The organism is Micrococcus sp. TCR-5 (genome assembly GCF_052220525.1).
Classification (GTDB): Bacteria; Actinomycetota; Actinomycetes; order Actinomycetales; family Micrococcaceae; genus Micrococcus; species Micrococcus luteus.
The window spans coordinates 1-165,481 of record NZ_JBQPDO010000003.1 but is presented as its reverse complement, the minus strand read 5'-3'; the positions used below and the strand labels follow the sequence as shown (position 1 = coordinate 165,481).

Here is a 165,481-nt window from a genome sequence, read left to right as displayed (position 1 = left end):
GCGCGCGCGGCCGAGACCAGCGGCCCGACCGCGTGCCACGCCTCGGGCACGGCCTTGTCGAGGAAGAACGCGAGGGGGTTCTGGCGGGGTTCGGGGGTGTCAGCGGCGGTCATGGTCCTTCAATGTCTCGCAGAACGGAACGGTGGGCCAGGGACCGGGTGCCCGGCCCGGACGAGCTTCCGGCTCAGATCCGGCCCCGATCGGCTCAGAATCGGCCGGACGAGCCCGCCCCGGAGAACGAGCCGCCCGAGGATCCGTAGCCGGTCCCGGAGGAGCTGGACTGCGCCTGGCGATGGTCCTGGACGGACCGCTCGCCGGCCTGGTGGCCCGTGGTGAAGGCCACCACCGTCCAGTAGGCATCCGCCGGCAGTGCGGAGTCCAGGATCGAGCCGCGCGCGGACCGGGCCGGGCCACGGTGCGAGCGCAGCTCGTCGCGCAGCAGCTCACGCTCGGCCTCGTCCTTGCCGAACGCCGCCACCTCGGCGTCGGCGAGGGCGGAGACGAGCCCGGTCAGGCGACGCCGCAGCGCGTCCAGCTCGTCCAACGCCGCGGCCGGGGTCAGGCGGTCGTCCTGCAGGTCCGCACCCAGCGCCTCGAGCCGGTCCTGGGCCTCGGCGCGGAAGGACTCCAGCGCCGCGACGGCGGACCGGACGGCTCCGGCGGAGCCGACGGAGGAGGCCAGCGTGCCGACGGCGTCCAGGTCGGCCCGCAGCGGGGCGGTCTGCTGGTCCCACGCCGACGGCCACCCCGCGTGGCGGTTGAGGAAGGTGTTCGCCGCGGCCACGGCGTCGTCGAGGCGGTCGAGCTCACGGGCGCGGTCCCGGACGTCCTCCGCGGCCCGGGCGTGCTCTGTGCGATGCAGGCTGCGCTCCGGCAGGGCCTCGAGGCGGTCCAGTTCCGCCGACGCATCGAGCGCCTGGCGCCGGAAGTTGCGGAAGCGCTCCATCAGCGCGGCCGCGTGGGGCGAGTCCTCGGGCACCGTGGACGCGTTCACCTCGGTGGTGTCCATCTCCAGGGTGACGGGGGTCAGGTGGGTGCGGGCCTCGGCCAGCAGGTCGGCCGTCCGGCGGCGGCGACGCCGTCGGCTCGCGAGTGCCGCGGCCGCGGCGCCACCGCCCGCCACACCGACGATCCCCGCGCCGAACCACAGCTCGGGAGCCTGCCACCAGGGGCGCCCGATCAGCTCTGCGGCGGCGTCCGTCACCTCCACGACCGTGTCCGTCCACCGGGCCGCACGGGCCGCCTCGTGTCCGGCCTCGCGCACCTCCCGCAGCCGGTCCGTGCTGAGCATCCGGTCCTCGCCCACGTACACCCCGATCAACCGGTTGTCCGGGTCGAGCGCCACGATCACGAGGCCGTCGGCCCATTTCTGGCCGTCCGCGCTGAGCCAGTCCGGGTGCTCCGCGCGAGCCCGCTCGAGCACCCGCCCGTTGAACGCCTGAGACGCGCGGTCGTCGTCCAGTGCGGACAGGTCCGGGCCGCGCTCGGTGACCACGGCGACGCGGGTCGGCTCCCGGAACTCGATCCCCGCCAGGTCACGGCGCAGCTGGGCGAGGTCGATCACGCCCGCGTCATCCACGAGCTCCACCTGGTCCCAGGCCACGGCGTGGGCCTGCGGCGCGGCGGCGCCCGTGACCCCCGCCGTGACCGGCAGGGCGACGACGGTGGCGGACGCCGCCGGTCCGGTGAGGGCGGCGGCGGACAGGGCGACCGCGGTGAGCGTGCGGCGGGCGGTGCGGTGCGTCGGACGGGTCACGGGGGCCTCCTGGGAGGGTCGGCGGTCCCGCCCAGCGTAGGCACCGCGGCCGGTGGCGCGCCTCAGCCGGTGGGCGCGTCGGCGAGCAGCGCGGCGAGCCGGCCGGCGTCGTGCGCGGTGCCGAATCCCGCCGCCCCCGGCTCGAGGACCCCGGCCCGGTCGAGGCCCGTGTAGGGGACCGCGTCGAAGCCCATCGCGGTGACGAGGGCGACCACCGTGTCGCGCGCGGCGGCGACCGCGGCCGGCTCGGGCGCCGCGTCAGTCCGCTCGGTGCCCACCGCGAGGGCGCGACGCGGGGCCGTGGCGCGCCCGGCGTCCTCCAGGTCGTGGTGCGAGATCTCCGAGAACGCGCGCACGATGGGCACGCGCAGCCCCGCGGCGGCCCAGCGCGCGGCGATCCGGGCTGTGCCCGGCGACCCGTCGTCGTCGAGCCACGCCGGGACCGGCTCGTCCCCCCACGTGTTCGTCAGGTCCACCACGGCGCGCGTGGCCGGCCCGGCGAGGGCGAGCGGGTCGACGTCGTCGAGCGCCTCGCGCGGCACGGCCACGACGACGAGCTCCGCCTCCGCCGCCAGGTCCTCGGCCGACACGGCGACGGCCTCGGGCGCGTAGATCGTCAGGTGGCGCTGGACCGCCGCGGGGCGCCGCGTGCCCGCGACCATCACCCGCGGGGCGGCCGTGCCCGGGGAGAGGCGGGGGATGCGCGCGATCGCCCGTGCCAGCGCGGTGCCCGCCCGCCCCGCACCGAGGATGCCGACGACGCGGGGCAGGGCGTCCGCCGGCGCCGCCTCAGACGAGTTCATTGCGCTGGCGTCCCAGCCCGGTGATCTCCACCTCGACGACGTCGTCCGGACGCAGCCACGGGCGGCGGCCCTCGGCGTCACGGCGGGCCAGGGCGACCCCCGCGGGCGTGCCGGTCAGGATCAGGTCGCCCGGGTTCAGGGTGATCAGCTGCGAGGCGTAGGAGACCAGCTCGGCGGGGGAGAAGACGACGTCGGCGACCCGGTCCTCCTGACGCAGCTCGCCGTTGACGTGCGTGAGGACGCGCGCGTCCGCCGGGAACTCGTCCGGGGTGACCAGCCACGGACCCACGGGCGTCGAGGCCTCCCACACCTTGCCCTGCAGCCACTCGGAGGTGCGGCCCTGGAAGCCGCGCATGGAGATGTCGTTGGCCACCGCGTAGCCCGCGATGTGCTCCGGGGCGTCCTCGACGGCGATGCGTCGGCCCGGCTCCCCGACCACGATGCACAGCTCGCCCTCGTAGTCGACCCGGTGGTCCTCCTCGGGGACCTCGATCGGGTCCAGTGCACCCGTGAGGGACTGCGGGAACTTCCCGAACAGCGTCGGATGCTCAGGGCGCTCCAGGCCCGTCTCGTCGATGTGGTTCGTGTAGTTCAGGCCCACGCAGAACACCTTGGTGGGGAAGGGCACGAGCGTGTCGTAGACGAGGCCGGAGGTGTCCAGCAGGAGGGACCGGTCGGCCTGCGCCGCGCGGAGGGCGCCCTCCACCATCTCCCGCTGCTCCTCCGGCGTGGCGGTGAGGTACTCGCCCACGTCGCGACAGTCCGGCAGGGCGACGGCGCGCACGGCGACCTCGGGGTCCTCGGGGTGCACGGAGGTGATGACCGCGGCGAACGTGGCGCCGGGGTAGGCGGCGTCGGAGTCGGGCTGGCGGAACGTGGCGAGCTTCATGGACCCATCCCATCACAGGGCGGCGGGTCCGGACCCGGGGCGGGCGGACGTGAGACGGTGAGGCCATGAGCACAGCCCCCACGCATCCGCCGCTCGACCCCGACCCGACCCCGGCCACCCCGATCGTCCTCGGGACCATGGCCTGGGGGTCCGTTCCCCCGCCGCCCCCGGGCGCCGATCCGGGGGCGGGGCCGGAGGGGCCCGCGGGCGAAGCGCAGGCCGAGGCGGCCGTGGAGCGTGCCCGCCGCGCCCTGCGCGCCGGGATCGAGGCCGGCGTCGATCTGCTGGACACCGCGGACATCTACGGGGCCGGCCGCTCCGAGGAGACCGTCGGCCGGCTGCTGCACGAGCTGCCCTATGAGGAGCGCTCCGCCCTGAAGGTGCAGACCAAGTGCGGGATCGTCCTGCACGAGACGGACCCGGCCGGGCGGCGCCTGACCCGCTACGACTCCTCGCCCGAGCACGTGCGCGCCTCGCTGGAGGGCTCGCTGGCCCGCCTCGGCGAGCAGCGCGTAGACACCCTGATCATCCACCGGCCCGACGTCCTCACGCCCGTGGCCGACACCGTGCGCGCCTTCCTCGACGCGCGAGAGGCGGGCCTGGTCGGCAAGCTGGGCGTCTCCAACCTCGGCGTGGGCCGCGTCCTCGAGTTCCAGCGCGAGCTCGAGAGCCAGGCGGCGGACGGGACCGGGCTGGCGTGCGTCCAGGTCGAGCTCGGCCTGCACCACCGCACCCTCGTGGAGGCGGTCGTGCTCGCCAACCACCCGGACGCCCCCGCGGACGCCGACGCCGGGCGCCTCGGCCCGGTGTGCGCCGCCGAGGGGATCGAGCTGCAGGCCTGGGGTCCGCTGGGCCAGGGCCGGTTCAGCTCCGGCGACGACGGCGCGGCCGGCGTCGTCGGCGAGGTCGCAGCGGAGCTGGGCGTCAGTCGGGAGGCCGTGGTGCTCGCGTGGCTGCTGCGCCTGCCGTGGGGCGTGCGGCCCGTGATCGGCACCCAGGACCCGGAGCGCGTCGCCGCGTGCGCCGAGGCGGCCGCCGCGGCCGAGGCGATGGACTCCGCGCAGTGGCACCGCCTGTGGACCGCGGTGCGCGGTGCCGGCCTGCCCTGAGCGGCCCGCGGACGTGAGGGATGTCACACTGGGGGCATGACCTTCGCGCCCGTCAACCTCTTCACCCCCTGGCTCGCCTACTGGGCGGCCGCCCTCGCGCTCGTCGTCGGCGGCATCCTGCTGGCCGCCGGGATCTGGCGCGAGCGCCGGCACCGGCGGCACGCTGACGAGCACGGACGCAACACCGAGGTGGACGTCCTGGACAACACCCGGCTGCAGCGCCGGGTGGGGGCCGTGATGCTGGCGGTCGCGGCCGTGCTGGCCAGCGTGGGTGTGGGGACGCACCTGGCGGGGCTGGACACGCTGCGTCAGAACCTGACGGCCAAGTACGGCTACACCTCGATCGAGCGCATCCGCCAGTCCGGCACGGGGTTCATCATCGACCTCACCCAGCCGGACGGGACCGTCCTGCGGGACGAGATGGTCCTGGTCGACCCCTCGGGCGAGCCCTTCGTCGGCGAGGACATCTTCCACAACCCGCCGGAGAAGTACGAGGACCTGCCGCTGCGTCCGGCCCCGTGACCGCGTCCGCCGCCGTCCGTCGGGCCTGATGCCGCGTCGGGGGCCTCTGTTAGCGTCGCCGCGTGAGCACCTCGACCGTCCGTTCCGCCCCCGCGTCCACCTACCGGCTCCAGGTCAGCCCGGATCTGCCGCTGGAGTCCGTGGCCGGGCTCGTGCCCTATCTGCGGCGCCTGGGCGTGGACTGGCTCTACCTCTCGCCGCTGCTCGAGGCCGAGCCCGGCTCCGACCACGGATACGACGTCGTGGACCCCACGCGGCTGGACGCCGCCCGCGGCGGGGCCGAGGGGCTGGACGCGGTCGCGCACGCCGCGCACGAGGCGGGCGTGGGCGTGCTCGTCGACATCGTGCCGAACCACGTGGGCGTGGCCACGCCCCGGGCCAATCCGGCGTGGTGGGACGTGCTCACCCACGGTCCCGAGGCGGCGCATGCGGCGTGGTTCGACGTGGACTGGGCGGCCGGCGGCGGGTCCCTGCTCATCCCCGTCCTGGGGGACGGCACTGACGGGGACGCGGACGCGGAGCTGGACCGTCTCGTCGTCGACACCGAGGGCGGCCGTCTGCGCTACTGGGACAACGTCTACCCCCTCGCCCCCGGATCGCTCGAGGCGGCCGAGGCGGAGACCGGGCTGCGCGCCGCGGAGGTCTTCGCGGAGGCGGACCCGGCGAAGGAGCCGACCCCGGAGCGGTCCCGCCTGGCCCGCGCCGTGCACGACCGTCAGCACTACCGGCTGGTCGGCTGGCGCCGCGGCGACGCCGAGCTGAACTACCGCCGCTTCTTCACCGTCACCACGCTCGCGGGCGTCCGGGTGGACGAGCCCGAGGTCTTCGACGCCGTCCATGCCGAACCCGCCCGCTGGGTCCGCGAAGGGCTCGTGGACGGGCTGCGCGTGGACCACCCGGACGGCCTGGCGGACCCGGCCGGCTACGCGCGGCGCCTGCGCTCCCACGTCCTGCCGGAGGGCTACCTCGTGGTGGAGAAGATCCTCGAGCCCGGTGAGGCGCTGCCCGCGGACTGGCCCGTGGACGGGACCACCGGCTACGACGCGCTCGGCGAGGTCGAACGCGTCTTCATGCACCCCGAGGCCGCCGGCGATGCGGCCGAGGACGCGCGCCGTCGTCGGGAGTGGGACGAGGCCGTGGTGCGGGCCAAGCACGACGTGGCCACCGGCCCCCTCGCGGCCGAGACCGCTCGGCTGGTCCGGGAGGTCCGCGCCGTGCACGCCCTCGGTGCCCACCCGGACGAGGACGTGGCCGCCGCGTTCGCCGCTGTGCTGGCCCGGCTGCCCGTGTACCGCACCTACCTGCCCGTGGGCCTGGCCGTGCTCGAGGGCGCGCTGGCGGACGCGGCCGAGGCGGAGCCGGCCCTCGCCGCCGTGCTCGGCGACCTGCGGCCCGAGCTGACCGACCCGGACTCGCCCGTGGCCCGCCGGTTCCAGCAGACCTCCGGCATGGTGATGGCCAAGGGCGTCGAGGACCGGTCCTTCTACCGTTACACCCGGTGGGCCAACCTGAACGAGGTCGGCGGAGACCCCTCCCACGTCGCCCTGTCCCTGGCCGACTTCCACGCCGCCCAGCAGGCGCGCCAGGCCGCCTGGCCGACGGCCATGACCACCCTGAGCACCCACGACACCAAGCGCGGCGAGGACGTGCGCGCCCGCATCGCCGTGCTCGCCGAGGAGCCCGACCGCTGGGCCGCCGAGCTCGCGGAGCTGAGGCGCCTCCACCCGCTCGGCCACCCCGACGCGGAGCGGCTGCTCTGGGAGTCCATCGTGGGCGTCTGGCCCACGGACGGCACCGCGCCGGAGGAGGAACGGATCCTCGGCTTCCTGCAGAAGGCCTCCCGCGAGGCGGCCCTGGCCACCACCTGGACGGACCAGGACCCCGAGTTCGAGGCCCGGCTCGCCGCGCTCGCCGCCGCCGTGACCTCCCCCGAGGGGCCAGCGCGGGGCGTGCTGCAGGCCGTCGCGGACCGCATCGCTGAGCCCGGCCTCGTGGTCCAGCTCGGCCACAAACTCGTCCAGCTCGCCGCCCCCGGCGTCCCCGACGTCTACCAGGGCACGGAGGTGCCCTTCCCCACCCTCGTGGACCCGGACAACCGCCGCCCCGTGGACTTCGCGGCCCGGGCCGACCTGCTGGACCGCCTCGACGCCGGCCACACGCCCGGCCTCGACGACCCCGCCGCCGCCAAGCTGGCCGTCGTGGCCGGCGTGCTGCGCGCCCGCCGCGACCGGCCCGAGCTGTTCACCGGCCACCGCCCGCTCGACGTCTCCGGCCCCGCCGCCGAACACGCGATCGCGTTCGACCGGGGCGGGGCGCTCGCCGTGGCCACCCGCTGGCCCGTCCGCCTGGCGGCCGCGGGCGGCTGGGGCGAGACCGTCGTGACCGTGCCGGCGGGGCGGTGGGAGGACGCCGTCACCGGCCACCCCGTCCACCCCGACGCGCGCGGCGCCGTGTGCCTCGACGAACTGCTCAGCACCCTGCCCGTCGCGCTGCTCGTCCCGGCGCGCGACCCGTCCGACCGCCGAGAGAGGACCGCCCCGTGACCGAGCCCCGTCCGGCCGACGCCCCCGCCCCGGGTCTGCACCCGATCGGCTCCGACCCCCTGGACCCCGCCGCGGCCGAGCGGGCCGCCGTCGACGCCGCGCGCGTCGTCCCCTACGCAGTGTGGGCGCCGCACGCAGAGAGCGTCGACCTCGTCCTCGTCGACACCGAGCCCGGCGCCCTGCACGACGCCGAGGACCGCTGGCCCGTCGCCGCCGTCGTGGCCATGGACCCCGCCGCCGGAGGCTGGTGGACGCCCACGGAGGACCCGCTGGCCACCCTCGGCCTCGACGCCGCCCAGCCGCCGGCCGACCCCGGCTACGGCTACCGCGTGGACGGGGCGGACCCCGTGCCGGACCCCCGCTCCCGCCGCCAGCCCGACACGGTCCACGGGCCCTCCCGCCGCGACGTCGCCGGCCGCGCCTTCGCGTGGCCGGACGAGGGCTGGACCGGGCCGCCCGGGGTGGAGTCCGATCCGGCCGCACCCCAGGGCGGGGGCCTGCGCGGCGCCGTCCTCTACGAGCTGCACGTGGGGACCTTCACGGCCGAGGGGACCCTCGACGCCGCCATCGCCCGCCTGCCGCACCTGACGGACCTCGGGGTCACCCACGTCGAGCTGCTGCCGGTGAACTCCTTCCCCGGGCCGCGGAACTGGGGCTACGACGGGGTGGCGTGGTTCGCCGTCGACGAGTCCTACGGCGGCCCCGCCGCCTACCGCCGCTTCGTGGCCGCCGCCCACGCCGCCGGCCTCGGCGTGGTCCAGGACGTCGTGCACAACCACCTGGGCCCCTCCGGCAACTACCTGCAGGTGTTCGGGCCGTATCTGGGTCAGGGCGGCACCGGCTGGGGCGACGGCCTGAACCTGGACGGCGCCGACTCGGACGAGGTGCGCCGGCTCGTCCTGGACAACGTCCGCTTCTGGCTCGAGGAGATGCGCGTGGACGGGCTGCGCCTGGACGCGGTGCACGCCCTGCGGGACGCCCGCGCCGTGCACCTGCTCGAGGAGATGGCCGCGCTCGCGGACGGGATCGCGGCCCGTGCCGGCCGACCCGTGCCCCTCCTGGCCGAGTCCGACCTCAACGACCCGCGTCTGGTGCTGCCCCGCCACGCCGGCGGGCTCGGCCTCGCCGCGGCCTGGAACGACGACGTCCACCACGCCCTGCACGTGGCCGCGACGGGGGAGACCCACGGCTACTACGCGGACTTCGCCCCGCTGGAGGCGGTGGCCAAGGTCATGGAGCGCACCTACTTCCACGACGGCACCCGCTCCACCTTCCGCGGCCGTGACCACGGGCGCCCCGTGCCGGAGGCTGTCCCCAACCACGCGTGGGTGGCCAGCATCCAGAACCACGACCAGGTGGGCAACCGTGCCGGCGGCGACCGCACCGCTGCCGCCCTGTCCGAGGGTGCGCTCGCGGCCGAGGCCGCCCTGCTGCTGACCGGCCCGCACGTGCCGATGCTCTTCATGGGGGAGGAGTTCGCGGCCTCGACGCCGTGGCCGTTCTTCACCTCGTTCCGCGAGCCCGAGCTCGGGGACGCCGTCCGGCAGGGACGACGCCGCGAGTTCGCCGCCCACGGCTGGGACCCGGCCGACGTCCCCGACCCGCAGGACCCCGCGACGCGGGACGCGGCGGTGCTGGACTGGGCGGAGGCCGCGGGCGGCACGGACGGCCAGGGCCGCGGGGTGCGCGTGCTCGCCGCCTACCGCACCCTGATCGGCCTGCGCCGCACGCTGCCCCAGCTCACCGACCCTCGCCGCGACCGCGTCCGGGCCGAGGTGGACGCGGCCCGGCGCCACGTGCGCCTCACCCGCGCCGGCGAGGACGCCGACGTCGTCCTGCTCGTCGCCCTCGGCGCGGAGCCGCTTCCCGTGCCCGCGGACCTGACGCGGGCGGAGCTGCTCGCCGGCCACGGCGACCACGGCCCGCTCGGCCCCGGCACGGTGCCGGCGGCGGTCCCGGCCCCCGGCTTCCTGCTCCTGCGCCGCTGAGCCGTGTCCGGCGTCAGTCCGCGTCCGCAGGCGGGACGGCGCGCAGCATGGTGGTCGTGGGGTGCAGTGCCACCGCGTCCTCGTCGCGGCGGGCCCGCAGCACCGTGTCCACGTAGGAGTCCACCGCCTCCTGCAGGGGCACGGCCCGGCCGCGGGCCTCGGAGAGGTACCAGCGGTGCTCGAGGAGCTGGTGCATCACCTCGGCGGGCTCGAGCTTGGCTCGCAGCTCAAGGGGCACCGAGCGGACCACGGGGTCGAACACCTCCACCACCCAGCGGTGCGCCGCAGCCTCGATGTCCATGTACGGGTCCCACTCCCGGCGGGCGGCCTCGATGTCCACGAGCAGCCGGCGGGCCTGGTTCTCCTGGACCTCGAGTCCCGTGAGGCGGGTCAGCCGACGGCGGTGGTAGCCCGCGTGGATCTCGACGGGCCGGGCGATCATCATCCCGGGGGCGTCGGCGGCGCGCAGTGAGTACTCGGCCAGCTCGAACCCGAGCTCCTGCAGGCGGCGGACGCGGCGGTCCAGGCGCCACGGCTCGGCGCGGGGGAACAGCAGAGGCTCGGTCAGCTCGTCCCACAGCCGGCGGTAGGAGGCCACGAGCAGGTCCGGCGTGGTGACGGGGTCCACCTCCGGGTCCAGCAGCCCGCTGGCCTGCAGGTCCAGCAGCTCGCCGCCCACGTTCACGGCGGCCACGTCCAGGTCGTGCTCGCGCTGGCCGTTGGACAGCCGCTCCCGCAGCTCGCCGGTCTCGGCGTCCACCAGGTGAGCGGCGAACCCGCCCGCGTCCCGCCGGAACAGGACGTTGGACAGGGAGACGTCACCCCAGATGAACCCCTCGAGGTGCAGTTCCACGAGCAGCGTCGCCAGCGCGTCCATGAGCCGCACGAGGGTGCGGCGCTCGAGGCGCTCCGAGAACACGGCGCGGTACGGCAGGGAGAAGCGCAGGTGCCGGGTCACGAGGGCGGCGGGCAGGGGCGTGCCGTCGTCCTCCGTGCGTCCGGTGACCACGGCCACCGGCACCACCGACGGCGCCGGGCTCCGCTCGAGCCGGCGCAGCAGCCGGTACTCGCGGAACGCGAGTTCTTCGGTGGTCTCCTTCACCGCCACGATGCCCCCGCCCATCCGGGCGAAGCGCACCACGTGACGGGAGATGCCCCGCGGCAGGGCCGCCAGCACCTCACGCGGCCACATGTCGAGGGGGAGCACCCAGGGCAGGGCGAGCAGAGACGTCGCCGGGTCCTCGGTCGCGTCCCCCGACGGGGCGCCCGTGATGGTCAGTCGATCGACGGGGGAGGGGGTCTCGGCGGTGTCCATGGTCACGATCCTTCCAGACAGGGCCGCTATGCTCGCCTGGCGCGGCGCGCCCGCTGCCCGCCGGCTCCGGTGCTCGACCCGGACCGACTGCCCCACGAGGAGGACCCTTGGCCCGGAACATGTCAGGCTCGCACACCTCGGCGACGGACGCTCGTGCGCGTGCCCGCCAGATCCAGGAGGAGCAGCGCAGGAAGGACAGTCGCCGCCGCACCGGCGTCATCTGGGGCTCGGTCCTCGCGGTGGTGCTCGTGATCGGCCTCGTCGTCGCGTTCGTGCTCAACCGCAACGGCGACGACGCCGCCACCGCCGGCCCCATCCCCGCCGTGGCGAACGAGCAGGGCGGCATCGAGTTGGCCTCGGCCACGGCCCTGGCGGAGGGCGCGGGAGAACGCGAGGTCGACCCCTCGAAGATCGAGGTGCCGAAGCAGTCCGCGAGCTCCCAGCCCGAGACCCTGCCGAACACCGAGGCCCGGGCGGACGGCGAGCCGACGCGGATCGTGCTCTACGCGGACTTCAACTGCGTGCACTGCGCGGACTTCGAGTCCACCAACGCGGACCAGATCGAGCAGTGGCTCGAGCAGGGTGAGGCCACGGTCGAGTACCGGATGGTGGACTACCTGAGCGCCCCGAATAACCAGAACTACTCGGCCCGCGCCGCCAACGCCGCGTACTGCGTGGCGGACCAGAAGCCCGAGGCCTACAACGGCTTCGTGGCCGCCCTGTTCGCCGCCTACGACGAGCACCAGGGCAAGGGCCTGGACAACGCGGCGATCACGCAGCTCGCGCAGGAGCACGGCGCGGACATCGCCTCCTGCGTCGAGGACGGCACGTTCCGCTCCGCGGTCGAGCACACCACCCGCCAGGCGCGCGTCGCCGGCGTGGCCGGCACCCCCACCGTGTTCGTGGACGGGAAGAACTGGGCCCTCGACGGCGAGGACAAGACCTTCGCCGACTGGGCGGGCGCCAAGATCGCCGGCTGACCCGGCTGACCCGTCGCCGAGGTCCGCGGGGCGTCCCCACGCAGGGGGCGCCCCGTGCCGTCCGCCCGGGCCTTGTACGCTGGGAGGGTCGGCCGCGGCGCCCCCGGGCGCCGGCCGCCGGCCTCCTTAGCTCAGCTGGCCAGAGCAGCTGCCTTGTAAACAGCAGGTCGCCGGTTCGAATCCGGCAGGGGGCTCCACCCCACCGCGGGCCCGACGGCGCCGCGCACCTCCGCCGGGAGGGCGCGGCGCCGTCGTCGTGTCCGGCGCGGGCCGACGCTGGGGTGCCGCTGTGCGCGCCCCGACCATCCGCCCGGCCCGGCTGGCGGAACCGCGAGAGATGCCTCGACCATCCGCCAGACTTCGGCCCGCGGCCTCGCCGTGACGGAATCGTGACCCTACCGTGAGCTCAGTCACCCTGGCCCGAGCCCCTCGGGCGCCCGCATCCGGTGACCCAGAACTCCGAGGAGATCCCGTGCAGTCCTCCACACCCCGCAGCACCCGCCGCCGCATCGGCGCCCTCGTGGCCGGCGCCGTCCTCGCCGGCGGGACCCTGACCTCGTCCCCCGCGCTCGCGGCCCCCTCCGGCGGCGCCCCCGCCGCACCGGCAGCGAGCCCGACCGCCGCCTCACCCCTGGCGGCGGCGCAGGTCGAGGACCCGAGCGCCGACGGCTACGACTCCTTCATCGTCACCTACAAGGAGACCGCCGCCAACGCCCACGCGAAGGGCCGCGCCAACGCCTGGGGCAAGGCCGCGAAGGAGGCCGGCGTCTCCGTGAAGGAGCTGCGTGAGACCGCGCTCGGCTCCCGCGTGGTCAAGGCGGACCGCAAGCTGGATCAGGCCGAGTCCGCGAAGTTCATGGCCGACCTGAAGGCCTCCGGGGCGGTCGAGGCCGTGGAGCCGGACGCGCTCCTCACCGCCACCGGCCTGAGTCCCGTGGACGCCCTCTACTCGCAGCAGTGGGGCTTCACCGGCAGCCACGGCATGCGGGTCCCCGGGGCGTGGGATCGCACGACGGGCTCCGGTGCGACCGTGGCCGTCATCGACACCGGCATCACCTCCCACCCGGACCTCGACCGCAACGTCGTGCCCGGCTACGACTTCATCTCCGACGGCAGGGCGGCGCGCGACGGCGGTGGCCGCGACTCCAATCCGCGTGACGAGGGCGACTGGTACGCCGCCGGCGAGTGCGGCACCGCCGGTGCCTCCGACTCCTCGTGGCACGGCTCCCACGTGGCGGGCACCGTCGCGGCCGTGGCCGACTCCCAGGGCGTCGTCGGTGTGGCGCCGAACGCGAAGATCCAGCCGATCCGCGTGCTCGGCAGGTGCGGCGGCTCGCTGTCCGACATCGCCGACGCGGTCGTGTGGGCTGCCGGCGGCACGGTGGCGGGCGTGCCGGCCAACCCGAACCCGGCGGACGTCATCAACATGTCCCTCGGTGGCTCCGGCATGTGCGGCACCACCTACCAGAACGCGATCAACGCGGCCGTCTCCCGCGGCGTGCCCGTCGTCGTGGCCGCGGGCAACGAGAACCAGCCCGCCGCCAATGTGCGCCCGGCCAACTGCCAGAACACCGTCGTGGTGGCCGCCTCCACCTCGCAGGGCGCCCGCGCCTCGTTCTCGAACTACGGCTCCGCCGTGGACGTGACCGCTCCGGGGGCGAACATCATCTCGACCGTGAACAACGGCGCCACCACCCCGACGACGGCCGGCCACGCCGCCTACAACGGCACCTCGATGGCCACCCCGCACGTCGCGGGCCTGGCCGCCCTGCTGCTGGCCGCGCAGCCGAGCCTCACCCCGGCCCAGGTCGAGTCCACCCTCACGTCCACGGCCCGGTCCATGCCGGTGACCTGCTACGCAGGCTGCGGCGCCGGTCTGGCGGACGCCACCAGGGCGGTCTCCTCCCTCGGCGGCAGCTCCTGACCGGGGCCCGCCCCGGGCGCCGGGGCCTCGTTGGTCGCCCAGGGCGGTTTCGAGCCCGGCGCCACGCTGACCGACGCCTGACGTGCTCGTCGGCTCTCGACGGCCGCTCCGCCGTGCGCGGGGCGGCCGTCGCCCGGGTGGACAGGCGACGCCGCCTGAGGTATCGTTCTTCGAGTTGTCACCCCCATGGGGCGACGCCCGGATCTTTAGCTCAGTTGGTTAGAGCGTTCGCTTCACACGCGAGAGGTCGCTGGTTCGAGTCCAGTAAGATCCACCGCAGCAGGGCCCTCCTCCGGGAGGGCCCTTTCGCATCCCCGGGCCGCGGTGCCGAAGGCCCCGGCGGGGGAGGTGTCGGCGTGGTTGGATGGACGCGTCGGCGGGGCTCGGCCCACCGCCGTCTCGCGTCCAGCGCCCGCATACGGAAGGAGAGGGTGAGCCGCATGGAGCAGGAGGGCACCCAGGAGCCGGCGCGGTTCGACCCCCGCATCGCGGAGCCCCCGGCCGTCCCCACGCTCATCCCCGTGCTGCGCCCGGCCGGCGCCGAGGACGCCGCCGCTGTCGGCGACCTCACGCTCGACCCGGAGGACCCCGGCCTGCTCGACCTCGACCCGGCGGAGTCGGCCCACCCGGCCGCGGTCGCCGTCGAGCCGACGGAGCCGCTGCCGCCCGTGGTCCGCCCCGCCGCCGCCGATCCGGTCTCGGCGCCGGAGCCGGAGCCGGAGGAATCGGCCGAGCCGGAGGCGGAGACGCTGCCGGAGCCGGCCGCGGACGCGCCCCTGACCGAGCCGCCGCTGTCTGAGCAGGTGCCCACCTCCGTCCTGGCGCCCGCGGAGGCCGACGGCGCCCTGCCCGCCCCGGAGGTGATCCCCGCGCCGGACGTCACCGTCCCGGACCCGGTGGTCCCCGCGGGTCCGCCCGAGAAGCGCGGGCGTCGGCGCGGCCGGCGCTCCCGCGAGGTCTTCGTCGAGAACCTGCCGACGCAGGCGCTCGTGCTGGCCGACCGCCTGCACTCCTCGCCGTACGGGCGCCGCATGCGCTCCACGCTGCAGCAGCGCCGCGCGGAGGCGCAGGCCCTTGAGGCCCGCACGACCCTGGACTTCGCGCTCAAGCTGGGCGAGACGATGTTCAGCTTCGGCGCGGCCTCGCTGGACGTGGAGACCTCGATCATCGTGGCCACGCAGGCCTACGGGATCCTCGAGACCGAGGTGGACCTGACCAACCAGTCCATCTCCCTGAACTACGCGCCCGACTCCTCACGCGGCGAGGCCCCGTTCACCCTCCAGCGGGTGGTCCGCTCGTCCTCGGTGAACTTCGAGGGGCTCGTGGCCGTCCACCGGCTCGTCGAGGAGATCGCCGCGGGCGAGGTGGACCGGGCCGAGGCCCAGCGCCGGCTCGTGGAGATCCGGCATCAGCCCAAGCCGTTCCCCGCCGTCTTCGAGGTCCTCTTCTCCGGCGTGTTCGTGGCCTGCTTCGTGCCGTTCATCGGCGGGACCTGGACGGGCGCGGCCCTGGGCATGGTCTCCACCTGGCTGGTCTTCTGGCTCAAGGTCCAGGCGGACAAGGCGCGCTTCCCGGAGATCTTCTCCACGATGTTCGGGGCGATCACGGCCACGGTGATCGCGCTGATGGCCCACGCCCTCGACCTGCCGGTCAACCCGGCGCTGGTGATCGCCGGCGGCATCATGATGCTCCTGCCCACGGCGAGGTTCGTCACCGCGGTGCAGGACGCCATCCACGGCTTCCCGGTGACCGCCGCGGGCCGCTTCCTCTCCGCGCTGCTCGTGTTCGCCGGCGTGATGGCCGGGATCATGATCGCCGTGGGCATCGGGGATCTCGTGGGATTCGAACAGCTGGACCTGGCCGAGGCGGGGACGCTGAGCTATCCGCCGCTGCTGCTGCTGGGCCTCGTGATGGCCGCGGGCATGGCGGACGCGGTGGTGGAGCAGTCGCGGTGGCCCCAGATCCTGGCCTGCGGTCTCGTGTCCGGGGCCGGCTTCGGCGCGTACCTGGCAGCGCAGCAGATCGGGGTCAGCGACCGGCTGGTGCCCGCGGTCGCCGCGGCGGCGGTCGGGTTCCTCGGCCGCCTGGTGGCCCAGCGGCTCGCGGCCCCGGCGCTCGTGATCGTCCTGCCGTCCATGCTGTTCCTGCTTCCCGGACTCACCATGTTCCGGTCCGTCTACGGGTTCACCGTGGAGACCGGGGCCACGCTGCTGGGCGTCGAGGGACTCTTCAACGCCGCGGTCATCGTCGTGGCAATCGCGGCCGGCGTCGCCTTCGGCAACACCCTGGCCAAGCCGATCACCGACCGGATGGGCACGCTGCTGCCCACCGAACTCGTGATGCACCAGCGCGGCTGACCGGCGGCCCGGCTCAGTCGGGCAGGCGCCAGTCCACCGGGGCCGCGCCGGCCGCCTCGAGGAGCCGGTTCACCCGGCTGAACGGCCGGGAGCCGAAGAACCCGCGGTGGGCGCTCAGGGGCGAGGGATGCGGGGACTCCACGACGCCGGCCCCCGCCGCCGTCAGCAGCGGCGCCATGCGCCGCGCGTCGGCTCCCCACAGCAGCCCCACGAGCGGGGTGCCGCGCGCGCAGAGGGCCCGCACCGCGGCCTCCGTGATCTGCTCCCAGCCGAGGCCGCGGTGGCTGCCGGGTGCGCCGGCCCGCACGCTGAGGGCGCGGTTCAGCAGCAGCACGCCCTGGTCCGTCCACGCGGAGAGGTCCCCGTGGGCGGGCGGGGTGATGCCGAGGTCGTCGTGCAGCTCCCGGTGGATGTTGGCCAGGGAGCGGGGCAGCGGCCGCACGTGGCGGTCCACCGCGAAGCTCAGGCCGATCGGATGGCCCGGCGTCGGGTAGGGGTCCTGGCCCAGCACGAGGACGCGGACGTCCGCGAACGGCTGACGGAACGCCCGCAGGATGTGCTCCGGCGCCGGCAGCACCTGCTCTCCGGCCGCCCGGCGGGCCCGCAGCCGCTCGCCGACCTGCTCGAACGCGGCGGCCTGCGGGGCGAGGGCCGCCTCCCAGCCCGGATCCAGGGGCGCGATGAACTCCATGCCCCGAGGGTAGACCGGGTGGGTACAGTGGCCGCCATGTCCCACCCCACGCCCGTCTCGCCCGATCCGGCCCCGGACGAGGGTGCCCGCGCGCGTGCGCGACGGGACGAGCTGACGGACCTGGAGCGTGCGGTCCTGGACCTGGAGGCCGCCACCTGGCGGTACGGCGGGGCCAAGGACCACGCCGTCCGAGAGCGTCTGGGGCTGTCTCCGACCGCCTATTATCAGGTGTTGAACGGACTGCTGGACCGTGAGGCCGCCCTGGCCTACCGACCCCTGCTGGTCACGCGGCTGCTGCGCAAGCGCGGCACCCGCAGCCGGGCCCGGAGGGGACCCGCGGATCCGGCGCCGTCCACGCCCGCTTCCCGCCAGGAGAACTGACCCATGGCCTACCAGCCCGACCGCTTCGACGAGGTCCCCGAGTACACGGACCAGCGCGGCGCGCACCGCGAGTCCTTCGCCGCTGCCGGCGCAACCGCCGCGGGCGGGGGTCGCCGCCTGAGCCCGCTGCTCTGGGTGGCCGGCCTCGTCCTGCTCGCCGGCCTGTTCGTGGGCGTCGTCCTGCCGTGGCTCACCGGCGACCGCTCCGAGCCCGTCGCCGCCGAGAGCTCGACGACGGCCCCGGCTGCCGCGCCGTCGACGTCGGCGTCGTCCGTGTCCTCCTCGGCGTCCTCCGCGTCGGCGTCGACTGCGTCCGCGACCGAGTCCGCCACCCCGTCCGAGGACGCGGCGGAGGCGTCCCGTTCCGCGGCCGCGGCCGAGTCCTCGCGGGCGGCGCAGGAGGCGGCTGCCGCCGAGGCCGCCGAGTCGTCCCAGGCTGCCGCGTCGTCCCGGGCCGCCGCGGAGGCACAGGCGGCGGAGGCCTCGCGTTCCGAGGCCGCCGCGCAGTCCGCCGAGTCGTCCCGTGCCGCCGCCGAGGCACAGGCGGCGGAGGCCTCGCGTTCCGAGGCCGCCGCGCAGTCCGCAGAGGCGTCCCGGTCGGCGGCGGCCGTCCAGGCGGCGGAGTCCTCGCGCGCCGCCGCGTCCCGTTCGGCCGCCGCGGCGGAGGCCTCGCGCTCGCAGTCCGCGGCCGCGTCGAGCTCTCGTGCGGCCGCGCAGTCTGCGGCCGCGTCGAGCTCTCGTGCAGCCGCGCAGTCCGCGGCCGTGCGCGGCACCCACGTCACCGTGTACAACGCGACCCGCACCCAGGGCCTCGCCGCCTCCTACGCGCAGCGGCTCACGGGCGCCGGCTACACCTCGGTGGACGCGAAGAACTGGAGCGGCTACGGCATCCAGTCCTCCACCGTCCTGTACAACGGCTCGGCCAACAAGGCCGCCGCCGAGGCGGTCGGCAAGGAGCTCGGCTTCCCGGTCATGCAGACCCCGAACCTGCAGGTGAACGGTATCGCGGTGGTCGTCACCAGCTGATCCGCCCGTCGTGCGGCCGTGCCGGCCGCGCACCCTTTCCGGCCCCCGGCGGGGCGCCTTCCGAGGCGTTCTGCCGGGGGCCGTCCGCCGTCCGCGGAAGGGCGGGCCCCGCACTGCGGACCCTTTGCACTCTCCCGGTGCGAGTGCTCATAATGGGGTTAGCACTCCGAAGGCGCGACTGCCAGCCGTACCCCGGTCGGCCCGGCGCCGTGGAGGAGGACCTGTCCACCGGTGAGGCCCCCAGGGGCCGTCCGTCGCGGGCACCGGCGCGGGTCAGCCACCAGCAGTAGGAAGCCGACGTCCAGAAAGGACCTGCACATGGCCAAGACCATCGCATTCGACGAAGAGGCCCGCCGCGGCCTGGAGAAGGGCCTGAACACCCTGGCCGACGCCGTGAAGGTGACCCTCGGCCCCCGCGGCCGCAACGTGGTGCTGGAGAAGAAGTGGGGCGCCCCCACCATCACCAACGACGGCGTCTCCATCGCCAAGGAGATCGAGCTCGAGGACCCGTACGAGAAGATCGGCGCGGAGCTCGTCAAGGAGGTCGCCAAGAAGACCGACGACGTCGCCGGCGACGGCACCACCACCGCCACCGTGCTGGCCCAGGCGCTGGTCCGCGAGGGCCTGCGCAACGTGGCCGCGGGCGCCGACCCGCTGTCCCTGAAGCGCGGCATCGAGAAGGCCGTGGAGGCCGTCACCTCCGAGCTGCTCTCCGCCTCCCGCGAGATCGAGACCAAGGACCAGATCGCGGCCACCGCCTCGATCTCCGCCGCGGACAAGCAGATCGGCTCCCTCATCGCCGAGGCCCTGGACAAGGTCGGCAAGGAGGGCGTCATCACCGTCGAGGAGTCCAACACCTTCGGCCTCGAGCTCGAGCTCACCGAGGGCATGCGCTTCGACAAGGGCTACATCTCCGGTTACTTCGTGACCGACGCGGACCGCCAGGAGGCCGTCCTCGAGGATCCCTACATCCTCATCGTCAACTCGAAGATCTCCTCCGTGAAGGACATGGTGGCGATCCTCGAGAAGGTCATGCAGTCGGGCAAGCCGCTGCTGATCATCGCCGAAGACGTCGAGGGCGAGGCCCTGGCCACCCTCGTGGTCAACAAGATCCGCGGCACCTTCAAGTCCGTGGCCGTGAAGGCCCCGGGCTTCGGTGACCGCCGCAAGGCCATGCTCGCCGACATCGCCATCCTCACCGGCGGCCAGGTCATCTCCTCCGAGGTGGGCCTGTCCCTGGAGAACGCGACCCTCGACCTGCTGGGCACCGCCCGCAAGGTGGTCGTCACCAAGGACGAGACCACCATCGTGGAGGGTGGCGGCGACGCCGAGCAGATCGCCGGCCGCGTGGCCCAGATCCGCTCCGAGATCGAGAACACCGACTCGGACTACGATCGCGAGAAGCTGCAGGAGCGCCTCGCCAAGCTGGCCGGCGGCGTGGCCGTCATCAAGGCCGGCGCGGCCACCGAGGTGGAGCTCAAGGAGCGTAAGCACCGCATCGAGGACGCCGTGCGCAACGCCAAGGCCGCCGTGGAGGAGGGCATCGTCGCCGGCGGCGGCGTGGCCCTGATCCAGGCCGGCGCCAAGGCGTTCGGCGGCCTGCAGCTCGAGGGCGACGAGGCCACCGGCGCGAACATCGTGAAGGTCGCCATCGAGGCCCCGCTGAAGCAGATCGCCTTCAACGCCGGCCTGGAGCCCGGCGTCGTGGCGGACAAGGTCAAGACCCTCGACGACGGTCACGGCCTGAACGCCGCCACCGGCGAGTACGAGGACCTGCTGGCCGCCGGCATCAACGACCCGGTGAAGGTGACCCGCTCGGCCCTGCAGAACGCCGCGTCCATCGCGGGCCTGTTCCTGACCACCGAGGCCGTCGTCGCGGACAAGCCCGAGAAGGCCGCCGCCGGCGCCGAGGGCATGGACCCGATGGGCGGCATGGGCGGCATGATGTGATCAGCCGCTGAGCCGGCCCGGCCCGTTCGGGCGCCCAGCCAGCGAGGCCCGTCTCCCCGTCCGGGGAGGCGGGCCTCGCCGCGTCCGGGGCCGGCACCGGGGCGCCCCGCTCAGGCCGACAGCGCGGCTCGTTCCGCCGCCAGGTTGCGGCGGGCGGCGGCCTCCCAGCGCGTTCGGCCGGGCGCGGTCCGATACAGCCGCTCGGCGTCCAGCAGGGCGTCCAGCACCGCGCCGCGACCGCGGGCCCAGTCCGCGTCGGACACGTGCGCGTAGTCCTGCCGGACCGCGGCCACGTAGCGGGCGTAGGCCTCGGGGGAGCGGCCGAGGACCTCGAGGTCCGCGTCCGAGAGCACCGCCCCGGCCGCGTCGTGCGGGGCGGGGTCGTGGGCGGCGGTGAGCAACACGAGGCGCGCCACCTCGTCGACGACGTCGGCCGGCACCGCCAGCCGCGGGTCGGTGAGCACGTCCCGGGCCAGGGCGGCCGAGTCCGCCTCGTCCTGGCCGGCGGGCGCGGCGGGGTCCCCGACGTAGACGGCGTCGTGGAACCACGCGGCCAGGCGGACCGCACGCGGATCCGGCCCGGCCTTCGCCCCCGCCCGCTCGAGCAGGTCCACGGACTCGAGCACCGCGAGCAGGTGGGCCGGGTCGTGGTAGTGCCGATGCGGCTCCGCCCAGCGGGCCAGCAGGTCGCGTCCCGCCGTCGTCACCGCGTCCGGGCTCGCCGCCGTGCCCTCGAACAGCCGCGCCCAGCGCCGGGCGAGGACGACGTCGCGCTTCTCGGCGCGGCTCCGGGCGGGCACGCGCAGCCCCGAGGCGGCGAGGCGGCGCACCAGCTCCCGTCCGGTGACGGGCACCGCCCCGCGGGCCACGAGCTCGGCGCGTCGGTGCGCGGGCACGTCGTAGTGGTCCCGGTCGAAGGCCCGCTCCGAGAGCCCCGCCGCCCGCGCGAACGCGTGGAGCTCCTCGAGGGAGGCGTCGGAGACGAGGTGGGAGAACACGGTGCCGTGGGCGGGCCACGCGGGCGGGTCGATCAGGACGGTCATGCCCCCACTCTAGGAAGCACGGACCGGGGCGCGGCCGGCCGGCCGCACCCCGGACCGTTCCGGGCGCTCAGAACCGGAACATCGCGGCGTTGGCGGTCTCCGCGTCCTGGTACTGGGTGGCGGCGGCGTCCATCGCGCGGCGGATGCCCGCCAGGGACTCCTCCACGCGCTGCTGGGTGGCGCGCCACTCGGTGAGCACACCCTGGAAGTTCGCGGCCGCCTGGCCGCGCCAGGTGTCCTGCAGCTGGCGCAGGTTGGCCTCCATGGTGCTCACCTCCGCCTGGAGGCGGCCGATGGAGCCCTCCACCGCCCCGCTCTTGGCCCGCAGGTCCTCGACGTCGATCTGCACGATGCTCATGTGACTGTCCCCTCTGATGAGTGCTGATGGGCGGCGGGTGCCGCCGGGCACCACGCTAGGGACGCGCGTCGCGCCCGGCCGCCGGGTCGTCCCCGCCTGGGGACGGGACGCTGGCCTCGGGCGCCTGTGCAGGAGCAGAAGCCCGACGGCGGCGCTCGGCCGAGGCACGACGGAACCGCTCCGCCGCCCGCAGCAGGCGGCTGCTCCGGGCGGCGTCCGCGGCGCTGGCGCCGGCTCCTGACGGCGCGGTCAGGGCGAGGGGGCCGCTGGGCGGACCGGCCGCGTCGTCGTCGGTGTCCTGCGCGGACGGGCGCTCGTCCTCGACGTCCTCGTCCGCCTCGTCCTCGAACGGCGCCCACGGCAGGTGGACGGAGAAGGTGGCGCCGCCGCCCTCGGTCTCCAGCAGCCGGACGGAGCCGCCGTGCTGGGCCACGATCGCCGCGACGATGGCCAGGCCGAGCCCCGTGCCGCCCGTCTCGCGGTGCCGGGAGGTGTCCGCGCGGTAGAACCGCTCGAAGATGCGGGCGCGGTCCTCCTCGGACACGCCCGGCCCGTGGTCACGGATCTCGATCACGGAGCTGCGGCCCGCGCCGTCCGCCCCGGCCCGGCCGCCGAGGTGGTCGACCGTGCCGACCGCGATCTCGATGGGGGTGCCGGCGGGGGTGTAGCGCAGGGCGTTGGCCATGAGGTTCACCACCACCTGGCGCATCCGGTTCTCGTCGCCGAGGATGGGCGCCGGAGCCGCCCGGTCGTCGTCGGGGCCCACGAGGGTGACCTTGCGGTCCGGGGCGTTCACGGACGCGTCCATCATGGAGTCCATCGCGAGGATGAGCAGGTCCACCGGGGCGTGCTCGAGGGGGCGCTGCTCGTCGAGGCGGGCCAGGGTGAGCAGGTCCTCCACGAGGCGGGTCATGCGGGTGGCCTCGGACTCGATGCGCTGCATGGCGGCGGCGACGTCCTCCTCCTCGCGCAGCCCGCCGTGCCGGTACAGCTCGGAGAACCCGCGGATGGTGACCAGGGGGGTGCGCAGCTCGTGGGAGGCGTCCTGCACGAAGCGGCGCATCTTGTCCTCGGAGATCTCCTTGTCCCGGAACGCGGACTCGATGTGCGCGAGCATGGCATTGAGGGAGCGGGAGAGCCGGCCCACCTCGGTGTCGGGCGCCGCGCTCTCCACGCGTTGGCTCAGGTCGCCGGCGGCGATCTTGGCGGCGGTGCGCTCCACGCGGTTCAGGGTGCGGAACGCGCGCTGGACCGCCAGGTTGGCCACGATCACGGTGCCCGCCGTCGCGAGCAGGCCGATGGTCACGACGATCGAGGTGACGCGCTCGACGGAGGAGGTCACGCTCTGCAGGGGAAGGGCCACGGCCATGGTGCCGTCGCCGCTGCTGAGCCCGTACAGCTGCACGCGCCAGCCGCTCGAGTCCGGCTGTGTGCCGGGCACCTCGAAGGAGGCGGAGCCGCGCTCCAGGGCCTCGGCCGGGGTGATGTCCGGCAGGGCCGGCTCGTCCGCACCCGGCATCACCGGGGTCTGGACGACCCGCGCGCCCTCGTTGTCCCACACGACGCCGTAGAAGCGCAGGATGGGCAGCTGCGGCATGTAGTACTCGCCGGTCTGGGCGACGTTGGCCAGGTACATCGAGACGGTGTCCCGGTTGGCGGCCATGTCCTCGTCCAGCTGGCGCACCGCCTCCTGGCGGAACAGCACCGCGGTCGCCACGGCGGTCACGGCGACCAGGGCCAGCATGAGCGCCGCGATCATCACGACCAGCTTGGTGCGCAGGGACTGCCCCTGCCACGCGCCCCTCAGCCAGGCGCGCGGATGGCGGACGCGGGCCGCCGCGGCGTCGAGCCGCGCACGCACGTCAGCGCTTGTCCGCGGTGCGGAGCATGTAGCCGACGCCGCGCTTGGTGTGGATCATCTTCTCGCGGCCGCCGACGTCGATCTTGCGGCGCAGGTAGGAGATGTAGGACTCGACGATCGAGGCGTCCCCGTTGAAGTCGTACTCCCACACGTGGTCCAGGATCTGGGCCTTCGAGAGCACCCGGTTCGGGTTCATCATGAGGTAGCGCAGCAGCTTGAACTCGGTGGGGGAGAGCTCCACGACCTCGCCGCCGCGGCGGACCTCGTGCGCGTCGTCGTCGAGCTCGAGATCGTCCACGCGCAGCACCGCCGCGTCGTCGTCGTCGAGGGAGGCAGTGCGGCGCAGCACGGCGCGGATGCGGGCGACCACCTCGTCGAGGGAGAACGGCTTGGTCACGTAGTCGTCACCGCCGACCGTCAGGCCGGTGATCTTGTCCTCGGTGCCGTCCCGCGCGGTGAGGAACACGACGGGGAAGTGACGGCCGGCGGAGCGCAGGCGGCGGGTCACGGTGAAGCCGTCCATGTCCGGGAGCATCACGTCCAGCACGGCCAGGTCCGGCTGGAACTCCTCGGCGGCGTCCAGGGCCTCCCGGCCGTTGGCCGCGGCCGTGACCTCGAAGCCGGCGTAGCGCAGGGACGTGGAGAGCAGCTCGCGGATGTTGGGCTCGTCGTCCACCACCAGGAGGCGTGCTTCGGGGTTCTGAGGCTGCATGGAGCCCAGTCAACCGCCCCGACCTGGGAACACCCTGAAAGGGTGCTGGATGTCACGGGGCGTCGTTGGCCCGACGGCTCAGGGGCGCGAGCGCCGGACGGCGCCCAGCACCACGTGCAGCAGCATCAGGCCGAAGCCGACGGGCAGGCCGAACAGCGCGAGCGCGAACAGCGCCGGGGACGCCGGCCACGCCAGGAAGTACGCGACCAGCAGGGCCACCAGGGCCAGAGCGGACACCGCCGTCACGGCCACGCCCAGCACCAGGACGACGCCACGACCGCCCCGGTGATCGGCGGGGTCGGCGGCGGGCGCGGAGGCGGGGAGGGTGGAGGTCCGAGGCATGCCCGCCACTCTAGTCGGGCTATCCTGGGAGGTCATTGACGACCACGTCCTCCGCCGTCCCCTCCGGGCGCACGGCCAGGCTGGTCCCACCGATGCCGCGGCGCACCGCCACGCCGGTGCCGGACCCCGCCGACCCGAGACGAGAGCACGGCCGCCCCTGCGGCGCCGGCCCGACGCGGTGGACCCACATGACGAGGAGCAGGTGACGCACATGCCCACCGGGCGCATCAAGTTCTACGACTCGACCAAGGGCTTCGGGTTCGCCCAGACGGACGAGGGCGAGGAGGTCCACGTGCCCGCCTCGGCCCTGCCGGCCGGGGTGACCGAGCTGCGCGGAGGCACCCGCGTGGAGTTCGGCGTGGCCGAGGGCCGCCGCGGCAAGCAGGCGCTCTCGCTGCGCGTGCTCGACGCCGCACCCTCGGTGGTCCGCAACCACCGACCCGGCGCCACCGAGATGGCCGTCCTCATGGAGGACCTCATCACGTGGCTGGACCAGACCTCCAACGGCCTGCGCCGCGGCCGCTACCCCCAGCGCGCCCAGGCGCAGAAGATGGCGCAGGTGCTGCGCCGTGTCGCCGACGATCTGGAGGCCTGAGCCATGACCACCCACGACGACGCCCCGCGCGTCGACCACCGGAGCCCCGACGCCGAGCCCGCGCCCGCGGAGGAGAGGGCGGCCGTGCCGCCCGCGCGTCGCCGGGCCCCGCGCCGCGACGAGCTGCTCGCCGCCGCCGTGGACGCCGCCCGCGCGGGGCTGGCCGGGCTGGCCGCCCCGGACGAGGTGGGGGAGCACGTGGACGTGCTCGTGGACGACGACCGGCTCCTGACGCACCGCTTCGCGTGCCGCATGCCCGGCTACGCGGGCTGGCTCTGGTACGTGACGATCGCCCGGGCCCCACGCGCCAAGCAGGTCACCGTGTGCGAGACCGGCCTCATGGCGGGGGAGGGTGCGCTCGTGGCGCCCCCGTGGGTGCCGTACGCCGAGCGCGTGAACGAGGAGGAGCGCGAGCGGCTCAAGGCCGTGGCCGAGGGCCGTGTGCCCGGCGCCCCGGCGCCTGAGACCGCGCCGGACGACCGCGGCTGAGACGGCGCGCCCCGGCTGACCCGCCGGGGCGGACACGCAACGGGCCCGCGGTGGAGTCCCCCGCGGGCCCGTGTCCCCGTCCGGGGACGGCTCAGGCCAGGCGCTCGACCACGTGGTCGATGCAGCGCAGCAGTGCCGCGACGTCCTCGGGCTCGATCGCGGCGAAGGTCGCGATCCGCAGCTGGTTCCGGCCGAGCTTGCGATAGGGCTCCACGTCCACCACGCCGTTCGCGCGCAGGGCCTGGGCGACCGCCGCCGCGTCGACGTCGTCGGAGAAGTCGACGGTGCAGACCACGGCGGAGCGGTCCTCGGACCGGGCCACAAAGGGCGTGGCGAAGGACGACGCCTCGGCCCACGCGTACACGCGCGAGGAGGAGTCGGCGGTGCGGGCGGTCATCGCGTCCAGCCCGCCCTGACCGTTCATCCAGCGCAGCTGCGCGTCCAGCATGACGAGCGTGGCCAGCGCGGGCGTGTTGTAGGTCTGGTCCTTGAGGGAGTTCTCCACGGCCGTGGCCAGGTCCAGGAACGCCGGGATCCAGCGGCCGGACTCCTTGATCTCCGCGACCCGCGCCAGGGCCCGCGGGGAGAACAGCGCGAGCCACAGACCGCCGTCGGACGCGAAGTTCTTCTGCGGCGCGAAGTAGTACACGTCCGCCTCGGACACGTCCACCGGCAGGCCGCCCGCGGCCGAGGTGGCGTCGACGACGACCAGCGCGTCCTCGTCGATGCCCGCGGGGCGGACGACGGGCGCCATCACGCCGGTGGAGGTCTCGTTGTGCGGCCACGCGTACACGTCGACCCCGGCCACGGCCTCCGGCTCGGGGCGGGTGCCCGGCTCGGAGGTGCGGATGTCCGACGGCGCCAGGAACGGCGCCTGGTCGGTGGCCTTGGCGAACTTCGAGCCGAACTCGCCGAAGCTCAGATGCTGGGCGCGCTCGCGGACCAGGCTGAAGGCGGCCGCGTCCCAGAACGCGGTGGAGCCGCCGACGCCGAGGATCACCTCGTAGCCCTCCGGCGCCGAGAACAGCTCGGCGACGCCTGACCGGACGCTCGCCACCAGGTCCTTGACCGGCTTCTGACGGTGCGACGTGCCGAGCAGCCCGGCTGCGTCCTGGAGCGCGCTCAGCTGCTCGGGGCGGACCTTGGAGGGGCCGGCGCCGAAGCGGCCGTCGGCCGGCAGCAGGTCCTGGGGGATGGTGATCTCGGCGGGGGAGGTCATGCGTGCTCCTGACGCTTCGGGGTCGCGGGTCGCGCCCATTCTCCCGCGCCCGGGACCACCGGCCGTCCACGTGACTCACGCCTCGCTAGGATGTCCGGGACGAAGAGCCCGAGGGAAGAGGACGTGCCATGACGGATCTGATCGACACCACCGAGATGTACCTGCGCACGATCCTCGAGCTCGAGGAGGAGGGCATCCCCCCGCTGCGCGCCCGCATCGTCGAGCGTCTGGAGCACTCCGGCCCCACCGTCTCCCAGACCGTGGCCCGCATGGAGCGGGACGGGCTGGTGCACGTGGGCGCGGACCGTCGGCTGGAGCTGACCGTGGCGGGCCGCGAGCGGGCCGTGTCCGTGCTGCGCAAGCACCGCCTGGCCGAGCGCCTGCTCGCGGACGTGATCGGCCTCGAGTGGGAGCTCGTCCACGAGGAGGCCTGCCGCTGGGAGCACGTGATGAGCGACCAGGTGGAGCGCCGCCTGCTCACGCTCCTGGAGAACCCCACCGAGACCCCCTACGGCACCCCGATCCCGCCCCGGCCCGAGCAGGCCTCCGCCGAGGACTGGAGCCGCGACATGGGCCTGGCGGGCGCCCGGCTCTCCGAGGAGGCCGCCACCGCCGGCCGGTTCCGCGTCCGCGGGCTGGCCGAGGGCGTGCAGACCGACCCCGAGCTGCTGGCCCAGCTGGCCGGCGCCGGCGTGACCCCCGGCCGTGTGGTGCGTGCCGAGGCCGCCCGCGACGCCGGGTACATCCGGGTCGAGGGCGAGGCGGAGGACGGCGCGGCCGCGGACGGCGGGGCCCTCGAGCTGGCCGAGGCCACGGCCGCGCACGTGTGGGTCGAGCGTCTCGACGGCTGAGGCGCGGCGCGCCGTCGTCGTGCGTGACGGGGGCGTGATGGCCCGGTGACGGGCCGGTGAACCTCTTCCGCCGCCGCAGGCGACACGCGGCGCGCCGATGCACCCGCGTCTAGCGTGGGGACACGACGCCCCTGTGTCCCCACGCTTCCGAGGCCCCCGATGCGCACACTCGTCCTCAACGCCGGCTACGAACCCCTCTCGGTCGTCTCCGACCGCCGGGCGCTGCTGCTCGTGGCCACCGGCAAGGCGAGCGTGCTCGAGGACGCCGGTGACCCGATGCGCAGCCCCACCCGCGCGTGGGGCCGGCCCCTCGTGATCCTGCTGCACCAGTACATCCGGGTGCCCCACACGGACGCGGCCCCGGTCTCCCGCAAGGGCGTGCTGCGCCGGGACGGACACCGCTGCGCCTACTGCGGCGCCCACGCCACCACCGTGGACCACGTGCGGCCGCGCTCGCGGGGCGGCGAGAACTCGTGGGAGAACCTCGTGGCCTGCTGCCTGCGCTGCAACGGGGCGAAGGCGGACCGCTCGCTCGAGGCCCTGGGCTGGCGGCTGCGGGTGGAGCCGGTGCGCCCGCGCGGGGCCCAGTGGCGGATCCGCGAGCTGGAGCGGCCCGCCGAAGCGTGGCGGGACTACCTGCGCCTGGCGGCCTGACGCCGGAAGCGGAATCGCGCCCGCCCGTGCCCGGCGGTTCCTAGACTCTCCAACGGTCGAGAGAGCGGAGGGGCCCATGAGCATGGAGTCGGCGGCACGGATGTCCATGATGCGGATGACCCGCGGGCAGTCCGACGCCCAGCAGAGCCTCGCCCGCGGCACGGTGCGCCGGACCATCGCGTTCGCGGGCCGGTACCGCACCCGCCTGATCGTGTTCGTCGCGGCGTCCATCGTGGGCGCGGTGCTCGGCGTGGCCTCGCCCGTGCTGGCCGGCGACGTCGTCAACGCGATCACCGGCGGCGCGGACCGCGGGCTCGTGGTGCGGCTGGCCCTGCTGATCGCCCTCGTGGCCGTGCTCGACGCGGCGCTGTCCGTGTTCACCAAATGGCTCTCCGCCGGGCTGGGGGAACGCGTCATCTACGACCTGCGCACCGCCGTGTTCGACCACGTGCAGCGCATGCCGGTGGCGTTCTTCCAGCGCACCCGCACCGGCGCGCTCGTCTCACGCCTGAACAACGACGTGATCGGGGCGCAGTCGGCGATCTCGCGGACCCTCTCCGGCGTCGTCGCGAACGTGGTGTCCGTGGCGCTGACCCTGGGCGTCATGGTGGCCACCAGCTGGCAGGTCACCGTCCTGTCCCTCGTGATGCTGCCGCTGTTCCTGGTGCCGGCCCGGGCGGTCGGCTCGAAGCTGGCGGACCTGTCCCGCGAACGGGCCGGGCACAACGCGGCCATGGGCGACCAGATGACCGAGCGGTTCTCCGCTCCCGGCGCCACACTCATCAAGCTCTTCGGCCGCCCCGCCGCCGAGTCCGCCGAGTTCGCCCGCCGCGCGGACCGCGTGCGCGCCACCGGCGTGGACATCTCCGTGCGCCAGGCCGTCTTCACCACGCTGCTCACCCTGGTCTCCGCGCTCGCGCTCGCGGCCGTGTACGGCGTGGGCGGGCTCCAGGCGATCGCGGGCACCCTCGACGCCGGCGACGTCGTCACCCTCGCCCTGCTGCTGACCCGCCTGTACGCCCCCCTGACCGCGCTGGCGAACGCCCGCGTGGAGATCATGAGCGCGCTCGTGAGCTTCGAGCGCGTGTTCGAGGTCCTGGACCTGGAGCCGCTCATCACGGAGCCCGCGCGGCCCGCGGCCCTGCCGGAGGGGCCCCTGTCCGTGCGGCTGCGGGACGTGCGCTTCGCCTACCCCACCGCGGAGCAGGTGTCCCTGGCCTCCCTCGAGGAGGTCGCCGTGCTGGACACGCGCGGCGGCGAGGAGGTGCTGCACGGGATCGACGTGGCCGTGCCCGCCGGGGCCACCGTGGCCCTCGTGGGCTCTTCGGGTGCGGGCAAGTCCACCATAGCCTCGCTCGTCACGCGCCTGCACGACGTCACCTCCGGCGCCGTCGAGATCGGCGGCGTGGACGTGCGGGACCTCGCGTTCGCGGACCTGCAGCGGGCCGTGGGCATGGTGACCCAGGACGGCCACCTCTTCCACGAGACCGTGCGCGCCAACCTGACGCTGGCCCGCCCCGACGCGACGGACGAGCAGCTGTGGGACGCCGTCGAGCGGGCCCGCCTGCGCCCCGTGGTCGAGGCGCTGCCGGACGGGCTGGACACCGTGGTCGGCGAGCGCGGCTACCGCCTCTCCGGCGGCGAGCGGCAGCGCATGACGATCGCGCGGCTGCTGCTGGCGGCTCCGCGCGTCGTGGTGCTGGACGAGGCGACGGCGGCGCTGGACTCCACCAACGAACGCGCCATCCAGGAGGCGCTGGGGGAGGCGCTGGCCGGGCGGACCGCGATCGTGATCGCGCACCGGCTCTCCACCGTGCGCAGCGCGGACGAGATCCTCGTGGTCGAGGCCGGGCGGATCGTGGAGCGCGGCACGCACGCCGCGCTGCTCGCGGCGGGCGGGCGGTATGCGGAGCTCTACACCACGCAGTTCGCCGACGCGGAATGAGGCGGCGACCGGACCGGCCGCCCAGGTGCCCCAGGCCGGAATCGAACCGACGGCCTACCCTTTAGGAGAGGGTCGCTCTATCCAACTGAGCTACTGGGGCGCGGACCGTGCGTCGGTCCGGTGAGCGAGTCTAGCCGAGCCCTTCAGGCCGCCCGCGTGGCGCGACCACGACGGCGCCGCCCGGCCCACAGCATCACGGCCACCGCCAGCGCGAGCAGCGCCAGCAGGACCCAGCGGGTCAGCGTCAGGGCGGCGGCCAGGCCGGTGCCCGGGCCGCCGGCGGCGATCGCCTGCTCGATCGCGATGTTCTCGCAGATGTCCACGACCGCGAACAGCACGCCCAGCCCGAAGACGGCCCACTTGGCGCCGACGGGACGCAGGCGCCATGCGCCGACCGCGGTGACCGTCAGTGCCACGGCGATCGGGAAGATCACGCCGGCCGTCTTGTGCACCCAGTTCAGCTGGCCGCGGGCGTCCTCGTCCATGACCGCGGAGAGCGCGCGGATGTGGTCCTGCCCGTAGAACAGCAGGGAGTCCGGCATCGCCAGGCCGCCGCTGAGCTGGGTCATCTGCTGCAGCACCAGCAGATGGAGGTACGCGCCCACGAGCAGGGTGGTCACGATCAGCGCGCTCACCGGGATCGCCGGGCTGCCCTCGCGCTCAGCGGCCGCGGCGAGGTCCTCACGGACGTTGACGTCCCGCAGCGTGGGACGGGAGCGCGGGGACTCGGCGACCGGGCGCGCGGCGGGCCGCGACGGGCGCGGACGGGACTTGCGAGACTTCTGGGACACGGGGCACCTCCGCGGTCCATCCTCCCAGACCGGCCGAGCCGGTCCGGTCCCGCCCAGCCCCGCCCAGCCCAGCTCACTTTCGAACGTGAAATCGGGGTCATGGGAACTTTCGAACGCGAGATAGGCCCCACATCACGTTCGAAAGTGCGGGTGGGGGCGAGTCCGGGGCGGCTCAGTCCGCGTGGCGAGGCCGCGGGCGGGGGACCTGGGCGGGTGCGTCGGACGCCGGCTCGGTGGCCGGGGCCGGCCCCGCGGTGGACTGCGGCTCGGACGCCGGCTCGACGACCGGCAGGGGCGCCGTCGTCGGGGCGGGCTCGGCGGTCTGCGCCGGCACGGCGTCGGCCGCCTCCGGGACCGCTGCCCGGGTGCGTGGCCGCTCCCGGCCGCGTCCCGCCGTCGGGAACTCGAAGAGCCAGCGCACCCGTCGGTAGCCGAGCGCGAGGGCGAGCGGGACGAGGAACGTGAACGACGCGATGGCCACGTAGAAGTCGACCGGGCGGACCGCGGCGAGGTCGCGGAAGGCCGCCACCGCCAGGATCAGCACCGGCATGTGGGCGACGTAGAGGACCATCGAGCGGCGGCCGCAGAACTCGAGGAACGGCAGACGGGGCAGGCGCGGGCCGAGCCACAGCACCACGAGGATCCCCGGCAGAGCAGCGAACACGGACCAGGGCTGGCGCTCCGCCACCACGAGCGCGCCGGTGCGCGTGGCCGTCACGGTGAGCACCATCAGGATCACCGCGATCACACCCAGGGCGGCCGGCGCCGTGCGGATCCGGGGGAGCAGTCGCGCGGACGCGGCACCGAGGAAGAAGTACACACCCCAGTACAGGGGACGCACCCAGTCGCGGGGGCCGCTGACGAACTCCAGGAGCAGCACGAAGAGGACGGCCGCGACCACCAGCGCCGGGACACGGCGGATCACCGGGCCGATGAGATAGCAGAGCATGAGCACCCACAGGAACCACAGGTGCCACGCGCCACCGCGCCAGAACTCGCCGGACAGCAGGGACCCGGGCCTGCCCGTGGCCAGCGCCAGCACGACCATCCAGACGAGGAACGGCCACAGGATCCGCTCCGCCTTGCCGCGGTAGTACGTGCCCAGCGGCTTGGACACGGAGCGGGGCAGCAGGACGCCGGACAGGAACACGAGCATCGGCATCCGCCACGACTGGAACACCTGCACCACGTTCGCGAACGCCACGGAGCTGAAGGTCGCGTCGAGGCCCTGCGGCATCGTGTAGGTGTGGGTGAACATCACCAGCAGCACGGCGAATCCGCGCATCGCGTCCATCCAGGTCATCCGGCTGGGGGTGGACCCGTGGGACATGGGCGGGGTCGGCGTGGTGGACATGGCGGCTCCGGGGTGACGTGGCGGGGCAGGGGAAGGAGGCTCCGCCGCCACATCGCGCGGAACGCCCAGAAGACCATAGCGGGCCGTTCGATTCCCGCCGGTTTTCGAACGTGGAATCGGGGTCTTGGGGACTTTCGAACGCGAGATAGGCCCCACATCACGTTCGAAAGTGCGGGTGGGGTGGGGCGGGGCGGCGCGGTGGGGGATGGCGACGACGGCGCCCCCTGTCGCGTCCGGGGCCGCGCCTAGACTGGGTCCGCCATGGCTGACCTCTTCTCCGCGCTCGGACGCACGCCCCTGAACCTCGACCGGACCCGCCGCCCCGCGGACCCGGAGACCGCCCTGCCCGGGCTCGTGCCCCCGGCCGTCACGCGCGCGGCCGCGGACCCCGAGGCCTGGGGCGAGGACGCCCGCCCGGCCGCTCCGGCGCACACTCCCGAGTCGCTCGTGGCGGGGCTCAACCCGCAGCAGGCCGCCGCGGTGACCCACACGGGGGCGCCGCTGCTGATCGTGGCGGGCGCCGGCTCGGGCAAGACCCGGGTGCTGACCCACCGCATCGCGTGGCTGCTCGCCACCGGCCGGGCGCGGCCGCACGAGATCCTCGCCATCACCTTCACGAACAAGGCCGCCGCGGAGATGCGCGAGCGCGTGGCCGGGCTGATCGGTCCCACCGCCCAGCGGATGTGGATCTCCACGTTCCATTCCTCCGCCGTGCGGCTGCTGCGCAACGAGGCCGCCAACATCGGGCTGAAGTCCACGTTCACCATCTACGACTCGGCGGACAGCCTGCGCCTGGTCACCACCGTCGCCAAGCAGCACGAGCTGGACCCGAAGCGCTTCGCGCCCAAGGCCCTGCTGAACCGCATCAGCTCCCTGAAGAACGAGCTCGTGGAGGCGGACGACTACGCCGCCACCGTGGCCGAGGGGGACCCGTGGGGCCGCGCCGTCGCCGCCGTCTACCGGGACTACACGGCCCGCCTGCGCCAGGCCAACGCCCTGGACTTCGACGACCTGATCGGCATGACGGTCCACATGTTCGAGGCGTTCCCGCGCGTGCTGGACAACTACCGCCGCCGGTTCCGCCACGTCCTCGTGGACGAGTACCAGGACACCAACCACGCACAGTACCGCCTGATCCGGCTCCTCGCCGGCCCGGCGGGCGACCCCGAGGGCGTGGAGACCCCCGGCGGCGAGCTGACCGTCGTCGGCGACTCGGACCAGTCCATCTACGCGTTCCGCGGCGCGGACATCCGCAACATCGTCGAGTTCGAGCAGGACTTCACGGACGCCGTCACCATCAAGCTCGAGCAGAACTACCGCTCCACGCAGACCATCCTGGACGCCGCCAACGCGGTGATCGAGCGCAACCCGGACCGCCGCCCCAAGCGCCTGTGGACGGCCGAGGGGGAGGGCCCGGCGATCGTCGGCTACGCCGCGGAGAACGAGTCCGCCGAAGCGGAGTGGATCGCCACCACCATCGACCGGCTGCAGGACGAGGACGGGATCCGCCCGGCCGACGTCGCCGTGTTCTACCGGACCAACGCGCAGTCCCGCGCGCTCGAGGAGCGGCTGGTGACGCGCGGCATCCCGTACCGGGTCATCGGCGGCACGCGCTTCTACGACCGCAAGGAGATCAAGGACGCGCTCGCCTACCTGCGGGTGATCGTCAACCCCGACGACGACGTCAACGTGCGCCGCATCCTCAACGAGCCCAAACGGGGCATCGGGGACCGGGCCGAGGGCGCCATCGCCGCGTGGGCCGAGCGCAACCGCTCCACGTTCTCCGCGGCCCTGCGCGACGCCGAGAACGCCCCCGGCATGGCCGCCCGCTCGCTCAAGGCCGTCCGCGGCTTCGTGCAGATGATGGACGACCTCGGCCAGGTCGCCGAGTCCGCCGGCCCGGCCACCGTCCTGGAGGCCGTCCTCGAGCAGTCCGGGATGCTGGCCGCCCTCCGCGAGTCCGAGGACCTGCAGGACGAGTCCCGCGCGGACAACCTCGGCGAGCTCGTCGCCGTCGTCCGCTCCTTCGAGACGACGCACCCGGACGGCACCCTGTCCGACTTCCTCGAGCAGGTGGCGCTCGTGGCGGACGCAGACCAGCTGCCCACGGCCCCGGACGTGGAGGGCGAGGCGCTCGCCGAGCAGCAGGGCCAGGTCACGCTCATGACGCTGCACACCGCCAAGGGCCTCGAGTTCCCCGTGGTGTTCCTGACGGGCATGGAGCACGGGGTGTTCCCGCACGCCCGCTCGATGACGGACGAGAAGGAGCTCGCGGAGGAGCGCCGTCTGGCCTACGTGGGCCTGACGCGCGCCCGCCGTCGCCTGTTCCTGACGCGCGCCGAGGCACGCTCGCTGTGGGGCCAGCACCAGTTCAACCCGCCCAGCCAGTTCCTCGGGGAGATCCCGGAGACGCTCATCGACTGGGAGCGGGAGGGCACCACCCGCTCGGCCGGCTCGTTGAGCCTGACCGGCGCCGGCACCTCGCGCTACGCGGGGCGGTTCGGGGGCGGCCGGCCGGCCTGGCGGTCCCGGGACGACGACGGCGCGCGACCCCAGCGCCTCACCCGCGGGGACGAGCCGGCGGACCTCACGGTGCCCTCCGGCGTGGTGCGCGGGAAGGCGCCGAGCCGGGTGCAGCCGCAGAAGGAGATCGTGGCGCTCAGCCCGGGCGACCGCGTCTCCCACGCCACGTTCGGCGAGGGGCGCGTGGACGCCGTCGCGGGCGCGGGGGACAAGACCGTCGCGACCGTCACCTTCGACGCCACCGGGGCGCAGAAGCGGCTGCTGCTGCGCTACGCCCCGCTGACGAAGGTCGAGGGCTGACGGGACCGGCCCGCCGACCCCCCGGTCGCCCCGGGGCGTGGACTACAGTGAGCCGTGGAACGCCGCCGTCCGCCGCCCCGCCGTGCCCCCGCGCCCGGCCCGGCCACGGAGGGGGCGTCGACGTCGGCCGCGCCCGCGGGCGAGGCCGGCAGACCCTGTCTTCGACCAAGAAGGACACACCACCGTGGACCTGTATGAGTACCAGGCGCGCGATCTGTTCGAGGCGCACGGCGTCCCCGTGCTGGCCGGCATCGTTGCGCAGACCCCGGACGAGGCCAAGGCGGCCGCGGAGAAGATCGGCGGCGTCACCGTCGTCAAGGCGCAGGTGAAGGTCGGCGGCCGCGGCAAGGCCGGCGGCGTGAAGGTCGCCAAGACGGCCGACGAGGCCTACGAGCACGCCAAGGCCATCCTGGGGATGGACATCAAGGGCCACACCGTGCACCAGGTCATGATCGCCCAGGGCGCCGACATCGCCGAGGAGTACTACTTCTCCGTGCTGCTGGACCGCGCCAACCGCACCTACCTGGCCATGTGCTCGGTCGAGGGCGGCATGGAGATCGAGCAGCTCGCCGAGGAGCGCCCCGAGGCCCTCGCCAAGGTGCCCGTCTCCCCGCTGACCGGCATCGACGCCGAGACCGCCCAGAAGATCGTCACCGAGGCGGGCTTCCCCGAGGAGCTGCGCGCCGACGTCGCCGAGGTCATCCAGAAGCTCTGGGAGGTCTTCGAGAAGGAGGACGCCACCCTCGTCGAGGTGAACCCGCTGGTGAAGACCGGCGACGGCACGATCCTCGCCCTGGACGGCAAGGTCTCCCTCGACGACAACGCGGCGTTCCGCCACGAGGACCACGCCGCCCTCGTCGACGAGCGCACCGAGGACCCGCTGGAGGCCAAGGCCAAGGCCAACGGCCTCAACTACGTGAAACTGGACGGCCAGGTCGGCGTGATCGGCAACGGCGCCGGCCTCGTGATGTCCACCCTCGACGTCGTCGCGTACGCCGGCGAGCAGCACGGCGGCGTGAAGCCGGCCAACTTCCTGGACATCGGCGGCGGCGCCAACGCCGAGGTCATGGCCAACGGCCTCGACGTCATCCTGGGCGACGAGCAGGTCAAGTCCGTGTTCGTGAACGTCTTCGGCGGCATCACCGCGTGCGACCAGGTCGCGAACGGCATCGTCAAGGCCCTCGAGATCCTGGGTGACACCGCCACCAAGCCGCTGGTCGTGCGCCTGGACGGCAACGCCGTGGAGGAGGGCCGCCGCATCCTGCAGGAGGCGAACCACCCGCTCGTCACCCTGGCCGCCACCATGGACGAGGGCGCCGACAAGGCCGCCGAGCTCGCCCACTCCGCGAACTGACCGTTCGGAAAGACTGAGGAAACAGCTATGTCGATCTACCTGAACAAGGACTCCAAGGTCATCGTCCAGGGCATCACCGGCGGTGAGGGCACCAAGCACACCCGCCTCATGCTCAAGGCCGGCACGAACATCGTGGGCGGCGTGAACGCCCGCAAGGCCGGCACCACCGTGTCCCACGAGGACAAGGACGGCAACGCCGTCGAGCTGCCCGTCTTCGGCACCGTCAAGGAGGCCATGGAGAAGACCGGTGCGGACGTGTCCGTGGCCTTCGTGCCGCCGGCCTTCGCCAAGGACGCCGCCATCGAGGCCATCGAGGCCGAGATCCCGCTGCTCGTGGTCATCACCGAGGGCATCCCGGTGCAGGACACCGCCGAGTTCTTCGCCCTGTCCCAGTCCAAGACCGGCGAGGACGGCAAGCCGAAGACCCGCATCATCGGCCCGAACTGCCCCGGCGTCATCACCCCGGGCGAGGCCCTGGCGGGCATCACCCCGGCCACCATCACCGGCTCCGGCCCCATCGGCCTCGTGTCCAAGTCCGGCACGCTGACCTACCAGATGATGTACGAGCTGCGTGACTTCGGCTTCTCCACCGCCATCGGCATCGGCGGCGACCCGATCATCGGCACCACCCACATCGACGCCCTCGAGGCGTTCGAGGCCGACCCGGACACCCAGGCCATCGTGATGATCGGCGAGATCGGCGGCGACGCCGAGGAGCGTGCGGCCGAGTTCATCAAGGCCAACGTCACCAAGCCGGTCGTCGGCTACGTGGCCGGCTTCACCGCCCCGGAGGGCAAGACCATGGGCCACGCCGGCGCCATCGTCTCCGGCTCCGCCGGCACCGCGCAGGCCAAGAAGGAGGCCCTCGAGGCCGCGGGCGTGAAGGTCGGCAAGACCCCGTCCGAGACCGCCCAGCTCATGCGGGAGATCCTGCAGGCCCAGGCCTGATCCCGCGGTGGGGGGCGCCGATGCCGGCGCTCCGCACCGGCAGGCGGATGCACCACGGCCCCTGTCCCTCGTCCTGAGGGGCAGGGGCCGTGTGCTGTGCGGGGCGGAGCAGGCGGTGGGCGCCCGTCAGCCCACGTTCGCGCCGAAGAGCAGGCCGAGCACGTACGTCACGGCAGCGGCGCCGAAGCCGATCGCGAGCTGGCGCAGGCCCCGAGCCAGCGGTGAGGAGCCGGACAGCAGCCCGACCACACCGCCGGTGAAGAGCAGGGCCACGCCCACCATCGCCGCCGCCAGGCCCAGGGCCCACAGCCCGGACATGCCGAAGATGTACGGCAGGATCGGGATGAGTGCGCCGGAGGCGAAGAACGCGAAGCTGGACAGGGAGGCGCTCCACGCCGAGCCGATCTCCGCGAAGGAGTCCGAGTGGTCCACCGGCCCCTGGGAGCCGTCGGGACGGGCGGAGAACTGCGGGTTGCAGTCGCACGTGAGATAGCCGAGGCGCTCGAGCGCGCGGTGCTCGGCGTCCTCGGGCGTCATGCCGCGGGCCAGGTAGACGAGCGTGAGCTCGTTGTGGTCCAGGTCCAGGTGCTGGGCCGCCTCGAGGGTGATCTGGGTGGGGGAGGAGGCCTCGAGCAGCTCCCGCTGGGACCGCACCGAGACGTACTCGCCGGCCGCCATGGACAGCGCGCCCGCCAGCAGGCCGGCCACGCCGGTGAACAGCACGACGGACGGCGCCACGCCCGTCGCGCCGATGCCCATCACGAGCGCCAGGTTGGAGACCAGCCCGTCGTTCATGCCGAAGACGGCGGCGCGGAAGTTGCCGGCCAGCTGCTCGCGACCCCGGGCGGCGAGGCCGCGCACGACCTCCTCGTGGATGGCCTCGTCCGCCACCATGCCCTCGGGGGCGTCCTGGTCCTCCGCGTAGGGAGTGTCCGACTCGGCGCGCTGGGCCAGGGCCAGCACGAACACGGAGCCGAAGATCCGCGCGAGCCAGCGCAGCAGGATGCGGTGCAGGGAGGGGCGCGGCGGGTTCTCGGCGTGCTCGCCCAGGAGGGCCCGCCAGTGCTGTTCGTGGCGGCGCTCGGCCTCGGCGAGGCCGAGCAGGATGTCGCGCTCCACGCCGTCCTTGCGAGCGGCGATGTCGCGGTAGATCTGGCCCTCGGCGATCTCGTCGGCGAGGTAGCGGCGCCAGCGTCGGACCTGTTCGCGGGTCGGCTCGGGACGTGCCGCGGGCGTGGCGGTGTGGGCGGGGCTCATGGGGCTCCATCGGATGGGCGGGCGGGGACGGGCGGCGCCGTCGCGGCCGGGCGCGCCCGACCGGCCAGTCTACGCCGTCGCTACCATGGCCGCATGGACGCAGCAGAGACCCCCGACGGCCCCGAGACCGCCGCCCACGACGGCGGCCGGCCGGCCTGGCAGCACCGCCTCCTGGCGGGCGGGGAGGAGCCGGACCCCCGGTTCACGCTCGCCAACGAGCGCACGTTCCTGGCCTGGGTCCGGACGGCGCTGGCGCTGCTGGCCGGCGGGGTCGCGGTGGAGGCGTTCACCGGCGCCCTCTTCGCGCCGCCGGTCCGGGTGGTGCTGAGCACGGTGCTGCTCGTCCTGGCGGCGCTGCTCGCCCTGGGCGCGGGCGCGCGCTGGCTCCGGGTGGAGCGGGCGATGCGCCGCGGCCGTCCGCTGCCGCTGCCGCTGATCGTCCCGGTCCTCGCGGGGGGCGTCGTGCTGGCCGTCGTGGTGCTGCTGGCCGCCGTCGTCCTTCCGCGGGGCTGAGACGATGCGCCTGCATCACGACCCGGGGCTGCAGCCCGAGCGCACCGTGATGAGCTGGGGCCGCACGGTCCTGGCGCTGGGCGTCCTCAGCCTCACGTTCCTGAGGTGGTGGCCGACCGTCGGCGCGTGGGCGTTCGGGCCTGCGGTGGTGGCGGCCGTCGGCGGGGCGGCGGTGCTGGCCACGCAGCGCCGGCGCTACGTGGCGCACGCGGACGGAATCGCGCGGGAGCAGGCCCGGCCGGCCCTGGCGTCGGTGGCCTGCATGGTCGCGCTGGTGGTGGGCTTGGCGGCCCTCGGGATCACCGCCACGCTGCTGCACGCGGCATGATCCGCGGACGACGACGGCGCCCCTCACCTGCGCGGGGCGGGTGAGGGGCGCCGTCGTGCATCCGGAGGCGGACCGCTCAGCGGGCGATCATGCCGTGGGGGTCGATGACGAACTTCTCCAGGGAGCCCTGGTCGAACTCCGCATAGGCCTGCGGTGCCTCGTCCAGGCTGATCACGCGCGGGTTGACCATCTCCGTCAGGTACGGCATCCGATCCCACAGGATCGACATCATCAGCTGGCGGTTGTAGCGCATGACGGGCGCCTGGCCGCCGATGATGTGGGGCGACTTGATCCAGGCCTTGCCGAAGTCCACCGGGAAGGTGCCCTCCTGCTCGGCCTTCGTCTCCGCGATCGGGTCCGGCCCGTAGATGCCGATGATGCCCGTGGCGCCGCCCGGACGGGTGATGTCCAGGACCTGGTTCACGGCGGCGATCGGCTGCATCTCATCGGACGCGGAGCCCAGGCCGTGGGCCTCGGAGCCGACGCAGTCCACCGCGCAGTCCACCATCGGCTCGCCGAGGATGTCGCTCACGGCGTCCTGCAGGTTCTCCGTGGTGGAGAGGTCGATGGTCTCGCAGCCGTGCTTGCGCACCAGCTCCAGTCGCGAGGCGTCCTGGTCGCCCACGATGATGCACGAGGCGCCCAGCAGCCGAGCGGCGGCCGCGGCGCACCGGCCCACGGGGCCGGCACCGGCGATGTAGACGGTGGAGCCGGGCTTGGCGCCGGCCTCCACGAGGCCGTGGAACGCCGTCGGGAGGATGTCCGAGAGCACGGTCAGATCCAGGATCTTCTCCATCGCCTGCTCCTGGTCCGGGAAGCGCAGCAGCTGGAAGTCGGCGTACGGCACGAACAGGTACTCGGCCTGCCCGCCCTGGAAGCCGCCCAGATTGAAGCCGTAGGCGGCGCAGGCCTGGTCCGGGTTGGCGGTCTCGCAGATCTCGGTCCGGCCGGCGCGGCAGTTGCGGCAACGGCCGCAGGCCACGTTGAACGGCACGGAGACGAGGTCGCCCTCCTGCAGGAACTGGACGTCGCTGCCGACCTCCAGCACCTGGCCGGTCATCTCGTGACCCAGCACCATGCCCTCGGGGGCGGGGAAGGACCCGCGGTAGATGTGCAGGTCGCTGCCGCAGATGTTGGTCGCGACGATCTTGAGGATGACACCGTGCGGCGCGGCGGAGCCGTCGGGCATCTCCAGCTTGGGGAAGTCCAGCTCGTCGACGCGCACGTCCTTGATGCCGTGGAATGCCACGGCGCGGTTCTTGGTGGTCATGAGAACTGTTGCCTTTCTGTCTCCAGCGAGGCCCCAGGTGGGGCGAGAGACGGGGCGAACCCGAGGGGGAGTCCCGGTCTCAGGCTGTACGGAGACACTAGGGGCCGGGGGGAGCCCGCGGGAAGGGTCGCCCGCCGCCGCCCGCCGCACCACGTGGCCTCGGCCATCGTGCGGGCGTCGGAGGATCACAGGCCCCGGGAGCGTGGGTCAGACCTGCGCTCGGACCGCGGGGTCGACGCCGTGGCGGGAGCGCACCCGCCAGGCCTCGAGGACCGCGGGGTCGGTGGGCCGGGTCATCAGGCTGAGGAGGACGTACACGACGGCGGAGGCGGCCAGGCCGACGTAGATCGGCTCGTTCGCGAAGACGCCCTCGAAGGGCTCGGCCGCGTTCAGCTCGAGCCAGCCCATGGTGCCGAGGGTGCCCACCGTCCCGACCACCATGGACCACAGGGCCGCCGTGCCGGTGCCGCGCTTCCACACGAGGCCGCCGACGATCGCGACGAACAGGCCGCCCACGAGGATGTCGTACGCGATGGTCAGGGCCGCCACCACGTCCGGGACGACGATCGCCAGCCCCAGCACGACGGCGCCGAGCAGCAGCACCCAGCCGCGGTTCGAGGCGAGCTCCGCCGCGGTCTCCGTGGCCGCGTCCTCGGCGACGGCGCCGTCCTCGGCGGCGGTGGCCTCGCCGCGGAGGATCGGGAGGATGTCGGTGCGCATCACGGTCGAGGCCGCGATGATCGCGCCCGAGGCGGTGGACATCATGGCCGCGACGGCGGCCGCCAGGGCCACGCCGCCCACGCCCACGGGCAGCAGGTTCTGGGCGACCCACGCGAACACGTCGTCCGTGGCGGCGATGTCCGCGGTCACCGTGCGCGCCGCCATGCCGATCACGGCGCCGGCGACGCCGTACACGATGCAGTACAGCCCCGCGGTGGCGCCGCCGATCTGGGCCACGCGCGGGGAGCGGGCCGTGAACACGCGCTGCCAGACGTCCTGGCCGATCAGCAGGCCGAGGGTGTAGATCACGAAGTAGGTGACGATCGACTGCACGCCGATCCCGTCCCAGCTGAAGAACTCGGCGCCCAGGCGCTCCTGCATGGCGCTCCAGCCGCCGGCGTTGGCCAGGGAGAGGGGGAGCATGAGGGCGAACAGGCCGATGGTCATGATGAGGAACTGGGCCATGTCGGCCAGGGTGATGGACCACATGCCGCCGAGCACGGAGTAGGCCAGCACGATGCCGCCGCCCACCAGGACGGACAGCCAGCGGTCCCAGCCGAAGAGCACCACGAAGAGCGACGCGTAGGCGCCCGTGGAGGTGGCGGCGAGCATGAGCGTGTAGGCGAGCATCACGAAGGAGGAGGCGTGGGAGGCCCCGCCACGGCCGTACCGCAGGCGGAGCATCTGCGAGACGGTGTAGATCTTCAGGCGGGCCAGGATCGGGGCGAACGCCACCGACAGGATGAGGACGCCGACGCCGATGGCGGCCACGAGCCACGCGCCGGAGAGCCCGAACTCGTACCCCAGGCCGACGCCGCCCACGGTGGCGGCGCCGCCGAGCACGACGGCGGCCATGGTGCCGGTGAACAGCACCGGCCCGAGGCGGCGGCCCGCCACGAGGTAGTCCTCCGAGCTGGCGGCGCGGGTCTTGCCCCACCAGCCGAAGGCGAGCATGCCGACCAGGTAGACGGCGACGATGGTCAGGTTGAGGGTCACGGGCGGTCTTTGGAGCGAAGGGATCCGAGGCGCCGGGATGCGGTGCGCCGCGGCGGGACACAAGAGATCGTCGTGTTGCCGATCACACGATCCGGGCCTACGGTAAACACATGTTGCTTATCAGACAACATGTCGTCCAGGGTGACATCGGCGATGTCGCCTGGCCGACGTCGGGAGGAGCGCGATGAAGGCCCTCCCGCTCGAGACCGCGCCGGGCCAGGCGCTGATCGGCCGTCGGCTGCGTGCGCTGCGCGAGGCGCGGCGGCTCACCGTGGCCCAGCTGGCCGAGGCGGCCGGCGTCAGCAAGGGCTTCCTCTCCCGCCTCGAGCGGGACCTGACGAGCCCGTCCGTGAGCACGCTCGTGACCCTGTGCCAGGTGCTCGGCGCGAGCCCGGGCGACGTCCTGGACGCGCCCGAGGTGACGGTCGTGCGCCTCGCCGACGCCCCCGCGGTCAACCTCGGCGGCGAGGGCATCCGCGAGCGCCTGATCACCCCGCGCGGCAGTCGTGACCTGCAGATCCTGCGCGCTGACATCGCGCCGCGCGGCCGCGGGGAGGCGGAGCTGTACACCGTGGACTGCCGCGTGGAGGCGGTGCACGTGGTCACCGGCCGCCTCGAGCTGCGGACCACCGAGGCCGTGCACCTGTTGGAGGAGGGGGACACCGTCACCTTCCCCGGCCGCGAGCCCCACTCGTGGGCCAATCCGGACGACCGCCCCGCCGTCGTGCTGTGGACCCTCGTGGGCCACGCGTGACCCCGTCCGGCGCGCCCACACCGGACAGACCAGACCGACCAGACCGAACCGAACCGCCCAGAGAGGACATCCAGATGCTCGAGATCCCCCGCGTCGAGGACAACGGCCGCCTCGGCCCCGTGAACTCCGCCCTCGTGCCCCGCTACGGCGGCACCCCCACCTACGCGCTGCTGCCGCGCCTGGACGAGGCGGCCGCGGCCGGCGTCGCCCCGGAGATCAAGGTGGTCGGCGTACCGTTCGACGCCGGCGTCTCCTACCGCCCCGGTGCACGCTTCGGGTCCGGCCACGTGCGGCAGTCCTCGCGGCTGCTGCGCCCGTACAACCCCGCCACGGACACCTCGCCCTTCGCGCAGGCCCAGGTGGTGGACGCCGGGGACATGGCGGTGAACCCGTTCGACATCGGCGAGGCCATCGAGGCGATCCAGCAGGACGCGATGGACCTCACCGAGGACGGCTCCTCGCTCATGACCATCGGCGGCGACCACACCATCGCGCTGCCGCTGCTGCGCGCCGCCTCCGCCCGGGCGGGCGAGCCCGTTGCCCTGCTGCACTTCGACGCCCACCTGGACACGTGGGACACCTACTTCGGGGCCGAGTACACCCACGGCACGCCGTTCCGCCGCGCCGTGGAGGAGGGGATCCTGGACACCGAGGCCATCTCGCATGTGGGCACGCGCGGTCCGCTCTACGGCAAGAAGGACCTCGACGACGACCACCGCATGGGCTTCGGCATCGTCACCTCCTCGGACGTGTTCCGTCAGGGCGTGGACGAGATCGTGGACCAGCTGCGCCAGCGCATCGGGGGTCGGCCGCTCTACATCTCGGTGGACATCGACGTCCTCGACCCCGCGCACGCGCCGGGCACCGGCACCCCCGAGGCCGGCGGCATCACGAGCCGCGAGCTGCTCGAGATCCTGCGTGGGCTGCGCGGGCTCGACATCGTGGGCGCAGACCTGGTGGAGGTGGCCCCGGCCTACGACCACGCCGAGCTGACCGGCGTCGCCGCCTCCCATGTGGCCTACGACCTCATCTCCCTGATGGCCGACCGCCGCGCCACCCGCGCGGCCGCCGGTGAGGAGTCGGCCCGATGAGCGACGAGCAGACGACGACGGCGGCCCCGCGGCGCAACGGCGGCGACCTCGCCGTCGAGACGCTCCACGCCCTGGGCGCACGGACGGTCTTCGGCATCCCGGGCCAACACGCCCTCGGCCTCTTCGACGCCCTGTCCCGCTCCCCGCTGGAGTTCGTCTCGAACCGCGTGGAGAACAACGCCGCCTTCGCCGCGGACGGATACGCCCGGGCCACCGGCGAGGTCGGCGTCCTGTTCCTCTCCACCGGCCCGGGCGCCCTCACCTCACTGGCCGGCCTGCAGGAGGCGTACGCCACGGGCGTGCCGATGCTCGTGGTCGCCTCGCAGATCCCGCTGTCCGGGCTCGGCGCCCGGCGCAAGGGCATGCTGCACCAGCTGGACGACCAGAAGGCCTCGGCCCGCAACGTCACCAAGGCCCAGTTCACGGTCCACCACGCCTCGGGCATCCCGTCCGCCATCCAGGACGCGTGGGCCGAGGCCATCACCGTGCCGCAGGGGCCGGTGTGGGTCGAGATCCCGCAGGACGTGCTGCTCGGCGAGGTCATGGTGCCCCCGGTCGAGGACGCCCTGGCCGTGCCCTACGACCACCCGCCGCGCGCCGAGCTCGTGGCCGAGTCCGCACGCTGGCTGCGCGGGGCCGGGCGGGTGGCGATCGTGGCCGGCGGCGGTGTGCGCCGCTCCGGCCGGGCCGCGATGGAGAGCCTGCGGGAGGTCGCGGAGCTGCTCCAGGCACCCGTGGTCTGCTCGCCGGGCGGCAACACCGCCTTCCCGTGGGAGCACCCGCTCAGCCTCGGCGGCTGGGTGGAGGACCGCCTCGTCACAGACCTGCTCGAGGACGCGGAGGTGCTGCTCGTGGTCGGCTCCTCGCTCGGCGAGGTCACCTCGAACTACTTCACGCTCGAGCCGCGCGGCCGCCTCATCCAGGTGGACGCGGAGCCGCGCGTGCTGGAGACCAACCACCCCACGCTGGGTGTGCGCGCCGACGCCGGCCAGGCGCTCGAGGCGCTCGCCGCGGCGCTGCGCGAGTCGGGCTCGGTGGCGCAGGACGCCGCCGTCTGGCACGGCCGCACCCCGGCCGAGGTGGTCGCCGACGTCAACGCGCGCATCACCGCCCGCCTCGATGCCCAGGACCTCGGCGTGGAGCGCCGGCTCCTGGCGGACATCCGCGCCGCCGTTCCGTCGACCATGCAGACGTACTGGGACATGACCATCGCCGCCTACTGGGCGTGGAACTGCTGGGACGCGCAGGACGGCGAGTTCCACTCGGCGCAGGGTGCCGGAGGGCTCGGCTACGGGTTCCCGGCCGCGTTCGGCGGCGCGGTGGGCCTGGCCCACCAGGGACGCACCGGGATCGACGGGCGCGTGCTCGCCGTCGCCGGCGACGGCTCGGCGATGTACTCCCTCGCCGAGCTCGCGGCCGCCAGACAGCACGGCGCGGCGGTGACGTGGCTGATCATCGACGACGGCGGATACGGCATCCTGCGCGAGTACATGGAGGGCGCGTTCGGCAAGGCCACGGCCACCGAGCTCGACAGGCCGGACTTCCAGGCCCTCGCCGCCTCCTTCGGCGTGCCCGCCGAGACGGTGGGAGTGGAGGACGTGCGCGGCGCGCTCGAGCGCGCGTTCCAGGCGGACGGGCCGAACGTCGTGGTGGTGCAGACCCGCCTGGCGATGTGGGCGCCGAGCCACCTGGGGGAGGCCCCGGAGGTCTGAGACGGCCCGGCGCCGGAATCGCTGACTCGACCCTGAGAGTGTGCGCCACCTTTCCAGGTGCATGTTTCAGCAACGGAGCTGGACCGGCAGGTAGTTGAGGCGTCGACCGAGGCGCCGGCGGTCCCGCCCGTGTCGGAAACCGCCCAGGAGATGTCCTGGAACCATCCCGCCGATCTCACGAAAACGTCCGGCATCCGTTGCCATGCTGGCATCTCGACGCGACCCGCCACCTGGCGGGCGCCCCACGAGAGGAGCTCCATGGCCCCCTGGCTCCCGACCCGCTCCCGTCGTCCCTTCCCCCAGGTCACCGAGGCAGGCGAGGTCCCCGCCGTCACGCCCACCTTCGAGGGCCGGGCCTCCCACCCCCCGGCCGAGGACGTCGAGGACCAGGGCGCCGCCTTCGACGTCGGCACGCTCGTCTCCCGCCGCAACGCGCTGGGCATCTTCGGCGCGGGGGCGGGGGCCCTCGTCCTCGCCGCGTGCGGAGTCCAGGAGGGCGCCTCGTCCTCCTCCAGCTCGACGTCGGCGAGCGCCGGCTCCTCGTCACCCGCGGCCTCCTCCTCGTCGGCGGCGAGCGCCTCGCCGTCCGCCACCCTGACCGAGATGGTCACCGAGACCGCAGGCCCGTACCCGGGCGACGGCTCCAACGGCCCGGACGTGCTCGACGCGTCCGGCATCGAACGCTCCGACCTGACCACGAGCATCGACACGGGCACCGTCGCCGAGGGCGTCCCGCTGACGGTGACGATGAACGTGATCGACATGGCCAACGGCGACGCCGCGATGACCGGCGCCGCCGTGTACCTCTGGCACGCCGACGCGCAGGGCCGCTACTCGATGTACTCGGACGGCATCACGGAGGAGACCTACCTGCGCGGCGTCCAGGTGGTGGGCGACGACGGCACGGTCACCTTCACCACGGTGTGGCCCGGCTGCTACGACGGCCGGTGGCCCCATCTGCACTTCGAGGTGTTCCCCGACAAGGCGTCCATCACGGACGCGACGAACAACGTCCTCACCTCCCAGATCGCCATGCCCGAGGAGCAGTCCTCGCAGGTCTATGCCACCTCAGCCTACGACGGGTCGACGGCGAACTTCGCCAAGGTCAGCCTCGAGACGGACAACGTCTTCTCGGACGGCTACGAGACGCAGCTGCCGCAGATCACGGGCTCCGTGGAAAAGGGCTTCGCCATCACCATCGACGTCCCGATCGACACCACCACTGAGCAGGAGCAGGGCGGGATGGGCGGGCCCGGCGGTGGCCAGCCCCCGGCGGGCGGCGAGGGCGGCCAGCCCCCGGCGCAGCCCTGAGCCCGGCGGACGTGGGCTGAGCCGTCCGGCTCAGCCCACGCGTCCTGCCGGCGGCTCAGTCGGTCTGGGACTCGTTGCGCTCGGGGTGCGGGCCGAACACGAAGTGGCGGCCGGACACGCGCTGGACGTCCACGCGGACGTAGAAGTCCTTCAGCGTCGGCACCCACGGTTCGATGCCGAGGGACTCGGCCTCCGCGATCTCCGCCTCCGTGTCCAGGCGGCGCGCGGTGCCGTGCACGAGCACGGACCAGGCCTGGTCGGCCAGGATCCCGTCGGCCTGCACCACGACGCGCGGGTTCACCGTGAGCTCGGCGAGCTTCGAGCCGGGCGCGGTGCGGAAGTAGATGGCGCCGTCGTGGGCCCGCACGTTCACCGGCACGATGTCCGGCCGCCCGTCCACGGCCAGCCCGAGGCGCGCGTGGCCCACGCGGCCCAGCAGTCGCCAGACCTGGTCCTCGTCCAGCACCAGGACGGCCTCGCCGTCCGGGTGCTCGAACATCAGGTGGTCCCCGGGCTCCGCGACCGGATCGGGGCGCTGCATCGACGGGGCGTCGTCGGTGTCGTGGTGCTGCTGGGTCATCGGGGCCTCCTGGCATGCCGGGACGGGCGCCGTCGGGCGCGGCGCTGAGATCGGGCTCACATCCACTCTATACATGGTCGGTCGCCCGCGAGGCGACGATGTCACCCAGCACCGCCGCCGTCGTCGGCGCCTCGCGGCCCGGGGCGACGGCGAGCGCGAACGGGCACGTGTGGGCGCGCGGGCCGTCGTCGACGAGCCGGCCCGACGACGGCGCGGCCGGGTCCGGCGTGAGCCACCTGCCCCCGGCGCGGCGCAGGATCAGCTGCCCCGCCGCGACGTCCCAGGGCTTGGTGTCCACGTACAGCGCGGCGTCGGCCCAGCCCGCCGCCGTGTGGGCGAGCTCGAGGGCGCCGGAGACGGTGCGGCGCACGGTCGCGTGGGCGGTCACGAGCCGCCCGAAGCGGCGCAGCGCGTCCTCGCCCTCGCGCGCGAGCGCCTCGCCCGCCGGATAGGAGGTCACGAGGTTCTGGGCGCGCTCGCCGCCGGCCGGCGCCGGCCGGCCGACCTCGGCCAGCGGGCGCTCCGGCCCGTCGCCGCGGGTGAGGTAGGCGCCGTCCGCGTCGGCGGAGAACGCCAGCCGGCCCACGGGGTCCAGCACGACGCCGGCCACCACCTCGCCGTCGACCTCGGCGGCCAGGGACACCGAGAACATCGCGAAGCCGTGTGTGAAGTTGGAGGTGCCGTCGATGGGGTCGACGATCCAGGTCAGCCGGGCGGCCTCACCGGTGCCGGCCTGCGCCCCGAGCTCCTCGCCGAGCACGCCGGAGCCGGGGACCGCCGTCGTGAGCGCGGCGACGAGCCGGGCCTCGGTGTGTCGGTCGTGCACGGTGACGAGGTCGTGGTGCGTGGTCTTGGCCTCGGGCCCGATGGCGGTGGGGGAGCGGAAGGCGGCGGCGAGGTCGCCGACGACCGCGCGGGCGGCGTCGAGGGCGATCGCGCGCAGCTCGGCGGGGCAGGGCAGGGCGGGGCTCATGCCCCGAGCCTAGGCGGGGGCCCGGACACGTCGGACCGCACGCGAGACAATGGGGCCGACCCCCCCGAGCAGAGGAGCCGCCATGACCGAGCACCCCCTCCCGACCCCCGACGACGACGCCACCCTCACCGGCCCGCAGACCCCCACGCCCCAGCGCGTGGCCGCCGTGCGTGCGCTGCGCGAGCTGCTCGCCGCCGGCTACGGCACCGAGGCCCGGCCGATCGCCTCCTACGGCGCCCCCGCGCCCGGCACCCTCGGCGGCGTCTACCCGGACTACGACGACCGCGTGTTCCCCGGCCTCGTGGCCGCGCAGGAGCTGGCGGGCATCGACGTCGACTACCTGCGGAACGTGGACCGGGTGAGCGAGGCCGGCATCGCCGAGGCGTCCCTGGCCGACCTCGGCACGCTGTTCACCTACCTGGTGCGCGGCGAGCGGTTCGCGGACGGGCACGTGGCCGCCGCGATCGAGAACGGCAAGGTCGGCCGCATGCTGGACCGCCTGACCGCGCTGGTCCCCGAGATCCGCTGAGAGCGCACGGTGCGGAATACTGGGCGCATGCCCGCAGCCTCCGACGCCCCCACGCCCGCGCCCCGGCGCGGCCGCCTGGCCCCTTCCGGTGACCCCACTCCCGTGGAGAACGTCGCCACGCACCTGCAGGAGGGGTGGAACCGTTGGCACCGCGCCCGCGCGCTGCGTGCCGGCAACGTGCCGACGGTCATGGCGTTCACGGGCTACGGCAGCACCAGCTGGGTGCGGATCCTCTCCCGTGTGGTGATCGCCTCCGACGAGGAGTTCATGAACGGCCGTCGGCTGTCGAAGGTGGTGGCGGACGGCGTGCGCGGCTGGCGCAACTTCGTGGCCCCGCCCATGGCCTACGCCGAGGTGGAGGTGCAGGTGGGGGACCTGCGCACCACGGTGCGCACGGACCGGATGGGCGTCGTCGACGTCGTGCTGGACGTCGAGCTGGAGCCCGGCTGGCAGACCGCCACCCTCCACGTCGGCGGCCAAGAGGAGCACGCCGTCATGGACCTGTACATCTGCGAGCCGGGCGCGCGGATCGGCCTGGTCTCGGACATCGACGACACCGTGGTGGTCACCTCGCTGCCCCGCCCCCTGCTGGCGGCCTGGAACTCGTTCGTGATCGACGAGCACGCCCGCACGCCCACTCCGGGGATCGCCGTGCTGCTGCGCCGGATCGCCGAGCTCGAGCCGAAGGCCCCCGTGCTGTACCTGTCCACGGGCGCGTGGAACGTGGCGCAGACCCTCACCCGCTTCCTGGGCCGCAACCTCTACCCGCTCGGCGCTCTGCTGCTGACCAGCTGGGGGCCCACGAGGGACCGCTGGTTCCGCTCCGGTCAGGAGCACAAGAGGGTCCAGCTCGAGCGCCTCGCCGAGCAGTTCCCGGACATCCAGTGGATCCTGGTGGGCGACGACGGCCAGCACGACCCCGAGATCTACGCCGAGTTCGCGCAGCGCCACCCCGACCGGGTCAAGGCGATCGTCATCCGGCAGCTGACCCCCTCGCAGGCGCTGCTCGCGGGCGGCCGGGCGGAGGACACCCGCCATTCCACCCCGGGCATCCCGTGGTGCTACGGCCCGGACGGGGCCACGCTGTCCAATCAGCTCGAGGACCTGGGCATCCTGCCCGTCGAGTTCGTGGACGTGCAGCCCGAGGCCTGGCGCGAGGACATCCTCGGTGACGACGAGGCGCCGGCGACCCTCGACGCCCCGGGGCAGCGCGACGGCCGGCCCGCGGACGAGGAGGCCGCCCGATGACCGCCTCGCGCTCCGTCGAGGTCCGCATCCCGCTGCGCTGGGCGGACATGGACGCCTACGGCCACGTGAACAACATCGCCGTGGTGCAGCTGCTGGAGGAGGCCCGCGTGGCGGCCTTCGGCGTGCCCGCGAACACCGGCGCCGGTGGCGGGCAGGCCCCGCCGATCGACCTCCTCGAGGGGGTGGCCCCCGGTGTGCGGACGTTCATCTCCGAGCACACTGTGAAGTACCGGGCCCAGATGCCCTACCGCCCCGTGCCGCTGCGCGTGGTGGTGAGCGTGGACGCCGTGAAGGCCGCCTCGGTGCACGTGGGCTACGCCCTGCACGACGGCGTCGACGACACCCTCTGCGCCACCGCGACGTCCGTCATGGTGTTCGTCGACGGGCAGACGGGCCGCCCCGTGCGCATCAGCCCCGAGCAGCGGGCGGCGCTGGCCGGCTGAGGTGGGCTGATGTGGGCTGCTGACCGCCCGGCAGCCGCCCAGCGACATCACCGCCGTGCAGCACGGCTGTGATGTCGCAGAGCGGAGGTCGAACGCTCGGGCTCGCGGAGGTCGGGACCGGGCCCGTGGGACGGCCGTGGATCAGACCGAGCGGGGGACGCCCGCGGCGGTGAGGATCCGCGCCAGCCGGTCCGGCCGCAGGAGGTCTCCCCACGTCCAATGCGCGCCCGCCCGGGTGACCAGCTGCAGGGCCACCTCCCGTTCCTTCTCCCGGCGGATGCTGGCGCGGCGGGCCGTGTCGTCACCGTCGAAGAACGACAGGTCGTACTTGCCCAGCCCGTCGAACTCCCCGTACACCCGCACCTGCTCCCACCAGAAGTCCGTGCGGGCCACCTCGCGTCCGTTCGCATCCCGGTGGCGATGCTGCAGCGCCGTGGGCGGGACGAAGCCGAGCTCGTGGATGCTGGCCCGGCTGTAGGACTCGCCGGCGGATTCCGCCCGCGCGTCCGCGAAGTGCCAGGCCCGCTCGAATCGGCGGAGGGCGGCCGCGGATTTGAGTCGGCTCTCCGCCTGCCTCGCCCAGCGTGCGGCCTCCTCGGGCCGGGCTCGGACGAGCGCGTCCAGCGGGGCCACGGCGTCGCGGAACGGGGTGGCCGCCCCCAGCACCAGCAGCACCGTGGGCAGCGGATCCGCCAGGACGGTTCCCAGGCTCTGCCCGTCCGACAGGACGGCCTCGACCGGCTGAGGCGCGGCGGGGGCCGCCTCCGGCAGCCCCCACCGGGGTCGGCGGCGCGGCGGGACGGGAAGCCGGCGATCGTGGGCCACCACGGAGGGGGCGAAGGGACGGCGGGTCAGCGGACCGGCGCCGTGATGCCCGGGCGAGGGGGCGCGCAGCTCGAGCACGGGCGGCTCGACGGCCGGCCCCAGACCGTGCAACCGGGCCGCGGTCAGGCCCGTGAACACCGTCGCGGGGCGGGCGATCGAGAGGGCGACGGCGGACACGACCGCCCTGTCCCACGGACGCAGCGCGGCCCAGTCGCTGACGCTGATGTAGACGCGCGGGCAGAGCCGCACGAGGACCCCGCGGGTCCAGGCGCGTTCGAGACGGCGCCGCGCCGCCCCGTCGTGAGGGTCCGCCGCGCTGAGCAGGGGCCCGCGTCCCGGGAGCAGCGCACGCGAGTGGTCGGAGAGCAGGGTCATGCGGCCCAGTCTCGTGGGCCCGTCGGGGGCGCGACGGGTCGGCCGCGCCGGCGGTGGAGGGCACCCGACGTCGGGGGGCCTGTGCAGGAGCCGGGCGCCCTTGAGCGACCGCCGCCCTGCGACATCACCGCGCGTCAGAACGGCGGTGATGTCGCAGGGCGGCGGAGGATCACGGAAGGGACAGGGCCGGGCCTCAGACCACGCCCTGGGCGATCATCGCGTCGGCGACCTTGATGAACCCGGCGATGTTCGCCCCCGCCACGTAGTTGCCGGGCGTGCCGTACTCCTCGGCGGTCTCCACGCAGCGGTCGTGGATGTCGCGCATGATCTGCTCGAGCCGGTCGTGGGTGTAGTCGAAGCTCCACGAGTCCCGCGAGGCGTTCTGCTGCATCTCCAGCGCCGACGTCGCCACGCCGCCCGCGTTGGCGGCCTTGCCCGGGCCGAACAGCGTCCCGGAGTCGACGAACAGGTGGGCGGCCGCCTCGGTGCAGGGCATGTTCGCGCCCTCGGCCACGGCCTTCACCCCGTTCTTCAGCAGGGTCCGCGCGGCGGACTCGTCGAGCTCGTTCTGGGTGGCACACGGCAGGGCCACGGTGCCCTCGACGTCCCAGACGCTGCCGCCGGTCACGTAGCGGGACCGCCCGCCGCGGCGCTCGGCGTACTCGGAGATGCGGGCACGCTCGACCTCCTTGATCTGCTTGAGCAGGTCCAGGTCGAGGCCGTCCGGGTCCACGATGTAGCCCGAGGAGTCGGACGCGGTGAGCACGGTGGCCCCGAGCGCGGCGGCCTTCTCCGCGGCGTAGATGGCCACGTTGCCGGAGCCGGAGATCAGCACCTGCTGACCGTCCATGGATTCGCCGCGCGTGCGCAGCATGGAGTCGACGAACATCACGGCGCCGTAGCCGGTGGCCTCAGTGCGGACCAGCGAGCCGCCCCACGTCAGGCCCTTGCCGGTGAGGGCGCCGGCCTCGAAGCGGTTGGTCAGTCGCTTGTACTGGCCGAACATGTAGCCGATCTCGCGGGCGCCCACGCCGATGTCACCGGCCGGCACGTCCGTGTGCTCACCGATGTGGCGATGCAGCTCCGTCATGAAGGACTGGCAGAACCGCATGATCTCGCGGTCGGACTTGCCGGCGGGGTCGAAGTCCGAGCCGCCCTTGCCGCCGCCGATCGGCATGCCGGTGAGCGAGTTCTTGAAGATCTGCTCGAAGCCCAGGAACTTGACGATCCCGAGGTACACGGAGGGGTGGAAGCGCAGCCCGCCCTTGTACGGGCCGAGCGCCGAGTTGAACTCCACGCGGAACCCGCGGTTGACCTGCACGACGCCGGCGTCGTCGATCCACGGGACGCGGAAGATGATCTGGCGCTCCGGCTCGCAGAGGCGGTGCATGACCCCGGCCTCGACGTACTGGGGGTGGCGCTGCATCACCGGTCCCAGCGCCTCGAACACCTCGGACACCGCCTGGTGGAACTCGGCCTCGCCGGGGTTGCGCGCGAACACTTCGTCGCGCAGGGTCTCCAGAGACTCATTCATGGTGTCCTCCTCGGACGTCGGGGTAGAGACGCCCCGCGGTGCCCCCCGTGGCGCGCCGCGGTCGGAGGAGGCCGCGGTGCCTGACGCCCATCCTGACAGGGAGCGCGCTCTGTTACCGAAATGAGACGCGGGCCACCCCGGGCCCCACGTTCGGCTCAGCGCGGCGGCGCCGCCTCGGTGTCGATGCTGGCCTGCTGGCTCTCGCTGTAGCGCGGCCCCGCCACGGTCGCGTCGTTGACGAGGTCGTCCAGCCGGGCGACGTCGGCCGGGGTCAGCCGCACCTCGTGCGCGTCCCGGTCCTCGAGCCAGTGCTCCCACGAGGTGGTGCCCGGGATCGCCAGGACGTCCTCGCCCTGGGCCAGGACCCAGGCGACGGCGAGCCCCGCCGTGCTCGTCCCGAGCCGGACGGCCTCGGCCGAGAGCGCCTCGCGCAGCGTCAGGTTGGCCTCGTAGTGGCCCTCGGCGAAGCGGGGCAGCCGGTGCCGCAGATCTCCCGCGTCCAGCCGGTCCAGCCGCGGCGGCGCGTCCGTGAGCAGGCCGCGGCTGACGGGGGAGAAGGCCACGAAGGCGGTCCCGTGGCGGCGGCACGCCTCGAGCACGCCCCCTTCGGGGTTGCGGGTGGCGAGGGAGTACTCGGACTGCACGGCCGCGATCGGGTGGACGGCCACGGCCCGGGTCAGGGTGACGGCCGAGACCTCGGACAGGCCGATCGCCCCGATCTTGCCGTCCGTGACGGCCTCCGCGAGCGCTCCCACGGACTCCTCGACGGGGACCTCCGGGTCCAGCCGGTGCAGGTAGTACAGGTCGATCCGGTCCTGGCCGAGCCGGCGCAGTGAGGCGTCCACGTGCGCGCGCAGTGTCTCCGGGCGGCCGTCGATCCGTCGCTGCCCGTCCCGCACGAGCCCGCCCTTGGAGGCGAGCAGCACGCGCTCGCGGACGCCCGACCCCGCCCGGGCGAGCGCGCGCCCCACGAGCTCCTCACTGCGGCCGCCGCCGTAGAGGGTGGCGGTGTCCAGGTGGTCGGTGCCGTCGTCCAGCACGCGGGTGAGCAGGTCGACGGCGGCGTCGTCGTCGAGGAATCCGGAGTAGCCGTGCACGATGTTCATGCATCCGAGGCCGACGGGGTGCACGTCCTTGCCGGCGAGGCGGCGGGGCTCGGCGGGATCGGGCAGGGGGCCAGGCTCGGCGGGGCGGGCATGCGGGGTGGCGTCCATGCCCGCCACCCTAGCCACGACTCCGGACACGACACCCGGGCGCCCGTCCGGCGTCCGGCCCGTCGTCCGTCCCGGGGTTCAGCCGAACACGCGCGCGGCCAGCAGCGACGGCGCCGTCAGCAGCCGGCGGGCCAGCTCCACGCGGCGGCGCTCCTGCACCGCGATCGCCTTCTCGTAGTAGCCCACGAGCTGCTCGCACAGCACCGGCCAGGTCCGGCCCTGCACCGACGCCCACGCCGCGTCGGCGAACGCGGCCCGCTTGACGTCGTCGTACACGAGGTCCGCGACGTGGCGGCGCAGCTCGTCCAGCTCGCCGGGCGGGTAGAGCCAGCCGGTGCGGGAGGCGTCCACGATGTCGAGGGGGCCGCCGCGGCCGACGGCGACGACGGGCACGCCCGAGGCCATCGCCTCCTGCAGCGTCTGGCCGAAGGTGTCGGACTCGCCGGGGTGCACGAACAGGTCCAGGCTGGCCACGTGGCGCGCGAGGTCCTCGCCCCCCTGGAAGCCGGCGAAGTGCGCGCCGGGCAGCTCCCGCTCGAGCTGTTCGCGCAGCGGCCCGGAGCCGATGACCACGAGGCGGGTGCCCGGCAGGTCCGAGAGCACCCGCAGGTCCCCGACCTGCTTCTCGTGCGCCAGCCGCCCCACGAAGCCCACGAGCTTCTCGCCGTTCGGGGCGAGCTCGGCGCGCAGCGCCTCGTCCCGCTTGGCGGGATGGAATCGGCGGGAGTCGACGCCGCGGCCCCACAGGTGCACGCGTCGCACCCCCTGGCGGTGCAGCTGCCGGACGGTGAACGACGACGGCGCGAGCGTCAGCGTGGCCATGTTGTGCAGGCGCGCCACGTGGCTCCACAGGACGTCCTCCAGCCACGGGGCGCCGTACCGGGCCGCGTAGCCGGGGACCTCGGTCTGGTAGACGGCCACGGAGGGGATGCCGAGCTCCTCGGCCGCCTGCACCGCGCGCCAGCCCAGCACGAAGGGGGAGGCGATGTGCACCACGTCCGGGGCGAAGTCGGCGAGCATGCCGCGCAGCCGGCCCACCGTGCCGGCGGCCACCCGCACGGAGGCGTACCCGCTCAGGGGCACGGAGGGCAGGGTGCGCACGGGGAAGCCCTCGACCTCGCGGGGGGCCTCACCGGCGCCCGCGCGTTGGGTCCACCCGGCGGACCACGAGGCAGCCGGGGCGACCACCATCGCCTCGTCGCCCCGCTCCCGCAGGTGGCGCAGCACCTGGAGGATGGAGTGGGTGACCCCGTTCATATGGGGCAGGAACGATTCGGCGACCACGACGACACGCACGTGGCCGACGCTAAGGACCCCGGACCACGGCCGGGACACCCGCCGACGACGGCCCGGTGACCCCGCGGTGAACTCTCGGGGCGCGTGACGGTCGTCGCACCGGCCCGCGCGGCCCGCCCCCGTCCAGGCGCCGCCCGGAGTCGGGTGGCACCATGGACGGGTGAGTTCCCGCCCCGCTGCGCCCCGTCTGCTGCGCCCCGTCCCCCTGCCGCTGTGGCTGCAGGGGGTGGTCGAGGCGCTCGTCACGGCGATGATCAGCCTGCTGGCGGTCATGGTCCCCACCCTCGCGGTGTGGGCCACGGGCGGGTTCGAGCGGCCGACCATCGAGGGCGCCGTCCAGGTGGGCGGCGTCCTGTGGCTGGCCCTGCACGCGGTGCCCGTCACCGTGGCCACGGCCATGCCCACCGCGCCGGATCACCTCATCACCGGCACGGCGTGGCTCGTGCCGTGGGGCCTGACCCTGGTCCCGCTCGCGCTGTCCTGGCGGGCCGGCCGGCGCCTGGCCCGCGCGTCCTACCGGGACCAGGCGTGGCAGGCCTTCGTGGGCGCGGTGGGGGCCTACGCCCTGGTGGGGCTGGCCGTGGCGTTCCTGCCCGGCACGGACGAGCTGACGGCCCACCCCGCCCCGGCGGCGCTGCTGCCCGCCCTGCTCTTCGGCGTCGCCGCCCTCGCGGGGGCGCGGCGCGAGGCCGGCACCTGGGCGCACCTGATCGGCCTGGACCTCACGGAGCGGATCTCGCGGCGCTCGCAGTACGAACGCTGGGCCGGCTCGTACGCGTGGTCCGTGGTGCGCGCCGCGGCCGTCGCCGTGCTCGCCCTGACGGGCCTGAACGCGCTGCTCGTGGCGGGGCGGCTGGCCGTCGAGTGGGCCGCCGTCGTCACCGTGGCCCAGGCGATCGGGGGCGGCCCGCTGGGCGGCCTGCTGCTGGCGCTGCTGCAGATCGGCTGGCTGCCCACGTTCACCGCGTGGTCGATCGCGTGGACGGCGGGCCCGGGGTTCTCCGTGGGTGCGGACAGCCTCTACTCCGTGTTCGGCGCGACGCCGGCCACCGCGCCCGCCCTCCCGGCGCTGGGTGCGCTGCCCGGGACGTGGTCGCCGTGGCAGCTGCTCCTGCTGGCCGTGCCGATCGGCGCCGGCGTCGTGGCCGGCGTGTGGCTGCTGCGGGAGGGGGAGAACCACCTCGACGACTGGCTGCACACCCGCCACGGCAGCCGCGCGGTGTCCCTGACGCTGTCCACGCTGGCCCTAGCCGTGCTCACCGGACTGCTCACGGGGCTGCTGCTGCTCGTGCCGCTGGCCCTCACCTCCGGGACGCTCGGGCTCGGCACGCTGACGGACATCGGCTCCCACGTCTGGGCGGTGTGCGCCGCCGTCGCCGGATGGGTCGCGCTGGGCTGCGCGGCCGGCTACCTCACGGCCCTGGCCGTGGCCGGGCACCGGGACGGGACGACGACGGCGCCGCGGTCCGGCGACCGTGCCTCGGGCCCGCGCGACCGGCCGTCCCCGCGCCGGGCGCGGGACTGACGCCCGCGGCTCAGGGCCGCAGCTGGGGCACCCCCGTGCGCTCCTCCACCTGACGGGTGAACTCGTCCGCGCACGCCTGCTGTGCCCGCACGGTGAGCGCGGAGGCGCCGCACTGCTCGAGCTGGACCGTCGCGTCCCACGCGAGCAGCGGCAGCGCCGCCGTCGTCATGCCCACCAGCGCCATCGCCATGCCGGCGGACGCCACCGCGCGGGGCAGTCCCGAGCGGTCGGCGCCGCGGCTCGTGACCCACACGCGCACGCCGAGCACGAGGGCGACCAGCCCCAGCGCGAGGGCGATCAGCTTCCACGGCAGCACGAGGGAGAAGGAGAGCACCATCCCCAGCAGCGCCACGGACTGCCACAGCAGGGCACGGCCGGTGCGGACGCGGCCGGGGTCCGGGGCGCCCTGCGGCGGGCGGGGCGGGGAGGAGGGAACGGGGGCGGACACCCCCTCACCCTACGATGGGCGCATGCGCATCGTTGCCCTCGTCTCCGGTTCCGGCACCAACCTGCAGGCCGTCCTCGACGCCGTCGCCTCCGGCGCCCTGGACGTGGAGATCGCCGCGGTGGGCGCCGACGTCGCCGACGCCGGCGGCCTGGAGCGCGCCCGCGCCCACGGGATCGAGACGTTCGTGGTGTCACCGAAGGACCACGCGGACCGGCGCGCGTGGGACGAGGCGCTCGCGGACGCCGTCGCCGCCTACGCGCCGGACTGGGTGGTGTGCTCCGGGTTCATGCGGATCCTGGGCGCCCCGCTGCTCGAGCGGTTCGACGGCCGCATCCTCAACACCCACCCGGCCCTGCTGCCCTCCTTCCCGGGGGCCCACGGCGTCCGGGACGCGCTGGCGCACGGGGTGAAGGTCACCGGCTGCACCGTGCACGTGGTGGACGCGGGCGTGGACACCGGCCCGATCCTCGCCCAGGCCGCGGTGCCCGTGCTGGACACGGACACCGAGGCCGAGCTGCACGAGCGCATCAAGGTCCAAGAGCGGGCCCTGCTGCTGCGCGTGCTCGGCGAGCTCAGTCGGCGCTGACCTCGAGGGCGCGGCCGCGGGTCTCCGGGGCCAGCGCCAGCATCGCCGCGCAGGCCAGGACCACGAGCCCGCCGGTGACGGCGAACGCCCCCGGCAGCCCGAGGGCGGGGACCAGCGTGCCCACGAAGAGCAGCGGGCCCAGGCCCGCGCCCACCCGCGAGGCCGCCGACGCCCAGCCGAAGCCGGAGGCGCGCAGCGTCGTCGGGTACAGCTCGGAGACGTACGTGTAGAGCACCGGGATCGCGACCTGCACCACGAAGCCGAACGCCAGCACGAGCGGCAGCACCGCGGCGGGCACGTCCAGCACGCTCGCCAGCCAGACGGTCAGGGCGCTCGCGACGACGGCGCTGACGGCCAGCAGCCAGCGGCGGCCGGTGACCTCGATCAGCACGGTGGCCACGACCACGCCGAGCAGGCCGGCCGCGGCCATGCCGGAGGTCATGATGAAGGCGCGGCCCTCCGCGTAGCCGGCGTCGATGAGGAACGTCGGCAGCCACTGCAGCGCGATGTAGTAGACGAGCATGATGGCCACGAACAGGGCCCAGGCGACCGCGGTGATGCGCGGGGAGAACCGCCAGACCGCGGCGAGCTGCGCGCCGACGCCGCCGGAGCGGGCCGGCTCGGCCGGGGGCATCGTGTAGGGCCGGCGAGGCGCGCCGGTGGCCGCCACCATGCGGTCGATGACGGCGCGGGCCTGTGCCTCGCGGCCCCGGCTCATCAGGAACAGCGGGGACTCGGGGATGCCCAGGCGCACGACGAACACGAGCAGGGCCGGCAGGACCATGGCCAGCAGGGGCAGGCGCCAGTCACCCCACGTGCCCACGAGCCAGGCGGAGACGAGGCCGCACAGCGCGGCGCCGACGGGCCACCAGCCGTCCATCGCGGCCAGGACGCGGCCGCGCAGCCGGCGCGGGGTGAACTCGCCCACGAGTGCGTAGTCCACGGGGATCGTGCCGCCCAGGCCCACACCGGCCACGAAGCGGAACAGCGCGAACCACAGCAGGGAGTCCGTCAGCGCGCCCGCGATCGTGAACACGGAGAAGATCGCGAGCGTCCACGCGAACGCCGCCTTGCGGCCGATGCGGTCCGCGATGGTGCCCCACAGGAACGCGCCCACGGCCATGCCGATGAGGTTGGCGGTGCCGATCCACGCGGCGTCGGCCTTGTCCAGGGCCCACTCCTCGCGCAGCAGCGGGATCATCACGCCGTTGAGCGTGACGTCCCACGCGTCGAACATGAAGCCCAGGCCGCCGATCAGGAAGATGCGGCCCTGGACGGACCAGCGCCACGGCAGCTCCTGGACGACCGCCTCACCGGTGGGCAGGGTGGCGTCGGGGGAGACGACGTCGGGCGTGGGCCCGGGGTGCGCGCCGTCGGCGCTGGGGCGGGGTGGGGTGGCGGAGGACATGGTCGGCTCCCGTTCGTCGGGTGGAGTGGGGCGGTCCGTCACGTGGACGCCTGGGCCATTATGCGGCCCGGCCTATGCTGGGGATGCACCCGGACCCCCTCGAAGGAGCGCCCCCTCGTGACCTCTGCCCAGCCCATCCCCACCGTCCTGGACACGGTGCCCCTGAAGCGGGCCCTGATCTCCGTGTACGACAAGACCGGCCTCGAGGAGCTCGCCACCGGGCTCCACGCCGCGGGCGTGCAGATCGTCTCGACCGGCTCCACCGCCCAGCGCATCGCCGCCGCCGGTGTGCCCGTCACCGAGGTCGCCGAGGTCACCGGGTTCCAGGAGTGCCTGGACGGCCGCGTGAAGACGCTGCACCCGCGCGTGCACGCGGGCATTCTGGCCGACCGTCGTCGTGAGGACCACGTGACCCAGCTGCGCGAGCTCGAGGTGGAGCCGTTCGACCTCGTCGTCGTGAACCTCTACCCGTTCGTGGACACCGTGAACTCGGGCGCCGCGGAGGACGCCGTCGTCGAGCAGATCGACATCGGCGGGCCGTCCATGGTGCGCGCGGCGGCGAAGAACCACGCGTCCGTGGCGATCGTCGTGGACCCGGCCCGCTACGGCGAGGTCGTCCAGGCTGCCCAGTCCGGCGGCTTCGACCTGCGTGCCCGCCGGCGCCTGGCCGCCCTGGCCTTCGCCCACACCGCGGCGTACGACAACGCCGTGGCCGCCTGGACCGCCGCCCACTTCGGCGAGGACACGCACGCCGACGAGATCCCCGTGTTCCCGCCCTACGCCGGCTTCTCCCTCGAGCGCGCGCAGATCCTGCGCTACGGCGAGAACCCGCACCAGCCCGCGGCGCTGTACCTGGACTCCTCGGCGGCCCCCGGCATCGCGCAGGCCGAGCTGCTGCACGGCAAGCCGATGAGCTACAACAACTACGTGGACGCCGACGCCGCGGTGCGCGCCGCCTTCGACCACCCGGTCCCGGCCGTGGCGATCGTCAAGCACGCCAACCCGTGCGGCGTGGCCGTCACGGACGAGGGCACGGACATCGCGCAGGCGCACGCCAAGGCCCACGCGTGCGATCCGGTCTCCGCGTTCGGCGGCGTGATCGCGGCCAACCGCCCCGTCACCGCCGCCATGGCCGCCCAGGTGAAGGACGTGTTCACGGAGGTCGTCGTGGCCCCGGCGTTCGAGCCTGAGGCCCTGGAGATCCTCTCCGCCAAGAAGAACCTGCGCCTGCTGAGCCTGCCCGAGGGCTTCCTGCGGGACGCCGTGGAGGCCAAGCAGGTCTCCGGCGGCATGCTGCTGCAGATCGCGGACGCGGTGGACGCGGACGGCGACGACCCGGCCACCTGGACCCTCGCCGCCGGCCCGGCCGCCGACGAGGCCGTCCTGGCCGACCTGGCCTTCGCGTGGCGCGCCGTGCGCGCGGCCAAGTCCAACGCCGTGCTGCTGGCCCACGACGGCGCCACGGTCGGCGTGGGCATGGGCCAGGTCAACCGCCTCGACTCCTGCCGCCTGGCCGTCGAGCGCGCCAACACCCTGGGCGCCGCGCAGACCGGCGGGCAGGACGTGAGCAGCGCCGGCGGCGCCGAGAACGTCTCCGGGGAGGGGGCCCCCGAGCGGGCCCGCGGGTCCGTGGCCGCCTCGGACGCGTTCTTCCCGTTCGCGGACGGGCTGCAGATCCTCATCGACGCCGGCGTGAAGGCCGTCGTCCAGCCGGGCGGCTCCGTCCGGGACGAGGAGGTCGTGGCCGCGGCCGAGGCCGCCGGCGTGACCCTGTACCTGACCGGGGCGCGCCACTTCTTCCACGGCTGAGCGCGGCGGGCCGATGGTGTGGAGCCCCTCGGCCTGGTCGTCTCCTTCTTCATCGCCCAGGCCGTGCGGGGCACCTGAGCCGGCCACGATCCACGCCGCCGTCGTCGGAGGGCGCCCCCTCCGACCCGACGCCCCCCTGGTACCCGAGCGACCCCTCCCGGCCCGGCGAGGGCACCGGCGACGGCCGGGGCGCTGACGCCGAGCCACACACGGTGTGGCGCGTCCGAGACGCCGGGTAGATTGGCGGCGAGTCACCCGTTCCCTGCCGACGAGGGCCGCGTCTCGAGTGCGGCCAGAAGGAGAGATCATCCGCATGTCGAAGATCATCTACACGCTCACGGACGAGGCGCCCATGCTGGCCACCGCGTCGCTGCTGCCGATCGTGCGCGCCTACGCGGGCACCGCCGGCGTGGAGCTGGAGACCCGTGACATCTCGCTGGCCGGCCGCATCCTCGCCGCGTTCAAGGACGTCCTGCCCGAGGAGCAGCGCACCGCGGACGCCCTCGCCGAGCTCGGCGAGCTCGTGAAGACCCCCGAGGCCAACGTCATCAAGCTGCCGAACATCTCCGCGTCCGTGCCGCAGCTGCGCGCCGCGATCAAGGAGCTGCAGGCGCACGGCTACGCGCTGCCGGAGTACCCGGACGAGCCGAAGACGGACGCGGAGAAGGACGCGAAGGCGCGCTACGACTCGGTCAAGGGCTCCGCCGTGAATCCGGTGCTGCGCGAGGGCAACTCGGACCGCCGCGCCCCGAAGGCCGTGAAGGCGTACGCCAAGCGCTTCCCCCACTCGATGGGCGAGTGGACCCCGGACTCCAAGACCGCCGTCGCCACCATGGGCGCGGACGACTTCCGCGCCAATGAGCAGTCCGTGACCCTGCCGGCCGCCGACGTGCTGACGATCGAGTTCACCGGCGAGGACGGCAAGACCACCGTGCTCAAGGAGGGCCTGAAGGTCCTCAAGGGCGAGGTCGTGGACGGCACGTTCATGTCCGCCAAGGCCCTGGACGCGTTCCTCGCCGAGCAGGTCAAGCGCGCCAAGGAGGAGGGCATCCTCTTCTCCGCGCACCTGAAGGCCACCATGATGAAGGTCTCCGACCCGGTGATCTTCGGCCACGTCGTGAAGGCCTACTTCTCCGAGCTGTTCGAGAAGTACGGCGAGCAGCTGGCCGCCGCCGGCCTGTCCGCGAACAACGGCCTCGCCGCGATCGAGGGCGGCCTGGACAAGCTCGACGCCGAGACCGCCGAGGGTGTGCGCGCCGCCATCGCCGCCGCCTACGAGAACGGCCCGGACGTGGCCATGGTGAACTCCGCCAAGGGCATCACCAACCTCCACGTGCCCTCCGACGTGATCGTGGACGCCTCCATGCCCGCCATGATCCGCAACTCCGGCCGCATGTGGAACAAGCACGACCAGACCCAGGACACCCTGGCCGTCATCCCGGACTCCTCCTACGCCGGCGTCTTCCAGGCCGTGATCGACGACTGCAAGGCCAACGGCGCCTACGACCCCACCACCATGGGCACCGTCCCGAACGTGGGCCTCATGGCGCAGAAGGCCGAGGAGTACGGCTCGCACGACAAGACGTTCATCATGGACGCCGCGGGCACCGTGGCCGTGAAGAACTCCGCCGGGGAGACCCTGCTCTCCCACGACGTCGAGGCCGGCGACATCTGGCGCGCCTGCCAGACCAAGGACGTCCCGGTGCGCGACTGGGTGAAGCTGGCCGTGACCCGCGCCCGCGCGTCCCAGACCCCGGCCGTGTTCTGGCTGGACGAGACCCGCGCCCACGACCGCGAGCTCATCAAGAAGGTCGAGGAGTACCTCAAGGAGCACGACACCGAGGACCTGGACATCCGCATCCTCTCCCCGGTCGAGGCCGCCAAGCTCTCGGTGGAGCGCATCCGCCGCGGCGAGGACACCATCTCCGTGACCGGCAACGTGCTGCGTGACTACAACACGGACCTGTTCCCGATCCTCGAGCTGGGCACCTCCGCGAAGATGCTCTCGGTCGTCCCGCTGCTCAACGGCGGCGGCCTGTTCGAGACCGGTGCGGGCGGCTCCGCGCCGAAGCACGTGCAGCAGCTGGTGGAGGAGAACCACCTGCGCTGGGACTCCCTGGGTGAGTTCCTCGCGCTGGCCGTGTCCTTCGAGCACGAGGCGGTCGCGAACGAGAACCACCGCGCGCGGGTCCTGGCGGACACCCTGGACGCCGCCACCGGCACCCTGCTGATCGAGGGCAAGTCCCCGAAGCGCAAGGTCGGCGAGCTGGACAACCGCGGCAGCCACTTCTACCTGGCGCTGTACTGGGCCCGCGAGCTGGCGAAGCAGACCGAGGACGCCGAGCTGGCGGCCGCGGCGAAGCCGGTCGCCGAGGAGCTGGAGGCCCAGGAGGAGACCATCCTGGCCGAGCTCAACGGCGTGCAGGGCTCCCCGGTGGACCTGGGCGGCTACTACTGGCCGGAGCTGGAGAAGGTCACCTCCGTGATGCGCCCGTCCGCGACGCTCAACGCGATCGTGGACAAGCTCTCCGTCTGAGCGACTGAGCGACTGAGCGGCTGAGCGCCGGGGGCCGGGTCGCGTGCGTGGAGCGCGCGGCCCGGCCCCTTCTCGTGTCCGCAACGCGGGTTGAGTTGTCACGGGTGTGCGTGCCCGGGACCCGTGACAACTCAACCGACGTTGCCGTGGGGAGGGGCCGGTCAGCCCGCGTGTGCCGCCTCGTGGGCCAGCAGGGCCTGCTTCGCGGCGGTGCCGTAGAGGTAGTGGCCGGCGGCGCCGTCGGCGCGCACCACGCGGTGGCAGGGCACGACGACGGCCACCAGGTTGGCGGCGCACGCCCCGCCGGCGGCACGCACGGCCCGCGGGGCCCCGCACCGCTCGGCCAGGCCGCCGTAGGTGGCGGGGGAGCCGGGGGCGATGCCGCGCAGCTCCCGCCACGCCCGCTGCCGGAACGCGGTGCCCGGCTGGGCGACGTCGAGGGCGTCCAGCGCGGCCACGTCCCCCGCGGCGTAGGCGGCCAGGGCGTCGGCGACGGGCTGGGACGCACCCGGACGCGGCTCCACGGGGCGCGGGTTCATCTCGCGGTCGGCGGTCTCCGGGTCCAGGGCCACGAGCCGGTCCATGAGCGTCTCGAGGAGGCGCCCGATCGCGGCGGCGGGGGGCTCCGAGTCCCCCGGCACGGCCACGCCGGAGGCGCGCACCGTCTGGTCCTCGGGGGAGAAGACGGCCACGAGGGTCAGCTCGGTGGCGGGCAGGGCGGCGGCGGTCCAGCGCAGCTCGGGAAGCAGGTCCATCCCCTCATTGTCCTGCACGGCCCGGCCCGGACAGGTGTTCGCCCGTCCGCTCCCTGTGTCAGGCTGGCGTCCATGACCGAGATCACCGTCTTCGAGCACCGCACCCTCCTGCGCCACCCGCGTGAGGTCGTCTTCCGCTGGCTGGAGAACCCCGGCGCGCTGGAGCGGCTCACCCCGCCCTTCGCCGGCGAGGTGGTCCAGGGACCCACGGACGGCCTCCGCGTGGGCTCCGAGTCGCGGCTGCGCATCCAGGCCCCGGGGGCGGCCGGCCTGTTCGCCGGCGCGGCCCATGGGATGCTCACGGGCCTGCTGCCGGACGCCGTCGCCTCCCGCCTCCCCGGTGGGGCCGCGCCCGCGGTGCCGTGGCGAGCCCGCCACACGGCCTACGAGGAGGGCCGCATGTTCCGGGATGAGATGGTCTCCGGCCCCCTCGCCTCCTGGCGGCACACCCACCTGCTCGATGACGCCGCGCCCGGTGAGGCGGACACGGCGGACGGCCGGCGCGGCACGGTCGTGACGGACCACATCGAGTACGCCCTGCCGGGGGAGTCCCTGATGTCCCGCGTGCCCGCTCTGGGCACCGCGGCCTCGCGCCGCACCCACGAGGCCTTCGAGGCGGAGCTGGGCCGCCAGTTCGCCTACCGCGCCCGCGTGATGGCCGACGACCTGGACTTCCACGCCGCCCACCCCGGCCCCCTCGTCGGCGGGCCGGCCCGCACGGTCGCTGTGACGGGGGCCGGCGGACTGATCGGCCGGCAGCTCTGTGCCCTGCTCACCACCGGCGGCCACCGCGTCATCCGGCTCGTGCGGAGCCCGAAGAAGGCCGACGCGCTGGACGCGGCGCTGTGGGACCCCGGCCGGGAGACCGTGGATGAGGACGCCCTGGCCGAGGCCGACGTCGTCGTGAACCTGGCGGGCGAGCCCATCGCCGGCCGGTTCTCGGACGCGCACAAGGAGGCCGTGCACGACTCGCGCGTCCGCGGCACGCGCACCCTCGTGGACGCGCTCGCCCGGATTGCCGCACGGGAGGGGGACGACGCGCGGGTGCGGGCACTCGTGAACGGCTCGGCGATCGGGTACTACGGGGCGGACGCGGGCACGGGCCCGTTCGGCAGCGGCCTCGTCGAGGATCTGGAGCCCGGGGACGACTTCCTCGCCGAGGTCGTCGCGGACTGGGAGGCCGAGGCCCGACGCGCCGAGACGTCCGGCATCCGGGTGGCGATGCTGCGGACCGGCGTGGTCCTGAGCCCGGCCGGGGGCATGCTGCAGCAGGTGCTGCCGCTGTTCCTCGCGGGGCTCGGCGGCCCGGTCGCGACCTCGGGCGGGGAGAGCCACGACGGCAGCCCGTGGCTGAGCTGGATCGGCGCGGATGACATCGCGGGGGCCTTCGCCCACGCGGTGCTCGACGACGGCGTCACCGGCCCGGTCAACGCGGTGGCGCCCGAGCCGGTCACGGCGAAGGAGTTCGCCACCGTGCTCGGGCGGGTGCTGCGCCGGCCCGCTCTCATCCCGGTGCCCGAGGCCGGGCCGCGCCTGCTGCTGGGCGAGGAGGGCCGGGTGGAGACCGTCGCGGCGGACCAGAAGGTCGTGGCGGACCGGCTGGTCTCCTCCGGCTACGAGATGCGCGACCCCGAACTGGAGGGCGCGTTGCGCCACGTCCTCGGGCGGTGACGGGGGTGGGGGCAGCGTCCCACGGGGACGCTGCCCCCGCGGGTCGTCAGTCCTGCAGCGCGCCGGTCTCCCGGATGAGCTGGCCCAGCGCGGTGAACGCGTCGCGGGCCAGCGCCTCCCACAGGGCCAGGGCCAGCTGGGGGAAGCCCTCCTGGAGCGCGACCATCACCTGGGCGGTGAGGACTCGCGCCGTGACCGGCCCGCGCGCGCGGACGGTGGAGGGCTGGCGGCCGGGCTGGCCCAGGGCCATCTCGCCGAACGTCATCCCCGGGGTGAGCAGGGTGCGGCGCACGCGGCGGCTGCCCGTGCCCTGACCCGAGAGCTCCACGGTGCCGGAGACGATCACGTAGATGCCGCCGAACGGCTGGCCGGCGCGACGGATGATCTGGCCGTCCGCGTAGACCCGCTCGTCCATCATGGACTCGAGCAGGCGCGCGTCGTCCGCGGAGAGGTGCTGCAGCAGGGGTGCCACGGCCGCCTCCTGGGCGTCCCGCGGCAGCAGGTGGGGGGCGTGGCGGGAGAGCAGCCGCTGCTCGGCCCACTGGGCGGCCCGCGAGCGGGAGTCGAAGAACACGAACTGTGCGCCCTCGGCGGCGGGATCCACCCCCTCGGCCTCATCCTGCAGCGGCTCGGGCAGGTCCACCTCCACGGACTCCTCGACGGCCGCCATCAGCTCCTTCATCTCCGCGGCGTCCCTGTCCACGACGACGACGTCGAGCCCGTTGCCCAGCGCGCGGGCGAACCACTGGGCCACCAGCAGCCGGGCCGGACGGGAGATGGAGCTGACCGAGCGCATGTCCACCACGAGCGTCTCGAGGACCTCGGGCAGACCACGGCTGACGCGGGCGATCGCGTCCACCTGGCTGAAGCCGAGGTGACCGCCCAGCTCCATGACGTGCACGGTGTCCGCGAACCGCCCGAGCGCCTCGAGGACGACGGCGCTGCGCACCGTGCCCGAAGGCGCCTGATCGATCCGGTAGTGGGTGCGCAGGGCCGCCCGCGGGGAGCCGGTGACCACCGACGGGTGCAGCTCGAAGTCCTCGACGAGGGTCCGCAGGGCGGCCATCGCCGCGGCGCCGAGCCCGTTCTCGTCCGTCGTGTCCGACTGCAGCGCCAGACCGAGGTGGCCCGGCACCACCACGAGCACCGTGCCGCCGCGCGTCGACGCCCAGCCGGGCTGGCCGACGTCGTATGCCCACCGGGAGTCCCGGGTGTCCATGCCGCAGGAGTCCATCACGGAGAGCACACCGCGGACCGTCTCCTCGCTCAGCACACGGTCCCCGGTGACGGGGTGGACACCGCCGTGCGCGAGGGTGCCGGCGAGCAGGGCGAGGTCCTCCACGGTCACGGCGGCGGCACGCACCGTGGCGATGTCCTCGAGCAGCGTCTCGGGGTCGGCGTCCAGGGTGTCGAGGGACTTCATCAGCCACGCAGCCGACCGGGTGTGATGCTGGGCGCGGTTCTCCGCACGCGCGGCCGACTCCGTGACGGTGACCTCGCGGTCGAACAGTGCGGAGAGCAGCTGCATCATGCGCGCGGTGCGGTCGCGGCCACCGCGGCCCTTCACCAGGGAGGCCGTGGCCACCGCGCCCGCGTTCTGGAGCGGGTTGTGCGGCAGGCCCGTGACGGCGTCCACCTCGACCCGATGGTCCAGGTCCCGCACGGGGGCGGCGCCCACGCGCTCGCCCACCCGCACCGCGCCGAGGTCCTCGAGGGCCTGCGCGTGGAACAGGGGAGAGGCGAGCGTGGCGAGCGGCACGGGCGTCATGGATCCGGAGACGTAGCGGTGCCCGTCCACCATGAGCATCGCGACGCCCAGCCCGTCCGGGACCTCCCCCTCACCCGCGTGGGCCGACGTGAGGCGATCGAGGTGCTCCTGGACGGGTGTGGTCATGGGTCACAGCCTAGTCAGTGGGGCGGCCCCGGGACAGCGCGACGGAGGCGGGCACAATGGGTCCCGATGCCCACCCCCGTCGATCCCGTCTCCGTCCCCGCCTGCCTCTCCGCCGCTCTGGGCCGCCTCAGCACCGGCCTGACGTTCGCCGCCGCCCTGCCCGAGCTCGAAGACGCACTGGACGCGCGCGGGGCGGCCGTCGTCGAGGCGCCCCCGGGCACGGGCAAGACCACCGTGGTCCCGCCCGCGCTCGCGGTCCGGCTCGCGGACCACGGCGGCGGGCGCGTCCTGGTCACGCAGCCGCGGCGGGTCGCGGTGCGCGCGGCCTGGCGGCGGCTGCGCACGGCGGTGCTGGCCGCCGCGGCCGACGTGCTGCCCGGCGCCGACCCCGACGCGCAGGCTCGGCTCGCGGACGCCGCCGTCGGGTACGCCGTGCGCGGCGACGCGGTGGGCGGCGGGGCCTCGGCCGTCGAGTTCGTGACCCCGGGCCTGCTGCTGCGCCGCCTCCTCGCCGACCCCGGGCTCGATGGCGTGGACGCGGTGGTCCTGGACGAGGTCCACGAGCGGGATCTGGACACGGACGTGCTCTTCGCCCTCCTCGCCGACCTGCGGCAGCTGCGCCCCGAACTCGTGCTCGTGGCCATGTCCGCGACCGTGGACGCGGCGGCCCTGGCCGCCCGCTGGGCCCGCGGCATGGGGGAGGAGGCGCCCCTGCCCGTGGTCTCCACCCCGGCCGTGCTGCACCCGCTGCGCGAGGAGCACGCCCCGTTCCGCGGCCACCGCCTCACCGCCGAGGGCCGCGTGGACCGGGCCTTCCTCGACCACGTCGCGGCCACGGCCGCGCGCGCCCACGCCGAAGCGCTCGACGCCGACCCGTCCGTGGACGCCCTCGTCTTCCTGCCCGGGGTGGCCGAGGTCGAGGCGGTCGCGGGGCGCGTCGCCGCGCTCGCCCCGGACACCGAGGTCCGCGTCCTGCACGGCCGCCAGGAACCCGCCGACCAGGACGCCGCGCTCGCCGGCCGCGCCGACCCCGCCGTGCCGCGCGTCGTCGTCGCGACGGCGGTCGCCGAGTCCTCGCTGACCGTGCCGGGGGTGCGCCTCGTGATCGACTCGGGCCTGGCCCGCGAGCCGCGCCGGGACCGGGGGCGGGGCATGGCCGGGCTCGTCACCGTCCAGGCCTCGCGCGCGGCCGCCGGCCAGCGGGCGGGCCGCGCCGCCCGCCTCGGCCCCGGCACCGTGGTCCGCTGTCACACCGCCGCGGCCCTGGGCACCGCGCCCGCAGCCCCGACGCCGGCCCTCGCCGTCGTCGACCTCGCGCCGGTGGCCCTGGCGTTCACGGCGTGGGGCGCCCCGGGCGGCCGCGGGCTGACCCTGCCCGAGGATCCGCCGGCCGACGCGATGGCCGCCGCCGAGCGCACGCTCGCCTCCCTCGACGCGGTGGACGCGGACGGGCGCATCACCCCGCACGGCGCCGTCCTGGCCGAGCTGCCCCTGGACCCGCCGCTCGGCCACGCCCTCCTGCGCGCGGCACTGTGGACGGGGCCCCGCCCCGCGGCCGAGGCGACGGCGGCCCTCGCCCTGGACCTGCGCGCCCCCGGGGCCGACCTCGAGGCGCTGGTCGCGTCCGTGCGGGACGGCCGGCACCCGGAGGCAGGGCGCTGGCGTCGGGAGGCGGACCGACTGGAACGACTCGCCCGTCGGCACGCGCACCACTCCCTGGAGACGAGAGCGCCGGGAGAGCCCGGGCCCGAGGCGACGGCGGCCGCGCGCCGGCACCCCGCCGGCCTCGTGTCCGCCCTAGCCTTCCCCGCGTGGATCGCCCGACGCGCGGGGGAGGCGGGCGCGTACCTGCTCGCCTCCGGCACCCGCGCGGCCCTGCCCCGCGACGCCGCCGGCGGCGGCCTGGCGGGGCAGGAGTGGCTGGCCGTGGCCGAGGTCGCCCGTGTGGCCGGGGACGCGGCCGGCACGGGTGCCGCGATCCGCGCGACCGCGCCGATCGACCGGACGCTCGCCGAGCTCGCCGGCGCGGGCCTGCGGCGCACCGAGGACACCGCCGACTGGCGCGGGGACCGGCTCACCGGCCGCCGCGTGGACCGGCTGGGCGCGCTCGTGCTGGCGGAGACGCCGGCCCCCGTCGCCCCCGACGCCGCCGCGCAGGCCGTGCGCGCCGCACTCGCCGCCGACGGCCTCGCCCGGTTCGACCCGAGCGGTCGGACCGAACGCCTGCGCCGCCGGGTGCACCTGCTCCACCGCGTCCTCGGCGCCCCGTGGCCGGACCTCTCGGACGCGGCGCTGCCCGGCCTGGACGCGCTGGTCGACGGGCTTGCGGCCGACCTGGCCGCGGGGCGGTCCCTCGCACGCCTGGACGCCGAGGCGCTGCTGCGCGGCGCCCTGCCCTGGCCGGAGGCGGGCCGGCTGGACGAGCTCGCCCCCGAGCGCCTGCCCGTGCCGAGCGGGCGCGCCGTCGTCGTGGACTATCCGGCCGTCCACGAGGACACCCCGCCCGTGGTCGCCGCCAAGCTGCAGGAGTTCTTCGGGGCGCGTGTCACCCCCGCTGTCGCGGACGGTCGTGAGCCGGTGGTCCTGCACCTGCTCTCCCCGGCAGGTCGCCCGCTCGCCGTGACCGCCGACCTGCCCTCCTTCTGGGCCGGCCCCTACGCGCAGGTCCGCGCTGAGAACCGGGGGCGCTACCCCAAGCACCCGTGGCCCGAGGATCCCGCCGCCGCGGAGCCGACCGCCCGGACGAACCGCCGCGCCCGCTGAGAAAGGGGTCCGCGAAACGTGCAGGAATCGCTGTGATGCGTGATGATGGCCGTCACATCCGACTCGCATCGATTGAGGTTCCACTTGTGAGACACGACACGCGGGCACGTCAACGGCGCCGGGCCACGCTGGCCGGCGCCGTCGCCGCGGGCGCGCTGATCCTGGCCGGGTGTGCTCCGGCCGAGCAGACGCCCACCCTGACCTGGTACACCAACCCCGACGACGGCGGGCAGGCGAAGATCGCCGCCCAGTGCACCGACGCCGCGAACGGCCGGTACAGAGTCGAGACGTCCATGCTTCCGACGGACGCCGCCTCCCAGCGCGAGCAGCTGACCCGCCGCCTCGCCGCGGGCGACACGTCGATGGACATCATGTCCCTCGACCCGCCGTTCGTCCCCGAGCTCGCCGAGCCCGGCTTCCTGGCCCCCGTGCCGGAGGAGATGCAGGCCTACGCGAAGGACAACGCCCTGGAGGGCGCGCTCGCGGCCGCCAGCTGGAAGGACGAGCTCGTCACGGTCCCGTTCTGGGCCAACACGCAGCTGCTCTGGTACCGCAAGTCGGTCGCCGAGGCCGCGGGGTTGGACATGTCCCAGCCCGTCACGTGGGACCAGCTGATCGAGGCCGCCCGCAGCCAGGACAAGGACCTGGCCGTCCAGGGCGCCCGTGCGGAGTCCATGACCGTGTGGCTCAACGCGCTCATCGAGGGCGGCGGGGAGCAGATCGTCCCCAACGCCGAGGCGCCCACGGACGAGGTCACCACGAACCTCGACTCCGAGGCCGGCCGCACGGCCGCCCGGATCATCTCCACGATCGGCAAGGAGGGTCTCGGCAGCGCCGGCCTGCCGACGCAGGACGAGAACGCCTCCATGCTGCTCTTCCAGGGCAAGAACGGCTCGTTCATGGTCAACTGGCCGTTCGTCTGGCCGGCCACCCTCGGCTCCGTGGAGGAGGGCTCGCTGCCGGAGGACCTGCCCGAGGACATCGGCTGGGCCGTCTACCCCCGCACCGTCGAGGGCAAGGACGCCGCGCCGCCCGTGGGCGGCATCAACCTGGGGGTGGGCGCGAAGTCCGAGCACCAGGACCTCGCCTGGGACGCGATCTCCTGCATCACCACCACCGAGCACCAGAGCCAGTACTTCGTCGAGAACGGCAACCCGCCCGCCGACCCGGCGGCCTACGACGCCCCCGAGGTCGCCGAGAAGTACCCCATGGCGGACACCATCCGGGAGTCCCTCGAACTCGGCGCCCCGCGGCCGCAGACCCCGTACTACAACGAGGTCTCCACCGCGATCCAGCAGCGCTACGCGCCGCCGTCGGGCGTCTCCGAGTCCACCCCGGCCGAGACCGACGACTTCATCCAGGAAGTCCTGAGAGGGGAGCGTCTGCTGTGAGCCACGTCGACACCGCACCCGCCGCATCCACCCCGCGCGCCGCCGAGGGTCGTCGCCCCCGCCGGGTGAAGTCCCAGCGCGCGAAGTCCGAGGCGCGTCTCGGCTGGCTCCTGGCCGGCCCCGCGTTCTTCGTGATGCTGTTCGTGGTCCTGTACCCGATCCTGCAGGCCCTCTACGACTCGCTGTTCAAGTACCGGCTCACCGCGCCGGGCGACCGCGAGTTCGTGGGCCTGGGCAACTACGGCGTGATCCTCACGGACCCCGTGTTCTGGAAGGGCCTCGGGGTGACCCTGCTGATCACCGTGGTGACCGTGGTGGTCGAGCTCATCCTCGGCTTCCTGCTGGCCCTGGCCATGCACCACGCCATCAAGCAGACCCGCGGCCTGATCCGCACGATCATCCTGGTGCCGTACGGCATCATCACCGTGGTCTCCGCGTTCGCGTGGTTCTACATGTTCTCGATCGACTCGGGCTACATCAACGCCTGGTTCGAGTGGCTGCCGGGCGTCGACGCGGACCTGAACTGGTTCGCGCAGGGCAGCACCGCGCTGTTCGTGATCATGCTCTCCGAGATCTGGAAGACCACCCCGTTCATCTCCCTGCTCCTGCTGGCCGGCCTGGCCCAGGTGCCGGGCGACCTCACCGAGGCCGCCTCCGTCGACGGCGCCTCGTGGTGGCAGCGGATGAAGCTGGTCATCCTGCCGAACATGAAGGCCTCGATCATGGTGGCCGTCCTGTTCCGCGCGATGGACGCGTTCCGCATCTTCGACTCCATCTACATCATGACCAACGGCGCCTACGGCACCGAGGTCCTCTCGCTGCTGGCCTACCGCACGTCCATCGGCCGGCTCGAGATCGGCATGGGTTCGGCGGTCTCCGTGATCCTGTTCCTGTGCGTGGCCCTCATGGCGGTCATCGCCGTCAAGGGCTTCAAGGTGGACCTGGCCGACCGAGGAGGTTCCAAGTGAGCACCGCCGCATCCGCTCCCGCCCCCGAGGGCCGCGCGCCTGAGGGCCGCGCGCCCCACCGTCGCGGCACCGGGAAGGCCACCGCACTGTGGTGGATCCTCACCGTCGTGATCGGCGTGTGGTGCCTCTTCCCGCTGTTCTCGATCTTCGCGACCAGCTTCAAGACGCCCGCCGACCTCGCCAACGGCAAGCTGCTGCCCACCCAGTGGTCCACGGTGAACTACGAGGAGATCTTCGTGGGCGGCTCGCGCGAGCTGTTCCTCACGGCGCTGCGCAACTCGATCGGCATCACCGTGATCGCCACGATCATCGCCGTCATCCTGGCCACGCTGTGCGCCTACGCGATCGCCCGCCTGGACTTCCCGGGCAAGCGGATCGTGCTCACGGTGTCCCTGATGGTCTCGATGTTCCCCGTCATCTCCCTGGTGACGCCGCTGTTCAACATGTGGCGCACCCTCGGGCTGTACGACACGTGGGTCGGCCTGATCATCCCCTACCTGTCCCTGACCCTGCCGATCTCCATCTGGACCCTGGCCGCGTTCTTCCGCCAGATCCCGTGGGAGCTCGACCAGGCCGCGCAGGTGGACGGCGCCACCCCGCTCGAGGCGTTCCGCAAGGTGATCGTCCCGCTGGCCGCCCCCGGCGTCTTCACGACGGCGATCATCGCCTTCTTCATCGCCTGGAACGACTTCGTGTTCGGCATCTCCCTGACCTCCACCGAGACCGCGCGCACCGTGCCCGCCGCCCTGGCCTTCTTCACCGGCGCCTCGCAGTTCGAGTCGCCGACCGGGGCCATCTCGGCGGCCGCGATCATCGTGACCATCCCGATCGTGATCCTGGTGCTGGCGTTCCAGCGTCAGATCGTGGCCGGCCTGACCAACGGCGCGGTGAAGGGCTGAGGCCCGCACACGAGACCTCCTGAAAGGACCCCCCGATGGCCTCCATCACCCTGAACCACATCGACAAGACCTACGACGACGGCTTCCACGCCATCAAGGACGTGAACCTGGAGATCGAGGACGGCGAGTTCGTCATCCTCGTGGGCCCCTCCGGCTCCGGCAAGTCCACGCTGCTGCGCATGATCGTGGGCCTCGAGGACATCACCGACGGCGAGATGCTGATCGACGGCCGCCGCGTGAACGAGGCGGCCCCCAAGGACCGCAACCTCGCGATGGTGTTCCAGAACTACGCGCTGTACCCGCACCTGACGGTGTACGAGAACATCGCCTTCCCGCTGCGGCTGATCAAGGACAACAAGCCCTCCGAGGAGGAGATCGACCGCAAGGTGCGCGACGCCGCCCGCGTGCTCGAGCTCGAGGACCACCTCGAGCGCAAGCCCGGCAACCTCTCCGGCGGCCAGCGTCAGCGCGTGGCCATGGGCCGGGCGATCGTGCGCGAGGCGGACGCGTTCCTCTTCGACGAGCCGCTGTCCAACCTGGACGCCAAGCTGCGCGGGCAGATGCGCGCGGAGATCTCGCAGCTGCAGCGCCGCCTGGCCACCACCTCCGTCTACGTGACGCACGACCAGACCGAGGCCATGACCCTGGGCGACCGGGTGGCCGTGCTCAAGAAGGGCGAGCTGCAGCAGGTGGCCAGCCCGCGCGAGCTCTACGAGCAGCCGCTCAACCTGTTCGTGGCCGGCTTCATCGGCTCGCCGTCGATGAACTTCCTGCCCGCCTCGCTGAGGCAGAAGGAGGGCGGCCACGTGCTGTCCTCGCCGATCGGTGACATCCCGGTGCCGCCCGAGAAGGCCCGCGCCGCCGAGGGGCGGGACATCGTGTTCCTCGGCCTGCGGCCGGAGTTCTTCGAGGACGCCGAGCTGGTGGAGGACAGCCGCCGCGGCCAGGGCTCCACCTTCGACGCGACGCTCACGCACCTGGAGTGGCTGGGCCACGAGCAGTACGGCTACATCGAGTTCGATCCGGACCCGGCCGTGGCCGAGATGCTCTCCGCGCTGGCCAAGGACCTGGACGCGGACGAGCTGCGCCCCGTCGTCGTGGCCACCCTCTCCGGCGAGTCCCGCGCCCGGCCGGGCACGCCGACCCGCCTGTGGGTGGACACCACGCGGGTGCACCTGTTCGACCCGACCACCGGTGAGAACCTCACCCGCGACCCCGAGGTCGGCGCCGAGCTGACCCGCCGGGCCGCCGAGGAGCGCCGCCGCCAGATCGAGATGGCGGCCGAGCGTGACGCCGCCGAGCACGAGGCGGACGCGCCGCGCCGCTGAGCCGGCGCCGGGGACGCCGGGGGCGGGTCAGTACCCGCCCTCGGCGTCCACCAGGCCCTCCAGCTCCGTCCCGGCCGCGCGGGCCCGCAGGTTCCGCTCGACCCGCGCGTGGAGCAGCGGGACGCACATCTCCGGGGTGTCCGCCGTGTGCGGCGTGATGAGGGCCCGTTCCTCGGTCCAGAGCGGGTGGCCCTCCGGGAGCGGCTCGGGGTCGGTGACGTCCGTGCCGTAGCCGTGCAGCCGACCCGCCGCGAGGGCCTGGACGACGGCGTCCGTGTCCACCAGCGCCCCGCGGGCGACGTTCACGAGCACGGCGTCCTCGTCCAGGAGGGCGAGGCGGTCGGCGTCGACCATGCCGCGGGTCTCCTCGGTGGCCGCCGCGGCGATCATCACGACCTGCGCGCCGGGCAGGACCTCGTCGAGGGAGTCGGTCGTGACGGTGCGGTCCGCGCCGGGCACGTCGCCCGCGCGTCGGCGGACCGCGGTGACGCGCACGTCCCAGGTCTTGAGCAGGCGGATGTACTCCTGTGCGATCCCGCCGCCGCCCACGACCACGGCGTTCAGGCCGTTCAGGGTGCGGCCGGAGGAGGGGCCCCACGTGGTGGCGCGGACGCGCGCGGGCAGGTCCCGCAGCAGGGCCAGGGTGAGCAGCAGCGCGTGCTCGGCCACCGGCGGCGCGTACGTGCCCTTGGCGGACGTCCACACGATGTCCGGGCGGCTGCGCACGAGGGGGACGAACGGCTCGATCCCGGCGAACGGGAGCTGCACCCAGCTCACGTGGGGGTGGGCGGCCAGGGCCGCGGCGAGCGTGTCGACCGGGATCGGGCGGACCATCAGCAGGGCCGTGGCGGAGGGGTCGCCCTCGGCCACGGCGGTGCCGCCGACGTCGGCCACGGCCTGCTCGGCCAGCCGCCGGGCGTGGGCGTAGGGGGTGTCGGCGACGTCCTGCGCCGCGGGGAGGATGAGCAGGCGCTCGGGGACGTCGTCGGGTCGGGTGCGGGGGAGAGTGGAAGTGGTGGGCATGGTGCCCACCGTCCCACATCCTCCGGGCCTGGTTCAGCCGGCGACGGCGTCCCGGTGCGCGGCGGACAGCCGCAGGTAGGTGGCCGCGTTCTTCTTGAGGCCCTCCCGCTCCTCGTCCGTGAGGGGGCGGCGGACCTTCGCGGGGACGCCCGCCACGAGCGAGCCGGCCGGGACCTGCGTCCCCTCGAGCACCAGGGCGCCGGCGGCCACGAGCGAACCGGCGCCGATGACCGCGCCGTTCATCACCGTGGCGGACATGCCGATCAGGCAGTCGTCCTCCACGGTGGCCCCGTGCACCACGGCGGAGTGGCCCACGGAGACACCGGCGCCGAGGGTGCACGGGAAGCCCTCGTCCGCGTGCAGCACCACGTTGTCCTGCAGGTTGGTGCCCGCCCCGACGCGGATGGGGGCGGAGTCGCCGCGGGCGGAGACGCCGTAGAAGGCGGAGGAGCGCTCGGCCATCTCGACGTCGCCGGTGATCGCGGCGGTCGGGGCGAGGAAGACGGACTCGTGGATGCGCGGGGTGGCACCCGCGACGGTGATGATGTGGGCCATGCCACCAGCCTAGGTGTGGAGGACGACGGCGCCGCGTGGCGCCGCCGTCCCGGGCTCAGCTGAAGACGACGGTCCGCCGGCCGTCCGCGAGGACGCGGTGCTGGGCGTGCCAGCGCACGGCCTGCGCGAGCGTGGAGCCCTCGACGTCGCGGCCGCGGGCCACGAAGTCGGCGGCGGTCTGGGCGTGGGTCACCGGCTGCACGGACTGCGCGATGATCGGGCCCTCGTCCAGGTCGGCGGTCACGTAGTGGGCGGTGGCGCCGATGAGCTTCACGCCGCGTTCGTGCGCCTGGTGGTAGGGGCGGGCGCCCTTGAAGGAGGGCAGGAACGAGTGGTGGATGTTGATGGCCATCCCGGCCAGGTCCCGGCACAGCTCGTCCGAGAGGATCTGCATGTAGCGGGCCAGGACCACCAGCTCGATGTCGAACTGGGCGATCAGGTCGCGCAGCCGGTCCTCCGCGGCCTCCTTGGAGTCCCGGCTCGAGGGGTCCTTCGAGACGGGCACGTGGATGAAGGGCACGCCGTAGAAGGAGGCGAGCGGCTGCAGGTCCAGGTGGTTCGAGACCACCACGGGGATCTCGATGGGCAGGGTGCCGGCGCGCTGCTGGAAGAGCAGGTCGTTGAGGGTGTGCCCGTCCTTGGAGCACATCACGAGGGTGCGCATGCGCTGCGCCGCGTCCCACAGGCCCATGCGCATGCCGAACTCCTCGCGCACCGGCGCGAGCGCCTGCTCGATGTCCTCCCGCGTGGCCGGGGTCACGAACTCCACGCGCATGAAGAAGTCGCCGGTGTCCGGGGAGTCGTACTGCTGCGACTCGGTGATGTCCGCCTCCACGCCCAGCAGGGCGCCCGTCACGGCGTGCACGATGCCCTTGCGGTTCGTGCAGGCCAGCGTGAGCACGCGGGCGTGCTCCGCGCCGGAGGCGGGGGAGGGGCTGGGGGAGAGGGCTGCCGTGTCCATGGCGTCGATGGTAGGCGGTGCCGGCCGCGCGGAACCGCGGGATGACGGGGCTGATCCCTGGTCGGGGAGCCGGGCCCCGTGTCATCCTCAAGACCAGGTTCCCCGCCGCGCGGCGGCGGGGGAGGCACGACGCGGCGCCCGGCCCGGCCGGTCGCCCCAGACGACCGAGGAGCACCCCCATGCCACAGTCCACCCTCTACTGGATCATCGCGGCGATCATCGTCGTGCTGCTGATCCTGATCATCGTCTCGGTGATCGCCTCCCGCCGTCGTCGTGAGGCCGAGGCCGAGGCCGCCGAGACCCGGCTCGAGCGCCGGGGCGTCAGCGCGGACACCGCGGGTGAGCAGGCGGCCGCCCCCGCGGCCCCGACCCGCCTCTCCCGCCTGGACGAGGTGGCGGCCGAGAAGGACGCGCGCCCGGCGCCGGCCGTGAGGCCCGCCGGGGGTCTGGCTGCGTTCGACACCGCCGCGGCGGACCGCGAGACCGACGAGTCCGGCGCCGGCGTGGCCGGCGGTGCCGGGGTGACCGTGGACCAGCAGGACGCCCCGAGCACCGAGGCCACCGCTCAGACCCACCGCCGCGACGCCGCGGCTCCGGCCACCCGGGGCACTCTGCGCCCCGCTCCGGCGGTGCCGAGCACGGTGCGCGAGGCGGACACCGTGGGCCTGGGCGCGGCCGGTGTGGCCGGCGGCTCCGGCGTCACCCTGGACGAGCAGACGCCCGCGGCGGACGTCCCGGCGACCCCGGCCTCCCCGTCCCCGGTGACCGAGACCCCCGCCCCGGCGGCACCGGTGGCCGAGGCTCCGCAGCAGAGGAGCCACCTCACCCCGGCCCCCGAGCACGTGCACGGGACCGTCCCCGCCGACGAGGTCGCCGCCGAGCACACCCCCACCAAGGAGTTCGCCACGGACGGGATCCCCGTCCCGCAGGGCGAGCACCTCGAGACGCACACGGTCGCCACCACCGCGCACGGCTCGGTCACCGTCGTGGCCACCGAGTCGGACCAGGCCCAGCAGACCGGCGTCGACGGGACGGAGCGCTCGGCCGCCGGGTCCCTGCGCATCGACGGCACGCCCGGGGTGCCCGGTCGCGTGGCGGAGGCGGACCGCGAGCCGGCGCGCACCGATGACCACGGCGCGGACGTCGCGCAGCCGGCGGCGGTCGAGCCCGCGGCTGAGCGCCCGCCGCTCGAGGCCGCCCCGGCCACCCGCCGGGCCGAGGCCCCGGAGACCCACGCCGGCACCACGCCGGCCACGCCCCTGGGCGGCGCCCCGGAGCTGGATCCGACCGCGGCCTCGTCCGGCCGTGCGGAGGACGCCACTCCGGCGACCCGCCGCGAGGCCCGCGCCGCCCAGTCGGCGGCAGCCGCCGGGACTGCCGGGACCGCCGCGCCGACGTCGTCGACGCCCACGACCGTGGCCCCAGACACCTCCACCTCCTCCGCCCCCACGGATGAGGAGCCCGCCGAGGACGACACCGAGGGCGCCGCCCTCCCGGACCTGCGGGCGGACCGCGACGAGACCCGAGCCTCGGACGCCGAGGGTGAGTCGAAGCTGGCCCAGGCCGGCGCCGTGGCGGCCTCCGCGTTCGAGACCGTGCGTGACAAGGTCGCCGTCCCGCTGCGGGACAACGTGGCCGTGCCCGCCAAGGACAAGGTCGTGAAGGTGGTCAAGGACAAGCTGTCCCAGGCGCAGGAGCGCCGCTGGGGCAAGCGCTGACCAAGGCATTCGCCCCACGACGACGGCGGCCGCCCCCTCGTGTGAGGGAGCGGCCGCCGTGCGTTCAGCGGAGGGCGCGCGGGCGCCCGCCGGGGGAGGGGGCCGTCAGATGCGGGCCTCGCCGCCGGCCTCGACGCCGGGGATGCCGTCGCCCTCGTGGCGCTTGACCTCGTCCTCGATGCGCTGGCCGATCGTGGCGTCCACGTTCTTCCAGTACTCGAAGGCGCGGGCCTGGACGTCCTGGCGGACACCCTTCAGCGCGCCGGACACGGTCTCCACGAAGTCGTCACGCTCCTGGTCCGAGAAGACCTCGCGGACGAGGGTGCCGGCCTGGCCGAAGTCGTCGTCGTCCGCGCGCAGCGCCTGGGCCTCACGGGTCAGGGTGCCGTCGGCCTCCCAGCCGTCGTCCACCGGGCCGGTCTCGTCCGACCAGGAGTCGCCGTTGGAGTTCGGCACGTAGGTGGAGCGGTCGCCGGTGTGGTCGTACCACATCTGGCCCTCGAAGGCGTAGTTGTGCACCGCGTTCTTGGGACGGTTCACCGGCAGCTGGTTCACGTGGGCGCCCACGCGGTACAGCTGCGCGTCGTGGTACGCGAAGGCGCGGCCCAGGAGCATGCGGTCCGGGGAGAGGCCGATGCCCGGCACGGTGTTGCTCGGGCTGAACGCGGCGGACTCGATCTGCGCGAAGTGGTTCTCCGGGTTGCGGTTCAGGGTCAGCGTGCCGACCTTGATGCGCGGGTAGTCCTTCTTGGAGATCGTCTTCGTCAGGTCGAAGGGGTTGAACCGGTAGGTCTTGCCCTCCTCGTAGGGGATCGCCTGGATGTAGAGGTCCCACTTGGGGTGGTCGCCCTTGGCGATGGACTCGAACAGGTCCTGGCGGTGGAAGTCGGCGTTCTCGCCGGCGATCTTGGTGGCCTCGTCGTTCGAGAGGTTGTGCACGCCCTGCTGGGAGATGAAGTGGTACTTCACCCAGTGCTTCTCGCCCTGGGCGTTGACCCACAGGTAGGTGTGGGAGCCGTAGCCGTTCATCTCACGCCAGGTGCGGGGCAGGCCGCGCGGGCCCATCAGGTAGGTCACCTGGTGCGCCGACTCGGGGTTGTTGGTCCAGAAGTCCCACTGCATGGTGGCATCGCGCAGGCCGGAGTCCGGCAGGCGCTTCTGCGAGCGGATGAAGTGGGTGAACTTCATCGGGTCGCGCAGGAAGAAGATCGGGGTGTTGTTGCCGACGAGGTCGTAGTTGCCCTCCTCGGTGTAGAAGCGCAGTGCGAAGCCGCGCACGTCGCGCCAGGTGTCCGGGGAGCCGAGCTCGCCGGCCACGGTGGAGAAGCGCAGGAGGGTCTCGGTCTTCGTGCCGGGCTGGAACACGAGGGCCTTGGTGTACTTCGACACGTCCTCGGTCACCTCGAACTCGCCGAACGCGCCCGAGCCCTTGGCGTGCGGGCGGCGCTCCGGGATGTTCATGCGGTTGAAGTGCTGGTGGGTCTCCAGCAGGTGGGTGTCGTGCAGGACGATGGGCCCCTCGCTGCCCACGGTCAGGGACTGGCGGTCGCTGACGGCCGGGGCGCCGTTCTGGCGGGTGGAACCGGTCGCGTGCGGGGTCGTCTTCTGGTACTCCGTCATGGAACTCTCCTTCGTCGATCGACGTCGGCCGCGCACCGATCGGCGCGGTGGGCGGCGTCACCCCCGATCTTGGCATATTTCTGAATCAGTCAAAAGAACCGCGCGCCGAGGGTGGCGGCCGGGGCCGCCGCCGCCGTCGTGCAGACCCGACGACGGCGCCCGGTCACTAGGATGGAGGGCACCGGAGCCTTCCGGCCGCACAGACCCCCGTTCGAAGGGAACCCCCGTGACGCAGACGCCCGACATCAACACCCAGCCCCTCGCCGAGGTGGACCCGGAGATCGCCGCGGCGCTCGCGGACGAGCTCGGCCGCCAGCGGGGCACGCTCGAGATGATCGCCTCGGAGAACTTCGTGCCGCGCGCCATCCTCGAGACGCAGGGCTCGGTGCTGACCAACAAGTACGCGGAGGGCTACCCGGGCCGCCGCTACTACGGCGGCTGCGAGTTCGTGGACGTGGCCGAGAACCTGGCCATCCAGCGCGCCAAGGACCTGTTCGGCGCCGAGCACGCCAACGTCCAGCCGCACGCCGGCGCCCAGGCCAACGTGGCCGTGATGACCTCGCTGCTGGACCACGGGGACACGATGATGGGCCTGTCCCTGGCGCACGGCGGCCACCTGACGCACGGCATGAAGCTGAACTTCTCCGGCAAGAACTACAGCATCGCCGCGTACGAGGTGGAGCCGGACACCCACCGCATCGACATGGACAAGGTGCGCGAGAAGGCCCTCGAGGCCCGGCCGAAGGTGATCGTGGCCGGCTGGTCCGCCTACCCCCGTCAGCTCGACTTCGCCGCCTTCCGCTCGATCGCGGACGAGGTCGGCGCCAGGCTCTGGGTGGACATGGCCCACTTCGCCGGCCTCGTGGCCGCCGGCCTGCACCCGAACCCGGTGCCGCACGCCGACGTCGTCTCCTCCACCGTGCACAAGACCCTCGCCGGCCCCCGTTCGGGCTTCATCCTCTCCACCGAGGAGCTGAAGAAGAAGATCGACTCCGCCGTGTTCCCGGGCCAGCAGGGCGGCCCGCTGATGCACGCGATCGCGGGCAAGGCCGTGGCCTTCAAGATCGCCGGCTCCGCGGACTTCAAGGAGAAGCAGGAGCGGACCCTGGCCGGCGCGCAGATCCTGGCCGAGCGCCTGACCGCCCCGGACATGGCCGAGCACGGCATCTCGGTGCTCACCGGCGGCACGGACGTGCACCTGGTCCTGGTGGACCTGCGCGAGTCCCAGCTGGACGGCAGGCAGGGCGAGGACATCCTGCACGAGGTCGGCATCACCGTGAACCGCAACTCGGTGCCGTGGGACCCGCGCCCGCCGATGACCACCTCCGGCCTGCGCATCGGCACCCCCGCGCTGGCCTCCCGCGGCTTCGGCGAGGCCGAGTTCCGCGAGGTGTCCGACGTCATCGCCGAGGCCCTCAAGCCGAGCCCGGACGTGGAGGCGCTGCGCGCCCGCGTCGTGAAGCTCACCGAGGACTTCCCGCTGTACGACGGCCTCGAGGGCTGGTGAGCCGGCGATGACCGCGAAGGTCCTGGACGGCAAGGCCACCGCCGCCGCGATCAAGGAGGAGCTGCGCGGCCGCGTGGCCGCCCTCGCCGAGCGCGGGCACACCCCCGGCCTCGGCACCCTGCTCGTCGGTGAGGACGCCGGCTCGCAGAAGTACGTGGCGGGCAAACACCGCGACTGCGCCGAGGTGGGCATCGAGTCCATCCAGCGTGAGCTGCCCGCGGACGCGACGGAGGAGCAGATCCTCGACGTCGTGCGCGAGCTGAACGAGGACCCGGCCTGCACGGGCTACATCGTCCAGCTGCCGCTGCCGAAGCACGTGGACACCCAGAAGGTGCTCGAGGCCATCGACCCGGACAAGGACGCGGACGGCCTGCACCCCATGAACCTGGGGCGGCTCGTGGCCTCGGTCGGCGGCGAGCTGGACTCGCCGCTGCCGTGCACCCCAGCCGGCTGCGTCGAGCTGCTGCGTCACCACGGTGTGGAGCTGGCCGGCAAGCACGTGCTCGTGATCGGCCGCGGCGTGACCATCGGCCGGCCCGCCGGCCTCGTGCTCACCCGCCGCGAGGTCAACGCCACCGTGACCCTGGCCCACACCGGCACCACGAACCTCGACGAGCTGCTGGCGAGCGCCGACGTCGTGATCGCCGCCGCCGGCTCCGCCCACATGGTGACGCCGGAACAGGTCAAGGAGGGCGTGATCGTCCTGGACGTGGGCGTCTCGCGCGTGACCGGCCAGGACGGGAAGTCCCGCGTCCTGGGTGATGTGGACCCGGCCGTGAAGGAGAAGGCGGCCTGGATGGCGCCGAACCCGGGGGGCGTCGGGCCGATGACCCGCGTCATGCTGCTGGCGAACGTCGTCGAGGCCGCCGAGCGCGCCGCCGACGGCGAGGACTGGGCGGGGGAGCGGGCCGGCGCCTGACCTCTCCCCGCCCCGCGACGAACCCTGCGAATCGCAGGGTTCGCCGCCGAGGGGGCGGCACGCGTCCGGGCGGGCGGTGCGCCTATGCTGTCGGCTTGTGAGCCCCACCACTCTGCACGCGTCCCCCGGCCCCTCCTCCGTCATCCGTGCCCGTGGGCTGCGCAAGCAGTACGGCGAGTTCCACGCCGTGAAGGGCATCGACCTGGACGTGCGCCCCGGCGAGTGCTTCGGCCTGCTCGGCCCCAACGGCGCGGGCAAGTCCACCACCATGCGCATGCTCGCGGGCACCTCGCAGCGCACCGCGGGCGAGCTGACCATCCTGGGCATCGACCCGGAGGAGGACGGGCCGGCCGTCCGTGCGCGCTTGGGCGTGGTGCCCCAGCAGGACAACCTGGACGAGGAGCTCACCGCCCGGGAGAACATCCTGATCTACGGCCGCTACTTCGGCCTGCCCTACTCGTACCTGCGGCCCAAGGCCGAGGAGCTGCTGGCCTTCGCCCAGCTCACCGAGAAGGCGGACGCCAAGGTCACCGACCTCTCCGGCGGCATGAAGCGCCGGCTCGTGATCGCCCGCGCCCTGGTCAACGAGCCGGCCCTCTTCCTCCTCGACGAGCCCACCACGGGCCTGGACCCGCAGGCCCGCCACATCCTGTGGGACCGCCTCTACCGGCTCAAGGAACGCGGCACCACGCTGCTGTTGACCACGCACCACATGGACGAGGCGGAGCAGCTGTGCGACCGGCTCGTCGTGGTCGACGGCGGCGAGATCATGGCCGCCGGCACCCCCGCCGAGCTCATCCGCGAGCACGCCTCCCGCGAGGTCCTCGAGGCGCGCTTCGGCGCGGACCGCAACGAGGCCGCAGCCCGCACCGTCCAGGCCCACGCGGGTGACGGCGTCGTGCACCGCGTCGAGGTCCTCCCGGACCGCGTCCTCGTCTACGCCCGACGCGCGGACGACCTGCACGACGTCGTGCAGCGCCTCGTCGACGAGGGCGCCCTGCCCGCCCCCGTCACCACGCTGACCCGCCGCGCGAGCCTCGAGGACGTGTTCCTCATCCTCACCGGCCGCACCCTGGTGGACTGACCCGTGCCGTCCTCCACCACGACGACGACCCCCGGCCCCGCCTCGCCCGCCGAGCCGCTGCGCCCGCCGGTCACCGCGGCGGCGTCCGCGGAGCGTGTGAGGCGCCGCGGCGTCCTGCTCTACGCCGAACACCAGCTGCGGAACATGCGTCGCTACGGCGCGGTGCTGCTCGTCGGGGCGCTCGGCGAGCCCGTGCTCTACCTGCTGGCCATGGGCCTGGGCCTGGCCCAGCTCATGGGCGGGGGGATGCCGCAGGACGCCCTGGGCGGGGTCTCCTACGTCGCGTTCATCGCCCCGGCGCTGCTGGCCTCGGGCGCGCTGATGACCGCGTCCGTCGAGTTCTCCTACCCGGTGATGGGCGGGTTCCAGTGGCAGCGCACGTACTACGCGGCGCAGGCCACTCCGCTGTCTCCGGCGCAGATCGCCCTGGGCCACCTCGCGGCCGTGAGCCTGCGGTTCGTGTTCCAGGCCGCCGTGTTCCTGCTGGTGATGCTGGCGTTCGGCGTGGTCTCGAGCCCGTGGGCGTGGGTGCAGGTCCTCACCGCCACGCTCGGCGGGCTCGCCGTCGGCGCGCCGATCATGGCGTTCGCGGCCTCCCTGAAGGAGGACAAGGGCCAGTTCGCCACCCTGCAGCGGCTCGTGGTCATGCCCCTGTTCCTGTTCTCCGCCACCTTCTACCCGCTCGAGGCGCTGCCGGTGTGGCTGCGCTGGATCGGCTGGCTCTCCCCGCAGTGGCATGCCGCCCAGCTCGGCCGCGTGCTCTCCTACGGGATGGTCGAGCCGGCCTGGCTCACCGTGGTGCACGTGGCGTTCCTGCTGGCCCTCGCGCTCGGCGGGGCCTGGCTCGCGGTGCGGATCTACACGCGCCGCCTCGGCTGGGTCCGCGGCACCCCGGACCGCGACGCCGTCACGGCCGCCCGTCGCGACCGTGCCCCGCGCCTGGGCCGCCGTGCCCCGCGCCTGGGCCGCCGTGCCGCGCGCACCGGGGCCGCCCGCGCCGACGTCGCACCCGCCGCCGCGCAGGCGGACCCGGCTGCGCCGTCGTCCTCGGTGGTGCGGGAACACGCCGTCGCCGTGCCGCCCCTGCCCGAGATCCCCGTCCGCCGCGGCCCGCTGGCCGGCGCGTACTCGGGCAACGTGCGCGCGGTGATGGAGCGGGCGTTCCTGTCCCTGAAGTCCAACAACTGGGTGGTGTTCTTCTCCGGGTTCTTCGAGCCCGTGCTCTACCTGGCCTCCCTGGGGCTCGGGCTCGGTGCGCTGGTCGGCGACGTGGCCGGCCCGGATGGCACCCCCGTCCCGTACGGCATGTACCTCGCCCCCGCACTGCTGGCGGTCTCGGCGATGAACGGTGCCATCTACGACTCCACGTGGAACGTGTTCTTCAAGCTGCGCTACGCGAAGACGTACCAGACCATGCTCTCCACGCGGTTGGGCCCGCTGGACGTGGCACTCGGGGAGATCGCGATGGCACTGCTGCGCGGGCTGATCTACGCGGTCGGCTTCCTGATCGTCATGACCGTGGCCGGTCTCGTCACCTCGTGGACGGCGCTGCTCATGATCCCCGGCGCCCTGCTCGTGGCGCTGGGCTTCGCCTCCCTCGGCATGGCGGTGACGAGCTGGATGAAGACGTTCCAGCACATGGACTGGGTCCAGATCGTGCTGATGCCCATGTTCCTGTTCTCGGCCACGTTCTTCCCGCTCGCGGTCTACCCGGAGCCGATCCAGTGGGTGATCCGCGTGTTCCCGCTGTGGCACGCGGTGGAGATGATGCGCGCGCTCGCGGTGGGGGCGCTGAGCTGGGCGACCGCCGGCCACGTCCTCTACTTCGTGGTGATGGCCGGCGTCGGGGTGTGGCTCGCCGCCCGCCGGCTCGGCGCGCTGTTCCTGCGCTGAGGCCCCCGCGGGCCGGTCAGGCCGCGCGCACCGCGCGGCGCCGCCGGACCACGTCCAGGGCCGCGACCACGGCGGTGAGCGCCCAGCACACGGCCACCATGCCCATGGCGGTCGAGGCCGCGTGCGCGTACGCCGCGGCCGACGGTGGCCCGGCGCTCTCGGCTGCGGCGCCGGCCAGGGCCGCGAAGAACGCGCCCGTCACCACGGACAGGCCCAGGGCGGTGCCGAGGCGCTGCGCCGTCTGGGCGACGCCGCCGGCCGCCCCCGCCTCGTGGCCGGCGACGTCGTCCATCATCAGCACCTGCGTGCTGGTGAGCAGCAGGGCCTGCGAGGCCGACTGCACGATCAGCCCCACCCCCACGATCCACGGCGACCACGCGCCGGCCGCGCTGCGCTCGAACGCGAGCGCGAGCACCCCCAGCGACACGAGGCCCACCAGAGCGCCGAGCAGCACGAGCACGGGCCCGCGCCGCTGCACCATCGAGCCCACCCACGGGGACAGAGAGGCCACGACGACGGCGCCGGGCAGACCCACGAGGCCGGCCTCGAGCGGCGTGAACCCCATGCCGCGCTGCAGGAAGATCGCCACGATCGCGAACACCGCCGGCATGGTGGCCAGGTAGATCGTGGACTCGAGCGCGCCGATCGTGAAGGACGGCCGCCGGAACAGGGCCGGGTCCACCATGGGCTGCACGCCGGTGGCCGACGCCCGGGCCTTCACGCGCTTCTCCCACAGCCACCACGCCGTCACGAGCGCGGCGGCGAGCACCAGCAGCCAGGCGGTGCCCGGGACGATGAACGGCACCATGAGGCTCACCCCGCCGGCGCCGAGCAGCAGGGCGCCCACCGGGTCGAGCGCGGCGATCCCGCGTGGTCCGGGGGCGGGGGGCAGGCCGTGCACGCGGGTGGGCGGCGGCAGCCAGAGGGCGCCCATCGCGACGGCGGCCAGGCCCACGGGCACGTTCATGAGGAACGTGGAGCGCCAGCCCCACTCGGGGCCGAACGCGCCGAGGAACAGCCCGCCGAGCAGGGGCCCCACGGCCACGCCGAGGCCCACCACGGTGCCGAAGAGCCCGTAGGCCCGCCCGCGGGCGCGGCCGTGGAAGTTCGACTGGATGAACCCGATGACCTGGGGGTTGAACACGCCCGCGCCCAGGCCTGTGAGCAGGCGCCCCGCGTTGAGCAGCAGGGTGTCCCCGGCCAGGCCGGAGAGCAGGGAGCCGAGCATGTACAGCGTGATGCCCGCCAGGAACAGGCTCTTGCGCCCCCACAGGTCGCCGGCGCGGCCCGCAGCCACGAGCACGGTGCCGAACGTCAGCGTGTACCCCGCCAGCACCCACTGCAGATCCGCGCTCGTGGCGTCCAGGCCCGACTCGATGGCCGGCAGCGCCACGTTCACCACGGACACGCTCATCAGCGCGAGGAAGAGCGGCATGAGCAGTGCGGTGAGGATGCGGCGCTGGTCAGGGGTGAAGGCCCCGGACGCGGGGTCGGCGGGGTGCGGGGGGCGGGGGGTCATCGCCTCAGGATAGGCACCGACGCGGGCCGCCCGATTCGGAGCGCACCCCGCGATGCGGGATGATGGAGGGCAGACCCCACGAGCCCCTCCGGAGGAGCACCCATGTCCCAGTCCCTGACCCCCGGTCCCGACGGCGCGCGCCGCGGCCCCCGCGCCGGCCTGCGCGTGGGATCGCTCGGCTTCGTCGCGATGATCGTCATCCTGATCGTGGCGATCATCTTCGCCGCGAACCAGAACGACGTGATCGGGTGGCTCGTGGTCGCCGTCGCCGCCGGCTGGCTCGTGTTCGCGGTGGTCGTGTACCTGCAGATGCGCCGCGGCGTCCAGGCCGCGGGCCGCAAGGTGGACACCGCCATGCAGAACGCCCGCGCCGACGTCGCCGCCCTGCGCGGCCGTGACGCCGACGCCGCCGCCCCCGCGGTGGCCCCGTCGGCGCCGGCCGCGGACCCCCTGCGGGACACCAAGCTGGACCACTCCTTCAAGATCGCCCAGGTGCAGGTGCGCGTCGTGCGCGAGCAGCTCGCCGCGGGCGAGGGCATGGACCGCGAGATGGTGGACCGTGCCCTGGAGACCATCGACATCACGGCCTCCAACGCCCGCGACATGATCAAGGAGTCCCGGGCCGGTGGCGCCGAGGGCCCGGTGACCGGGACGGTGATCGGCTGATGACGGCGCTGCCCGAGAAGGACCCCGTCACCGGGAAGTACCCCGAGCCCGCCGAGGGCGAGCCCGTGGTGCACGCCCACGCCGGGGCGCCCAAGGCCGACGGCGCCGTGCGCGTGGCCACCGTGAACGTCAACGGCATCCGCGCCTCGCACCGCAAGGGCATGCGGGAGTGGTTCGCCGGCCGCGGCGTGGACGTGCTCACCCTCCAGGAGGTGCGCGCCCCCGCGGACGTCACGGCGCAGCTGGTCCGCGAGATCGTGGGCGAGGACTGGGACGAGGTGCACCTGGCGGACGCCGTGGCCGCCGCCAAGGGGCGGGCCGGCGTCGCGATCGCCTCGCGGTTCCCGCTCGGCGAGGTCCGCACGGGCATCGCCGACGCCGACGGGTACTTCGACGACGCCGGCCGCTGGATCGAGGCCGACCTGCGCCTGCCGGACGGCTCACCGCTGACCGTGGTCTCGGCGTACGTGCACTCGGGCGAGGTCGACACCCCGAAGCAGGTGGACAAGTACCGGTTCCTCGACGAGATGGTCCGCCGCCTCTCCGAGCTGGCCGCGGGGGAGGGGCACGCCCTCGTCACGGGCGACCTCAACGTGGGCCACACCGAGCTGGACATCAAGAACTGGAAGGGCAACGTGAAGAAGGCCGGCTTCCTGCCCGAGGAGCGCGCCTACTTCGACCGGTTCTTCGGAGAGCTCGGCTTCACGGACGTGCACCGCGCCCTCGCCGGGCCGGTGCCGGGCCCGTACACGTGGTGGTCCATGCGCGGCAAGGCCTTCGACAACGACGCCGGGTGGCGCATCGACTACCACATGGCGACCGCGGGCCTGGCCGAGCGGGCGACGACCGCCGTCGTGGACCGCGCCCCCAGCTGGGGCACCCGCTTCTCCGACCACGCCCCGCTCGTGGTCGACTACCAGTTCTGACCGTGCAGGAGAGACCCGAGGCTGAGATGACCATGAAGAAGAACTCCGTGCAGGACGTCCTGGCCCAGGACGCCGCCGCCACCGCCCACCTGGCCGGCGCGTCCGCCCGGCACCGCGTGCTCTCCGGCATGCAGCCCTCGGCGGACTCCCTCCACCTGGGCAATTACCTCGGCGCCCTCGTGAACTGGGAGCGCACCCAGGCCGACTTCGAGGCGTTCTTCTTCATCCCCGACCTGCACGCCATCACCGTGCCGCAGGACCCGGCCGCGCTCGCGGAGCGCACGCGGGTGGCCGCCGCGCAGTTCATCGCCGGCGGCATCGACCCCGAGCGCTCCACGCTGTTCGTCCAGTCCCAGGTGCCCGAGCACGCGCAGTTGGCGTGGGTGCTGACCTGCATGACCGGCATGGGCGAGGCCATGCGCATGACCCAGTTCAAGGACAAGTCCGCCAAGCAGGGCGCGGACGCGGCCGGCGTCGGCCTGCTCGCGTACCCCATGCTCATGGCCGCGGACATCCTGCTCTACCAGCCGCACGGCGTGCCCGTGGGCGACGACCAGCGCCAGCACGTGGAGCTCACCCGCGACCTGGCCCAGCGCTTCAACCACCGCTACGGCGAGACGTTCGTGGTGCCCACCGGCTTCTACCCGGAGACCGGCGCGCGCATCTACGACCTGCAGGACCCCACGTCGAAGATGTCCAAGTCCGCGGCGTCCCCGAACGGGCTCATCAACATCCTCGAGGAGCCGAAGAAGACCGCCAAGAAGATCAAGTCCGCGGTCACCGACGACGGCACCGAGGTGCGCTTCGACCGCGAGGCCAAGCCCGGCGTCTCCAACCTGCTGACCATCCTCTCCGCGGTGTCCGGCACGCCGATACCGCAGCTCGAGGAGGAGTTCGTCGGCAAGATGTACGGGCACCTCAAGGTCGCGGTGGCGGACGCCGTCGTCGAGCGCCTGGCCCCCGTGCGCGAGCGCGCCCTCGCGCTGCTGGACGACCCCGCCGAGCTCGACCGCATCCTCGCCGCCGGCGCCGAGAAGGCCCGCGCCGTGGCCACGCCCGTGCTCGAGGACGTCTACGCCAAGGTCAGCTTCCTGCCGCCGCTGCGCTGAGCCGGGCCGCACCGGCCCCCCGACGACGGCCCGCGCCCCCGACCTGCGGGGGACGCGGGCCGTCGTGTTTCTCCGACTCGAGGCGGAGGCGGCGGCGCGTGCCCGGCTGTCAGGATGGGTGCACTGCCTCCGCTCCTGCCGCAGCGGGGGCGAGCCCCACCGACAGAGGAGTGCCGGAGCCATGTCCACCGCGGTCCCCATCCCCGCCGTCGCCGAGGTCCCGCCCGGCGCCGAACCCGTCCTGGAGACGGAGAACCTCGTCAAGGTCTACGGCCGCGGGGCGTCCCGCTTCGACGCGCTGAAGGGCATCACCCTGCAGATCCAGCGCGGCGAGTCCCTGGCCGTCGTCGGCAAGTCCGGCTCCGGCAAGTCCACCCTGATGCACCTGCTGGCGCTGCTGGACCAGCCCTCCGCCGGCGTGGTGGCGATGGACGGCCGTCCCGTCTCCCAGCTCAAGGCCGCGGAGATCTCCCAGCTGCGCAACGAGCGGTTCGGCTTCGTGTTCCAGCAGTTCTTCCTGAACCCGACCCAGACGGTCCTGGAGAACACCGTGCTGCCGCTGAAGATCGCCGGCGTGGGCCGGGCCCAGCGCACCCGCCGCGGCATGGCGGTGCTCGAGCGGCTCGAGCTCGCGGACAAGGCGAAGAACAAGGCCACGGACCTCTCCGGCGGACAGAAGCAGCGCGTGTGCATCGCCCGCGCGCTCGTGAACAACCCGACGGTGCTGTTCGCGGACGAGCCCACAGGCAACCTGGACTCCGCCACCTCGGCGGCCGTGGAGGACATCCTCTTCGGCCTGCACCGCGACGAGGGCATCACCCTCGTGGTGGTCACGCACGACGACGACCTGGCCGCGAAGTGCGACCGTCGCGTCGAGCTGCAGGACGGCGTGGTCATCGCCGACGAGCGCGTCGGCACCGAGCGGGACGGAGCACGGGCATGAAGGCCACCGACGTCGCGGGCACGGCGCTCGCCAACACGATGCGCTCCAAGCTGCGCACCTTCCTCACCGTCGTCGCGATCGTGATCGGCGCATTCACGCTGACCCTCACCACGGGGCTCGGCGCGGGCATCAACAAGTACGTGGACAACGTGGTCGAGGGCTTCGGCAAGCCCGGCGAGCTGACCGTGATGAAGCAGCAGGACATGTCCTCGGCCGGTGCGGCGAGCGGTTCGCCCCAGGAGTACACGGAACAGGACGCCGCCGGCGGCGAGATGTTCGGCATGCCGCAGCTCACCCAAGAGGACCTCGCCGCGATCGAGGACACCGAGCACGTCACCGAGGTGAAGACCTATCGGGTGGCCGAGCCGGAGTACATCCAGGGTCCGGACGACCGCAAGTGGCAGGCCGGCTTCATGGGCAGCTCCGGTGAGATCGACATGCTCACCTTCTCCGCCGGCCGTGCCCCCGAGGCCGGCGCCGACGAGATCGTCATGCCCGAGTCGTGGGTGGAGGACCTGGGCGCCAGCGACGCCGAGGACCTGATCGGCACGGAGCTGACCGTCGTGGCGGCGACCCCGCTGCAGGAGCAGAAGTCCGTGAAGACCACCGTGGTCGGTGTGACGAAGGCGGCCGCGTCCGGTGCGGGCACCGCCCCGACGCCGTCGGAGTCGCTCGAGCAGGCGATCTACGACATCACGACGGAGGGCCTGCCGGAGTCGCAGCGGAACACCTACTTCCAGGCCACGGCGATCGTGGAGGACCCGGAGGCGAACGAGGACGCCGTGAAGCAGGCGCTGGCCGACCAGGGCCTGCTGGCGCAGACCCTCGAGGAGCAGCTCGGCGTGATCCGCGGCATCATCGACGCCGTCACGTGGGTGCTCACCGGCTTCGCGCTCATCGCACTGCTCGCCGCCAGCTTCGGCATCATCAACACCCTGCTCATGGCGGTGCAGGAGCGCACCCGGGAGATCGGCCTCATGAAGGCCCTCGGCATGACCGGCGGGAAGATCTTCGGCCTGTTCACCATGGAGGCCGTCGTGATCGGCCTGCTCGGCTCGCTGATCGGCATCGGCCTGGGCGTCGCCGTCGGACTCATCGCGAACCAGGTGCTGACCACCGGCCCCCTCAGCGGCGTCACCGGCCTGGTCCTGTTCGCGGTCAACCCCCTCGCCCTGCTGCTGATCCTGCTGCTGATCGTGGCCATCGCGTTCATCGCCGGCACCTTGCCCGCCCTGCGTGCGGCCCGGAAGGATCCCATCGAGGCCCTGCGCCACGAGTGATCCTGCCGCCGCGCCCGTCACCGCCACCACCGTCACCCACGACACCGAGGAGCTCACCATGACCACCGATCGACCGCACCAGGACCCGACCCCGGAGCAGCCCGCCGCGGGCTCCCGCTACGGCACGCAGCCCTACGCGGCCCCGGGCTACGGCGCCCAGCCGGGCAGCCCGTACGGCATCGTCCCGGAGCCGGCCGCGTTCCCCGCGCTCCTGACGCTGACGCTCACGTCGCTCGCGCTGTACGTGCTGTCCTCCCTGCCGGCCCTGTTCGGTGGCGAGGAGAGCATCGAACGCATGCGGGACTCCCTTCGCCAGAGTGGCCTCACCCCCGAGCAGGTGGAGGAGATCGCCCCTGTCGTGGGCGCCTCCGTGACGGTGGGCACGATCATCGTCCTGCTCATCGGCGTGGCCCTGTACGCCCTGGTGTACTTCAACCTCCGCGGGGCCAAGAACTGGGCCCGCATCCTCGGCATCGTCGTCGGGATCCTGGGCACCCTCAGCGCCGTCGGCGGCATCTTCTCCTTCGTGACCTACCCCGGCATCGGCGGCGTGCTGGCCTCCGTGCTCAGCCTGGCGCTGGTGATCGTGAACATCCTGTGGCTGGTCAAGGCCTTCAACCCGCAGGTCGCGGCCTACACCCGTCAGGGCCGCCGCGCCTGACCCCGACGCCGTTCGCCGGCGGCGAGTCCTGGGTCGCCAGCCCTCGCCCCGGCGTCGGCCAGCGGAGACCATGGCGACATGGCCTCCGATCATCGACCCCCGCATCCCGCGTCCCCCCACCCCGACGACCTGGACGGCGGCGGGCGGCCCGTGGTGGGCCCGGATGAGGCGCGGCGGCGCATCGCCGGGCACTCCGGCCCGGACGCCCGCCCGCTGATCCGCCCCGACGCCCGCACCCCCGGCGTGTTCCGGGCGCTGCTCGGACTGACGGTCGCGTCCGCAGTCCTCTATGCCGCGTCGATCCTGCGCAACCTCCTCCCGGGCGCGGCCCAGGACATCGCGGACTCGCTGCCCGAGGGCGGCGCGCAGTCGCCCGCGATGACCGTCGACGCGATCGAGGGCGCTCTCACGGGCAGCGTCTGGTTCGCGACCCTGCTGGGCCTGGCGGTCTACGCGATCGTCCTCGTCGGCCTGACCCGGCACAGCAACACGGCGCGCATCATGGGCGCCCTGTTCGCCTCGATCGCCATCTTCGTGACTCTGCTGGGGACCATCCGCCTGTTCGTCTTCCCCGCCGGGGACGTCGTGCTGCCCCTGGTCCTGGGCGGGCTGTTCGCGCTCGTGAATGCGGCCTGGCTCGTGTGCGCCTTCAACCCGGGCCTCGCGACGACCTTCCTGCGCCGCCGGGCATGATGGGGGCATGCACCCCCTCGCCGACGATCCCCACGACGCGACGGACCGCGACTCCGCCCTCGACCGCGCGGCCCTGCGTCCCCTGCGCCTGTTCCAGACCGTCACGGCCGTCACGGGCGCACTGAGCGCGGCCGGCGTGGGGGGCGTACTGGCGCTGCAGTCGGCGCCCGGCTACGCCCGTGCCGTGCTGGAGGCGCGCTCCTGGGGCGCGAGCGAGGTCACCGACGCCGACGTCGCCGCGTTCCTCACCCCGGCGGGGGCGTGGCCGGTGGCCGCCGCGGCGGTGGTCGTCCTGACCCTGGTGCTCCTGGCCGGCATCACGCGTCGGATCCGGGCGGTGCGCCCCGTGGGCAGCGTGTTCGTGGTGCTGGGGATGCTCACGGCGGCCTTCTGGATGGTCGACGGCGGGCGGATGGTGCAGGCCGGGGGAGGGGGGCCGGTCGTGCTGGGGGCCGTCGTCGGGATGCTCGTGTCCAGCGCGGTGTGGCTGCGTGTGGCGCACCGGCGGGAGACGCGCGCCGCCTTCGACGGCTGAGCTCGCACCGCCTCCGCCCCCGGTCCCGCCCCCGTCCCCACGCCGAGGCCCGCAGACACGCCGCTACGCCGGGCCGGTGACGGCGCGTCTGCGGGCCTCGGCGGGAGGGGCACCCCTCCACGACGACGGCGGCCCGCCTCCTCGAGGTGAGGAGACGGGCTGCCGTCGTGGTGCGGGGGATCAGAACTGGCGGGCCAGGATGGCCTGCTTCACCTCGGCGATCGCCTTGGTCACCTGGATGCCGCGGGGGCACGCGTCGGTGCAGTTGAAGGTCGTGCGGCAGCGCCACACGCCCTCCTTGTCGTTCAGGATCTCCAGGCGCATGTCACCGGCCTCGTCACGCGAGTCGAAGATGAACCGGTGCGCGTTGACGATGGCGGCCGGGCCGAAGTACTGGCCGTCCGTCCAGAACACCGGGCAGGACGAGGTGCACGCGGCGCACAGGATGCACTTCGTGGTGTCGTCGTAGATCGCCCGGTCGGCCTGGGACTGGTAGCGCTCCTTGGTGGGCGCGTGGCCCTCGGCGACCAGGAACGGCATGATCTCGCGGTAGGACTGGAAGAACGGGTCCATGTCCACGATCAGGTCCTTCTCCACCGGCAGGCCCTTGATGGGCTCCACCAGGATGGGCTTGGACAGGTCGAGGTCCTTCAGGAGCGTCTTGCAGGCCAGCCGGTTGCGGCCGTTGATGCGCATGGCGTCGGAGCCGCACACGCCGTGGGCGCAGGAGCGGCGGAACGACAGGGTGCCGTCATGGTCCCACTTGACCTTGTGCAGGGCGTCCAGCACGCGGTCGGTGCCGTACATGGTCAGGCGCCACTCGTCCCAGTAGGACTCCTCGGAGGACTCCGGGAGGTAGCGGCGGACCTTGAGCACGATGTCGAAGCTCTCGACCTCGCCTGCGCCGCCGCCGGCGGACTGGGTCTGCGCCTGGGCCACGGGGGCCTCGGTCTCAGTTGCTGAGTGGCTCATCAGTACTTACGCTCCATCGGCTGGTAACGGGTCACGACGACGGGCTTGGTCTCGAAGCGGATGCCCTTGACGCCCTCCATCTCCGCGGTCTCGTCACGGTAGATCATGGTGTGCGCCATGAAGTTCTCGTCGTCGCGGTCGGGGTAGTCCTCGCGGTAGTGGCCGCCGCGGGACTCCTTGCGGCCCAGGGCCGCGAGGGTCATCGCCTCGGCGATGTCCAGGAGGTAGCCCAGCTCCATGCCCTCGAGCAGGTCGAGGTTGAAGCGGTGGCCCTTGTCCTGGACGGACACGTTCTCGTAGCGCCCGCGCAGCTCCTCGATCTTGGCCAGTGCGCGGCGGATCGAGTCCTCGTCGCGGAAGACCTGCATGTCCGCGTCCATCGACTCCTGGAGCTCGGCGCGGATGTCCGCGACGCGCTCGGAGCCGGTGGCGGAGCGCAGGTTCTCGATGTGCTCCACGGTCGGCAGCTCGCCGCCCTCGGGCAGCTCCACCCAGTCCGCCTGCGCGGCGTACTCGGCGGCGTAGATGCCGGCGCGGCGGCCGAACACGTTGATGTCCAGCAGCGAGTTGGTGCCCAGGCGGTTGGACCCGTGCACGGACACGCAGGCCACCTCACCGGCGGCGTACAGGCCCGGCACGACGGTGTCGTTGTCCTGGAGGACCTCGGCCTTGATGTTCGTGGGGATGCCGCCCATGAAGTAGTGGCAGGTGGGGAACACCGGCACCGGCTCCGTGTAGGGCTCGACGCCCAGGTACGTGCGGGCGAACTCGGTGATGTCCGGGAGCTTCTCGTCGATGTGCGAGGGCTCCAGGTGCGTCAGGTCGAGCAGCACGTAGTCCTTGTTGGGGCCGGCGCCGCGGCCCTGACGGACCTCCTCGGCCATGGACCGGGCCACGATGTCGCGCGGGGCGAGGTCCTTGATGGTGGGGGCGTAGCGCTCCATGAAGCGCTCGCCGTCCGCGTTGCGGAGGATGCCGCCCTCGCCGCGTGCGGCCTCGGAGAGCAGGATGCCCAGGCCGGCCAGGCCGGTCGGGTGGAACTGCACGAACTCCATGTCCTCGAGCGGCAGGCCCGCGCGGTAGGCGATGGCCATGCCGTCGCCGGTGAGGGTGTGGGCGTTCGAGGTGGTCTTGTACACCTTGCCGGCGCCGCCGGTGGCGAAGATGACCGACTTGGCCTGGAAGACGTGGATCTCGCCGGTGGCCAGCTCGTAGGAGACGACGCCGGCGGTGCGCTTCTGCTTGTAGGCGGTGCCGTCCTCGCGCACGGCGTCCTCCTCCACCAGCAGCAGGTCGAGCACGTAGAACTCGTTGAAGAACTCCACGTTGTGCTTGACGCAGTTCTGGTACAGCGTCTGGAGGATCATGTGGCCGGTGCGGTCCGCGGCGTAGCAGGCGCGGCGCACGGGCGCCTTGCCGTGGTCACGGGTGTGGCCGCCGAAGCGGCGCTGGTCGATCTTGCCCTCGGGGGTGCGGTTGAAGGGCAGGCCCATCTTCTCGAGGTCCAGCACCGCGTCGATGGCCTCCTTGGCCATGACCTCCGCGGCGTCCTGGTCCACCAGGTAGTCGCCGCCCTTGACGGTGTCGAACGTGTGCCACTCCCAGTTGTCCTCCTCGACGTTGGCGAGGGCCGCGCACATGCCGCCCTGGGCCGCGCCGGTGTGGGAACGCGTGGGGTAGATCTTGGTGAGGACGGCGGTGTGCGCGCGCTGACCGGCCTCGATGGCCGCGCGCATGCCCGCGCCGCCGGCGCCGACGATCACCACGTCGTACTTGTGCACCTGCATTCAGGTCTCTCTTTCTGGGTGTCTGTGACGCGGCGGCCGCTCGGGCCGGCCGCACCGCAGGGTGAGCGTTTCCGAGGTCAGCCGCAGAAGGCCGGGGAGCCCTCGAGCAGGGCGCCGGAGGCGTCCACCATGCAGGGATCGAAGGTGAAGATCACCAGGGTGCCGAGGATGATGATCACGGCTGTGGCGATGTACAGGATCATCGTCAGCCAGAAGCGGGCGCTGCCGCGACGGGTGTAGTCGTTGATGATCGTGCGCACGCCGTTGGCGCCGTGCAGCATGGCCAGCCACAGGAGGGCCAGGTCCCAGAACTGCCACAGCGGGTGCGCCCACTTGCCGGCCACGAAGCCGAAGTCGATGGCGTGGATGCCGTCGCCCACCAGCAGGTTGGTGGTCAGGTGCACGGCGATCAGCACGACGAGGAAGACGCCCGAGATGCGCATGAACAGCCAGGCGAGCATCTCGAAGTTGCCGCGGCCGCCGCCGTCGCGCGTGTACTTGGGGTCCAGACGGCGGCTGCGGGGCGCCGCGATGGTGGTCTCAGCGGTGGTGCTCATGGCTCAGTGACCTCCGAGTGCGAGGCTGAAGTGACGGATGGCGAAGCCCAGGGTCAGGACGACCCACAGCCCCAGCACGATCCACAGCAGGGTCTTGTGGTGCTGGGTGCCGCCCTTCCAGAAGTCGACCAGGATGATGCGCAGGCCGTTCAGGGCGTGGAAGATGATCGCCGCGACGAGGCCGGCCTCGCCGAGCGCGAAGTACCACGTCTTGTACGAGCCGATCACGGCGTTGTAGGCCTCGGGGGAGACCCGGACCAGGGCCGTGTCCAGCACGTGGACGAGCAGGTAGAAGAAGATGACGACGCCGGTGACGCGGTGGCCCACCCAGGACCACATGCCGCCGTGGCCCCGGTACAGGGTTCCGCGGCCGTTCTTGGCCGGGGCCTGCGCAGTGGCGCTAGACACGGTTGATACCTCCAGGGGGAATGCACGATCCCGGTCCTCCGCCGTGGGACGACGACGGGCAGGGGCGTGTGCGAGTGGATTCCTCCGCCTAGGGTAGACCCTTCCCGCGCCTCCGTGCCCGATCGGGGACCCGGGCGACCACTGTGACGCGTGCGGCGCCCCGCCGCCGTCCTGTTCGGTCTGGGCTGTGCCCCGCCTGGGACGCGGCGAGTGGTCCCCCGTCCGGACGGTTCCGTAGTCTGGCCCGGTGAGCACCGATCCGAACCTGACCGATGCCCCGCGCGAGGCCGCGCCGGGCACGGCCCTGTCCCGCTTCCACGCCGTGATCCCCGCCGGGGGCGTGGGCACCCGCCTGTGGCCCCTCTCGCGGGCCGCCGCGCCGAAGTTCCTCCACGACCTCACCGGCTCGGGCCAGACCCTGATCCGTGCCACGTGGGACCGTCTGGCGCCCCTGGCCGCGGGCATGCTCGTGGTGACCGGGGAGGCCCACCGGGAGGCGGTGTGCACGCAGCTGCCGGCCCTGGCGGAGACGGATCTGGTGCTCGAGCCCTCGCCCAAGGACTCCGCGGCCGCCATCGGCCTGGCCGCGGCGATCCTCTCCCTGCGCGACCCGGACACGATCATGGGCTCGTTCGCGGCGGATCAGGTGATCTCCCCGGTGGAGGTCTTCCAGGACGCGGTGCGGCAGGCCGTCGAGACGGCGGCCACCGGCCGGATCGTGACCATCGGCATTGAGCCCACGCACGCGGCCACGGGCTTCGGCTACATCCGCCGGGGCCGCCGCCTCCGCGTGGCCGGCGCCCCGGACGCGTACGACGTCGCCGCGTTCGTGGAGAAGCCGGACCTGAAGGTCGCCCAGCAGTACGTGAAGTCCGGCCGCTACCTCTGGAACGCGGGCATGTTCGTGGCGCCCGTGGGCCTCATGCTGGCCCACCTCGAGGAGAACGAGCCCGCGCTGCACGCCGGCCTGATGGAGATCGCCCGCGCGTGGGAGACGCCGGAGCGGGACGAGGTCATGGCCCGGGTGTGGCCCGAGCTGACGAAGACCGCCATCGACTACGCCGTCGCCGAGCCCGCCGCCGCCGTCGGCGACGTGGCCGTGATCCCCGGCTCCTTCACGTGGGACGACGTGGGGGACTTCGCGGCGATCGCCCGCCTGAACCCGGTCAAGGACGCCTCCGGCATCACGGTGATCGGCGACACCCCGCGGGTGTACTCGGACGACGCGTCCGGCGTCGTGGTGACGGACACGAAGCGCGTCATCGCGCTGATCGGCATCGAGGACGTCGTCGTGGTGGACACCGAGGACGCGCTGCTGGTCACCACCACGGAGCACGCCCAGGAGGTCAAGAAGGCCGTCGAGGCGCTCAAGGCGGAGGGCGTGGACGAGGTCCTCTGACCGCGCCCTGGGCCGGGTCCGGCCCGCACCGACCGGCACCCCCGGAGTAGGGTGCTGGGCCATGACCACCTCCGACTCCGTGCTGACCGGGCCCCGTCCGACCTCCGTCCCCTCGGTGGGCCCCGTGGTGGCCGAGCTCGAGGACGAGATCGTGTCCTTCCGCCGGGACCTGCACCGGCATCCCGAGCTCTCCTATGAGGAGTACCGCACCACCGACCGCATCGTGGAGCTGCTCTCCGGCTACGGGCTCTCGCCCGTGCGGATGGAGTCCACGGGCGCCTACGTGGACGTCGGGGAGGGGCCGGTGGTGCTGGCCCTGCGCGCGGACATCGACGCGCTGCCGGTCGAGGAGGAGACCGGCCTGCCCTACGTGTCCGTCAATGACGGCGTCGCGCACGCGTGCGGCCACGACATGCACACCGCCGTCATGGCGGGTGTGGCCGTCGCCCTCGGCCGCATCCTCCGCGGGGCCACCGCCGACGCCGACCTGCGCGCGGCCGGCGAGCGGGTCCACGGCACGGTCCGCGTCATCTTCCAGCCCGCGGAGGAGCGGCTGCCCGGCGGCTCCCTGGCCGTGCTGCGCCAGGGGATCCTCGACGACGTGCCCCGCATCCTGGCGGCGCACTGCGACCCCCAGGTCGACGTCGGCTCGATCGGCACCCGCATCGGCGCCATCACCTCGGCGGCGGACACGATCCGGATCACCCTCACCGGACGCGGTGGGCACACCTCGCGGCCCCACCTCACCGAGGACATGGTCTTCGCCCTGTCCCAGATCGCCGTGAACGTGCCCGCCGTGCTCTCCCGGCGGATCGACGTGCGCTCGGCCGTCTCGGTGGTGTGGGGGCAGATCGCCGCCGGCAGCGCGCCCAACGCGATCGACAACACCGGCTACCTGGCCGGGACCATGCGCTGCCTCGACGCGGACGTGTGGGAGGAGGCCGGTGCGCTGCTCGACGAGGTGGTCCGGCAGGTGGCCGCGCCGTACGGCGTGCACGTGCAGCTCGAGCACGTGCGCGGCGTCCCGCCGGTGCACAACACCGAGGGCGAGACGGCGCTGATCGAGACCGCGGCGCGGCGGGAGCTCGGCTCGCGGGCGATCGTCCTGACCCCGCAGTCGATGGGCGGCGAGGACTTCGCCTGGATGACCCAGAAGGTGCCCGGCTCCATGCTGCGCCTCGGCACCCGGTCCCCGGGTGGCCCCATCTACGATCTGCACCGCGGGGACTACGCGCCGGACGAGCGGGCCATCGGCGTGGGCATGCGGGTCTTCACCGCCGCCGCGCTGCAGGTGCTCACGGGCGAGGACCACCACTGACCCCACCGCCCGCCCCCGCCGGAGGGGACGGGCCCACCGTTCGGTAGACTCGCGCTCATCCGGACGGGGCCACCCGCACGGGCCCCGTCTTTCCGCGGCCACCGGCCGCGGACCTCGCACCGTGCCTTCCGAAATGAGGACCCCATGGGCATCGCCACCCCGTCGGCCGCGCGCCGCCGTCGTCTCCTGCTCCCCGCCGCCGCGCTCGGCGTCTCCGGCCTGCTGCTGACCGCGTGCGGCGCCCCGCCGGAGCAGTCCGAGGCCTCGGGCTCCGGCGCCGCCGAGAGCGAGGCCATCGCCACCGTGGACGGCGTCGGCTCGGACAACAAGGACTACAAGGCCTGCATCGTCTCGGACGAGGGCGGCTTCGACGACCGCTCCTTCAACCAGTCCTCCTACGAGGGCCTCAAGGCCGCCGAGGAGGCCTACGGCATCACCACCAGCGAGGCCGAGTCGAACGAGCCCAGCGAGTACACCCCGAACGTGACCGCCATGGTCAACGGCGACTGCGACGCCGTCATCGGCGTGGGCTTCCTCCTCGGCGACGCCATGAAGCCGATCGCCGCGCAGCACTCGGACACCCACTTCTTCGGCGTGGACGTCACCGACGGCGACTTCACCGACAACTTCCAGAAGCTCACCTACGACACGGCGCAGGCGGCGTTCCTGGCCGGGTACCTGGCGGCGGGCACCACCGAGACCGGCACCGTGGCCACCTACGGAGGGGCCGAGATCCCCACCGTCACCATCTTCATGGACGGCTTCGCCCGCGGCGTGGAGCACTACAACGAGGTCAAGGACAAGGACGTCAAGGTCCTGGGCTGGGACAAGGACGCGAAGACCGGCTCGTTTACGGGCGACTTCGAGAACGTGGCCAACGGCAAGACGAACACCGCCAACTTCATCAACGAGGGCGCCGACATCGTGATGCCGGTGGCGGGCCCCGTGGGCCTGGGCACCCTGGACGCCGTCCGCGAGGCGAACCAGGGCGGCAAGGACGTCAAGGTCATCTGGCCGGACTCGGACGGCTACGAGTCCACCAAGGACGGCAACCTGATCCTCACCTCGGTGAAGAAGAACATGGGCCAGTCCGTCACCGACGTGATCGCCGCGGACCTGAAGGACGAGTTCTCGGCCGAGCCCTACGTGGGCACGCTGGAGAACAAGGGCGTCGAGCTGGCCCCGTTCCACGACTTCGAGGACACGGTGCCGCAGGAGCTCAAGGACGAGCTCAAGGACCTCGAGGCGAAGATCATCTCGGGCGAGCTGAAGGTCGGTTCGGAGTACTCCCCGGAGGCCTGACCCGCCTCGCCACCGCCGCGGGGCCGGCCCGGACCCCTCCGGACCGGCCCCGCGGCGCGCGGGCGCCCGGCCCGCCCCCGCCGCCGAGCGCGGCACCACGAGCATCGACCAGACGGAAGGCCCTCGATGAGGCTCGAACTGCGCGGGATCACCAAGCGCTTCGGCTCGTTCGCCGCGAACGAGGACGTGAACCTGACCGTGGAGTCGGGGCGGGTGCACACCCTCCTCGGCGAGAACGGCGCCGGCAAGTCCACCCTGATGAACGTCCTCTTCGGGCTCTACGAGCCCACCGAGGGGGAGATCCTGCTCGACGGCGAGCCCGTCCGGTTCTCCGGCCCCGGCGAGGCCATGCGCGCGGGCATCGGCATGGTGCACCAGCACTTCATGCTCGTGCCCGTCTTCACGGTGGCCGAGAACGTGGCCCTCGGCGACGAGCACACCCGCGCCCTGGGCGTGCTCGACCTCGAGGCCACCCGCCGGCGGATCCGGGAGATCTCCGCGCAGTACGGCTTCGACGTGGACCCGGACGCCGTCGTCGAGGACCTGCCCGTGGGCGTGCAGCAGCGCGTCGAGATCATCAAGGCCCTCGTCCGCGACGCGCGCATCCTCATCCTGGACGAGCCGACCGCCGTGCTCACCCCCCAGGAGACCGACGAGCTGCTCGGCATCATCCGGCAGCTGCGGGCGGACGGCACGGCGATCGTGTTCATCTCCCACAAGCTGCGCGAGGTCAAGGCCGTCTCGGACGACATCACCGTGCTGCGCCGCGGCCGCGTGGTCGGCACGGCGGAGCCCTCCGCCGAGGCCGCCGAGCTGGCCGCCCTCATGGTGGGCCGGAACGTCGTCCTCGAGCGGCGCAAGACGGCCCCGACCCTGGGGGAGGAGACGTTCCGCGTCGAGGACCTCTCCGTCGTCTCGCCCACGGGCCAGGTGCTGCTGGACGCCGTGTCCTTCGCCGTCCGCCAGGGCGAGGTCCTCGCCGTGGCCGGTGTGCAGGGCAACGGGCAGACCGAGCTGACCGAGGCGATCATGGGCCTGGTCAAGGCCACCGGCTCCGTCACCCTGGACGGCCGGGAGCTGATCGGCCGGTCCACCCGCCAGATCATCCGCGCCGGCGTCGGCTTCGTGCCCGAGGACCGCTCCACGGACGGGCTCGTCGGCCCGTTCTCCGTGGCGGAGAACATGGTGCTCAACCGGTACGACGTCGCCCCGGCCGGCAACGCCGTGCAGATGCGCCCCGCCGCGGTGCGGGCGCTCGCCGAGCGCCGCGTGGCCGAGTTCGACGTCCGCACCCAGGGCGTGGACCTGCCGGTCTCCTCCCTCTCGGGAGGCAACCAGCAGAAGGTCGTCATGGCCCGCGAACTCGTGGACGGGCTGCGCCTGTTCATCGCCTCGCAGCCCACGCGCGGCGTGGACGTCGGCTCGATCGAGTTCCTGCACGACCGGATCATCGCCGAGCGCGACGCCGGCACCCCCGTGCTGATCGTCTCCACCGAGCTGGACGAGGTCCTCGAGCTGGCGGACCGGATCGCCGTGATGTACCACGGGCGGATCGTCGGCATCGTGCCGGGGGACACCTCGCGCGAGACGCTCGGCCTCATGATGGCCGGCCAGACCCCCGACGACGCGGCCCTCGCCTCCGGCGCAGACGTCGCCGCGGGCACGCCCGGCACCGCCGGTGAGGCGCCCGCCGCCCACCCCACCACGGAAGGAGAGCGCCCGTGAGCACCGCCGCCCCGCAGCGCCCGGCCCCCGCGTCCGACGCGGCCGCCCGGCCCGCCCCCGCCGACTCCGCCCTGCGCCGGATCCTCTCGGGCAACGGCACGGTCACCGCCCTGGCGATCCTGCTGTCCCTGCTGATCTCCGGCCTGCTGATCATCGCCGTGGACGAGGACGTCCGCGACGCCGCCGGCTACTTCTTCGCCCGCCCGGGCGACCTGCTCTCCGCCGCCTGGGCCGCGTTCGCCGGAGCCTTCGCGGCCCTATTCCGCGGCGCCGTCTTCAACTACCGGGCCTCGGACGCGACGGGCATGCTCTACCCGCTCACCGAGACCCTCACCGTGGCGACCCCGCTGATCATCATCTCGCTGGGCATCGCCATCGCCTTCCGGGCGGGCCTGTTCAACATCGGCGGCCAGGGTCAGTTCATCTTCGGCGCCATGTTCGCCACGTGGTTCGGCGTGCACCTGCACCTGCCGGCCGGCGTGCACCTGCTGCTCGTCGTCGTGATGGGCGTGCTCGGCGGCGTGCTGTGGGGCTCCGTCGTCGGCGTGCTCAAGGCCTGGACGGGCGCGCACGAGGTGATCCTCACGATCATGCTCAACTACGTGGCGGTGAACCTGCTCGCCTACCTGTTGAACACCCCCGTCCTGCGGGCGCCCGGCACCACGAACCCGGTGTCCGCGCCGCTGGACCGCTCCGCCATGTTCCCGCGGCTGCTGGGGACCGACTTCCGGCTGCACTGGGGCTTCTTCGTCGCGCTGCTGGCCGTGCTCTTCACGTGGTGGCTGATGCAGCGCTCCACCCTCGGCTTCCGCCTGCGGGCCGTGGGCGCCAACCCGGACGCCGCCCGCACGGCCGGCATCTCCGTCAAGGGCTCCTACCTGGCCGCCATGGCGATCTCCGGCGGCCTGGCCGGCCTGGCCGGCGCCACCCACGTGGCCGGCACGGAGAGCACGCTGAACACCTCCGTGGCCGGGTCCTTCGGCTTCGACGCGATCACGGTGGCGCTGCTCGGCCGGTCCCACCCGGTGGGCGTGCTGTTCGCGGGCCTGCTCTTCGGCGCCCTGCGCGCCGGCGGCGTGACCATGCAGACCGAGACCGGGGTGCCGGTCGACATCGTCCTCGTGGTGCAGTCCGTGATCGTGCTGCTCATCGCGGCCCCGCCGCTGGTGCGCGCCATCTTCCGGCTGCCCGCCCCGGGCGCCGCGCGCGCCCGCCGCGCGGCCGACCCCGTGACCCAGCCCGCCGTGGCCGGCGCCGCGCTGACCGGCGCCGGCGGCCACGCCGCCGCCCCGTCCACGGGCGTCCAGGAGGCCGCGGCCGCCGCCGTCGCGGACCCGCAGGCTCCGACCACTGCACCCACGGACACGGCCCCGACCCACCGCCCGCACGAGCAGAAGGGGGACGCCCGATGAGCGCGACCGCCGCCCGGCCCCACGCCGACGTCGTCCGCCCCGAGGCCGCCGAGCCCGCCCGGGTCGTGGTCCGGCACTGGACCACCCCGATCGCCCTGACGATCCTGACCCTGCTGGCCCTGGCCGTCTTCGCCCTCGGCGCCCCCGAGGCGGCGGCGACCTTCCGACTCTCGAACGCGTCCGACGCCGTCGTGCTCCCGGACCTGACCGCCGACCCCGTGCTGGGGGGCTGGCTGCTCGTCGGGCTCATGGCGGTGCTGACCGCGGTGGCCTGGCTGGCGACCCTGCGCTCGGGGCGCACCCCCGGCTGGGCCGCGGCCCTGTTCGCCGTCGCCTTCGTGGCCGCGTTCCTCATCTGGGTGATCGGCTCGGCGGACAACACCACCGTGTTCCTCACCGGCCTGATCGCCGGCTCGTTCGCGCTGGCCGTCCCGCTGATCTTCGGCTCGATGGCCGGCATCCTGGCCGAGCGCTCGGGCGTGGTGAACATCGCGATCGAGGGTCAGCTGCTGGCGGGCGCGTTCACGGCCGCCGTCGTCGGCACCGCCACCGGCTCGCCCTGGGCGGGCCTGGCCGCCGCGATCGTGGCCGGCGTCCTCGTGTCCTGGCTGCTCGCCGTGTTCTCGATCAAGTACCTGGTCAACCAGGTGATCGTCGGCGTCGTGCTCAACGTGCTCGTGGCCGGCCTGACGAGCTTCCTGTACTCCACCGTCCTCACGGGCGGGGACACCGAGCTCAACGCGCCGCCGCACTTCCCGAACCTGCGGATCCCGGGCCTGGCGGACATCCCCGTGCTCGGGCCCATCCTGTTCAACCAGACGATCCTGGGCTACGCGATGTACCTGCTCGTCATCGCGCTATGGTTCGCCCTGTTCCGCACCCGCTGGGGCCTGCGCGTGCGCGCCGTGGGCGAGCACCCCAAGGCCGCGGACACCGTGGGCATCGACGTGAACCGCACGCGGTACGCCGCCGTCCTGCTGGGCGGCGCGGTGGCCGGCATGGGCGGGGCGTTCTTCACGCTCGTCTCCGCGTCGTCCTTCACCAAGGAGATGACGGCGGGCCAGGGCTTCATCGCGCTCGCGGCCGTGATCTTCGGCCGCTGGAACCCGATCGGCGCGTTCTTCGCGGCGCTGCTGTTCGGCTTCGCCACCAACATGCAGTACGTCCTGGCGATCCTCGGCACCCCGGTGCCGAGCCAGTTCATGGCGATGCTCCCGTACCTCGTCACGGTGTTCGCCGTGGCCGGCCTCGTGGGCCGCTCGCGCGGCCCGGCCGCCTCGGGCGTGCCGTACGTGAAGGAGTAGCCGTGGCGGACGGGCAGCACACGACGACGGCGCCGCGCGTGGACTGGGACCGGCTGCGGGCCGCGGCCCTGGCCGCCACGGAGCACGCCTACGTGCCCTACTCGGGGTTCCGGGTGGGCGCCGCCGCGCTCACCGACGACGGCCGCCTCGTCTCGGGCTGCAACATCGAGAACGCGTCCTACGGGCTGACCCTGTGCGCCGAGTGCGCGCTGCTGGCCGACCTGCGCATGGGCGGGGGCGGCCGACTGGCCGCGTTCGTGTGCGTGGACGGCGAGGGCGTGCTCACCATGCCCTGCGGGCGGTGCCGCCAGCTGCTGTACGAGTTCCGCGCCCCCGGGCTCGTGCTGCTCACCCCGGCGGGGGAGCGGGGGATCGACGCGGTGCTGCCGGACGCCTTCGGCCCGGCCGACCTGGAGCGGGCGGCCCGTCCCTGACCTGCGGCGCGCTCCCGGGCCCGCTCGCTAGAGTCGGAGGCTGACCGTCGCAGCCGTCCCCCGAGGAGACCCCCATGACCGCGCAGCCGCAGGCCGAGCCCTTCGACGCCGTCGAGGTGATCCGCACCAAGCGGGATCGGGGGACGCTGTCGCCCGAGCAGATCGACTGGGTGGTGGACGCGTACACCCGCGGCGTGGTGGCGGACGAGCAGATGTCCGCCCTGGCCATGGCGATCCTGCTCAACGGCATGGACCGCGCCGAGATCGCCCGCTGGACGGACGCGATGATCGCCTCGGGCGAGCGCATGGACTTCGGCGGGCTCACCACCCCGGACGGCCGCCCCCTGGCCACCGCGGACAAGCACTCCACCGGCGGCGTGGGGGACAAGATCACCCTGCCGCTGGCCCCCCTCGTGGCCTCCTTCGGGGTGGCGGTGCCGCAGCTGTCCGGCCGCGGCCTCGGGCACACCGGCGGCACCCTGGACAAGCTCGAGGCGATCCCCGGGTGGCGGGCCGACCTCAGCAACGAGGCGATGCTGCGCCAGCTCTCCGAGGTGGGCGCCGTGATCTGCGCCGCCGGCTCGGGCCTGGCCCCGGCGGACAAGCGCCTGTACGCCCTGCGCGACGTCACCGGCACGGTGGAGGCCATCCCGCTGATCGCCTCCTCGATCATGTCCAAGAAGATCGCCGAGGGCACCGGTGCCCTCGTGCTGGACGTCAAGTGCGGCTCGGGCGCCTTCATGAAGGATGAGGCGTCCGCCCGCGAACTGGCCCGGACCATGGTGGACCTCGGCCGCGACGCCGGGGTGGACACCTCGGCGCTGCTCACGGACATGTCCGTGCCCCTGGGCCGGACGGCCGGCAACGCCCTCGAGGTCCGCGAGTCGGTGGAGGTGCTCGCCGGCGGCGGCCCGGCCGACGTCGTGGAGCTCACCGTGGCGCTCGCCGCCGCGATGCTCGCCGGCGCCGGGGTCACGGACGTGGACCCGGCCGAGCACCTGGCCAACGGCCGGGCGATGGACGTGTGGAACCGGATGATCGAGGCCCAGGGCGGCGACCCCCGCGCGGCCCTCCCGACGGCGGCCCACACCGAGGACGTCGTCGCGGAGACGGACGGCGTCCTCAGCGAGCTGGACGCGATGGCCGTGGGCCTGGCCGCGTGGCGCCTCGGCGCCGGGCGGGAGCGGCAGGGCCAGGCCGTCCAGGCCGCGGCCGGCGTCGAGGTGCACGTGCGCCCCGGCGAGCGCGTGGCCCGGGGTCAGAAGGTGCTGACCCTGCACACGGACACGCCGGAGCGCTTCGAGCGGGCGAAGGCCGCGCTCGCCGGCGGCTGGGCCGTCGGCGAGCTCGACGACGACGCCGCCCGGACCCTGCGGGAGCGCTCCGTGATCCTGGACCGGATCGGCTGACCGGATGCTCGCGTGGCTCGAGGAGGCGATCCTCCACGCCTCCGCGCAGTGGTGGGTCCTGCCGCTGACGCTGCTGCTGTGCCTGTTCGACGGCATCGTGCCGATCTTCCCGTCGGAGTCGGTGCTGGTGGCCCTCGGCGCGATCGTCCGCGACGGGCACCCGTTCTCCCTGTGGGCGCTGTGGGGGGTCGGCTTCGCGGGCGCGTTCCTGGGGGACGTGGCCGCGTACGCGATTGGCCGTGCCGTGGGCGTGGAGCGGTTCCGGTGGATGCGGCTGCGGCGGGTGCGGGCCACGGTCGAGGTCGCCCGCCACCACCTGCACAGCCACGGCGCGCTGCTGCTGTTCACCGCCCGGTTCATCCCCGGCGGCCGCGTGGCCCTGAACCTCACCGCCGGCGCCACCCGCTACCCGCCGGTGCGGTTCGTGGCGCTGGACCTGCTCTCCACGGCCAGCTGGGCCGCGTACTCGATCATGATCGCGCGTCTGACCGCGGGCTGGCTGGAGAACCCGGTGCTGCAGATCGCCGTCTCCGTGACGGGTGCGGCGCTCGTGGGCCTGCTGCTGGACCGCCTGCTCAAGGCCCTGCTGCGCCGCCGGCTGGGCACCGGGGTGAAGGGCCTCACCCTGGCCGAGCAGGAGGCCCTGCGCTGAGCGCCCTGCCGTAGAGTGACGCCCGTGACGACGACGCAGCTTCCGGACACCGCATCCCCCTCCCCGCTCGAGGTCGACCTGGCCGTCCTGCCCAAGGTCTCCCTCCACGACCACCTCGACGGCGGCCTGCGCGTGGGCACCGTCCTCGACCTGGCCCGCGAGGCCGGCGTCGAGGTCCCCGCGGACACCGTCGAGGGCCTGGCCGAGTGGATCGCCGAGCACGCCAACGGCGAGTCCCTCGAGAAGTACCTGCAGGTCTTCGCCCTGACCACCGCCGTGATGCAGACCCGCGAGCAGCTGCGCCGCGTGGCCCGCGAGTTCGTCGAGGACCTGGTCGCCGACGGCGTCGTCTACGGCGAGATCCGCTGGGCCCCCGAGCAGCACCTGGCCGGCGGGCTGAGCCTGGACGAGGCGGTCGAGGCCGTGCAGGCCGGCCTGGACGAGGCGGTCGAGGCCGCCGACGCCGCGGGCCACGTGATCCGCGTGGGCCAGCTGGTCACCGCGATGCGGCACGCCGACCGGGCCCAGGAGATCGCCGAGCTGGCCGTGCGCCACCGCGAGGCCGGCGTCGTGGGCTTCGACATCGCGGGCGCCGAGGCCGGGTTCCCGCCCTCCCGCTTCGCCGACACCTTCACGTGGCTGGCCGCCCACCACCTGCCCGTCACCGTGCACGCAGGCGAGGGCGACGGGCTCGACTCCGTCCGCTCGGCCCTCGTGGACGGCCGCGCGCTGCGCCTGGGCCACGGCGTGCGCCTGGCCGAGGACATCTCGGTGGAGTACGGCGGCGTGGACGAGGACGGCGAGCAGCTGGACGAGCTGACCGGCCTCGTGGACCTGGGCGAGACCGCCGCGTGGGTGCGGGACCGGCAGATCGCCCTGGAGGTCTGCCCGTCCTCGAACCTGCAGACCGGCGCGGTGGACGCCGCGGCGGGCATCGCGGGCCATCCCATCGACCTGCTCGTGCAGCTCGGCTTCCGCGTCACCGTGAACACGGACAACCGGCTCGTCTCGGACGTGTCCCTGACCGACGAGCTCTACCTGCTCGCCGAGACCTTCGGCTACTCGCTCTCCGAGCTGCTGGACCTGCAGCTCAACGCTGCCGAGGCCGCCTTCCTGTCCGTGGACGAGCGCGAGGACCTCGCCGAGATCCTCGTGGCCGGCTGGGGCGAGGTCATTTCCGGCGACGCCGTCGGCCCGGTCCTCGAGGAGCTGGACGACGAGGACGAGGACGACTGATCCGTCCGTGAGCGCGAGTGTGGACCGTCTGGTGGCGGTGGTCGAGGCCCTGCGCGACCACTGCCCGTGGACGGCCGCGCTCACGCACGCCGACCTCGCCGAGTACCTCGTGGAGGAGGCGTACGAGGCGGTGGCGGAGGTCGAGTCCCGCGACGCCGCCGCGTGGGCCGACGTGCCCGCGCGTCGGGCCGACGGCGCGTACCCCGCCCTGGCCGCCGAGCTCGGGGACGTCCTGTTCCAGGTGGTGCTGCACGCCGCCGTCTCCCGGGAGCCGGGCGCCCCGGCGGAGACGGCCGGGTTCCGCCTGGACGACGCCGCCGACGCCCTCACCGCCAAGATGATCCGGCGCAACCCGCTCGTGCTCACTCCCGAGGGCGGCCTGCGCCCGGCCGAGGAGCTCGCCGCCGTCACGCCCGAGGCCGTCGAGCTGGCCTGGGAGCGGGTCAAGGCGCAGGAGCGGGCCGCCGCGGGGCTCTCGTCCGCCGCCCCGGCCCACGGCGACGGCGGCACCGGCCCGGGCCTCGACGTCGGCGACATCCCGGCCCGGCTGCCGGCGCTGGCCGCCGCCGCGAAGGTGGTCGACCGCGCGGCCCGGCAGGAGCCGGACCCGCTCGCGGCGCACGTCCCGGTGCCGGCCGCGGAGGCGGGGGAGCGTCCGGTGGCGGTGTGGCCGGACGAGACCGCGCTCGGGGCGGAGCTGTTCGCGCTGGTGTTCCGGGCCCGGGCGGCGGGGCTGGACCCCGAACGGGCCCTGCGCACCACGGTGGCGCGAGTGCGTGCGGGGGACTGGTCGGCGCTGCGTCCGTCCGGCTGACGCGACGCCGCGCCGGCCCGGCCGCCGCCCCGACCGCGCCCCAGCGACATCGCAGCCGGGGGGAACGGCGGTCTTGTCGCCGGCGCGCGGCCGACTGGAACCTGAGGTCCCCGCTAGGCTGAGGCCGTGTCCACGCCGCGGGCACGACTTCCGACTTCGATTGAAGGAGACCCGTCCATGGCCCTGATCGACGCCATCCACGCTCGCGAGATCCTCGACTCGCGCGGCAACCCCACCGTCGAGGTGGAGGTCCTGCTCACCGACGGCTCCCTGGGCCGCGCGGCCGTGCCCTCGGGCGCGTCCACCGGCGAGTTCGAGGCGGTCGAGCGCCGTGACGGGGACAAGAAGCGCTACGGCGGCAAGGGCGTGCTGGACGCCGTCGCCGCCGTCGAGGGCATCGCGGAGGAGCTCGAGGGCGAGTTCGCCGCGGACCAGCGCGCCGTGGACCGCGCGATGCGTGACCTGGACGGCACCCCCAACAAGGGCACGCTGGGCGCGAACGCGATCCTGGGCGTGTCCATGGCCGTCGCCGCGGCCGCCGCGCAGGCCTCCGACCTCATGCTCTACAAGTACCTGGGCGGCCCGAACGCCCACGTGCTGCCCGTGCCGATGATGAACATCCTCAACGGCGGCGCCCACGCGGACTCCAACGTGGACATCCAGGAGTTCATGATCGCCCCGATCGGCGCCCCGTCCTTCCGCGAGGCCCTGCGCTGGGGCACCGAGGTCTACCACGCCCTGAAGACCGTGCTGCAGGAGAAGGGCCTGTCCACCGGCCTGGGCGACGAGGGCGGGTTCGCCCCGTCCCTGGAGTCCAACCGCGCCGCCCTGGACCTCATCGCCGAGGCCGTGACGAAGGCCGGCTACCGCCTGGGCGAGGACATCGCGCTGGCGCTGGACGTCGCCTCCTCCGAGTTCTTCGACAAGGGCTCCTACACCTTCGAGGGCCAGCAGCGCTCCGCCGAGGAGATGGCCGCCTACTACACCGAGCTGGTGGACAACTACCCGATCGTCTCCATCGAGGACCCGCTCGACGAGGACGACTGGGACGGCTGGCAGCACCTGACCGCGCAGCTGGGCGATCGCGTCCAGCTGGTGGGCGACGACCTGTTCGTCACCAACGTGGAGCGGCTGCAGCGCGGCATCGACGAGAAGGCCGGCAACGCCCTGCTCGTGAAGGTCAACCAGATCGGCTCCCTGACCGAGACCTTCGACGCGATCGCCCTGGCCCAGCGCCACATGTTCCACTGCATGATCTCGCACCGCTCGGGCGAGACCGAGGACACGTTCATCGCGGACCTCGCGGTGGCCACCAACGCCGGCCAGATCAAGACCGGCGCCCCGGCCCGCTCGGACCGCGTGGCCAAGTACAACCAGCTGCTGCGCATCGAGGAGGACCTGGACGACGCCGCCGTCTACGCGGGCCGCTCCGCCTTCCCGCGCTTCCGCGGCTGACCGTCCCCGACGACGACGCGCGGGCCCGCCCGGATCCCTCCGGGCGGGCCCGCGTCCGTCCCGGGGGCGGCCAGGAGCCTGCCAGGGGCGGGCAGTAGGCTGGGAGGGTCCCCGCCACGCGTCCGAAGGAGTCCGCGATGAGTCCGCGCCGCCCCCGCGTGCCCCGTGTCGACCCGACGACGGGCGCCCCGCGCCGGACCGCCGTCGCGGCCCCGGCGGCCCCGACGACGGCCTTCCCGGAGGCGGACACGCCCACGCCGACCCCTGCGGCCCCCACGCCGGCGCCCGCGGCGACGGACGCCGAGGTCATCGACCTGCAGAGCGTCCAGGAGCGCCGCCAGGCCGGTCACCCCGGACACCTGGACGGGCACCCGGACGCGGACCGGGCCGACACGGCCCCCGCCGGGGACACCGCCGCCCCCGCGTCCCCGTCGGCACCCCCGCGCCGGACGGCTCCGGCCCGCCCGGCCGGGCGTCGGCCCCGGCCCGCCCCCCGCCGCGCCGCATCCGCCGCCGCCACGGCCGCCCGCCGTCGGGCCCCGCTGCCGGAGCCGGTGCCGGCCCGGCAGATCACGGGCCGCTCGCTCATCGTCGTCGCCGTGCTGCTGGTGGCCGCCGTCCTGGTGGCGCCCACGCTGCGCGCGTTCCTGAACCAGCAGCTGGAGATCTCGGCCGCGCGCGAGGAGATCGCCACCATGCAGGCCCAGCGCGAGGACTACGAACGGCGGATCCAGCTGTGGGACGATCCCGCCTACGTGACCCAGCAGGCGCGTGAGCGTCTCGAGCTGGTCATGCCGGGGGAGACCCTGTACTCCGTGACGGGGCGGCCCTCCGAGACCGACACCGCGACCGAGACCGAGGACACGCCCGCCGCCGGCGCGGACGAGGTCGTCAACACCCGCCTGCCGTGGGCCGAGGGCCTGTGGGACTCGGCCGTCCGCGCCGGGCTCGAGTGAACCCCGCGTCCCGCCCCCGCCCGCACCACCCCCGCACCCCCGAGGACACCATGACCGTCAGCCCCCGCCCCGCCCAGGACCGCACCGTCACCGGGCAGGACCTGGACACCCTGTCCCGCCAGCTCGGCCGCCCGGTCCGGGACGTCGTGGAGATCGGTGCCCGCTGCGTGTGCGGCAACCCCCTCGTGGCCACCACCGCGCCGCGGCTCTCCAACGGCATCCCGTTCCCCACGACCTTCTACCTGACGCACCCCGTGCTGACGGCGGCGGTCTCGCGCGTGGAGGCGGACGGGGAGATGGCGCGCATGAACGACCGCCTCGCCCAGGACCCCGCGCTCGCGGCCGCGCACCGCGCGGCGCACGAGGCCTACATCGCCGAGCGGGACCGGGTCGGGGCCGAGGCCGGCACGGGGCCCGTCCCGGAGATCGCCGGGGTCTCGGCCGGCGGCATGCCCGAGCGCGTGAAGTGCCTGCACGCCCTCGTGGGCCACGCGCTCGCGGCCGGGCCGGGGGTGAACCCGCTCGGTGACGAGGCGATCGCCCTGGTGGCCCCGTGGTGGACGCCCGAGGTCTGCGCGTGCGAGGGCGCGTGGGACGAGGCCGCGGCGGTGCCCACGAAGGACCTGTCCCGGCACGTGAGGCACCTCGAACGCGTCGCCGCGCTCAAGGAGGTCACGGTGGCCGGCGTGGACTGCGGCACGAACTCCATCCGCCTGCTGATCTCCCGGCCGGCCGGGACGGATGAGACCACCGGCGCCGTGGCCGACCCGACGGCGCCGCTGGCCGACGTCGTGCGCGAGATGCGCGTGGTGCGCCTGGGCGAGGGCGTGGACGCCACCGGCGCGTTCTCCGACGCCGCGCTGGAGCGCACCTTCGCGGCGGTGGACGAGTACGCCCGCCTGGTCCAGCGCCACCACGCCGGCCGGGTCCGGTTCGTGGCCACCTCCGCCAGCCGGGACGTCTCCAACCGGGCCGCGTTCGTCGACGGCGTCCGGGAGCGGCTCGGCGTCGAGCCGGAGGTCGTCTCGGGCGCCGAGGAGGCCGCCCTGTCCTTCGCGGGCGCCGTCTCCGCCGTCGAGACCGCGGACCTGGGCCCGGAGGACCTCGTGCTCGTCGTGGACCTCGGCGGCGGCTCCACCGAGCTGGTCGTCGGCACGCCTGCGGGCGAGGTCGTGGGCGCGGTCAGCCTGGACATGGGCTGCGTGCGGTTCACCGAGCGTCATCTGCGCTCCGACCCCCCGACGTCGGACGAGGTCGCCGCGGCCCGCGCGGACGCCCGCCGCCTCCTCGACGACGCCGCCGCCCGCCTGCCGCTGGAACGCGTGGCGCGCGTGGTCGGCGTGGCCGGCTCGGTGACCACCGTGACCGCCGAGGCCCTCGGGCTCAGCACGTACGAGCCCGAGGCCATCCACGGTGCGCGCCTGCCGATCGCCGAGTTCCGCGCGGCGGCGGAGGGCCTCGTGGCGGCGACCCGGGCCGAACGCGCCGAGCGGGGGTTCATGCACCCGGGACGGGTGGACGTGATCGGCGCGGGCGCGCTGCTGTGGAGCACCGTCCTGGAGCGGGTGGCCGAGGTCGCGGGCGTCACCGAGGCCTGGGCGAGCGAGCACGACATCCTGGACGGGATCGTGCTCTCGCTGCGGTCCTGACCACGACGGCGGAGAGTGGAGGGGCCGGGCCCGTGCGTGCGTAGACTGGCGGTATGTCTCTCACTCCTGAACTGTCTCCCAAGCCGCGCCTGCTGATCGTCGGCGGCGGCTACGCCGGGTTCCATGTCGCCCGCGAGCTGCAGAAGAAGGTCGCCGAGCGCGGCGGCGTCGTGACCGTCGTCGACCCCCGCCCGTACATGACGTACTACCCGTTCCTGCCCGAGGTCGTGGGCGGCCACATCGAGGGCCGCCACGTGAACGTGGACCTGCAGACGCACCTCAAGGACGCCGAGGTCGTCCGCGGCGCCGTCGTGTCCGTGGACCACGCCGGCCGCACCGCCGTGGTGCGCGGCGAGGGCGGCGACGAGTTCGAGATCCCGTACCAGGACATCGTGATGACCGCGGGCGCCGTGACCCGCGTGTTCCCCATCCCGGGTCTGGGCGAGCAGGGCATCGGTCTGCGCTCGGTCGAGGAGGCCGTCCAGCTGCGCAACCAGATCCTGGAGCGCCTGGACGCCGGTTCCCTGATGACGGACGCCGAGGAGCGCAAGCGTGCCCTGACCTTCGTGGTGGTGGGCGGCGGCTTCGCCGGGATCGAGGCCATCGCGGAGATGGAGAACCTCATCCGCAACGCCGTGGAGCGCAACGAGCGCCTCTCCCAGTCGGAGATCCGGATCGTCCTCGTCGAGGCCATGGGCCGCATCATGCCCGAGGTCTCCGAGGAGCAGGCCCAGGGCGTGGTGGAGCACCTGAAGGACCGCGGCATCGAGGTCCTGCTCAACACCTCGCTGGGCGACGCCACGGACGGCGTCATGAAGCTCGTGGCCATGCCCTCCAAGGAGGAGGCGGAGACCTTCGCGGCGGACACCCTCGTGTGGTGCGCCGGCGTGGTGGCCAACTCCGTGGTCAAGAGCACCGACTTCCCGGTGGACGACCGCGGCCGCGTGGAGGCCACCCCCACCCTGCAGATCAAGGACGGCGAGGCCGGCGCGCTCGAGGGTGCGTGGGCCTGCGGCGACGTCTCCGCCGTGCCGGACCTGACCGGGGCCGGCCCGGGCGGCTTCTGCGTCCCGAACGCCCAGCACGCCATCCGTCAGGCCAAGCGTCTGGCCGCCAACTACATGGCCGTGCGCCACGGCGAGGGCGAGGTGCAGGAGTACGTGCACAAGTCCCTGGGCACCGTGGCGGGGCTGGGCTTCGGCCGCGGCGTGGGCAACCCGCTGGGCACCAAGATCGCCGGCATCCCGGCGTTCCTGGCCCACCGCGGCTACCACGGCTACGCGATGCCCACCCTGGAGCGGAAGTTCCGCATCCTGTCCGGCTGGGTCGCCGAGACCCTGTTCGGCCGTGACTCCACCTCGGTGGCGGGCCTGGACACCCCGTTCAACCCGTTCCGCCGCGCCGCGGGCGTCGAGCTCGAGCCCGGCCGCTTCGAGCGGCAGCGGGCCCTCGAGTCCTCGAAGGGCTGATCCCGCAGCCAGCGGGCCGCCGGCCCCGTCCGAGCGCATCGGGCGGGGCCGGCGTCGTCCGCACCCGGGCCCGCGTCCACGGGCCCGCCACGCCCCCGTGGCCCAACTGGCAGAGGCGGCCGACTTAAAATCGGCGTGTTGCGGGTTCGAGTCCCGCCGGGGGCACCACGCGTCTCCCCGCGCGCCTCGCTTCTGCGCCCACCGTGAACAGCCGGTGAACCGGCGCGGATCCACGCTCCGACCCCGCGCGCGGATGCACGCGTCCCGATAGGATGGTGCGGGAACCCCGGGGCACGAACGCGGCTCACTGCGGCGGCGTGCGACCGGGCCGACTCGACCCGAAGGAGTGAGCCGTGGCGAATCCGGTCATGAACTCTCAGAACTTCCAGCAGCAGATGCAGGGCGGCGGACAGGCGCAGCCCGGTTGGTACCAGGGCGGGCAGCAGTCCGCGCAGTCCCCGTACGGCCAGCAGCAGAGCCCGTACGGCCAGGCCCAGGCGTTCGGCGCCGGCCAGGCGGCCCAGCAGTACGCGCACCAGCAGTCCATGGAGGACGCCTTCCGCGCGCCCTCCGCCGGCCCGGAGCAGACCGGCCGGATGACCTTCAACGACGTCGTCGGCAAGACCGGCCTGATGCTCGTGCTCGTCGTGGTGGCGGGCGCCGTGGGCTGGTTCTCGCCGGGCCTGATGATCATCGGCGCGATCGCCGGCCTCGTGCTGGGCCTGGTCAACGCGTTCAAGCGCGAGCCCTCGCCCGTGCTGATCATGGCCTACGCCGTGGCGCAGGGCCTGTTCCTGGGCGGCATCTCGGCGTTCTTCGAGGGCGCCTACCCGGGCATCGTGGTGCAGGCCGTGCTCGGCACCTTCTCCGTGTTCGCGGTGATGCTGGCGCTCTACACCTCGGGCAAGTTCCGCCCGACCCCGCGCATGACGAAGATCGTCATGGGCGCCATGATCGGCTACCTCGTCTTCATGCTCGTCAACCTGGTCCTCACCTGGACCGGCATCGGCAACATGCGTGAGGGCGGCCTGGGCCTGATCATCGGCGCGATCGCCGTGCTGCTCGCCGCGTACTCGCTGACCATGGACTTCGAGATGGCCGCCGTGGGCGTGAAGAACGGCGCCCCGCAGAAGTACTCCTGGTCCGTGGCCTTCGGCCTGACCGTGACCCTGATCTGGCTGTACATCGAGATCCTGCGCATCGTCGCCATCCTGCGCGGCAACGACTGACCGGCGCCCCGTCCCCGCACGGAGACCCGCACCGCCGCCCCGGTCCTGCACAGGGCCGGGGCGGTCTGCGTCCGCGAGGGCGTAGATTGAGGGGGTCCCTCGCCGCCACTCAGGAGGTCCCGTGACCGAGACCAGCGACCTGCCCGCCTTCGGGGCTCCGGACGCCACCGGCACCCAGCACCGCCTGCACCGCGGGTCCGCGGAGGCCGTCGTCGTCGGCCTGGCCGGTGCCCTGCGCAGGTACCGCGTGGCCGGCGTGGACCTCACCGAGCCGTACGGCCCGGACGTGGTCCCGCCCGCCGCCAACGGCATCCAGATGAGCCCGTGGCCGAACCGTGTCGCCGGCGCCCGCTGGATCCTGGACGGCGTCGAGCAGCGCCTGGACGTCACCGAACCCGCGCGCGGCCACGCCAGCCACGGCCTGCTGCGCAACACCCACTTCGTCACCGAGACGTTCTCCGCCCACGCGGTGACCCTGCGCGGTGAGATCCACCCCCAGCACGGCTGGCCGTTCCGGCTCACCCACCGCGTCACCTACGAGCTCGAGGCGGACGGCGGCCTCACCGTCACCGCCGAGGTGCAGAACCACACGGACGCCACCGTGCCCGTGGCGGTCGGCGCCCACCCGTTCCTGCGGATCGGGGACGTCCCGACGGCGGAGCTGAGCCTGCGCGTGCCCGCGGACGCCTGGATCCGCACGGGGGAGGACCTCATCCCCGTGGAGACCCTGCCGGTGGACGGCACGGACCTGGACTTCCGCCGCGGCCGGGCCGTGGGCGAGGCCGCCCTGGATGTGTGCCTCACCGGCCTGACCCCGGACGCCGACGGCCGGCACCGCCAGACCCTGCTCGCCGCGGACGGCCGCGCCGTGACCCTGTGGTCCGACCACGCGTTCGCCTACACCCACGTCTTCGTCACGGACCGGCTGCCCGGCCGTGACACGGCGCTCGCGGTGGAGCCGCTCACCGCTCCCGCGGACGCCCTGAATTCGGAGGAGGGCCTGCACCGGCTCGCCCCGCACGCCCGCTGGAGCGCCCAGTGGGGCCTGACCCCCCATGTCCCCGACCACCCACACGAGGAGGATCGCGCGTGAGCTCGACCCTGGCGGCCCAGACCAAGATCGACAAGGACGTGCCCTACGGGCTGACGGTGGCCGCGGCCTGGTCCTGGCGGCTGGTGGCCGTCGTCATCGGCATCGGCGTCGTGGTGTACCTGCTGGGCTTCGTGAGCCTCGTGGTGATCCCGATCCTCGTGGCCGCGCTGCTGGCCACCCTGCTGGCCCCGGTGTTCCAGGCGATGCGGCGCATCGGGGTGCCGGGCGTCGCGGCCGCCCTGCTGTGCGTGCTGCTGCTGGTCGTCGTCGTGGTGGGCCTCATGGGGCTCGCCGGTCAGCAGATCGTGCAGGGCTTCGCCGAACTGGGCGACCAGCTGGGCCAGGCCGTCGACGACGCGATCGCCTGGCTGGCCGGCGTGGGCGTGGAGATCCCCCGTTCCGGTGCCGGGCTGGAGGGCCTGTGGCAGACGCTGCGGGACAACTCCGCCACGGTCATGAACAGCGCCGTCTCGTTCGGCTCCACGGCCGTCAACATCGGTGCGGGCCTGTTCATCGCCCTGTTCTCCCTGATCTTCTTCCTCTACGACGGCGACCGCATCTGGCGCTTCCTGCTGATCTTCGTGCCGAAGGCGCACCGGGCCACCGTGGGCCGCGCGGGCCGCTCGGGCTGGCAGTCGCTCGGCTCCTACGTGCGGGTCCAGATCTTCGTGGCGTTCATCGACGCCGTCGGCATCGGCATCGGCGCCCTGATCCTCGGGGTGCCGCTGGCCATCCCGCTGGCCGTGCTCGTGTTCCTGGCCTCGTTCATCCCGATGATCGGCGCCACCCTGACCGGCGCGATGGCGGTGCTCGTGGCGCTGATGTCCAACGGCCTGGTCAACGCGCTGCTCATGCTGGGCGTGGTGCTGCTCGTGCAGCAGATCGAGTCGAACGTCCTGCAGCCGCTCGTGATGGGCAAGGCCGTCGCGCTGCATCCGCTGGCCGTGTTCCTGGCCGTCGCCGCCGGCTCCACCGTCCTCGGTCTGGCGGGCGCCGTGTTCGCCGTCCCGGTGCTGGCCTTCGTGAACAGCTTCGTCCGCGCCCTCACCGCCGACACCCCCGAGGAGCTCACGGAGCGGACGGACCACGCCCTCGAACCGGGCGGCGCGGAGGACGAGGCGGCCGGCTCCCACCGGTACCGCCCCTCGGCGCACGACGACGCCGCTCTCGCCTCCGAGGCCGACGCGGGCACCCGGCACGGGGACGACGCCTGATGGGCGCGACGCAGGCCACGGACACCCCGGACCGGGCCGTCCCGACGCCGTCGCCCCGGTGGGTGCGGCCTGCCAGCGGCCCGCCGGCCCCGGCGGCGCTGCCCGTCACGCTCGAGGAGATCGAGCGGGCGCGCGAGACGCTGCGCGGGATCGCCGAGCTCTCCCCGCTGCAGCACTCCCGGGCGCTCTCCCGGGCCGTGGGCACGGACGTGCACCTGAAGTGCGAGAACCTGCAGCGGGCCGGCTCGTTCAAGGTCCGCGGCGCCTACGTGCGGATGGCGCAGCTGAGCGAGGAGGAGCGCGGCCGCGGCGTCGTGGCCGCCTCGGCCGGCAACCACGCCCAGGGCGTCGCCCTCGCGGCCGCCAAGCTCGGCATCCGCGCCCGCATCTTCATGCCGCACGGCGTGGCCCTGCCCAAGCTGCAGGCCACCCGGGACCACGGCGCCGAGGTCGTCCTGCACGGCTCCACCGTGGACGAGTCCCTCGCCGAGGCGCAGCGGTGGGCCACGGAGACCGATGCCGTATTCATCCCGCCGTTCGACGACCCGGCCGTCATCGCGGGCCAGGGCACCGTCGGCCTCGAGATCCTCGACGTGCTGCCGGACGTGGACACCGTGATCATGGGCATCGGCGGCGGGGGGCTCATCGCCGGCACGGCCGTGGCCCTCAAGGAGGCCGCCCGGCGTCGTGGGCGCACGGTGCGCGTCATCGGCGTGCAGGCGGCCACCGCCGCCGCGTTCCCCGGCTCCCTCGAGGAGGGCCGCGTCCAGGTGCTGGAGAGCGTGTCCACCATCGCGGACGGCATCGCCGTCGGCAAGCCCGGGGCCCTGCCGCTGCGGATCGCCGCCGAGCTGGTGGACGCCGTCGTGACCGTCACGGACGACGAGATCGCCGCGGCCCTCGTCCACCTCCTCGAGCGCTCCAAGCTCGTGGTGGAGCCGGCGGGCGCCGTCGGGGTGGCCGCCCTGCTGGCGGGCCGCACGGCGGACCTGGGCTTCGAGCTCGGCACCACCGCCGTGATCCTCTCCGGCGGGAACATCGATCCGATGCTCATGCTGAAGTCCATCCAGGCCGGACTGTCGGCGGCGGGGCGCTACATGACCGTGCGCATCCCGCTGCGGGACCGCCCGGGCGAGCTGGCCACGATCTCACGGATCATCGCGGACACGGACGCCAACGTGGTGCGCGTGGACCACACCCGCGTCGGCCCGGAGCTGTCCATGGGCGGCGTGCACATCACGATCGACATGGAGACCCGCGGCGCCGACCACTCCGCCCAGGTCCTGGAGGCGCTGCGCGCGGCCGGCTACAGCCCGGCCCCGCTGCCCTGACCGGGCCGGCTCAGGCCGCGGAGCCGGCGGCGGCCGCGGTGACGGTGCCGCAGGTCCCGCCCACCGCGCGGCGCACGGCCTGGACCAGGAGGTCCTCGCGCGTCAGCGCCTCGATGCGGCGGACCATCTCGCGGCGGTCGTAGCGCTCGTGGGCGCCCGGCAGCAGGCGTCGGGCCAGGTTGAGGTGCTGCAGCACGCCGAGCAGGAGCACGTCCTCGTCGGAGGGCTCGGCCTCGTCCAGGACCACGGCGGTCAGGTGCGCGAGCAGCTCGGCGCGTTCGGTGCCCCGGGGGACGTGCCGGGTGGCCAGGAAGGCCTTGCGCTCGGTGAGGCGGCCGGTCTCGGTCAGATGGGCGACGACGGCCTTGCGCAGATCCGGCTTGCCGGCCGCCACGGTGGACACGAGCGGTCGGCCGGCCAGGGCGTCGACCTGTGCGAGGGAGGAGTCCAGGACGGGGTCGCCGGTGGTGCCGGCCGCGGTCACGAGCACGCGGGCCCGGTCCACGGGGACGTCCTCGAGGGTCACGATCCCGGCGGAGCGGTGGTCGGCCAGCGCGGCGGCCGCAAGGGCCACGCGGTGGTGGGAGGGGCTCTCGGAGAGCCCGTCCTCGCGGGTGAGCAGCAGGTGCGCCTTCTCGACGGTCAGCATGGGGCCAGAGTAGCAACGGGGGCGCGGTGGGACCCGGGACGGACGACGGCCGCGGCCCCTGGAGGGGACCGCGGCCGTCCTCGGAGCCGGGGTCGGTCAGCCGGAGTAGGGCTGGACGTCCTTGACCTCGACCTTGATGTCCTTGCCGTTCGGGGCGGTGTAGGAGACCTTGTCGCCCTTCTTGGCACCGTTGATGGCCTCGCCGAGCGGGGAGCGCTCGGAGTAGACCTCGAGCGACTCGTCGTCCGCGGCGATCTCGCGGTTGCCGAAGAGGAACGTCATCTCGTCGCCGGCGACGACGGCGGTCACCACGGTGCCCGGGTGCACGGCGCCGTCGTTCTCGGCGGCCTCGCCGACGCGGGCGGTCTCGAGCAGGTGCTTCAGCTCCGCGATGCGGCCCTCGTTCTTGGACTGCTCCTCGCGGGCGGCGTGGTAGCCGCCGTTCTCCTTGAGGTCGCCCTCATCGCGCGCGGCCTCGATGCGCTCGATGATCTCCTGGCGGCCGGGGCCGGAGATGTACTCGAGCTCCTTGGAGAGGCGGTCGTACGCCTCCTGGGTCAGCCACGGGGCGTCGGACTGGCTGGTGGTCATGCTCTGTTCCGCCTTTCTGTCTCGGGTGATGCGGAGTCCGGGGCGCGGCGCACCGCATCCGGTGCGCGATCCGCGTCCGGCGGACGCGCCCGCATGCGAAAGACCCCGCCGATCAGGAGGACGCGCGTGACCCGAGGGCTCCGTGCGACGCCTGCCTGACTCACCGGCGGGGCGGGAATGCTCCGACGAGTCTATCCGGGCGGCGTGCGTCACACCAAAGGCGGCCGCTACGCCGAGGGCGGAGCGGCCGGGAGGGCTCAGACCTTGCGGCAGGTCTCGACAACGCCGGAGTCGCCCCGCACCACGGTGCGCACGTCCACGGTGTAGCGCTGCTGCGCGTCCGAGGGGGAGTCCCGTCGGTCGGCCGGCAGGGTCTCCAGGCGGACGGTGCGGAAGCCGACGGGGGCGGCGTGGGAGTCGGTGACGAGCACATCGCACTCGGCCTGCACGCCCTCCGGGACCGAGGCCTGGAAGGTGACGGTCGCGTGGCCGTCGTCCTCGATGGTGAAGCCGACGTCCTTGTACTCGATGGCGCCCACGGACATGTTCAGGCCGATCCACACGGACAGCAGCACGGCCACGACCAGCCCGAGACCGCCGAGGCCCGCCCACAGCCGACGACGGCCCGGACGCGTGTGGTCCGTGCCGTACCGGTTGGCTAATGTGGGGTCCTGCGCGCGGACCGCGGGGGCGTGGTGAGACATCCCCTCCACCCTAGCCGCTGCCCGCCGCCGGAGGCCGATGACGACGTCGGCCTGGACCCCTCACGCCGCCGCCCCCGCGGCGGCCCTGCCATCCGGACAGGAGTGTGCGATCCCCGTGACCGATCAGACCCCCCAGGCCCAGCCCGCCGCAGGCACCGCCCTGCCGCCCTCCACCGGGCTGCGTCTCATGGCGGTGCACGCCCACCCGGACGACGAGTCCTCGAAGGGGGCCGGCACGATGGCCGCCTACGCGGCGGCCGGGGCCGAGGTCATGGTCGTCACGTGCACGGGCGGCGAGGCCGGCACCCTGCTCAACCCGTCGTTCGGGGACACCACCCGGGCCGACCGGGACATCGCGGCCGTGCGCCGCGAGGAGATGGCGGAGGCCGCGCGCATCCTCGGCATCCGGCACGCCTGGCTCGGCTTCCTCGACTCGGGCCTGCCCGAGGGGGATCCGCTGCCCGCCCTCCCGGCGAACTGCTTCGCCGAGGTCCCGCTCCAGGATGCGGCGGCCCCGCTGATCTCGCTCGTGCGCCGGTTCCGCCCGCACGTGCTCATCTCCTACGACGAGGTCGGCGGCTACCCGCACCCGGACCACCTGCAGGCCCACGCCGTGACGATGGAGGCGTACCGGGCTGCAGGCCTCGCCGACGAGTACCCCGAGGCCGGGCCCGCCTGGGAGGTCTCGAAGGTCTACTACGACTGCGGGTTCAACCCGCGGAAGTTCCGCACGATGGCCGCGGTGGCCGAGGCCGACGGCGAGGACGTGCCGTTCGCCCGACGCCTGATGATGTTCGATGCGATGGACGCGATGCGCGAGGTGCTGCGCCGCCGTGAAGCCGGGGAGGACGTGCCCGACCCGGAGGTCATCCCGCCGTGGGTCACCGCGGACCACGACGTCACCACGCAGGTGGACGTCACCGGCTTCCTCGACGAGCGCGACGCCGCCCTGCGGGCGCACCGCACGCAGATCGACCCCGACGGCATGTTCTTCGACGCCCCCCACGACCTGCAGCGGCGCGCCTGGCCGTGGGAGGACTTCGCGCTGATCGACTCGCGCGTGCCCTCCGAGCTGCCGGAGCACGACCTCTTCGCCGGCCTGCGCTGAGCCGCCCCGGCTCGGGCCGTGCAGCCGGGGCCGGTAGAGTGGGGCGGCGTGACACCCCTGTCTGGCCTTCCCCTCGTCCTCACCGCGCTCGCGGCCGCGAGCCCCGCGCCGGTGCCCGCCGTCCCGGAGCCGACGCTGCGCCCCGGGCTCGAGGAGGCGGAGGTCACCCCCGGCATCGAGGGGTTCCTGTTCACCGCGCTCATGGTGGTCATGGCGATCATCGTCCTCCGCGTCATGGTCCGCTCGGTGCGCCGCGTCCAGCAGCGGTCCCCGGAGGCCGAGGCCATGCTCGTGGAGCGCCATCAGCAGCACCTGCCGGACGAGGTCCGCGCGGGCGGCGAGCACCTGGACGCGGACTCCGAGGACCGGCTGCGCCGCCTGCAGGAGAAGTACCCCGGCTACCTCCAGGAGCCGGCCCCGGAGCCCCAGGCCCCGGACACCGGACGCGACTGACCGTCGTCGGGCCCGTGCACGCCCGAGATTCGGCGCCGGAGACTCCACGCCCGAACCCTTGAGGCCCGCAGACGCGCCGCTACGGCATGGACGTAGCGGCGCGTCTGCGGGCCTCGGCGCTGCCCGGCGGGGCGCAGACCCCCGTCCCTGCCGCGCTCAGGCGACGAGGAGCACCGCCCGGTAGATGGCGACGGCGTGGCACACGAAGCCGGCCACCGTGAAGGCGTGGAACAGCTCGTGGAAGCCGAACCACTCGCGGTGGATCGTGGGGGCCTGCAGCGCGTAGCAGACCGCGCCCGTGATGTACGCGATGCCGCCGGCCACGATCAGCCACCCCGCCGCCGCATCCGCGGCGAAGAAGTCGCCCAGGTACAGCAGCGCCGCCAGCCCGAGCACCACGTACACCGGCGTGTAGAGCCAGCGCGGCGCGTCCGTCCACAGCACCCGGAACGCGACGCCGGCCACGGCCCCCACCCACACCAGGGTGAGCAGCACACGCGCCCGGTCCGGAGGCAGCAGGGCCAGGGAGAGCGGCGTGTAGGTGCCGGCGATGACCAGCATGATGTTCGTGTGGTCCAGCCGCTTGAGGACACGGGAGACCACCTCGTTCCACTGCACCAGGTGGTACGTCGCCGAGACCGCGAACAGCAGCAGGCCCGTCACGGCGTAGACCGCGCTGGCCCACCGCAGCGTCGCGGTCGGCGCGAGCACGATGAGCACGATGCCGGCCGCGAGCGTCAGGGGCGCCATGGCCGCGTGGATCCAGCCGCGCAGTCGGGGCTTGTACAGCGGATGGTCGGGGTCGCGGATGCGCTCGATGCGCCAGCGCAGGCGACGGGCGGCGTCGGTCTCGCGGAGGGGTGTCACAGGGTCCATGCCTCCATTGTCGTCGGTCGACCCGGGGCCGGGGCACGGGATGGTCGCTGTGTGCCGCGCGCGTATCCTGGAGGCTCGCAGGACCGTCCGAGAGGGGAGCGCGCCGTGGGTCGACCCGAGGCCTTCTACCGCCTGTACGAGCGGCGGCTGACGCGCGGCCTGGACCCGGAGCGGCTGCCCCGGCACATCGGCGTGCTGGTGGACGGCAACCGTCGCTGGGCCCGCGCGTTCGGGGCGTCCACGCAGCAGGGTCACCAGGCCGGCGCTGAGCGCATCCTCGACTTCATCGGCTGGTGCGACGAGGCCGGCATCCCCGTGGTCACGCTCTACATGCTCTCCACCGAGAACCTGCGGCGTCCGGCGGAGGAGCTCGCCCCGCTCCTGGAGATCATCCAGACGACGGCGGAGCGCCTCGCCCAGCCGGCCGAGGGCCGCGCCCCCGTCTGCGTGCAGCCGGTCGGCGCGGTGGACCTGCTCCCCGAGCCCATGGCGCGACGGCTCGCCGAGGTCGCCGAGCAGACCAAGGGCCACGACGGCGTGCACGTGAACGTGGCCGTGGGCTACGGGGGCCGCCAGGAGATCCTCGACGCCGTGCGCGAGCTGCTGCGGGACGAGCACGCCCTGGGCCACAGCGCGGCGGAGGTGGCCGAGTCCGTCACCGTCGAGCAGATCGCGGACCGGCTCTACACGCGCGGCCAGCCGGACCCGGACCTGGTCATCCGCACGTCCGGGGAGCAGCGGCTCTCCGGGTTCCTGCTCTGGCAGTCCGCGTACTCGGAGTTCTACTTCTGCGAGGCCATGTGGCCCGCGTTCCGCAAGGTCGACTTCCTGCGTGCCCTGCGCGACTACGGCAGCCGTCAGCGCCGGTTCGGCACCTGACGGTCGGCGCGGCCCCACCACAGGCCCAGCAGCACCCCGACGACGGCCCCGGCCAGGTGGCCGGTCCACGAGATGCCGGGTGCCGGCAGCAGGCCGATCAGGCTCGAGCCCAGGTGCGTGAGGGCAACGAGCACGGAGACGACGACCGCCCCGATCCGCCGCACCGCGACCCCGTAGACGATCAGGAACGCGATCAGCGCGTACACGATCCCGGAGGCGCCGATGTGCACGCCCGGGGTGCCGATCACCCAGGTCAGCAGGCCCGAGCCCAGCCAGGCGCAGACGAGCAGGGCCACCGGCCGGCGCGAGACCAGGGCGGCCAGCGGACCGAGGACGAGCAGCGCCGTCGTGTTGCCGATCAAGTGGGCCCAGCCGGCATGCAGCACGGGGGAGAACAGGACCCCGTCGAGGCCGTCGAGGCGTCGGGGGATCAGGCCCACGCCGGGGATGATCACCCGGCCGAGGAAGATCAGCACGAACTGCGCGACCCACATGGCCGCGATCAGCACGGCGGTGGGCGCGACGGCGCCCAGCAGGCGGCCGCCGGCGCGCTCGGCCAGGGTCGGGGCGGGGGCCGGGCCGCCCGGCAGATCGGGCAGGCCGGGGGACGGGCGGTGCATGCTCAAGGGCCCTCCTGTGGACGGGGAGCGGGCGGCCGTCGGGACGTCGGCGGCGCGTCTCCAGTGTAGGGAGCGCGGGACGCCGGGGCCGTGGCGGAGCCCGGACGGACCGTCACCGTGACTTCATCCCGGGTTCACCGTGCCGGGACCCGGCGGACGACGCCGCTTCCTAGCGTGGACCGTGGGCGGACCCCCGTCCGCACGGTTCACCGGCACAGGAGGCAGACATGGTGGCAGAGCTCGTGGAGCACGCGCAGACCCGGCAGGAGCCGTCGAGCCGGCCGGGCCAGGCGCGTGCCGAGGCGGGGGCGGCGGAGGCGACCGGCCTGCGGACCTACGTGGTGGACACGTCCGTGCTGCTCTCGGACCCGCGCGCCCTGCTGCACTTCGCCGAGCACGAGGTGGTCCTGCCGCTCGTGGTGGTCTCGGAGCTCGAGGCCAAGCGCGCCGACCCCGACCTCGGCTACTACGCGCGCACGGCCCTGCGCCTGCTCGACGATCTGCGCGGCCGCCACGGCGCGCTGGACCAGCCCGTGCCGATCACCCCCGAGGGCGGCACGCTGCGGATCGAACTGAACCACGTGTCCGTGGACGTGCTGCCCCTGGGCATCCGCGGCACGGACAACGACTCCCGCATCCTCGCCGTCGCGAAGGCGCTCGCGGACGAGGGCGCCACGGTGACGGTCGTGTCCAAGGACCTGCCGATGCGCGTGAAGGCGGCGGCCATGGGCCTCGCCGCGGATGAGTACCGCCACGAGCTCGTGCGTGACTCGGGCTGGCACGGCACCGTCTCCCTGAGCGTGGCGCAGGAGCGGCTGGACGCCCTCTACGACGACGGCGAGGTCGACCTGGCCGGCGTCCCGCTGGGGACCCTGACCGGCACGGGCGTCGAGACCGGGCCGGAGGAGGCCCCGGCCGAGGCGGACCGCCTGCCGGTCAACACGGGGCTGGTGCTCACCGCGCCCCGGGGCTCCGCTCTGGCCCGGGTCGGCGAGGGCGGCCGAGCCTGCCTGGTGCGCGGGGACCGCGACGTGTTCGGCCTGCACGGCCGCTCCGCAGAGCAGCGGCTGGCCATCGAGCTGCTGACGGATCCGAGCGTGGGCATCGTCTCCCTCGGCGGCCGCGCGGGCACCGGCAAGTCCGCGCTGGCGCTGTGCGCGGGCCTCGACGCCGTGATGGAGCGCCGCGAGCACCGCAGGGTGGTCGTGTTCCGCCCGCTGTACGCCGTCGGCGGCCAGGACCTGGGCTACCTGCCCGGCTCCGAGGGCGACAAGATGGGCCCGTGGGCGCAGGCCGTGTTCGACACCCTGGGCGCGCTCGTCTCCCCGTCCGTGGTGGACGAGGTGGTGGACCGCGGGATGCTGGAGATCCTGCCGCTGACGCACATCCGCGGCCGCTCGCTGCACGATGCGTGGGTGATCGTGGACGAGGCGCAGTCGCTCGAGCGGAACGTGCTGCTCACGGTGCTGAGCCGGATGGGCCGCAACTCGAAGGTGGTGCTGACCCACGACGTCGCCCAGCGGGACAACCTGCGCGTGGGCCGGCACGACGGCATCGCGGCCGTGGTGGAGCGCCTCAAGGGCCACCCGCTGTTCGGACACGTGACGCTGACCCGTTCCGAGCGCTCGCCGATCGCCGCGCTGGTCACGGACCTGCTGGAGGAGGGCCGAGCCTGAGCCGGGCATGAAAAAGGGGCCGCTGCCGAAGCAACGGCCCCCGGCGGGGGTGCTCGGCCCCGCGGAGGGGGGATGGGGGACCGAGGAAGCCCGCCACCATGGCCCCTTTGAAACGGGATTGAGGCCATGGGGTCTGTGTGAGCCCCGCACATCCATGAGACGGCCGGAAGCTCGTGACTTCAGAGTAGACCCGCGCGAGGGGTCGTCGCAATGGGCGGATCCGGTTGCGCTGTCGGCAGAACACCGCGTGGCCGGACCGTGAACGCGAGGTGGCCGGATCGCCCTGTGGACGGCGGCCCGGCGGGCGCGCCGCCCGGCCTAGGCTGGGCGCATGAGCGGGGTGGGGTGGGCGTGGACGCACGGCGCGCCGGCGACGGCGGTGCTGTGGTCCCTGGGGCTGGTGTGGTTCGCGGTGTGCGCGGGCGTGCTCGTGCGCACGGACCTGCGCGAGCATCGGCTGCCGAACCGGTGGACGCTGCGGCTGGCGCTGGGCGGGCTGGCGGCGATGACCGGGGGAGCGCTGCTGGCGGGCCGGGGTGACCTGGCGCTCTGCAGCCTGCTGGGCGGTCTCGGCTACACCGTGGCGATGCTCGCGCTGCACGTGCTCAGCCGCGGTGGCCTCGGGATGGGGGACGTGAAGCTCGCCGGCGGCCTGGGCGTGTACACGGGGGTGCTCGGTCCGACGGCGGTGCTCGCCGCGGGGGTGGGCGCGATCCTGCTCGGCGGAGTGGTGGCCGGGGTGCTGGTGCTCGCGGGCCGGGCGACGGGGCGGACGGCGCTGCCGTTCGGGCCGGCGATGGTGGCGGCGGCCGCCGGAGTGCTGGTGCTGGCGTGAACGACGAGCGGCCGCCCTCCGCACGGGAGGACGGCCGCTCGTCGTCGTGGCCCGGGAGGCGGCGTCGCGCCGCTCACCGGATCCGCCGGATCACTCCGGGTGGGTCATGGACATGGTGTCCAGGGCCTTGTCCAGCTGCTCCTCGGTGACCTCGCCGCGCTCGACGTAGCCGAGGTCCACGACGGCCTCGCGCACGGTCATCTTGTTCGCGACGGAGTGCTTGGCGATCTTGGCGGCGGCCTCGTAGCCGATCACCTTGTTCAGCGGGGTCACGATGGACGGCGAGGCGCCGGCGAGGAAGGCGCAGCGCTCCTCGTTGGCCTCGATGCCGTCGATCATCTTGTCCGCCATGACGCGCGTCGTGTTGGCCAGCAGGCGGATGGACTCGAGCAGGTTGGCGGCCATCACGGGGATGCCCACGTTGAGCTCGAACGCGCCGTTGGTGGAGGACAGGGCGACGGTGGTGTCGTTGCCGATCACCTGGGCGCACACCATGATCGCGGCCTCGCAGATCACGGGGTTGACCTTGCCCGGCATGATCGAGGAGCCCGGCTGCAGGTCCGGGAGGGCGATCTCGCCGAGGCCGGTGTTCGGGCCGGAGCCCATCCAGCGCAGGTCGTTGTTGATCTTCATGATCGAGAACGCGATGTTCCGCAGCTGGCCGGAGGCCTCCACGAGGCCGTCACGGTTGGCCTGGGCCTCGAAGTGGTTGCGGGCCTCGGTCAGCGGCAGACCGGTCTCCTCGGCGAGCAGCTCGATCACGCGGGCGGAGAAGCCCTTCGGGGTGTTGATGCCGGTGCCCACGGCGGTGCCGCCGAGCGGGACCTCGGCCACGCGGGGCAGCGCGGACTGGATGCGCTCGATGCCGTAGCGGACCTGCGCGGCGTAGCCGCCGAACTCCTGGCCCAGGGTCACCGGGGTGGCGTCCATGAGGTGGGTGCGGCCGGACTTCACGATGCCGGCGAAGGCCTCCGCCTTCTTCTCGAGGGAGACGGCCAGGTGGTCCAGCGCCGGGACGAGGTCGTTCACGAGGGCGGCGGTGACGGCCACGTGCACGGAGGTCGGGAACACGTCGTTCGAGGACTGGGAGGCGTTGACGTGGTCGTTGGGGTGCACCTCGTCCTCGGAGCCGGCCTCCTTCAGTGCGCGGGTGGCGAGGGTGGCGAGCACCTCGTTGGTGTTCATGTTCGAGGAGGTGCCGGAGCCGGTCTGGAACACGTCGATCGGGAACTGGTCGTCGTGGTCGCCGGCGATGACCTGGTCCGCGGCGGCGACGATGGCGTCCGCGCGCTCCTGCGAGATGATGCCCAGCTCGGCGTTCGCCTTGGCCGCGGCCTTCTTGACCTGTGCGAGGGCGTGGATGTGGGCGGGCTCGAGGCCCTTGCCGGAGATCGGGAAGTTCTCCACGGCGCGCTGGGTCTGCGCACGGTAGAGCGCGTTCACCGGCACCTTCACCTCGCCCATGGTGTCGTGCTCGATGCGGAACTGCTGATCGGTGTTCTCTGCGGTCATGGTCACATCCTAGGACGGCGCGGGCGCCCGGTGCCGCACCGGACGCCCGGCGTCGTCAGACCGCCAGGTCGCCGTGCACGCGGCCCGGCCGCGCGGTGCCCTCGGAGAGCGAGTAGGTGAGCCCGACGACGGCGGTGCGCCCCGACTCGACGGCCGCGCGGACGGACTGCGAGGTCTCCAGGAGGTGGTCGCAGGTCTGGTCCACGTGCTCGGCCACGAACTCGTCGACCTCCTCCAGACCGCGGCGGCGCCCGGCCAGCACGGACGGGATGATGCGCTCCACGAGGGGGCGCACGAAGCCGCGCGGCATGGTCCCGGAGATGTAGGACTCGACCGTCGCGGTGACGGCGCCACACGAGTTGTGGCCCAGGACGATGACGAGCGGGATCTCCAGCACGTCCACGCCGTACTCGATGGAGCCCAGCACGGCGTCGTCGATCACGTGGCCGGCCGTGCGCACCACGAACACGTCGCCGAGGCCCAGGTCGAAGATGATCTCCGCCGCAAGCCGCGAGTCGGCGCAGCCGAAGATCACGGCGACCGGGGCCTGGCCGGCGGTCAGGTCGCTGCGCCGCTCCGCGTTCTGGTTCGGGTGGCTCGGCTCGCCCGCCACGAAGCGGCGGTTGCCCTCGGCGAGGACCTCCCACGCCTCCGCGGGGGTCAGGTCGGAGGTGGGGACGACGACGTCGGGGGCCGGCGTCGTCTCGGGGCGGGTATGGGGGGTCATCGTGTCTCCTTCGCGACGCCGTGCGCCAGGTCTTCGAGGACGGCCTGGTCGCCGGTGGTGGTCAGCACCACGGTGCTGCCGTCCACCTCCGCCACGAGCCGTCGCTCCGGCTTCTTCGGATCGGCGTGGAGATCCCACGCGATCCCGTCGATCTCGATCGTCTCCGACGTCGGGACGTGGTCCACCCGCAGGCTCACCCAGGTGGGGTCGACGTCCTCGGCCTGCTGCAGGCCCGCGAATACCGTGTCCGTCACCACCCAGCCGACGTCCCACGTGGAGACGCCGTCCAGCTTCTGCAGGCGGGCGTAGTTGGCGTACCAGGACTCCGGCACCTCGGGCGCCAGGGCCGGCAGGTCGCCGTCGTCGTGGGGGACCGTGGCGGCCTCGGCGGCGACGTCGACGCGGTCCTCACGGGGCCGCTGCGGCGGCTCCGGGTTGAGCAGGAGGACCACGGCCACGATCGCCAGCAGAGCCACCAGGGAGAGCACCATGGCCATCCACGGCTGCCGGGCCCGCTGCGCCTGCGTGGCGGTCAGGACGGGACGGGGGGCGGGGGCGTGGGGGTCGGCGGAGCTCACGGTCAGCATTGTGCCACCCACGGGAGGCCGCCCCCGTAGGATGAGGACCGGGGCAGAGCCGCCCTCACGCCCCGTCTCGTGCGGACGGAGCGCCGCGAGCAAGGATCGGAGCAGCGATGACCAGCGCGTCCTCGGAGAAGACCGGCTACGAGAATCACGTCCCGGACCGCAACCTGGCCATGGAGTTGGTGCGGGTGACCGAGGCGGCGGCCATCGCCGCGAGCCCCTGGGTGGGCTACGGGGACAAGAACAAGGCGGACGGCGCCGCGGTGGACGCGATGCGCGCGTTCATGGACACCGTGGCCATGGACGGCACCGTGGTGATCGGCGAGGGCGAGAAGGACGAGGCCCCCATGCTGTTCAACGGCGAGCAGGTCGGCGACGGCTCCGGCGCCGCCGTGGACGTGGCCGTGGACCCGATCGACGGCACCCGCCTGACCGCCATGGGCTACAACAACGCGCTCTCCGTCTTCGCGGTGGCCGAGCGCGGCACCATGTTCGACCCGTCGGCCGTGTTCTACATGGACAAGCTCGTGGTGGGCCCCGAGGCCGCCGACTTCGTGGACATGCGCCTGCCGGTGAAGCAGAACGTGAACCTCGTGGCCAAGGCCCTGGACAAGCCCGTCTCCCAGGTGACCGTGTGCGTGCTGGACCGCCCCCGCCACGAGGGCCTGGTCAAGGAGATCCGCCAGGCCGGCGCCCGGGTGAAGTTCATCCTGGACGGCGACGTCGCCGGCGCCATCGCCGCCGCCCGCCCGGGCACCGGCGTGGACATGATGATGGGCATCGGCGGCACCCCCGAGGGCATCGTCACCGCGTGCGCGATCAAGGCCACCGGCGGCATCATCCAGGGTCGCCTGGCCCCCACCGACGACGCCGAGAAGCAGAAGGCCCTCGACGCCGGCCTCGACCTCGACGCGGTGCTGACCACGAACGAGCTGGTCACCTCCGACCACTGCTACTTCGCGGCCACCGGCATCACCGACGGCGACCTGCTGCGCGGTGTGCGCTTCGCCGACGGCCGCGTGCACACGCAGTCCATCGTGATGCGCTCGTCGTCCGGCACGGTCCGCACCGTGGACGCCGAGCACGACGTGAAGAAGTGGTCCAAGTGGCTGGGGGACCGCGACGCCCGCTGAGCCCGCGGGCCGGTCTGCCGGGCTCAGCCCCGCGGCAGGCCGGCCACGTGCACCGTCGCCGGGGCGCCGGCCGCGGCGCGGACGGCCAGCGGGCCGGACGCCGTCTCCGCGGCGGGCAGGAACACGGCCTCGCCCGGGCCCAGCTCGATCTCCTGGCCTGCCAGGGCCAGGCTCGCCGTGCCGCGGGTGACCACCGCGATCCCGGGCCCGTGCACGTCGAGCCCGTGGACGGCGTCGTCCTCGAGCGTGGCCTGGAGCAGCTCGAACTCCTCGAACGGCGGGCGGAAGGCCACCACGGAGTCGGCCACGCGCTCGGGCTCGGTGGAGGGCACCGGCAGCGCCTCGAAGGTGACCACGCGGCGCAGCTCGGGCACGTCCATGTGCTTCGGGGTGAGCCCGCCGCGCAGCACGTTGTCCGAGGCCGCCATGACCTCCACGCCCAGCCCGTGCAGGTACGCGTGCACGTTGCCGGCCGGCAGGTGGATGGCCTGGCCCGGGGCCAGGTCCACGCGGTTGAGCAGGATGGCCACCACCACGCCGGGGTCGTCCGGGTGGTGCTGGGCGACCTCGAGGGCCGTGGCCAGCGAGGGGTCGCGCTCGGCCAGGTCCGGCGCGGCCCGCAGCACGTCCACGACCTGCGCGACGGCGCCGGGAGCGCCCCACACGGAGTCGGGGTCGAGGATCGAGGTGAACGCGTCCTCGAGGTCCCCGGCGGCGAGGGCCTGGCTGACCCGGGCGGCGGCAACGGCGACGGCGGACGTGTCCCCGTCCGCCCGCTCCGTGAGGGCGCGGGCCAGGGCCTCGAAGCTGTCCGAGGAGACCTCGGGGGAGCGGAAGCCGCACATCGCCGAGAAGGGGGTCAGCGCGAGCAGCATCTCCGGCTTGTGGTTCGCGTCCCTGTAGTTGCGCTCCGGGGCGTCGACCGGCACGCCGGCGGCCTCCTCCGCGGCGTGGCCCGCGCGGGCCTGCTCCAGGGTGGGGTGCGCCTGGATGGACAGCGGGGCGCTCGCGGCGAGCAGCTTCATGAGGAAGGGCAGTCGGCCCTCCGGTGCTGCGGGTCCGAGGCAGTGCTCGGGGTCCGCGGCCACCACCTCGTCCAGGCCGACGTGGGCGCCGTCCGCCACGACGGCGACGCACGGGGCGCCCGGATGGTCGCCCAGCCACAGCTCGGCCTCGGGGCGGCCGGTGGGCTCGCGTCCCTGCAGGTCGGCGAGGAGCGTGGGGGAGCCCCAGGCGTAGTCACGGATCACGGGCTTCAGGACGTGCATGCGCCCAGCCTAGGTCAGCCCGTCGGCCCGCGCGTCGCGCCTCACGGGGCGGGGACGCACAGCCCGTTCGTCGAGGACGCGTGGTTCAGCACGTCCTCCTGGCCCAGGTCCTCGGCCGTCATCAGGTCCTCGGCGGTGAAGGGCTCGCCGTCGGAGCGGGTCGGCGGGGCCGGCCACGTGGCCGGGTCGTCCTCGTCGACGTCGGGGGTCTGCGTCTCCTGCGCGACGACGGCCAGCACGGTGAGCAGCGGCGTCGCCGAGACCCCGGTCGGCTCCGATCCGGCGGTTGCGGACTCATCGGCCAGCATCTCGTCCACGCGGCGGTGGACGAGGTCGTAGTCGGGGTAGGTGGTGAAGTGGGTGCCCGTGTCGCCGAAGTCGGGCGGGCCGATGGTCAGCCGCCGCATCTTCTGGCCGCGCGAGCGCTCGGCGAGGTCCGCGAACGTGCCGAGCTGGGACTGCGGCAGGTCGGTGGTCACGATCTGCTCGCCCGCCGCGAGGATCCCCTCGAAGCGGGTGAGCACGGTGGCGGGGCTGAACTGCTCCAGCATCGCCGCCTGCATGCACTGCTGCCGGCGGATGCGGGCGTAGTCGGTGGACCAGTGCCGGGAGCGGGCGAAGGCGAGCGCGTCGTCGCCGTTGAAGTGGTGGGTGCCCGGCTCCCACCAGATGTTGCCCCAGGCGCCGTCGGGCCGGACGCCGCGGTGCACCACGTAGCCGCCGCTGACGACGTCCACCCCGCCCATGGCGTCGATCAGCTGGGCGAAGCCGCCCATGTCCATGAGGGCGTAGCCGGAGACGTCCAGGCCGAGGATGCCGCCGGCGGCGTCCTTCATGGCCTCGGCGCCGGGGTGTTCGGCGTCCGGGTAGAGGTCTGCGTGATGCTCCTCCACGTCCGTGTAGAGGGCGTTGAGGATGCACTCGTCGCCGCAGTCGAAGCCGTTGGGGTACACGTCCCACAGCGGGGAGCCCTCGACGAACGGCGCGTCCTGGAGATTGCGGGGCAGGGAGAACATCACGATGGCGCCGGTGCGGGCGTCCACGGAGACCACGTGCATGGAGTCCGGGCGCAGCCCCTGGCGGCCCTCGCCGGCGTCCGCGCCCAGGACCAGGATGTTGTAGCGGCCCTCGGCCTCCGGGACGGCCGGCCCCTCCTGGAAGACCTCGCCGAGCGCCCCGCGGCTCGTGTTCGCCGCCCAGCCGCCGTAGAGCAGGGCGCCGCTGGTGAGCACGAGCGCGAGCGCGGTGACCGCCGCCGTGATCTTCCGCGCGCCGGGGGCGAGCAGGTGCGGCCGGATCAGCCGGAACGTGTCCACCCACAGCACCGCCCAGCCCACCGCCAGCGCCGCCAGGACCACCGCCAGCCCGAGCAGCACGCCGTCCCGGGCCATGAGCGAGATCAGGCTCGCGCGGGAGACCAGCCACCACAGCAGCCCGAGGATCAGCACGGCCCACACGGTGACGGTGACCCGCAGCGCCACGCGGCCGAGCCGGCGGCTGCCGGCGACGAGCTGGGCGCCGCCGGGGACCAGCAGGGTCAGGGCGGTGAGGATCAGCGCCCGGCGGGTGCGCTCGGTGGGGGAGGCGACGCGTGGATCTCGGAGCGGGTCGGGCTGCGCGTGACCGGCGGGCACGGATCCGGTGGCGGGTGACATCAGCGGTCGGCGGCCATCCGCTCGCGCAGGCGGGCCCCCTTGGCCCGGGCCTGGGCGTTGAGCTCGTCGGCGTGCTCGGCGAGGGCGGCGCGCAGGCGGTCGCCCTCCGCGGTGTCGGCCGAGGCGAGGATGCGGGCGGCCAGCAGGCCGGCGTTGCGGGCGCCGTCGATGGAGACGGTGGCCACCGGCACGCCGGCGGGCATCTGGACGATCGAGAGCAGGGAGTCCATCCCGTCCAGGCTCTTGAGCTTCACGGGTACGCCGATCACGGGCAGGGGGGTGACGGCGGCGAGCATCCCGGGCAGGTGGGCCGCGCCGCCCGCGCCGGCCACGATCACGCGGATGCCGCGCTCGTGCGCGCGGGCGCCGAACTCCACCATCTCGTGGGGCATGCGGTGCGCGGAGACCACGCCGACCTCGACGGGCACGTCGAGCTCGCGCAGGGCCTCGGCGGCCGCGCTCATCACGGGCCAGTCGGAGTCGGAGCCCATCACGACGGAGACGACCGGGGCGTCGTCCTGGAGGGGCTGGGCGGGGGTCTGGGGCGTGGCGGTCATGGGCGGGCCTCCGTCTCGGTGCCGGTGGTGGGGGCGTCGTCGCGCAGGAGTGCGGCGGCGGACTCGGCGGTCCGCACGGCCTCCTCGAGGCTGAGGCCGTGGTCCGCGACGACGTTGACGTGACCGACCTTGCGGCCCGGGCGCACGTCCTTGCCGTAGAGGTGGACCTTGGCCTGCGGGTGGGCGGCGAGGGCCGCGACGCTGCCGGCGTGCAGGTCCTCGCGGGCGCCGCCGAGGACGTTCTTCATCACGACGCCGGCCCCGCGGGGGGCCGTCTCGCCCAGCGGCAGGTCGAGCACGGCGCGGACGTGCTGCTCGAACTGGCCGGTGACGGCGCCGTCCATGGACCAGTGGCCGGAGTTGTGGGGGCGCATGGCCAGCTCGTTCACCTGGAAGCCCGGGCCGACCCCCGGCGTCTCGAACAGCTCGACCGCGAGCATGCCGGTGACGTCCAGCTCCTCGGCGAGGCGGACGGCCGCGGCGGTCGCGGCCGCGGCGACGGCCGGGTCGAGGTCCTGGGCCGGGGCGACCACGAGGTCGCACACGCCGGCCACCTGGACCGAGTCGACGACGGGGTAGACGGCCACCTCACCGGAGGGGGTGCGCGCCACCTGCGCGGAGAGCTCACGGGAGAAGGGGACGAGGGCCTCGGCCAGCAGCGGGGCGATGCCGGCGCCGAGCCACGCGGCCAGGGTGCCGTCCGCGGCGGAGGTGCGGGCGTCGTCGGCGTCGTCGAGCTTGAGCACGCCCTTGCCGTCGTAGCCGCCGCGGGCGGTCTTGAGGATCATGGGCCAGCCGTGCTCGTCGCCGAAGGCGAGGACGGCCTCGAGGTCGTCGACCGGCGCCCACGCCGGGTTCGGCAGGCCCAGCCGCTCGACGGCGGCGCGCATGACCAGCTTGTCCTGGGCGTGCTGCAGCGCCTCGGGGCCGGGGCGCACGGCGACGCCGGCCTCCTGCAGGGCCCGCAGGTGCTCGGTGGGCACGTGCTCGTGGTCGAAGGTGACCACGTCCACCGTGGCCGCGAACGCGCGCAGGTCCGCCAGGTCCGCGTGGTCGCCGACCACGTGGGGGGCGACCTGGGCCGCTGACGCGTCCGGGGCCTCCGCGAGCACGCGGAAGGGCACGCCGAGCTCCGCGGCCGCGCCCGCCATCATGCGGGCCAGCTGCCCGCCACCGATCACACCGAGTCGAGGGGAAGTCACCCGCACAGGGTAGTCGGACCGGCTGAGAACTCCGTCACGGAGGGGCGGCCGACGCCGGATCCGAGGAGGTCGCGCGCCGGGGGCGCGGCTACAGTGTTCCCCAGCCCTGCGCGGGTCCGGCCCGCGTGCACACCCCCGTCCCGAACCGAGGAGTCCACGCCCATGCTGTCCGATCTCTGGGGCCGCCTGACCGGGATGGTCTCCCTGCTGTGGCGGGAGGTGGCCAAGTTCGGCACCGTCGGTGCGGCCGCGTTCGTGGTGGACTCGCTCGTCTTCTGGTGGATGATGACCGGCCCGCTCGAGGGGTCCAACGTCAAGGCCAAGATCGTGGGCGGCGTCGTCGCCACCCTGTTCAGCTGGGTCGCCAACCGCTACTGGACGTTCCGGGACAAGCGCTCCTCGAACAAGACGCGCGAGCTCGTGATGTTCCTGATCATGAACGCGATCGGGCTGGGCATCCAGGCGGGCTGCGTGTTCATCGCGCAGTATTTGATGGGCGTGACGGACCCGGGCGGCCTGTTCATCGCCGGCAACGTGGTGGGCCTGTTCTTCGGCACCGTGTTCCGCTACTTCGCCTACCGGTTCTGGGTGTTCAAGGAGGAGCTGGACGTGGAGCCCGGCTTCGCCAACGACATCGCGATCATCACCGGCCAGATGCCCGTGCTGCGCGACGAGCAGCTGCACCCGCACGGCCGGCACCGCACCCCCGACACCGGGGTCTGAGCGCCCCGGCCTGACCCCGCCGCCCCGTCAGGGGTGCACGGTCACCGCTTGACCCGCGTCCCACGCCTCCAGCGCGGCCCGCACTCCCGCCCACGTCAGGCGGGGGCGCGGGCCGTCGTCGTCCGGGGCGACGTCGGTCCCGGTCGGGATCGACGCGGGCCGCACGTGGTCCACGGGGCCGGGCAGGGCATCCGGCTGGGCGCGGATCTCGGCGGCCACGTCCACGATGGCCGGGTCGGCGGTCGGGCCGTCGAACTCGGGCTCGAGGCCGCGCGGCAGGGCCACGGCGAACACGGTCACGGACGGGTCCGGCCACGCCTCCGGCCGATCCGTGAGGACGGCGGCGGGGGAGTCACCCTCGAGGGCGGGCTCGGCCTCGGCGCAGAGCACGCCGAGGGCGAGGGCGTGGGACAGCCAGTGGACGGGCAGGTCCAGGGCGACGGCGTCACCCGCGCCGATGCCCTCGGCGCCGAGCAGGCCCGCGAACTTGGCGGCCCAGTTCACGGTCACGCGGCCCGAGAGCTCGATGCGCTGGTCCACCGTGCCGGGGTCGTCCGGGGCCCCCGGCTCCTGGACGAGCGCGGGCCGCGGGGAGGAGGCGAGGCGGAGCACGAGGGGGCCGGTGGACCGGGGTGCGGAGAGGGAGACCATGGGCCCAGTGTGGCACCCGCCCGGTTTGACTCGGCATGAATCACACCGATGTAATGAACCCGGGCCAACGGTCCCGGCAGGAGGGGCCCGCCGGCTTGCCCGGCACCCACGCGGACCGCACGATCACCCGGCCCACACCGCCACGTCGATCCCGGGAAGAGGCGTCACACATGGAGCAGACCCAGCGAGTCGAGGACGCGCACCACGCCGATCCCGCGCAGGCGCCGACGCCTCGTCCGCGGAGCGTCCCCAGCGACTGGTTCCTCGACCCCGCCGACCCGCAGGCCGGCGTCCCGGGAGCGAGCCTCGAGGACCAGGCGACCGCCTTCCTCACCGCCCACGACCTCGACGACGAGACCGGCACCCCGGCCGCCACCGTCACCGCCCTCTTCCCCGGCGACGCGCGTCCGGTCGAGGCCGTGCCCGTCTCCCAGGACTGGGCCGCGATCCCGGGCGTGACCACCGAGCCCGTCGAGGGCGAGCTGGCCTGGCAGGCGGACGCCCTGTGCGCGCAGACGGACCCCGAGGCGTTCTTCCCGGAGAAGGGCGGCTCCACGCGGGACGCCAAGCGTGTGTGCGAGGCCTGCACCGTCAAGGACGCGTGCCTGGAGTACGCCATGGCGAACGACGAGCGCTTCGGCATCTGGGGCGGGCTCTCCGAGCGCGAGCGTCGCCGCCTGCGCCGCGCCCGCGCCTGACGCGCGGCGCCCGTCCACCGGGCGCGGTGCCCGGTGCGGACCGCCCGGCCCGGGCTCAGCCGCGGCCCCAGCTGGGGTCGAGCACCTGCGGGTCCACGCCCAGCGCGTCGGCGCAACGGCTCAGCGCCACCCCGTAGACGGCCCCCTCGAGGTCGGCCGGGTCGGCCGCGTCCCGCAGCGGCCGCTCGAACAGGGTGATCAGCACCCCGTCCCGGCCCTGCCGCTCGGCCCGCGCGAACAGCGCCTCCTCATCCCGTTCCCGGCCGGCGTGCAGCTCGCGCAGCCGCTCGTCGAGCCGGTCCGGGATGCGCTCCACCCGCGCGGTCACGTGCCGCAGCCCGGGCGCGTCCAGGGAGCCCAGCCGGTCCACCGCCTTCTCGACGGCGGTCAGCAGCGCCTCGCCCCGGCCCCGCTCCGAGCGCGCACCGAACGGGCGCGGATGCCGCAGCCCTCGGCCACGGCGGTCCCGGCCGCCGCGCCCCGCGGGGGAGGAGACGCCGGCCTTGGCCGGGCCGCCCTCGACGCCCGGCTCGGCCCCCGCGGCGTCGCCCGCCCGGAACGGCAGGGGGTCGAGGGGATCGGAGGAGGCGGGCGCGGTCATGCGCGCCATGGTAGGCCACCGCCCCGGGCCGTCCGCCGAGTAGGGTGGCGGGCGTGGGACCCATGCGACGCTGCAGCAAGACCGGATGCCAGAGCCCTGCCCTGGCCACGCTGACGTACAACTACGCGGACTCGCAGGTGGTCATCGGGCCCCTGTCGCGCCGGGCGGAGCCGCACACGTACGACCTCTGCGGCGAGCACGCTCGGCGCACCACGGCCCCGCGCGGCTGGGAGGTGCTGCGGCTGGAGCTGCCCGAGCACTACGAGGCCGTCGACGCGGACGGCGGCGTGCGCACGGTCCCCACCCGGCCCATGGCCGTCCCGCCGGCCCGCCCCGGGCTGCGCGTGGTGCGTGACGGGGACTGACGCGGCACGTGTCGTGCCGTCCTGGGCCTCGCTAGGCTGGAGGGCATGACTGAGACCTCCGCAGAGTTCCGCACCCCCGACGTCGACCCGGCCTTCGCCAACCGCACCACCGTGCCCGGTGCCTCGTTCGACTTCACGGTCCGGGACCTGTCCCTGGCCGAGGCGGGCCGCCACCAGATCCGCCTGGCCGAGCACGAGATGCCGGGGCTGATGTCCCTGCGCGAGGAGTACGGGGAGGCCCAGCCGCTCAAGGGCGCCCGCATCGCCGGCTCCCTGCACATGACCGTGCAGACCGCCGTGCTCATCGAGACCCTCATCGCCCTCGGCGCCGAGGTCCGGTGGGCCTCCTGCAACATCTTCTCCACGCAGGACGAGGCCGCCGCCGCCGTCGTCGTGGGCTCGGGCACCCCCGAGGACCCGCAGGGCGTGCCGGTGTTCGCCTGGAAGAACGAGTCCCTCGAGGACTACTGGTGGACCGCCTCGCAGATCCTCACCTGGCCGGGCGCGGACGAGGATCCGGAGCTCGGCCCCAACATGATCCTGGACGACGGCGGCGACGCCACCCTGCTGGTGCACAAGGGCGTCGAGTTCGAGGCCGCGGGCGCCGTGCCCAGCGCCACCGAGGACGATCCCGAGGAGTACCGGATCATCCTCGAGACGCTGCGCCGCTCGCTGGCCCGCGACCCGCAGCACTGGACCCGCACCGCCGGCACCCTGCGCGGCGTCTCCGAGGAGACCACCACGGGCGTGCTGCGCCTCTACCAGCTGGCGCAGGAGGGCCGCCTGCTCTTCCCGGCGATCAACGTGAACGACGCCGTGACCAAGTCCAAGTTCGACAACAAGTACGGCATCCGCCACTCCCTGCCGGACGGCATCATGCGCGCCACGGACGTGCTGATCGGCGGCAAGGTCGCCGTGGTCTGCGGCTACGGCGACGTCGGCAAGGGCGCCGCCGAGGCCCTGCGCGGCCAGGGTGCCCGCGTGATCGTCACGGAGATCGACCCGATCTGCGCGCTGCAGGCCGCGATGGACGGCTACCAGGTGGCCCGCCTCGAGGACGTGGTGGGCGAGGGCGACATCTTCGTCACCACCACCGGCGGCAAGGACATCATCATGGCCGAGCACATGGCCGCCATGAAGGACAAGGCCATCGTGGGCAACGTCGGCCACTTCGACAACGAGATCGACATGGCCGGCCTGGCCCGCATCCCCGGCGTCGTGAAGACGGAGATCAAGCCGCAGGTCCACGAGTGGACCCTGGACGGCGGCACGGAGGCCGAGCGCAGCATCATCGTGCTCTCCGAGGGCCGCCTGCTGAACCTCGGCAACGCCACCGGCCACCCCTCGTTCGTGATGAGCGCGTCCTTCACCAACCAGGTGATGGCGCAGATCGAGCTCTTCGGCGGCTCCACGGGCACCGGCGCCCTGACCGGCGAGCACTACGAGAAGCGCGTCTACACGCTGCCCAAGGTGCTGGACGAGAAGGTCGCCCGCCTGCACCTGGACGCCCTCGGCGTCGGGCTGACCGAGCTGACCAAGGCCCAGGCCGAGTACCTCGGCGTGGACGTGGCCGGCCCCTACAAGGCCGACCACTACCGCTACTGATCCCCGGCGCCCGCGGGCGGACGGACCCACTCGAGAGAGGCACGAGCATGGCTTCCCATCAGGCCGGCCGCGGGCGCGACGAGCGCGCCGGGGCGGAGGACTTCGATTCCGGGCTGGACTACGGCGCGTTCGTCGAGGACGACGCCGCCGACGATCCGAACCGCACCCAGGCGCTGCCCGCCATGGGCCGGGACGACGACGGCGGCGCCCAGCACACCTCGGCGCTCAGCCCCGAGGACCTCGCCGCGCTGCGCGGCGGGGACGCGGCGGCCGCGGACCGACGCGACGCCGGCCGCCCGGCCGCGGACGCCGACCGCGACATCGTCGCCTCCCGGGCCGTGCCCGAGGGCGACCGGCGGCCGTTGCCCGGCGCCGACGAGCTCGGCCCGCTGAGCGCCGCCGTCGGGGCCCGCCCGGCGGGGTCGAGCACAGCCGCCCCGGTCGACCGCTACCCCGAGGACGGCACCGCCGCCCCCGTGGCCCAGGCGGCGGCCCTGCAGGGCCCCACGCCGGAGGAGCGCGCGCGCCTGCCCAAGGCGGGTCCGCGCCTGGCACAGGTGCTGCTGGCGATCCTCGCCCCGCTCGCCCTGGTGCTGGCCGCCGTCCGCCTCGTGGCGAGCCCGGTGTTCCTGTGGCTGGAGTACCACCGGCCCGGGTTCCCCGCGGACCGGTTCGGCTTCACCCTCGCCGACCGCATGCACTACGGCTCCGCCGGGCTGGACTACGTGACCAACCTGGCCGGGCCGCGATACCTCAGCAGCCTCACACACCAGGGCGCGCCCCTGTTCACCGAGGTCGAGGTCGACCACATGACGGACGTGAAGACCGTGCTGTGGATCGCCACTGCGGCGCTCGTGGTGCTCGTGGTGGTGTGCGCCCTGCTCATCGCGTCCCTGCTGCGCACCAGCCCCGGCGGGGTGCGCCGCGGCCTGTTCGCCGGCGCCGTGTGGCTGCCGCTCGCGGTGATCGCGCTCGCGGTCATGGCGGTGCTGGGCTGGGAGACGTTCTTCGCCGGGTTCCACTCGCTGTTCTTCGCGGACGGCACGTGGACGTTCTCCGTGCGGGACGCCCTCATCCGCCTCTACCCCCAGCAGTTCTGGGTGGACGCGGCCGTGGTGGTCGGGCTGGTGACCCTGCTGGCGTCCCTCGTGACGCTCGTGCTCACGTGGCCCACGCGCCGCCGTCGTGAGCTGAGCGCGGACCGCCGCGAGCAGCTGCTGCGGACCCGTCTGCGCTGGGCCCGGGAGGACGACGCCGTGGTGCGCTGACCGCCGCCGGACGGCACCGGGAACGGGCCGGGAGGACGAGGCGTCCTCCCGGCCCGTCGTCGTCCGGGGGGCGCGGGGTCAGCGGCGGTAGAGGGCCTCGACGTCCTCGGCGTGGTCCTCGATCACCTGGGCCCGCTTGAGCTTCTGGGACTGGGTGACGTGCCCGGAATCCTCGGTGAACGGGTGGTCCAGGATCCGGAAGCGGCGGATGGACTCGGCGCGGGAGACGCCCGCGTTGACCTGGTCCACCGCCTCCTGGATCGAGGCCAGCACGGTGGGGTCCGTCGCGGCCTCGGCCGGCGTGAGGCTGAGCTCGCGGTCCAGGGCCCACTGGGTGAAGGCCTCGGTGTCCAGGGTGATGAGGGCGCCCACGAACGGGCGGTTCTCGCCGACCACCACGACGTGCTCGATGAGCCGGTGCTGGCGCAGCGCCTCCTCCATGGGCGTGGGGTATACGTTCTTGCCGCCGGCGGTGATGATCACGTCCTTCTTGCGGCCGGTGATCCGCAGGAAGCCGTGCTCGTCCAGCGCACCGATGTCCCCGGTGCGGAAGAAGTCGTCCTCCATCGCCTCCGCCGACGCCTTCGGCATGCCGTGGTAGCCGTCGAACACCACGGGGCCGCGGATGAGGATCTCGCCGTCCTCGGCGATCTTCACCGTCACCCCGGCCACGGGCAGGCCCACGGTGCCCACGCGGTGCGCGCCGGGGATGTTCACGGTGGCCGGCGCGGTGGTCTCCGTGAGGCCGTAGCCCTCCACGATCGGGATGCCGGCGCCGCGGAAGAAGTGCACCAGCTCCGGGGAGAGGGCGGACGCGCCGGACACGCACGAGATCACCTCGCCGCCGAGGGCCTCCCGGATCTTGCGGTAGACCAGCCGGTCGAACAGCGCGCGCCGGGCGCGCAGCAGGGCCGAAGGCCCGGGGCCGTCCCCGAACTCGGCCTCGTCCACGGCCGTGGACCACTCGATGGCGGTGCGCTTGGCGGCCGCGTAGATCGGCCCGGTGCCGCTCTTCTGGGCCTTGGCCTCGATGCCGGCCTCGACCTTCTCGAACACGCGCGGCACGGCCAGCAGCCACGTGGGGTGGAAGGAGGCGAGGTCGCCGAGCAGCGTGGCCGGGGAACCGGAGTGGGCCACCTGGATGCGGGCGTACAGGCAGATGACCTGGACGGCGTGGGCGAGCACGTGGGCCAGCGGGAGGAAGAGCAGGGTGCGCGACGTTGTCGTCTCCGGGGACCACTGGACCACCTCGCGCGCGAAGTGCAGCACGTTGATGGCCGCGCCCACGAAGTTGCCGTGCGTGATCACGGCGCCCTTCGGGCGGCCGGTGGTGCCGGAGGTGTAGACGATCGAGGCGGGGCTGGCGAGGGTCGCCAGGGAGCGGGCGTGCTCGACGGCGTCGTCCGCCACGAACGCGCCGGCCTCGGCCAGCTCCGCCAGTCCGGCGTCCGTCAGCGGGAACGTCGCCACGTCCACGCCCGCGTGCCCGGCGGCCTCGGCGACGCGCTCGCCGAGCTCCTCGCTGCCGACGGCGACCACCCGCAGCCCCGAGTCCGTGACGATGTGCTCCACCTGGTGGGCGGAGGAGGTCTCGTAGATCGGCACGGAGACGGCGCCGGCGAACCACACGGCCTGGTCGAGGACGGCCCACGCGTAGGAGGTGGGGGAGAACAGGCCCACCCGGTCCCCGGGCTGGACGCCGTGGGCGATGAGGCCGGCCGCCACGGCGCGCACCTGGGTCAGGAACGCAGTGAAGTGGACGTCCACCCAGCCGCCCGCGCCGTTGCGCTGGGCGTACACGGGGGCGTCCGGCCGGTCGGCACAGGAGGCGACGATCAGGTCCGTGATGTTGGAGTCCGCCGGCGGCATGCCGACGAGCTCGGTGGCGGACTCATGGACGGGGCTCTGGTTCTGCACGGTCCGAGGGTATCCATTTCCGGGCGTGCGGCGCGCGGTCGGGCACGCCCGCGCCCGGGACGCGGCCGTCAGATCCAGCTGCTGAACCACATCCGCCAGCGCCACTGGTCGTACGGGATGACGTCGCCGATCCAGACGGGCAGGAAGAACAGGGACACGGCGACGGCGATCGTCACGTACGCCAGCACCAGGGCCGAGCCCCAGCGGGGCCCGGGCCGGCGACCCGGCCGCAGCAGCAGCGAGAGCGCCAGGGCGATCATCATCACGAGGAAGGGCTCATAGGCGATCGTGTAGAAGAAGAACATGGTCCGCTCGGGCCACAGGAACCACACCAGCTGCCCGGCCGCGTAGGCGCCGAGCAGGGTGCCGGCCCGCCAGTCCCGGTGGCGCACCAGCAGCCACACGCACACGAGGACGGCGGCCAGGCCCGTCCACCACACGAACGGGTTGGCGATGTCCGTGATGGCCGCCGAGCACGCGCCCGCGGCGTCCGCCGGGCAGATCCCCTCGCCGGGCTCTGCGCCCTCGTAGTAGTAGCTCACGGGCCGGCCCATGAACGGCCAGGTCCACGGGTTGGCGGCGTAGTCGTGGGGGCTGGTGAGGCCCTGGTGGAAGGTCGTGGACTCCACGTGGTAGTGCCACAGGGAGCGCAGCGGACCGGGGACCAGCCCGGCGAGCAGGCCCTCCGGCGGGTTGTCCCGGTGCCAGTCCCGGTAGTAGCCGCCCTCCGTGACGAACCAGCCGGTCCACGAGGCCAGGTAGGCGACCAGGCCGCCGCCCACCACGGCCACGAACGCGTACAGGCCGTCCTTCTCGACGCCGGCCCACGCCCAGCGCCGCACCCCGGCGGTCCGGCGCGCGGACATGTCCCACAGGACCGTGAGCAGGCCGAAGGCCGCCATGAACGCCAGCCCGGAGAGCTTCACGGCGCAGCCGGCGCCCAGCAGCACGCCCGCCAGCAGTCGCCACGGGCGCCAGCCGAGCCACGGCCCGCTGGCCAGGGCGTCGCGTCCCCGCCGGGCGACGTCGTAGGCCAGCCGCTCCGCGAGCAGCCGCCGCCCGTGGACGCGGTCCGCCAGGAGCGCGGCGAAGGCCGCGAGCACGAAGAACGAGAGGAAGATGTCCAGCAGCCCGATGCGGGACATCACCAGGTGGTGGCCCTCCACGGCCAGCAGCAGCCCGGCGACCGCGCCCAGGGACACCGAGCGCAGCAGGTGCTGCGTGGCGAGGGCGACCAGCAGGACGGACAGCGTGCCGGCCACCGCGGCGCTGAACCGCCAGCCCACCCCGTTGTCCGGGCCGAACGCGAGCATGCCCAGGCCGATCAGCCACTTGCCCAGCGGCGGGTGCACCACGTAGGCGGCCCCCTCGAGCGGCTCCGCCTCGCCGCGCGCGAACGCGTCGTTGACGTCCTCGTCCCACCGCCGCTCGTAGCCGGACTCCAGGAGGGAGTAGGCGTCCTTGGGGTAGTAGGTCTCGTCGAAGATCAGCTGGTCCGGGTGGGCCAGGTTCGTGAACCGCAGGACGCCGGCGATCGCCGTGACCAGCAGCGGCAGGATCCAGTGCCACCGCGTCAGGGGCGCCGCACTCACCCCGAGGCGGGCGCGCAGGGCGGCGACGCCGAAGGGGCCGTCGTCGACCGCGACGGCGGCGGGGCGGGAGGCGAGGGCGGTGGCGGGCACGGGCTCCATGCTAGGGGGACGGGTGGACGGCGAGACGTGCACGGTGACCGGGGCCGTAGGCTCGGGGCAGCCGTCCGTCCGTCGAAAGGTCGTCCCATGCCCGAGGGCCGCATCGTCCTGGCCGCCACCCCCATCGGCAACCTCGGGGACGCGTCCGCGCGCCTGCGTGAGCTGCTGGCGGAGGCGGACGTGATCGCCGCCGAGGACACCCGGACCGCGCGGCGCCTGTGCGCCGGACTGGGCGTCACCCCGGCGGGCAGGGTGGTGGCCCATCACGAGCACAACGAGGCGGCCTCGACCCAGGGGCTGCTGGACCAGGTGCGGGGCGGTGCCACGGTGGCGGTGGTCTCGGACGCGGGCATGCCCACGGTCTCGGACCCGGGGTACCGGCTCGTGGCGGCCGCGGTGTCCGCAGGGCTGCCCGTGACGTGTGCGCCCGGCCCCTCCGCCGTGACCACCGCGCTCGCCCTCTCCGGCCTGCCGACGGACCGGTTCGCCTTCGACGGCTTCGTCCCCCGCAAGGACGGGGAACGACGGCGATGGCTCACCTCCCTGCTGACCGAGGCCCGCACCGTGGTCGCCTTCGAGTCGCCGCAGCGTCTGGCGGACGCGCTGGCCGTCGTCGTGGAGGTCCTCGGTGCGGAGCGGCCGGTGTGCGTGGCCCGCGAGCTCACCAAGCTGCACGAGGAGGTGGTGCGCGGCACCGCGGCCGGAGTGCATGCCTGGGCTGCGGAGCGGCACGCGGGGGAGGGGATCCGCGGGGAGATCGTGCTGGTGATCGGGCCGGCCGCCCCCGGCGCCGAGGGCGAGGCGTCCGAGGCGGACGCCGTCGCCGAGGTGGCGGTGCTGGTGGAGTCCGGCACCCGGTTGAAGGAGGCCGTGGCGGCGGTGGCCGGAGCCCACGGGATGCGGAGCCGGGAGCTCTACCAGGCGGTGCTCGCGGCCCGGGGCTGACACGTCCCCGGCTGCACAGCCAGCAGCGCTTACCGCGTGAACAGTCGATTCACAACGGGCCTCTCAAGCGTGAATAATCACAGATTCCACGACTCGTCGGTTGTGGCAGGACCGCTACTATGTCAGAGTGCCTCATGCCTGTGGAGGTGCCCCAGGTCCCCAGAAGCACCACGAAAGGCTTGGCATGGTCAACGAAACTCGAGCGATCTCGCGCCGACAAGTAACTAAGGGTGTCACCTGGTCCGTCCCGGCGATCGCTGCCACCGCCGCAGCCCCGGCCTTTGCTGTATCGAGCGTTGGCGTGGTTGCCGGCGCAACTCTGTACGCGAACCCGCTCATGACGAAGTACGTCCAGGCGCAAAACGGTACGACCGCGCTCTATCTGAATGCCACACCGGGCGTGGGTATCCCCGATGCCACGGCCTGCCAATCCGTCCAGAACAAGAAGATCTCGATCGTCTACACGGCTCCTGCGGGCATCGTCGACTTCCGCAAGGTCCTGAACGCTCGGAAGGCCGGCACCCCCTACAACACCTACACGAACGGCAGCGTGGGCGACAGCAAGACCTTCTACACGTTGAAGGTCGGGGACCGCTTCGTGACCGGCACCAACCCCGCATACTGGGAAGTCACCAAGCTGGCCTCGGACGGGTCCTCCATCACCCTGACGTATTCAGCACCCATTACCGGCTGCTATTACTACGCACAGCCGTCATTCAATCCCTACTTCTGGGCCAAGGACGTGGCGTCCATGGTCAACCAGGTCCACCTCACCGCGTATATCGGCACGCAGCGCGTCGCGTTCGACACGGGGGCCGCGTCGAACGTTACCTGGTCTGCCGATCGCCTCGAGATCATCGGCCCCAAGACGACGAACTGACTCGAGTCTCTCTCAACCCACGTGTCAGCGAGGGGTGGCTGCAGCCCTCTGCAGCCACCCCTCGCTGCATTCATGGGCGTTGCTCCCACCTGCTGGAGCCGCCACGAGCCGAGGGCTCGATGGAGTCGTCGGGTGTTCCACCCGGTGACCCAGTCCAGGATCGCGACCTCGATGGCGATCGCGGAGGGCCCTGGTGGCCCGTACCGGTTGCACCAGACCCTCAGTGTCTGCACGCCGACGCCGACTTGGGGTGCGACGGCACGGCTCGACTCCGATCTCGGACCGCCGTCGAGTGCCCGACGGTCGTGAACCATGCGCACAGCACGCTCACGCACCCCGGGACCGAACTTCTCGGGCCTTTCGATTCTTCTTGCTGAGACTCGGGACGAAACCCAGAGCGCTTCACCCCACGGAGGTTCTCCCGATCGTCACCGCGCGACGCTCACCAGCGTCCTGGCGGGGTACAGCTAGGATCGGCCGTGGAGCCGCTGCCGACCGCCGCCGGACGGCGTCGGAATAGCCGTGGCCGTCCACCCGTTTCCTTTCAGGAGGCGGGGCGTGCCGCCTCCGACCACCGACCCCGAAAGAGGTGCATCATGACCGTGACCGCTGAGCGCGAGAAGGCGCTGCTGGAGTCCGTCCCCACCGGCCTGCTGATCGACGGCGAGTGGCGCGATGCCTCCTCCGGCAAGACCTTCGACGTGAAGGACCCGGCCACCGGCAAGGTCATCGCGAGCCTGCAGGACGCGAACTCCGACGACGCCATGGCCGCCTTCGACGCCGCCTGCGCCGCGCAGGCCGACTGGGCCCGCACCCCGGCCAAGGAGCGCGCCGACATCCTGCGCCGCGCCTACGATCTGATCAACGAGCGCGCCGAGGACTTCGCGCTGCTGATGACCCTCGAGATGGGCAAGCCGCTCGCCGAGGCCCGCGGCGAGGTCACGTACGGCAACGGCTTCCTGCGCTGGTTCTCGGAGGAGGCCGGCCGCCACTACGGCCGCACCCTGACCGTGCCCGAGGGCACGCTGCGCATGCAGGTGCACCACCGCCCGGTGGGCCCGTGCCTGCTGATCACCCCGTGGAACTTCCCGCTGGCCATGGCCACCCGCAAGGTGGGCCCCGCCGTCGCCGCCGGCTGCACCATGGTCCTCAAGGCCGCCAAGCTGACCCCGCTGACCACCCAGCTGTTCGCGCAGGTGATGCAGGAGGCCGGCCTGCCCAAGGGCGTGCTCAACGTCGTCGCGGGCTCCTCCGCCTCGTCGATCTCCAGCCCGATCCTGCAGGACCGGCGGCTGCGCAAGGTGTCCTTCACCGGTTCCACCCCGGTCGGTGTGCGCCTCATGAAGGACGCGGCGGACAACGTGTTGCGCACCTCCATGGAGCTCGGCGGCAACGCCCCGCTCATCGTCTTCGAGGACGCGGACCTGGACGCCGCCGTCGAGGGCGCCTTCGCCGCGAAGATGCGCAACATGGGCGAGGCCTGCACCGCCGCCAACCGCTTCCTCGTGCACGAGGACGTGGCCGAGGAGTTCATGCAGAAGTTCGTGGCCAAGCTCGAGGCGCTCAAGCCCCTGCGCGGCACCGACCCGGAGTCCACCCTCGGCCCGATCGTGGACGAGGGCGCGCGCGACGACATCGACCAGCTCGTCCAGGACGCCGTGGCGGCCGGCGGCGAGGTGCTCACCGGCGGCCACAAGATCGAGGGCGACGGCTACTTCTACGCGCCGACCGCGATCAAGGTGGAGAAGGGCAACCCGATCCTCCAGCAGGAGATCTTCGGCCCCGTGGCCCCGATCGTGACCTTCTCCTCCGAGGAGGAGGCCATCGAGATGGCCAACGACACCGAGTACGGCCTCGCCTCCTACGTGTTCACCAAGGATCAGGCCCGGATGTACCGCGTGGCCGAGAGCATCGAGTTCGGCCTCATGGGCTACAACGTGGGCGTCATCTCCAACCCGGCCGCGCCGTTCGGCGGCGTGAAGCAGTCGGGCCTGGGCCGCGAGGGCGGCGCCGAGGGCATCGAGGAGTACACCTCGGTGCAGTACATCGGCATCGCCGACCCGTGGGCGGCCGCGAAGGCCTGACCTCTTCGCCGAGCCGTGTCCTCCGGGGGCGGTATCGGGTGGTATCCGACGTGGATACCACCCGATACCGCCCCCGAGGCGTGTCGGGGGAGGCCGGGCTCGGCTCCCTAGAGTGGGGTGCATGGCCCACGCATCCGAGACCCCCCTCGCCTACCGTGCCCCCGCCCCGCAGCCGGACGACGACGGCGGCCCGCGCCGGGACGCCCACGAGGAGAAGTCGGGACGTCGGCGGCGCCTCGAGTACCCGCCCGCACCCGAGCCGCTGCCGGCGCCCGTCGTGGACAACCACACGCACCTCGACTTCCGCGACGGCCTGGTCCGCGTGGACGTCCACCAGGCGATGGACGCGGCGGAGGCCGTGGGCGTGACCGGGGCGGTCCAGGTGGGCTGCGACGTCGCCTCGGCCCAGTTCACGATCGCGGCGATCGAGGCCGAGCCCCGCCTGCTCGGGGCCGTGGCGCTGCACCCCAACGACGCGGCCCGCCTGGCCGAGCGTGGCGAGTTCGAGGAGGCGTTCGCGCAGATCGCGGAGCTCGCCCGCCACCCCCGCGCGCGCGCCGTCGGCGAGACGGGCCTCGACTACTTCCGGACGCAGGACGAGGCCGGCCACGCCGCGCAGCAGGAGTCCTTCCGCCGGCACATCCGACTCGCCCGCGAACTCGGCACGGCCCTGCAGATCCACGATCGGGACGCGCACGACGACGTCGTCCGGATCCTGCTCGAGGAGGCGGCCGACGGCGGGCTGCCCCCGCACGTGGTGTTCCACTGCTTCTCCGGCGGGCCCGATCTGGCCCGCACGTGCGCCGAGCACGGCTGGCACATGTCCTTCGCCGGCCCCGTCACCTTCAAGGCCAACGACGAGCTGCGCGAGGCGCTGCGGATCGCCCCGGCCGAGCTGCTGCTCGTGGAGACGGACGCGCCCTTCCTCACGCCGCATCCGCATCGGGGCCGCCCCAACGCGCCCTACCTGATCCCGCTGACCCTGCGGGGCATGGCGGAGACGCGCGGCGACGACGTGGACGCCCTCGCCCGCACGGTGAGCGAGAACACCGCCCGGGTGTACGGCTCGTTCTAAGCCGATCCAGACCCGGCCCCTAGGATGGACGACGTGCTGATCCGACTCCTCAAAGCCCGGCTGCCCGAGGGAACGCAGTACCTGGTGGACCGCCCCATGCGGATCCGCCTCGTGTTCGTGGTCCTCGGGTCCCTCCTCGTGGCCGGCCTCGAGATGGTGGCGCTCGCCTCGATCCTCCCGCTGGTCAGCCTGCTGACCTCGGGTGAGCTGGGCTCCCCGGTGCTTGAAGGGCTGCTGGCCCGGTTCGGGGCCGTGACGGTGCCGGAGCAGACGGTGGCCTTCGCCGTCGTGATCGTGCTGGCCTTCCTGCTCAAGGCGATCCTGGTGCTCGCGTTCCGCTGGTGGACCATGGGGTTCACCAACCAGAACCTGATCCGCACGTCCGCCACGCTGCTGCGCTACTACCTGCGGGCCGACTACGGCCTGCACCTGACGCGCACGGTCGGCACCCTGGTCAACAACGTCACCGGCACCTCCAGCATGGCGTACACGGGCGTGGTGAACGCGTCCGTCACGTTCCTCACGGAGGCCGTGACGCTCGTCGCGGTGGCGGTCGTGGTGGGCGTCTCCATGCCGCTGACGGGGCTCGGGATGGCCCTGTACTTCCTCGCCGTCGCCTGGGTGATCAAGACCGTGATCCGCCGCCCGGCCTCCCGCCTGGGCTGGACCCTGGTGACCGCGGGGGAGCGGGCCAACACGGCGGCGCTGCAGGGCCTGGAGAACTACAAGGACGTGAAGATCCGCGGCAACGACTCGGCCTTCATGGAGGAGTACCGCGCGGCCCGCATGGAGAGCGCCGAAGCCACGCGGCTCAAGATGATCCTCACGATGATGCCGCGCTACGTGCTCGAGGTCGCCTTCGTGGCCGCCATCGCGGCGCTCGTGGCCGTGGCCTTCATCCAGGGCCGCGGCGGGGAGGCGTTCGGCTCGCTCGCCCTGCTCGCGATGGCCGGCTTCCGCGTGCTGCCGTCCATGGCCGCGCTCATGGCCACCACCAATGAGATCCGCACCTCCTGGCCGGCCTTCGAGCGCACGACGGCGGAACTCGCCGCCGCGCAGCCGGTCCTGCACGCGGCGGACCGGCCCTACGAGCGCGTCACGTTCGAGGAGGCCATCGAGGTGCGGGACGCGTCCTTCACCTACCCCGGCAAGACCGAGCCGGTCCTGCGCGACATCGACCTGCGCATCCCCTTCGGGTCCTCGTACGCCTTCGTGGGCGGCAGCGGTGCCGGCAAGACCACCCTGGTGGACCTGGTCATCGGCTTCCACCACGCCCAGCGCGGTGGGGTCTACGTGGACGGGGTGGAGCTCGAGGCCAACCCGCGCGGCTGGTGGGACAACGTGGCGTTCGTCCCGCAGTCCGTCACCGTGGTCAACGGGACGGTGCTGCACAACGTGCTCCTGGACGTCGAGGCCGCCCAGACGGCGGACCGGGCCGAGGTGGAGCGCGTGCTGCGCGAAGCCCAGCTGGGCCAGTGGCTGGACGAGCTCCCCGACGGCCTGGACACCGTGATCGGCGAAGGGGCCGTGGGCGTCTCCGGCGGCCAGCGCCAGCGCCTGGGCATCGCGCGCGCGCTCTTCCGGCGGCCCCGCCTCCTCGTGCTCGACGAGGCGACGTCGGCCCTCGACAACCTCACGGAACGCCGGGTCACCGAGGTGATCGAGTCGCTGCGCGGACGGATCACGGTCATCGTGGTCGCCCACCGTCTCTCCACGGTCAAGCGCTGCGATCAGATCGTGCTGATGGACCAGGGGCGGATCATCGGCCAGGGCACGTTCGCCGGGCTGCAGGAGACGAGCCCCGAGTTCCGCGAGCTCGTCCGGCTCGGTGACCTCACCACCTGAGCGGAGCCCGCGCCGCTGCGCCCCGGCTACCCTGTCCGGCGCCCCGATAGACTCGCGGGCATGGTCCAGCCCTCCCCGCACCCCGCCCCCGCCCCGCTGCTGAGCGCCGCGGACGTGCGGCGCATCGCCGCCGAGCTGGACCTGCGTCCCACCAAGCAGTGGGGCCAGAACTTCGTGATCGACCCGAACACGATCCGGCGCATCGTGCAGGCCGCGGACGTGACCGCGGACGAGCACGTGCTGGAGATCGGCCCCGGACTGGGCTCGCTCACCCTCGGCCTGCTGGACGCGGCCGCCGCCGTCACCGCCGTCGAGATCGACCCGGTCACCGCCGCCCGCCTGCCGCGCACCGCCGCCGAGTTCCGCCCCGGGGCCGAGGACGCCCTCGCGGTGCTGCACGCGGACGCCATGACGCTGAGCGAGCAGGCACTGGCCGAGGTCCGGCCCGCTGCCGCCGCCGGCGGCCCCACCGCGCTCGTGGCGAACCTGCCCTACAACGTGGCCGTGCCCGTGCTGCTGCACGCGCTCGCGGTCCTGCCGGGGCTGCGGCACGGCCTGGTGATGGTGCAGGAGGAGGTCGCGGACCGTCTCGCGGCCGGGCCCGGCTCCAAGGTCTACGGCGTCCCGTCCGCCAAGGCGGCGTGGTACGCGGACGTGCGCAAGGCGGGCACCATCGGCACCCAGGTGTTCTGGCCCGCTCCGCGCATCCACTCCGGGCTGGTCGCCTTCACCCGGCGCGAGCCGCCGGCGGGCAGCGCGTCCCGCCGGGAGGTCTTCGCCGTGGTGGACGCCGCCTTCGCCCAGCGCCGCAAGACCCTGCGCGCCGCGCTCGCCTCCTGGGCGGGGTCGCCGCAGGCGGCGGAGGACGCCCTGGTGGCCGCCGGCGTGGACCCACGCGCCCGCGGCGAGGCCCTGGACATCGCGGCCTTCGCGCGGATCGCCGAGCACGGCCCGCGGCGTGCGGCGGAGGAGGTGGTTGCATGACGACGGAGGACCTCGGCCTCGACCCCACGGCCCGGCACGTCACGGTCAGCGCCCCCGGCAAGGTGAACCTGTCCCTGCGGGTGGGACCCCCCGGCGCGGACGGCTACCACCCCGTGGCCACCGTGTACCTGGCCGTCAGCCTGCGGGAGACCGTCACGGCGATCGCGCGCACGGACGGGAGGATCACCGTCGGCCCGTCGGGCCGCCACATCAGTCTGGTGGACACCCAGGACGTGCCCTGGGACGAGCGCAACCTCGCGCACCGCGCCGCCGCACACCTGCGGCGCACCCTCGGGCTCGATCCTGACACCCACGGCGTCCACCTCGAGGTCGCCAAGCAGGTCCCGGTCGCGGGCGGCATGGGCGGCGGCTCCGCCGACGCGGCCGCCGCGCTGCTCGCGTGCAGCGCCCTGTGGGAGACCGGGCACACCCGCGCCGAGCTCGCCGAGCTGGCCGCCCCGCTGGGCGCGGACGTGCCCTTCAGCGTGCTGGGCGGCGCCGCCGTCGGGCTCGGGACCGGGGCCGAGCTGACCCCCGTCGCGGCCCGCACCCCGGTGCACCTCGTCCTCGTCCCGGCGGACGCCGGGCTGTCCACCCCCGTGGTCTTCCAGACCCTGGACGAGCTGCGCCGGGAGGGCCACCTGCCCGACGGGCCGACGCGCCCGGAGGTGAACGAGGCCGTCCTGCGGTCCCTCACCGCGGCGGACCCGCTCGAACTCGCCACCGCCATGGACAACGACCTGCAGACCCCGGCCGTCGTCCTGTTCCCCGAGCTCTCGGACGTCCTCGACCTCGGTATGGACGAAGGCGCGCTGCGCGGCATGGTCTCCGGCTCCGGCCCCACCCTGCTCTTCGTGGCGCAGGACGAGGCCTCCGCGCTGCGGCTGGCCTCGGCCATCGAGGAGCGCACGGGCGTGCGCGCCCTCCCCGTGCACGGCCCCGTGCCCGGCGCCCACGTGCTCTGACACCCGGCGGCGCACCCCGCCGCACCCGACCACCCCTCCTCCGTCCGGAAAGGACCACCTCCTCCATGGCCCACCTGCTCGGCGCCGAGAACATCGGCATCGCCTTCGGAACCCGCACCGTCCTCGAGGGCCTCTCCCTCGGCGTGGATGAGGGGGACCGGATCGGACTCGTGGGCCGCAACGGCGACGGCAAGTCCACGCTCATGCGCATCCTCGCCGGCCTCCAGGAACCCGACACGGGCCGCGTCACCCGCCGCGGCGGCGTCCGCGTGGGCGTGCTGGACCAGCAGGACCGGCTCGACCCGGAGCACACCGTGCGTCAGGCCGTGGTCGGGGACGTGGACGACCACGTGTGGGCCTCAGACCCCAAGGTCCGGGACGTCCTGGGCGGTCTCCTCGACGGCTTCGACCTGGAGCAGTCCGTGCGGGGCCTCTCCGGCGGCCAGCGCCGTCGCGTGGCCCTGGCCCGTCTGCTCGCCGGGGACGACGACGTCCTCTTCCTCGACGAGCCCACCAACCACCTGGACGTGGAGGGTGTCGCGTGGCTCGCCCGCCACCTGAAGCCGCGCTGGCGCCCCACCGACGGCGGCCTCGTGGTGGTCACCCACGACCGGTGGTTCCTCGACGAGGTCTGCACGCGCACGTGGGAGGTGCACGACGCCACGGTGGACCCGTTCGACGGCGGCTACGCGGCGTGGGTGCTCGCGCGCGCGGAGCGCTCCCGGCAGGCGGCGGTGACGGAGCAGAAGCGTCAGCAGCTCGTGAAGAAGGAGCTCGCCTGGCTGCGCCGTGGCGCCCCGGCGCGCACGTCCAAGCCGAAGTTCCGCATCGAGGCGGCCAACGCCATCATCGAGGACGTCCCCGCCCCGCGTGACTCGGTGTCCCTGGCGAAGATGGCCACGGCCCGGCTGGGCAAGGACGTCCTCGACCTCGAGCACGTGAGCCTGACGCTGGGGGAGAAGCCGATCCTCGACGACGTCACCCTGCGCCTGGCGCCCGGCGAGCGGCTCGGCGTGGTCGGCGTCAACGGTGCGGGCAAGTCGACCCTGCTGCGCCTGCTCGACGGCCGCATCGCCCCGGACTCGGGGCGGGTGAAGCGCGGCAAGACGGTGGTCTCGGCCACCCTCACCCAGGACGTGAAGGAGCTCGACGACGTCGCCCACCTGCGCGTCGCCGAAGTCATGGCCCGCGAAGGCTCGTCCTTCCAGGTCGGTGACCGCGAGATGTCCTCCGGCCAGCTGCTCGAGATGCTCGGCTTCGGCACCTCCCGGCAGTGGACTCAGGTCTCCGAGCTCTCGGGCGGCGAGCGCCGGCGCCTGCAGCTGCTGCGCCTGCTCGTGGGCGAGCCCAACGTCCTCATGCTCGACGAGCCGACCAACGACCTGGACACGGACACCCTGGCCGCCGTCGAGGACGTGCTGGACGGGTGGCCCGGGACCCTCGTGGTGGTCTCCCATGACCGTTACCTGCTCGAGCGCGTCACCGACCACCAGGTCGCCCTGCTCGGGGACGGCAAGGTCCGCGGCCTGCCCGGCGGGGTGGACCAGTACCTCGAGCTGCGCGCCGCGATGGACGAGGCCGGCGGCCCGGCCCGGGGAGCCGGCCCGGTACGGGGCCGCAACGACGTCGTCGGGACGTGCGCGGGCATGGGCGGGCCGGAGGAGGACACCGGGCCCACCGAGGCGGAGCGTCGGCTGGCCCGCAAGGAGATGGCCCGGCTCGAGAAGCAGATGACCCGGCTGCGGGACCGCAGGTCCGGCCTCGAGGCGCGGATGGCCGAGCTGGGGCAGGCGCAGGACTTCGACGCCCTCACCGCGGCCTCCGCCGACCTGAAGGACCTCGACGCGCAGCTGGACGTCCTGGAGGAGGAGTGGCTGCAGGCTGCTGAACTCGCCGAAGGGGACTGACCGGCGGGCGCGCACAGGAGGGTGCGGCGGCCGTCACAGCCATTCACAATTTCCGTCCTATAATCGGGGGCCGGGGCACGGCACCATGCCCGGCCCACATGACGTGGACCATCCCCCCGCGTCAGGACGGAGGAGCAGAGCGTGTTCGCGAGCCCCGGTGACGAGTCGACCACGCTTCGCATGGGCTCGACCGCCCGCGGTCGTGTCCTGGGCCGGCCCTGGGAGCGGGGCCTTCCACGACTCGTCCTGGTCGTGGACGTGGTCGCGGTCCTGCTCGCCACCTTCGTCTCGGCCCAGCTCCGCTTCGGCGGACCGCGGCGCACCACCCTCCCCGGCGCCGAAGTCATCGACTACAGCGTCATCAGCCTCGCGCTGAGCGCGGCCTGGGTGCTCGCGCTGACCATCCAGGGCTCGCGGGACATCCGGATCCTGGGGGTGGGCAGCGAGGAGTACAAGCGGGTCCTGCAGGCCACCCTGTACCTCTTCGGCACCGTCGCGATCCTCGCCTATGCGTCAGGTCTCGAAGTGGCGCGCGGCTACGTGGGCCTGGCTCTGCCGCTGGGCGTGCTCCTGCTCCTGCTGGGCCGGTTCCTCGTGCGCGGGTGGGTGGCGCGGCAGCGACACCGTGGCAGGTTCCGGCGGCGGCTCCTGCTCGTCGGCGGCCCGAAGGCGGTCCGGCACATCTTCCAGGCCCTCGACTCCGAGGCCGGTGCCGGCTACGCCCCCGTGGCCGCGGCTCTCCCCGGATACAAGGCCCGGCGGGAGGACTACCTCCCGATACCGGTCTCCACGGACCTGGACACCGTGGAGGACGTGGTCGCCCTCGTCGAGGAGCGCGACGTCGAAGCCGTGGTGATCACCTCAGGCCACCCGTTCGTCCCCGGGGACGTCCGCCGACTGGGGTGGGAGCTGCAGGAGCGCGGCGTCTCCCTGATCATGGCGCCCGCGCTCGTGGACGTCGCCGGACCCCGCCTCCACACGCAGCCCCTCGCGGGTCTGCCGCTCATCCACCTCTCCACCCCGCGCCTCTCCGAGGGCAAGGCGTTCGCCAAGCGGGCGTTCGACGTCGTCGCGTCGGGTCTGGGCCTGATCGCCATCTCGCCGCTGTTGATCGCCGTCGCGATCGCGGTCAAGGCCACGGACGGCGGGCCGGTGCTGTTCCGGCAGGAGCGCATCGGTCTCGGCGGCAGGCCGTTCACCATGCTCAAGTTCCGTTCCATGGTGGTGGATGCCGAGGAGATCCGGCAGCGGCTCGTCTCGGACGGCGGGGATGCGGACGTGCTGTTCAAGATGAAGGACGACCCGCGCATCACCCGGGTCGGCAAGCTCATCCGCCGCACCAGCATCGACGAGCTGCCCCAGCTCGTGAACGTGCTGCGGGGGGACATGTCCCTCGTGGGCCCGCGGCCCCACCTGCCGCACGAGGTCGAGGCCTACGAGCAGTACGTGCACCGCCGCTTCCTGGTGCAGCCCGGCATCACGGGGCTGTGGCAGGTCTCCGGCCGGTCCGACCTCCCGTGGGAGGAGGCGGTCCGCCTGGACCTCTACTACGTGGAGAACTGGTCCATCCTGGGCGACCTCGTGATCCTGGGGCGGACCGTCAAGGCCGTGATCGCCGCCGACGGCGCCTATTGACCCCGGATCCGCGCGACCCGTGTGGAAGAATGGGCCGTCGTCGCCGCCCCCTGGGGTCCGGCGCTCCGCCCTGGTGTAATGGCAGCACGCCGGCCTTTGGAGCCGTGCGGTCTAGGTTCGAATCCTAGGGGCGGAACCCCCGTCCGCTGACCCCCACCGGTGCAGGAGCCCCCATGTCCCAGCCGTCCGCCCGTCCCTCCGCCGTGATCGTCCTGGCCGCGGGCCAGGGCACCCGCATGAAGTCGACGACGCCGAAGATCATGCATGCGATCGGGGGGCGCTCCCTCGTGGGCCACGCGCTCGCGGCGGCCTGGTCGCTCGCGCCGGAGCACCTCGTGGCCGTGGTCCGGCACGAGCGGGCCCGCGTGGCCGAGCACCTCGAGACGGTGGCGGCCCAGCTGGGCATCGACGCGCTGGCGATCGCCGACCAGGACGACGTGCCGGGCACCGGCCGCGCCGTCGAGCTGGGCCTGGCCGCCCTGCCCGCGGACCTCGAGGGCACCGTCGTGGTGACCTACGGCGACGTCCCGCTGCTGACCCCGGAGACGCTCGCCCGCCTCGTCGCGGACCACGAGGCGGACGGCAACGCCGTCACCGTGCTCACCGCCACCCTCGAGGACGCCACGGGCTACGGCCGCATCGTCCGCGACGCCGAGGGCCTCGTGGAGCGGATCATGGAGCACAAGGACGCCCTCACCCACGCCGAGTCCACGGGGGATGACTCCTTCGTGGCGATCCGCGAGGTCAACTCCGGCATCTACGCCTTCGACGCCGCCCTGCTGCGCCGCACCCTGCCGGAGATCTCCACGGACAACGTGCAGGGCGAGAAGTACCTCACGGACGTGCTCGGCATGGCCCGCGCCGAGGGCGGCCGTGTCGCCTCGGTGGGCACGGACGACGTGTGGGAGGTCGAGGGCGCCAATGACCGCCGTCAGCTCTCCGACCTGGGCCGCCAGCTCAACGACCGCGTGCTGCGCGGCTGGATGAAGGAGGGTGTCACGGTCGTCGACCCGTCCTCCACGTGGGTGGACGTCACCGTCTCCCTGGCCTCGGACATCACGCTCAAGCCCGGCACCCAGCTGCACGGGGCGACGTCGGTGGCCACGGGCGCCGTCGTCGGCCCGGACTCCACCCTCACGGACACGCAGGTGGGGGAGGGTGCCGTGGTGAAGCGCACCGACGCCACGGAGGCCGTGATCGGCGCGGGCGCGACCGTCGGCCCGTTCACCTACCTGCGCCCGGGCACGGTGCTGGGGGAGGACGGCAAGATCGGCGCGTTCTACGAGACCAAGAACGTGACCGTGGGCCGCGGTGCCAAGCTCTCCCACCTGGGCTACGCCGGGGACGCCGAGATCGGCGAGTACACCAACATCGGCTGCGGCAACATCACCGCCAACTACGACGGCGTCGCCAAGCACCGCACCGTGATCGGCGCGCACGTGCGCACCGGCTCGAACACGGTGTTCACGGCCCCGGTCTCGGTGGGCGACGGCGCCTACACCGGCGCGGGCGCCGTGGTCCGCGAGGACGTGCCCGCCGGGGCCCTGGCGCTGAACGCCGTGAGCCAGCGCACCCTCGAGGGCTGGGTGCCGGCCAAGCGCCCGGGCACCTCCTCGGCCGAGGCCGCGCGGGCCGCCGGCGCGGAGGGCTCCGGCGCTCAGGGCTGACCCCGCGCGCCCGACAAGAGGTCGGCGTGTCACAACCGTACCGATTCCGGTACGGTTGTGACACCAGAGATGAGGTGGTGATCCCGTGACGTATCGTGACGATCTGTGGGACGTGGCTGCGGGGAACCACGGGGTCATCACCACTACGGAAGCGGAGGAGGCGGGCGTGCCCGCCGTCGAGGTCCGCAAGCTCGCCCAGCGCGGCGTTCTGCGGAGGCTGGCCCACGGGGTGTACCTCCATCGCCAGGTTCCCCGCGACCGGTTCACGGACGCGGCGGAGGCCGTGGCCACGGGCGGTGAAGATGCATTCCTGGACTGGGACGCAGTGCTGTCACTGTACGACCTCGCCCTGGTCGATCCCTCCGTCGTACGGGTGGGCGTGACGAGGCGGTACCGCGGCTCGCCGCGCGCGCATGTACGAGTGACACGACGCCGTCCCCCGCCGGGCGACGAGGACCTCACCTTTCACGGCGGCGTGCGAGGCCTCACGATCAACCAAGCCCTTCGTGAGGCACTCGACCGCATCCCTCTCGAGCGCGTCGCCGCTGCGATCGAGGAGGCCCGCGCGCGCGGGCTGCTCACGGTGGGCGAGGCGAGGAGCTTGAAGAAGGACCTGGAGGCGCGGCAGAACGGTGGACATCGTGGCGGTCGATGACGTGGTCGTGGGCCTGGGCGATCTGGGAGCTCGAGGTGCGCCCAGGAGCGAAGGCCAACTCAACCGTCGACTGGAGGCGATCGCTGACGCGATGGGCGTTCCGGTGGACCGGGTGCGCCGGTTGCTGGGAGCAGTGATCGTGGCGCAGATGTTGCCGGAAGGCGTCGTAGTCAAGGGTGGAAATGGCGTTCGACTCCGACATGGAGCCACCGGGACGCGGGCGACCCGGGATCTCGATCTACTGGCTCGCGATCCCCAGCAGGCGCTGAAGGACTTGACCGGGTTCGTCGACCGGGGATGGGGGGCCGCGCCCGGGAGCAAGAGAGAACTCAAGGCCGACCCGGCTGCGACCCGGGTGGCCTTCTTCGGCACGGTGCATGAGGACGATCCTGCGGAGCCTCTCGGAGTGCCCGATCCCTACGTCCTGTCACGAGCGAAGGTGACCCTGCATTTTCTCTCCGCGAGGACAAGTTGGGTGTCGGTCCCGATCGAGATCGGGCGCGACGAATTCGAGGGCAGCACGCTGGCGCAGCCAGTCGAGGTCGTGGCACCCCAGGTCGCGGAGGCGGTCACCGCGTTGGGATGTGGAACACCGCGGTCTGTGGCCGTGATGGCTGTCGAGCAGCAGCTCGCACAGAAGATCCATGCCGTCACGGATCCACATCAGACGCGAGGCCACGATCTCGTGGACATCCAGTTGCTCTGGCATGGGGCGGAGGCCGAGGGTGGTGTCGACATCCCGTTGCTCGCAGATCTCGTCAGCCGTACTTTCATGTTTCGGTCACCCGGCCGGACTGCGGCAGGACACACACCGCATGAGTGGCCGCCTCCGGTCGCTCACGTCCGGACTCTCGAGCAGGGGTACCTGGATGCGCTGGAGGAGACACGAGTGGGTGCGGAGGGACAGGCCAGGCTCCTGCAGCCGCGCGTGTCCGACGCGGCGGATTGGCTGGAGTCGTTGATCACAAGGATCGCGCGGGCCGCCGGCGCCGAGGGCTCCGGCGCTCAGGGCTGACCCCGCGCGCCCTAGG

General features: G+C 73.6%; 143 protein-coding genes and 5 tRNA genes. 96 read left to right on the top strand and 52 right to left on the bottom strand.

What is annotated here, in order from left to right:
* Nucleotides 1-205: 205 nt before the first annotated feature.
* The 3 genes from ACTSKS_RS03475 to ACTSKS_RS03465 all read right to left on the bottom strand — a co-directional run bounded on the left by ACTSKS_RS03475 (nt 206) and on the right by ACTSKS_RS03465 (nt 3,448).
* Nucleotides 206-1,756 carry a DUF5129 domain-containing protein gene (locus tag ACTSKS_RS03475; protein ID WP_095695337.1) on the bottom strand — a complete coding sequence of 517 codons (1,551 nt, stop codon included), beginning with the start codon at nt 1,754-1,756 and terminating at the stop codon, nt 206-208.
* Nucleotides 1,757-1,818: 62 nt separating this feature from the next.
* On the bottom strand, nt 1,819-2,559 hold the full coding sequence (locus tag ACTSKS_RS03470) for an NAD(P)-binding domain-containing protein (RefSeq protein WP_134416256.1): 741 nt from the start codon (nt 2,557-2,559) through the stop codon (nt 1,819-1,821).
* Nucleotides 2,546-3,448, bottom strand: a complete 903-nt coding sequence (locus ACTSKS_RS03465; RefSeq protein WP_442927291.1) for a fumarylacetoacetate hydrolase family protein — start codon at nt 3,446-3,448, stop codon at nt 2,546-2,548. Before ACTSKS_RS03465 ends, ACTSKS_RS03470 begins: the two co-directional genes overlap by 14 nt.
* Before the next feature lie 65 nt (nt 3,449-3,513).
* Here ACTSKS_RS03465 and ACTSKS_RS03460 point away from each other — a divergent pair, with 65 nt between their 5' ends.
* The 4 genes from ACTSKS_RS03460 to treZ all read left to right on the top strand — a co-directional run bounded on the left by ACTSKS_RS03460 (nt 3,514) and on the right by treZ (nt 9,610).
* Complete coding sequence (locus ACTSKS_RS03460; RefSeq protein ID WP_134416258.1) at nt 3,514-4,557, top strand: aldo/keto reductase; 1,044 nt, start codon at nt 3,514-3,516, stop codon at nt 4,555-4,557.
* Between the two features lie 36 nt (nt 4,558-4,593).
* Nucleotides 4,594-5,079: a hypothetical protein gene (locus ACTSKS_RS03455; protein ID WP_063190217.1), complete on the top strand. Its 486-nt coding sequence runs from the start codon at nt 4,594-4,596 to the stop codon at nt 5,077-5,079.
* 62 nt (nt 5,080-5,141) lie between these two features.
* A complete protein-coding gene (gene treY / locus ACTSKS_RS03450) occupies nt 5,142-7,622 on the top strand; it encodes a malto-oligosyltrehalose synthase (RefSeq protein WP_442927290.1) in 2,481 nt (826 codons plus the stop codon).
* Nucleotides 7,619-9,610 (top strand): malto-oligosyltrehalose trehalohydrolase, encoded by a 1,992-nt coding sequence (treZ, locus tag ACTSKS_RS03445; RefSeq protein ID WP_182488656.1) that lies wholly within the window; start codon nt 7,619-7,621, stop codon nt 9,608-9,610. The genes treY and treZ overlap by 4 nt, the downstream gene beginning before the upstream one ends.
* A 13-nt stretch (nt 9,611-9,623) precedes the next feature.
* Here the strand turns inward: treZ and ACTSKS_RS03440 are convergent, their stop codons facing one another.
* Nucleotides 9,624-10,925, bottom strand: a complete 1,302-nt coding sequence (locus ACTSKS_RS03440; protein ID WP_061867192.1) for a DUF4032 domain-containing protein — start codon at nt 10,923-10,925, stop codon at nt 9,624-9,626.
* Between the two features lie 119 nt (nt 10,926-11,044).
* On the opposite strand from ACTSKS_RS03440, the gene ACTSKS_RS03435 reads away from it, so the two are divergent.
* From ACTSKS_RS03435 to ACTSKS_RS03415, 5 genes are all read left to right on the top strand, one after another.
* Complete coding sequence (locus ACTSKS_RS03435) at nt 11,045-11,905, top strand: DsbA family protein (RefSeq protein WP_231862071.1); 861 nt, start codon at nt 11,045-11,047, stop codon at nt 11,903-11,905.
* Nucleotides 11,906-12,025: 120 nt separating this feature from the next.
* Nucleotides 12,026-12,102 (top strand) — tRNA-Thr (locus ACTSKS_RS03430).
* Nucleotides 12,103-12,377: 275 nt separating this feature from the next.
* Nucleotides 12,378-13,829, top strand: a complete 1,452-nt coding sequence (locus ACTSKS_RS03425; protein WP_231862070.1) for a S8 family peptidase — start codon at nt 12,378-12,380, stop codon at nt 13,827-13,829.
* 200 nt (nt 13,830-14,029) lie between these two features.
* Nucleotides 14,030-14,103 (top strand) — tRNA-Val (locus tag ACTSKS_RS03420).
* A 166-nt stretch (nt 14,104-14,269) separates the two neighbouring features.
* Nucleotides 14,270-16,186, top strand: a complete 1,917-nt coding sequence (locus tag ACTSKS_RS03415; protein WP_036315922.1) for a threonine/serine ThrE exporter family protein — start codon at nt 14,270-14,272, stop codon at nt 16,184-16,186.
* Between the two features lie 13 nt (nt 16,187-16,199).
* Here ACTSKS_RS03415 and ACTSKS_RS03410 read toward each other — a convergent pair whose 3' ends face one another.
* Complete coding sequence (locus ACTSKS_RS03410; RefSeq protein ID WP_036315921.1) at nt 16,200-16,877, bottom strand: uracil-DNA glycosylase; 678 nt, start codon at nt 16,875-16,877, stop codon at nt 16,200-16,202.
* 36 nt (nt 16,878-16,913) lie between these two features.
* Here ACTSKS_RS03410 and ACTSKS_RS03405 point away from each other — a divergent pair, with 36 nt between their 5' ends.
* The 3 genes from ACTSKS_RS03405 to groL all read left to right on the top strand — a co-directional run bounded on the left by ACTSKS_RS03405 (nt 16,914) and on the right by groL (nt 20,234).
* Complete coding sequence (locus ACTSKS_RS03405) at nt 16,914-17,258, top strand: DUF3263 domain-containing protein (RefSeq protein WP_205805498.1); 345 nt, start codon at nt 16,914-16,916, stop codon at nt 17,256-17,258.
* 3 nt (nt 17,259-17,261) lie between these two features.
* On the top strand, nt 17,262-18,284 hold the full coding sequence (locus tag ACTSKS_RS03400) for a LytR C-terminal domain-containing protein (protein ID WP_036315919.1): 1,023 nt from the start codon (nt 17,262-17,264) through the stop codon (nt 18,282-18,284).
* Between the two features lie 318 nt (nt 18,285-18,602).
* Complete coding sequence (gene groL, locus ACTSKS_RS03395) at nt 18,603-20,234, top strand: chaperonin GroEL (protein ID WP_036315916.1); 1,632 nt, start codon at nt 18,603-18,605, stop codon at nt 20,232-20,234.
* 110 nt (nt 20,235-20,344) lie between these two features.
* Here groL and ACTSKS_RS03390 read toward each other — a convergent pair whose 3' ends face one another.
* The 5 genes from ACTSKS_RS03390 to ACTSKS_RS03370 all read right to left on the bottom strand — a co-directional run bounded on the left by ACTSKS_RS03390 (nt 20,345) and on the right by ACTSKS_RS03370 (nt 24,550).
* Nucleotides 20,345-21,277 (bottom strand): DUF4031 domain-containing protein, encoded by a 933-nt coding sequence (locus tag ACTSKS_RS03390; protein WP_036315913.1) that lies wholly within the window; start codon nt 21,275-21,277, stop codon nt 20,345-20,347.
* Between the two features lie 67 nt (nt 21,278-21,344).
* The gene (locus ACTSKS_RS03385) at nt 21,345-21,635 is read right to left on the bottom strand and encodes a WXG100 family type VII secretion target (protein WP_010079419.1); all 291 of its coding nucleotides are present in this window, start codon (nt 21,633-21,635) and stop codon (nt 21,345-21,347) included.
* A gap of 55 nt (nt 21,636-21,690) precedes the next feature.
* On the bottom strand, nt 21,691-23,496 hold the full coding sequence (locus tag ACTSKS_RS03380) for a sensor histidine kinase (protein WP_061867185.1): 1,806 nt from the start codon (nt 23,494-23,496) through the stop codon (nt 21,691-21,693).
* Between the two features lies 1 nt (nt 23,497).
* On the bottom strand, nt 23,498-24,208 hold the full coding sequence (locus tag ACTSKS_RS03375) for a response regulator transcription factor (protein WP_041103075.1): 711 nt from the start codon (nt 24,206-24,208) through the stop codon (nt 23,498-23,500).
* 78 nt (nt 24,209-24,286) lie between these two features.
* Nucleotides 24,287-24,550, bottom strand: a complete 264-nt coding sequence (locus tag ACTSKS_RS03370; protein ID WP_041103073.1) for a hypothetical protein — start codon at nt 24,548-24,550, stop codon at nt 24,287-24,289.
* Nucleotides 24,551-24,761: 211 nt separating this feature from the next.
* Between ACTSKS_RS03370 and ACTSKS_RS03365 the strand changes: the two genes are divergently transcribed.
* Nucleotides 24,762-25,145: a cold-shock protein gene (locus ACTSKS_RS03365; protein ID WP_020628350.1), complete on the top strand. Its 384-nt coding sequence runs from the start codon at nt 24,762-24,764 to the stop codon at nt 25,143-25,145.
* 3 nt (nt 25,146-25,148) lie between these two features.
* A complete protein-coding gene (locus ACTSKS_RS03360; protein ID WP_041103071.1) occupies nt 25,149-25,634 on the top strand; it encodes a DUF3027 domain-containing protein in 486 nt (161 codons plus the stop codon).
* Nucleotides 25,635-25,725: 91 nt separating this feature from the next.
* On the opposite strand, the gene serC is transcribed toward ACTSKS_RS03360, so the two are convergent.
* Nucleotides 25,726-26,853 (bottom strand): phosphoserine transaminase, encoded by a 1,128-nt coding sequence (serC, locus tag ACTSKS_RS03355; RefSeq protein WP_044659024.1) that lies wholly within the window; start codon nt 26,851-26,853, stop codon nt 25,726-25,728.
* A gap of 128 nt (nt 26,854-26,981) precedes the next feature.
* Here serC and ACTSKS_RS03350 point away from each other — a divergent pair, with 128 nt between their 5' ends.
* From ACTSKS_RS03350 to ACTSKS_RS03340, 3 genes are all read left to right on the top strand, one after another.
* The gene (locus ACTSKS_RS03350; RefSeq protein ID WP_020628347.1) at nt 26,982-27,704 is read left to right on the top strand and encodes a metal-dependent transcriptional regulator; all 723 of its coding nucleotides are present in this window, start codon (nt 26,982-26,984) and stop codon (nt 27,702-27,704) included.
* A 159-nt stretch (nt 27,705-27,863) separates the two neighbouring features.
* Entirely contained in the window at nt 27,864-28,358 is a 495-nt protein-coding gene (locus ACTSKS_RS03345) for an HNH endonuclease (protein WP_020628346.1), read from the top strand.
* Nucleotides 28,359-28,434: 76 nt separating this feature from the next.
* A complete protein-coding gene (locus ACTSKS_RS03340) occupies nt 28,435-30,303 on the top strand; it encodes an ABC transporter ATP-binding protein (RefSeq protein ID WP_041103066.1) in 1,869 nt (622 codons plus the stop codon).
* A gap of 26 nt (nt 30,304-30,329) precedes the next feature.
* Here ACTSKS_RS03340 and ACTSKS_RS03335 read toward each other — a convergent pair.
* The 3 genes from ACTSKS_RS03335 to ACTSKS_RS03325 form a co-directional block, all read right to left on the bottom strand.
* A tRNA-Arg gene (locus tag ACTSKS_RS03335) sits at nt 30,330-30,403 on the bottom strand.
* A 43-nt stretch (nt 30,404-30,446) separates the two neighbouring features.
* Nucleotides 30,447-31,094 carry a hypothetical protein gene (locus tag ACTSKS_RS03330; protein ID WP_044659023.1) on the bottom strand — a complete coding sequence of 216 codons (648 nt, stop codon included), beginning with the start codon at nt 31,092-31,094 and terminating at the stop codon, nt 30,447-30,449.
* Between the two features lie 172 nt (nt 31,095-31,266).
* Nucleotides 31,267-32,448 carry an acyltransferase family protein gene (locus ACTSKS_RS03325; RefSeq protein ID WP_101967279.1) on the bottom strand — a complete coding sequence of 394 codons (1,182 nt, stop codon included), beginning with the start codon at nt 32,446-32,448 and terminating at the stop codon, nt 31,267-31,269.
* Between the two features lie 261 nt (nt 32,449-32,709).
* On the opposite strand from ACTSKS_RS03325, the gene pcrA reads away from it, so the two are divergent.
* The 3 genes from pcrA to sucD all read left to right on the top strand — a co-directional run bounded on the left by pcrA (nt 32,710) and on the right by sucD (nt 37,573).
* Complete coding sequence (gene pcrA / locus ACTSKS_RS03320) at nt 32,710-35,271, top strand: DNA helicase PcrA (protein ID WP_044659022.1); 2,562 nt, start codon at nt 32,710-32,712, stop codon at nt 35,269-35,271.
* 184 nt (nt 35,272-35,455) lie between these two features.
* Entirely contained in the window at nt 35,456-36,625 is a 1,170-nt protein-coding gene (gene sucC / locus ACTSKS_RS03315) for an ADP-forming succinate--CoA ligase subunit beta (protein WP_044659021.1), read from the top strand.
* A 27-nt stretch (nt 36,626-36,652) separates the two neighbouring features.
* A complete protein-coding gene (sucD, locus tag ACTSKS_RS03310; RefSeq protein WP_044659020.1) occupies nt 36,653-37,573 on the top strand; it encodes a succinate--CoA ligase subunit alpha in 921 nt (306 codons plus the stop codon).
* 126 nt (nt 37,574-37,699) lie between these two features.
* Here sucD and ACTSKS_RS03305 read toward each other — a convergent pair whose 3' ends face one another.
* The gene (locus tag ACTSKS_RS03305) at nt 37,700-38,830 is read right to left on the bottom strand and encodes a VIT1/CCC1 transporter family protein (RefSeq protein ID WP_041103056.1); all 1,131 of its coding nucleotides are present in this window, start codon (nt 38,828-38,830) and stop codon (nt 37,700-37,702) included.
* A 93-nt stretch (nt 38,831-38,923) separates the two neighbouring features.
* Between ACTSKS_RS03305 and ACTSKS_RS03300 the strand changes: the two genes are divergently transcribed.
* On the top strand, nt 38,924-39,343 hold the full coding sequence (locus tag ACTSKS_RS03300) for a YidH family protein (RefSeq protein ID WP_041103054.1): 420 nt from the start codon (nt 38,924-38,926) through the stop codon (nt 39,341-39,343).
* 4 nt (nt 39,344-39,347) lie between these two features.
* Complete coding sequence (locus tag ACTSKS_RS03295; protein WP_041103052.1) at nt 39,348-39,671, top strand: DUF202 domain-containing protein; 324 nt, start codon at nt 39,348-39,350, stop codon at nt 39,669-39,671.
* A 76-nt stretch (nt 39,672-39,747) separates the two neighbouring features.
* Here ACTSKS_RS03295 and ACTSKS_RS03290 read toward each other — a convergent pair whose 3' ends face one another.
* Together ACTSKS_RS03290 and ACTSKS_RS03285 are read right to left on the bottom strand one after the other, a co-directional pair.
* Nucleotides 39,748-40,941: an alcohol dehydrogenase catalytic domain-containing protein gene (locus ACTSKS_RS03290; RefSeq protein WP_041103050.1), complete on the bottom strand. Its 1,194-nt coding sequence runs from the start codon at nt 40,939-40,941 to the stop codon at nt 39,748-39,750.
* Between the two features lie 207 nt (nt 40,942-41,148).
* Entirely contained in the window at nt 41,149-42,657 is a 1,509-nt protein-coding gene (locus ACTSKS_RS03285; protein ID WP_041103048.1) for a sodium:solute symporter, read from the bottom strand.
* Nucleotides 42,658-42,841: 184 nt separating this feature from the next.
* On the opposite strand from ACTSKS_RS03285, the gene ACTSKS_RS03280 reads away from it, so the two are divergent.
* The 4 genes from ACTSKS_RS03280 to ACTSKS_RS03265 all read left to right on the top strand — a co-directional run bounded on the left by ACTSKS_RS03280 (nt 42,842) and on the right by ACTSKS_RS03265 (nt 47,525).
* On the top strand, nt 42,842-43,411 hold the full coding sequence (locus tag ACTSKS_RS03280; protein WP_041103047.1) for an XRE family transcriptional regulator: 570 nt from the start codon (nt 42,842-42,844) through the stop codon (nt 43,409-43,411).
* 74 nt (nt 43,412-43,485) lie between these two features.
* Nucleotides 43,486-44,502, top strand: coding sequence for an agmatinase (gene speB, locus ACTSKS_RS03275; RefSeq protein WP_041103046.1), 1,017 nt, complete (start codon nt 43,486-43,488; stop codon nt 44,500-44,502).
* Entirely contained in the window at nt 44,499-46,214 is a 1,716-nt protein-coding gene (locus ACTSKS_RS03270; RefSeq protein ID WP_041103045.1) for a thiamine pyrophosphate-binding protein, read from the top strand. The genes speB and ACTSKS_RS03270 overlap by 4 nt, the downstream gene beginning before the upstream one ends.
* Nucleotides 46,215-46,472: 258 nt before the next feature.
* Nucleotides 46,473-47,525, top strand: a complete 1,053-nt coding sequence (locus ACTSKS_RS03265; protein WP_041103041.1) for an intradiol ring-cleavage dioxygenase — start codon at nt 46,473-46,475, stop codon at nt 47,523-47,525.
* Nucleotides 47,526-47,580: 55 nt separating this feature from the next.
* Here ACTSKS_RS03265 and ACTSKS_RS03260 read toward each other — a convergent pair whose 3' ends face one another.
* Both ACTSKS_RS03260 and ACTSKS_RS03255 read right to left on the bottom strand, forming a co-directional pair.
* The gene (locus ACTSKS_RS03260; RefSeq protein WP_020621599.1) at nt 47,581-48,105 is read right to left on the bottom strand and encodes a pyridoxamine 5'-phosphate oxidase family protein; all 525 of its coding nucleotides are present in this window, start codon (nt 48,103-48,105) and stop codon (nt 47,581-47,583) included.
* 67 nt (nt 48,106-48,172) lie between these two features.
* Complete coding sequence (locus ACTSKS_RS03255) at nt 48,173-49,078, bottom strand: inositol monophosphatase family protein (RefSeq protein WP_041103040.1); 906 nt, start codon at nt 49,076-49,078, stop codon at nt 48,173-48,175.
* Between the two features lie 82 nt (nt 49,079-49,160).
* On the opposite strand from ACTSKS_RS03255, the gene ACTSKS_RS03250 reads away from it, so the two are divergent.
* From ACTSKS_RS03250 to ACTSKS_RS03240, 3 genes are read left to right on the top strand one after another with little or no spacing between them, the layout of a single operon-like run.
* Nucleotides 49,161-49,607 carry a DUF6508 domain-containing protein gene (locus ACTSKS_RS03250; protein ID WP_020621601.1) on the top strand — a complete coding sequence of 149 codons (447 nt, stop codon included), beginning with the start codon at nt 49,161-49,163 and terminating at the stop codon, nt 49,605-49,607.
* Between the two features lie 27 nt (nt 49,608-49,634).
* Nucleotides 49,635-50,855, top strand: coding sequence for an App1 family protein (locus ACTSKS_RS03245; protein ID WP_061866956.1), 1,221 nt, complete (start codon nt 49,635-49,637; stop codon nt 50,853-50,855).
* Nucleotides 50,852-51,298, top strand: coding sequence for an acyl-CoA thioesterase (locus tag ACTSKS_RS03240; protein ID WP_002853740.1), 447 nt, complete (start codon nt 50,852-50,854; stop codon nt 51,296-51,298). Before ACTSKS_RS03245 ends, ACTSKS_RS03240 begins: the two co-directional genes overlap by 4 nt.
* A 141-nt stretch (nt 51,299-51,439) precedes the next feature.
* Here the strand turns inward: ACTSKS_RS03240 and ACTSKS_RS03235 are convergent, their stop codons facing one another.
* From ACTSKS_RS03235 to ACTSKS_RS03220, 4 genes are all read right to left on the bottom strand, one after another.
* Nucleotides 51,440-52,498 carry a hypothetical protein gene (locus tag ACTSKS_RS03235; RefSeq protein WP_020621603.1) on the bottom strand — a complete coding sequence of 353 codons (1,059 nt, stop codon included), beginning with the start codon at nt 52,496-52,498 and terminating at the stop codon, nt 51,440-51,442.
* 193 nt (nt 52,499-52,691) lie between these two features.
* The gene (gdhA, locus tag ACTSKS_RS03230; RefSeq protein WP_036382024.1) at nt 52,692-54,032 is read right to left on the bottom strand and encodes an NADP-specific glutamate dehydrogenase; all 1,341 of its coding nucleotides are present in this window, start codon (nt 54,030-54,032) and stop codon (nt 52,692-52,694) included.
* Nucleotides 54,033-54,187: 155 nt separating this feature from the next.
* Nucleotides 54,188-55,246: an aldo/keto reductase gene (locus ACTSKS_RS03225; protein ID WP_052006988.1), complete on the bottom strand. Its 1,059-nt coding sequence runs from the start codon at nt 55,244-55,246 to the stop codon at nt 54,188-54,190.
* A gap of 78 nt (nt 55,247-55,324) precedes the next feature.
* The gene (locus ACTSKS_RS03220; protein ID WP_041102988.1) at nt 55,325-56,542 is read right to left on the bottom strand and encodes a glycosyltransferase family 4 protein; all 1,218 of its coding nucleotides are present in this window, start codon (nt 56,540-56,542) and stop codon (nt 55,325-55,327) included.
* Nucleotides 56,543-56,702: 160 nt separating this feature from the next.
* On the opposite strand from ACTSKS_RS03220, the gene ACTSKS_RS03215 reads away from it, so the two are divergent.
* Nucleotides 56,703-58,067 (top strand): cell division protein PerM, encoded by a 1,365-nt coding sequence (locus ACTSKS_RS03215; protein WP_230594448.1) that lies wholly within the window; start codon nt 56,703-56,705, stop codon nt 58,065-58,067.
* A 10-nt stretch (nt 58,068-58,077) separates the two neighbouring features.
* On the opposite strand, the gene ACTSKS_RS03210 is transcribed toward ACTSKS_RS03215, so the two are convergent.
* Nucleotides 58,078-58,515: a hypothetical protein gene (locus tag ACTSKS_RS03210; protein WP_020621608.1), complete on the bottom strand. Its 438-nt coding sequence runs from the start codon at nt 58,513-58,515 to the stop codon at nt 58,078-58,080.
* Nucleotides 58,516-58,537: 22 nt separating this feature from the next.
* Here ACTSKS_RS03210 and purN point away from each other — a divergent pair, with 22 nt between their 5' ends.
* A complete protein-coding gene (gene purN, locus ACTSKS_RS03205) occupies nt 58,538-59,101 on the top strand; it encodes a phosphoribosylglycinamide formyltransferase (protein ID WP_041102979.1) in 564 nt (187 codons plus the stop codon).
* Here purN and ACTSKS_RS03200 read toward each other — a convergent pair.
* Entirely contained in the window at nt 59,088-60,509 is a 1,422-nt protein-coding gene (locus ACTSKS_RS03200; RefSeq protein WP_442927289.1) for an MFS transporter, read from the bottom strand. The two genes, purN and ACTSKS_RS03200, sit on opposite strands and share 14 nt — an antisense overlap.
* A gap of 117 nt (nt 60,510-60,626) precedes the next feature.
* Between ACTSKS_RS03200 and purH the strand changes: the two genes are divergently transcribed.
* Entirely contained in the window at nt 60,627-62,318 is a 1,692-nt protein-coding gene (gene purH / locus ACTSKS_RS03195; protein WP_036338171.1) for a bifunctional phosphoribosylaminoimidazolecarboxamide formyltransferase/IMP cyclohydrolase, read from the top strand.
* A 313-nt stretch (nt 62,319-62,631) separates the two neighbouring features.
* Entirely contained in the window at nt 62,632-64,854 is a 2,223-nt protein-coding gene (locus tag ACTSKS_RS03190; protein ID WP_206481311.1) for an NADP-dependent isocitrate dehydrogenase, read from the top strand.
* 161 nt (nt 64,855-65,015) lie between these two features.
* Here the strand turns inward: ACTSKS_RS03190 and ACTSKS_RS03185 are convergent, their stop codons facing one another.
* Nucleotides 65,016-65,609, bottom strand: coding sequence for a methylated-DNA--[protein]-cysteine S-methyltransferase (locus ACTSKS_RS03185; RefSeq protein WP_101962408.1), 594 nt, complete (start codon nt 65,607-65,609; stop codon nt 65,016-65,018).
* Between the two features lie 72 nt (nt 65,610-65,681).
* On the opposite strand from ACTSKS_RS03185, the gene ACTSKS_RS03180 reads away from it, so the two are divergent.
* The gene (locus tag ACTSKS_RS03180) at nt 65,682-67,280 is read left to right on the top strand and encodes a TIGR01777 family oxidoreductase (protein ID WP_061873229.1); all 1,599 of its coding nucleotides are present in this window, start codon (nt 65,682-65,684) and stop codon (nt 67,278-67,280) included.
* A gap of 46 nt (nt 67,281-67,326) precedes the next feature.
* Here ACTSKS_RS03180 and ACTSKS_RS03175 read toward each other — a convergent pair whose 3' ends face one another.
* A complete protein-coding gene (locus ACTSKS_RS03175) occupies nt 67,327-69,174 on the bottom strand; it encodes a glutaminase (RefSeq protein ID WP_041102967.1) in 1,848 nt (615 codons plus the stop codon).
* Nucleotides 69,175-69,240: 66 nt separating this feature from the next.
* Between ACTSKS_RS03175 and ACTSKS_RS03170 the strand changes: the two genes are divergently transcribed.
* The 5 genes from ACTSKS_RS03170 (at nt 69,241) to ACTSKS_RS03150 (ending at nt 76,523) form a co-directional block, all read left to right on the top strand.
* Entirely contained in the window at nt 69,241-71,937 is a 2,697-nt protein-coding gene (locus ACTSKS_RS03170; protein WP_061866948.1) for an ATP-dependent helicase C-terminal domain-containing protein, read from the top strand.
* Nucleotides 71,938-72,023: 86 nt separating this feature from the next.
* The gene (locus tag ACTSKS_RS03165) at nt 72,024-73,328 is read left to right on the top strand and encodes an extracellular solute-binding protein (RefSeq protein WP_060974376.1); all 1,305 of its coding nucleotides are present in this window, start codon (nt 72,024-72,026) and stop codon (nt 73,326-73,328) included.
* On the top strand, nt 73,325-74,296 hold the full coding sequence (locus ACTSKS_RS03160; RefSeq protein WP_041102962.1) for a carbohydrate ABC transporter permease: 972 nt from the start codon (nt 73,325-73,327) through the stop codon (nt 74,294-74,296). Before ACTSKS_RS03165 ends, ACTSKS_RS03160 begins: the two co-directional genes overlap by 4 nt.
* The gene (locus ACTSKS_RS03155; RefSeq protein ID WP_080695955.1) at nt 74,293-75,195 is read left to right on the top strand and encodes a carbohydrate ABC transporter permease; all 903 of its coding nucleotides are present in this window, start codon (nt 74,293-74,295) and stop codon (nt 75,193-75,195) included. Before ACTSKS_RS03160 ends, ACTSKS_RS03155 begins: the two co-directional genes overlap by 4 nt.
* A 35-nt stretch (nt 75,196-75,230) precedes the next feature.
* On the top strand, nt 75,231-76,523 hold the full coding sequence (locus ACTSKS_RS03150) for an ABC transporter ATP-binding protein (RefSeq protein WP_135039813.1): 1,293 nt from the start codon (nt 75,231-75,233) through the stop codon (nt 76,521-76,523).
* A 27-nt stretch (nt 76,524-76,550) separates the two neighbouring features.
* Here ACTSKS_RS03150 and ACTSKS_RS03145 read toward each other — a convergent pair whose 3' ends face one another.
* The 3 genes from ACTSKS_RS03145 to purU are packed head-to-tail and all read right to left on the bottom strand — an operon-like array spanning nt 76,551 to nt 79,062.
* Nucleotides 76,551-77,546, bottom strand: coding sequence for a D-isomer specific 2-hydroxyacid dehydrogenase family protein (locus ACTSKS_RS03145; protein WP_228062844.1), 996 nt, complete (start codon nt 77,544-77,546; stop codon nt 76,551-76,553).
* Nucleotides 77,547-77,579: 33 nt separating this feature from the next.
* Nucleotides 77,580-78,101: a gamma carbonic anhydrase family protein gene (locus ACTSKS_RS03140; RefSeq protein ID WP_036314590.1), complete on the bottom strand. Its 522-nt coding sequence runs from the start codon at nt 78,099-78,101 to the stop codon at nt 77,580-77,582.
* A gap of 55 nt (nt 78,102-78,156) precedes the next feature.
* Nucleotides 78,157-79,062, bottom strand: a complete 906-nt coding sequence (gene purU, locus ACTSKS_RS03135) for a formyltetrahydrofolate deformylase (RefSeq protein ID WP_036314586.1) — start codon at nt 79,060-79,062, stop codon at nt 78,157-78,159.
* 179 nt (nt 79,063-79,241) lie between these two features.
* On the opposite strand from purU, the gene ACTSKS_RS03130 reads away from it, so the two are divergent.
* Entirely contained in the window at nt 79,242-80,780 is a 1,539-nt protein-coding gene (locus tag ACTSKS_RS03130; RefSeq protein WP_101965723.1) for a hypothetical protein, read from the top strand.
* Between the two features lie 105 nt (nt 80,781-80,885).
* Here ACTSKS_RS03130 and ACTSKS_RS03125 read toward each other — a convergent pair whose 3' ends face one another.
* Nucleotides 80,886-82,400: a catalase gene (locus ACTSKS_RS03125; protein ID WP_135040448.1), complete on the bottom strand. Its 1,515-nt coding sequence runs from the start codon at nt 82,398-82,400 to the stop codon at nt 80,886-80,888.
* A 226-nt stretch (nt 82,401-82,626) separates the two neighbouring features.
* Here ACTSKS_RS03125 and glyA point away from each other — a divergent pair, with 226 nt between their 5' ends.
* The 4 genes from glyA (at nt 82,627) to ACTSKS_RS03105 (ending at nt 87,803) form a co-directional block, all read left to right on the top strand.
* Nucleotides 82,627-83,907, top strand: coding sequence for a serine hydroxymethyltransferase (gene glyA / locus ACTSKS_RS03120; RefSeq protein ID WP_010079361.1), 1,281 nt, complete (start codon nt 82,627-82,629; stop codon nt 83,905-83,907).
* Between the two features lie 7 nt (nt 83,908-83,914).
* Entirely contained in the window at nt 83,915-84,826 is a 912-nt protein-coding gene (locus ACTSKS_RS03115; RefSeq protein ID WP_442927288.1) for a bifunctional methylenetetrahydrofolate dehydrogenase/methenyltetrahydrofolate cyclohydrolase, read from the top strand.
* A gap of 97 nt (nt 84,827-84,923) precedes the next feature.
* On the top strand, nt 84,924-85,910 hold the full coding sequence (locus tag ACTSKS_RS03110; RefSeq protein WP_242934130.1) for an ABC transporter ATP-binding protein: 987 nt from the start codon (nt 84,924-84,926) through the stop codon (nt 85,908-85,910).
* 3 nt (nt 85,911-85,913) lie between these two features.
* The gene (locus ACTSKS_RS03105; protein ID WP_442927287.1) at nt 85,914-87,803 is read left to right on the top strand and encodes an ABC transporter permease; all 1,890 of its coding nucleotides are present in this window, start codon (nt 85,914-85,916) and stop codon (nt 87,801-87,803) included.
* 16 nt (nt 87,804-87,819) lie between these two features.
* On the opposite strand, the gene ACTSKS_RS03100 is transcribed toward ACTSKS_RS03105, so the two are convergent.
* The gene (locus tag ACTSKS_RS03100) at nt 87,820-89,322 is read right to left on the bottom strand and encodes an MFS transporter (protein WP_225941322.1); all 1,503 of its coding nucleotides are present in this window, start codon (nt 89,320-89,322) and stop codon (nt 87,820-87,822) included.
* Between the two features lie 102 nt (nt 89,323-89,424).
* On the opposite strand from ACTSKS_RS03100, the gene ACTSKS_RS03095 reads away from it, so the two are divergent.
* The 8 genes from ACTSKS_RS03095 (at nt 89,425) to ACTSKS_RS03060 (ending at nt 96,135) form a co-directional block, all read left to right on the top strand.
* Nucleotides 89,425-89,988, top strand: coding sequence for a hypothetical protein (locus ACTSKS_RS03095; protein WP_442927286.1), 564 nt, complete (start codon nt 89,425-89,427; stop codon nt 89,986-89,988).
* Nucleotides 89,988-90,914, top strand: a complete 927-nt coding sequence (locus ACTSKS_RS03090; protein WP_060973412.1) for an exodeoxyribonuclease III — start codon at nt 89,988-89,990, stop codon at nt 90,912-90,914. The genes ACTSKS_RS03095 and ACTSKS_RS03090 overlap by 1 nt, the downstream gene beginning before the upstream one ends.
* Nucleotides 90,915-90,940: 26 nt before the next feature.
* Nucleotides 90,941-92,023: a tryptophan--tRNA ligase gene (trpS, locus tag ACTSKS_RS03085; RefSeq protein WP_069941879.1), complete on the top strand. Its 1,083-nt coding sequence runs from the start codon at nt 90,941-90,943 to the stop codon at nt 92,021-92,023.
* 181 nt (nt 92,024-92,204) lie between these two features.
* Nucleotides 92,205-92,966: an ABC transporter ATP-binding protein gene (locus ACTSKS_RS03080; protein ID WP_061866935.1), complete on the top strand. Its 762-nt coding sequence runs from the start codon at nt 92,205-92,207 to the stop codon at nt 92,964-92,966.
* On the top strand, nt 92,963-94,246 hold the full coding sequence (locus ACTSKS_RS03075; protein WP_061866934.1) for an ABC transporter permease: 1,284 nt from the start codon (nt 92,963-92,965) through the stop codon (nt 94,244-94,246). The genes ACTSKS_RS03080 and ACTSKS_RS03075 overlap by 4 nt, the downstream gene beginning before the upstream one ends.
* Before the next feature lie 58 nt (nt 94,247-94,304).
* Nucleotides 94,305-94,907, top strand: a complete 603-nt coding sequence (locus ACTSKS_RS03070) for a hypothetical protein (protein WP_061866933.1) — start codon at nt 94,305-94,307, stop codon at nt 94,905-94,907.
* 78 nt (nt 94,908-94,985) lie between these two features.
* Entirely contained in the window at nt 94,986-95,600 is a 615-nt protein-coding gene (locus ACTSKS_RS03065) for a hypothetical protein (RefSeq protein WP_206482137.1), read from the top strand.
* 7 nt (nt 95,601-95,607) lie between these two features.
* Nucleotides 95,608-96,135 carry a hypothetical protein gene (locus tag ACTSKS_RS03060; RefSeq protein ID WP_063188988.1) on the top strand — a complete coding sequence of 176 codons (528 nt, stop codon included), beginning with the start codon at nt 95,608-95,610 and terminating at the stop codon, nt 96,133-96,135.
* 180 nt (nt 96,136-96,315) lie between these two features.
* Here ACTSKS_RS03060 and ACTSKS_RS03055 read toward each other — a convergent pair whose 3' ends face one another.
* From ACTSKS_RS03055 to sdhC, 4 genes are all read right to left on the bottom strand, one after another.
* Nucleotides 96,316-97,107 carry a succinate dehydrogenase iron-sulfur subunit gene (locus ACTSKS_RS03055; protein ID WP_036381948.1) on the bottom strand — a complete coding sequence of 264 codons (792 nt, stop codon included), beginning with the start codon at nt 97,105-97,107 and terminating at the stop codon, nt 96,316-96,318.
* The gene (sdhA, locus tag ACTSKS_RS03050) at nt 97,107-98,894 is read right to left on the bottom strand and encodes a succinate dehydrogenase flavoprotein subunit (RefSeq protein WP_069941877.1); all 1,788 of its coding nucleotides are present in this window, start codon (nt 98,892-98,894) and stop codon (nt 97,107-97,109) included. Before sdhA ends, ACTSKS_RS03055 begins: the two co-directional genes overlap by 1 nt.
* A 77-nt stretch (nt 98,895-98,971) precedes the next feature.
* Complete coding sequence (locus ACTSKS_RS03045) at nt 98,972-99,451, bottom strand: succinate dehydrogenase hydrophobic membrane anchor subunit (protein ID WP_036314556.1); 480 nt, start codon at nt 99,449-99,451, stop codon at nt 98,972-98,974.
* Nucleotides 99,452-99,454: 3 nt separating this feature from the next.
* Nucleotides 99,455-99,859, bottom strand: coding sequence for a succinate dehydrogenase, cytochrome b556 subunit (gene sdhC, locus ACTSKS_RS03040; protein WP_078025777.1), 405 nt, complete (start codon nt 99,857-99,859; stop codon nt 99,455-99,457).
* Nucleotides 99,860-100,106: 247 nt separating this feature from the next.
* Here sdhC and ACTSKS_RS03035 point away from each other — a divergent pair, with 247 nt between their 5' ends.
* The 20 genes from ACTSKS_RS03035 (at nt 100,107) to ilvA (ending at nt 123,260) form a co-directional block, all read left to right on the top strand.
* Complete coding sequence (locus tag ACTSKS_RS03035; protein WP_052520022.1) at nt 100,107-101,258, top strand: mannose-1-phosphate guanylyltransferase; 1,152 nt, start codon at nt 100,107-100,109, stop codon at nt 101,256-101,258.
* 61 nt (nt 101,259-101,319) lie between these two features.
* A complete protein-coding gene (locus tag ACTSKS_RS03030) occupies nt 101,320-102,576 on the top strand; it encodes an amidohydrolase (RefSeq protein WP_061866929.1) in 1,257 nt (418 codons plus the stop codon).
* A gap of 144 nt (nt 102,577-102,720) precedes the next feature.
* Nucleotides 102,721-103,878 carry a BMP family lipoprotein gene (locus tag ACTSKS_RS03025; protein WP_060974005.1) on the top strand — a complete coding sequence of 386 codons (1,158 nt, stop codon included), beginning with the start codon at nt 102,721-102,723 and terminating at the stop codon, nt 103,876-103,878.
* A 126-nt stretch (nt 103,879-104,004) separates the two neighbouring features.
* Nucleotides 104,005-105,603 carry an ABC transporter ATP-binding protein gene (locus ACTSKS_RS03020; RefSeq protein ID WP_036313325.1) on the top strand — a complete coding sequence of 533 codons (1,599 nt, stop codon included), beginning with the start codon at nt 104,005-104,007 and terminating at the stop codon, nt 105,601-105,603.
* Nucleotides 105,600-107,015, top strand: coding sequence for an ABC transporter permease (locus ACTSKS_RS03015; protein ID WP_134416298.1), 1,416 nt, complete (start codon nt 105,600-105,602; stop codon nt 107,013-107,015). The genes ACTSKS_RS03020 and ACTSKS_RS03015 overlap by 4 nt, the downstream gene beginning before the upstream one ends.
* Complete coding sequence (locus ACTSKS_RS03010) at nt 107,012-108,319, top strand: ABC transporter permease (RefSeq protein WP_095347466.1); 1,308 nt, start codon at nt 107,012-107,014, stop codon at nt 108,317-108,319. Before ACTSKS_RS03015 ends, ACTSKS_RS03010 begins: the two co-directional genes overlap by 4 nt.
* A gap of 2 nt (nt 108,320-108,321) precedes the next feature.
* On the top strand, nt 108,322-108,753 hold the full coding sequence (locus tag ACTSKS_RS03005) for a cytidine deaminase (protein WP_095695390.1): 432 nt from the start codon (nt 108,322-108,324) through the stop codon (nt 108,751-108,753).
* 74 nt (nt 108,754-108,827) lie between these two features.
* Nucleotides 108,828-110,162: a thymidine phosphorylase gene (locus ACTSKS_RS03000; RefSeq protein ID WP_036384849.1), complete on the top strand. Its 1,335-nt coding sequence runs from the start codon at nt 108,828-108,830 to the stop codon at nt 110,160-110,162.
* Nucleotides 110,163-110,166: 4 nt separating this feature from the next.
* Nucleotides 110,167-110,814: a DedA family protein gene (locus tag ACTSKS_RS02995; protein WP_442927285.1), complete on the top strand. Its 648-nt coding sequence runs from the start codon at nt 110,167-110,169 to the stop codon at nt 110,812-110,814.
* A gap of 24 nt (nt 110,815-110,838) precedes the next feature.
* Nucleotides 110,839-112,050, top strand: a complete 1,212-nt coding sequence (locus ACTSKS_RS02990; protein ID WP_036336747.1) for an adenosine deaminase — start codon at nt 110,839-110,841, stop codon at nt 112,048-112,050.
* A gap of 7 nt (nt 112,051-112,057) precedes the next feature.
* A complete protein-coding gene (locus tag ACTSKS_RS02985; RefSeq protein WP_163721448.1) occupies nt 112,058-112,864 on the top strand; it encodes a MazG nucleotide pyrophosphohydrolase domain-containing protein in 807 nt (268 codons plus the stop codon).
* Between the two features lie 177 nt (nt 112,865-113,041).
* Nucleotides 113,042-114,319: a phosphopyruvate hydratase gene (eno, locus tag ACTSKS_RS02980; protein WP_095695393.1), complete on the top strand. Its 1,278-nt coding sequence runs from the start codon at nt 113,042-113,044 to the stop codon at nt 114,317-114,319.
* Nucleotides 114,320-114,456: 137 nt separating this feature from the next.
* Nucleotides 114,457-115,275 (top strand): FtsB family cell division protein, encoded by an 819-nt coding sequence (locus ACTSKS_RS02975; RefSeq protein WP_095353413.1) that lies wholly within the window; start codon nt 114,457-114,459, stop codon nt 115,273-115,275.
* A gap of 50 nt (nt 115,276-115,325) precedes the next feature.
* The gene (locus tag ACTSKS_RS02970) at nt 115,326-116,924 is read left to right on the top strand and encodes a DUF501 domain-containing protein (protein ID WP_036384971.1); all 1,599 of its coding nucleotides are present in this window, start codon (nt 115,326-115,328) and stop codon (nt 116,922-116,924) included.
* Nucleotides 116,925-116,977: 53 nt separating this feature from the next.
* Nucleotides 116,978-118,393 carry an NAD(P)/FAD-dependent oxidoreductase gene (locus ACTSKS_RS02965; RefSeq protein ID WP_036316342.1) on the top strand — a complete coding sequence of 472 codons (1,416 nt, stop codon included), beginning with the start codon at nt 116,978-116,980 and terminating at the stop codon, nt 118,391-118,393.
* A gap of 91 nt (nt 118,394-118,484) precedes the next feature.
* Nucleotides 118,485-118,561, top strand: a tRNA-Leu gene (locus ACTSKS_RS02960).
* Nucleotides 118,562-118,746: 185 nt separating this feature from the next.
* A complete protein-coding gene (locus ACTSKS_RS02955; protein ID WP_036384970.1) occupies nt 118,747-119,622 on the top strand; it encodes a Bax inhibitor-1/YccA family protein in 876 nt (291 codons plus the stop codon).
* 121 nt (nt 119,623-119,743) lie between these two features.
* Nucleotides 119,744-120,715 carry an aldose 1-epimerase family protein gene (locus ACTSKS_RS02950; protein WP_134416306.1) on the top strand — a complete coding sequence of 324 codons (972 nt, stop codon included), beginning with the start codon at nt 119,744-119,746 and terminating at the stop codon, nt 120,713-120,715.
* On the top strand, nt 120,712-121,929 hold the full coding sequence (locus tag ACTSKS_RS02945) for an AI-2E family transporter (RefSeq protein ID WP_134416308.1): 1,218 nt from the start codon (nt 120,712-120,714) through the stop codon (nt 121,927-121,929). Before ACTSKS_RS02950 ends, ACTSKS_RS02945 begins: the two co-directional genes overlap by 4 nt.
* Complete coding sequence (ilvA, locus tag ACTSKS_RS02940) at nt 121,929-123,260, top strand: threonine ammonia-lyase (protein ID WP_134416310.1); 1,332 nt, start codon at nt 121,929-121,931, stop codon at nt 123,258-123,260. The genes ACTSKS_RS02945 and ilvA overlap by 1 nt, the downstream gene beginning before the upstream one ends.
* Before the next feature lie 10 nt (nt 123,261-123,270).
* Here the strand turns inward: ilvA and ACTSKS_RS02935 are convergent, their stop codons facing one another.
* The 3 genes from ACTSKS_RS02935 to ACTSKS_RS02925 form a co-directional block, all read right to left on the bottom strand.
* Nucleotides 123,271-123,909: a GPP34 family phosphoprotein gene (locus tag ACTSKS_RS02935; protein ID WP_134416312.1), complete on the bottom strand. Its 639-nt coding sequence runs from the start codon at nt 123,907-123,909 to the stop codon at nt 123,271-123,273.
* 96 nt (nt 123,910-124,005) lie between these two features.
* Nucleotides 124,006-124,500, bottom strand: a complete 495-nt coding sequence (greA, locus tag ACTSKS_RS02930; RefSeq protein WP_060973861.1) for a transcription elongation factor GreA — start codon at nt 124,498-124,500, stop codon at nt 124,006-124,008.
* Nucleotides 124,501-124,757: 257 nt separating this feature from the next.
* Nucleotides 124,758-125,204: a DUF4307 domain-containing protein gene (locus ACTSKS_RS02925; RefSeq protein ID WP_002856530.1), complete on the bottom strand. Its 447-nt coding sequence runs from the start codon at nt 125,202-125,204 to the stop codon at nt 124,758-124,760.
* Between the two features lie 115 nt (nt 125,205-125,319).
* On the opposite strand from ACTSKS_RS02925, the gene mca reads away from it, so the two are divergent.
* Together mca and ACTSKS_RS02915 are read left to right on the top strand one after the other, a co-directional pair.
* On the top strand, nt 125,320-126,312 hold the full coding sequence (gene mca, locus ACTSKS_RS02920) for a mycothiol conjugate amidase Mca (protein ID WP_134416314.1): 993 nt from the start codon (nt 125,320-125,322) through the stop codon (nt 126,310-126,312).
* A gap of 48 nt (nt 126,313-126,360) precedes the next feature.
* The gene (locus ACTSKS_RS02915; RefSeq protein ID WP_036384966.1) at nt 126,361-126,765 is read left to right on the top strand and encodes a hypothetical protein; all 405 of its coding nucleotides are present in this window, start codon (nt 126,361-126,363) and stop codon (nt 126,763-126,765) included.
* Nucleotides 126,766-126,921: 156 nt separating this feature from the next.
* Here the strand turns inward: ACTSKS_RS02915 and trhA are convergent, their stop codons facing one another.
* On the bottom strand, nt 126,922-127,641 hold the full coding sequence (trhA, locus tag ACTSKS_RS02910) for a PAQR family membrane homeostasis protein TrhA (protein WP_134416316.1): 720 nt from the start codon (nt 127,639-127,641) through the stop codon (nt 126,922-126,924).
* Nucleotides 127,642-127,746: 105 nt separating this feature from the next.
* On the opposite strand from trhA, the gene ACTSKS_RS02905 reads away from it, so the two are divergent.
* Nucleotides 127,747-128,520, top strand: a complete 774-nt coding sequence (locus ACTSKS_RS02905) for an isoprenyl transferase (RefSeq protein WP_041105013.1) — start codon at nt 127,747-127,749, stop codon at nt 128,518-128,520.
* Here ACTSKS_RS02905 and ACTSKS_RS02900 read toward each other — a convergent pair.
* A complete protein-coding gene (locus ACTSKS_RS02900) occupies nt 128,499-129,140 on the bottom strand; it encodes a rhomboid family intramembrane serine protease (protein ID WP_227717990.1) in 642 nt (213 codons plus the stop codon). The genes ACTSKS_RS02905 and ACTSKS_RS02900 overlap by 22 nt on opposite strands.
* Before the next feature lie 227 nt (nt 129,141-129,367).
* Here ACTSKS_RS02900 and ACTSKS_RS02895 point away from each other — a divergent pair, with 227 nt between their 5' ends.
* Together ACTSKS_RS02895 and ACTSKS_RS02890 are read left to right on the top strand one after the other, a co-directional pair.
* Nucleotides 129,368-130,816, top strand: coding sequence for a PhoH family protein (locus ACTSKS_RS02895; RefSeq protein ID WP_095347540.1), 1,449 nt, complete (start codon nt 129,368-129,370; stop codon nt 130,814-130,816).
* A gap of 331 nt (nt 130,817-131,147) precedes the next feature.
* Nucleotides 131,148-131,651 carry a prepilin peptidase gene (locus tag ACTSKS_RS02890; RefSeq protein WP_061866914.1) on the top strand — a complete coding sequence of 168 codons (504 nt, stop codon included), beginning with the start codon at nt 131,148-131,150 and terminating at the stop codon, nt 131,649-131,651.
* 90 nt (nt 131,652-131,741) lie between these two features.
* Here the strand turns inward: ACTSKS_RS02890 and ACTSKS_RS02885 are convergent, their stop codons facing one another.
* From ACTSKS_RS02885 to ACTSKS_RS02875, 3 genes are read right to left on the bottom strand one after another with little or no spacing between them, the layout of a single operon-like run.
* Nucleotides 131,742-133,163 (bottom strand): class II fumarate hydratase, encoded by a 1,422-nt coding sequence (locus ACTSKS_RS02885; RefSeq protein ID WP_439883734.1) that lies wholly within the window; start codon nt 133,161-133,163, stop codon nt 131,742-131,744.
* Between the two features lie 55 nt (nt 133,164-133,218).
* Complete coding sequence (locus ACTSKS_RS02880; protein WP_002854504.1) at nt 133,219-133,890, bottom strand: carbonic anhydrase; 672 nt, start codon at nt 133,888-133,890, stop codon at nt 133,219-133,221.
* A complete protein-coding gene (locus ACTSKS_RS02875) occupies nt 133,887-134,477 on the bottom strand; it encodes a DUF4245 domain-containing protein (RefSeq protein ID WP_442927284.1) in 591 nt (196 codons plus the stop codon). Before ACTSKS_RS02875 ends, ACTSKS_RS02880 begins: the two co-directional genes overlap by 4 nt.
* Nucleotides 134,478-134,584: 107 nt before the next feature.
* Between ACTSKS_RS02875 and glpX the strand changes: the two genes are divergently transcribed.
* On the top strand, nt 134,585-135,607 hold the full coding sequence (gene glpX / locus ACTSKS_RS02870; RefSeq protein WP_010079310.1) for a class II fructose-bisphosphatase: 1,023 nt from the start codon (nt 134,585-134,587) through the stop codon (nt 135,605-135,607).
* Between the two features lie 23 nt (nt 135,608-135,630).
* On the opposite strand, the gene manA is transcribed toward glpX, so the two are convergent.
* The 4 genes from manA to ACTSKS_RS02850 are packed head-to-tail and all read right to left on the bottom strand — an operon-like array spanning nt 135,631 to nt 140,289.
* Entirely contained in the window at nt 135,631-136,875 is a 1,245-nt protein-coding gene (gene manA / locus ACTSKS_RS02865) for a mannose-6-phosphate isomerase, class I (protein ID WP_396830999.1), read from the bottom strand.
* Between the two features lie 41 nt (nt 136,876-136,916).
* The gene (locus ACTSKS_RS02860) at nt 136,917-138,530 is read right to left on the bottom strand and encodes an LCP family protein (protein WP_442927283.1); all 1,614 of its coding nucleotides are present in this window, start codon (nt 138,528-138,530) and stop codon (nt 136,917-136,919) included.
* Complete coding sequence (gene purE, locus ACTSKS_RS02855) at nt 138,530-139,087, bottom strand: 5-(carboxyamino)imidazole ribonucleotide mutase (RefSeq protein ID WP_002854497.1); 558 nt, start codon at nt 139,085-139,087, stop codon at nt 138,530-138,532. Before purE ends, ACTSKS_RS02860 begins: the two co-directional genes overlap by 1 nt.
* Nucleotides 139,084-140,289, bottom strand: a complete 1,206-nt coding sequence (locus ACTSKS_RS02850) for a 5-(carboxyamino)imidazole ribonucleotide synthase (protein ID WP_144820049.1) — start codon at nt 140,287-140,289, stop codon at nt 139,084-139,086. Before ACTSKS_RS02850 ends, purE begins: the two co-directional genes overlap by 4 nt.
* Before the next feature lie 162 nt (nt 140,290-140,451).
* Here ACTSKS_RS02850 and ACTSKS_RS02845 point away from each other — a divergent pair, with 162 nt between their 5' ends.
* Complete coding sequence (locus ACTSKS_RS02845) at nt 140,452-141,012, top strand: GtrA family protein (RefSeq protein ID WP_036316372.1); 561 nt, start codon at nt 140,452-140,454, stop codon at nt 141,010-141,012.
* Nucleotides 141,013-141,039: 27 nt separating this feature from the next.
* Here ACTSKS_RS02845 and ACTSKS_RS02840 read toward each other — a convergent pair whose 3' ends face one another.
* On the bottom strand, nt 141,040-141,663 hold the full coding sequence (locus ACTSKS_RS02840; RefSeq protein WP_036316371.1) for a hypothetical protein: 624 nt from the start codon (nt 141,661-141,663) through the stop codon (nt 141,040-141,042).
* A 170-nt stretch (nt 141,664-141,833) separates the two neighbouring features.
* Here ACTSKS_RS02840 and ACTSKS_RS02835 point away from each other — a divergent pair, with 170 nt between their 5' ends.
* Nucleotides 141,834-142,361 (top strand): WhiB family transcriptional regulator, encoded by a 528-nt coding sequence (locus tag ACTSKS_RS02835; RefSeq protein WP_230260087.1) that lies wholly within the window; start codon nt 141,834-141,836, stop codon nt 142,359-142,361.
* Between the two features lie 55 nt (nt 142,362-142,416).
* Here the strand turns inward: ACTSKS_RS02835 and ACTSKS_RS02830 are convergent, their stop codons facing one another.
* Nucleotides 142,417-142,962, bottom strand: coding sequence for a hypothetical protein (locus ACTSKS_RS02830; RefSeq protein WP_223247507.1), 546 nt, complete (start codon nt 142,960-142,962; stop codon nt 142,417-142,419).
* A gap of 62 nt (nt 142,963-143,024) precedes the next feature.
* Here ACTSKS_RS02830 and ACTSKS_RS02825 point away from each other — a divergent pair, with 62 nt between their 5' ends.
* From ACTSKS_RS02825 to ACTSKS_RS02815, 3 genes are read left to right on the top strand one after another with little or no spacing between them, the layout of a single operon-like run.
* Nucleotides 143,025-143,327 (top strand): DUF3499 family protein, encoded by a 303-nt coding sequence (locus ACTSKS_RS02825; RefSeq protein ID WP_020628239.1) that lies wholly within the window; start codon nt 143,025-143,027, stop codon nt 143,325-143,327.
* Between the two features lie 45 nt (nt 143,328-143,372).
* Nucleotides 143,373-144,932, top strand: a complete 1,560-nt coding sequence (gene ahcY, locus ACTSKS_RS02820) for an adenosylhomocysteinase (RefSeq protein ID WP_230260086.1) — start codon at nt 143,373-143,375, stop codon at nt 144,930-144,932.
* A gap of 47 nt (nt 144,933-144,979) precedes the next feature.
* Nucleotides 144,980-146,200, top strand: coding sequence for a DUF1461 domain-containing protein (locus tag ACTSKS_RS02815; protein WP_336644096.1), 1,221 nt, complete (start codon nt 144,980-144,982; stop codon nt 146,198-146,200).
* A gap of 78 nt (nt 146,201-146,278) precedes the next feature.
* Here the strand turns inward: ACTSKS_RS02815 and ACTSKS_RS02810 are convergent, their stop codons facing one another.
* The gene (locus ACTSKS_RS02810; protein WP_442927282.1) at nt 146,279-148,117 is read right to left on the bottom strand and encodes an AMP-dependent synthetase/ligase; all 1,839 of its coding nucleotides are present in this window, start codon (nt 148,115-148,117) and stop codon (nt 146,279-146,281) included.
* Between the two features lie 68 nt (nt 148,118-148,185).
* Complete coding sequence (locus tag ACTSKS_RS02805; RefSeq protein WP_442927281.1) at nt 148,186-149,799, bottom strand: dolichyl-phosphate-mannose--protein mannosyltransferase; 1,614 nt, start codon at nt 149,797-149,799, stop codon at nt 148,186-148,188.
* A 96-nt stretch (nt 149,800-149,895) separates the two neighbouring features.
* Here ACTSKS_RS02805 and rsmI point away from each other — a divergent pair, with 96 nt between their 5' ends.
* The 13 genes from rsmI (at nt 149,896) to ACTSKS_RS02740 (ending at nt 165,465) form a co-directional block, all read left to right on the top strand.
* Complete coding sequence (rsmI, locus tag ACTSKS_RS02800) at nt 149,896-150,753, top strand: 16S rRNA (cytidine(1402)-2'-O)-methyltransferase (RefSeq protein WP_442927280.1); 858 nt, start codon at nt 149,896-149,898, stop codon at nt 150,751-150,753.
* A 184-nt stretch (nt 150,754-150,937) separates the two neighbouring features.
* Nucleotides 150,938-151,633: a hypothetical protein gene (locus ACTSKS_RS02795; protein ID WP_138976778.1), complete on the top strand. Its 696-nt coding sequence runs from the start codon at nt 150,938-150,940 to the stop codon at nt 151,631-151,633.
* A 596-nt stretch (nt 151,634-152,229) separates the two neighbouring features.
* Nucleotides 152,230-153,717, top strand: a complete 1,488-nt coding sequence (locus ACTSKS_RS02790; protein ID WP_442927279.1) for an NAD-dependent succinate-semialdehyde dehydrogenase — start codon at nt 152,230-152,232, stop codon at nt 153,715-153,717.
* Between the two features lie 121 nt (nt 153,718-153,838).
* A complete protein-coding gene (locus ACTSKS_RS02785; RefSeq protein WP_442927278.1) occupies nt 153,839-154,792 on the top strand; it encodes a TatD family hydrolase in 954 nt (317 codons plus the stop codon).
* 33 nt (nt 154,793-154,825) lie between these two features.
* On the top strand, nt 154,826-156,637 hold the full coding sequence (locus ACTSKS_RS02780; protein ID WP_442927277.1) for an ABC transporter ATP-binding protein: 1,812 nt from the start codon (nt 154,826-154,828) through the stop codon (nt 156,635-156,637).
* Between the two features lie 60 nt (nt 156,638-156,697).
* Nucleotides 156,698-157,621, top strand: a complete 924-nt coding sequence (gene rsmA / locus ACTSKS_RS02775; protein WP_020627440.1) for a 16S rRNA (adenine(1518)-N(6)/adenine(1519)-N(6))-dimethyltransferase RsmA — start codon at nt 156,698-156,700, stop codon at nt 157,619-157,621.
* A complete protein-coding gene (locus ACTSKS_RS02770) occupies nt 157,618-158,586 on the top strand; it encodes a 4-(cytidine 5'-diphospho)-2-C-methyl-D-erythritol kinase (protein ID WP_020627441.1) in 969 nt (322 codons plus the stop codon). The genes rsmA and ACTSKS_RS02770 overlap by 4 nt, the downstream gene beginning before the upstream one ends.
* 65 nt (nt 158,587-158,651) lie before the next feature.
* Nucleotides 158,652-160,493 carry an ATP-binding cassette domain-containing protein gene (locus tag ACTSKS_RS02765; protein ID WP_020627442.1) on the top strand — a complete coding sequence of 614 codons (1,842 nt, stop codon included), beginning with the start codon at nt 158,652-158,654 and terminating at the stop codon, nt 160,491-160,493.
* A 141-nt stretch (nt 160,494-160,634) separates the two neighbouring features.
* Nucleotides 160,635-162,128 (top strand): sugar transferase, encoded by a 1,494-nt coding sequence (locus ACTSKS_RS02760; RefSeq protein ID WP_442927276.1) that lies wholly within the window; start codon nt 160,635-160,637, stop codon nt 162,126-162,128.
* Between the two features lie 64 nt (nt 162,129-162,192).
* A tRNA-Gln gene (locus ACTSKS_RS02755) sits at nt 162,193-162,264 on the top strand.
* A 37-nt stretch (nt 162,265-162,301) separates the two neighbouring features.
* Nucleotides 162,302-163,795: a bifunctional UDP-N-acetylglucosamine diphosphorylase/glucosamine-1-phosphate N-acetyltransferase GlmU gene (gene glmU / locus ACTSKS_RS02750; RefSeq protein ID WP_036340435.1), complete on the top strand. Its 1,494-nt coding sequence runs from the start codon at nt 162,302-162,304 to the stop codon at nt 163,793-163,795.
* An 85-nt stretch (nt 163,796-163,880) separates the two neighbouring features.
* Nucleotides 163,881-164,450 (top strand): type IV toxin-antitoxin system AbiEi family antitoxin domain-containing protein, encoded by a 570-nt coding sequence (locus ACTSKS_RS02745; protein WP_020627445.1) that lies wholly within the window; start codon nt 163,881-163,883, stop codon nt 164,448-164,450.
* Entirely contained in the window at nt 164,437-165,465 is a 1,029-nt protein-coding gene (locus ACTSKS_RS02740) for a nucleotidyl transferase AbiEii/AbiGii toxin family protein (protein ID WP_230297411.1), read from the top strand. The genes ACTSKS_RS02745 and ACTSKS_RS02740 overlap by 14 nt, the downstream gene beginning before the upstream one ends.
* Nucleotides 165,466-165,481: the final 16 nt, after the last annotated feature.

What these genes read in the sequence shown, in the direction of transcription:
- ACTSKS_RS02845 (WP_036316372.1), top strand. Translation starts at nt 140,452, where the DNA reads ATGCTGTCCGATCTCTGGGGCCGCCTGACCGGGATGGTCTCCCTGCTG.
- rsmA (WP_020627440.1), top strand. Translation starts at nt 156,698, where the DNA reads ATGGTCCAGCCCTCCCCGCACCCCGCCCCCGCCCCGCTGCTGAGCGCC.
- ACTSKS_RS02770 (WP_020627441.1), top strand. Translation starts at nt 157,618, where the DNA reads ATGACGACGGAGGACCTCGGCCTCGACCCCACGGCCCGGCACGTCACG.
- ACTSKS_RS03305 (WP_041103056.1), bottom strand. Translation starts at nt 38,830, where the DNA reads ATGAGCCCCGCCCACACCGCCACGCCCGCGGCACGTCCCGAGCCGACC.
- ACTSKS_RS03175 (WP_041102967.1), bottom strand. Translation starts at nt 69,174, where the DNA reads ATGACCACACCCGTCCAGGAGCACCTCGATCGCCTCACGTCGGCCCAC.
- ACTSKS_RS03370 (WP_041103073.1), bottom strand. Translation starts at nt 24,550, where the DNA reads ATGCCTCGGACCTCCACCCTCCCCGCCTCCGCGCCCGCCGCCGACCCC.
- ACTSKS_RS03350 (WP_020628347.1), top strand. Translation starts at nt 26,982, where the DNA reads ATGACGGATCTGATCGACACCACCGAGATGTACCTGCGCACGATCCTC.
- ACTSKS_RS03270 (WP_041103045.1), top strand. Translation starts at nt 44,499, where the DNA reads ATGAGCGACGAGCAGACGACGACGGCGGCCCCGCGGCGCAACGGCGGC.
- ACTSKS_RS03470 (WP_134416256.1), bottom strand. Translation starts at nt 2,559, where the DNA reads ATGAACTCGTCTGAGGCGGCGCCGGCGGACGCCCTGCCCCGCGTCGTC.
- ACTSKS_RS03255 (WP_041103040.1), bottom strand. Translation starts at nt 49,078, where the DNA reads ATGAGCCCCGCCCTGCCCTGCCCCGCCGAGCTGCGCGCGATCGCCCTC.
- ACTSKS_RS03245 (WP_061866956.1), top strand. Translation starts at nt 49,635, where the DNA reads ATGCCCGCAGCCTCCGACGCCCCCACGCCCGCGCCCCGGCGCGGCCGC.
- ACTSKS_RS03280 (WP_041103047.1), top strand. Translation starts at nt 42,842, where the DNA reads ATGAAGGCCCTCCCGCTCGAGACCGCGCCGGGCCAGGCGCTGATCGGC.
- gdhA (WP_036382024.1), bottom strand. Translation starts at nt 54,032, where the DNA reads ATGAATGAGTCTCTGGAGACCCTGCGCGACGAAGTGTTCGCGCGCAAC.
- ACTSKS_RS03410 (WP_036315921.1), bottom strand. Translation starts at nt 16,877, where the DNA reads ATGGAGTTCATCGCGCCCCTGGATCCGGGCTGGGAGGCGGCCCTCGCC.
- ACTSKS_RS02785 (WP_442927278.1), top strand. Translation starts at nt 153,839, where the DNA reads ATGGCCCACGCATCCGAGACCCCCCTCGCCTACCGTGCCCCCGCCCCG.
- groL (WP_036315916.1), top strand. Translation starts at nt 18,603, where the DNA reads ATGGCCAAGACCATCGCATTCGACGAAGAGGCCCGCCGCGGCCTGGAG.
- ACTSKS_RS03150 (WP_135039813.1), top strand. Translation starts at nt 75,231, where the DNA reads ATGGCCTCCATCACCCTGAACCACATCGACAAGACCTACGACGACGGC.
- ACTSKS_RS03115 (WP_442927288.1), top strand. Translation starts at nt 83,915, where the DNA reads ATGACCGCGAAGGTCCTGGACGGCAAGGCCACCGCCGCCGCGATCAAG.
- ACTSKS_RS03405 (WP_205805498.1), top strand. Translation starts at nt 16,914, where the DNA reads ATGTCCCACCCCACGCCCGTCTCGCCCGATCCGGCCCCGGACGAGGGT.
- ACTSKS_RS03060 (WP_063188988.1), top strand. Translation starts at nt 95,608, where the DNA reads ATGCACCCCCTCGCCGACGATCCCCACGACGCGACGGACCGCGACTCC.
- ACTSKS_RS03265 (WP_041103041.1), top strand. Translation starts at nt 46,473, where the DNA reads ATGGCCCCCTGGCTCCCGACCCGCTCCCGTCGTCCCTTCCCCCAGGTC.
- ACTSKS_RS03030 (WP_061866929.1), top strand. Translation starts at nt 101,320, where the DNA reads ATGACCACCTCCGACTCCGTGCTGACCGGGCCCCGTCCGACCTCCGTC.
- ACTSKS_RS03365 (WP_020628350.1), top strand. Translation starts at nt 24,762, where the DNA reads ATGCCCACCGGGCGCATCAAGTTCTACGACTCGACCAAGGGCTTCGGG.
- ACTSKS_RS03020 (WP_036313325.1), top strand. Translation starts at nt 104,005, where the DNA reads ATGAGGCTCGAACTGCGCGGGATCACCAAGCGCTTCGGCTCGTTCGCC.
- ACTSKS_RS03065 (WP_206482137.1), top strand. Translation starts at nt 94,986, where the DNA reads ATGGCCTCCGATCATCGACCCCCGCATCCCGCGTCCCCCCACCCCGAC.
- ACTSKS_RS02965 (WP_036316342.1), top strand. Translation starts at nt 116,978, where the DNA reads ATGTCTCTCACTCCTGAACTGTCTCCCAAGCCGCGCCTGCTGATCGTC.
- ACTSKS_RS02970 (WP_036384971.1), top strand. Translation starts at nt 115,326, where the DNA reads ATGACCGTCAGCCCCCGCCCCGCCCAGGACCGCACCGTCACCGGGCAG.
- ACTSKS_RS03415 (WP_036315922.1), top strand. Translation starts at nt 14,270, where the DNA reads ATGGAGCAGGAGGGCACCCAGGAGCCGGCGCGGTTCGACCCCCGCATC.
- ACTSKS_RS02765 (WP_020627442.1), top strand. Translation starts at nt 158,652, where the DNA reads ATGGCCCACCTGCTCGGCGCCGAGAACATCGGCATCGCCTTCGGAACC.
- glpX (WP_010079310.1), top strand. Translation starts at nt 134,585, where the DNA reads ATGACCAGCGCGTCCTCGGAGAAGACCGGCTACGAGAATCACGTCCCG.
- ACTSKS_RS03375 (WP_041103075.1), bottom strand. Translation starts at nt 24,208, where the DNA reads ATGCAGCCTCAGAACCCCGAAGCACGCCTCCTGGTGGTGGACGACGAG.
- ACTSKS_RS03125 (WP_135040448.1), bottom strand. Translation starts at nt 82,400, where the DNA reads ATGACGGAGTACCAGAAGACGACCCCGCACGCGACCGGTTCCACCCGC.
- ACTSKS_RS03465 (WP_442927291.1), bottom strand. Translation starts at nt 3,448, where the DNA reads ATGAAGCTCGCCACGTTCCGCCAGCCCGACTCCGACGCCGCCTACCCC.
- ACTSKS_RS02995 (WP_442927285.1), top strand. Translation starts at nt 110,167, where the DNA reads ATGCTCGCGTGGCTCGAGGAGGCGATCCTCCACGCCTCCGCGCAGTGG.
- ACTSKS_RS03000 (WP_036384849.1), top strand. Translation starts at nt 108,828, where the DNA reads ATGACCGCGCAGCCGCAGGCCGAGCCCTTCGACGCCGTCGAGGTGATC.
- ACTSKS_RS03235 (WP_020621603.1), bottom strand. Translation starts at nt 52,498, where the DNA reads ATGACCCTGCTCTCCGACCACTCGCGTGCGCTGCTCCCGGGACGCGGG.
- ACTSKS_RS03295 (WP_041103052.1), top strand. Translation starts at nt 39,348, where the DNA reads ATGCGCCTGCATCACGACCCGGGGCTGCAGCCCGAGCGCACCGTGATG.
- ACTSKS_RS02880 (WP_002854504.1), bottom strand. Translation starts at nt 133,890, where the DNA reads ATGACCCCCCATACCCGCCCCGAGACGACGCCGGCCCCCGACGTCGTC.
- rsmI (WP_442927280.1), top strand. Translation starts at nt 149,896, where the DNA reads ATGCCCGAGGGCCGCATCGTCCTGGCCGCCACCCCCATCGGCAACCTC.
- ACTSKS_RS03435 (WP_231862071.1), top strand. Translation starts at nt 11,045, where the DNA reads ATGTCAGGCTCGCACACCTCGGCGACGGACGCTCGTGCGCGTGCCCGC.
- ACTSKS_RS02890 (WP_061866914.1), top strand. Translation starts at nt 131,148, where the DNA reads ATGAGCGGGGTGGGGTGGGCGTGGACGCACGGCGCGCCGGCGACGGCG.
- ahcY (WP_230260086.1), top strand. Translation starts at nt 143,373, where the DNA reads ATGACTGAGACCTCCGCAGAGTTCCGCACCCCCGACGTCGACCCGGCC.
- ACTSKS_RS03250 (WP_020621601.1), top strand. Translation starts at nt 49,161, where the DNA reads ATGACCGAGCACCCCCTCCCGACCCCCGACGACGACGCCACCCTCACC.
- eno (WP_095695393.1), top strand. Translation starts at nt 113,042, where the DNA reads ATGGCCCTGATCGACGCCATCCACGCTCGCGAGATCCTCGACTCGCGC.
- ACTSKS_RS02895 (WP_095347540.1), top strand. Translation starts at nt 129,368, where the DNA reads ATGGTGGCAGAGCTCGTGGAGCACGCGCAGACCCGGCAGGAGCCGTCG.
- ACTSKS_RS03075 (WP_061866934.1), top strand. Translation starts at nt 92,963, where the DNA reads ATGAAGGCCACCGACGTCGCGGGCACGGCGCTCGCCAACACGATGCGC.
- purE (WP_002854497.1), bottom strand. Translation starts at nt 139,087, where the DNA reads ATGACCGCCACGCCCCAGACCCCCGCCCAGCCCCTCCAGGACGACGCC.
- ACTSKS_RS02825 (WP_020628239.1), top strand. Translation starts at nt 143,025, where the DNA reads ATGCGACGCTGCAGCAAGACCGGATGCCAGAGCCCTGCCCTGGCCACG.
- ACTSKS_RS03010 (WP_095347466.1), top strand. Translation starts at nt 107,012, where the DNA reads ATGAGCGCGACCGCCGCCCGGCCCCACGCCGACGTCGTCCGCCCCGAG.
- ACTSKS_RS02900 (WP_227717990.1), bottom strand. Translation starts at nt 129,140, where the DNA reads ATGCACCGCCCGTCCCCCGGCCTGCCCGATCTGCCGGGCGGCCCGGCC.
- ACTSKS_RS03130 (WP_101965723.1), top strand. Translation starts at nt 79,242, where the DNA reads ATGCCACAGTCCACCCTCTACTGGATCATCGCGGCGATCATCGTCGTG.
- ACTSKS_RS03180 (WP_061873229.1), top strand. Translation starts at nt 65,682, where the DNA reads ATGACCGAGATCACCGTCTTCGAGCACCGCACCCTCCTGCGCCACCCG.
- ACTSKS_RS02835 (WP_230260087.1), top strand. Translation starts at nt 141,834, where the DNA reads ATGGAGCAGACCCAGCGAGTCGAGGACGCGCACCACGCCGATCCCGCG.
- ACTSKS_RS02790 (WP_442927279.1), top strand. Translation starts at nt 152,230, where the DNA reads ATGACCGTGACCGCTGAGCGCGAGAAGGCGCTGCTGGAGTCCGTCCCC.
- ACTSKS_RS03440 (WP_061867192.1), bottom strand. Translation starts at nt 10,925, where the DNA reads ATGGACACCGCCGAGACCCCCTCCCCCGTCGATCGACTGACCATCACG.
- ACTSKS_RS03460 (WP_134416258.1), top strand. Translation starts at nt 3,514, where the DNA reads ATGAGCACAGCCCCCACGCATCCGCCGCTCGACCCCGACCCGACCCCG.
- ACTSKS_RS02935 (WP_134416312.1), bottom strand. Translation starts at nt 123,909, where the DNA reads ATGCTGACCGTCGAGAAGGCGCACCTGCTGCTCACCCGCGAGGACGGG.
- ACTSKS_RS03145 (WP_228062844.1), bottom strand. Translation starts at nt 77,546, where the DNA reads ATGCCCACCACTTCCACTCTCCCCCGCACCCGACCCGACGACGTCCCC.
- ACTSKS_RS03390 (WP_036315913.1), bottom strand. Translation starts at nt 21,277, where the DNA reads ATGACCGTCCTGATCGACCCGCCCGCGTGGCCCGCCCACGGCACCGTG.
- ACTSKS_RS03025 (WP_060974005.1), top strand. Translation starts at nt 102,721, where the DNA reads ATGGGCATCGCCACCCCGTCGGCCGCGCGCCGCCGTCGTCTCCTGCTC.
- trhA (WP_134416316.1), bottom strand. Translation starts at nt 127,641, where the DNA reads ATGGACCCTGTGACACCCCTCCGCGAGACCGACGCCGCCCGTCGCCTG.
- ACTSKS_RS03070 (WP_061866933.1), top strand. Translation starts at nt 94,305, where the DNA reads ATGACCACCGATCGACCGCACCAGGACCCGACCCCGGAGCAGCCCGCC.
- ACTSKS_RS02815 (WP_336644096.1), top strand. Translation starts at nt 144,980, where the DNA reads ATGGCTTCCCATCAGGCCGGCCGCGGGCGCGACGAGCGCGCCGGGGCG.
- trpS (WP_069941879.1), top strand. Translation starts at nt 90,941, where the DNA reads ATGACCATGAAGAAGAACTCCGTGCAGGACGTCCTGGCCCAGGACGCC.
- ACTSKS_RS03290 (WP_041103050.1), bottom strand. Translation starts at nt 40,941, where the DNA reads ATGACCACCAAGAACCGCGCCGTGGCATTCCACGGCATCAAGGACGTG.
- speB (WP_041103046.1), top strand. Translation starts at nt 43,486, where the DNA reads ATGCTCGAGATCCCCCGCGTCGAGGACAACGGCCGCCTCGGCCCCGTG.
- ACTSKS_RS03340 (WP_041103066.1), top strand. Translation starts at nt 28,435, where the DNA reads ATGAGCATGGAGTCGGCGGCACGGATGTCCATGATGCGGATGACCCGC.
- pcrA (WP_044659022.1), top strand. Translation starts at nt 32,710, where the DNA reads ATGGCTGACCTCTTCTCCGCGCTCGGACGCACGCCCCTGAACCTCGAC.
- purU (WP_036314586.1), bottom strand. Translation starts at nt 79,062, where the DNA reads ATGGACACGGCAGCCCTCTCCCCCAGCCCCTCCCCCGCCTCCGGCGCG.
- ACTSKS_RS03185 (WP_101962408.1), bottom strand. Translation starts at nt 65,609, where the DNA reads ATGGACCTGCTTCCCGAGCTGCGCTGGACCGCCGCCGCCCTGCCCGCC.
- manA (WP_396830999.1), bottom strand. Translation starts at nt 136,875, where the DNA reads ATGCACGTCCTGAAGCCCGTGATCCGTGACTACGCCTGGGGCTCCCCC.
- ACTSKS_RS03140 (WP_036314590.1), bottom strand. Translation starts at nt 78,101, where the DNA reads ATGGCCCACATCATCACCGTCGCGGGTGCCACCCCGCGCATCCACGAG.
- ACTSKS_RS02875 (WP_442927284.1), bottom strand. Translation starts at nt 134,477, where the DNA reads ATGCTGACCGTGAGCTCCGCCGACCCCCACGCCCCCGCCCCCCGTCCC.
- ACTSKS_RS03345 (WP_020628346.1), top strand. Translation starts at nt 27,864, where the DNA reads ATGCGCACACTCGTCCTCAACGCCGGCTACGAACCCCTCTCGGTCGTC.
- ACTSKS_RS02925 (WP_002856530.1), bottom strand. Translation starts at nt 125,204, where the DNA reads ATGTCTCACCACGCCCCCGCGGTCCGCGCGCAGGACCCCACATTAGCC.
- ACTSKS_RS03080 (WP_061866935.1), top strand. Translation starts at nt 92,205, where the DNA reads ATGTCCACCGCGGTCCCCATCCCCGCCGTCGCCGAGGTCCCGCCCGGC.
- ACTSKS_RS02840 (WP_036316371.1), bottom strand. Translation starts at nt 141,663, where the DNA reads ATGGTCTCCCTCTCCGCACCCCGGTCCACCGGCCCCCTCGTGCTCCGC.
- ACTSKS_RS03225 (WP_052006988.1), bottom strand. Translation starts at nt 55,246, where the DNA reads ATGGACGCCACCCCGCATGCCCGCCCCGCCGAGCCTGGCCCCCTGCCC.
- purN (WP_041102979.1), top strand. Translation starts at nt 58,538, where the DNA reads ATGCGCATCGTTGCCCTCGTCTCCGGTTCCGGCACCAACCTGCAGGCC.
- ACTSKS_RS03200 (WP_442927289.1), bottom strand. Translation starts at nt 60,509, where the DNA reads ATGTCCTCCGCCACCCCACCCCGCCCCAGCGCCGACGGCGCGCACCCC.
- ACTSKS_RS02975 (WP_095353413.1), top strand. Translation starts at nt 114,457, where the DNA reads ATGAGTCCGCGCCGCCCCCGCGTGCCCCGTGTCGACCCGACGACGGGC.
- ACTSKS_RS03090 (WP_060973412.1), top strand. Translation starts at nt 89,988, where the DNA reads ATGACGGCGCTGCCCGAGAAGGACCCCGTCACCGGGAAGTACCCCGAG.
- ACTSKS_RS03360 (WP_041103071.1), top strand. Translation starts at nt 25,149, where the DNA reads ATGACCACCCACGACGACGCCCCGCGCGTCGACCACCGGAGCCCCGAC.
- ACTSKS_RS03100 (WP_225941322.1), bottom strand. Translation starts at nt 89,322, where the DNA reads ATGACCCCCCGCCCCCCGCACCCCGCCGACCCCGCGTCCGGGGCCTTC.
- glmU (WP_036340435.1), top strand. Translation starts at nt 162,302, where the DNA reads ATGTCCCAGCCGTCCGCCCGTCCCTCCGCCGTGATCGTCCTGGCCGCG.
- ACTSKS_RS03095 (WP_442927286.1), top strand. Translation starts at nt 89,425, where the DNA reads ATGTCCCAGTCCCTGACCCCCGGTCCCGACGGCGCGCGCCGCGGCCCC.
- greA (WP_060973861.1), bottom strand. Translation starts at nt 124,500, where the DNA reads ATGACCACCAGCCAGTCCGACGCCCCGTGGCTGACCCAGGAGGCGTAC.
- ACTSKS_RS03400 (WP_036315919.1), top strand. Translation starts at nt 17,262, where the DNA reads ATGGCCTACCAGCCCGACCGCTTCGACGAGGTCCCCGAGTACACGGAC.
- sdhA (WP_069941877.1), bottom strand. Translation starts at nt 98,894, where the DNA reads ATGCAGGTGCACAAGTACGACGTGGTGATCGTCGGCGCCGGCGGCGCG.
- ACTSKS_RS03045 (WP_036314556.1), bottom strand. Translation starts at nt 99,451, where the DNA reads ATGAGCACCACCGCTGAGACCACCATCGCGGCGCCCCGCAGCCGCCGT.
- ACTSKS_RS03385 (WP_010079419.1), bottom strand. Translation starts at nt 21,635, where the DNA reads ATGAGCATCGTGCAGATCGACGTCGAGGACCTGCGGGCCAAGAGCGGG.
- ilvA (WP_134416310.1), top strand. Translation starts at nt 121,929, where the DNA reads ATGGGCGCGACGCAGGCCACGGACACCCCGGACCGGGCCGTCCCGACG.
- ACTSKS_RS02830 (WP_223247507.1), bottom strand. Translation starts at nt 142,962, where the DNA reads ATGACCGCGCCCGCCTCCTCCGATCCCCTCGACCCCCTGCCGTTCCGG.
- ACTSKS_RS02885 (WP_439883734.1), bottom strand. Translation starts at nt 133,163, where the DNA reads ATGACCGCAGAGAACACCGATCAGCAGTTCCGCATCGAGCACGACACC.
- ACTSKS_RS02860 (WP_442927283.1), bottom strand. Translation starts at nt 138,530, where the DNA reads ATGTCACCCGCCACCGGATCCGTGCCCGCCGGTCACGCGCAGCCCGAC.
- sucD (WP_044659020.1), top strand. Translation starts at nt 36,653, where the DNA reads ATGTCGATCTACCTGAACAAGGACTCCAAGGTCATCGTCCAGGGCATC.
- ACTSKS_RS03170 (WP_061866948.1), top strand. Translation starts at nt 69,241, where the DNA reads ATGCCCACCCCCGTCGATCCCGTCTCCGTCCCCGCCTGCCTCTCCGCC.
- ACTSKS_RS03455 (WP_063190217.1), top strand. Translation starts at nt 4,594, where the DNA reads ATGACCTTCGCGCCCGTCAACCTCTTCACCCCCTGGCTCGCCTACTGG.
- ACTSKS_RS03240 (WP_002853740.1), top strand. Translation starts at nt 50,852, where the DNA reads ATGACCGCCTCGCGCTCCGTCGAGGTCCGCATCCCGCTGCGCTGGGCG.
- ACTSKS_RS03055 (WP_036381948.1), bottom strand. Translation starts at nt 97,107, where the DNA reads ATGAGCCACTCAGCAACTGAGACCGAGGCCCCCGTGGCCCAGGCGCAG.
- ACTSKS_RS03190 (WP_206481311.1), top strand. Translation starts at nt 62,632, where the DNA reads ATGTCGAAGATCATCTACACGCTCACGGACGAGGCGCCCATGCTGGCC.
- serC (WP_044659024.1), bottom strand. Translation starts at nt 26,853, where the DNA reads ATGACCTCCCCCGCCGAGATCACCATCCCCCAGGACCTGCTGCCGGCC.
- ACTSKS_RS03325 (WP_101967279.1), bottom strand. Translation starts at nt 32,448, where the DNA reads ATGTCCACCACGCCGACCCCGCCCATGTCCCACGGGTCCACCCCCAGC.
- ACTSKS_RS03300 (WP_041103054.1), top strand. Translation starts at nt 38,924, where the DNA reads ATGGACGCAGCAGAGACCCCCGACGGCCCCGAGACCGCCGCCCACGAC.
- ACTSKS_RS02795 (WP_138976778.1), top strand. Translation starts at nt 150,938, where the DNA reads ATGGTCAACGAAACTCGAGCGATCTCGCGCCGACAAGTAACTAAGGGT.
- ACTSKS_RS03260 (WP_020621599.1), bottom strand. Translation starts at nt 48,105, where the DNA reads ATGACCCAGCAGCACCACGACACCGACGACGCCCCGTCGATGCAGCGC.